This is a genomic window from Roseococcus microcysteis (assembly GCF_014764365.1).
Lineage (GTDB): Bacteria > Pseudomonadota > Alphaproteobacteria > Acetobacterales > Acetobacteraceae > Roseococcus > Roseococcus microcysteis.
This window is the reverse complement of record NZ_CP061718.1, coordinates 3,837,966-4,059,267: the sequence shown is the minus strand read 5'-3', so window position 1 is coordinate 4,059,267 and position 221,302 is coordinate 3,837,966. Positions and strand designations below refer to the sequence as shown.

At 71.1% G+C, this 221,302-nt stretch carries 208 protein-coding genes, 5 tRNA genes, 1 other RNA gene and 6 pseudogenes; 105 read left to right on the top strand and 115 right to left on the bottom strand.

Annotated elements, in window-relative coordinates:
- Positions 1–16: 16 nt before the first annotated feature.
- Positions 17–319: a TM2 domain-containing protein gene (locus tag ICW72_RS19670; protein WP_191084215.1), complete on the bottom strand. Its 303-nt coding sequence runs from the start codon at positions 317–319 to the stop codon at positions 17–19.
- 75 nt (positions 320–394) lie between these two features.
- Here ICW72_RS19670 and ICW72_RS19665 point away from each other — a divergent pair, with 75 nt between their 5' ends.
- Both ICW72_RS19665 and ICW72_RS19660 read left to right on the top strand, forming a co-directional pair.
- A complete protein-coding gene (locus tag ICW72_RS19665) occupies positions 395–1,027 on the top strand; it encodes a glutathione S-transferase family protein (RefSeq protein ID WP_191084214.1) in 633 nt (210 codons plus the stop codon).
- 105 nt (positions 1,028–1,132) lie between these two features.
- Positions 1,133–1,225, top strand: a tRNA-Ser gene (locus tag ICW72_RS19660).
- 205 nt (positions 1,226–1,430) lie between these two features.
- On the opposite strand, the gene ICW72_RS19655 is transcribed toward ICW72_RS19660, so the two are convergent.
- The 6 genes from ICW72_RS19655 to ICW72_RS19630 all read right to left on the bottom strand — a co-directional run bounded on the left by ICW72_RS19655 (position 1,431) and on the right by ICW72_RS19630 (position 8,742).
- Positions 1,431–3,779, bottom strand: a complete 2,349-nt coding sequence (locus ICW72_RS19655) for an ATP-binding protein (protein ID WP_191084213.1) — start codon at positions 3,777–3,779, stop codon at positions 1,431–1,433.
- Positions 3,780–4,126: 347 nt separating this feature from the next.
- Positions 4,127–5,335 carry an ABC transporter substrate-binding protein gene (locus ICW72_RS19650; RefSeq protein WP_191084212.1) on the bottom strand — a complete coding sequence of 403 codons (1,209 nt, stop codon included), beginning with the start codon at positions 5,333–5,335 and terminating at the stop codon, positions 4,127–4,129.
- A 32-nt stretch (positions 5,336–5,367) separates the two neighbouring features.
- Positions 5,368–6,384 carry a branched-chain amino acid ABC transporter permease gene (locus tag ICW72_RS19645; protein ID WP_191084211.1) on the bottom strand — a complete coding sequence of 339 codons (1,017 nt, stop codon included), beginning with the start codon at positions 6,382–6,384 and terminating at the stop codon, positions 5,368–5,370.
- A 3-nt stretch (positions 6,385–6,387) separates the two neighbouring features.
- Positions 6,388–7,212, bottom strand: coding sequence for a branched-chain amino acid ABC transporter permease (locus ICW72_RS19640; protein ID WP_223880998.1), 825 nt, complete (start codon positions 7,210–7,212; stop codon positions 6,388–6,390).
- 50 nt (positions 7,213–7,262) lie between these two features.
- Positions 7,263–7,967 (bottom strand): ABC transporter ATP-binding protein, encoded by a 705-nt coding sequence (locus ICW72_RS19635; RefSeq protein WP_191084210.1) that lies wholly within the window; start codon positions 7,965–7,967, stop codon positions 7,263–7,265.
- Entirely contained in the window at positions 7,957–8,742 is a 786-nt protein-coding gene (locus ICW72_RS19630; protein WP_223880706.1) for an ABC transporter ATP-binding protein, read from the bottom strand. Before ICW72_RS19630 ends, ICW72_RS19635 begins: the two co-directional genes overlap by 11 nt.
- Before the next feature lie 271 nt (positions 8,743–9,013).
- Between ICW72_RS19630 and ICW72_RS19625 the strand changes: the two genes are divergently transcribed.
- Complete coding sequence (locus ICW72_RS19625; RefSeq protein WP_191084208.1) at positions 9,014–10,645, top strand: flavin-containing monooxygenase; 1,632 nt, start codon at positions 9,014–9,016, stop codon at positions 10,643–10,645.
- A 3-nt stretch (positions 10,646–10,648) separates the two neighbouring features.
- Here ICW72_RS19625 and ICW72_RS19620 read toward each other — a convergent pair whose 3' ends face one another.
- The 5 genes from ICW72_RS19620 to ICW72_RS19600 all read right to left on the bottom strand — a co-directional run bounded on the left by ICW72_RS19620 (position 10,649) and on the right by ICW72_RS19600 (position 15,687).
- The gene (locus ICW72_RS19620) at positions 10,649–11,398 is read right to left on the bottom strand and encodes an SDR family NAD(P)-dependent oxidoreductase (protein ID WP_191084207.1); all 750 of its coding nucleotides are present in this window, start codon (positions 11,396–11,398) and stop codon (positions 10,649–10,651) included.
- 69 nt (positions 11,399–11,467) lie between these two features.
- Positions 11,468–12,436, bottom strand: coding sequence for a Bug family tripartite tricarboxylate transporter substrate binding protein (locus ICW72_RS19615; RefSeq protein ID WP_191084206.1), 969 nt, complete (start codon positions 12,434–12,436; stop codon positions 11,468–11,470).
- 29 nt (positions 12,437–12,465) lie between these two features.
- Positions 12,466–14,067 carry an acyl-CoA carboxylase subunit beta gene (locus ICW72_RS19610; RefSeq protein WP_191084205.1) on the bottom strand — a complete coding sequence of 534 codons (1,602 nt, stop codon included), beginning with the start codon at positions 14,065–14,067 and terminating at the stop codon, positions 12,466–12,468.
- 17 nt (positions 14,068–14,084) lie between these two features.
- On the bottom strand, positions 14,085–15,464 hold the full coding sequence (locus tag ICW72_RS19605) for an acetyl-CoA carboxylase biotin carboxylase subunit (protein WP_269749828.1): 1,380 nt from the start codon (positions 15,462–15,464) through the stop codon (positions 14,085–14,087).
- 1 nt (position 15,465) lies between these two features.
- Positions 15,466–15,687, bottom strand: coding sequence for a biotin/lipoyl-binding carrier protein (locus tag ICW72_RS19600; RefSeq protein WP_191084203.1), 222 nt, complete (start codon positions 15,685–15,687; stop codon positions 15,466–15,468).
- 93 nt (positions 15,688–15,780) lie between these two features.
- Here ICW72_RS19600 and ICW72_RS19595 point away from each other — a divergent pair, with 93 nt between their 5' ends.
- Positions 15,781–16,455 (top strand): GntR family transcriptional regulator, encoded by a 675-nt coding sequence (locus tag ICW72_RS19595; protein ID WP_191084202.1) that lies wholly within the window; start codon positions 15,781–15,783, stop codon positions 16,453–16,455.
- 166 nt (positions 16,456–16,621) lie between these two features.
- The gene (locus ICW72_RS19590) at positions 16,622–17,605 is read left to right on the top strand and encodes a Bug family tripartite tricarboxylate transporter substrate binding protein (protein ID WP_191084201.1); all 984 of its coding nucleotides are present in this window, start codon (positions 16,622–16,624) and stop codon (positions 17,603–17,605) included.
- Positions 17,606–17,771: 166 nt separating this feature from the next.
- Here the strand turns inward: ICW72_RS19590 and mnhG are convergent, their stop codons facing one another.
- The 8 genes from mnhG to ICW72_RS19555 are packed head-to-tail and all read right to left on the bottom strand — an operon-like array spanning position 17,772 to position 24,203.
- On the bottom strand, positions 17,772–18,128 hold the full coding sequence (gene mnhG, locus ICW72_RS19585; protein ID WP_191084200.1) for a monovalent cation/H(+) antiporter subunit G: 357 nt from the start codon (positions 18,126–18,128) through the stop codon (positions 17,772–17,774).
- Positions 18,125–18,406, bottom strand: coding sequence for a K+/H+ antiporter subunit F (locus ICW72_RS19580; RefSeq protein ID WP_191084199.1), 282 nt, complete (start codon positions 18,404–18,406; stop codon positions 18,125–18,127). Before ICW72_RS19580 ends, mnhG begins: the two co-directional genes overlap by 4 nt.
- The gene (locus tag ICW72_RS19575; protein ID WP_191084198.1) at positions 18,403–18,891 is read right to left on the bottom strand and encodes a Na+/H+ antiporter subunit E; all 489 of its coding nucleotides are present in this window, start codon (positions 18,889–18,891) and stop codon (positions 18,403–18,405) included. Before ICW72_RS19575 ends, ICW72_RS19580 begins: the two co-directional genes overlap by 4 nt.
- Positions 18,888–20,465, bottom strand: a complete 1,578-nt coding sequence (locus ICW72_RS19570) for a monovalent cation/H+ antiporter subunit D (RefSeq protein ID WP_191084197.1) — start codon at positions 20,463–20,465, stop codon at positions 18,888–18,890. Before ICW72_RS19570 ends, ICW72_RS19575 begins: the two co-directional genes overlap by 4 nt.
- Positions 20,462–20,806 (bottom strand): Na+/H+ antiporter subunit C, encoded by a 345-nt coding sequence (locus tag ICW72_RS19565; RefSeq protein ID WP_191084196.1) that lies wholly within the window; start codon positions 20,804–20,806, stop codon positions 20,462–20,464. Before ICW72_RS19565 ends, ICW72_RS19570 begins: the two co-directional genes overlap by 4 nt.
- Complete coding sequence (gene mbhE, locus ICW72_RS20880) at positions 20,806–21,822, bottom strand: hydrogen gas-evolving membrane-bound hydrogenase subunit E (protein ID WP_232370753.1); 1,017 nt, start codon at positions 21,820–21,822, stop codon at positions 20,806–20,808. The genes ICW72_RS19565 and mbhE overlap by 1 nt, the downstream gene beginning before the upstream one ends.
- Positions 21,726–23,723, bottom strand: coding sequence for a proton-conducting transporter transmembrane domain-containing protein (locus ICW72_RS20875; RefSeq protein WP_223880705.1), 1,998 nt, complete (start codon positions 23,721–23,723; stop codon positions 21,726–21,728). Before ICW72_RS20875 ends, mbhE begins: the two co-directional genes overlap by 97 nt.
- A 6-nt stretch (positions 23,724–23,729) precedes the next feature.
- Positions 23,730–24,203 carry a PTS sugar transporter subunit IIA gene (locus ICW72_RS19555; RefSeq protein WP_191084195.1) on the bottom strand — a complete coding sequence of 158 codons (474 nt, stop codon included), beginning with the start codon at positions 24,201–24,203 and terminating at the stop codon, positions 23,730–23,732.
- Between the two features lie 89 nt (positions 24,204–24,292).
- Between ICW72_RS19555 and ICW72_RS19550 the strand changes: the two genes are divergently transcribed.
- From ICW72_RS19550 to ICW72_RS19540, 3 genes are read left to right on the top strand one after another with little or no spacing between them, the layout of a single operon-like run.
- Positions 24,293–25,414 carry an NAD(P)/FAD-dependent oxidoreductase gene (locus ICW72_RS19550; RefSeq protein WP_191084194.1) on the top strand — a complete coding sequence of 374 codons (1,122 nt, stop codon included), beginning with the start codon at positions 24,293–24,295 and terminating at the stop codon, positions 25,412–25,414.
- Entirely contained in the window at positions 25,395–25,688 is a 294-nt protein-coding gene (locus ICW72_RS19545) for a (2Fe-2S)-binding protein (protein ID WP_191084193.1), read from the top strand. The genes ICW72_RS19550 and ICW72_RS19545 overlap by 20 nt, the downstream gene beginning before the upstream one ends.
- The gene (locus tag ICW72_RS19540) at positions 25,685–27,106 is read left to right on the top strand and encodes an FAD/NAD(P)-dependent oxidoreductase (protein WP_191084192.1); all 1,422 of its coding nucleotides are present in this window, start codon (positions 25,685–25,687) and stop codon (positions 27,104–27,106) included. Before ICW72_RS19545 ends, ICW72_RS19540 begins: the two co-directional genes overlap by 4 nt.
- Before the next feature lie 17 nt (positions 27,107–27,123).
- Here the strand turns inward: ICW72_RS19540 and ICW72_RS19535 are convergent, their stop codons facing one another.
- The 6 genes from ICW72_RS19535 to ICW72_RS19510 form a co-directional block, all read right to left on the bottom strand.
- Positions 27,124–27,771 (bottom strand): hypothetical protein, encoded by a 648-nt coding sequence (locus ICW72_RS19535; RefSeq protein WP_191084191.1) that lies wholly within the window; start codon positions 27,769–27,771, stop codon positions 27,124–27,126.
- Positions 27,772–27,916: 145 nt separating this feature from the next.
- A complete protein-coding gene (locus ICW72_RS19530; protein WP_191084190.1) occupies positions 27,917–28,138 on the bottom strand; it encodes a DUF2934 domain-containing protein in 222 nt (73 codons plus the stop codon).
- Between the two features lie 59 nt (positions 28,139–28,197).
- Entirely contained in the window at positions 28,198–28,386 is a 189-nt protein-coding gene (locus ICW72_RS19525) for a DUF3008 family protein (RefSeq protein WP_191084189.1), read from the bottom strand.
- 44 nt (positions 28,387–28,430) lie between these two features.
- Positions 28,431–29,747, bottom strand: a complete 1,317-nt coding sequence (locus ICW72_RS19520; RefSeq protein WP_191084188.1) for an NtaA/DmoA family FMN-dependent monooxygenase — start codon at positions 29,745–29,747, stop codon at positions 28,431–28,433.
- Between the two features lie 13 nt (positions 29,748–29,760).
- Positions 29,761–31,065 carry an LLM class flavin-dependent oxidoreductase gene (locus tag ICW72_RS19515; protein ID WP_191084187.1) on the bottom strand — a complete coding sequence of 435 codons (1,305 nt, stop codon included), beginning with the start codon at positions 31,063–31,065 and terminating at the stop codon, positions 29,761–29,763.
- 118 nt (positions 31,066–31,183) lie between these two features.
- Positions 31,184–32,803, bottom strand: a complete 1,620-nt coding sequence (locus ICW72_RS19510; RefSeq protein WP_223880704.1) for an amidohydrolase — start codon at positions 32,801–32,803, stop codon at positions 31,184–31,186.
- A gap of 198 nt (positions 32,804–33,001) precedes the next feature.
- On the opposite strand from ICW72_RS19510, the gene ICW72_RS19505 reads away from it, so the two are divergent.
- The 6 genes from ICW72_RS19505 to ICW72_RS19480 are packed head-to-tail and all read left to right on the top strand — an operon-like array spanning position 33,002 to position 38,557.
- On the top strand, positions 33,002–34,108 hold the full coding sequence (locus ICW72_RS19505) for an extracellular solute-binding protein (protein WP_191084185.1): 1,107 nt from the start codon (positions 33,002–33,004) through the stop codon (positions 34,106–34,108).
- A gap of 15 nt (positions 34,109–34,123) precedes the next feature.
- Positions 34,124–35,062, top strand: coding sequence for a 2-hydroxyacid dehydrogenase (locus ICW72_RS19500; RefSeq protein WP_191084184.1), 939 nt, complete (start codon positions 34,124–34,126; stop codon positions 35,060–35,062).
- Positions 35,062–35,832, top strand: a complete 771-nt coding sequence (locus tag ICW72_RS19495) for a class II aldolase/adducin family protein (RefSeq protein ID WP_191084183.1) — start codon at positions 35,062–35,064, stop codon at positions 35,830–35,832. The genes ICW72_RS19500 and ICW72_RS19495 overlap by 1 nt, the downstream gene beginning before the upstream one ends.
- Positions 35,829–36,923 carry an ABC transporter ATP-binding protein gene (locus ICW72_RS19490; protein WP_191084182.1) on the top strand — a complete coding sequence of 365 codons (1,095 nt, stop codon included), beginning with the start codon at positions 35,829–35,831 and terminating at the stop codon, positions 36,921–36,923. Before ICW72_RS19495 ends, ICW72_RS19490 begins: the two co-directional genes overlap by 4 nt.
- The gene (locus ICW72_RS19485; RefSeq protein ID WP_191084181.1) at positions 36,920–37,768 is read left to right on the top strand and encodes an ABC transporter permease; all 849 of its coding nucleotides are present in this window, start codon (positions 36,920–36,922) and stop codon (positions 37,766–37,768) included. Before ICW72_RS19490 ends, ICW72_RS19485 begins: the two co-directional genes overlap by 4 nt.
- Before the next feature lie 3 nt (positions 37,769–37,771).
- Positions 37,772–38,557 carry an ABC transporter permease gene (locus tag ICW72_RS19480; protein WP_191084180.1) on the top strand — a complete coding sequence of 262 codons (786 nt, stop codon included), beginning with the start codon at positions 37,772–37,774 and terminating at the stop codon, positions 38,555–38,557.
- A gap of 69 nt (positions 38,558–38,626) precedes the next feature.
- Here ICW72_RS19480 and ICW72_RS19475 read toward each other — a convergent pair whose 3' ends face one another.
- Genes ICW72_RS19475 through ICW72_RS19460 form a run of 4 tightly spaced genes read right to left on the bottom strand, consistent with a single transcriptional unit; the run spans position 38,627 to position 42,634 of the window.
- On the bottom strand, positions 38,627–39,565 hold the full coding sequence (locus ICW72_RS19475; RefSeq protein WP_191084179.1) for a tripartite tricarboxylate transporter substrate binding protein: 939 nt from the start codon (positions 39,563–39,565) through the stop codon (positions 38,627–38,629).
- A gap of 5 nt (positions 39,566–39,570) precedes the next feature.
- The gene (locus tag ICW72_RS19470; RefSeq protein WP_191084178.1) at positions 39,571–40,359 is read right to left on the bottom strand and encodes a cyclase family protein; all 789 of its coding nucleotides are present in this window, start codon (positions 40,357–40,359) and stop codon (positions 39,571–39,573) included.
- A gap of 21 nt (positions 40,360–40,380) precedes the next feature.
- Positions 40,381–41,667 carry a fumarylacetoacetase gene (gene fahA, locus ICW72_RS19465; protein ID WP_191084177.1) on the bottom strand — a complete coding sequence of 429 codons (1,287 nt, stop codon included), beginning with the start codon at positions 41,665–41,667 and terminating at the stop codon, positions 40,381–40,383.
- Between the two features lie 19 nt (positions 41,668–41,686).
- The gene (locus ICW72_RS19460) at positions 41,687–42,634 is read right to left on the bottom strand and encodes a tripartite tricarboxylate transporter substrate binding protein (protein WP_191084176.1); all 948 of its coding nucleotides are present in this window, start codon (positions 42,632–42,634) and stop codon (positions 41,687–41,689) included.
- A gap of 30 nt (positions 42,635–42,664) precedes the next feature.
- Here ICW72_RS19460 and ICW72_RS19455 point away from each other — a divergent pair, with 30 nt between their 5' ends.
- Both ICW72_RS19455 and ICW72_RS19450 read left to right on the top strand, forming a co-directional pair.
- Positions 42,665–43,711 (top strand): VOC family protein, encoded by a 1,047-nt coding sequence (locus tag ICW72_RS19455; RefSeq protein ID WP_456300170.1) that lies wholly within the window; start codon positions 42,665–42,667, stop codon positions 43,709–43,711.
- 81 nt (positions 43,712–43,792) lie between these two features.
- Positions 43,793–44,830, top strand: coding sequence for an extracellular catalytic domain type 1 short-chain-length polyhydroxyalkanoate depolymerase (locus ICW72_RS19450; protein ID WP_223880703.1), 1,038 nt, complete (start codon positions 43,793–43,795; stop codon positions 44,828–44,830).
- Positions 44,831–44,961: 131 nt separating this feature from the next.
- Here ICW72_RS19450 and ICW72_RS19445 read toward each other — a convergent pair whose 3' ends face one another.
- Positions 44,962–45,939, bottom strand: coding sequence for a Bug family tripartite tricarboxylate transporter substrate binding protein (locus ICW72_RS19445; protein ID WP_191084174.1), 978 nt, complete (start codon positions 45,937–45,939; stop codon positions 44,962–44,964).
- Between the two features lie 102 nt (positions 45,940–46,041).
- On the opposite strand from ICW72_RS19445, the gene ICW72_RS19440 reads away from it, so the two are divergent.
- Both ICW72_RS19440 and ICW72_RS19435 read left to right on the top strand, forming a co-directional pair.
- Positions 46,042–47,502 carry an amidase gene (locus ICW72_RS19440; protein WP_191084173.1) on the top strand — a complete coding sequence of 487 codons (1,461 nt, stop codon included), beginning with the start codon at positions 46,042–46,044 and terminating at the stop codon, positions 47,500–47,502.
- Positions 47,499–47,795 carry a hypothetical protein gene (locus tag ICW72_RS19435; protein WP_223880702.1) on the top strand — a complete coding sequence of 99 codons (297 nt, stop codon included), beginning with the start codon at positions 47,499–47,501 and terminating at the stop codon, positions 47,793–47,795. The genes ICW72_RS19440 and ICW72_RS19435 overlap by 4 nt, the downstream gene beginning before the upstream one ends.
- A gap of 1 nt (position 47,796) precedes the next feature.
- Here ICW72_RS19435 and ICW72_RS19430 read toward each other — a convergent pair whose 3' ends face one another.
- Positions 47,797–49,479, bottom strand: a complete 1,683-nt coding sequence (locus ICW72_RS19430) for a thiamine pyrophosphate-binding protein (RefSeq protein ID WP_191084172.1) — start codon at positions 49,477–49,479, stop codon at positions 47,797–47,799.
- 72 nt (positions 49,480–49,551) lie between these two features.
- Complete coding sequence (locus tag ICW72_RS19425) at positions 49,552–50,277, bottom strand: transporter substrate-binding domain-containing protein (RefSeq protein ID WP_191084171.1); 726 nt, start codon at positions 50,275–50,277, stop codon at positions 49,552–49,554.
- Positions 50,278–50,509: 232 nt separating this feature from the next.
- On the opposite strand from ICW72_RS19425, the gene ICW72_RS19420 reads away from it, so the two are divergent.
- The 4 genes from ICW72_RS19420 (at position 50,510) to ICW72_RS19405 (ending at position 54,834) form a co-directional block, all read left to right on the top strand.
- Entirely contained in the window at positions 50,510–51,556 is a 1,047-nt protein-coding gene (locus tag ICW72_RS19420; RefSeq protein WP_191084170.1) for an ABC transporter ATP-binding protein, read from the top strand.
- A 30-nt stretch (positions 51,557–51,586) separates the two neighbouring features.
- On the top strand, positions 51,587–52,915 hold the full coding sequence (locus tag ICW72_RS19415; protein WP_191084169.1) for an ABC transporter substrate-binding protein: 1,329 nt from the start codon (positions 51,587–51,589) through the stop codon (positions 52,913–52,915).
- A 65-nt stretch (positions 52,916–52,980) separates the two neighbouring features.
- Positions 52,981–53,946, top strand: coding sequence for a carbohydrate ABC transporter permease (locus ICW72_RS19410; protein WP_191084168.1), 966 nt, complete (start codon positions 52,981–52,983; stop codon positions 53,944–53,946).
- 12 nt (positions 53,947–53,958) lie between these two features.
- Complete coding sequence (locus ICW72_RS19405) at positions 53,959–54,834, top strand: carbohydrate ABC transporter permease (protein WP_184386598.1); 876 nt, start codon at positions 53,959–53,961, stop codon at positions 54,832–54,834.
- A 29-nt stretch (positions 54,835–54,863) separates the two neighbouring features.
- Here ICW72_RS19405 and ICW72_RS19400 read toward each other — a convergent pair whose 3' ends face one another.
- Together ICW72_RS19400 and arsB are read right to left on the bottom strand one after the other, a co-directional pair.
- Positions 54,864–55,838 (bottom strand): tripartite tricarboxylate transporter substrate-binding protein, encoded by a 975-nt coding sequence (locus ICW72_RS19400; RefSeq protein ID WP_191084167.1) that lies wholly within the window; start codon positions 55,836–55,838, stop codon positions 54,864–54,866.
- 58 nt (positions 55,839–55,896) lie between these two features.
- Positions 55,897–56,922, bottom strand: a complete 1,026-nt coding sequence (arsB, locus tag ICW72_RS19395) for an ACR3 family arsenite efflux transporter (protein WP_191084166.1) — start codon at positions 56,920–56,922, stop codon at positions 55,897–55,899.
- An 87-nt stretch (positions 56,923–57,009) separates the two neighbouring features.
- Here arsB and ICW72_RS19390 point away from each other — a divergent pair, with 87 nt between their 5' ends.
- Positions 57,010–57,648 carry a glutathione S-transferase family protein gene (locus ICW72_RS19390; protein WP_191084165.1) on the top strand — a complete coding sequence of 213 codons (639 nt, stop codon included), beginning with the start codon at positions 57,010–57,012 and terminating at the stop codon, positions 57,646–57,648.
- Between the two features lie 4 nt (positions 57,649–57,652).
- On the opposite strand, the gene ICW72_RS19385 is transcribed toward ICW72_RS19390, so the two are convergent.
- From ICW72_RS19385 to ICW72_RS19365, 5 genes are all read right to left on the bottom strand, one after another.
- Positions 57,653–58,465: a ChaN family lipoprotein gene (locus ICW72_RS19385; RefSeq protein ID WP_191084164.1), complete on the bottom strand. Its 813-nt coding sequence runs from the start codon at positions 58,463–58,465 to the stop codon at positions 57,653–57,655.
- A 93-nt stretch (positions 58,466–58,558) separates the two neighbouring features.
- Positions 58,559–60,661, bottom strand: coding sequence for a TRAP transporter permease (locus ICW72_RS19380; protein WP_191084163.1), 2,103 nt, complete (start codon positions 60,659–60,661; stop codon positions 58,559–58,561).
- 7 nt (positions 60,662–60,668) lie between these two features.
- Positions 60,669–61,682 (bottom strand): TAXI family TRAP transporter solute-binding subunit, encoded by a 1,014-nt coding sequence (locus ICW72_RS19375; RefSeq protein WP_191084162.1) that lies wholly within the window; start codon positions 61,680–61,682, stop codon positions 60,669–60,671.
- A gap of 148 nt (positions 61,683–61,830) precedes the next feature.
- Complete coding sequence (locus ICW72_RS19370) at positions 61,831–63,159, bottom strand: tetratricopeptide repeat protein (RefSeq protein ID WP_191084161.1); 1,329 nt, start codon at positions 63,157–63,159, stop codon at positions 61,831–61,833.
- A 3-nt stretch (positions 63,160–63,162) separates the two neighbouring features.
- A complete protein-coding gene (locus tag ICW72_RS19365; protein WP_191084160.1) occupies positions 63,163–64,281 on the bottom strand; it encodes a CaiB/BaiF CoA transferase family protein in 1,119 nt (372 codons plus the stop codon).
- 194 nt (positions 64,282–64,475) lie between these two features.
- Between ICW72_RS19365 and ICW72_RS19360 the strand changes: the two genes are divergently transcribed.
- Together ICW72_RS19360 and ICW72_RS19355 are read left to right on the top strand one after the other, a co-directional pair.
- Complete coding sequence (locus ICW72_RS19360; protein WP_223880701.1) at positions 64,476–65,300, top strand: tripartite tricarboxylate transporter substrate binding protein; 825 nt, start codon at positions 64,476–64,478, stop codon at positions 65,298–65,300.
- Positions 65,301–65,304: 4 nt separating this feature from the next.
- Positions 65,305–66,288: an NADPH:quinone oxidoreductase family protein gene (locus ICW72_RS19355; protein WP_191084158.1), complete on the top strand. Its 984-nt coding sequence runs from the start codon at positions 65,305–65,307 to the stop codon at positions 66,286–66,288.
- Here ICW72_RS19355 and ICW72_RS19350 read toward each other — a convergent pair.
- From ICW72_RS19350 to ICW72_RS19330, 5 genes are read right to left on the bottom strand one after another with little or no spacing between them, the layout of a single operon-like run.
- On the bottom strand, positions 66,272–67,024 hold the full coding sequence (locus ICW72_RS19350) for an enoyl-CoA hydratase-related protein (protein WP_191084157.1): 753 nt from the start codon (positions 67,022–67,024) through the stop codon (positions 66,272–66,274). The two genes, ICW72_RS19355 and ICW72_RS19350, sit on opposite strands and share 17 nt — an antisense overlap.
- Positions 67,025–67,056: 32 nt before the next feature.
- Positions 67,057–68,265 (bottom strand): molybdopterin molybdotransferase MoeA, encoded by a 1,209-nt coding sequence (locus tag ICW72_RS19345; protein WP_191084156.1) that lies wholly within the window; start codon positions 68,263–68,265, stop codon positions 67,057–67,059.
- A gap of 9 nt (positions 68,266–68,274) precedes the next feature.
- Entirely contained in the window at positions 68,275–68,781 is a 507-nt protein-coding gene (gene mobB / locus ICW72_RS19340; protein ID WP_191084155.1) for a molybdopterin-guanine dinucleotide biosynthesis protein B, read from the bottom strand.
- A gap of 7 nt (positions 68,782–68,788) precedes the next feature.
- Positions 68,789–69,964: an enolase C-terminal domain-like protein gene (locus ICW72_RS19335; RefSeq protein ID WP_191084154.1), complete on the bottom strand. Its 1,176-nt coding sequence runs from the start codon at positions 69,962–69,964 to the stop codon at positions 68,789–68,791.
- Positions 69,965–71,137, bottom strand: a complete 1,173-nt coding sequence (locus ICW72_RS19330) for a CaiB/BaiF CoA transferase family protein (RefSeq protein ID WP_191084153.1) — start codon at positions 71,135–71,137, stop codon at positions 69,965–69,967.
- 87 nt (positions 71,138–71,224) lie between these two features.
- Between ICW72_RS19330 and ICW72_RS19325 the strand changes: the two genes are divergently transcribed.
- From ICW72_RS19325 to ICW72_RS20870, 12 genes and pseudogenes are all read left to right on the top strand, one after another.
- Complete coding sequence (locus tag ICW72_RS19325) at positions 71,225–72,004, top strand: enoyl-CoA hydratase (protein ID WP_232370752.1); 780 nt, start codon at positions 71,225–71,227, stop codon at positions 72,002–72,004.
- Positions 72,005–72,068: 64 nt separating this feature from the next.
- Positions 72,069–73,196, top strand: a complete 1,128-nt coding sequence (locus ICW72_RS19320; protein WP_191084151.1) for an FAD-dependent oxidoreductase — start codon at positions 72,069–72,071, stop codon at positions 73,194–73,196.
- On the top strand, positions 73,193–74,785 hold the full coding sequence (locus tag ICW72_RS19315) for an acyl-CoA dehydrogenase (RefSeq protein ID WP_191084150.1): 1,593 nt from the start codon (positions 73,193–73,195) through the stop codon (positions 74,783–74,785). The genes ICW72_RS19320 and ICW72_RS19315 overlap by 4 nt, the downstream gene beginning before the upstream one ends.
- 86 nt (positions 74,786–74,871) lie before the next feature.
- Positions 74,872–76,443, top strand: coding sequence for a phytoene desaturase family protein (gene crtI, locus ICW72_RS19310; RefSeq protein WP_191084149.1), 1,572 nt, complete (start codon positions 74,872–74,874; stop codon positions 76,441–76,443).
- The gene (locus ICW72_RS19305; protein ID WP_191084148.1) at positions 76,440–78,026 is read left to right on the top strand and encodes a phytoene desaturase family protein; all 1,587 of its coding nucleotides are present in this window, start codon (positions 76,440–76,442) and stop codon (positions 78,024–78,026) included. The genes crtI and ICW72_RS19305 overlap by 4 nt, the downstream gene beginning before the upstream one ends.
- A gap of 5 nt (positions 78,027–78,031) precedes the next feature.
- Positions 78,032–78,838, top strand: coding sequence for a lysophospholipid acyltransferase family protein (locus tag ICW72_RS19300; RefSeq protein WP_191084147.1), 807 nt, complete (start codon positions 78,032–78,034; stop codon positions 78,836–78,838).
- A gap of 6 nt (positions 78,839–78,844) precedes the next feature.
- Positions 78,845–79,942 (top strand): glycosyltransferase, encoded by a 1,098-nt coding sequence (locus tag ICW72_RS19295; protein WP_191084146.1) that lies wholly within the window; start codon positions 78,845–78,847, stop codon positions 79,940–79,942.
- Complete coding sequence (locus ICW72_RS19290; protein ID WP_191084145.1) at positions 79,939–81,570, top strand: squalene/phytoene synthase family protein; 1,632 nt, start codon at positions 79,939–79,941, stop codon at positions 81,568–81,570. The genes ICW72_RS19295 and ICW72_RS19290 overlap by 4 nt, the downstream gene beginning before the upstream one ends.
- Positions 81,567–82,775, top strand: a complete 1,209-nt coding sequence (locus tag ICW72_RS19285; RefSeq protein WP_191084144.1) for an FAD-dependent oxidoreductase — start codon at positions 81,567–81,569, stop codon at positions 82,773–82,775. The genes ICW72_RS19290 and ICW72_RS19285 overlap by 4 nt, the downstream gene beginning before the upstream one ends.
- A gap of 63 nt (positions 82,776–82,838) precedes the next feature.
- Positions 82,839–83,045, top strand: coding sequence for a DUF3185 family protein (locus tag ICW72_RS19280; RefSeq protein ID WP_191084143.1), 207 nt, complete (start codon positions 82,839–82,841; stop codon positions 83,043–83,045).
- A 63-nt stretch (positions 83,046–83,108) separates the two neighbouring features.
- Positions 83,109–84,290 (top strand): annotated as a pseudogene (locus ICW72_RS19275) (aldehyde dehydrogenase family protein); the annotation flags it as partial.
- A gap of 370 nt (positions 84,291–84,660) precedes the next feature.
- The gene (locus ICW72_RS20870; protein ID WP_232370751.1) at positions 84,661–85,677 is read left to right on the top strand and encodes a glycosyl hydrolase family 8; all 1,017 of its coding nucleotides are present in this window, start codon (positions 84,661–84,663) and stop codon (positions 85,675–85,677) included.
- Here the strand turns inward: ICW72_RS20870 and ICW72_RS19270 are convergent.
- Genes ICW72_RS19270 through ICW72_RS19245 form a run of 6 tightly spaced genes read right to left on the bottom strand, consistent with a single transcriptional unit; the run spans position 85,658 to position 90,863 of the window.
- Complete coding sequence (locus tag ICW72_RS19270; protein ID WP_191084141.1) at positions 85,658–86,704, bottom strand: glycosyl hydrolase family 8; 1,047 nt, start codon at positions 86,702–86,704, stop codon at positions 85,658–85,660. The two genes, ICW72_RS20870 and ICW72_RS19270, sit on opposite strands and share 20 nt — an antisense overlap.
- 6 nt (positions 86,705–86,710) lie before the next feature.
- The gene (gene ptsP, locus ICW72_RS19265; RefSeq protein WP_191084140.1) at positions 86,711–88,585 is read right to left on the bottom strand and encodes a phosphoenolpyruvate--protein phosphotransferase; all 1,875 of its coding nucleotides are present in this window, start codon (positions 88,583–88,585) and stop codon (positions 86,711–86,713) included.
- Between the two features lie 22 nt (positions 88,586–88,607).
- Entirely contained in the window at positions 88,608–88,925 is a 318-nt protein-coding gene (locus tag ICW72_RS19260; protein WP_408639235.1) for an HPr family phosphocarrier protein, read from the bottom strand.
- A gap of 50 nt (positions 88,926–88,975) precedes the next feature.
- Complete coding sequence (locus ICW72_RS19255; protein ID WP_191084138.1) at positions 88,976–89,419, bottom strand: PTS sugar transporter subunit IIA; 444 nt, start codon at positions 89,417–89,419, stop codon at positions 88,976–88,978.
- A complete protein-coding gene (gene rapZ / locus ICW72_RS19250; RefSeq protein WP_223880698.1) occupies positions 89,416–90,405 on the bottom strand; it encodes an RNase adapter RapZ in 990 nt (329 codons plus the stop codon). Before rapZ ends, ICW72_RS19255 begins: the two co-directional genes overlap by 4 nt.
- Positions 90,402–90,863 (bottom strand): HPr kinase/phosphorylase, encoded by a 462-nt coding sequence (locus ICW72_RS19245; protein WP_223880697.1) that lies wholly within the window; start codon positions 90,861–90,863, stop codon positions 90,402–90,404. The genes rapZ and ICW72_RS19245 overlap by 4 nt, the downstream gene beginning before the upstream one ends.
- A gap of 96 nt (positions 90,864–90,959) precedes the next feature.
- On the opposite strand from ICW72_RS19245, the gene ICW72_RS19240 reads away from it, so the two are divergent.
- A complete protein-coding gene (locus ICW72_RS19240) occupies positions 90,960–91,895 on the top strand; it encodes a serine/threonine dehydratase (protein ID WP_191084137.1) in 936 nt (311 codons plus the stop codon).
- A gap of 255 nt (positions 91,896–92,150) precedes the next feature.
- Here ICW72_RS19240 and ICW72_RS19235 read toward each other — a convergent pair whose 3' ends face one another.
- Positions 92,151–92,291, bottom strand: coding sequence for a hypothetical protein (locus tag ICW72_RS19235; RefSeq protein WP_184386437.1), 141 nt, complete (start codon positions 92,289–92,291; stop codon positions 92,151–92,153).
- Entirely contained in the window at positions 92,288–93,616 is a 1,329-nt protein-coding gene (gene argH, locus ICW72_RS19230) for an argininosuccinate lyase (protein WP_191086342.1), read from the bottom strand. The genes ICW72_RS19235 and argH overlap by 4 nt, the downstream gene beginning before the upstream one ends.
- Positions 93,617–93,709: 93 nt before the next feature.
- On the opposite strand from argH, the gene ICW72_RS19225 reads away from it, so the two are divergent.
- Positions 93,710–94,255, top strand: coding sequence for a TlpA family protein disulfide reductase (locus ICW72_RS19225; protein WP_223880695.1), 546 nt, complete (start codon positions 93,710–93,712; stop codon positions 94,253–94,255).
- 7 nt (positions 94,256–94,262) lie between these two features.
- Here the strand turns inward: ICW72_RS19225 and ICW72_RS19220 are convergent, their stop codons facing one another.
- Positions 94,263–95,513: a DUF3422 family protein gene (locus tag ICW72_RS19220; protein WP_191084136.1), complete on the bottom strand. Its 1,251-nt coding sequence runs from the start codon at positions 95,511–95,513 to the stop codon at positions 94,263–94,265.
- A gap of 88 nt (positions 95,514–95,601) precedes the next feature.
- Here ICW72_RS19220 and ICW72_RS19215 point away from each other — a divergent pair, with 88 nt between their 5' ends.
- On the top strand, positions 95,602–96,078 hold the full coding sequence (locus tag ICW72_RS19215; protein ID WP_191084135.1) for a GNAT family N-acetyltransferase: 477 nt from the start codon (positions 95,602–95,604) through the stop codon (positions 96,076–96,078).
- A 50-nt stretch (positions 96,079–96,128) separates the two neighbouring features.
- Here ICW72_RS19215 and ICW72_RS19210 read toward each other — a convergent pair whose 3' ends face one another.
- Positions 96,129–97,109 (bottom strand): Bug family tripartite tricarboxylate transporter substrate binding protein, encoded by a 981-nt coding sequence (locus ICW72_RS19210; protein WP_191084134.1) that lies wholly within the window; start codon positions 97,107–97,109, stop codon positions 96,129–96,131.
- 82 nt (positions 97,110–97,191) lie between these two features.
- On the opposite strand from ICW72_RS19210, the gene ICW72_RS19205 reads away from it, so the two are divergent.
- Both ICW72_RS19205 and ICW72_RS19200 read left to right on the top strand, forming a co-directional pair.
- The gene (locus ICW72_RS19205; RefSeq protein ID WP_191084133.1) at positions 97,192–98,256 is read left to right on the top strand and encodes an NAD/NADP octopine/nopaline dehydrogenase family protein; all 1,065 of its coding nucleotides are present in this window, start codon (positions 97,192–97,194) and stop codon (positions 98,254–98,256) included.
- A 77-nt stretch (positions 98,257–98,333) separates the two neighbouring features.
- Positions 98,334–99,656 carry a ferredoxin reductase family protein gene (locus tag ICW72_RS19200; protein ID WP_191084132.1) on the top strand — a complete coding sequence of 441 codons (1,323 nt, stop codon included), beginning with the start codon at positions 98,334–98,336 and terminating at the stop codon, positions 99,654–99,656.
- Between the two features lie 96 nt (positions 99,657–99,752).
- Here ICW72_RS19200 and ICW72_RS19195 read toward each other — a convergent pair whose 3' ends face one another.
- A complete protein-coding gene (locus tag ICW72_RS19195; RefSeq protein WP_191084131.1) occupies positions 99,753–100,250 on the bottom strand; it encodes an ureidoglycolate lyase in 498 nt (165 codons plus the stop codon).
- 134 nt (positions 100,251–100,384) lie between these two features.
- Between ICW72_RS19195 and ICW72_RS19190 the strand changes: the two genes are divergently transcribed.
- The 6 genes from ICW72_RS19190 (at position 100,385) to ICW72_RS19165 (ending at position 107,566) form a co-directional block, all read left to right on the top strand.
- Entirely contained in the window at positions 100,385–102,646 is a 2,262-nt protein-coding gene (locus ICW72_RS19190; RefSeq protein ID WP_191084130.1) for a penicillin acylase family protein, read from the top strand.
- Positions 102,646–103,278 (top strand): TetR/AcrR family transcriptional regulator, encoded by a 633-nt coding sequence (locus ICW72_RS19185; RefSeq protein WP_191086340.1) that lies wholly within the window; start codon positions 102,646–102,648, stop codon positions 103,276–103,278. Before ICW72_RS19190 ends, ICW72_RS19185 begins: the two co-directional genes overlap by 1 nt.
- Before the next feature lie 70 nt (positions 103,279–103,348).
- Complete coding sequence (locus ICW72_RS19180; protein ID WP_191084129.1) at positions 103,349–104,503, top strand: Gfo/Idh/MocA family protein; 1,155 nt, start codon at positions 103,349–103,351, stop codon at positions 104,501–104,503.
- A 2-nt stretch (positions 104,504–104,505) separates the two neighbouring features.
- On the top strand, positions 104,506–105,663 hold the full coding sequence (locus tag ICW72_RS19175; protein ID WP_191084128.1) for a dihydrodipicolinate synthase family protein: 1,158 nt from the start codon (positions 104,506–104,508) through the stop codon (positions 105,661–105,663).
- 49 nt (positions 105,664–105,712) lie between these two features.
- The gene (locus ICW72_RS19170; protein ID WP_223880694.1) at positions 105,713–106,540 is read left to right on the top strand and encodes a sugar phosphate isomerase/epimerase family protein; all 828 of its coding nucleotides are present in this window, start codon (positions 105,713–105,715) and stop codon (positions 106,538–106,540) included.
- A 51-nt stretch (positions 106,541–106,591) separates the two neighbouring features.
- On the top strand, positions 106,592–107,566 hold the full coding sequence (locus ICW72_RS19165) for a Bug family tripartite tricarboxylate transporter substrate binding protein (RefSeq protein WP_191084126.1): 975 nt from the start codon (positions 106,592–106,594) through the stop codon (positions 107,564–107,566).
- On the opposite strand, the gene ICW72_RS19160 is transcribed toward ICW72_RS19165, so the two are convergent.
- Complete coding sequence (locus tag ICW72_RS19160) at positions 107,553–108,992, bottom strand: enolase-like domain-containing protein (protein WP_191084125.1); 1,440 nt, start codon at positions 108,990–108,992, stop codon at positions 107,553–107,555. The genes ICW72_RS19165 and ICW72_RS19160 overlap by 14 nt on opposite strands.
- A 167-nt stretch (positions 108,993–109,159) precedes the next feature.
- Here ICW72_RS19160 and ICW72_RS19155 point away from each other — a divergent pair, with 167 nt between their 5' ends.
- From ICW72_RS19155 to ICW72_RS19130, 6 genes are read left to right on the top strand one after another with little or no spacing between them, the layout of a single operon-like run.
- Positions 109,160–110,668, top strand: coding sequence for an ABC transporter substrate-binding protein (locus ICW72_RS19155; RefSeq protein ID WP_223880693.1), 1,509 nt, complete (start codon positions 109,160–109,162; stop codon positions 110,666–110,668).
- Positions 110,669–110,678: 10 nt separating this feature from the next.
- The gene (locus ICW72_RS19150; protein ID WP_191084123.1) at positions 110,679–111,617 is read left to right on the top strand and encodes an ABC transporter permease; all 939 of its coding nucleotides are present in this window, start codon (positions 110,679–110,681) and stop codon (positions 111,615–111,617) included.
- Complete coding sequence (locus tag ICW72_RS19145; protein WP_191084122.1) at positions 111,614–112,459, top strand: ABC transporter permease; 846 nt, start codon at positions 111,614–111,616, stop codon at positions 112,457–112,459. Before ICW72_RS19150 ends, ICW72_RS19145 begins: the two co-directional genes overlap by 4 nt.
- On the top strand, positions 112,456–114,291 hold the full coding sequence (locus tag ICW72_RS19140) for an ABC transporter ATP-binding protein (protein ID WP_191084121.1): 1,836 nt from the start codon (positions 112,456–112,458) through the stop codon (positions 114,289–114,291). The genes ICW72_RS19145 and ICW72_RS19140 overlap by 4 nt, the downstream gene beginning before the upstream one ends.
- Positions 114,288–115,592 (top strand): NAD(P)/FAD-dependent oxidoreductase, encoded by a 1,305-nt coding sequence (locus ICW72_RS19135; protein WP_191084120.1) that lies wholly within the window; start codon positions 114,288–114,290, stop codon positions 115,590–115,592. Before ICW72_RS19140 ends, ICW72_RS19135 begins: the two co-directional genes overlap by 4 nt.
- A 2-nt stretch (positions 115,593–115,594) precedes the next feature.
- On the top strand, positions 115,595–116,782 hold the full coding sequence (locus ICW72_RS19130; RefSeq protein ID WP_191084119.1) for an NAD(P)/FAD-dependent oxidoreductase: 1,188 nt from the start codon (positions 115,595–115,597) through the stop codon (positions 116,780–116,782).
- A 6-nt stretch (positions 116,783–116,788) separates the two neighbouring features.
- Here ICW72_RS19130 and ICW72_RS19125 read toward each other — a convergent pair whose 3' ends face one another.
- Both ICW72_RS19125 and ICW72_RS19120 read right to left on the bottom strand, forming a co-directional pair.
- Entirely contained in the window at positions 116,789–118,072 is a 1,284-nt protein-coding gene (locus tag ICW72_RS19125) for an NAD(P)/FAD-dependent oxidoreductase (protein WP_191084118.1), read from the bottom strand.
- Between the two features lie 85 nt (positions 118,073–118,157).
- On the bottom strand, positions 118,158–119,135 hold the full coding sequence (locus tag ICW72_RS19120; RefSeq protein ID WP_191084117.1) for a Bug family tripartite tricarboxylate transporter substrate binding protein: 978 nt from the start codon (positions 119,133–119,135) through the stop codon (positions 118,158–118,160).
- 175 nt (positions 119,136–119,310) lie between these two features.
- On the opposite strand from ICW72_RS19120, the gene ICW72_RS19115 reads away from it, so the two are divergent.
- The 7 genes from ICW72_RS19115 (at position 119,311) to ICW72_RS19085 (ending at position 125,653) form a co-directional block, all read left to right on the top strand.
- Positions 119,311–120,480: a CaiB/BaiF CoA transferase family protein gene (locus ICW72_RS19115; RefSeq protein WP_191084116.1), complete on the top strand. Its 1,170-nt coding sequence runs from the start codon at positions 119,311–119,313 to the stop codon at positions 120,478–120,480.
- On the top strand, positions 120,477–121,826 hold the full coding sequence (locus ICW72_RS19110; RefSeq protein ID WP_191084115.1) for an MmgE/PrpD family protein: 1,350 nt from the start codon (positions 120,477–120,479) through the stop codon (positions 121,824–121,826). The genes ICW72_RS19115 and ICW72_RS19110 overlap by 4 nt, the downstream gene beginning before the upstream one ends.
- Positions 121,823–122,698, top strand: a complete 876-nt coding sequence (locus ICW72_RS19105; RefSeq protein ID WP_191084114.1) for an FAS1-like dehydratase domain-containing protein — start codon at positions 121,823–121,825, stop codon at positions 122,696–122,698. Before ICW72_RS19110 ends, ICW72_RS19105 begins: the two co-directional genes overlap by 4 nt.
- Entirely contained in the window at positions 122,695–123,897 is a 1,203-nt protein-coding gene (locus tag ICW72_RS19100; protein ID WP_191084113.1) for a CaiB/BaiF CoA transferase family protein, read from the top strand. Before ICW72_RS19105 ends, ICW72_RS19100 begins: the two co-directional genes overlap by 4 nt.
- Entirely contained in the window at positions 123,897–124,757 is an 861-nt protein-coding gene (locus ICW72_RS19095) for an HpcH/HpaI aldolase/citrate lyase family protein (RefSeq protein ID WP_191084112.1), read from the top strand. The genes ICW72_RS19100 and ICW72_RS19095 overlap by 1 nt, the downstream gene beginning before the upstream one ends.
- Before the next feature lie 88 nt (positions 124,758–124,845).
- A complete protein-coding gene (crcB, locus tag ICW72_RS19090; protein WP_191084111.1) occupies positions 124,846–125,238 on the top strand; it encodes a fluoride efflux transporter CrcB in 393 nt (130 codons plus the stop codon).
- A gap of 4 nt (positions 125,239–125,242) precedes the next feature.
- Positions 125,243–125,653 carry a fluoride efflux transporter FluC gene (locus ICW72_RS19085; RefSeq protein ID WP_191084110.1) on the top strand — a complete coding sequence of 137 codons (411 nt, stop codon included), beginning with the start codon at positions 125,243–125,245 and terminating at the stop codon, positions 125,651–125,653.
- A gap of 42 nt (positions 125,654–125,695) precedes the next feature.
- On the opposite strand, the gene ICW72_RS19080 is transcribed toward ICW72_RS19085, so the two are convergent.
- The 5 genes and pseudogenes from ICW72_RS19080 to ICW72_RS19060 all read right to left on the bottom strand — a co-directional run bounded on the left by ICW72_RS19080 (position 125,696) and on the right by ICW72_RS19060 (position 132,425).
- Positions 125,696–126,679, bottom strand: coding sequence for a Bug family tripartite tricarboxylate transporter substrate binding protein (locus ICW72_RS19080; protein WP_191084109.1), 984 nt, complete (start codon positions 126,677–126,679; stop codon positions 125,696–125,698).
- Positions 126,680–127,009: 330 nt separating this feature from the next.
- Positions 127,010–128,151, bottom strand: a pseudogene (locus ICW72_RS19075) (PrpF domain-containing protein).
- Positions 128,152–128,177: 26 nt separating this feature from the next.
- Positions 128,178–130,834, bottom strand: a pseudogene (acnA, locus tag ICW72_RS19070) (aconitate hydratase AcnA).
- A gap of 20 nt (positions 130,835–130,854) precedes the next feature.
- Entirely contained in the window at positions 130,855–131,721 is an 867-nt protein-coding gene (locus tag ICW72_RS19065; RefSeq protein ID WP_191084108.1) for an isocitrate lyase/PEP mutase family protein, read from the bottom strand.
- Positions 131,718–132,425, bottom strand: coding sequence for a GntR family transcriptional regulator (locus tag ICW72_RS19060; protein WP_223880692.1), 708 nt, complete (start codon positions 132,423–132,425; stop codon positions 131,718–131,720). Before ICW72_RS19060 ends, ICW72_RS19065 begins: the two co-directional genes overlap by 4 nt.
- 172 nt (positions 132,426–132,597) lie before the next feature.
- Here ICW72_RS19060 and ICW72_RS19055 point away from each other — a divergent pair, with 172 nt between their 5' ends.
- The 4 genes and pseudogenes from ICW72_RS19055 to prpB all read left to right on the top strand — a co-directional run bounded on the left by ICW72_RS19055 (position 132,598) and on the right by prpB (position 136,442).
- Positions 132,598–133,584, top strand: a complete 987-nt coding sequence (locus tag ICW72_RS19055; RefSeq protein WP_191084106.1) for a tripartite tricarboxylate transporter substrate binding protein — start codon at positions 132,598–132,600, stop codon at positions 133,582–133,584.
- A gap of 5 nt (positions 133,585–133,589) precedes the next feature.
- Positions 133,590–134,039, top strand: a complete 450-nt coding sequence (locus tag ICW72_RS19050; protein WP_191084105.1) for a tripartite tricarboxylate transporter TctB family protein — start codon at positions 133,590–133,592, stop codon at positions 134,037–134,039.
- A gap of 65 nt (positions 134,040–134,104) precedes the next feature.
- Positions 134,105–135,540, top strand: a pseudogene (locus ICW72_RS19045) (tripartite tricarboxylate transporter permease).
- On the top strand, positions 135,537–136,442 hold the full coding sequence (gene prpB, locus ICW72_RS19040) for a methylisocitrate lyase (RefSeq protein ID WP_191084104.1): 906 nt from the start codon (positions 135,537–135,539) through the stop codon (positions 136,440–136,442). The pseudogene ICW72_RS19045 and the gene prpB overlap by 4 nt, the downstream one beginning before the upstream one ends.
- 6 nt (positions 136,443–136,448) lie before the next feature.
- On the opposite strand, the gene ICW72_RS19035 is transcribed toward prpB, so the two are convergent.
- From ICW72_RS19035 to ICW72_RS19020, 4 genes are all read right to left on the bottom strand, one after another.
- Positions 136,449–137,615, bottom strand: coding sequence for an acyl-CoA dehydrogenase family protein (locus ICW72_RS19035; protein ID WP_191084103.1), 1,167 nt, complete (start codon positions 137,613–137,615; stop codon positions 136,449–136,451).
- Positions 137,616–137,690: 75 nt separating this feature from the next.
- Positions 137,691–137,766: transfer RNA gene (locus ICW72_RS19030), tRNA-Glu, on the bottom strand.
- A 21-nt stretch (positions 137,767–137,787) separates the two neighbouring features.
- Complete coding sequence (locus ICW72_RS19025; protein ID WP_191084102.1) at positions 137,788–137,961, bottom strand: DUF2256 domain-containing protein; 174 nt, start codon at positions 137,959–137,961, stop codon at positions 137,788–137,790.
- Positions 137,958–138,236, bottom strand: a complete 279-nt coding sequence (locus ICW72_RS19020) for a DUF6476 family protein (RefSeq protein ID WP_191084101.1) — start codon at positions 138,234–138,236, stop codon at positions 137,958–137,960. Before ICW72_RS19020 ends, ICW72_RS19025 begins: the two co-directional genes overlap by 4 nt.
- On the opposite strand from ICW72_RS19020, the gene ICW72_RS19015 reads away from it, so the two are divergent.
- Complete coding sequence (locus tag ICW72_RS19015) at positions 138,236–139,219, top strand: RluA family pseudouridine synthase (RefSeq protein ID WP_191084100.1); 984 nt, start codon at positions 138,236–138,238, stop codon at positions 139,217–139,219. The two genes, ICW72_RS19020 and ICW72_RS19015, sit on opposite strands and share 1 nt — an antisense overlap.
- 250 nt (positions 139,220–139,469) lie before the next feature.
- Positions 139,470–140,351, top strand: coding sequence for an RNA polymerase sigma factor RpoH (gene rpoH, locus ICW72_RS19010; RefSeq protein WP_191084099.1), 882 nt, complete (start codon positions 139,470–139,472; stop codon positions 140,349–140,351).
- A 60-nt stretch (positions 140,352–140,411) separates the two neighbouring features.
- Here the strand turns inward: rpoH and ICW72_RS19005 are convergent, their stop codons facing one another.
- The gene (locus ICW72_RS19005) at positions 140,412–141,131 is read right to left on the bottom strand and encodes a M48 family metallopeptidase (protein WP_191084098.1); all 720 of its coding nucleotides are present in this window, start codon (positions 141,129–141,131) and stop codon (positions 140,412–140,414) included.
- A gap of 83 nt (positions 141,132–141,214) precedes the next feature.
- Between ICW72_RS19005 and ICW72_RS19000 the strand changes: the two genes are divergently transcribed.
- Entirely contained in the window at positions 141,215–142,123 is a 909-nt protein-coding gene (locus tag ICW72_RS19000; RefSeq protein WP_191084097.1) for a DMT family transporter, read from the top strand.
- 37 nt (positions 142,124–142,160) lie between these two features.
- Positions 142,161–142,640 carry a VOC family protein gene (locus ICW72_RS18995; RefSeq protein WP_191084096.1) on the top strand — a complete coding sequence of 160 codons (480 nt, stop codon included), beginning with the start codon at positions 142,161–142,163 and terminating at the stop codon, positions 142,638–142,640.
- Here ICW72_RS18995 and gatB read toward each other — a convergent pair.
- The 3 genes from gatB to gatC are packed head-to-tail and all read right to left on the bottom strand — an operon-like array spanning position 142,637 to position 145,850.
- Complete coding sequence (gene gatB / locus ICW72_RS18990; RefSeq protein WP_191084095.1) at positions 142,637–144,085, bottom strand: Asp-tRNA(Asn)/Glu-tRNA(Gln) amidotransferase subunit GatB; 1,449 nt, start codon at positions 144,083–144,085, stop codon at positions 142,637–142,639. The genes ICW72_RS18995 and gatB overlap by 4 nt on opposite strands.
- The gene (gatA, locus tag ICW72_RS18985) at positions 144,082–145,557 is read right to left on the bottom strand and encodes an Asp-tRNA(Asn)/Glu-tRNA(Gln) amidotransferase subunit GatA (protein WP_223880996.1); all 1,476 of its coding nucleotides are present in this window, start codon (positions 145,555–145,557) and stop codon (positions 144,082–144,084) included. The genes gatB and gatA overlap by 4 nt, the downstream gene beginning before the upstream one ends.
- Entirely contained in the window at positions 145,557–145,850 is a 294-nt protein-coding gene (gene gatC / locus ICW72_RS18980; protein ID WP_191084093.1) for an Asp-tRNA(Asn)/Glu-tRNA(Gln) amidotransferase subunit GatC, read from the bottom strand. The genes gatA and gatC overlap by 1 nt, the downstream gene beginning before the upstream one ends.
- A gap of 45 nt (positions 145,851–145,895) precedes the next feature.
- Here gatC and ruvX point away from each other — a divergent pair, with 45 nt between their 5' ends.
- The 3 genes from ruvX to ICW72_RS18965 are packed head-to-tail and all read left to right on the top strand — an operon-like array spanning position 145,896 to position 148,815.
- Positions 145,896–146,369 (top strand): Holliday junction resolvase RuvX, encoded by a 474-nt coding sequence (ruvX, locus tag ICW72_RS18975; RefSeq protein ID WP_191084092.1) that lies wholly within the window; start codon positions 145,896–145,898, stop codon positions 146,367–146,369.
- Positions 146,370–146,429: 60 nt separating this feature from the next.
- Positions 146,430–147,815, top strand: a complete 1,386-nt coding sequence (locus ICW72_RS18970; RefSeq protein WP_191084091.1) for a hypothetical protein — start codon at positions 146,430–146,432, stop codon at positions 147,813–147,815.
- A 46-nt stretch (positions 147,816–147,861) separates the two neighbouring features.
- Complete coding sequence (locus tag ICW72_RS18965; protein ID WP_191084090.1) at positions 147,862–148,815, top strand: aspartate carbamoyltransferase catalytic subunit; 954 nt, start codon at positions 147,862–147,864, stop codon at positions 148,813–148,815.
- Between the two features lie 6 nt (positions 148,816–148,821).
- On the opposite strand, the gene ICW72_RS21155 is transcribed toward ICW72_RS18965, so the two are convergent.
- Complete coding sequence (locus ICW72_RS21155; RefSeq protein WP_332308948.1) at positions 148,822–149,886, bottom strand: methyl-accepting chemotaxis protein; 1,065 nt, start codon at positions 149,884–149,886, stop codon at positions 148,822–148,824.
- Between the two features lie 103 nt (positions 149,887–149,989).
- On the opposite strand from ICW72_RS21155, the gene ICW72_RS18955 reads away from it, so the two are divergent.
- The 7 genes and pseudogenes from ICW72_RS18955 (at position 149,990) to rpmG (ending at position 158,715) form a co-directional block, all read left to right on the top strand.
- Positions 149,990–150,433, top strand: a complete 444-nt coding sequence (locus tag ICW72_RS18955; protein ID WP_223880689.1) for a GNAT family N-acetyltransferase — start codon at positions 149,990–149,992, stop codon at positions 150,431–150,433.
- A gap of 34 nt (positions 150,434–150,467) precedes the next feature.
- The gene (pyrC, locus tag ICW72_RS18950; RefSeq protein WP_191084087.1) at positions 150,468–151,736 is read left to right on the top strand and encodes a dihydroorotase; all 1,269 of its coding nucleotides are present in this window, start codon (positions 150,468–150,470) and stop codon (positions 151,734–151,736) included.
- Complete coding sequence (gene plsY, locus ICW72_RS18945) at positions 151,733–152,329, top strand: glycerol-3-phosphate 1-O-acyltransferase PlsY (RefSeq protein WP_191084086.1); 597 nt, start codon at positions 151,733–151,735, stop codon at positions 152,327–152,329. The genes pyrC and plsY overlap by 4 nt, the downstream gene beginning before the upstream one ends.
- Entirely contained in the window at positions 152,326–153,387 is a 1,062-nt protein-coding gene (dprA, locus tag ICW72_RS18940; RefSeq protein ID WP_191084085.1) for a DNA-processing protein DprA, read from the top strand. Before plsY ends, dprA begins: the two co-directional genes overlap by 4 nt.
- Before the next feature lie 23 nt (positions 153,388–153,410).
- A pseudogene (gene topA / locus ICW72_RS18935) lies at positions 153,411–156,142 on the top strand (type I DNA topoisomerase).
- Positions 156,142–158,487: a ribonuclease R gene (rnr, locus tag ICW72_RS18930; RefSeq protein ID WP_191084084.1), complete on the top strand. Its 2,346-nt coding sequence runs from the start codon at positions 156,142–156,144 to the stop codon at positions 158,485–158,487. Before topA ends, rnr begins: the two are co-directional and overlap by 1 nt.
- Before the next feature lie 60 nt (positions 158,488–158,547).
- On the top strand, positions 158,548–158,715 hold the full coding sequence (gene rpmG / locus ICW72_RS18925) for a 50S ribosomal protein L33 (protein ID WP_184386368.1): 168 nt from the start codon (positions 158,548–158,550) through the stop codon (positions 158,713–158,715).
- Positions 158,716–158,801: 86 nt separating this feature from the next.
- On the opposite strand, the gene ICW72_RS18920 is transcribed toward rpmG, so the two are convergent.
- Positions 158,802–160,169 (bottom strand): PleD family two-component system response regulator, encoded by a 1,368-nt coding sequence (locus tag ICW72_RS18920; protein WP_191084083.1) that lies wholly within the window; start codon positions 160,167–160,169, stop codon positions 158,802–158,804.
- Between the two features lie 62 nt (positions 160,170–160,231).
- Here ICW72_RS18920 and ICW72_RS18915 point away from each other — a divergent pair, with 62 nt between their 5' ends.
- The gene (locus tag ICW72_RS18915; protein ID WP_223880688.1) at positions 160,232–160,870 is read left to right on the top strand and encodes a class I SAM-dependent methyltransferase; all 639 of its coding nucleotides are present in this window, start codon (positions 160,232–160,234) and stop codon (positions 160,868–160,870) included.
- 161 nt (positions 160,871–161,031) lie between these two features.
- On the opposite strand, the gene ICW72_RS18910 is transcribed toward ICW72_RS18915, so the two are convergent.
- From ICW72_RS18910 to ICW72_RS18885, 6 genes are all read right to left on the bottom strand, one after another.
- Positions 161,032–161,670: a VOC family protein gene (locus tag ICW72_RS18910; RefSeq protein ID WP_191084082.1), complete on the bottom strand. Its 639-nt coding sequence runs from the start codon at positions 161,668–161,670 to the stop codon at positions 161,032–161,034.
- Positions 161,671–161,673: 3 nt separating this feature from the next.
- Complete coding sequence (locus ICW72_RS18905; protein WP_191084081.1) at positions 161,674–162,381, bottom strand: glutathione S-transferase family protein; 708 nt, start codon at positions 162,379–162,381, stop codon at positions 161,674–161,676.
- 57 nt (positions 162,382–162,438) lie between these two features.
- Positions 162,439–163,209 carry a DUF1194 domain-containing protein gene (locus ICW72_RS18900; RefSeq protein WP_191084080.1) on the bottom strand — a complete coding sequence of 257 codons (771 nt, stop codon included), beginning with the start codon at positions 163,207–163,209 and terminating at the stop codon, positions 162,439–162,441.
- 219 nt (positions 163,210–163,428) lie between these two features.
- On the bottom strand, positions 163,429–164,034 hold the full coding sequence (locus tag ICW72_RS18895; RefSeq protein ID WP_191084079.1) for a glutathione S-transferase family protein: 606 nt from the start codon (positions 164,032–164,034) through the stop codon (positions 163,429–163,431).
- A 10-nt stretch (positions 164,035–164,044) separates the two neighbouring features.
- Complete coding sequence (locus tag ICW72_RS18890) at positions 164,045–164,611, bottom strand: DUF924 family protein (protein ID WP_191084078.1); 567 nt, start codon at positions 164,609–164,611, stop codon at positions 164,045–164,047.
- Complete coding sequence (locus ICW72_RS18885) at positions 164,608–167,457, bottom strand: FAD-binding and (Fe-S)-binding domain-containing protein (RefSeq protein WP_223880687.1); 2,850 nt, start codon at positions 167,455–167,457, stop codon at positions 164,608–164,610. The genes ICW72_RS18890 and ICW72_RS18885 overlap by 4 nt, the downstream gene beginning before the upstream one ends.
- Positions 167,458–167,591: 134 nt before the next feature.
- Here ICW72_RS18885 and ICW72_RS18880 point away from each other — a divergent pair, with 134 nt between their 5' ends.
- The 4 genes from ICW72_RS18880 (at position 167,592) to mscL (ending at position 171,293) form a co-directional block, all read left to right on the top strand.
- Positions 167,592–168,776 carry a pyridoxal-phosphate-dependent aminotransferase family protein gene (locus ICW72_RS18880; RefSeq protein ID WP_191084076.1) on the top strand — a complete coding sequence of 395 codons (1,185 nt, stop codon included), beginning with the start codon at positions 167,592–167,594 and terminating at the stop codon, positions 168,774–168,776.
- 363 nt (positions 168,777–169,139) lie between these two features.
- A complete protein-coding gene (otnI, locus tag ICW72_RS18875) occupies positions 169,140–169,919 on the top strand; it encodes a 2-oxo-tetronate isomerase (RefSeq protein ID WP_191084075.1) in 780 nt (259 codons plus the stop codon).
- 20 nt (positions 169,920–169,939) lie between these two features.
- On the top strand, positions 169,940–170,815 hold the full coding sequence (locus ICW72_RS18870) for a 2-hydroxy-3-oxopropionate reductase (protein ID WP_191084074.1): 876 nt from the start codon (positions 169,940–169,942) through the stop codon (positions 170,813–170,815).
- Between the two features lie 37 nt (positions 170,816–170,852).
- A complete protein-coding gene (gene mscL, locus ICW72_RS18865; protein WP_191084073.1) occupies positions 170,853–171,293 on the top strand; it encodes a large conductance mechanosensitive channel protein MscL in 441 nt (146 codons plus the stop codon).
- Between the two features lie 2 nt (positions 171,294–171,295).
- Here mscL and ICW72_RS20850 read toward each other — a convergent pair whose 3' ends face one another.
- From ICW72_RS20850 to sppA, 9 genes are all read right to left on the bottom strand, one after another.
- Positions 171,296–171,733, bottom strand: coding sequence for an NAD-binding protein (locus ICW72_RS20850; RefSeq protein WP_223880686.1), 438 nt, complete (start codon positions 171,731–171,733; stop codon positions 171,296–171,298).
- Complete coding sequence (locus ICW72_RS20845; RefSeq protein ID WP_223880685.1) at positions 171,703–172,131, bottom strand: NAD(P)-binding domain-containing protein; 429 nt, start codon at positions 172,129–172,131, stop codon at positions 171,703–171,705. The genes ICW72_RS20850 and ICW72_RS20845 overlap by 31 nt, the downstream gene beginning before the upstream one ends.
- Positions 172,132–172,189: 58 nt before the next feature.
- The gene (locus ICW72_RS18855; RefSeq protein ID WP_191084072.1) at positions 172,190–173,647 is read right to left on the bottom strand and encodes a sensor histidine kinase; all 1,458 of its coding nucleotides are present in this window, start codon (positions 173,645–173,647) and stop codon (positions 172,190–172,192) included.
- 72 nt (positions 173,648–173,719) lie between these two features.
- Entirely contained in the window at positions 173,720–174,583 is an 864-nt protein-coding gene (gene trpA / locus ICW72_RS18850) for a tryptophan synthase subunit alpha (RefSeq protein ID WP_191084071.1), read from the bottom strand.
- Entirely contained in the window at positions 174,583–175,830 is a 1,248-nt protein-coding gene (gene trpB, locus ICW72_RS18845) for a tryptophan synthase subunit beta (protein ID WP_191084070.1), read from the bottom strand. Before trpB ends, trpA begins: the two co-directional genes overlap by 1 nt.
- Before the next feature lie 106 nt (positions 175,831–175,936).
- Entirely contained in the window at positions 175,937–176,578 is a 642-nt protein-coding gene (locus ICW72_RS18840) for a phosphoribosylanthranilate isomerase (RefSeq protein ID WP_191084069.1), read from the bottom strand.
- Positions 176,575–177,288 carry an orotidine-5'-phosphate decarboxylase gene (pyrF, locus tag ICW72_RS18835; protein ID WP_191084068.1) on the bottom strand — a complete coding sequence of 238 codons (714 nt, stop codon included), beginning with the start codon at positions 177,286–177,288 and terminating at the stop codon, positions 176,575–176,577. Before pyrF ends, ICW72_RS18840 begins: the two co-directional genes overlap by 4 nt.
- A gap of 46 nt (positions 177,289–177,334) precedes the next feature.
- The gene (gene ihfB / locus ICW72_RS18830; RefSeq protein ID WP_184386350.1) at positions 177,335–177,637 is read right to left on the bottom strand and encodes an integration host factor subunit beta; all 303 of its coding nucleotides are present in this window, start codon (positions 177,635–177,637) and stop codon (positions 177,335–177,337) included.
- A 66-nt stretch (positions 177,638–177,703) separates the two neighbouring features.
- On the bottom strand, positions 177,704–178,621 hold the full coding sequence (gene sppA, locus ICW72_RS18825) for a signal peptide peptidase SppA (protein WP_191084067.1): 918 nt from the start codon (positions 178,619–178,621) through the stop codon (positions 177,704–177,706).
- A 143-nt stretch (positions 178,622–178,764) separates the two neighbouring features.
- Here sppA and ICW72_RS18820 point away from each other — a divergent pair.
- Positions 178,765–178,839, top strand: a tRNA-Thr gene (locus tag ICW72_RS18820).
- A 14-nt stretch (positions 178,840–178,853) separates the two neighbouring features.
- Here the strand turns inward: ICW72_RS18820 and ICW72_RS18815 are convergent.
- The 6 genes from ICW72_RS18815 to ICW72_RS18790 form a co-directional block, all read right to left on the bottom strand.
- On the bottom strand, positions 178,854–179,648 hold the full coding sequence (locus tag ICW72_RS18815) for a hypothetical protein (protein WP_191084066.1): 795 nt from the start codon (positions 179,646–179,648) through the stop codon (positions 178,854–178,856).
- A gap of 59 nt (positions 179,649–179,707) precedes the next feature.
- On the bottom strand, positions 179,708–180,646 hold the full coding sequence (locus tag ICW72_RS18810) for a PilZ domain-containing protein (protein WP_191084065.1): 939 nt from the start codon (positions 180,644–180,646) through the stop codon (positions 179,708–179,710).
- A gap of 29 nt (positions 180,647–180,675) precedes the next feature.
- Positions 180,676–181,668, bottom strand: coding sequence for a glycosyltransferase family 2 protein (locus tag ICW72_RS18805; protein ID WP_191084064.1), 993 nt, complete (start codon positions 181,666–181,668; stop codon positions 180,676–180,678).
- A 3-nt stretch (positions 181,669–181,671) separates the two neighbouring features.
- Complete coding sequence (locus ICW72_RS18800) at positions 181,672–182,868, bottom strand: HlyD family secretion protein (RefSeq protein ID WP_191084063.1); 1,197 nt, start codon at positions 182,866–182,868, stop codon at positions 181,672–181,674.
- An 88-nt stretch (positions 182,869–182,956) separates the two neighbouring features.
- Positions 182,957–183,934, bottom strand: coding sequence for a 2-dehydropantoate 2-reductase (locus ICW72_RS18795; RefSeq protein ID WP_191084062.1), 978 nt, complete (start codon positions 183,932–183,934; stop codon positions 182,957–182,959).
- Positions 183,934–185,448, bottom strand: a complete 1,515-nt coding sequence (locus tag ICW72_RS18790) for an acyl--CoA ligase (protein ID WP_191084061.1) — start codon at positions 185,446–185,448, stop codon at positions 183,934–183,936. The genes ICW72_RS18795 and ICW72_RS18790 overlap by 1 nt, the downstream gene beginning before the upstream one ends.
- A 188-nt stretch (positions 185,449–185,636) precedes the next feature.
- On the opposite strand from ICW72_RS18790, the gene ICW72_RS18785 reads away from it, so the two are divergent.
- From ICW72_RS18785 to ICW72_RS18775, 3 genes and pseudogenes are all read left to right on the top strand, one after another.
- Positions 185,637–186,650: a Bug family tripartite tricarboxylate transporter substrate binding protein gene (locus ICW72_RS18785; RefSeq protein ID WP_191084060.1), complete on the top strand. Its 1,014-nt coding sequence runs from the start codon at positions 185,637–185,639 to the stop codon at positions 186,648–186,650.
- Between the two features lie 4 nt (positions 186,651–186,654).
- On the top strand, positions 186,655–187,197 hold the full coding sequence (locus ICW72_RS18780) for a tripartite tricarboxylate transporter TctB family protein (RefSeq protein WP_191084059.1): 543 nt from the start codon (positions 186,655–186,657) through the stop codon (positions 187,195–187,197).
- A gap of 80 nt (positions 187,198–187,277) precedes the next feature.
- Positions 187,278–188,782: pseudogene (locus ICW72_RS18775) on the top strand (tripartite tricarboxylate transporter permease).
- On the opposite strand, the gene ICW72_RS18770 reads toward ICW72_RS18775, so the two are convergent.
- The 3 genes from ICW72_RS18770 to ICW72_RS18760 are packed head-to-tail and all read right to left on the bottom strand — an operon-like array spanning position 188,760 to position 192,051.
- Positions 188,760–189,497: a WecB/TagA/CpsF family glycosyltransferase gene (locus ICW72_RS18770; protein WP_223880684.1), complete on the bottom strand. Its 738-nt coding sequence runs from the start codon at positions 189,495–189,497 to the stop codon at positions 188,760–188,762. The pseudogene ICW72_RS18775 and the gene ICW72_RS18770 overlap by 23 nt on opposite strands.
- A gap of 11 nt (positions 189,498–189,508) precedes the next feature.
- Entirely contained in the window at positions 189,509–190,210 is a 702-nt protein-coding gene (locus ICW72_RS18765; RefSeq protein WP_191084058.1) for a polysaccharide biosynthesis/export family protein, read from the bottom strand.
- Positions 190,207–192,051 (bottom strand): P-loop NTPase family protein, encoded by a 1,845-nt coding sequence (locus ICW72_RS18760; protein WP_191084057.1) that lies wholly within the window; start codon positions 192,049–192,051, stop codon positions 190,207–190,209. The genes ICW72_RS18765 and ICW72_RS18760 overlap by 4 nt, the downstream gene beginning before the upstream one ends.
- 274 nt (positions 192,052–192,325) lie before the next feature.
- Between ICW72_RS18760 and ICW72_RS18755 the strand changes: the two genes are divergently transcribed.
- A complete protein-coding gene (locus tag ICW72_RS18755; protein WP_191084056.1) occupies positions 192,326–193,744 on the top strand; it encodes an exopolysaccharide biosynthesis polyprenyl glycosylphosphotransferase in 1,419 nt (472 codons plus the stop codon).
- Positions 193,745–193,751: 7 nt separating this feature from the next.
- Here ICW72_RS18755 and ICW72_RS18750 read toward each other — a convergent pair.
- Positions 193,752–193,828, bottom strand: a tRNA-Pro gene (locus tag ICW72_RS18750).
- Positions 193,829–193,916: 88 nt separating this feature from the next.
- Between ICW72_RS18750 and ICW72_RS18745 the strand changes: the two genes are divergently transcribed.
- Entirely contained in the window at positions 193,917–194,366 is a 450-nt protein-coding gene (locus ICW72_RS18745; protein ID WP_191084055.1) for a c-type cytochrome, read from the top strand.
- Positions 194,367–194,453: 87 nt separating this feature from the next.
- On the opposite strand, the gene ICW72_RS18740 is transcribed toward ICW72_RS18745, so the two are convergent.
- The 5 genes from ICW72_RS18740 to ICW72_RS18720 form a co-directional block, all read right to left on the bottom strand.
- Entirely contained in the window at positions 194,454–195,188 is a 735-nt protein-coding gene (locus tag ICW72_RS18740; protein ID WP_191084054.1) for an FkbM family methyltransferase, read from the bottom strand.
- A complete protein-coding gene (locus tag ICW72_RS18735) occupies positions 195,188–196,057 on the bottom strand; it encodes a PhzF family phenazine biosynthesis protein (protein ID WP_191084053.1) in 870 nt (289 codons plus the stop codon). The genes ICW72_RS18740 and ICW72_RS18735 overlap by 1 nt, the downstream gene beginning before the upstream one ends.
- Positions 196,047–196,697 carry a thiamine phosphate synthase gene (gene thiE, locus ICW72_RS18730; RefSeq protein WP_191084052.1) on the bottom strand — a complete coding sequence of 217 codons (651 nt, stop codon included), beginning with the start codon at positions 196,695–196,697 and terminating at the stop codon, positions 196,047–196,049. The genes ICW72_RS18735 and thiE overlap by 11 nt, the downstream gene beginning before the upstream one ends.
- 51 nt (positions 196,698–196,748) lie before the next feature.
- The gene (locus tag ICW72_RS18725; RefSeq protein ID WP_191084051.1) at positions 196,749–198,731 is read right to left on the bottom strand and encodes a methyl-accepting chemotaxis protein; all 1,983 of its coding nucleotides are present in this window, start codon (positions 198,729–198,731) and stop codon (positions 196,749–196,751) included.
- Positions 198,732–198,797: 66 nt separating this feature from the next.
- Positions 198,798–199,511: a TSUP family transporter gene (locus ICW72_RS18720; protein WP_191084050.1), complete on the bottom strand. Its 714-nt coding sequence runs from the start codon at positions 199,509–199,511 to the stop codon at positions 198,798–198,800.
- Positions 199,512–199,633: 122 nt separating this feature from the next.
- On the opposite strand from ICW72_RS18720, the gene ICW72_RS18715 reads away from it, so the two are divergent.
- Positions 199,634–200,593: a Bug family tripartite tricarboxylate transporter substrate binding protein gene (locus ICW72_RS18715; RefSeq protein WP_223880683.1), complete on the top strand. Its 960-nt coding sequence runs from the start codon at positions 199,634–199,636 to the stop codon at positions 200,591–200,593.
- 56 nt (positions 200,594–200,649) lie between these two features.
- Here ICW72_RS18715 and ICW72_RS18710 read toward each other — a convergent pair whose 3' ends face one another.
- On the bottom strand, positions 200,650–201,570 hold the full coding sequence (locus tag ICW72_RS18710) for a class I fructose-bisphosphate aldolase (protein WP_191084048.1): 921 nt from the start codon (positions 201,568–201,570) through the stop codon (positions 200,650–200,652).
- Positions 201,571–201,610: 40 nt separating this feature from the next.
- Positions 201,611–202,042, bottom strand: a complete 432-nt coding sequence (locus ICW72_RS18705; protein ID WP_191084047.1) for a hypothetical protein — start codon at positions 202,040–202,042, stop codon at positions 201,611–201,613.
- Between the two features lie 107 nt (positions 202,043–202,149).
- Between ICW72_RS18705 and ICW72_RS18700 the strand changes: the two genes are divergently transcribed.
- The gene (locus ICW72_RS18700) at positions 202,150–202,362 is read left to right on the top strand and encodes a hypothetical protein (RefSeq protein WP_191084046.1); all 213 of its coding nucleotides are present in this window, start codon (positions 202,150–202,152) and stop codon (positions 202,360–202,362) included.
- 142 nt (positions 202,363–202,504) lie between these two features.
- Positions 202,505–202,879, top strand: a complete 375-nt coding sequence (locus ICW72_RS18695; RefSeq protein WP_223880682.1) for a cell division protein ZapA — start codon at positions 202,505–202,507, stop codon at positions 202,877–202,879.
- 206 nt (positions 202,880–203,085) lie between these two features.
- On the opposite strand, the gene ssrS is transcribed toward ICW72_RS18695, so the two are convergent.
- The 5 genes from ssrS to ICW72_RS18675 all read right to left on the bottom strand — a co-directional run bounded on the left by ssrS (position 203,086) and on the right by ICW72_RS18675 (position 204,767).
- Positions 203,086–203,243, bottom strand: a non-coding RNA gene (ssrS, locus tag ICW72_RS21440) — 6S RNA.
- 49 nt (positions 203,244–203,292) lie between these two features.
- Positions 203,293–203,658 (bottom strand): DUF2155 domain-containing protein, encoded by a 366-nt coding sequence (locus tag ICW72_RS18690; protein ID WP_191086337.1) that lies wholly within the window; start codon positions 203,656–203,658, stop codon positions 203,293–203,295.
- On the bottom strand, positions 203,658–203,876 hold the full coding sequence (locus tag ICW72_RS18685) for a hypothetical protein (protein WP_191084045.1): 219 nt from the start codon (positions 203,874–203,876) through the stop codon (positions 203,658–203,660). The genes ICW72_RS18690 and ICW72_RS18685 overlap by 1 nt, the downstream gene beginning before the upstream one ends.
- Positions 203,873–204,361, bottom strand: coding sequence for an outer membrane lipid asymmetry maintenance protein MlaD (gene mlaD / locus ICW72_RS18680; protein ID WP_191084044.1), 489 nt, complete (start codon positions 204,359–204,361; stop codon positions 203,873–203,875). Before mlaD ends, ICW72_RS18685 begins: the two co-directional genes overlap by 4 nt.
- 52 nt (positions 204,362–204,413) lie before the next feature.
- Complete coding sequence (locus tag ICW72_RS18675) at positions 204,414–204,767, bottom strand: NADH-ubiquinone oxidoreductase subunit NDUFA12 family protein (RefSeq protein ID WP_191084043.1); 354 nt, start codon at positions 204,765–204,767, stop codon at positions 204,414–204,416.
- A gap of 139 nt (positions 204,768–204,906) precedes the next feature.
- Between ICW72_RS18675 and ICW72_RS21150 the strand changes: the two genes are divergently transcribed.
- From ICW72_RS21150 to ICW72_RS18625, 10 genes are read left to right on the top strand one after another with little or no spacing between them, the layout of a single operon-like run.
- On the top strand, positions 204,907–206,412 hold the full coding sequence (locus ICW72_RS21150) for a TSCPD domain-containing protein (RefSeq protein WP_191084042.1): 1,506 nt from the start codon (positions 204,907–204,909) through the stop codon (positions 206,410–206,412).
- A 16-nt stretch (positions 206,413–206,428) separates the two neighbouring features.
- The gene (locus ICW72_RS18665; protein ID WP_191084041.1) at positions 206,429–206,890 is read left to right on the top strand and encodes a RidA family protein; all 462 of its coding nucleotides are present in this window, start codon (positions 206,429–206,431) and stop codon (positions 206,888–206,890) included.
- 19 nt (positions 206,891–206,909) lie between these two features.
- Positions 206,910–208,061 carry a GNAT family N-acetyltransferase gene (locus ICW72_RS18660; RefSeq protein WP_191084040.1) on the top strand — a complete coding sequence of 384 codons (1,152 nt, stop codon included), beginning with the start codon at positions 206,910–206,912 and terminating at the stop codon, positions 208,059–208,061.
- Positions 208,058–208,411: an MGMT family protein gene (locus tag ICW72_RS18655; protein ID WP_191084039.1), complete on the top strand. Its 354-nt coding sequence runs from the start codon at positions 208,058–208,060 to the stop codon at positions 208,409–208,411. Before ICW72_RS18660 ends, ICW72_RS18655 begins: the two co-directional genes overlap by 4 nt.
- A gap of 22 nt (positions 208,412–208,433) precedes the next feature.
- The gene (locus ICW72_RS18650) at positions 208,434–209,309 is read left to right on the top strand and encodes a DMT family transporter (RefSeq protein WP_223880681.1); all 876 of its coding nucleotides are present in this window, start codon (positions 208,434–208,436) and stop codon (positions 209,307–209,309) included.
- Positions 209,306–211,345, top strand: coding sequence for a DNA/RNA helicase domain-containing protein (locus tag ICW72_RS18645; RefSeq protein ID WP_191084038.1), 2,040 nt, complete (start codon positions 209,306–209,308; stop codon positions 211,343–211,345). The genes ICW72_RS18650 and ICW72_RS18645 overlap by 4 nt, the downstream gene beginning before the upstream one ends.
- Before the next feature lie 42 nt (positions 211,346–211,387).
- A complete protein-coding gene (locus ICW72_RS18640; protein WP_191084037.1) occupies positions 211,388–212,254 on the top strand; it encodes an endonuclease/exonuclease/phosphatase family protein in 867 nt (288 codons plus the stop codon).
- Positions 212,251–213,489: an MFS transporter gene (locus tag ICW72_RS18635; protein ID WP_191084036.1), complete on the top strand. Its 1,239-nt coding sequence runs from the start codon at positions 212,251–212,253 to the stop codon at positions 213,487–213,489. The genes ICW72_RS18640 and ICW72_RS18635 overlap by 4 nt, the downstream gene beginning before the upstream one ends.
- Entirely contained in the window at positions 213,486–214,364 is an 879-nt protein-coding gene (locus tag ICW72_RS18630) for a polyphosphate kinase 2 family protein (protein WP_191084035.1), read from the top strand. Before ICW72_RS18635 ends, ICW72_RS18630 begins: the two co-directional genes overlap by 4 nt.
- On the top strand, positions 214,361–215,245 hold the full coding sequence (locus ICW72_RS18625) for a gamma-glutamylcyclotransferase (RefSeq protein ID WP_191084034.1): 885 nt from the start codon (positions 214,361–214,363) through the stop codon (positions 215,243–215,245). The genes ICW72_RS18630 and ICW72_RS18625 overlap by 4 nt, the downstream gene beginning before the upstream one ends.
- Before the next feature lie 12 nt (positions 215,246–215,257).
- Here the strand turns inward: ICW72_RS18625 and ICW72_RS18620 are convergent, their stop codons facing one another.
- The 4 genes from ICW72_RS18620 to ICW72_RS18605 form a co-directional block, all read right to left on the bottom strand.
- Positions 215,258–216,235, bottom strand: coding sequence for a Bug family tripartite tricarboxylate transporter substrate binding protein (locus ICW72_RS18620; RefSeq protein ID WP_191084033.1), 978 nt, complete (start codon positions 216,233–216,235; stop codon positions 215,258–215,260).
- A gap of 110 nt (positions 216,236–216,345) precedes the next feature.
- Positions 216,346–216,819, bottom strand: a complete 474-nt coding sequence (locus ICW72_RS18615; protein WP_191084032.1) for a ClpX C4-type zinc finger protein — start codon at positions 216,817–216,819, stop codon at positions 216,346–216,348.
- Positions 216,820–216,989: 170 nt separating this feature from the next.
- Positions 216,990–217,063, bottom strand: a tRNA-Pro gene (locus tag ICW72_RS18610).
- 51 nt (positions 217,064–217,114) lie between these two features.
- Positions 217,115–218,521: an FAD-binding oxidoreductase gene (locus tag ICW72_RS18605; RefSeq protein WP_191084031.1), complete on the bottom strand. Its 1,407-nt coding sequence runs from the start codon at positions 218,519–218,521 to the stop codon at positions 217,115–217,117.
- Between the two features lie 118 nt (positions 218,522–218,639).
- Between ICW72_RS18605 and ICW72_RS18600 the strand changes: the two genes are divergently transcribed.
- Together ICW72_RS18600 and ICW72_RS18595 are read left to right on the top strand one after the other, a co-directional pair.
- Positions 218,640–220,235: a GMC family oxidoreductase gene (locus ICW72_RS18600; protein WP_191084030.1), complete on the top strand. Its 1,596-nt coding sequence runs from the start codon at positions 218,640–218,642 to the stop codon at positions 220,233–220,235.
- A gap of 52 nt (positions 220,236–220,287) precedes the next feature.
- A complete protein-coding gene (locus tag ICW72_RS18595; protein ID WP_191084029.1) occupies positions 220,288–221,280 on the top strand; it encodes a LysR family transcriptional regulator in 993 nt (330 codons plus the stop codon).
- Positions 221,281–221,302: the final 22 nt, after the last annotated feature.

Below are 221,302 nucleotides of genomic sequence, written 5' to 3'. Positions count from 1 at the left end.
TTTCTTGCGCTTCGTGTCAGCGCGAGAGGCGGCGGATCAGCGCCTCGTTGCTGCGGCTGACCATCCCCGGCATCAGCACCGCGTCCAGCGCCCACCAGACCAGGATGAAGCCGAGCCCGATATAGCCGATGAACACCAGCGACAGCACCCAGGACATCACGAAGACGCCGAGCATGACGAGGCCCGAGACCCAGCGGCCCAGATACATGCGGTGGATGCCGCCATAGCCCAGGAAGAACCAGATCAGGTAGGCCGCGACCAGGGACTTGGCGTTGGCGTGGTAGCGCATGGCGGCGTAATCGTCGTGGCGGGGAGGCATGGGTGGAGCGAACCTTTGTCTTGGCGTGGCGCTTGCGGCATATGGAACCTTGTCCCTTCCGGAACGAGGCCCCGCATGACGATCGAACTGCACACCTGGAACACCCCCAATGGCCGCAAGATCAGCGTGGCCCTTGAGGAGATGGGGCTGGACTACAGCGTGCACCCAGTGAACATCTCAAAGGGCGAACAGTTTAACCCGGAGTTCCTTAAATTCGCGCCGAACAACCGAATTCCCGCCATCCGTGACCCCAACGGCCCCGAGGGCAAGCCGGCCACGGTGTTCGAGAGCGGCGCCATCCTGTGGTATCTGGCCGAGAAGACCGGCAAGTTCTGGCCGAAGGACCTCGCCGCCCGCGTGCCGGTGATGGAGTGGCTGATGTGGCAGATGGGTGGCTTCGGCCCCATGCCCGGCCAGGTGCACCACTTCCTGATGCAGCCCGAGGGCCCGGCGCGGGACTATGGCTTCACCCGCTACCACACCGAGACCAAGCGCCTCTATGGCGTGCTGGACCGGCGCCTGGCGGGGCGGGACTTCGTGGCGACGGAGGGCGAGCCCTCGATCGCCGACTTCGCCATCATCGGCTGGGCCTGGCGGCATGAGCGGCACCAGGTGCCCTTCGACGACCTGCCCAATGTGGCCGCCTGGTATGAGCGGATGATGGCCCGGCCGGCGACGGCGCGGGGCTTCGAGGTGTCGCTGGGTTGAAGGGCTGGCCGGGGGGCCGTGCCCCCCCGGTTGCGGCATTTGACGGGGGCGGATTGGGGCTGTATCACCCGCGACTGCATACGCCGTGTGACTTTCCACTCCTGCGGAGGGGTGGCCGAGTGGCCGAAGGCGGCGGTTTGCTAAACCGTTATAGGATGTCAAGTCCTATCGTGGGTTCGAATCCCATCCCCTCCGCCAGTTCCCCCTCCCACACCCGATCCGTGAACATCTTCCCCCCTCGCGCCGGGGCCGCGGTGCGGCGCGTCACGCAGCACCTGGGCGTCCGGCGCCAAATTGCGACAGACCCCTGCCCCACATCCCAGCCCGCGAAGCTGCGCTGGAGCAGGCTGCGTTGAGAGCGGGATTCAACGTTTTCGGTGATTCCACCTCAACGCATCCCGCTCTAGCCCCGCCCAGGCACCGGCTCCGGCGCGAGCGGCCGCAGGCGTCGCAGCAAGGCGAAGAGCGCCTCGCGGTCCACGGGCTTCGCAATATGAGCGTCCATGCCGGCGGCGCGGCACTCCTCGACTTCCTCGGACATCGCCGAGGCGGTCACGGCGATCACTGGCGTGCGGTTCAAGGGCGGCGGCAGCGCACGGATGCGGCGCGTCGCCTCCAGCCCGTCCATCCCGGGCATCCGCACATCCATCAGCACCGCGTCGAACTGGCCAGCCTCCACTTGCGCCAGCGCCTCCGCGCCATCGGTGGCGAGGCTCACCTGATGACCCGCGGCGCTGAGCAGCGCGCGCATGAGGATGCGGTTGGGCGCGATGTCATCGGCGACCAGCAGACGCAGCGAGGGCACGGCGGCGGCCTCGCTTGGCGCGCCGGGCGCGTCCACGGGCAGGCGCGCGGGCTCCAGCGGCAGTTCGAGCCAGAAGGTGGCGCCCTGGCCCGGTACGCTTTCCACGCCGACGCGCCCCTTCATCAGTTCCGCGAGACGCGCCGTGATCGCGAGGCCGAGGCCCGTGCCGGAGCTTTCCGAATCACCCGCCCGTCCGAGCTGGGTGAAGTCCTGGAACAGCCAGTCGCGCTTTTCCTCGGGCACGCCCGGGCCGCTGTCCTCTACCTCGATGCGGACCATGCCGCCGGCCCGCGCCGCGACGCGCATGGTGACGTGCCCGCCCTGCGGCGTGAACTTCACGGCGTTGGAGAGCAGGTTCAGCAGCATCTGGCGCAGCCGCGTCGCGTCCGCCTCGACGGCCGCGGGCAGGCCCGGCGCGGTGTCGAGCCGCAGCGCGATGGCCTTGCGGCTGGCCTCCGGGCCCAGCAGGCCGAGGCAGCCTTCCAGCAGCGGGCCGAGGGCGATGGGCGCCGGCGCCAGCTCCAGCTTGCCGGCGTTGATCTTGGCGAGGTCCAGCAGCCGGTTCACCAGGTCGCGCAGATGCATCCCGGCCTCGTGCAGCAGACGAAGCTGGTCATATTGCGCGGCGGCGGGCGCGCTGCCGGAGAGCAGCAGTTCCGCGAAGCCCAGGATGGCATTCAGCGGCGTCCGCAACTCGTGCGACATGCGGGCGAGGAACATGCTCTTCGCCTCGGCCGCCGCCTCCACCTCCGCCATGGCGTGCTTCAGCGCCGTGATGTCGGTGCGCAGGCTCACGATATGGCCCGCGCGCGTGCGGCGCTCCAGCGCGTGCGCCCAGCGCCCGCCGGTCAGCGGGACCTCACGGCTCGGGCTGTCGGGCCCGGCCGAGCGGATGCGTTGCAGCAGGTCCGCGATCCAGCGCTCGTTCTCGGGCGTCAGCGGGCCGGACGCATGGACATAGGAGTCGCTGGCCACCCCGGCCCTGATCAACCCCTCAAGCGTGGTGCCGGCCCGCAGCGCCGGGGCGAGGCGCGGGAACATGGCGAGATAGGCCTCGTTCCAGAGGAAGATGCGCTCCTGCGGGTCGCACACATAGAGGCCGGAGGGGAGCGTGTTGATGATCTCGCGCAGCAAGGTCTCCGCCGCGCCGCGACGGGCGATCTCGGCACGCGCCTCCTCCTCGGCATAGCGGCGCGCCGTGATGTCGGTCTCGACCGCGATGAAGCCGCTGAGCGTGCCGTCCGCGGCCCGGATGGGGGTGGCCTCGATCTCGATCCAGTAGGAGCTGCCGTCCTTGCGGTGGTTCACGATCGAGACATGGAACCCCTCGCCCGCACGGACGGCCTCGCGCATCAGCGTCACGGTGGCCGGGTCGGTGCCCGGCCCCCGCAGCACGGAGCCGGGGCTGCGGCCCAGCAGGTCGGCGAGGCTGTAGCCCGTGGTGCGCACGAAGGCCTCGTTCACCCACTCGGTGCGTCCCGCCGCATCGGTGATGATGACGGGCGTCGTCATCTGCTGCACCACCAGGGCCAGGCGGGCATGCTCGGCGCGGCGCGCCGCGAGCTCCGTGATGTCCTCCATGATGCCGACGAGAAGGTTCTTGCCGTTCGGGCCGCGAAGCGCACGCCCGCGCAGCCTGACCGTCAGCGCGCGGCCGCGCGCCGTGACGAAGGGCAGGTCGAGATCCCAGGGCGTGCCGTCGCGAAAGGACTGTTCCAGCGCCTGGCGCAGGATGGTCTGCCCGGGTTCGGGGTAGAAGCGCAGCCCGGCGTCGAGCCTGGGAACGTAGCCTTCCTCCACCTCATGCAGTTCGCGCGTCCGCCGGGACCAGAAGAGGACACCATCATCGAGATTCGCGCGCCAGGCGCCGATATTGGCCAGGGCGAGCAGTTCGCCATCGCCCAGGCCGGCCTCGGCCCATTCCCCGGAGGTGAGGAAGCTCGTCATCACGCCGCTCCGTTCGGGTGGTTCTCGGCGTTGCGGCGGCACATGTCTTGCAAATTCGGCCCTGGGTCGGCGATGGCGGTTCCGGAAAATGGTCGCAACGCGTCCTCTCCGCGTGGCTGACAGGCGCGTGGTTCCACACAGTCGCCTTACGGCCGTGCGGAGCCTGATGTTTTCTCGCGCATAGGACGAGGCGGCATGAACCGCCTCAACCAGCGATAGATTTGCGATGTCAGAAAATTACGTATTTTTTTCCATGTGGTCAACGACGCAACGCCTTGGCGTGCCGGCGCCGTTCGCAAGGGCGGCGATGCCGCCGCCCCCTCACATGGCCCGGGCTATTTCCCGCCTCAGCTTCCCGCGCCCTCGATCACATTGCCGAAGCGTTCCCAGCTTCCCCCATTCCAGCGCTGCAGCTGCATCTGGCGGATCACGTTGTAGTTATCGGGCTGGCTCTGCACCATGACGCCCGGCAGCAGGGTGGCGAGCTGCATGGGGCGGATGTTGCGGGCCTGGTTCATCACATTCTCGCGGCTGAAGTCGTTGCCGCATTGGCGCAGCACCTGGATCATGGTCGCGCCCACGCCATAGCCGTAGGTGTAGTTGTTGTCGCCCAGATCGCCATCGGGGATGTAGCGCTGCATGAACTGGCGCCATTCATTCATGCCGGGGTCGTTGGCCCAGGCGGGGTCGGACTGGTCCTTGCGGTAGTCGGAGGTGATGAGGCCCACCCCCTTCTCCACCCCGGCCGGCTGCATGACGACGCCGACCGAGACCGAGACATTGGTCATGAACATCATCGGCCGCCAGCCGATGTCGTGCACGCGCCGGATGGCCTGGGCGGCGAAGCGCGGGATGACGCCGCAGATCAGCACATCGGCGCCCGTCGCCTGGAGCTGGACGATCTGGCTGTCAATGGTGGGGTCCGTCGCCTCGTTCGTGGCGGTGACGACCATGGAGCGGAAACGATCACCCAGCACGTCCTGCACGCCGTGCAGGTAGTCCCGCCCGAAATCATCGTTCTGGTAGAGCAGCGCGATCTTCGCATTGGGCCGCTGTTCCAGCACGTGCTTGGTGTAGATCTGCGCCTCGACGCGATAGCTGGGCTGCCAACCCATCGTGTAGGGAAATTCGCGCGGGTTCGCCCATTTGTCGGCGCCGGTGGCCAGGAACAGATGCGGCACGCGGCGCTGGTTCACATAGCGGTGCACCGCGTTGTTGGTGGGCGTGCCGAGCTGGTTGAACAGGAAGGCCACCCGGTCACGCTCCACCAGGCGGCGGGTCTGTTCCAGCGTGCGCGGGGGCTGGTAGCCATCGTCATAGACGGTGAAGCGCACGCGGCGACCGCCCACCCCGCCCTCATCGTTCAGGCGGCGGAACATGCCCTCGAGGCAGCGCGAGATGACGGAATAGGAGGAGGCGGGGCCGGACAGGGCGTTGGTGCTGCCGATATGGATCTCGGTGGCCGTCACGCCGGGCGCTTCCTGCGCGGCGGCGATCTGCGGCGCGGCCAAGGCGCCGGCGCTGCCGGCGAGGAGAAGGCGGCGGGTGGTCGTCATGGATGTGTTCCTCTCGTTTCTTGTTGTGTTGGTCAGGGCGCACGCCCGCCCAGCCGGGCGAGGACGCGGCGCACCAGCCCCGCGACCCCATCGGGCAGGACGAACAGAAACACGATGAGAATGATGCCGTAGATCACGCCCGGCGCGGCGCGGCTGATGCTCTCCGCGATGTTCGGCACGAAGAGCACGAAAAGCCCGCCGAAGACGGAGCCCAGGATGGACGCCACACCCCCCACCACCATGCCGACAAACAGCGAAATGGAGAGCAGGAAGGTGAAGCTGTCGGGCGCCACGAACTCCACCGCCGCGGCCGAGAGCGCGCCGGCCACGCCCGTGATCATCGCGCTCACCGCGAAGGCGCGGGTCTTCAGCGCGGCGATGTCCATGCCCATGGCCTCGGCGGCCGTCGGGTGGTCGCGCGTCGCCATCAGCGCGCGGCCGATGCGCCCGCGGATGAGGTTCCAGGCGAGCAGATAGCAGAGGGCCGCCACCACCAGCGCGACCAGATACATGAATTGGTCGGGCGTGATGGCGACCTGCGCGGTCAGCCAGGCGGGCGGTTCGGGCTTCATCAGGAAGAGGCCCTGCACGCCGCCCGTCCAATCCTCCAGCGCCCGGTGCTTGAGCAGTTGCGGCACGGCCACGGCCAGCGAGAAGGTGACGAGCGCCAGGTACAGTCCCCCCAGCCGCAGCGCCGGCAACCCCACCGCATAGCCCACCATGCCGCAGATGGCCGCGGCGAAGGGCAGTGTCGCGTAGAAGGACCAGTCGGCCTGGGCCATCAATATGGCCGTGACATAGGCGCCGATGGCGAAGAAGGCGCCATGCCCGAGCGAGATCTGCCCATTGTAGCCGGTGACGATGTTCAGCCCCAGCACGGCCAGCGACATGATGACGGCCATGGTGAGCTGGAACAGATGGAAGCTCTCCAGCAGCCAGAGCGGCGCGAGGGCCGCGGCCAGCGCCAGCGCTAGCCACAGGCCGCGCCTTGCGATGCTGACGCGGGGCGCGGCGGCGGCGAGGGTCGGCGTCTCCTGGATCGCGCTCATCGCTCACACCCTCGAGAAGACGACGCGGCCGAACAGCCCGGAGGGCTTCAGCACCAGCACGCCGATGATGATGACGAGCGCCACCGAGAGCTTCAGCTCCGTGCCCACGATGTAGGCGCCGGCCAGATTCTCCAGCACGCCCACCAGGAAGCCGCCGACCACCGCGCCCGGCGGGTTGTCGATGCCGCCCAGCAGCGCGCCGGCGAAGGCGTAGAGCAGGATGCCCAGCATCATGTTCGGGTCGAGGAAGACGATGGGCGCGACCATCATCCCCGCCACGGAACCGATGGCCGCCGCCAGCCCCCAGCCCAGCGCCAGCATCACATCCACCCGGATGCCCACGAGGCGCGCCGAGCGCGGGTTGTACGCCGCCGCGCGCATGGCCAGCCCGAGCGAGGTCTTCGTGAAGAACAGATAGACCAGCACCAGCACCGCCAGTGTCACGCCCACGCTGCCCAGCTGGTGCGCCGAGAGCAGCCCGCCCAGCATCGGCCCCCCGCCCTCGAAGGGCGAGGGAAACACCTTCGTCGTGTAGCCGAACACCCAGCCCGTGAGGTTCCCGATGATGAGCAGCATGCCGATATAGACGCCCACATGCGTCAGGATCGGCGCGTGCTGCACCGGGCGCATGATGAGGCGTTCCACCAGCGCGCCCATCACGAAGGAGACGGCGAGCGTCGCGCCGAAGGCCACCCAGTAGGGAAACCCCGCCTGGATGAAGGTGAGGGCGATGAAGGTGGAGAGCGTCGCCATCTCGCCCTGGGCGAAATTCACATGGTGCGTGGCCTGGTAGATCATGACGATGGCCAAGGCGACGGAGGCATAGATGCCCCCGTCGCGATGCCGGCCGCCAGCTGGAGAAGGAAGGCATCCATGATTCAGTACCCGAGGTAAGAGCGGCGAATGGCCTCGTCCTGCCGGATTTCGGCGGCGGGGCCGGACATGACGATGCGCCCCGTCTCCAGCAGGTAGGCGCGGTCCGCGAGTTCGAGGGCCAGGTTCGCATTCTGCTCCACCAGCAGGATGCCCACGCCGCTCTCGGCGCGGATGCGGCGGAGGATGCCGAAGATGTCCTGCACGATGAGCGGCGCGAGGCCGAAGCTCGGCTCATCGAGCAACAGGAGTTTCGGCCGCAGCAGCAGGGCGCGCGCGATGGCGAGCATCTGCTGCTCGCCGCCCGAGAGCGTGCCCGCCTGCTGCTTCCAGCGCTGCTTCAGGCGCGGAAACCACTCCCACATGCGCTCGAAGTCGCGCTGCACCTCATTGTCGCGGCGCACATAGGCGCCGAGCCGGAAGTTTTCCTCGACCGTCAGCTCCATGAAGGTGCCGCGGCCATCGGGCACATGGGCCACGCCGCGGCGGGCAATGTCCTCGGTGGCGAGACCCGTGATGCGCTGGCCGGCCAGGCTCACCTCGCCCTCCGCGCGCACCATGCCGCAGACAGCGCGCAGCGTCGTGGTCTTGCCCGCGCCATTGGCGCCGAGGAGGGTGGTCACACCCCCCTCCTCCACCGCGAAGTCCAGGCCGTGCAGCACATGGGTGGGGCCATAGCCGGCGCGCAGCCCGCTCACTTCAAGCAGCATGCGCGGCCTCCGCATGGCCATCGCCCAGATAGGCGCGGATCACCTCGGGGCTGGAGCGGACCTCGTCCGGCGTGCCGTCCGCGATCTTCTTGCCGAAATCGAGCGCCACCACCTTGTCGGAGACGCGCATCACCAGGCTCATGTGATGCTCGACCAGCAGGATGGCCAGGTCGAAGCTGCGGCGGACATGCTGGAACAGCTCCGCCAGCTCATCCACCTCGCCATGGTTCAGCCCGCCCGCGGGCTCATCCAGCAACAGCAGCTTGGGTTCGCTGATGAGGGCGCGGGCCATCTCCACGCGTTTCTGCGTGCCGAAGGGCAGGTCCACCACCAGCTTGTCCGCCACGGCGTCGAGCTGCAGCAGATGGATGAGTTCGCGTGCGCGCCGCGCGGCCGCCGCTTCCTCGGCCCGCGCGCGCGGCAGGCGCAGCGCATTGGCGAGGAAGCCCGCGCTTCCGGCCGAATGCGCGCCGGCCAGGATGTTCTCCCGCACCGTCATGGATTTGAACAGCGCGAGGTTCTGGAAGGTGCGCCCCAGCCCCAGCGGCGCCATGCGGTGCCGCGGCATGCCCGTGGTGACGGTGCCCGCGAAGCGCACCTGGCCCTCCTGCGGGCGGTAGATGCCGCTGATCACGTTGAACAGCGTGGTCTTGCCCGCGCCATTGGGGCCGATGAGGCCGCAGATCTGGCGCTCCCCCACGTCGAAGGAGACGCCGCCCACGGCGGTGACGCCACCGAAGCGCACCACGATGTCCCGAACCTCAAGCAGCGCCACGCGCCGCACCTTTCCCGCGCGCAGGCGCTCGCCGCGCGGACTCCCCCCTGGACCCCATCTTTCCTCCATGACCCGGCGCTTCTGGTGCACCGTTGCCGCAACCATTAGCGACGAGGTTCGCGGCGCAAAGCAAGCATGAATTTGGAGGTGGTCGCGCGGTGTGGCGGGCGTTCCAAAATCAGCGCCTCATCCCGCAAAGGAAGAATGCACCGCAAACGCATTGAAGTGGCGGCGCGAAGCCCGATAGGCTCCCGGCCAAAGGGAGAAAACCATGTCCAAAGTGACCCCGCCTTCGCGGCTCGACGTGCTTGTCGTGGGTGCCGGCTTCGGCGGCATGTACATGCTGCATCGGCTGCGCGGCCTCGGCCTCGCCGCGCATGTGGTGGAGGCCGGGGCGGGCGTGGGCGGCACCTGGTACTGGAACCGCTATCCCGGCGCGCGCTGCGACGTGGAGAGCATGCAGTATTCCTACTCCTTCCACGACGAATTGCAGCAGGGCTGGCGCTGGTCCGAACGCTTCGCCGCCCAGCCCGAAATCCTGCGCTACGCGAACCATGTGGCCGATGTGCTGGACCTGCGGCGCGACATCAGCTTCGAGACGCGCGTGACGGGCGCGCGATGGGATGAAAGCGCCGGCGAATGGCGCGTGGCCACTGACCGCGCGCAGGAGATCACGGCGCGGCACTTGGTGCTGGCGACGGGCTGCCTCTCCTCCGCGCGGCTGCCGGACATTCCGGGCATCGAGCGCTTCACGGGCCGCGTGCTGCACACCGGGCAATGGCCGCATGAGGGCGTGGATTTCACCGGCCAGCGCGTGGGGGTGATCGGCACCGGCTCCTCCGCCATCCAGGCCATTCCCGTGATCGCGGAGCAGGCGCATGTGACGGTGTTCCAGCGCACGCCCAATTTCTCCATCCCCTCGCGCAACGCGCCTATGGACGAGCCCTACGAGCAATCCTGGAAGCAGGACTACGCGGCGCGGCGCGCGGCGGCGCGGAAGATGCGCACGGGCATTCTCTACGAACTCAATCCGAAATCCGCGCTGGAAGTGACCGAGGCCGAGCGCGAGGCGGAATACGAACGCCGCTGGCAGGCGGGCGGCACGGCCTTCATGGCGTCCTTCAGCGACCTGCTGCTGAACAAGGAGGCGAACGACACCGCCGCCGAGTTCGTCCGCCGCAAGATCCGCGCGATGGTGCATGACCCCGCGGTGGCCGAGGCGCTGGCGCCCACCAACCACCCCATCGGCACCAAGCGCATCTGCGTGGACACGCGCTATTACGAGACCTTCAACCGCGAGAATGTCCGGCTGGTGGACCTGCGCCGCGACCCGATCGAGGAGGTGACGGAGGGCGGCATCCGCACCCGCGCCGGCCTGCACGAATTCGACACGCTGGTCTGCGCCACGGGCTTCGACGCCATGACGGGCACCATCCTGGCCATGGATCTGCGCGGGGCGGGCGGGCTGTCCTTGCGGCAGCTCTGGGCCGATGGGCCGCGCGCGCATCTCGGGCTGATGGTGGCGGGCTTCCCCAACATGTTCATGATCACGGGGCCGGGCAGCCCCTCCGTGCTGTCCAACATGATCGTGTCCATCGAGCAGCATGTGGATTGGGTCACGGAGCTGCTGGCGCGGATGCAGGCGCGGGGCCTGACCCGCGTGGAACCCACGGCCGAGGCGCAGGAGGAATGGGTCGCGCATGTGAACGAGGTGGCGCACCGCACCCTCTATCCCCAGGCGAATTCCTGGTACATGGGCGCCAATATTCCGGGCAAGCCGCAGCTCTTCATGCCCTATGTGGGCGGGGTTGGCACCTATCGCGAACGCTGCGATGCCATCGCGGCCGAGGGTTATCCGGGCTTCACGCTGACGGCGGGGGCGCGGGCGGTGGCGGCGGAGTAAGGCTCAGTTGGCCGTGTGGCCGCCATCCGCGGCCATCGCCTCGCCCGTCACGAAGCCCGCGCGGTCCGACAGCAGCCACACCACCGCATCCGCGATCTCCTCCACCGTGCCGATGCGGCGCAGCGGCACGCGGGCCAGGATCGCCTCGCGCCGCCGCGCGATGCTGGGGCTGGCGAGCGGCGTCTCGACATAGCCCGGGCAGATGGCGTTCACCCGCACCCCCTGCCCCGCATGGTCCAGCGCGGCACTTCGCGTCAGGCCGATCACGGCGTGCTTGGCGGCGACATAGGCGCCGGCCTTGGGAAGCGCGATGCGCCCGGCGATGGAGGCGGTGTTCACGATGGAACCACCCCCGCCCGCCGCCATGGCCGGGACCTGGTGGCGCAGGCAGAGGAACACGCCCGTCAGGTTCACGCCCAGCACGCGCGACCATTCCTCGGGCGTGATCTCCGCGAGCGGCTGGGCCTCCACGGGGGCCACGCCCGCATTGTTGAAGGCGCAGTCCAGCCGGCCCCAGGTGTCGAGGGCGGCCTGGACCATGGCGGCGACCTCGGCCTCGATTGTCACGTCGCAGGGCTGGGCGTGGGCCTCGCCGCCGGCCTGGCGGATGGTCTCGGCCACGCGCGCGGCCCCTTCGCCGTCACGGTCCGCGACCAGCACGCGGGCCCCTTCCTCGGCCATGCGCAGCGCGGTGGCGCGGCCGATGCCCGACGCCCCGCCCGTGACCAGCGCCACCTTGCCTTGCAGCAGCATCGCCCGCGCCCTCCCTTGCCTTGCCAGCAGTGCAGCATGGCGGCGGGGCGCGAGGGAAGGTGCTGGCCGCTATTCCACCCGGATGTTGGCGGCGCGGATCACCTCGCCCCAATCGGCGCGGTCGCGGGCGATGGTGCGCGCGAAGGTGGCGGGGTCCTCGAAATTGGGCGCGAGCCCGCTGTCGAGCAGACGCTGCCGCAGCAGCGGCACCTCCAGCCCGGCCCGGACCGCCGAGGCCCAACGGGCGATCGCCTCCTCGGGCATGCCGCGCGGGCCGCAGAGGCCGAACCAGCCGATCACCTCCAGGCCGGGCACGATGTCCGGCAGGCGGGGCGCGTCGGGGAAGTCGGGCCAGCCCTGGCGGTCGCCCATGGCCAGCAGGCGGAGTTGCCCGCCCTTGATCTGGCCCATCACGTCGCCGAGGTTGGTGATCAGCAAATCCGCCCGGCCGGCGATGACATCCACCGCGGCCAGCGCCGCGCCCCGATATGGCACGTGCAGCAGGTCAATGCCCGCCATGCGCTTCAGCCGCTCGCCCGAGAGGTGCTGCGCCGCGCCATAGCCCGCGCTGGCATAGGTGAGCGCGCCGGGCCGGGCGCGCGCCGCCGCGATCAATTCCTCCAGCGTGCGATAGGGGCTGTTGGCCCCCGTCACCACCACATAGGAGGAGCGCGCGACATTCGCGATGGGCACCAGGTCGCGCCCCACATCAATGGGCAGGTTCATGCCCGGCAGTTCGGGGCTGATGGTCATGGGCCCCATGGGGCAGAGCAGCACGGTGGCGCCGTCGGGCCGGCTGCGGACCACGTATTCGGCCGCGATGAAGCCGCTGCCGCCGGTGCGGATGTCCACCACCGCGCGATGGCCCAGTTCGCCGGCGGCGCCCTCCGCCACCACGCGCGCCGCGATGTCGGTGGTGCCGCCGGCCGCAAAGCCCACCACGACGCGGGTGGGCCGGTCGAAGGGGGATTGTGCCTGGGCAAGCCCCGCCCCCGCCAGCAGGACGGCCAGGCCGCCCAGGATGCTGCGTCGGATCATTGTTTTTTCCTCCCTTGGTTCGCGCCCGTTCAGGGCCGCATTTGCAGTCTCGACGGTGTGGGCTGGCGCAGCGGGTCGGCCATGCGGGCGAAGTCGCACAGCAGGGGCCGCGTCTCGCGCGGGTCGATGATCTCCTCCACCCAGAAGGCCTCGGCCGTGCGGAAGGGCGAGCGGAGCTGGTTCAGCCGCTCCTCGATCTCCGCGAGCTTGGCCGCGGGGTCTTCGGCCGCATCCAGCTCGGCGCGGTAGGCGGCCTCGATGCCCCCCTCCAGCGGCAGCGAGCCCCAGCGCGCCGAAAGCCAGGCGTAGCGCAGCGAAAGCCGCCCCGCCGGCTGGTGCGCCGCGCCCGCCACGCCGAAGGCGTTGCGGATGACGATGGTGCACCAGGGGATGGTGGCCTGGTTCATCGCCGCCATGGCGCGCACGCCGTGGCGGATGGTGGCAGCGCGCTCCGCCTCCAGCCCCACCATGAAGCCCGGGCAGTCCATCAGGTAGACCACCGGCAGATGGAAGGTCTCGGCCAAGTCAATGAAGCGCACCACCTTCTGGCAGGTGTCCGCGGTCCAGGAGCCGCCGTAGAAGAACGGGTCGCTCGCCATGAGCGCGACCGCGCGGCCATCGAGCCGCGCGAGGCCGGTGATGAGCGAACGGCCGAACATCCGCCCCATCTCGAAGAAGGAGCCGCGGTCCACCACGCGCTCGATGATGGGGCGCATCTGGTAGACGCGCCGCCGTTCGCGCGGGATGGCGTTCATCAGCGCCTCGTCGCGCCGCCCGGGGTCGTCCTCGCAGGGGAGGATGGGCGAGACCTCGTGCACCGAGGACGGCAGATAGGAGAGGAAGCGGCGGGCGCAGGCGAAGGCCTCCTCCTCCGTGTCCACGGCGTGGTCCACGGCGCCCGCCTTGCACTGCGTCTCCCAGCCGCCCAGCTCCTCCTTGGTGACGGGGGCGCCGAGGCGGGAGACGACGGGCGGGCCGGCCACGAACATGGCGGAACTCTTGGTCATCACCGAATAATGGGTGGAGGCGAGGCGCGCGGCCCCCAGCCCCGCCACCGAACCCAGCCCCAGCCCGACCACCGGCACGGCCGAGAGGTTCAGCGTGGTGTAGTGGAACAGCCCCGTGCCGCCGACGCCGCCGGGCAGGTTCGCGCGCCCCGTCGTCTCGATCGTCTTGACCGAGCCGCCGCCGCCCGAGCCCTCGATGACGCGCACGATGGGCATGCGGAACTCATGGGCCATGCGTTCGGCCATCAGCGGCTTTTCGCGGATGGTGGCGTCGGCGCTGCCGCCGCGCACGGTGAAGTCATCGCCCACCAGCACCACGCGCCGCCCGTCCAGGGTCGCGCGGCCCCAGACGCAGTTGGAGGGCGTCAGTTCCAGCAGCCGCCCCTGCGCGTCGTACTCCGCCTTGCCCGCGATGGCGCCGACCTCGTGGAAGGAGCCGGGGTCGGCCAGCTTCTCGATGCGCTCGCGCACGGTCAGCCGCCCGGCCTCGTGCTGGCGGCGCACCTTGGCCTCGCCGCCCATGCGTTTCGCGTGGGATTCGCGCAGGCGCAGCTCGTCCAGCTCGGGCTGCCAGAGGCCGGGCTTGGGCGTGGCGGGGGTCTCGGGCGGGGGCGATGCGGACATATACGGTCTTCCCAGGGTCAGGCGGGGCTGGGCACGGCCACGCCGCGCTGCCGGAAGGTTTCGAGGAAATGCGTGTCCACGCCGCCCGCTTGCATCTCGGGCGTGCGCAGCAGCGCGGCCAGGAAGCCAGAGTTGAGACGGATGCCCTCGGCGCGGCAGGAGTCCAGCGCCTCAGCCAGCCGCTCCAGCGCCGCCGCACGGTTGGGCGCGTGGATGATGAGCTTCGCGATCATCGGGTCATAGAAGGGCGTCAGCGTGTCGCCGGCGCGCACGCCCGCATCCACGCGCAGCCCCTCGGCGGGCGGGGGCAGGTCGAGTGCGGCGATGTGCCCCGGCGAGGGCAGAAAATTGCGCGCCGGGTCCTCGGCGCAGAGGCGCGCCTCGATGGCGTGGCCGGTGAGGCGCACCTCCTCCTGGCGCAGCGGCAGCCTCTCGCCGGCCGCGATGCGCAGCTGCCATTCCACGAGGTCGAGCCCCGTGATCATCTCCGTGACCGGGTGCTCCACCTGCAGCCGCGTGTTCATCTCGATGAACCAGATGCTGTCCGGCCCCAGCGGGCGGGCGGCATCGGCCACGAACTCCACGGTGCCGGCGCCGACATAGCCCACCTCCCGCGCCAGGGCGGTGGCGCGCCGGCCCAGTTCCGCGCGGAGGGCCGGGTCCATGCCCGGGGCGGGCGCCTCCTCGACCAGCTTCTGGTTCCGCCGCTGGGGCGAGCAGTCGCGCTCGCCCAGATGGATCACATTGCCGTGCTGGTCGGCGAAGACCTGCATCTCGATGTGGCGGGCCTCAGGGATGAATTTCTCCAGCAGCACGGTGCTGTCGCCGAAGGCGGCCGCCTCGCGCCGGGCGGCGGCCAGCGCCGCGGGGAAGCCCGCCGCATCCGCCGCGCGCCGCATCCCGCGCCCGCCGCCGCCCGCCACCGCCTTGATCATGACGGGGTAGCCGATGCGCTGGGCCGCCTGTTCCAGTTCCTCATCGGAGGCATCGCCCTCATGGCCGGGCAACAGGGGCACGCCCGCGCGGCGGGCCACCGCCTTGGCCGCGGCCTTGCCACCCATGGCGCGGATCGCGCTCGCAGGCGGGCCGATGAAGAGCAGCCCGGCCGCGGCGCAGGCCTCGGCGAAATCCGCGTTCTCGCTCAGGAAGCCGTAGCCGGGGTGCACCGCCCTCGCCCCCGCCTCCCGCGCGGCGGCGAGGATGGCCGGGATGTTCAGGTAGCTCTCGGCCGGGCGCGGCGGGCCGATGCGGATGGCCCGGTCGGCGGCGGCCACATGCATCGCATCGGCATCGGCGTCGGAGAACACCGCGACCGTCGGCACGCCCAGGCGGCGGCAGGTGGCGGCGATGCGGCAGGCGATCTCGCCGCGGTTCGCGATGAGGACGGGGCCGATCACCTCAGGTCTCGATCCGCGCCACCGCCTGGCCTTCCGCGATCTGGTCCCCCTCCGCGACCAGGATGGCGGTGACGGTGCCATCGGCCGGCGCGAGGACCGGGATCTCCATCTTCATGGATTCGAGGATGATGATGGCGTCGCCCTCGCTCACGCGCGCGCCGGGTCCGGCCTCGATCTTCCACACCGCGCTGGTCAGTTCGGCAAGGACGGTGATCTCGGCCATGGCTTTCCTCCGGAGATTTTGTTTTGTTATCACAAATCCGGGCCCGCCGCGCGTCAAGTGCGCCAGGGCCCTGAATCGATGAGAGGGATGGTGATGGCGGATCTGGCGCCGGAGGTGCCGAGCGCGGAACGTGTCGCGGGGCGCGTGCACCAATGGCTGCGGCAGGAGCTGATGCGCAGCCGCTTCCGCCCCGGCGAGAAGCTGAAGCTGCGCCAACTGGCCGAGGAGCTGGGCGTCAGCCTGACCCCGGTGCGCGAGGCCATTGCGCGGCTGGTCAGCGAGAATGCGCTGGAACAGCTCGACCACCGCTCCGCCCGCGTGCCGCTCTTCTGCGAGGCGCGGCTGCGGGAGGTGTGCGAGCTGCGGATGGAGCTGGAGGGCAAGGCCGCCGAACGCGCGGCCGAGCGCGTGACGCCGGCCGATGTGGCGCGGCTGGCCGCCATCCATGCCCGCATGACGGAGGCGCGCCTCGCCGACCGCCGCCCCGAGATGATGGAGGAGAATGAGCGTTTCCACCTGACGCTCTGCGCCATGGCGGGGATGCCGGTGCTGCTGCAGATCGTTGAAAATCTCTGGCTGCGCTGCGGGCCGTTCAACTTCGCGCTGCTGAGCATGCGGCTGCTGCACCGCCCGGAGGAACATCCGCACAATGACGTGATCCGCGGCCTGGCCTCGGGCGATGGGGCGCTGGCGCGGCTGGCCATCCAGCGCGACATCGCGGTCTATGCGGAGGCCATCCGGCGGCGCGTGCCCGCCGCGACGGACTGACAGGCCGGGTCTACGGAATTTCTTGATCACAGATTCTCAGCCATGCGCCGCACGGGTGGCGCTGCCGGACCGCGCGAGCAACGCGTTGCGCCGGCCCTGGCCATCTGGGAACCTCCCGGCACCACCGGCGCAGACCGGTGGAGCAAGAACGACCAGGAGGAACACCATGCGCCTGTCCCGCCGGACCCTTGTCCTGCCCGCCATCGGGCTCGCCCTCGCCGCCCCCGCCGTCCATGCCCAGGCGGCCTGGCCGCGCGCCCGGCCCATCCGCCTGGTGGTCGGCTTCCCGCCCGGCGGCTCCGGGGATTTCCTGGCGCGCATCTTCGCGGAGATGCTGGGCCGCGCGCTGGACCAGGTGATCGTGGTGGACAACCGGCCCGGCGCGGCCGCCACCATCGCGGCCACGCATGTCGCGCGCTCGGCGCCCGATGGCTACACCATCCTGCTGGGGGGCAGCGGCTCCCAGGCCATCAGCCCGGCGCTCTATGCCGCGGTGAATTTCGACCCGGTGCGGGATTTCACGCCCATCACCCGGCTGACGGACCTCACGGGCATCATCGCGGCACGGCCGCAGCTTGGCATCGGCAACCTCGCGCAGCTTATCGAGCGGGTGCGGGCCGAGCCGGGGCGGTGGAATTTCGGGACGCCGGGCAATGGCACGCCCTGGCACCTGGCCGGGGCCACACTGGCGCGGCTCGCTGGCATCCAGCTCACGCATGTGCCCTTCCGGGGCGGCGGCGCCTCGCTGCACGCGGCACTCGCGGGCGATGTGGAGCTGCTGGTGGGCACGCCGCCTGTGCTGTTGCCGGCCATCCGGACGGAGCGGATGCGCGGCCTGTCGCTGACCAGCCGCGAGGCCTCGCGCGCCATCCCGGATGTGCCGGGCACGGCGGAGGCGGGGCTGCCCAGCCTCGATGTCGCGGGCTGGTGGGGGTTCTTCGGGCCCGCCGGACTGCCGGACGACATCCGCGACAAGCTGTTCGAGGTCTCTGTGTCGGCGGTGTCGGACACGGATGTGCAGGCGCGCATCGCGACCGAGGGGCTGCAGGCCTGGCCCTCACGCTCGCCCGCCGAGTTCGCGGAATTCATGGGGCAGCAGATCCCCTTCTGGGCGGAGCTGGTGCGGACGGCGGGGGCGCGGTCGGAGTAGCGTGGCGGCCTTTGCCGCGAGGGCGATTCACCGCTTCGGCGATGCCGCCTGCGCGGGATCGCCCTCTAGAGCATGCTGCGTTCACATGCGTTCACGCAGCCTGCTCTAACCTTTGTTGAGAGCGGGATTCAGCGTTCTCGGTGATTCCACCTCAACGCATCCCGCTCTAGCCCTCCCCCGTCGTGCTGCGCGGCACCTCCGCGCTGCCCTCACGCCGGTCGCGGTAGAGGGCGGCGCGGGCCAGCAGCATCAGCGTCACCGGCGTGGTCAGCACCATGAACACGCCGATCAGCACCTCGTGCAGCACGGGCCGGGCCTGGAGCACGGTGAAGAACAGCATGGAGGCCAGAAGAATACTGCCGATGCCGAGCGTGGTGCCGAGCGTCGGCGCGTGCACACGCTCATAGAAGTTGCGCAGCCTGAGCAGGCCGATGGCGCCCACCAGGCCCAGCCCCGCCCCCAGCAGCAGCAGCAGCGAGACCAGGATGGCGGCCCAGCCGGGCAGGCTCTCGGCATGGGTCATTCGATCACCTCGCCGCGCATGAGGAATTTGGACAGGGCGGCCGTGGCCACGAAGCCCAGCAGGGCGATGACCAGCGCGGCCTCGAAATACACCACGCTGCCGGTGCGGATGCCGAAGACCAGCAGCAGCATGGCGGCCAGCACGTAGAAGGTGTCCAGCGCCAGAACGCGGTCCTGCGCGCGGGGCCCCCGCGCCACGCGCCAGATGGCGCAGCCCATGCCGAGCGCCAGCATGAGCTGCGCGAGAAAGACCGACCAGGAGAGGATCATCGCCGTCATTCGAAGATCTCCATCAGTCGCGCCTCGTAGCGGTCCTTGATGATCCGCACCCATTCCGCCTCGTCGATCAGGTCGAGGACGTGCAGCAGCATGATGCCGCGCGCGGAATCATACTCGGCCCAGACGGTGCCCGGCGTGGCGGTCAGGATGCAGGCCAGTGCCGCCAACCCCGCCGGGCTTCGCATGTCGAGCGGAATGCGCACGAAGCCGGAGCTTCGCCCGCGCGTGCCGGGCGCCAGGATGAGGCGCGCGACCGCGTTGTTGGAACGGAACACCTCCACCAGCACGACCCAGGTGAGGCGCAGCGCCGCCACCGGCCGGCGCAGCCGCGTGGGGGCAGGGTCCAGCACGGAAAGCAGCCAGCCGCCCATCAGCGCCAGCCCCGCCCCCAGCAGCAGCGAGCCCGGGCCCAGGCTGCCGGCCAGCAGCAGCCAGAGCAGCAGCAGCGCCGCCGAGACCCAGGGGAAGGGCAGCAGGCGCCTCATGGCCGCATCACGCCGCCGACATAGCCCGCGGGCGCATGCAGCCCCGCCGCCGTGTCGTGCATGTAGCGCATCACCGGCCCCGCCATGAGGGTAAGGCCGAGGCACAGCGCCAGCAGCCCCGCCACGGGCAGGATCTCGGTCATGGCGACACGCGGCGGCGCGCCCGGCGCGGCCCAGAAGGCATCCATCCCCACCCGCGTCATGGCGATGAGGCAGGCGAGGCCCGAGAGGATCAGCGCGGCCAGCACGGCCCAGGTGGTGGCGGGCAGGCCGTCCGCCCCGGTGCCGATCAGGGGTGCGAGGATGGCGAATTTGGCGAGGAAGCCCGACAGCGGCGGCAGCCCCGCCAGCAGCAGCGCGCAGGCCATGAAACCCAGCCCCAGCAGGGCCATGATGGCGGGGATGGCGACGCCGATCTCCTCGTCATCGTCCAGGTATTCCTCCTCCGCGCCCTCGCCGAAGGCCTCGCGCGTCACGGCCAGCACGTCGGCGCCCACCTCGCGCCCGCGCTCGATCAGTTCGATCAGCAGGAAGAGGGCCCCGATGGCGAGCACGGAACTCGTCATGTAGAACAGCGCGCCGCCCGTCACCGCCACCTGCCCCGCGCCCAGGGCCGCCAGCAGCGTGCCGGAGGAGACGATGACGCAGGCGCCGGCCAGCCGCGCCATGTTCTGCGTGGCCAGCACGGCGAGCGAGCCGAAGGCGATGGTGGCGAGCCCCCCCAGCATCAGCCACATGCCACCGAAGCCCGCCGACGCCCCCGCGCCGTCGCCGAAGAGCAGCAGCCACAGCCGCAGCACGGCATAGATGCCCACCTTGCTCAGCAGGGAGAGGATGGCCGCCGCCGGCGCGCTGGCCGCGCCATAGGTGCCGGGCAGCCAGAAGCCCACCGGCCACATGGCGGCCTTGATGAGGAAGGCGACGCCCAGGATGGCGCAGCCCGTCTCCAGCAAAGCGCGGTCCTCGGCCGCGATGTCGTGCATGCGGGCCGCGAGGTCCGCCATGTTCAGCGTGCCCGCCACGCCATAGATGACGCTGACGCCCACCAGGAAGACCAGCGAGGCCGCGAGGTTGATTGCGATGTAGTGCAGCCCCGCCCGCACCCGCGCCGTGCCCGAGCCGTGCAGCGCGAGCCCGTAGGAAGCGGCCAGCATCACCTCGAAGAAGACGAAGAGGTTGAACAGGTCGCCAGTCAGGAAGGCGCCGTTCAGCCCCATGAGCTGGAACTGGAAGAGCGGGTGGAAATGCGCCCCCGCCCGGTCCCAGCGGGCCAGCGCGAAGACATGGGCGGCGAGGCCCAGCACCGAAGCCAGCACCAGCATCAGCGCGGAAAGCCGGTCCAGCACCAGCACGATGCCGAAGCTGGAAGGCCAGTTGCCCAGGCGATAGAGCTGCACCTCCGCCGCGCCCGCGGCATCGGCGCGCAGCAGCAGCAGCCCCGCCACCACCACCAGCGCGGCGGTGGCGGCCAGGCCCAGCACCGTGCGCAGGGTGCGCCACCGCTCGCCCGGCAGCATCATCAGCGCGCCGGCCAGCAGCGGGATGATGATGGGGGCGATGACGAGATGCGTCATCGGTCCTGCTCCCGCCCGTCCACATGGTCGGTGCCCGTCAGGCCGCGCGCGGCCAGCAGCACCACCAGGAACAGCGCCGTGGTGGCGAAGCTGATGACGATGGCCGTCAGCACCAGCGCCTGGGGCAGCGGGTCGGCATGGGTGGTGAGGTCGCCCACGCCGCCCGGTTCCAGCACCGGGGCCGCGCCGGTGCGCAGCCCGCCCGTGGAGAAGATGAAGAGGTTCACCGCATAGGAGAGCAGCGAGAGCCCCATGATGACCTGGAAGGTGCGCGGCCGCAGCAGCAGCCACACGCCCGAGCCGGTCAGCACCCCGATGCCGATGGCGACGACCAGCTCCATCAATCCTCTCCCGGCACCAGGGCGCGGGGCGCCGTCTCGGCCCGGCGTTCGGCGCGGTGGCCGCGGACCGACTGGTGAGCCAGCGCGATGAGCATCAGCACCGTGGCCCCCACCACCAGGGCGAAGACACCGATGTCGAAGATCAGCGCGCTGGCCGTCGGCACCCGGCCGATCCAGGGCAGCTCGGCATAGGCGAAATAGGTGGTCAGGAAGGGCATGCCGAAGAAGATGGAGGCCAGCCCCACGCCGCCGGCCAGCAGCAGCCCCGCCCCCATCCAGCGCAGCGGCAGCACGCGCAACCGCTCCTCGGTCCAGGCCGCGCCGCCGATCATGTATTGCAGGATGATGGCGATGGAAGCGGCCAGCCCCGCCGCGAAGCCGCCGCCCGGCTGGTCATGCCCGCGCAGCAGCAGGTGCACGGCCAGGATGCAGATGACGGGGAAGAGCAGCCGCGTCAGCACCGAGGGCACCAGCAGCCAGTCGGCCACCGTGTCGCCCTCGCGCCGGTCGGGGCGGGCTTCGTCCCAGGCGGATTGGTCGCGCTGCTGCTCGGGCACGTCCAGGCTGTCAGGCGCGGGGCGGAAGCGGCGCAGCAGGGCGAAGACCGTGAGTGCCACGGCGCCGAGCACGAAGATCTCGCCCAGCGTGTCGAAGGCGCGGAAATCCACCAGGATCACGTTCACCACATTGGTGCCGCCGCCCTCCGTGTAGGCGCGGGCGAGGAAATGCTGGGCCAGCAGTTCGGGGGGCGTGCGCGTCATCACCGCGAAGGCCAGCGCCGCCATGCCGAGGCCCGCCGTGATGGCGATGGCGAGGTCGCGCAGGCGGCGGCTGATGGTGACCACCTCCACGCCCGTGGCCCCCGGCTGGTCCATGCGCTTGGGCAGCCAGCGCAGGCCCAGCACCAGCAGCACGGTCGTCACCACCTCCACGAGCAACTGAGTGAGCGCGAGGTCCGGCGCCGAGAACCACACGAAAGTGATGCAGACCACCAGCCCCGCGCCCCCCAGCAGCATGACGGCGGCGAAGCGGTGGAATTTGGCCTGCCAGGCCGCGCCCAGCGCGCAGGCGGCCCCCCCAGCCAGACGAGGGCGATGATGGGGTCCACCCCCTGCGGCACCAGGTTGCCCGGCCCCACGCCGCGATGCCAGGCCGCGAAGCCCCCCGCGGCGAGCGCCAGCAACAGCACCATGCGCAGCTGCTGCTGCAAGCGCCGCGTGCCGAGCACCCCCTCCAGCCGCCGCGCGAGTCGCCAGGAGAGGAAGACCAGCGCGCGCTCGAAGATACGCCGCCCCTCCAGGCGACGGATCAGGGGCGGGCCCTCGATGCCGCTGCGCAGGTGGCGCTGCAAGGCCATGTAGAGCAGCACGCCGCCGCCAAGGGCGATCATGCTCATCACCAGCGGCAGGTTCACGCCGTGCCAGACGGCGAGGCTGTAATGGGGCGTGGCGTCGCCCAGCACCGAGCGCGCGGCGAGGTCGAGGAAGGGCCCCACCGTCGCCGCCGGCAGCACGCCCACGAAGATGCAGCCCAGCACCAGGATCTCGACGGGGAAGCGCATCCAGGCGGGGGGTTCGTGCGGCGTGCGCGGCAGGCCCTCCGGATCGGGGCCGAAGAAGGTGCCGTGGATGAAGCGCAGCGAGTAGGTGACGCTGAAGGCCGAGGCCAGCATGGCGGCCAGCGGCAGCACGAGCAGCCCGCCGGCGGAGAGCGCCTCCTCGAAGAACATCTCCTTCGAGATGAAGCCGTTCAGCAGCGGCACGCCGGCCATGGCCGCGGCCGCCACCAAGGCGAGGCGCCCCGTGAAGGGCATGGTGCGGTTCAGCCCCGACAGGCGCCGGATGTCACGCGTGCCGGATTCATGATCAATGATGCCCGCCGCCATGAAGAGCGAGGCCTTGAAGGTGGCGTGGTTCAGGATGTGGAAGATGGCCGCCACCAGCCCGAGATGGCTGTTCAGCCCGAGCAGCAGCGTGATCAGCCCCAGATGGCTGATGGTGGAATAGGCCAGCAGCCCCTTCAGGTCATGCTGGAAGATGGCGATATAGGCGCCGACCAGCAGCGTGATCAGCCCCGCCGTGCCCACGATCCAGAACCAGGCGTCGGTGCCGGCCATGACGGGCCAGAGCCGCACCATCAGGAACAGCCCCACCTTCACCAGCGTGGCCGAATGCAGATAGGCCGAGACGGGGGTGGGGGCCGCCATGGCGTGCGGCAGCCAGAAGTGGAAGGGGAATTGCGCGCTCTTGGTCAGCGCCCCCAACAGCACCAGCACCAGGGCGGGCAGATAGAGCGGGTGGTTCCGGATGGCATCGCCCGAGGCCAGCACCACGTCGAGGTCATGGCTGCCGACGATGTGCCCGATCAGCAGCATTCCCGCGAAGAGGCAGAGGCCGCCCGTGGCGGTGACCGTCAGCGCGATGCGCGCCCCATCCCGCGCCGCCTGGGTGTGGTGCCAGTAGCCGATGAGCAGGAAGGAGAAGAGGGAGGTCATCTCCCAGAAGAAGGCGAGCTGGATGAGATTGCCCGACAGCACCAGCCCGCACATCGCGCCCATGAAGGCCAGCAGGAAGGCGAAGAAGCGCGGCACCGGGTCTTCGGTGGACATGTAGTAGCGCGCATAGACCACGACCAGCGCGCCGATGCCCGTGACCATCCCGGCAAACAGCCAGGCCAGCCCGTCCATCCTGAGCACGAAGTTCAGCCCGAGCTGCGGCACCCAGGCGAATTCCGCCCGCAACACGCCGCCCTGGGAGATGGTGGGATAGGCCGTCCAGACCAGCGCCAGCCCCGCCAGCGCCACGCCGCCCGCCAGGTAGGCGGCGGCATTGCGCGCATGGGTCGCGAGAAGCGAAGCGGCCAGTGCGCCCAGGAAGGGCAGCGCGACGAGGCTGAGGAGGAGGAGGCTGTCCGACACCCTCCCTCAGCCATCCTGGCCGGGGCTGGGGGTGAGCAGGGAAGCGACCTCCTCCGGCGTGGCGGCGGCGCGCAGGCGGCGCAGCGTCTGGGGTTCGCGCAGCGCGCGGCAGGTCTCGGCCAGCGAGGGCAGGAAGCCCTCCGGCTCGGCCGCGGGCCAGAGGACGAGGATGACGAGGTCCACCGGCTCCTCGTCCCGCGCCTCGTAGTCCACGGGGCGGGCCAGGCGGGCGAAAAGCATGGTGGGGGGGATTTCGCCCTCCATCCGCGCATGGGGCAGGGCCACGCCGCGACCGAGCGCGGTGGAGCCCAGCGCCTCGCGCGCCTGCACGGCGTCCAGCACCTCGCGCTCGGGCAGGTTCAGGCGGCGGGCGGCCTCGGCGGCGAGGGATTGCAGCACGGCGCGCTTGCTGCCGCCGGCGAAGCCCAACAGCACGTCGGTGGGCGCGATCTGGATGACGTTCGTCTCGGAGGCGGGCATGCCTTGGAGATAGACAACCCCTCCCCCCGCCGCAATGCCGGGCCGCATCCGGGGTTTGCACCGGAACGCGGCGCGGCCATGCTGCCGGCATGAGAATGTCATTCGACATCGCGGTGGTGGGCGGCGGCATCGTGGGCCTGGCCGTGGCACGGGGGCTGGCGGGACGGGGCCTCGGCGTCGCCATCCTGGACGAGGGCGACGTGGCCCGGCGCGCCAGCCGCGGCAACTTCGCCCTGGTCTGGGTGCAGTCCAAGGGGCTCGGCATGGCGCGCTATGGCGCCTGGACCACGGGCAGCGCGGCGCTCTGGCCAGGCTTCGCGGCGGCGCTGCGCGCGGAGACGGGGCATGACGTGTCGCTGGCCCAGCCCGGGGGCTATTCGCTCTGCCTCTCGGAGGAGGAGCTGGACCGCCGCCGCGCCGCCATGATGCGCATGCACAACCAGCCGGGCTGGGAGCCCATCCCCTGGGAGGTGCAGGACCATGACCGCATCGCCCGCGCCATGCCCGGGTTGGGGCGGGATGTGGTGGGGGGCGTCTTCTGCCCGCTGGATGGGCATGTGAACTCGCTGCGGCTGTTCCGCGCGCTGCACACCAGCGCGCTGGCCCGCGGTGCCACCTACCTGCCGGACCATCCGGTGCGGGACATCGCGCCGCTTCCGGGGGGCGGCTTCCGCCTCACGACGGCGCAGGGCGAGATCGAGGCCGGGCGCGTCGTGCTGGCGGCGGGGCTGGGCAATGCCGCGCTGGCGCCCATGGTGGGGCTCACCGCCCCGGTGCGGCCGCAGCGCGGCCAGGTGATGGTGACCGAGCGCACCACCCCCTTCCTGCGCCACCCCGTCGCCACCCTCCGCCAGACGGATGAGGGCAGCGTGATGATCGGCGACAGCAAGGAGGAGAACCCGGTGGACGAGGCCGTGGGCCCTGGCGTGCTGGCCGCCATGGCCCGGCGCGCGGCGCGGATGTTCCCGGTGCTGGGCGGCTTGAACATCGTCCGCAGCTGGGGCGCGCTGCGCGTCATGTCGAAGGATGGCTTCCCGGTCTATGACGAGAGCGCGACGGCCCCCGGCGCCTTCCTCGTCACCTGCCACAGCGGCGTAACGCTGGCGGCCGCGCATTCCGAGGTGCTGGCGCCCATGATCGCGGGCGGGGGGCTGGAGGACTCGGTCGCCGCCTTCAGCGCGCGGAGGTTCGATGTTCCGTCGGCTGCATGAGGGCGCCACCCCCCTGCCCTTCACCTTCGAGGGCGAGGCGGTGGAAGGGCGCGAGGGCGACAGCGTGGCCGCCGCCCTGCTGGCGCTGGGCCATGCCGCGACGCGCGAGACGGGCGTCTCCGGCGCGCCGCGCGGACCCTGGTGCATGATGGGCGTCTGCTTCGACTGCCTGGTGATGATTGATGGCGTGGGCAACCGCCAGGCCTGCCTCGTGAAGCTGCGGGCGGGGATGGAGGTGCGCCGCCAGCGCGGGAAGCGGGAGGCGGAGGCGTGAGGCGCCTGGCGGACGTCGCGTCGCTGCGCGAGGGCTATGACCTCGTCATCATCGGCGCGGGCCCGGCCGGGATGGCGGCGGCGGCCACGGCGGGCGGGCGCGGCCTGTCCGTGCTCTGGCTGGACGAGAACCCGGGCATGGGCGGGCAGGTGCATCGGGGCGTGGAGGCCTCGCCGCTCGCCGCCGTGCCGGCCCTGGCAGGGGTGCCGGCAGCGGGGCGCGCGCTGGCCGCGGCGGCCGCGCGGGCCGAGGTGGAGTTCCTGCCGGGCGCCACCGTCTGGCACCTGGACGCGGCGCGGCGGGTTGGCGTCTCGGCGGGGGGCGCGGCGCGCATGGTGACGGCGCGGCGCGTCATCATCGCCACCGGCGCGCTGGAACGGCCCATGCCCATCCCCGGCTGGACCCTGCCCGGCGTGATGAGCGTGGGCGCGGCGCAGACCCTGCTGAAGGCGCAGGGGCTGGTGCCGGAGGGGCGCGTGGTCATGGCGGGGTGCGGGCCGCTGCTGTGGCTCTACGCGGCGCAGCTGATCGCGGCGGGCAGCCCGCCCGCGCTGCTGCTGGACACCACGCCGCGGGCGAATTGGCGGGCGGCGCTGCCGCATCTCTGGGGCTTCCTGCGCTCACCCTACGCGGCCAAGGGGGCGGGGCTGCTGGCGCGGGTGCGGCGGGGGGTGCGGGTGGTATCGGGCGTGGCGTCGCTGTCCATCCGCCAGGCCGATGGCGGCCTGGAGGTGATCTGGCCCGGCGGGACCGCGCGGGCCGACCGCGTGCTGCTGCACCAGGGCGTGGTGCCGCAGACGAACCTGGCCCAGGCCGCGGGCTGCGAACTGGGCTGGGACGAGGCCCAGGCCTGCTTCACGCCGCGCACCGACGCCTGGGGCGAGACGAACCTCCCGGGAATTGCCATCGCGGGGGACACGGCCGGCATCGCGGGCGCGGAGGCGGCGGAGGCCTCGGGGCATCTCGCCGCGCTGGCGGCGCTGCACGCGCTGGGCGCGCTGGACGGCGCGGCGCGGGATGCCGCCGCCGCGCCGCACCAGGCCGCCAGCGCGCGCTGGCGGCGCGGGCGCGCCTTTCTCGATGCGCTGTATCTCCCGGCGCCCGGCTTCCGTGTGGCGTCGGACGAGGCCATCGCCTGCCGCTGCGAGGAGGTGACGGGGGCGGCGCTGCGCGAGGCCGTGCGCCTGGGCGCCACCGGCCCCAACCAGGCCAAGGCCTTCCTGCGTTGCGGCATGGGCCCCTGCCAGGGGCGCATGTGCATGCTGACGGTGGTGGAGACCATCGCGGCCGCGCGGGGCGTGGCGCCTGGCAGCATCAAGCCGCTCCGCATCCGCCCGCCGGTGAAGCCCGTGACCCTGGCCGAGATCGCGGCCATGGACAGCACGGAGGCCGAGCGCGCGGCGGTGGAAGGGCGTTAGCGGCTGGTTGGGGCGCCTCAGCGCGGCCGGCAGGTGGTCAGGCTGGCGGCTGCGAAGCCGGGCACGCCGCTCGGCCCCACCACCAGGCGCATCTCGGTGTTGCCGAGCATGAGGCTCGCCTCGGAGGGAAGGCCCGTCATGCTGACGCTGCCGCCCTCCACCCCCAACCCTGCGAAGGTGACGACAGTGGCGGCGTTCAGATCCGAGGCTGTGGCGGGGGCGACAGCGCGCACGGTGATCATGCCTTCGGCGAAGCTGGTGCCGTCATCCTCCGCGCCGCGCGGCCCAATGCCGATGCGGAAGCGGCGCGACACCACGGGCCCGTCGCAGCGGGTGGCGGGTTCGGCACGGGCGATGGCGTCGGCCATGCGCGCGGGCGTCAGCCCCGCGTCCAGCCGTTCGCGCAGCCGCGCGAAGAGCGTGGCCATATCGCCCTGGGGCACCTCGCGGTCATAGCGCTGGCGCAGCGCGGCCAGAGCCGTGCGGGCGGTGTCACGTTCGGCCTGGAGGTCGCGGTTGCGCTGTTCGAGGTCACGCTGGGTGGCGAGGGCGCGCTGGAGGTTCACCTCCAGCCGCTCCACTTCGAGGCGGGCGAGCTGGGTGCCGGCCTGGTGCGCCGCATAGCCGATCGCGACGAAGATACCCGCCACAGTCAGCCATTTCACAAGGGGCCACCAGTTCTGCCGGCCCCTGCTGCCCCGTCTCCTACGCACAGCTTACCCCATCCCGGCATGGCCGACCGCGATGCGGCGGGCCTGACGCTGGGGTTCTACAGGCAGCGAGGGCTGCGGGACAACCTCGCGCGGCGGATCAGCCGCGCTCGGGGCCGGTGATGCCGGTATGCGCCGGCGGGTCACTGGCCGGGAAGCTTTCGGCGCTGGCCTCGTCCACGGCCGTCTCGGCCTCGGAAATCTGGCGCAACGCCTCCTCGCGGAAGGCTTCCGGCCCGCCGGCGGGGGAACCGGCGGCGACCCACAGCGCATGGGCCTCGGCATCGAGGCGCGTTTCCTTCAGGGCGGTGGCACCGGACATCGCTGTCTCCTTGCAGTCATTCCAGCCGCAGAAACGCGGGGGCGCCGTGTGCGTTGCGCTCAATCCTTGTGGTCGCGCCGCGGCAGTTCGGAACGCTTGGCCTGGGCCATCTTCTTCAGTTCGCCTTCGTCCATGCTCTCGGCCATGGATTTCGAGGCGCCCTTGAGGCGTGATTTCGGCATGTCGCCGCGCTTGGCGGCGAGCGCGGCGCCGGCGGCCTTCTGCTGCTGCTTGGACTTGGCGGGCATGGGAAGCCTCCTCGCCGGCATGAACCGGCGAAGAGGCGCGCGGTTCAGAATTCCCGTAGATTGTCGCGGAAATGCGCATGGGCGTATTCGCGGCGCACCAGGCCGCGCGCCTGCAGCGCCGGCACCAGCCCATCCGCCACCTCGGCCACCGCGCGGCGGCTGACATCGTTCATGGAGAGCAGGAAGCCGTCGCCGCCCGCCTCCTGCATGGCTTCCTCCATCTGCGAGGCCACGGCGTCGGGCGTGCCGACCAGGTCCACCGAGCCCGGATTGCCGCGATAGGCCAGCATGGCCTCGCGCAGGCTGCGCTTGCCGGCGAAGCGCTTGAACTCGTCGAGCGATTGCTGGTGGCCGTTGGTGGTCAGCTCCATCTGGTCCACGGGCGTGTCGAGGTCCATCTGGCCGAAATCAATGTTGGTGATCTTGCCGAAGAAGGCCAGCATCTGAGGCACCTGGGCCTCGATGCGGGCGCGGCGCTGGCGCAGGCGAAGCTGGGCTTCCTCCATCGTGTCGCCCAGCGTGGGCGTGACGAGGAAGAGGATCTTCACGTCATCCGGGTTGCGGCCCTGCGCCACGGCGTGGGCGCGCACATCGTCGCGATAGGCCTTCATGCCCGCCGCGCCCTTCACCTGCGCCACCACCGTGTCCGCATGGGTGGCGGCGAAGCGGCGGCCGCGCGGGCTGCCGCCCGCCTGCGCGATGACGGGCCGCCCCTGCGGGCAGGGGCCGGAATTGAGCGGCCCGCGCGTCTTGTACCACTGCCCCGCGAAGTTCGGCGCATGGACCTTGGTGTGGTCCACCAGCACGCCCGATTGCGTGTCGGCCAGGATGGCGCCCGGCTCCCAGCTGTCCCACAGCGCGTTCACGGCGGCCATGTATTCATCGGCCATGTCATAGCGCAGATCGTGCGGTGGCATGCCGTCCATGCCGTAGTTCATCGCCGCGAAATCGCTGCTGCCGGTGACCATGTTCCAGCCGATGCGGCCCGAGGAAACCTGGTCGAGCGACGCCACCAGCCGCGCCAGCAGGTAGGGCGGATAGGCGAAGGTGGAGAGCGTGGGAACGATGCCGATATGCTTCGTCGCCGCCGCCATCAGCGTCGCGATCACGCTCGGGTCCTGGCGCGGCACGGAGAGGCCGTGGTGCAGGTAGATCTCGCGCGAGCCCGCATAGCTCTCGCCGATATAGGAACTGTCCTCGATCAGCACATAGTCGAAGCGGGCGCGTTCCAGCGCGCGGGCCAGGTCGCAGAACAGCTCCGGCACCATCCAGTCGCGCCCGATGGCGCCGGTCCAGGGCTCGCCCCATGCCTGGACGGAGGAGCCCTGGAGGAACCAGCCGAGATGGAAGGGACGGGTCATCGCAAGCGGCCTTTCATGGGGAAGCGAGATTCTGGCGCAGCGTGGCGCCGGCATAGTCGCGGCGGAACAGCCCGCGGCGCTGGAGTTCGGGCACGAGGAGGCGGGCCACCTCCTCGAACATGGCGGGGAAGACGGTGGGCCAGAAGATGAAGCCGTCGCAGGCCTCGGTGGTGAACCATTCCTCCAGCATGTCGGCGACGGTGGTGGCGGAACCGACCAGCAGGCCGCGGGGCTTCGCCGCCGCTTCCGCGAAGCCCAGACCCTCGGCGCGGGCCTGGGCCAGCACGCGGTCGGTGCTGCCCGCGATGCCCTGGTTGCCCTGGGCGGCGGCGACTTCCTCGGCGGTGCGATGGCGGGAGAGGTCCACGCCCACCAGGGCGGAGTTCAGCATCATCTGCGCGTCGGGCGTGATGAGGGATTGCAGGTATTCGTGCTTCTCGCGCGCGATGCTGTCCGTCTCGGCCAGCACCAGGGCGAAGCTGGGCATGATCTTGCAGCTCTCGGGCGCGCGGCCGGCGGCGGCGAGGCGCGCATGCATGTCGGCGCGAAAGGCGATGGCGTCCTCGCGCAGATGGGGCGTCATGAAGATGATCTCGGCCCAGCGCGCGGCGAATTCGCGGCCGCGCTCGGAGGAGCCGGCCTGCATCAGCACCGGTCGCCCCTGCGGGCTGCGCGGGATGGAAAGCGGCCCGCGCGTGCGGACGAAACGGCCCTCGTAGTTGGTATAGTGCACGCGGGAGGGGTCCACGAAGACGCCGGCCGCTCGGTCCTTCACCAGCGCGCTTTCCTCCCAGCCGTCCCAGAGCGCGCAGCAGGCCTCCAGCGCCTCATCGGCGCGGTCATAGCGTTCGTGCTTGGGCGGGATGCCGTCCATGCCGAAGTTGCGCGCTTCGAGGTCGGTGGCCGAGGTGACCACGTTCCACGCCGCGCGCCCGCCGCTGAGATGGTCCAGCGAAGCGAGGCTGCGCGCCAGCGCGTAGGGATGGGCGAAGCTGGTGGAGAGTGTCGCCCCCAGCCCGAGGTGCCGCGTGGCGCGCGCCATGATGGGCAGCACCATCATGGGGTCGAGGTAGCTGATCTGCCCGCCATGGCGCAGCGTCGCGTCGAAATTGCCGCCATGGATGTCCTGCAGGCCGAAGGTGTCGGCATAGAAGCAGCCATCGAAGCGCGCCGCCTCCAGCACGCGCGCGATGTGCTCGTAGCGCGCGGGCTCGAAGATGTCGTCCAGCGCGGCGGCCGGGTGGCGCCAAGCGCCCGGGTGGTTCGCGGTGGGGCCCGTCTTGAGATAGGCCAGCAGGTGCATCCGGCGCGCGGTCATGGCGCGGCGCAGCCCGATGCGGGCGGGACGATGGACAAGCGGCCTCCTGGTTCAGGCTGAAGGGCCGTGCGTTGTTCTGGCGTCGTTGGCGCGACTATGCGCCACGCGATGCCACGCGTCACCCCCCGTGCCGCACCACGCCGCCGACCACGGTGGCGGTGACACGCGTGTCGCGGATGGCGGCGGGGTCGCATTCCAGGATATCGGTGTCGAGCACGGCGAAATCCGCGAGCTTGCCGATGTCCAGGCTGCCCTTGTCGGCTTCCTCGCGCTGCGCGAAGGCGCCCAGCGTGGTGTAGGCGGCCAGCGCCTCCCGCGGCGTGATGGCCTCGCTGGCATCGAGGTCGGCACCCGTCTGGGTCCGGCGCGTGACCATGGCGCCCAGCGCGGTGAAGGGGTTCACGCGGCACACCGCGAAATCCGAATGGCCGGGCGCGGGCACGCCCGCGGCGATCAGGCTGCGGTGCGGCCACATGTGGCGCATGGCCGCCTGGCCGCGATTGGCGACATAGGCCTCGCCCAGCTCGTCCATGAAGCCGGTCGCGCTCGAGTCGATAAAGCCACCGCGCTTCAGCCGCGCCAGGATGGCGGGCGTCACGAAGCAGCAATGTTCCACGCGCATCCGGTGGTCCTGCACCGGGTGGGCGGCCAATGCCGCCTCCATCACGTCCAGCGCGAAATCAATGCCGCGGTCGCCCACGCCCTCGATCATCACCTGCAGCCCGGCCTTGTGGGCGGCGGTGACGCGCTGGGTCAGGTCCTCCTTGTCGTAGAGCAGCATGCCGGTGTTGGGCACGGGCTCGCCGGGCACGGGGGTGCCGAGATAGGGCTCCCAATAGGCGGCGGTGCGGCCGGAGGTGGAGCAATCCGGGCACCATTCCACGCCGATCAGCCGCAGCCATTCATCGCCGAAGCCCGACCGGATTCCCGCCCCGATCAGATGCGGCACCAGCGGCACGTCGCGGCCCGAGGCCATGATGCCAAGGCGCATGCGAAACCGCCCCTCGCGCCGCATGGCCTGGAAGGCGCGGATGGCCTGGGTGGGCGTCAGCGCGTTGCCGACCGAGGTGATGCCATGGGCGAGGCACTGGTCCTGCACCATCTCCATGCCGTCCATGATGTCCGATTCGCGGTCGGTGGCGTGAATGGCGTCGAGGAAGATATGCGCCGCCGTCTCGCGCACCAGGCCGGTGAGCGCGCCCGTCGCGGGGTCGCGGCCGAAGGCGCCGAAGGGCGGGTCCGCCACGTCATCGGGCAGGCCGCAGGCGGCGAAGGCGGCGCGGTTGGCGAGGCCCATATGCCCGTCCGTGCGCAGGATGAAGACCGGGCGGCCGGCGCCGGCCACGTCCAACTCCTCGCGCGTCGGATAGCCGCCGGAGGCCCGCTCGTTCAGCCGGTAGAAGGCGCCCCAGCGGCCGGGCGGGAGTGCCGCGCAGACGCGGTGGATGGTGGCGAGCAGCGCCTCGCGGCTGGCCACGCGGTCGGGCGAGACCAGCGTCCAGCCCTTCAGCCGCACCGCATAGGCGTCCGGGTGGCAATGACTGTCCACGATGCCGGGAATGACGCGGGCACCCCCCGCATCCAGCACCCGCGTGCCGGGGCCGATATGCTGGCGCATGGCGAAATCCTCGCCCATGGCGACGATGCGCCCGCCCATGGACGCCAGCCCGCCGATGATGTCCCCCTGCCCCCCCATGGTCGCGATGCGGGCGTTGAGCAGGACGAATTCGGCGTTCATGCGCATCTCCGGACAGGGTGGGGCAGCCTAGCCCCAAGGCGTCGCGCATCGCCATGATTGCGGCCCGCGCCGCGCCGTGGTCTGATCCGGCCCGGGAGACTGACGCTGGCGCCACGGCAACCATCGAGTTGCGTCTGGGATGGCTGCGCCGTGCGAAAACACCGCCGCGCACCCGACAGGCACGGGCAGGAGAGACGGATGCAGAGCTTCCAGCAGGATTGCGTCGAATTGGCGCTGGCGAAATACCGGCGCGGGGAGATGGACCGCCGCACGCTGCTGGCGGGGCTCGCCGCCCTCGGCCTCAGCGCGGCATTGGCCGGCGAGGCCGGGGCGCAGACGCCGCAGAACATCGTGATGGTGAACTGGGGCGGCATGGCCAACCAGGCCTTTGGCCGCTTCTATGGCGAGCCCTTCATGGCCGCCAATCCGGGCTTCCGCGTCGTGCAGGACAGCACGGGGCCCTCGGCCGGCCGCATCCGTTCCATGGTGGAGAGCGGGCGCGTCACCTGGGACCTCTGCGACAGCTCCGCCACCTCCGCCTTCCTGCTGGGCGGCATGAATTTGCTGACGCCGGTGGACTACAGCGTGGTGAACCGCGAGCACGTGATCGGGCCGACCTTCGCGCTCGAACATGGCGCGGCGCCGTATTCCTTCAGCAATGTGCTGGTCTATGACAGCACGAAATTCCAGACCGCGCCCACAAGCTGGGCGGATTTCTGGGACCTTCGCCGCTTCCCCGGCACGCGGCTGCTGCGGCGTGACGCGGCGGGCGCGCTGGACGCGGCGCAGATGTCGCTGGGCCGGCCCTTGTCGGAACTCTATCCGCTGGATGTGCGCGCCTCGCTCGCTCGCGTGCGGGAAATCCGGCGCAACCTGGTCTTCTGGACCTCGGGCGCGGAGTCGGAGCAGTTCATCCGCACGGGCGAGGCGGTGATGGGCCAGATCTGGCACACCCGCGCCAAGGTGCTGGAGCAGGAGAGCAACGGGCGGTTCAAGTTCATCTGGAACCAGGGCATCCTGCAGCCCGGCATCTTCGTCATGCCCCGCGGCAACCCGGCGGGGGCGGCGGCGCAGCGGCTGCTGGCCTCGATGCTGGCCAATGCCGAGCAGCAGGTGGAATTGCTGAAGTTCTTCGGCAATGGCCCGACCAACCCCGCCGCCGCACCTCTCGTCCCCGAGGAATACAAGCGCTTCAACCCGACCGAACCCGCCAATGCCGCCGTGCAGGTGGCGCAGAACGGGCGCTGGTGGGGTGAGAACTATGCCCGGGTGAATGCCGACTACATCGACATGGTGACCGGCTGACATAGGGTATTTCGCGTGATCCTGGTGGTGAAGTCGGGCGGCCCCGAGGCCGTCCTGGAATGGCGTCGCGGCTTCGGTGACCTGGTGCCGGGCCTGGAGGTCCGGGACTGGAATGACCCGGACGTGACGCCCGAGATGGTGGACTACGCGTTGGTCTGGGACCCCGAGCCGGGGCGGCTCGCCGCCATGCCCAGGCTGCGCGCCATCTTCGGCTCGGGCGCGGGCGTGGATCACATCGTGGCGGATCCGAGCCTGCCGGCGGGCGTGCCCATCGTGCGCTGCGTGCCCGACGAGGCCACGCAGCGCATGGGCGAATTCGTGGTGTGGGCCGTGCTGTCGCTCGCCAAGGAGGCGCGGCGCATGGCGCTGGCCCAGGCCGCGCGGGAATGGGCGGCGGTGGACCCGCCCTTCGCCGCGGCGGACCGCACCGTGGGCATCATGGGCCTCGGCGCCATGGGCCAGCGTTCGGCCGAGATGCTGCGTGCGCTGGGCATTCCGGTGCGCGGCTGGTCGCGCAGCCGCAAATCCATCCCCGGCGTCGAGTGCTTCGCGGGTGCGGAGGAGCGTGACGCCTTCCTCTCCGGCTGCGACGTGCTGGTCTGCCTGCTGCCCGCCACCGCCGAAACCCAGGGCCTTCTCGCGGCGCCGCTGCTGGCGAAGCTGCCGCGCGGCGCGGGGCTGGTGCAGGTGGGGCGCGGGGCGCAGCAGGTGCTGCCCGACATCATCGCCGCCCTCGATTCCGGGCAGCTCTCGGGCGCGGTGCTGGACGTGTTCACGCCCGAGCCCCTGCCATCCGACAGCCCGGCCTGGGCGCATCCTTCCATCATCGTCACCCCCCATGTGGCCAGCCTGCCCAGCCGCGCCGAGCGCGCGCGCTACGTGGCCCGCGCCATCGCCGCGCTGGAGCGTGGCGAGACGCTTCCCCATCTCTACGACCCCGCGCGAGGCTATTGATGTCCCTTCCCCCGCCGCCCGTCCGCCCCGACCCCAACCGCACGCCGACCGAACAGGAGCTGCGCGAGGATCTGGCCGCGGCCTACCGCCTCATCGCGCATTTCGGCATGACGGACCTGGTGTTCACGCACCTGTCCGTGCGGCTGCCGGGGCCGGGACATCGGTTCCTGGTGAACCCCTATGGGCTGCTGTTCGAGGAGGTCACGGCCTCCTCCCTCGTCGCCGTGGACGCGGAGGGCGAGCCCTTGCAGGAGACCTCCTGGCCGGTGAACCCGGCGGGCTTCGTCATCCATTCGGCCATCCACACCGGGCGTGAGGATGCGGCTTGCGTCATGCACACCCACACCATCGCGGGCATGGCGGTGGCGGCGCAGGAACAGGGGCTGCTGCCGCTGAACCAGATCAGCATCGAATTCGCGGGGCGCGTCGCCATCCATGAATACGAGGGCATCGCGGCGGACGACAACCTGTCGGAACGCCAGCGCCTGGTGCGCGACCTGGGCAGCCACAACTGCATGATCCTGCGCAACCACGGGCTGCTGACGGTGGGGCGCACCGTGGCCGAGGCCTTCTACTACATGTACTACCTGGAGCAGTCCTGCCGAATCCAGCTCGCCGCGCAATCGGGCGGCAAGGCGCTGACCATGCCGCCGCCCGAGGTGGTGGAGCGCACGCGCGACCAGTTCGGCAGCGGCCCCACCAAGGGCTGGCTGCCCTGGCAGGCGCTGCGCCGCAAGCTCGACCGCCAGCAGCCGGACTACAAGTCGTGAAGGGCCACGCCCTTTCGCTGCGCCGGCTGACCAAGCGCTATGGCGACTTCACGGCGGTGGAGGATGTCTCGCTGGAGGTGGAGCAGGGCCAGTTCCTGACGCTGCTGGGCCCGAGCGGCTCCGGCAAGACCACCATCCTGATGGCGGTGGCGGGCTTCGTGGAGCCGACCGACGGGCATGTGCTGCTGGATGGGCGCGACATCACGCCGCTCCCGCCCGAGAAACGCGATTTCGGCATGGTCTTCCAGGGCTATGCGCTGTTCCCGCATATGAGCGTGGCCGACAACGTGGCCTTTCCGCTGCGCGTGCGCGGCCAGTCGCGCGCCGACCGGGACGCCAAGGTGCGCGCGGCGCTCGACCTCGTGCAGCTTTCGGCCTTCGCGGAGCGCCTGCCCAAGCAGCTTTCCGGCGGGCAGCAGCAGCGCGTGGCCCTGGCCCGCGCGCTGGTCTTCGACCCGAATTTGCTTCTGCTGGACGAACCCCTTTCTGCGCTCGACAAGAAGCTGCGCGCCGAACTCCAGGAGGAGCTGAAGGCGCTGCACCGGCGCATCGGCCGCACCTTCGTCAACGTCACGCATGACCAGGAGGAGGCGCTGTCGCTGTCGGACCGCATCGCCATCCTGAACCATGGCAAGCTGGTGCAGTTCGGCGGCCCCGGCGAACTCTATGAACGCCCACGCACCCGCTTCGTGGCGGATTTCCTCGGCAAGTCGAACTTCCTGCACGGCGTCGCGCGCGGGCCGGACGCGGCGGGGATGCTGCTGGAGACGCCGGGCCAGGGCATCCATGTGCGCTTCGCGGGCCCGGTCCACATGCCGCGCGATGGCGGGCGCGCCCTGCTCTCGCTGCGCCCCGAGAAGATCACGGTGCTGAACGCCGGTGAGACGGCGGAAAACGTGGTCGAAGGCACGGTGCGCGCCTTCGCCTATCTGGGCGCCGGCTTCTCGCTGGTGGTGGAGACGCCGCATCTGGGCGAAATTCGCGCCGTGCTGCCCGCCTGGCAATCGCCCGTGGCACCTGCCGAAGGGCTGCCGGTGCGGCTCGGCTGGGCGGCCGATGCCGCCGTGCCGGTCGAGGAGGACGCGCCATGACGGCCTCCGGCCGCGCGAGCCTGGGCTGGTGGCTGCTGCTGCTGCCCGCCGTGGCGCTGGTGCTGTTCTTCTACGTGGCGCCCATCGCGCAGGTGCTGACCATCTCCTTCACCGAGCCCGAGCCGGGCCTCGGCAATTACGAACGCCTGCTGACCTCGGAGGGCATCCAGCGCGTCATCTTCACCACGCTGCGCATCTGCCTGCTGACCACCGCCTTCGCGCTGCTGCTGGGCTATGCCATCGCCTATGCCATCACCCTCGCCTCGCCGCGGGCGCGCAACTGGTGGATCCTGGCGGTGCTGGTGCCGTTGTGGATCTCGGTGCTGGTGCGGGCCTTCGCCTGGGTCACGCTGCTGCGCCGCCAAGGGCTGGTGAACAACACGCTGATGCAGGCGGGCGTGATCAGCGAACCGCTGCCGCTGGTGTGGAACGAATTCGGCATCCTGGTCGGCATGGTGCACTACATGGTGCCCTTCGCGGTGCTGCCCATGCTGGCCTCCATGCGCGAGATCGACATGCGGCTGCTGGCGGCCGCGCGGGGGCTTGGCGCCTCGCGCGGGCAGGTGTTCCGCCAGGTCTTCCTGCCGCTCTCCATGCCCGGCGTGATCGCGGCCGGCGTGCTGGTCTTCATCTTCTCGCTGGGCTTCTACATCACGCCCGCCATCCTGGGCGGCGGCCGCACGCTGATGGTGGCGGAGTGGATCGCGCTGCAGATCCTGGACCTGATCCGCTGGGGGCTGGGCACCATGATGGCGACCATGCTGGTGGTGGCCATCATGGTCACGCTGCTGGTCTTTTCCCGGGTGGTGGACCTGCGGCGCATGTTCGGCAGCGGGGGGGGCTGAGCGATGCATGGAACCCATGGCGCCGGGCCCTTCGGGCGGGGGCTGGCCTGGATCACGGCGCTCTACCTCGTGCTGCCCATCCTGATCGTGCTGCCGGTGGCGCTGACGGACCAGCGTTTCCTCTCGCTGCCGCATGAGGGGCTGAGCCTGCAGCACTTCCGTACGGTGCTGACCTCGGAGGAATGGCTGGGCTCCATCTGGCAGTCCTTCACCATCGCGCTCGCTTCCACGGTGCTGTCGGTGGTGGCGGGGACGCTGTGCGCCATCGGCTGCTGGCGCATCTCGCGGCGCGCGACGGACCTCGTGCGGCTGCTGATGTTGCTGCCGCTGATCATCCCCTCCATCGTCTACGCGATCGGGCTGTATCGCTATTTCGGGCCGCTCGACCTGCTGGACCGCTTCCTGGGCGTGGTCATCGCCCATGGCGTCACGGGCATTCCCTATGTGGTCATCACCGTCTCGACGGCCCTGGCCGCCTTCGACCCGCGGCTGGAGCAGGCGGCGCGGGGCATGGGGGCCTCGCTCATGCAGACGCTGCGTTGGGTGATCCTGCCGCGCATCATGCCGGGCATCGTCTCGGGCGCCATCTTCGCCTTCATCCATTCTTGGGATGAGCTGGTGATGGTGCTGTTCATCGCGAGCCGCGACGTGTTCACCCTGCCCCGCCGCATCTGGGACGGGATCAACGAGAACCTCGACCCCGCCATGGCGGCGGTGGCGGTGCTGCTGATCGTGTTCACGCTGCTGCTGTTGCTGGTGGACATGGCGCTGCGGCGGCGCGCGCAGTAGGCGAGGAGCGCGCGGCCGGTGCAGGCGCCCCGGCATAAGGCCGGGGCGGTGAATCAGCCGCGCAAAAGACTACTCCGGCTGCACGCCCAACTCACGGAAGGTGCGGCCGGCAGCCTCGTATTCGCTGGCCAGCATCCGCGCCAGTTCCGCGCGCGGGCGGAAGCTGGGCACCGCGCCCCAGTTCTCGGTGAAGCGGCGGAAGCCATCCGTGTCCATCGCGCGGCGGCAGGCGCCCTCCAGCCGCTCCAGCACCGCGGCCGGCGTGCCGCGCGGGGCGAAGAGCGCGGCGTAGGAGGGTTGCAGCGCATCCACCCCCTGCTCGCGCGCCGTGGGCACGTCGGGGAAGGCGGGATGACGGCCTTCCGAGAACACCGCGATCAGCCGCACCTGCCCCGCCCGCGCCATCGGCACGCCCGAGGCCACCACGATCGCCGCGAAGTCGAGCCGCCCCGCGATCACCTCCAGCAGCGACGCATTGTCGCCCCGGAAGGGGATGTGCGTGTATTGGCCACCCGCCGCCGCCTGGATGCGGTGCACACCCAGGAAGGGCGCCGAATTGGGCCCGGGCGAGCCATAGTTCAGCACACGCTGTCGCGCCGCCGCCACCAGGTCGGTCAGGTTCCGGATGGGGCTGTCGGCCTTCACCATGATGCCGAGGATGTTCTCGGTCACGTTGCAGACCGGCGCCACGGCCTCAGGGCCAAGACCCGTGTTCCGCACCAGATGCGGCTGGAACACCAGGGGCACCAGCGGCGCATAGGCCAACGTGTGGCCATCGGGCGCGGCCTGGGTCAGCGCCCGCATGCCCACCACGCCCGAGGCGCCGGATTGCGAGGTGACGATGACGTTCTGCCCCAACTCGCGCGTGAAGGAGTCCGCCAGCGCGCGGGCGGCGGCGTCGGTGCTGCTGCCGGCGGCATAGGGGTTGATGATGGTGATGGGGCGCTCGGGCCAGGCGAAGGCGGGCATGGGCGCCAGCAGGGCGAGGGCCAGGAACAGGCGGCGCATGGCGCTCACTCCTCGATGATGGCGACGGCGCGGATCCAGCCGGCCGAGGCGCGGTGGATCTTCACCGGGAAGCAGGAGATCATGAAGCCATCGGCCGGCAGAGCTTCGAGGTTCGACAGCTTCTCCATGTGGCAATAGCCAATCTCGCGGCCGGCGCGGTGGCCTTCCCAGATCAGGCCCGCATCCCCCGTCTCCTGGACCTTGCGGCGGGTGTGGGAGAAGGGCGCGTCCCAGCTCCAGCCATCCGTGCCGGTCACGCGCACCCCCTGCTCCAGCAGCCAGAGCGTGGCTTCCTTGCCCATGCCGCAGCCGCTGTGGATGAAGTCGTCATGGCCATAGCGGCTGCCCGCGCGGGTGTTCACCACCACGATTTCCAGCGGCTTCAGCGTGTGGCCGATGCGCTTGAGTTCCGCCTGCACATCGGCCGGCGTGCAGACATAGCCATCCTCCATGTGCCGGAAGTCGAGCTTCACGCCGGGCTGGAAGCACCAGTCGAGCGGCACCTCGTCAATGCGCCAGGAGGGCTCGCCGCCCGGCACCAGGCGTTCGTTCATGCGGCTGAAGAAGTGGTAGGGCGCGTCCAGATGCGTGCCGTTGTGGGTGGAGATGCGGACCTGCTCGACGGCCGCGTATTCGCCCTCGGGCAGCTGGTCCAGGCGGATGCCGAACTCCTCCGCCATGGCGGGGGCGGACATGTGGTGGTCGATATAGTTGATCTCCGGCAGCATGCGCGGCGGGTCGCTGGCGATCCCGGCCTTGAGGGCCACGGAGATGTCAATGATGCGGCGGGGCACGGCGTTTCCTCTTGCGGTGGTTCAGTGGGGCCAGGCGGTGGCGGGCGCGATCTCGCCCCGGCATTCGCCGAATCCGATGGGGGTGGCGCCGGGGGCCTCGGCGCGGGCGCGGAAGATGATCTCGTCGCCATCCAGCAGATAGTTCCGCGTCTCGCCATTGGGCAGCGTGACGGGGCCGGTCAGCAGGATTTCGGCGAGGCAGGCGCGGGCGCTGTCCTCCGGGCCGGAGGCGGTGCCACTGCCGAGCAGGTCGCCGGGCAGCAAATTGCAGCCATTGCTGCCGTGGTGGGCCACCATCTGCGCGCAGGTCCAGTAGAGATGGGCGAAGTCGGTGTCGGTCAGCACGGCCGGCGCCGCGCCTTCCGCGCGCATGCGCGGTGTAAGGATCAACGCCTGCATGCGGATGCCGAGCGCACCCACCGCGCGGTTCCACGCGCTGTCCAGATGCGGCAGCGGCGGCGGTTCGATGCTGGGCGCGGGCCGCGCGAAGGGCGCCAGCGCCTCCATCGTCACCACCCAGGGCGAGACGGTGGTGGAGAGGCTCTTGGCCAGGAAGGGACCGAGCGGCGGCATCTCCCAGCGCTGGATGTCGCGCGCCGACCAGTCGTTCAGCAGCCCCACGCCGAAGATGCGGCCGGGCGCCTGGTCCATGGTGACGGGGGTGCCGAGCGCGTTCTCGCCCGCGATCCAGATGGCGAGTTCGAGTTCGAAATCCATCGCCTCCGTGGGCGAGAAGCGCACGGCGCCATCCTCGCGCGGCCATTGGCCATGCGGGCGGACCACCGCCTCCCCGCTGACGCGCACGGAGCTGGCGCGGGAATGGTAGGCCACGGGCAAATGGCGGAAGGCCTGGGGCAAGGGGTTCTTCGGGTCCCGCCGCACGCCCAGCCGCGCGCAATGGTCAATGCTGGCCATGAAGTCGGAGAAATTGGCGATGGTCGTCGGCAGGTGCATCCGCGCCTGCGCCATGGGCACGAGCAGCGCGCCGGCATGGGCCTCGGCGGTGGAGCCGGCGGCCAGCAGGGCCGAGATGTCGCGCCGCAACTCCGCCGCGCGCCCCAGCGCCATGAGCCCGTTCAGGCTGGGGGCGGAAGCGGCCTCCGCCGCCTCGCCGCGCAGCAGGCCAAGGCGGACCGCCGCCCCCACATCCAGGATCATGTCGCCGATGGCCACGCCCCCGCGCGGCGCGCCGCCCGCGGTGCTGAACACGCCATGCGGCAGGTTCTGGATGGGGAAGTCGCAGCCCGGCGCCTGGGCCGAGGCGACCCAACTGGTCAGGGCGGGGTCATGGGTGGCGTCGGGGGTCATGCGGTCTCCTTCAACAAGGTCAGCGGGCGGCGCCGATGGCGGTCAGCAGGCGGCGCTTGTCGGCGATGTCGCGGGCCAGCCGCGCGGCCAGGGCGTCGGCCGGGGCTTCGGGGGTCTCGGGCTGGAAGACGCGGGCGGCGACGGCGCGATAGGCCTCGTCGCGGGCGGCGGCCAGGCAGGCGGCCTCCAGCGCCACGCGGGCGGCTTGCGGCGTGCCGGCGGGGGCGAAGAGGCCGCCGAAGCTGGTCGGCGCCACGGGGAAGCCCTGCTCGGCGACGGTGGGCACCTCGGGCATCAGCGGGTGGCGGGCGGGGGCGAAGACGCCCAGCACCCGCATGTTCTGCCCGGCCAAAGAGCCCATGACGGTCACCGCGAAATCCACCCTTCCGGCGCGCAAATCGGTGAGGACCGCGGGCTCGCCCCGATAGGGCACGTCCTGGAATTGCAGCCGCGCCGCCTCGGCCAGTTCCAGCGCGGCCAGATGCGGGATGGACGCGATGCCCTGGTGCCCGAAGGTAACCGCGCCGGGCCGCGCCCGCGCCGCCGCCACCAAATCGGCCAGGGTGGTGAAGGGGCTGTCGGGCCGCACGGCAATCGCCATCGCGTTCTCGAAGGTCTGGCAGATGGGCACCAGCGCCTCCGGCCCATAGCCCGGATCGCCGCGCGCCGGCAGGACGGAGAGCACGACAGCGGGCGCGAACAGCAGCGTGTGCCCGTCCGGCGCCGCGCGCGTCACGAAGGCCGTTCCAATACCGCCCGCGGCGCCATCGCGGTTCTGCACCACCACGGGCTGCGCCAACCGCGCCGTCATGCCCTGGGCCAGGGTGCGCGCCAGCGTGTCGGTGGTGCTGCCGGCGGCATAGGGGTTCACGATGGTGACGGGGCGCTCCGGCGCCCAACCTTGGGCCATGGCCGTCGCCGGCAGCAGCAGCAGGGCCAGCGCGGCCCGGACGCTTTTGGACAACATGGCGTTCTCTCTCCCCCACCCTCTCGGCTTGTGGCGCCGTTCGGTTCAGTATGCGCGCAAAGAACAGGAGCGCGCCATGGCCCCCCGATCCAGGCTCTCGGCTATCTCGAACTCCGCGCCAGCAATCTCGACGACTGGGCGGGCTTCGGCCCGCGCATGCTGGGGCTGATGCTGGCGGAGAAGACGCAATCCGAACTGGCCTTCCGCATGGATGACCGGCGGCAGCGCATCCTCGTCAGCGGCGACACCCATGACGGGCTGGGCGCCATGGGCTGGGAGGTGGCGGATGCGGCGGCCCTCGACACCCTGGCCGCGCGGCTGGAGGGCGCGGGCGTGGCGGTCGCGCGTGGCAGCCAGGCCCTGGCCGACCAGCGGCGGGTGGCGGCGCTCATCCTGGCCGCCGACCCGCTGGGCAATCGCCTGGAATTCTTCCACGGGCCGGAGGTGGCCACCGCCGCCTTCATCCCCGGCCGGGCCATCTCGGGCTTCCGCACCGGGCCGCTCGGCATGGGGCATGCGGTGCTGACGGTGCCGCGCGTGGACGAGGTGCTGCCCTTCTACCGCGACGTGCTGGGCTTCGGCCTCTCCGACTGGGTCGAGCAGCCCTTCCGCGGCTATTTCCTGCATGTGAACGGCCGGCATCATTCGCTGGCGCTGATCGAGACCGGGCGCGCGGGCATGCACCACCTGATGATGGAATGCCTCAGCCTGGACGATGTCGGCCAGGGCTATGACCTGGCCCAGGCCGAGGAAGGGCGGGTCGCCACCACCCTCGGCCGCCACACCAATGACTGGATGACCAGCTTCTACGCCCGCACCCCCGGCGGCTTCCTGGTGGAATATGGCTGGGGCGGCCGGCACATCGAGCCTGAGACCTGGCAGGCGGAGCGCATGGACAGCGGCCCCAGCCTCTGGGGCCATGACCGCATCTGGGCGGGCCCCGAGGCCGTGGCGGCGGGCCGCCGCATGCGGATGGAGGCCGCTTCCCGCGGCGAACGCGCGCCGGTGCAGGTGCTGCACGGCAACCACACCCGCATGCCCGGCGCCTGCCCCTGGTGGGACGGTTTGCAGGGCTGACCCGCCCGCCTAGCGGGGCAACCCCAGGCCCCCGGCGCACGTTGCTGCTCCGATGCCCCCCATGCACCCCCTGCGCCTCCCATGCGGCTGATCCGCTTCCGCCGGCCGCCCGGTGCGGCGGCGGCGCTGCGCCGGATGAGCCGCGCCACCATGGGGGCCACCATGGGGCTGATGCGGGCCGCCTGGGCGCCGACCCCACCCACCATGCCCACGCCGGGCCGCACCTCCGCCATCACGGGCTTCGGCACCAATCCGGGCGGCCTGCGCATGTTCGTCCATGTGCCGCGCCGCGCCCCCGCCCCCGGCACGCCACTGATCGTGGTGCTGCATGGCTGCGGGCAGGATGCGGCAAGCTTCGCGGCCGATGCCGGCTGGATCGCGATGTCAGAGGCGCTGGGCGTGCCCCTGCTGCTGCCCGAGCAGGTCCGCGAGAACAACCGGCACCGCTGCTTCAACTGGTTCCGCCCGCAGGATGTGGCGCGCGGCCAGGGCGAGGCCATGTCCATCCGCCAGGGGCTGCGCTGGGCCATGCGGCATTTCGGCACCGACAAGCGGCGCGTCTTCGTCGTGGGGCTCTCCGCCGGGGGCGCGATGGCGGCGGCGCTGCTGGCCGCCTATCCGGCGGTCTTCGCGGCGGGCGCGGTGGTGGCGGGGATGCCGGTGGGTTCAGCCGTAACGCCCGGCGGCGCGCTGCTCCGCATGCGCCACGCCAACCGCTTCACCACCCGCGCGGGCCTGGCCGCCAGCGTGCGCGCCTTCAACCCGGCCCGCGGCACGGCGCGCTGGCCGCGCCTGTCCATCTGGCAGGGCGGGCGTGACCGGACGGTACATCCGGACAACGCGGCGCTGCTGGCCACGCAATGGGGCGCGCTGCACGGGCTTTTGGAGGAACCCTCGCAAGACACCGAGCCCGCCCCTGGCGCGCGGTTGCGCCAGTGGTCACGCGGCGCCACCGCTCTGGTGGAGTTGTGGACGCTGGAGGAGATGGCGCACGGCTTTCCCATCGGCGAGGGAGAAGGCCGTGCGGCGCGCTGGGTGCTGGCGGCGGGCACCCCCGCCGCCCGCCGCATCTGCGACTTCTGGGGGCTGTCGCCCGCGGCTGATTCACGGCCTCGGTGATCCACCGAAGCCGATCAGACGAACTGTCGCCGCGGCTGATTCACGGCTTCGGTGATCCACCGAAGCCGATCAGACGAACTGTCGCCGCGGCTGATTCACGGCTTCGGTGATCCACCGAAGCCGATCAGACGCTAGCCCACCGTGATGTTCTGGGTGCGGATGATGTTGCCCCAGGTCTCCGTGTCCTGTGCCAGCGTGTCGCGCAGCAGGGCCGCATCGCCAGGCCAGTTGGCGATGCCGGCGCTGGCCAGCCGCTCCTTCACCTCGGCATTCTCGGCGGCGTTGCGGACCGCGCGCTCCAGCCGGGCGGCGATCTCCTGCGAAATGCCGGCGGGCGCGAACACGCCCTGCCAGAACACGGAGTTGAAGCCCGGCACCGTCTCCGCGATGGGCGGCAGGTCGGGCAGCGAGGCCATGCGCTCGGTGGACGTGACCGCGATGCCGCGCGTGCGCCCTGCCTGGATCGAGCTGGAGGCTTCCTGCGCCGCCGCGAACATGCACTGGATGCGGTTCGCCGCGATGTCCACCAGCGCGGGCGCGCCGCCGCGATAGGGCACGTGCACCACGTCAATGCCCGTGCGCGCGCGGAAGAGCTCCAGCGTCATGTGGTTGATGGCACCGATGCCGGAGCTGCCCCAGCTCACCCGGCCCGGATTGGCCTTCGCGTAGTCAATCACCTCCTGCACCGTGCGCGCCGGGAAGTCCGGATGCACATGCAGCACGAAGGGCGAGATGGTGGCCGGCCCGATGGGGGCGAAGGCCGTGCGCGGGTCCCGCGGGACGGAGGTGGGCTGCAAGGCTGGCAGCACGGCGAGCGAGGTGGTCCCCATCAACAGCGTGTAGCCATCGGGACGCTGCCCGGCCACGAAGGAGTTGCCGATGGCCGTGCCCGCACCCGCGCGGGCGTCGATCACGACGCTCTGGCCGAGTTCCTGCTCCATCCGCTGCGCGATGAGGCGCGCGCCGAATTCCGTGGCGCCGCCGGGCGGATAGGGGTTCACCATCATGATGGGGCGCGTGGGGAAGTTCTGCGCGCTGGCGGTGCCGGGCAGCAGCGCGGGTGCGGCGAGCGCCGGCGCCGACGCGAAAAGCATGCGACGTGAGAACATTTGGTTCCTCCCAGTGTTTGTGCCGCCATGGCTAACGCGGGCGAGGGGAATGGCGCAAGCGCACGGTTGCCGGGGTGCGGGCCCTGGTGCCACTCTCGCACCATGTCGCATGATCTGATCCGTCTTTCCGCCACCCAGGCCGTCGCGGCGCTCGCGCGCGGCGAGGTCTCGCCCCTCGAACTCGTGGAAGCGGCGGCGTCGCGCATCGCGGAGGTCGAGCCCGCGGTGAATGCCCTGCCCACGCTCTGCCTCGACCGCGCGCGCGACCACGCGAAGCGGCTGATGCGCGGCGAGGGGCGGGAACGCGAGGGCCAGGCGGGGTGGCTGGGCGGCCTGCCCGTCTCCATCAAGGATTTGACCGATGTGGCGGGCGTTCGCACCACCTATGGCTCGCCCATCTTCAAGGACCATGTGCCGGAGCGTTCGCACCCGGTGGTGGAACGCATCGAGGCGCTGGGCGGCATCGTCATCGGCAAGTCCAACACGCCGGAATTCGGCGCGGGCGGCTCCACCTTCAACGAGGTGTTCGGGCGCACGCGCAATCCGTGGAACACTTCGCTCACCTGCGGGGGCAGCACGGGGGGTGGCGCCGTCTCGCTCGCCACCGGCGAGGTGTGGCTCGCGCAGGGCACGGACCATGGCGGCAGCACGCGGCGGCCTGGCACCTATTGTTCCGTGGCGGGGCTGCGGCCTTCGCCCGGGCGCATCACGCGGGGGACGGTGAACAACACCTTCTCGCCCATGTCGGTGCAGGGCCCGATGGCGCGGAACATCCCGGACCTGGCGCTGTTCCTCGACACCATGGCGGGCTGGTGCGCCCATGACCCGCTGACCTATGACGCGCCCGCCCTGCCCTATGCCGCCGCCGTGGCCTCGGCCGAGCAGAACCGCCCCCGCCGCATCGCCTTCACCACCGACTTCAACGGCAAGCTGCCGGTGGACCGCGAGGTGCGCGAGATCTGCACGAAGGCGATGAAGCATTTCGAGGCGATGGGCTGCGTGGTCGAGGAATTCGCGCCCGACCTGGGCGAACTGGACGAAGCCTTCCTGGTTCTCCGCAGCCAGGTCTTCGTCGTGGACCGCGAATTGCAGATGCAGTCCCACCGCGACCAGCTGAAGCCCGACATCATCTGGAACACCCAGCGCGGGCTGGACGCGACGCCGAGCCGCCTGGCCTGGGCGGACCGTGAGCGCGCTGCCTTCTTCCGCCGCATGGTGGCGATGTTCGGCAAGTATGACGTGTTCATCACGCCGGGCGCGCCCACGCCCGCCTTCGACGTGATGCTGCGCAACCCCGAGACCATCGCGGGCGTGAAGCTGGAGAACTACATGGCGGGCTCCATGCTGAATGCCGCCATCACCATGACGGGCTGCCCCGCCGTGGCCGTGCCCTGCGGCTTCGACCAGTATGGAAGGCCGGTGGGTTTGCAGGTGGTGGCCCCGCACCGGCGCGAGGATGTGGCCTTGCAGGCGGCGGCGCTGTTCGAGGCGGCGGCGGGGCTGGACCGGATGCTGCCCATTGACCCGCGCCCGGGCAGCGTGCCCCCGGCCTCCATGGCATGATGACGAAGCAGGAACTCACGGACTGGGCGCTGGCCAATGGCTGGAAGATGATCGGCGCCTATCCCTGCCTGCCAAAGCCCGACGCGCCGAAGGAGGCGCTGGTGCGGATGCTGCTGAAATCCACCGGCGTGGATCTGCAGATGCGCCGGCCCTCGGGGCGGTGGGAGAAGGTGGCGGGGCAGTCCTACCTGAAGATCTACCCCGACCCGCGCACCGGCCAGCCCCTGGACATGGGGCTGGAGAAGATCACGGGCATCGCGCGGCTGATGGAGCGGGCGCGCAACACGGAGTGATTCAGCGACGCGCGCGTTCGGCGTGCTTGCCCATGGTGGTGTAGGGCGCATAGGGCGGGAAGGGCCCGATGGCCACCATGTCCACCTCCACCAGCGTGGGCCCGTCCACCTCCAGCGCCTGCGCCACCACGGCACCGAAATCCTCGGCGCGCGAGACCTTGAAGTGCGGCAGCCCGGCCACGGCGGCGAGTTGCCCGAGGTCCGGCCCCAGCAGATCGTCGCCGAAGCGGCGGCCATCCACCACCGCATCCTGGATCACGCGGATCACGCCATAGCCGCGATCGTTCATCACGATGGTGCAGAGGCGCGCGCGCTCCTGCACGGCGGTCCAGAGCTCGCTCATGTTCATGGCGAAGCCGCCATCGCCCACCATGGCGACCGTCTTGCGGCCTTGCGCGCCCATGGCCGCGCCGATGCCCAGCGGCAGGCCGGGGCCGATGGCGGCCCCCACCGGGTGCACCGCGTCACGCGGCCCATAGATGGGAAAGACGCGGTTGCCCCATGTGGTGTTGCTCATGGTGATGTCGCGCACCCAGAGCGCGTCGCGCGGCATCACGGCGCGCAGCTGTTCGCAGAAGCCGTGATAGGGGCCGAGGGTGGCGAGGAATTCCTCCACCGCGCGGCGCTTCGTCTCCGCGAGGTCGGCGGGGAAGGCCGGGTCCGTCTGCATGCGGCCCTTCAGGCGGCGCGCCAGGCCCTGCGCCACCAACTCCGCATCGCCCTGCACGAAGAGGGTGTTGGGATAGGTGCGGCCATCGGCGGCCGGGTCCACATCCACATGGATGAGGTTGGCGGGCAGCTTCTGCGAACCATCCTGCGTCTCATGCCCGCGCAACCGCGAGCCGAGCACGACCATCGCATCCACCGTGCCATAGAATTCCTGCACCCGGGGCGAGCCATTGCCGTGCATGGCGCCCAGCGTCATCGGGTGGTCCTCCGGCACGATGCCGCGGCCATTCCAGGAATTCACGCAGCCGAAGCCGAGTTCGATCAGCGCCATGGCCCCCGCCCCCGCCTCGCGCGCGCCGTTGCCGAGCCAGATCATGGGGCGCTTCGCGGAGGCGAGCCGGTCCGCCAGCTCATCCAGCGCGGCCTCGCTGGGCGGCAGCGGCGGCGGCACGGGCAGTTCCAGCGTGTCCAGCGCCGCCGGCCGCGCGATGGTGGCGCGCTGGATATCAATGGGGATTTCCACCGAGACGGGGCCGCGCGGCGGCGTCATCGCCTCCATCGCCGCGCGCCACAGCGTGCCGAAGGCCTGGTTCGCGTGGCGCACGCGATACGCGGCCTTGCCCGCCGCTTCCAGGATGGCGGTCTGCCCCGGCACGTCGTGCACACTGCCCGTGTCGCGGTCGAGGAATTTCGTGAGCGTCTGGCCTGTGATGTGCAGCACGGGGGAGCCCGCAAACCGCGCCTCCACCAGCCCGCCGATGCTGTTGGCCATGCCAGGCCCGGTGCTGGTGAAGAGCACGCCCAGATGGCCCGTCACGCGCGCATAGGCATCGGCCATGTGCGCGCCGCCCATCTCGCCGCGGCACATCACGTAGCGGATGGCGTTGCGCCGGCCGATGGCGTCCAGCATCGGGATGTTGTGGACGGAGACGATGCCGAAGGCGGTGGTGACGCCGATGCGCGCCAGGAATTCGGCCACCATGTCGGCGACGGTGTAGGGGGTGTCGTGGGTCATGCGGCGGCTCCTCCGGGTGGTTCTTTTGCCCGATGGTGTCACGATGCGGCGCCGACGCCACCCCCCGTGCGCCTATGCGGCGGGCGCCACCGACAACCCGCGCACCTGGTGCTTCGCGATGAGGCTGGCCACCAGGCCCGAACGCTTCGCTTCCTCCACGAATTCCGCGAGGAAGCGCGCCGCCGCCTCGTTCGCGCGCGCGGTGCCGATGGCCTGCTGCACGGCGGTGAATTTGCCCTCCAGGATGCGCGCGCCGGGCTGCTTTTCCACATCGGTCAGCAGGCGCGGGCGCAGGCCGGCCAGCACGTCGAGCCCTTCGCGCAGATAGAGGTCCATTGCGCCATCCAGGCCTTCCGCGCGCACCAGCGTGGCGTGCTGGATGTTGCGCTCCAGCCAGAGGTCATAGGCGGCCCGCGCGGCGACGGCGATGCGCACGCCCGCACGGTCCACCTGGTCCAGCGCCGTGATGGGCGAGCCGGGCGGGACCATGTAGGTGGCCTCGATCTCGGCATAGGCGGCGGTGAAGCTGATCTTTTCCGCGCGCTGCGGCTCGGCGCCGATCAGGCCGATATCCCAGGCGCCGGTCCCCGCCGCATCGGCCAGTTCGCCGGGGCGGGGATAGGGCACGTAATGCACCGGCACGCCCAGGCGATCGGCGATGGCGCGCGCCATGCCGGGCGAGACACCATCCGGCTCGCCGTTCGGGCCGCGGCCGGTGACGAGCAGGAAGTTGCTCATGTTGATGCCGGCGCGCAGCACGCCGGTGGGGGCGAGCTGGGCGAGAATCTCTGCTGTCATCTTGCGTCTCCGTGATGCGGTTTCTTCTGTTCTGGACCCGGTTCCGCCGCGCGCCAATGCCCCGCCGGCTTCGCGGGTGCAGCACGCATTTCGGAAAAACACCACTGGACAAGTCCTCGGCGAAGGACGTGAAGTAGCCGCAGCGGCAAAGACCGCGGCGAGGAAATGGAAGAGGAAGCGGCATGCCGAAACAGGCAGGAGCGCGCGCGCCCGAAGTCGTGGCCGCACACTGATGGCCAGCGTCGAAATCCGCAATGTGCGAAAGGCCTTCGGCAGCACCGCGGTGCTGCACGGCGTCTCCGTGGACATCGAGGATGGGGAATTCGTGGTGCTGGTCGGGCCCTCGGGCTGCGGCAAGTCCACGCTGCTGCGCATGCTGGCCGGGCTTGAGAACATCACGGGCGGCGAGATCGCGATCGGCGGGCGGGTGGTGAACACCGTGCCACCCAAGGACCGCGACATCGCGATGGTGTTCCAGAACTACGCGCTCTATCCGCACATGACCGTCTACGACAACATGGCCTTCTCGATGAAGCTGGCCAAGGTCGGGCGCGAGACCATGGATGCCGAGGTCCGCAAGGCCGCCGCCATCCTGGGATTGGAGCAATTGCTCGACCGCTATCCTCGCCAGCTCTCGGGCGGGCAGCGGCAGCGCGTGGCCATGGGGCGCGCCATCGTGCGCGACCCGCAGGTGTTCCTGTTCGATGAGCCGTTGTCGAACCTCGATGCCAAGCTGCGCGTGCAGATGCGCTCCGAAATCCGGGAGCTGCACCAGCGGCTGAAGGTGACGACGGTCTATGTCACGCATGACCAGATCGAGGCCATGACCATGGCCGACAAGATCGTGGTGATGGAACTCGGCCATATCCGCCAGGCGGGGCCGCCGCTGGAACTCTATGACCGGCCGGCCAACCTCTTCGTGGCGGGCTTCATCGGCAGCCCCGCGATGAATTTGCTGGAAGGGCGCATCGCGGATGGCGCCTTCCTCACCCCCGACGGCACCAGCTGGCCGCTGCCGCCGCAGCAAGCCCGTCCCGGCCCCGCCGTCTATGGCATCCGGCCCGAGCATTTCCGCCTGGCCGGCGATGGCATGCCCGCGCGCGTCCACCTGGTGGAGCCGATGGGCAGCGAGACCATGGTCATGATGCGCATCGGCGACACGCCCGTGAACGGCGTGTTCCGCGAACGCATCTCGGCCAGGCCCGGCGACACGCTGCCCGTGCTGCCCCAGGCCGCCATGGCGCATCTGTTCGACAAGGACAGCGGGCAACGTCTCTGACGCCCGTCATAACTGGGAGGAACGGAAACAATGCCAACGCAATTCAGCATCACCCGCCGAACCCTCGGCCTCGGCGGCGCGGCGAGCCTGGTGGGCGCGCAGGCCTCGGCGCAGATCCAGGCGGCGCAGGTGGCCACCCCCAATTTCCGCGTGGAGAACGGGGCCACGCTGCGCGTGCTGCGCCCCGTGCGCTTCGTGCAGCCCGACGAGGAGGTGTTCCGCGCCAATTGCGCGCGCTTCGCGCAAGCGACGGGCGTGCAGGTGCGCGTGGACTTCGTGGGCTGGGAGGACATCAACCAGCAGACCGCCGTCACCGCCAACACGGGTGCCGGCCCCGACGTCATCATCGGCTTCAACGAGGCGCCGCACGTCTACGCCGACAAGGTGGTGGAGGTGACGGATGTCGCGGAATATCTGGGCGCGAAGTATGGCGGCTGGAAGCGGCTGGCCGAGCGCTATGGCAAGCGGCATGGCAGCAACAACTGGCTCGCGCTTCCCTTCGGCGCCTCGGGCGGGCCGCTGGTGTGGCGGAAATCCGCGGTGAACGAGGCGGGTTTCCAGTCCATCCCGGATGACCATGCCAGCTATCTGCGCCTCTGCCAGCAGCTTCGCCGCATCAACAAGCCCGCGGGCTTCGCGCTGGGCAATGCGGTGGGCGATGGCAATGGCTTCGCCAACTGGCTCGTCTGGTCCTTCGGCGGGCGGCTGGTGAATGATGATGGCAGCGTGGGCATCAACAGCCCGCAGACGCTCCAGGCGCTGGAATACCTGAAGGAGCTCTACGCCACCTTCGTGCCTGGCACGCTGGCCTGGGGCGACATCAGCAACAACCGCGCCTATGCGTCGAATGAGCTGTTCCTGACGGCGAACGGCGTCTCGCTCTACTTCGCGCTGAAGAACGATCCGGCCACGCGCCCCATCGCCGACGACACGGAGCATTCGCTGCTGCCGAAGGGCATCGCCGAGACCTCGCCCATGGCGGGGCTGACGCTGAACGCCATGGTGTTCCGCCACAGCCGCTTCCCCAACGCGTCCAAGGCGCTGCTGGCCTTCCTGATGGAGAGCGAGCAGTACGACCCCTGGCTGCAGGCGAACCTCGGCTACTGGTCGCAGCCGCTCAACGCCTACAACACCAGTGCGGTGTGGGCGAGCGACCCCAAGGTCAGCATCTTCCGCGACGTGATGGATACCGCCTTCTACAATGGCTACAGCGGGCCCATCACCGAGGGTTCGGCCGCCGCGAACGCGGATTATGTGATGGTGCAGATGTGCGCCTCCGTCGCCTCCGGCCAGGCCACGCCGCAGGCCGCCGCGCGCGAGGCCGAACGCCGCGCGACGCGCTTCTTCCGCCGGCGCTGACGCCACCCTGAAACATCCGCGCGGTGCGCCCCACTGCGCGGACCCCCAGCCGGAGTGCCCGCGCCATGGACACCACCCTTCCCGCCGAAAGGGCGCAGCACTGGTCCCGCACGCGGCGGCAACCCACCGCGCTTGGCCGGCTGTTCGACAGCAAGACCTTTCTCATCATCGCCTGCCTGCTGCCGACGGTGGGGCTGCTCGGCGTCTTCCTCACCTATCCGCTGGGCCTGGGCATCTGGCTCGCCTTCACCGATGGCACCATCGGAAGGCGCGGGCAGTTCGTGGGCTTCGAGAATTTCGAATACCTCTTCACCGACCCCATCTTCTGGAACGCGGTGTTCTTCAGCGTCTTCTACACGGCGCTGGCGACGGTCGGGAAGTTCGCGCTGGGGCTGTGGCTGGCGCTGCTGCTGAACCAGTACCTGCCCTTCAAATCCTTCTTCCGCGCCATCATCCTGCTGCCCTGGATCGTGCCCACGGTGCTCTCGGCCATCGCCTTCTGGTGGATGTATGACCCGCAGTTCAGCATCATCTCCTGGGTGTTCATCGAGCTGGGGCTGCGGACCACCAACATAGATTTCATCGGCAGCGAATGGCCGGCGCGCTTTTCGCTGATCGTGGCCAATATCTGGCGCGGGATTCCCTTCGTGGCGATCTCGCTGCTGGCGGGGCTGCAGACCATCTCGCCCTCGCTCTATGAGGCCGCGCTGCTCGACGGCGCCTCGCCCTGGCAGCGCTTCCGCTACATCACCTTCCCGATGCTGCTGCCCATCCTCGCCATCGTGATGACCTTCAGCATCATCTTCACCTTCACGGATTTTCAGCTGGTCTACGCCATCACGCGCGGCGGCCCGGTGAACTCGACGCATCTGCTGGCCACGCTTGCCTTCCAGCGCGGCATCCCGGGCGGCGAGCTGGCGGAAGGTGCCGCCATCGCCGTCTCCATGATCCCCTTCCTCGTCTTCGCCACCCTGTTCAGCTACTTCGCGCTGGCGCGGCGCAAGTGGCAGCAGGGCGAAGGCAATGACTGAGAGGACCCAGCCATGAGCAACGCTGCCTCCGACGGACCGGAAGCCATGCAGTGGGACAGCCGCGCGCGCCGCGTCGTCACGCTCTGGGTGCCGCTGTGCTGCTTCCTCTTCATCCTGCTCTTCCCCTTCTACTGGATGACGGTGACGGCCTTCAAACCGGACGCCGAGCTGTATGACTTCGCGACACACAACCCCTTCTGGATCACCTCGCCCACGCTCGACCACATCCGCAAGCTGCTGTTCGAGACCTCCTACCCCTCCTGGCTCTGGACCACGATGCTGGTCTCGGTGGGGGCCACCTTCCTCTCGCTCTTTGCCAGCACGCTGGCGGCCTATGCCATCCAGCGGCTGCGCTTCCGTGGCAGCCAGTATGTGGGGCTGGCCATCTACCTGGCCTATCTCGTGCCGCCCTCCATCCTCTTCATCCCGCTGGCGACGATGGTGGTGCAACTCGGCCTCTTCGACAGCCCGATGGCGCTGATCCTGGTCTACCCGACCTTCCTCGTGCCCTTCTGCACCTGGCTGCTGATCGGCTACTTCAAATCCATTCCCTATGAGCTGGAGGAATGCGCGCTGATAGACGGCGCGACGCGCCTGCAGATCCTGACCAAGATCACGCTGCCGCTGGCCGTGCCGGGGCTGATCAGCGCCGGCATCTTCAGCTTCACCCTCTCCTGGAACGAGTTCATCTACGCGCTGGCCTTCATCCAGAGCAGCGAGAACAAGACCGTTCCCGTGGCCATCCTGACGGAGCTGGTGACAGGCGACGTGTATCAGTGGGGCGCGCTGATGGCGGGCAGCCTGCTGGGCTCGCTGCCAGTCGCCATCTTCTATTCCTTCTTCGTGGACTACTATGTGAGCAGCCTGACGGGCGCGGTGAAGGAGTAGCTAGCCCACGCCCGCAGGAAGCCGCCCCGTCAGTCCGGCCGGATGTTGTTCTCGCGCACCACCTGGCCCCAGGTGCGGATCTGGCGCGAGAGGAATTCGCGGAACGCCTCCTCCCCCTGCGGCTCCAGGTCAATGCCGAGATTGGTCACGCGCGTGCGGACCGTCTCGATCTCCAGCGCCTTGCGGAGTTCCGCCTCCATCCGCTGCTTGATGGCCGCGGGCATATTGGCCGGGCCGAGGAAGCCCCAGAAGGCCCGCGCATCAATGCCCTGCACCCCGCATTCGGCCAAGGTCGGCACGTTGGGCATGCTGGGCGAGCGTGTGTTGCTGGTCTGCGCGAGCGGCACCAGCACGCCGCTGTCCACATGCACGCCGATGGCCGGGCGGGTCGCGATGGGCAGGTCAACCTCGCCCGCCAGCGCCGCCGCGGCCAGCGGGCCGCCACCACGATAGGGCACATGCACCAGTTGCAGCCCCGTGGTACGCCCCACCAGCGCCATGGTCAGATGCGCGAGCGAGCCATTGCCGATGGTGCCATAGGTCAGCGTGTCGGGCCGCGCGCGCGCCGCCGCGGCCATCGCCGCCCAGTCCTTGTAGGGCCGCGTGGAATGGGCCGTCAGCACCATGGGCGCCGTGCCGAACAGCAGCAGCGGCGTCAGGTCGCGCTCGGTGTCGAAGCCCATGTTCGGGATCAGCGCAGGGTTCACGGCGTGGGTGTCGAAGACCAGCACCCAGGTGTTGCCGTCGGGCGCGCTGCGCGCCACGGCGGCGGTGCCGAGCGAGCCCGAGGCGCCGGCGCGGTTCTCCACGATGACGGGCACGCCCAGTGCCTGCGACAGCGGCTGTTGCAGCAGCCGCGACAGCGCATCCGTGCTGCCGCCCGGCGGAAAGGGTGCGATGATGCGGATGGGCCCCGAGGGCCAGGCGGATTGCGCGCGCAGCGCGGGGGCGGCCAGCAGCGTGGCCCCGCCCGCCAGCAGCAGCCGACGTGTGGATGTGGTCATCTTGGTTCCTCCCCGTTCGGTGTCCTTGCCCCGGTTGTGCCCGAGTTGCGCCGCCGGCTCAACCGGCTGGGAAACGGTCCCGCGTGCGGTTGGCGATGGCGACGAGGGAGAGCATCACCGGCACCTCCACCAGCACGCCCACCACGGTGGCCAGCGCCGCGCCGCTGTTCAGCCCGAAGAGGCTGATGGCCACCGCCACCGCAAGTTCGAAGAAGTTCGACGTGCCGATCAGCGCGCAGGGCGCCGCGACGCGGAAGGGCACCCGCCAGAGATACGCCCAGACATAGGCCAGGGCGAAGATGCCATAGGATTGCAGCAGCAGCGGCACCGCGATCAGCAGGATGACGAGCGGCTGCGCCAGGATCACGCCGCCCTGGAAGCCGAAGAGCAGCACGACGGTGGCCAGCAGTCCCAGCACCCCGGCGGGCTTCAGCCGCGCGGTGAAGGCCTCCACCGCCGCCGCCTCCCGCAGCGCCGCGCGCGTCGCGATGCCCGCGGCCAGCGGCACCACGACATAGAGCAGCACCGAGAGCAGCAGCGTCTCCCACGGCACCGGGATGGAGGTGACGCCCAGCAGCAGCGCCACGATGGGCGCGAAGGCCAGCACCATCACCGCGTCGTTCACCGAGACCTGCACCAGCGTGTAGGTGGGGTCGCCCCGCACCAGCTGGCTCCAGACGAAGACCATGGCGGTGCAGGGCGCGGCGCCCAGCAGGATGACGCCGGCCAGGTATTGCTGCGCGTCGGCGGGCGCGATCAGGTCGGCGAAGACCACCTCGAAGAACAGCACGCCGAGCGCGGCCATGGTGAAGGGCTTCACCAGCCAGTTCACCACCAGCGTGATGACCAGGCCCTTGGGCTTGTCGCCGATGTGGCGCAGGGAGGAGAAGTCCACCGCCACCATCATCGGGTAGATCATCACCCAGATCAGCACGGCGACGACCAGGTTCACCCGCGCATATTCCAGCGCCGCCAGCGCCTGGAACAGGCCAGGTGCCAGCGCGCCCAGCCCGATGCCGGCGCCGATGCACAGCGCGACCCAGAGGCTGAGCCAGCGTTCGAAGGTGCCGAGCGGTTCCTGCATGGCGCCTGTCTATCCCCGCCCCGCCCCATCTGGCCAGCGGTGCCATGGCGCGCCACTCTGCCCGCGCGCCAGACGAGGAACCGCCCCATGCCCCCTGCCCCGCTCCGCCTGCTCGGCCGCAAGGACGCCTTCAATGTCCGCAAGGTGCTCTGGATGCTGGAGGAGCTGGGCGAACCTTTCACCCAGGAGGATTGGGGCCGCGGCCATCGCAGCATGCAGGTGCCGGAGTTCCTGGCGCTGAACCCGCTGGGCACGGTGCCGGTGCTGGTGGATGGCGATGCGGTGCTGCGCGAATCCCACGTCATCATGCGCCACCTCGCCGCCACGCGGGCGCGCCACGACCTGCTGCCCGCCGAGCCCGCCGCGCGGGCCGAGGTCGAGGCCTGGATGGACTGGGTGGCCTATGAGATGACGCTGCCCATGCGCCTGGGTTATCTCGGCGGCGTGCTGAACCTCGCGCCCTGGAACGGGCCTGGCATGGCGGCCTTGGGGCGCGCGGAATACGCGCACCGCATGGGCGTGCTGGAGCAGGCACTGGCGCGCGGCGGGCCCTACCTGGCGGGCGCCACCCTCACGCTCGCCGACATGGCCTGCGGCATGGCCGTGCACCGCTGGGCCGTGGTGAAGGATGGCAGCGAGGCGCCCACCCCCGCCCTGGACGCCTGGCTGGAGCGCCTGGCGGAAAGCCCCGGCTTCCGCGCGCATATCCGCAACGGGCTGCCCTGACCCGTCAGGCGCGGGCGGCCGGTTCCTCCGGGCGGTCGAGGCGGAAGACCGCCTCGGCGATGCCGGCCCAGTCCTGGGTGTCCAGCGTGGCGGCCTCGCTGGTGCGGAGCACCGACACCTCCGTCACACCCAGCGCGGCCAGCTGGTGCGGCGTGCCATGGCCGAAATCGAGATGCCCGGCGCCGATGATGCCCACCACCAGCGGCACGCCACCCTCCAGCGCGGCGGCGATGTTGCAGGCGAAGGCGCGGTCCCACACCTGCTGGGCGCGGAGGAAGCGGTCGGTGATCTCGGCCTCGGGCCGGCCGGTCAGCCAGGAGATGTAGGCGCGGTGGCCGGGCGTGGGCGGGGCCGCGGGCGTCATGCCGTCGCGCTCCTCCTCGGGCACGGAATCCCAGCCATCCTTGCCGATGCGGGTCACCAGCGGGCGGTGGCAGTTCAGCGCCAGCATCCGCACACCTTGCTGACGGCAGAAGTGGAAGAGGGGCAGGTAGAATTCGGGCGGGAAACCCCAGACCTTCTCCCACTCCACCTCGCGCAGGAATTCCTCGGTGGTGAAGGCGCCCTCCACCCAGCGGTCCAGCACGGGCTGCAGGCGGCGGGGGAACATCTCGAAGCCGACCGCGAGGCCTGGTTGCAGCAGATGCAGGCAGGTGACGACCTGCAACTGCCAGCGATGGATTTCCGCGATGTCGTGGCGCTCGCCCAGCAGCACGGCACGGCGGGTGGCCAGGCGCCGCATGAGGGGGCCGGCGTCAAGCAAGGCGCCGGTGGTGGGGTCCATCCAGCGGGCGCGGGGGTGGGGGGTGAGGGTCATCGGCGGGCCTTGATGCGAATAATTCGCATTCTCGACCAAAGCCGGGAAAGGGAAAAGACCCGCCCGGGGGATGGTCCCCCGGGCGGGCGTCGTTCAGGCGGCGGCGGAACCGCGCCGCGCGCGCACCAGGTTCATCCCCATGATGATCGCGAAGACCACGATGGCGATCCAGTTCACCATCTGGCCGAAGGGAACGATCAGCACGAAGCCCGCCACGCCGAAGATCACGCGCTCGATGATGTTGAGGCGTGCTTCCGCGAAGCCCTCGAAGGCGGCTGACATGGCGTAGATGCCCGGCAGCGCGAAGGCCGCGATGGACAGCTGCACCCAGATGTCGCCCGAGAGGAAGGGCTGGTAGGCCATCATCAACGGCACGAAATAGAGCGACTTCGCCAATCGCCACGCCACGAAGCCCGAGGCCATGGGCGAGGCATTGGCGATGGCCGCCGCCGCATAGGCCGGGATGCAGACCGGCGGCGTCACGTTGCTGTCCTGGCTGAGCCAGAAGATGATCATGTGCGCCGACAGCAACGCCAGCATGGCCGCCCCGGAGGAGAGCGAGGCGTCATAGACCTGCGCCCGCATGTCCTGCGGGATGGCCGCCAGCAGACGCGCCGCCTCCGCCGCCGCCATGCCCGTGCCGGGGGGCGGCAGGGAGATGTCGGGCGCGGCCAGCATGGCCACGGCGCGGACGATGTCGGGGATGTTCCCCGCCACGAAGGCCGCCTGCGCCGAGGAGTTCAGGATCATGTCCGCGAGCGCCGGCGCCGACAGCGTGGCCAGCACGACATAGGAGGCCGTGACCGGCAGCGCCGCCCCCAGCACCAGCGAGGCGAGCGCGATCAGCACCAGCGCGATGGCGAGGTTCCCGCCCGCCCAGGTCTCGATCATGATCGAGAAGACGTTGCCGAGCCCCGTGGTCGCGACCGCCGAAATCAGGATGCCGATGCCCACCAGCAGCACCGCCGTCGGCGCCATGGTGCGGGCGCCCAGATACAGCGCCTCCAGGATGCGGCGCGGCCCCATGGGCGTGTCCGAAATCCAGGAGACCACCACCACCGTGGCCGTGGCGGCACCGGCGGCATAGGCCGGGCTCATCCCCGAGAACAGCAGATAGAGCAGCACGGTGAAGGGGATCAGGAAGGGCAGGCCGCGGCGACGCACCGTCTCCATCAGCGGCGGCGCCTCCTCGTCCACGAAGCGGATGTCGTGGCGCTTCGCATGGATGCGCACGCCCACCGCCACGCCGAAGAAGAAGACCAGCGCCGGGATGGCCGAGACGGCCGCGATGTGCAGGTAGGGGATGGCCGTGAAGGAGGCCATGATGAAGGCGCCCGCGCCCATGATGGGCGGCAGGATGCCGCCGCCGGTGCTGGCCGCCGTCTCCACCCCCGCCGCGAAATGCGGCTTGAACCCCGCCTTCTTCATCAGCGGGATGGTGACCGCGCCGGTGGATGTGACGTTCGCCACCGCCGAGCCCGAGATGGTGCCCGACAGCGCCGAGGCGATGACGGCCACGAAGCCCGGCCCGCCCTGCATGCGCTTGGCCACCGCGCGGCCCAGGTCCAGCACGAAGCGGTCCGCCCCCGACACCTGCAGGAAGGCGCCGAAGATGATGAACATCGCCACCAGGTTCCAGGAGATCAGGGCGATGTTCCCGAACATCCCGTCATCGGAATAGAAGGTCCGGAACAGCGCGATCTCGACGGAAAGCCCGGGGAAGCGCAGCACGCCGCCCAGCCAGGCGCCCCAGAAGGTGACGTAGGTGAAGCCCAGGATGCACAGGATGGGCACGACGATGCCCGTGGTGCGGCGGATCAGCTCCAGCGCGATCAGTGGCGCCGCGATGGTGAAGACCCAGTCATACCAGAGGAATTCGCTGGCGCGGGCGTAGAAGGCGACCTCACCCGTGATGAGGTAGATGGCGCAGCCCACCGCCATCAGCGCGATGAAGATGTCTATGGCGAGGGCAAGCCAGCCCCGGGCACCCTCCCCACGCATGATCGGCCAGGCCAGCGCGCCGATCACGGCGAAGCCCGCGAAGTGGATGACGGAGGCGCGCAGCTCGCTCATCACCCCGAAGGTGTTGAGCCAGATGTGCCACGCCGAGAGAAGGACGCCGGCCACGAACAGGAACCGCGCGACGAGGCTTCCCTCGCCGCGCAGCCCCCGCGGAGCCTGTTCGGTGCTGTTCACGCGCGTCTCAGGCCGGACGGATGCGCTCCGGAATGGTCACGCCCCTTTCCTGGTAGTAGCGCGCCGCACCCGGGTGGACGGGGTTCACCAGGCCGTTCAGCGCGGTCTCCAGCTGGATTTCGCGCGTGGCGGCATGGATGCCGTTCAGGAAGGGCAGGTTCTCGAAGATGGACTTCGTGATCTCGTAGACGTCGTTCTCCGGCACCGCCGCGTTGCAGGCCAGGAAGTTGGGCTGGACGATGGTCTGAAGCGCCTGCGCCTGGCCCGGGTAGGAGTTGGCCGGGATCTGCGTCGGCACATAGAGGCCGTTGTTGCCGTCGGCCTGGGCCGCCTGCTCATTGGTGAAGGAGAGCAGCTTGAACTGGGCCGCCTGGCGGGCGAAGATCTGGGTCACCGCCGCCACCGGGATGCCGCCGCCCGGGTTGCTGCCGTCAATCTGGCCGTTCAGCAGCGCCTCGGCCGAGGGGCCGAAGCCCTGGAACACCAGGTCGAAATGCGTGTCCGGGTTGATGCCCAGGTTCGCGAAGATGAAGCGATTGGAGAACTCGGTGCCCGAGTTGCGCGCGCCCATGGAGAAGCGGCGGCCGCGCATCTGCGCCAAGTCCGCGATGGTGCCGGTGGGGGCAAGGCTCGCGCGCTGCACGAAATGCTCGACATTGCCCCAGATGTTCATGATGGAGCGCATGTTCTGCTGCGGGCCGGCCGACTGGATGGGGCCCGACCCGTCGCGCGCATAGACGCCGAACAGGCCCTGCATGATGGCGAATTGGGCCTGGTTTTCCCGCATCAGGCGCACATTCTCGCCCGAGCCGGCCGAGGAGATGGCCGACATGTCAATGCCACGCGAATTGGCGAGGCGCAGCTTGACCAGCGTCGCGAAAGCCACGCCCACCGGGTAATAGGTGCCGCCGATGGAGGCGGTGGCGAGGATGTAGCTGCGGGTGTTGCCCTGGGCGCGCGCCACGGCCGGCGCCGCCAGCACGGCGGCACCGCCGGCCAGGATGTTGCGGCGAGTGGTCATTGGTTTCGTCTCCCTGTCGTGCATGGCAAAGGGCCAGCTCGCAGGCCAACCCGCCATTTCCTGTCCGGTGCTTAACCTTCCGGCGCAGGCGGCACAAGCCTGTAACGCAGGCCGGGTATGCGCGGAGGTGGGGCGCTGCCGGGGGCGCCTACCCCCGCGCGTACCCCGCCCGCCGTTCCGGCGGTGTGGGCCAGCGGCCGCGGACGCGTTCCAGCAGCATGTCGGCGTCGGTCTGTGCGTTGGCCTTCAGCGCCACGTCGAGGAAGAGCTGTTCCAGCACGTCCTGCTGCGCGTAGCTCCCGCCGAGTTCGTGCATCCCGCCCAGGGCCGGGCGCATCACGGCCACGGCGTCCGCGTATTCGCCGCGGGCGCGGTGCAGCAGGGCGGCGCAGGCGGGGATGGCGTAGTCGCGCACGATGCGCGGATTGTCGCCGGTATTGGCCAGCGCGTAGTCGCGCATGGCGTCGAGCATGCGGGATGCGGCGTCGAGCCGGCCGGTCGCGGTCAGCGCCATCATCCAGTGCGGCAGGGTGAAGGCGGAGAGGCAGTCGCCGATGCGGCCCTCGGCCTTGTCGGCCAGCTCCACCCAGCGGTCGCCCACATCCACGCCCTGGCGCTCCAGGCGGAACAGCATGGAGGCCGCGTTCTGGCAATCAATGTAGAGGTCGGGCTGCACCTGCGTCACGGGGCTTTGCAGGTCGCGAAAGCCCTGGTCGTAGAGGCGCAGCACCTCGTCATGCTCGCCGCGCTCCAGGTGGAACATCGCCTGGTGCCAGAAGATGTGGTGGCGGAGGTTGTTGCCCGCGCCGAAATGCGGCGTGAGCTGCGTGATCCAGCCGATGCCCTCGGCGCGGCGGCCCTGCATTTCCAGCACATGCGCGACCGCATGCGCGGCCCAGAGGTCGCTGGGGTCGCGGCGGATGGCCTCGCGCCCGGCGCGTTCGGCGATGGCGTAGCTGCCGCATTCCTCATGGGCGAAGGCGCGGCAGGCCAGCATGGAGCCATAGCCCGGCATGTCGTCCGCCCAGTGCGGGATGGCGGCTTCCACGAGCTGATACATGGCCGGGGTGCGGCCCATCCAGAAGGCGGAAAAGTGGTGGAAGCGGAAGGCCAGGATGTCGCGCGGGTGCTCGGCCACGATGCGCTCCCAGATGGCCAGCGCGCGCTCCTGCCCGCCATCGGCCCAGGCCTCGAGCGCGTCCAGGTGCAGGCTCTCGCGCGCATTGGGCCGTAGGCCGCGCGCGGTCGCGATGGAGGCCTTCGCGGCGGGGATGAAGGCCTGATTGTAGGCCATCATGGAGAAGCCCGCCTTCATGGCGTGCAGCAGCGGCGCCTCGCCATCCAGGGCGAGGGCGGCCTTGAGCTGCAAGGGCGTGTCGAAGCGGTAGTTCAGGAAGGAGGCGATGGTGCGGTCATAGCCGGCAGCCGCCTCGTCGGAGGCGAAGGTGGCGGCGTTGCCCTGGGCGTCGCGCGGCATGGTTCAGGCTCCCCATTCCCGGAGGATGGCATCGGTGTCGGCGCCGAGACCGGGGGCCGGCACCTCCCAGGCGCCGAAGCCCGGAATGGCCGGGAAAGGCAGGGTGCCGAGGCCTGGCTGGTTGAACAAGGGGGCGGCCCCCACGGCTTGCACATGCGGGTCCCGCAGCCATTCGAGGGGTGTGTTCACCCGGTCGCACAGCATCCGCACGCCCTGGAGCTGCGTGACCCATTCGGCGGCGGTCTTGCGGCGGAAGGCCTCGCGCAGGATGGGGACGATCTCGGCCTTGTTGGCGGCGCGCTGGGCGAAGCTGTTGAAGCGCGGGTCATTGGGCAGTTCGGGCAGGCCGAGTTCCTGGCAGAGGGTGACGAATTCGGATTCGCGCACCATGGCCACCATCACCCAGGCGCCATCGCTGCCCTGCCAGGTGCCGGCGGGCACGTTCAGCTCGGCCGGCATGCGGCCCAGCAAGCCGCCCTCGGCGATGGGCAGCACCAGCAGCGAGGCCGCCGCCTGCATCAGCGAGATGTCGAGGTGCCGCCGGCGCGGCGTGGCCCCCGTGGCGCGGTCGCGCGCCTGTTCGGCCAGCGCGGCCTGGCAGGCGGCGAAGGCGGAAAGGCCGGAAAACACGTCCACCACCAGCGTCCCCACCTTGTGCGGCACGCCATCCGCCCCGGCATTGAGCGACACCAGGCCCGAAAAGGCCTGCGCCACGCCATCGGTGCAGGGACGCTCGCTGTAGGGGCCGGACTGGCCGAAGCCGGAGACGGAAACGCAGACCGCATCCTCCTTGGCCTGCTCGGGGCCGAGGCCGATGCGCGCGGCGACCCCGGGGCGGAAGGCCTCGATCAGCACATCGGCCCGGGCGGCGAGGCGCGCGGCCTTGGCGCGGTCCTCGGGCTGTGCGAGGTCCAGCACCAGCCCTTTCTTGCCGCGGTTGAAGGCGGTGTGCATCACGGAATGGTCGCCCTCGCGCGCCGTCAGCCCGCGCGACCAGTCGCCCTTGGGCGGTTCGAGCTTCACCACGGTGGCCCCCGCCTGCGCCAGCAGCATGCCGCAATAGGGGCCGGCGATGCCTTGCGCGGCGTCGAGCACGAAAATTCCGTCATAGGGTCCTGGCATGGCCGTTCCTCCGTTTGGGCGTATCATCGCTCCAACCGAGGAAGGGAGAAACCCATGCACGCCACACGACGCGCCATCCTGGCCGCGCCGCTGCTCGCCACGCCCGCATTGGCACGCGCGCAATCCTGGCCCACGCGGCCGGTGCGCATCATCGTGCCCTATCCGCCGGGGGGCCCACCGACATCGCGGGGCGTGTGGTGGCGGCGGGCTTGCAGGCGCAGCTGGGCCAGCCCGCGGTGGTGGAGAACCGGGCGGGCGCCTCGGGCGTGATCGGCTCAGGCGAGGTGGCGCGCGCGGCCCCCGATGGCGGGATGTTCCTGGTGAATGCGTCCGCGCATGTCATCATCCCGCACCTCCAGCCCAACATGCCCTTCGACGCCGTGGCGGATTTCACCCCGGTGACGGAGCTGGTGAAGGTGCCGCTGATCCTGGTGGTGAACCCGCAGCTTCCGGTGAACAGCGTGGCGGAACTCATCGCGCTGGCCCGCGCGCAGCCGGGGCGGCTTTCCTATGCCTCCTCCTCCATCGGCGGCGCGCCGCATCTGGCGGGCGAGATGTTCAAGCTGATGACGGGCACGAACATCGCCCATGTCCCCTATCGCGGCTCCGGCCCCGCGCTGACGGACATGGTGGGCGGGCATGTGCAGGTGATGTTCGACAGCCTGGCCTCCTCGGCCCAGCATGTGCGCGAGGGGCGGCTGAAGGCCCTCGCCGTCAGCACCGCCGAACGCATCGAGGCCTTCCCGAATCTGCCCACCATCGCGGAGGCGGGCGTGCCGGGCTACGAGATCACTACCTGGTACGGCATGTGGGGGCCCAGGAACCTGCCGGAGGCGATCGCGACGCGCATGCAGCAGGCCGTGGCCGCGGTGAACGCGACGGAGGAGGCAAAGGCGCGCTTCACCGCGCTGGGGGCGCAGCCCGTGGCCAGCCCGCCCGCCGACTTCGCCCGCTTCGTGCGGTCCGAATACGAGCGCTGGGGCCGCCTGGTCCGCGACGCCAACATCACGGCGGGCTGACGCCATGCGCGCATTGGTCTGCGAATCCTGGCGGCCCTTCGACCAGCTGGAGGTGAAGGAGGTCCCGCCGCCACCCATGCGCCCCGGCGCGGTGCGGATCCGCGTGGAGGCGTCCGGCGTGTCCTTCGCCACGCAGCTTGTGGTGGAGGGCAAGTATCAGCGCCGCCCGCCCCTGCCCTTCACGCCGGGCACCGAGGCCGCGGGCGTGGTGCTGGAAGGCCCGCTACCGGCGGGCACGCGCGTCTTCGCCGCGTTGGACTGGGGTGCCATGGCCGAGGAGGCGGTGGTGGACGCCATCCACGTCACGCCCTTGCCGGACCATTTGCCGCTCGATGCCGCGGTGGCCATGCCCATCAGCTACCCCACCGCCGCCGCCTCGCTGATGTGGCGCGGGCGGGTAGGACCGGGCGACTGGGTGCTGGTGCAGGGCGCCGGTGGCGGCGTGGGGCTGGCGGGGGTGGAGGTGGCGCGCGCCTTGGGCGCCCATGTCATCGCGCGCGCCGGCGTGGCGAAGCACGCGGCGCTGCGCGCGCGGGGCGCCGAGGTGGTGCTGGATTCGACGCTTCCCTTCCGCGACGCCGTGCGCGCCGCGACCGGCGGCGCGGGCGTTTCCTGCGTGCTGGACACGATCGGCGGGGCCAGCTTCGACGAATCGCTGCGCTGCCTGGGCGACGGCGGCACGCTGGTCACCATCGGCTATGCGGGCGGCGGCATCCCGACCGTGCCGGCCAATATCCTGCTGCTGAAGAACATCGCGGTCGCGGGCCTCAACTGGGGCAGCTACATCGGCTGGTCGCCGGGCGATGGGCGCGAGGGTTACGCGCCGCGCGTGCGCGCCCTGTGGGACCAGCTGGTGGCTTGGTGGGCGGAGGGGAAGCTCCGCCCCGAGGTCCATGCGCGCTATCCCTTGGCCGAGTTCCGCGCGGCGATGGCGGAAGTGGCCAACCGCCGCGCGCTGGGCCGCGTCGTCATCAACCCTTGCGCTTGAGGAAGCCCGCGAAGGCGGCCTGCGCCTCCTCGCTGCGCAGCCGCTCGCCGAAGGAGACGCGTTCGGCCGCCATGACCGCGCGCAGGGCCTCGGCGTGCGGGGCCTTGATGAGGCGCTTGGATTCCTGAACGGAGCCGGGCGGGAGGGCGGCCAGGGTTGCGGCCATCTCGGCGGCGGTGGCGTCCACCGCGCCATCCTCGACGGCGCGGGTGGCGAGGCCGGCTTCCGCCGCCTCGGCCCCGCTGAAGGCGGCACCCGAGAGCAGCCACCAATTCGCCCGCGCCGGACCCACGCGCAGCGGCAGCAGGAAGGAGGAACCGGCCTCCGGCACCAGGGCCAGCTTCGTGAAGGGCATCATCAGCCGGGCGGTGGTGCTGGCCACCACCACGTCGCAATGCAGCAGCAGCGTGGTGCCGATGCCCACCGCATTGCCGCGCACCGCGGCCACCACGGGCTTGGTCATGCCCACCAGGGCTTCGAGGAATTCGAAGGCGGCACCGGGGTCGCCCGGCTTGCGCTCTCCGACCGCCGCGAAGTCCGCGATGTCATTGCCCGCGGTGAAGTCGGCCCCACCCGCCAGCAGGATCACGCGCACGGCGTCGTCGCCCGCGGCCGCGCGCAGGGCCGCGCCCATGGCGCCATACATCTCGCGCGTGAGGGCGTTCTTCTTGTCGGGGCGGTTGAGGCGGATGGTCAGCACCGCGCCCTCGCGCGTGGTCTGGACGTGGTCGGTCATGCGGTTTCCTCCAGGGTCTTGAGGCGAGCCTGTCAGAAAATTCCCTGGAAGGGGAGAAGGCGGAGCGCATCGCCAGGGCCGACCACCTCCAACGCCTCGGGCAGCTCGGCCAGCGCGTCGGATTGCGTCAGCGAGGTCAGCCAGGCCGAACCCTCGCGCGGGAATTTTTGGGCGGTGCCGTCGCGCAGCGCGACGCGCAGATACTCCCGCCGGCCAGGGCGTTTCGTGTGATGGAAGCCCGCGATGGCGGTGAGGCGGGGCAGCGTCTCGGGTTGCGCGCCCGCCAGCCGCAGCACCAGCGGCCGCGCCAGGTGCAGGAAGGCCACCACCGCCGCCACCGGGTTGCCGGGCAGGCCCAGCAACGGGGTGCCCGCCACCACGCCCAGCGCGGCCGGCCGCCCCGGTTTCACCGCCAGGCGCCAGAAGTCGAGGCGGCCCAGGCTGGCCCGAACGTGGTCCTCCTCGCCCGCCGAGACGCCACCGGACGTCAGCAGCAGGTCCTGGCTTTCAGCGGCGGCGTGCAGGGCACGGCGGGTTTCGGCGGCGTCGTCGCGCAGGATGCCGTGGTCGGTGACGGCGACGGGCAGCGCGGCCAGCAGCGCCATCAGGGTGAAGCGGTTGCTGTCATGCGCCTGGGCGGGGCCGAGGGGTTGGCCGGGCGGCACCAGCTCATCGCCCGTGGAGAAGACGCCCACGCGCAGCAGGGGCCGCACCGGCAGGGTCGCGGCGCCCAGGGCGGCGGCCAGCCCGATTTCCGGTGCGCGCAGACGGCGGCCCGCGGGCAGGCCCTCGGCGCCGAGGGCCAGTTCCTCGCCCGCCCGGCGCGTGTTGGCGCCGCGGGCGAGGCCGGGGGGCACAAGCAGCGCGCCCCCCACCAGCCGCGCCGCTTCCTGCATCAGCACCGTGTCCGCGCCCTCGGGCAGGGCGGCGCCGGTGAAGATGCGCGCGGCGGTGCCGGGCTCCAGCGCGCCCGCCGCCTGCCCGGCCGTGATGCGGGCCGCGATGGGCAGCGGGCCGGTCGCGGGGTGCTGGAAGGCGTAGCCATCTAGCGCCGCATTGGTGAAGGGCGGCAGCGGTGTCGCGGCGTGGAGCGGCCGCGCCAGCACGCGCCCCAGCGCGGCGATGAGCGGCACCCATTCCTCGCCGCCAAGCGGGGTGACGCGCGCGGCGATCAGCGCCTGCGCGGCCTCGACCGTCAGCGGGGAATCGTCCAGCGCGAAGCAGTCGTCAGGGAGCGCCATGGCGCGAGGCTACAGCGCCGCGCGCGGCACCGCGAGGCGAAGTGCCGCGGCGCCGATGGCCGGGATGTCGTCCAGGTCCAGATGCGGCGGGGCGCCGGGGGGCGGCGGCGCGTCGCTCGCCAGCGCCACGATGCCGGGCTGGTCCGGGTGGAGATAGGGCTGGCCCAAGGCGGCGCGGTGCACCTCGATGCGCGGATGGGGGCCGGATTTGAAGCCCTCCACCAGCACCAGATCCACGGGGGCGAGCTGCGCCAGCAATTCGGGCAGTTCCGGCTCCGGCGCGCCGCGATGCTCGGTCAGCAGCGCCCAGCGTTGCGAGGAGGCCAGCAGCACCTGCGCCGCACCTGCCTCGCGATGCGCGTGCGAATCCTTGCCCGGCCGGTCGAGGTCAAAGCGGTGATGCGCGTGCTTGATGGTGGAAACCGTGAGCCCCTGCCCGGCCAGCCAGGGAATGAGGCGCGTGACCAGCGTGGTCTTGCCGGCACCGCTCCAGCCGGCGAAGCCGATCACGCGCATGGAGGGCTCAGAGGTCGCGCAGCACGGCGTAGAGGTCGGACTTCGCCTCGAAGCCGATGCCCGGGATGTCGGGCATGCGGATGCGGCTGTTCTCGACGGGCGTGCTGTCGGCGAAGCCGCCGAAGGGCGCGAAGACCTCCGGATAGCTTTCATTGCCACCCAGCCCCAGGCCGACGGCGATGTTCAGCGCGAATTGGTGCCCGCCATGCGGCACGCAGCGGCGGGGTGACCAGCCGTGTTCGCGCAGCATCTCCAGCGTGCGGAGATATTCCACCAGCCCATAGGACAGTGCGGGGTCAAACTGCAGCACGTCGCGGTCCGGGCGCAGCCCGCCATGGCGGATCAGGTTGCGCGCGTCCAGCATGGAGAAGAGGTTCTCGCCCGTCGCGATCGGCGGGGCGTAATGCTCGGCCAGCGTCGCATGGGTGCTGTAGTCCAGCGGGTCCAGCGGCTCCTCATACCAGCGCAGGCCGAAGCCCTGGATGGCGGCGGCGTAGCTGAGGGCCGCGTGCAAACCAAAGCGCCCGTTCACGTCCACGCAGAGCCGGTGCCCCGCGCCGTCCAGCAGCTTCAGCACGGCCTCGATCCGCTGGAGGTCCAGCAGCAGCGCCTCACGCACGCCCATGCCGGGCGAGCCGCCGATCTTCATCTTGACCACGCTGTAGCCGAGGCCGAGATAGCGCTTCATCTCCTCGACCAGCGCCTCGACATCCTTGCCCGGCTGGTAGTAGCCGCCGGCGGCATAGACCCAGGCCTGCTCATCGGCGCGGCCCTGGTTGTAGCGGTCGGCCAGCAGCTTCCACAGCGGCACGCCGGCGAGCTTCGCCGCCGCGTCCCACAGCGCCATGTCGAGCACGCCGACGGCCACCGAACGGTCACCATGGCCGCCCGGCTTTTCGTTCTTCATCATCGCCGTCCAGGCGGGGATGGGGTCGAAGCCGCCATCTTCATGGGCGGGCAACTCGCCCACGGCTTCGAGGCGCGGGATGAAGCGCTCGGCCAGCAAGCCCGGCTGGGCGTAGCGGCCATTGGAGTTGAAGCCATAGCCCGTGGCCTTGCGGCCATCGCCGGATTCGACGGTGACGGCCACCACGCTGGCCGTCATCTTGGAGAAATCAATATAGGCGTTGGCGATGCTGCTGCTGATCGGCACCACGCCCTGGCGGATGGACGCGATGCGCATTCAGATGGCCTTCGCCGCGCGCAGGGCGGCGATTTCCTCGGCCGTGAAGCCGAATTCGGCCAGGACCTCATCCGTGTGCTGGCCGCGCTCGGGCGTCGGGTTGCGGGCGCATGCCACGCCCTCGATCTGCATGGGCGCGCGCACCAGCGTGATCTCGCCCAGCTTGGGGTGCTGCACGGGCATGGCGATGCCCAGATGCTTCACCTGCTCATCGGCGAAGACCTGGTCCATGGAATAGACGGGGCCGCAGGGCACGCCCGCCTTGTTGAATTCCGCCACCCAATGCGCGCTGGTGTTGGTGCCGATCACCTTCTGGAGCATGGCGTTGGTCTTGGCGCGGTTCTTGGACCGCAGCTTGTCATTCGCCACGTCGGGGTCCTTGGCTTCCTCCTGGATGCCGAGGACGGAGACGATGCGCTCCCACATCTGCTGGCCGCCGCCGGCCAGGTTCACCACGCCATCGGTCGTGGTGAACAGGCCGGTGGGCACGGTGGTCGGGTGGTCATTGCCGGCCTGGGGCGGCACCTCGCCCGCCATGGTCCAGCGGGTGGCCTGGAAGTCCATCATCGCGATCATGGCCTCCAGCAGCGAGGTATGCACCCAGCGGCCCTTGCCCGTGCTCTCGCGCTCCAGCAGCGCCACCATGATGCCCAGCGCGCAATAGAGGCCGGCCGTGAGGTCCGCCACGGGAATGCCCGCGCGCACGGGGCCCTGGCCGGGCAGGCCCGTCACGCTCATCAGCCCGCCCATGCCCTGGGCGATCTGGTCGAAGCCTGGCCGCTTCGCATAGGGGCCGGTCTGGCCGAAGCCGCTGATGGAGCCCAGCACGATGCGCGGGTTGATCCTGGACAGCGTCTCGTAATCCACGCCCAGGCGGTTCTTCACGTCGGGGCGGTAGTTTTCCACCACCACATCGGCCTTCTGCACGAGGCGGTGGAAGGTGGCCCGTCCCTCCTCGGACTTCAGGTTCAGCGTGATGCCGCGCTTGTTGCGGTGCACCAGCTGGAAGTCCGGGCCATGGCGTTCGCCGCCCAGCCCCTTGCCGGTGTCCACCTCATCCGTGGCCTCGACCTTGATGACATTGGCACCCCAGTCGGCGAGCTGCCGCACGCAGGTGGGACCCGAACGGACGCGGGTGAGGTCGAGCACGGTGAAACGGGAAAGCGGCATCATGGCATGGGTCCCCTGGCGACTGCGCGTGCGCATCTTCCACCCCGCGGCTTTCGCTGCAACCCTGCCCGGGAAATGGAGGAACAGAACATGTCGAGTGAATTGTTGATCGAGCACCGGGACGGGATCGCCTTCGTGACCCTGAACCGCCCCCAGGCGCGCAACGCCATGACCTTCGAGATGTATGAGGGCCTGGCCAAGCTGGCGACCCAGGCCAACACGGACGACGCCATCAAGGCCATCGTCATCACCGGCGCGGGGGAGAAGGCCTTCGCCGCGGGCACCGACATCAGCCAGTTCACGAATTTCCGCACGGCCGAGGATGCGCTCGCCTATGAGGAAAAGATCGACCGGATCATGACCGCGCTCGAGACCTGCATCAAACCCACCATCGCGGCCATCGCGGGCGCCTGCACCGGGGGTGGCGCGGGAATCGCCGCGGTGTGCGACCTCCGCATCGGGGCGGCCAATGCGCGCTATGGCTTCCCCATCGCGCGCACCCTGGGCAACACGCTCTCGATGGCGAATTTCGCCCGGCTCTCCACCATGATCGGGCCCACGCGGGTGATGGACCTGGTCTACACCTCGCGCCTGATCGAGGCGGAGGAGATGAAGGCCTGGGGGCTGCTGTCGGAAATCCTGCCCGACCATGCCTCCCTCCAGGCGCGGGCGGCGGAACTCGCCGCCACGGTGGCGGGCCATGCCCCGCTGACGTTGCGCGCCTGCAAGGAGGCCCTGCGCCGCCTGCGCGCCCCCCTGCGGGAGATCAACGGCGATGACCTGGTGGAGATGTGCTTCACCAGCCGGGACTTCGCCGAGGGGGTGGAGGCCTTCTTGGCCCGCCGGCCGGCCGTCTGGCAGGGACGCTGACCGGGAGGGTAACGAACCCTAAACGCCCCTGTGACACGGGCGAAAATGCGCTAGGTTGGATGGAATGCAGAACCGTCCAACCGCTCTCGTCCTCGGCGCCGGCATCATGGGGCTCGGCGCCGCCTGGGGGCTGCGGCGCGAGGGCTTCGCCGTGACGGTGGTGGACCAGGCCACGCCGCCCAACCCGCATGGCGCCTCGGTGGACCACCACAGGTTGATTCGCCACAGCTATGGCGGGCAGCATGGCTATATGCGGATGGTGGACGCCGCCTATGCCGCCTGGGAGGAGCTCTGGGCCGAACTCGGCCAGGTGTTGCACATCCCGACCGGGGTGCTGACCATTGACGAACCGGGCTGCACCCTTGTGCAGCGCAGCCGCGCGGGCCTCGCGATCGGCGGCTACCCGACCGAGGATTTGACGGGCGCCGAGGTCGAGGCGCGCTTCCCCTATCTCTCCGGTGGCCATGTGGCGGATGCGCTGTTCTGCCCGCTGGGCGGCGTGCTGCTGGCCGGGCGGATCGTGGGCGCGCTGGCGGACCATCTGCGCGAAGGCGGCGTGGTGTTCGAGCAGGCCCGCGCCATCTCGGTGGACGCGGCCCGTGGCGCCCTCACGCTGGAGAACGGCGCAACCCGCGCGGCGGACGTGCTGGTGGTCGCCGCCGGGCCCTGGGCGCCGCGGCTGCTGCCGGCGCTGGCGGGGCGCGTCGTCGCCTCGCGCCAGGTCATCATCCGCCTGATGCCGCCCGCCGCCACCCTGCCGCAATGGGAACGCGCCCCCATGGTGCTGGAACTGGGCGAGACGGGCGGCTTCTACCTGGTGCCGCCCGTGGCTGGCACCCCGCTCAAGATCGGCGACCACAGCTTCTCCCGCCAGGGCGACCCGGACGAACCCACGCGCGAGGCCGACCCGCGCGAGGTGGCGCGCATCCTGGACCTGGCCCGCGCCCGCATCCCCGGGCTGGACGGCTTCACGCTGGTTGACAGTGCCAACTGCTTCTACGATGTGGAGGATGAAGAGCGCTTCATCATCGAGCCCCTGTCGCCGCGGGCCTGGGTGATGAGCGGCTTCTCCGGCCATGGCTTCAAGTTCGGCGCGGTGCTGGGGCTTCGCCTCGCCCGCGCCATCGCGCGCAACGAGGACGCGGCGGGCTTCTCGGCCTGGGCCGCCGGAGAGGAGAGCCTGCCCGCATGACCAGCCAGCTCGACGACATCCGCTTCGCCCTCACCCGGCTGCACCCCATCCCCGAGGAGGTGCTGGGCGCCGACGACGTGGCCGCCCTGCTGGAGGAGATGCGGAAATTCACCGAGGGCGTGGTCGAGCCGCACCGGCTGGAGGCGGACCGCCAGGGCGCCCGCTTCGAAGGCGGCGAGGTGCGCTGCCCTCCCGCCTACCGCGACATCTACGCCAAGTGGATCGAGGCCGGCTGGCAGGGGCTGCCGGCGGGCGAGGCCCATGGCGGCCAGGGCCTGCCCTTCGCGCTGGCGGCCGCCATGAAGGAGCTGCTGACCACGGCCGACCACGCCTTCAGCCTCTGCCCCACCCTGACCTGGGGCGCCATCGAGCTGCTGGAACGCCACGCCACGGAGGACCAGGCCGGGCGCCTGCTGCCGCCGCTGGTCTCGGGCGAATGGAATGGCACCATGTGCCTGACCGAGCCCCAGGCGGGCAGTGACCTCTCCACCGTCCGCACCCGGGCGGAGCCGCTGGGCGATGGCCGCTACGCCCTGCACGGCCAGAAGATCTACATCACCTATGGCGAGAACGACCTCGCCGCGAACACCCTGCACCTGGTGCTGGCCCGGTTGCCGGAGGCGCCGGCGGGGTCGCGCGGGATTTCGCTCTTCGCCTGCCCGAAGCTGAAGGCGGATGGCAGCCGCAACGCGGTGCGCTGCGGGGGGATCGAGCGCAAGCTCGGCATCCATGCCTCGCCCACCTGCATCATGCTGTTCGAGGGGGCGGAGGCGGAACTCATCGGCGAGCCCCATCGCGGCCTGCCCGCCATGTTCGCCATGATGAACAATGCCCGCCTCCAGGTCGGCATCGAGGGGGTGGCGGCCGGGGCGCGGGCGCTGCACCTGGCCACCGCCTATGCCGAGGGGCGCGAGCAGGGCGGCAAGCCTATCGCCCGCCACCCCGATGTGGCGCGGATGCTGGCCGAGATGCGGGCCACCACCCTGGCCGGGCGGTTCCTGGCCCTGGAAGCCTGCGTCGCGGCCGATGCGGCGCGGGCCGGCGTGGCGGGGGCGGAGGAAAAGCTCGCCCTGCTGACGCCCATCGTGAAGTCCTGGTGCACGGACCGGGGCGTGGCCGCGGCCTCGCTCGGCGTGCAGGTGCATGGGGGCATGGGCTTCGTGGAGGATACGGGCGCCGCCCAGGTGCTGCGCGATTCGCGCATCTGCCCCATCTATGAGGGCACGAACGGCATCCAGGCGCTGGACCTCGTCACCCGCAAGCTGCCGCGCGACCAGGGGGCCACGCTGCGCGCCATGCTGGCCGCCGCCGTGGCGGAGGATGCGCGCCTCGCCCCCGCCGCCGAGGCGCTGGAGGGGGCCACCCGCCGCATCCTGAGCGCCGGCCCGGCCGAGGTGGCGGCGACCGCCACCGCCTATCTTGAAGCCTGTGGTTGGTTCCTGGGCGCGGCACAGCTCGCCCGCGCCGCCCGGCTGGACCCCGCCTATGGCCCCATCGCGGGCTTCTACATGGCGCGGCTGCTGCCCCGCGCCGTGGCGCATTGCCAGGAAATCGCCGGGGCCGACGAAGTCCTGGCGCTGATCGCTTAGGGGAAAGAAGTGGTTGTGAACAATCGGGGGCTTGCGCCCTCGCGCCAACACAGCATGTTGATGCGCAGCACAAGAACAGCCCAGGCATGAACGCATCACTTCCCGCTCCCGCCCTGCGGCGCCCCCGTCCCAGCATCGCCATCATTGGCGCGGGGCCCGGGGGTCTCGCGGCGGCAATGCAATTGGCCGCCACCGGCGCCCGCGTGACCCTGTACGAAAAGGATGAGGTGGTGGGCGGGCGCACCCGTACCTTGACCTCGCCGGAAGGTTACAAGTTCGACCTGGGGCCGACCTTCTTTCTTTACCCGCGAATCCTGCGCGAAATCTTCACCGCCTGCGGCGCGGACTTGGATGACGAGATCGAACTCATCCAGCTCGACCCGCAATACCGGCTGATCTTCGAGGGCAAGCCCAACACCGTCCTGGACGCGACCGGCGACCTGGACCGGATGGAGGCCGCCATCGCCGCCATCGCGCCCCAGGACGCGCAGGGCGTGCGGCGCTTCATGGCGGACAATCGCTGGAAGCTCGATGCCTTCAAGCCGGTGCTGGAGCAGCCCTTCAGCACCGCCGCGCGCATGCTGGGCCGCGACGTGCTGGGCAGCCTGCCGCAGCTGCGCCCGCATCTGCAGGTGGATGACGACCTGAAGCGTTACTTCAGCGACCCGCGCATCCGCCTCGCCTTCAGCTTCCAGACCAAGTATCTGGGCATGTCGCCGTTCAAATGCCCCTCGATGTTCACCATCCTGAGCTTCCTGGAGTACGAATACGGCGTCTATCACCCGCGTGGCGGCTGCGGCGCGGTCAGTGACGCCATGGCCCGCGTGGCGGAGCGGCTGGGCGTCGAGATCAAGCTCAACACGCCCGTGGACCGGGTCACCTTCCAGGGCCGGCGCGCCACGGGCGTGGATGTGGGCGGGCAGCACATCCCGGCCGATGCCGTCGTCATCAATGGCGATTTCGCCCATGCGGTGCCGCGCTTGGTGCCCGACCGCATCCGCAAGGCCTGGTCCGACCGCAAGATCGAGCGCGCGCGCTATTCCTGCTCCACCTTCATGCTTTACCTCGGCATCGAGGGTGAGCTGCCGCAGCTCTCGCACCACAACGTCCTGCTGGCCGAGACCTATCAGGAGAACATCCGCCAGATCGAAAGCGGCGTGATCCCGGCGGTGCCGAGCCTCTATGTCCAGAACCCGACGGTGACGGACCCCTCGCTGGCACCCCCCGGCCATTCGGCCCTCTACATGCTGGTGCCCGTGCCCAACCTGCGCTTCGGCGCGGATTGGCAGAAGGAGGCCAAGCCCTTCCGCGACCTGGCCATCAAGCGGCTGGAGACGCTGGGCATCCATGACCTCGAATCCCGCATCCGGTATGAGCGGGTGGTCTCGCCCCAGGGCTGGCAGGATGATTTCTCGGTGGGCTATGGCGCCACCTTCAACCTCAGCCACGACCTGATGCAGATGCTGAGCTTCCGGCCACGCAACCGCTTCAACGACACCGAGGGCCTCTACCTCGTGGGCGGCGGCACGCATCCGGGCTCGGGCCTGCCCGTGATCTATGAGGGGGCGCGCATCACCACGCGCCTCATCCAGGAAGATTTGGCGCTGGCGGCCGGCAAACGGCCCGCCGCCCTGGCGCCGCAAGGAGCGAACACATGACCACCTCCCATGTCGTCGTGGTGGGGGCGGGGCTGGGCGGCCTCGCCGCCGCCGTCACCGCGGCCGCGCGCGGCCACCGCGTGACGCTGCTGGACAAGAACCCCTGGCTCGGCGGCAAGGCGGCGCAGCTTTTCCTGGACGCGCCCGATGGCAGCGGGTCCTTCCGCTTCGACATGGGCCCGACCATCCTGACCGTGCCGCGCGTGCTGCGCCGGGTCATCGCGGAGGCGGGGCGCGACCCGAACACGGAAATCCCGCTGATCCGCCTCGACCCGCAATGGCGCTGCTTCTTCGAGGACGGCACCCGCATCGACCTGATGGAGAATGTGGACGCCATGGCCCAGGCCATGGACCGCTTCGCCCCCGGCAAGGGGCTGGGGGAGGGCTACCGGAAGTTCCAGGACGTGGCCAAGCACCTCCATGGCGTCTCCGAAAAATTCTTCTTCTGGAAATCCGTCGAGGGCATTGGCGACACGCTGGACCTCAAGGCCAATTTCAGCCCCTCCACCCTGCGCGACGTGCTCTCGCTGCGCATGGGCCAGACGGTGGCCAAGGTCATCCGCGGCCATGTGCCGGATGAACGCCTGGCGCAGATGCTGGACCATTTCTGCCAGTATGTCGGCTCCAACCCCTATCTGGCGCCGGCCGTCCTCTCTTCCATCGGCGACATGCAGGCGAGCGAGGGCGTGTGGTACCCGGTGGGCGGCACGCGCGCCGTGGCCGAGGGGCTGGCGCGGCTGGCGGGCGAGCTGGGCGCGGACCTCCGCCCCAACAGCGACGTGACGGGCTTCGACATCGAGAACGGCAAGGTCGTCGCCGTGAAGCTCGCCTCCGGCGAGCGCATCGCCTGTGACGCCGTCATCTCCAACATGGACGCCATCCGCACCTACAAGGAGCTGGTGGGCGGCGCGCCGGGCGAGAGCTACGGCAAGAAGGGCTATGAGCCGGCCTGCTCGGGCGTGGTGCTCTATCTCGGCCTGAACAAGCGCTATGACCACCTGGCGCATCACTGCTTCGTCTTCTCGCGCGACGCGGAGGAGGAGTTCGACGCCATCTACAAGAAGGGCGAACCGGCACCGGACCCCACGGCCTACCTCGCCGCGACCTCCGCCACCGACCCGAGCAGCGCGCCGGAGGGTGGCGAGGCGCTCTATGTCCTGGTGCACACGCCCTATATGCGGCCGCACCATGACTGGAACCAGCTCTTCCCCGGCTATCGCCAGAAGATCCTGGACAAGCTGAAGCGCACCGCCGCGATGCCCGACATCGAGGAGCGCATTGTGGTCGAGCACCGGCTCACGCCGGTGGACATCCATGAGCGCTACCGCGTGCTGAACGGGGCCATCTATGGGCTGGCCTCGCACGGGGCCTATATGGGCGCCTTCAAGCCGGGCAACCGCTCGCGCGCGGTGAAGGGCCTGTATCTCGCCGGCGGTGCCGCGCATCCGGGCCCCGGCATGCCCATGGTGATGATGTCGGGCTGGATCGCGGCGGACAGCCTGGACCGCGACCTGGGCGGCCGCGGCATGTCGCCCGAGGCGGAGCTGGCGGGCCGGCGCGAGGCCGAGCTGCTGGGCGCCTGACCGCCATGGCGGCGGAAGACGTGTCTCCCGTCGCCCTGCGCTCCGAGCGCATGATGGCCTTCTTCCAGGTGGCCTTCACGCGCACCTTCCAGGGCAGTTTCACCGCGCTGCGGGTGGCGAAATGGGGGCTGCCCCAGGTGCCGCCCGGGCGGCCCGCCATCATCCTGATGAACCATCCCGGCTGGTGGGATGGCGTGCTGATCCTGCTGATGATGCGGCGCTTCTTCCTGGAACGCCCCGGCTTCACGCCCATTGATGCGGCGGCGCTGGAAAAGTACCGCTTCATGAAGCGCCTCGGCGTCTTCGGCATCGAGCAGGGCACGGCGCGCGGCGCGGTGCGCTTCCTTCAGACCGCGAAGACCGTGCTGGAAGACCCCCGCCACATGCTCTGGATGAACGCGCCAGGCCGCTTCGCCGATGTGCGCGAACGCCCGGTGCCGCTCGCGCCCGGTGTCACGCGCCTGGCCGAGATCGCGCCCGATGCGCTCATCATCCCCCAGGCCATGGAATACCTGCACTGGAGCGAGAAGCGCGGCGAGGCGCTGATCGCCTTCGGGCCCCCGCTCGATGCGCGCGAATTGCTGGCCATGGACCGCGACGCCCGCACCGAGCACATTCGCGCCGCCTGCACCGCCGTGATGGACCGCCTGGCCGAGGACGCCATCAGCCGCGACCCTTCCCGGTTCGAGATCGCCGTCGAAGGCCGGAAAGGCATGGGCGGCCTCTACGGGACTTGGCAATATGCGCGCGCGCTGCTGCGGGGGCAGCGCCACGATCCGCGGCACGAGACACGCGGGCAAACGGGAGCCTGAAGGTCCATGGAGTTCGCCCACATCGCCCTGGCGCTGGCGTTGATGCCGGTCATCTTCGGCATCATCAACCTGCGGCTGATGCCGCGCCTTTCCGGAAAACCTCCGGCGGGCACCAAGGTCTCCATCCTCATTCCCGCGCGCAACGAGGAAGGCAACATCGCCACCTGCCTCGACGCCGCCCTGGCCTCCACTGGCTGCGAGGTCGAGGTGGTGGTGATGGATGATGGCAGCACCGACCGCACGGCCGAGATCGTGGCCGCCTATGCGGCGCGCGACGCCCGCGTGCGGCTGGTGGCCGCGCCCTCCCTGCCGCCGGGCTGGACGGGCAAGGTGCATGCCTGCGCCCGGCTGGCGGAGGCCGCGACGGGCACGCATCTCCTCTTCATTGACGCCGATGTGCGCCTGGCCCCGCACGCCGCGGCGGCCATGGCCGCGCACAGCGCGGCGAAGAACATCGCCCTCATCAGCGGCGTGCCGCGGCAGGAGATGAAGACGATCGGCGAGGGGCTGACCGTGCCCTTCATCAACTTCCTGCTGATCTGCTATCTGCCCTTCGGCGGCCGGGCCATCCAGCGCAAGCCCTCCCTCGCCGCCGCCTGCGGGCAGCTCATCCTGGTCGAGCGCCGAGCCTATGAGGGCACGGGCGGCCACACCACCATCAAGGGCGTGCTGCACGACGCCATCGCGCTGGCCCGCCTCTTCCGCGAGCGCGGCCATGACACCGAGATCGTGGACGGCGCGCCGCTCGCCACCTGCCGCATGTATGAGGGCTTCGCCCATGCCTGGGGCGGCTTCATCAAGAACGCGCGCGAGGGCATGGCCACCCCGATCGGCCTGCCCGTCTGGACGGTGCTGCTGGCGGGCGCCCATCTGTGGCCCTGGGCGCTGCTGCCGGGCTGGGAGGCGGCCATCACCATCCTGCTGATGTTCGCGCTGCGCGCCGCCGTCACCTGGCGCACCGGTGAACCCTGGTGGACCGTGCCGCTGCACCCGCTGACGGTGCTGGTGGCGCTGGCCATCCAGTGGACGGCGCTGGTGCGTTCCGCTTTGGGGCTCAAGGCGGGCTGGAAAGGTCGCGCCTATACCGCCACAAAGGGGGCATGACGGACGTCAAGGCCCCGGGCGCGCCCAACCGCGACCACGATACGGAGAACTTCCCCACCGCCTCGCTGATCCTGGCGAAGGGGGTGCGCGGGAAGGTCATGGCCTTCTACCGCTTCGTCCGCACGGCGGATGACATCGCGGACAGCGAAAGCCTCACCCCGGACGAGAAGCTCGCCCGCCTCAACGCCATGGAGGCGGCGCTGGACGATCCGCGGACGCCCCTGCCCGAGGCGGCGCGGCTGCATGCGGAGGGGGTGGGGGTGGAGGAAGCGCGGCTCATGCTGTCGGCCTTCCGCCAGGATTCCCGGCAGGCCCGCTACGCGGATTGGGACGCGCTGCTGGACTACTGCACCCGCAGCGCCGACCCCGTGGGCCGCATGCTGCTGCGCCTGCATGGCAGCGACACGCCCGAATCGCGCGCCAGCGCCGATGCCCTCTGCACCGCGCTGCAGATCCTGAACCACCTCCAGGATTTGGTGCCCGACCGCGCGAAGCTCGACCGCGTCTATGTGCCGCAAAGCTGGATGGCGCTGGCGGGCGGCGAGGAGGCCTTCTTCACCCCCGGCAACGCGAAGCGGCGCGAGGTGCTGGACGCCATGCTGGACCGGGTGGAGGAACAGCTCGACCGCGCCCAGGCCCTGCCGCGCCTGGTGGCCTCGCGGCGGTTGGCCATCCAGTCCGCCATGACCATCGGCCTCGCGCGGCGGCTGCTGGCAAGGCTGCGCGCCGCCGACCCGGTGCTGGGGCGGGTGGCGCTGGGCAAGCTCGACTTCGCAGGCGAACTCCTGGCCGCCCCCCTGCCCGGCCCGCATGATCCGGACCTGACGGCCAGCCGCGTGAAGCGCGCCGGTTCCTCCTTCGCGCGCGGCATGGCGACGCTGAAGGGCGAGCGGCGGCGCGCCCTCTGGGCCGTCTATGCCTTCTGCCGCGCGGTGGACGACATCGCGGACGGCGCCATGCCGGAGACGGAGAAGCGCCGCTTCCTGGCCGATTGGCGCGGCAAGCTGACGGCGCCCGATTGCGTCATCTCGCGCGAACTGCACCTCGCGCGCATCGGCTTCGACGTGCCGCTGGCGGAATACGAGGCCATGATCGCGGGCATGGAGACGGACGCCGCGGACCATTTGCGCCTGCCGGACGAAGCGGCGCTCGACCTCTATTGCCGCCGCGTCGCCGGCAGCGTGGGCGCGATGAGCGTGCGCATCTTCGGCGACCCGGGCGCGGAGCAATGGGGGCTCGACCTCGGCCACACCTTCCAGCTGACCAACATCCTGCGCGACGTGGACGAGGATGCGGCGCGCGAACGGGTCTACATCCCCCGCAGCCTGCTCGACGCCGCGGGCATCCCGGAAGGGCCGGCGCGGTCCATCGTGGCGCACCCGGCCTTTCCCGGCATCTGCGAGCGCCTGGCCGAACAGGCCCGCCAGGGCTTCGCCCGCGCCGAGGCGGAACTGCCGCGCCACGACATCCGCGCCCTGCACCCGGCACGGGTGATGATGATGGCCTATCGGCGCATCCTCGACATCATGATCGCGCGCGGCTTCGCGGGGGCACGGCCGCGCGCGCGCCTCTCCCGCCGCGAGAAGATCGAGATGGCGGCCTTCGCGCTCGGGCTGCGCGGCGCATGATCCATGTGGTGGGGGCGGGTGTGGCGGGGCTGGTCGCGGCCCTCGCTTTGGCCCGCGCGGGGCGCGAGGTCACGCTGCACGAAGCGACACCCGGCGCCGGCGGCCGCGCCCGAGCCCTGCCCGACGGCACCGACAACGGCACCCATGCGCTGATCGGCGCGAACCGCGTGGCGCTGGGCTTCCTCGACGAGATCGGCGCACGCGAAGGCTGGATCGAACCCGAACCCGACGGCCTGCCTGTGCTGGACCTCGCGGATGGGTCCGCGCGGCTGGTGGCGCTCTCGCCGCTCGGCTGGTGGCGGGCGGACCGGCGGCCGGCGGGCGTCTCGGCCGGCGCCGTGGCGGCGATGATGCGGATGGCCATCCCGGTGCCCGACCGCACCATCGGCGAGGCCATGGCCGCGCACCCCGATTTCCTGCGCGGCTTCGTGGACCCGCTGACCATCGCGGCGCTCAACACCCCGGCGCAGGAGGCCTCCTCCCGCCGCATGGGCCAGGTGCTGCGGCGGCTGGGCGCGCCGGGCGCCACGCGGCTGTTCGTGGCGCGCCGCGGGCTGGGGCCCGATCTGGTGGAGCCGGCGCTGGACGCCATCACGAAGGCCGGAGGGCGCTATGTGCCCGACAACCGGCTGCGCCGACTGGACCAGTCGGGCGGCCGCGCCACGGCGCTGCATTTCCACGAGGACAGCATCCCCCTCGGCGCCCAGGACCGCGTGGTGCTGGCCCTGCCCCCCTGGGAGGCCACGCGCCTGCTGACCCATGTGGACGCGCCCCAGGCCCATGCCCCCATCGTGAACCTGCATTTCGCCCGCACGGGGCCGGGGCCGGTGCGGTTCATCGGGCTGCTGGGCGCGCTCTGCCAATGGATCCTGGTGCGGCCGGAAGGCGTCTCCGTCACCGTCAGCGCGGGCGATGCCGAGGCGGGCGAGGAGGCGGAGACGCTCGCCGCCCGCGCCTGGACGGAAATCCTGCGCGCGGCGATGGCGTTCCGACTGCCGGGCGACTGGCCCATGGCGACGCCCCCCTGCCGCGTGGTGAAGGAACGCCGCGCCACGCCCCGCCAACGCCCCGGCGCCATCCCGCGCCCGAAGCGGCTGCATCTGACGAACCTGGCGCTGGCCGGCGACTGGACCTGGCCGCATTTGCCCGCGACCATCGAAGCCGCGGCGTGTTCGGGCCGGGCGGCGGCGCGCGCCATCGGCTAGCATTCACCGCAACCCACGCGCCTACCGGGTGTTGAGAGCGCACAACAACCGGAGCGACATCATATGCGAGCGAGTTTCCTCCTGGGCGCGGGCCTGGCCGTGCTGGGCGTGGTGCTCTTCATCATCGGCCTGAACGCGACCCAGGCCCCCATGGAGCAGGTGGTCGAGACCTTCACCGGTCGCTACACCGACCAGACCATGTGGTACATGATCGCGGGTGGCGTGGTGTTCCTGGGTGGTTGCGTGCTGGCCCTGCGCGGCGCGCGGTAAACCTGCGCGTGCGGGTATGCCGGGCTTCCCAAGCCCGGCGCCCTCCCCTACCCATCGGGGCGCATGACGCCCGCCCAAGCCCTCGCCGCCCTGCGCGCCGCCGAAGCCGAGGACGGCGCGCCCGGCCTCGACCAGCGCCGCGCCTTCCTCGATGCCCTGTCCCGCGCGGTCCTGTCCCGCGCCGCCGCCATCGCCGACGCCGCCCATGCGGATTTCGGCGCCCGCAGCGCCGAGGACACGCTGCTGGCCGATGTGAAGATCATCGCCGACGCCGCGGCGCATCTGCGCCGGAACCTGCCCCGCTGGATGCGCCCCGCGCGCGCGCCCGTACCCTTCCCCTTCCAGCCCGCCCGCGCCTGGACGGAATGCGTGCCGAAGGGCGTGGTGGGCATCATGTCGCCCTGGAACTACCCGGTTCAGTTGGCCTTGCTGCCGGCGCTGGACGCCATCGCCGCCGGCAACCGGGTGGTGCTGAAGCCATCCGAGCACACGCCGCGCTGCGCCGCGCTTCTGACCGAAGTGATCGCCGAGGCGCTCGGCCCACGCATGGGCCTCGTGGTGGAGGGCGGGCCCGAGGTAGCGCGCGACTTCGCCGCCACCCCCTGGGACCACCTGGTCTTCACCGGTGGCACCGAGACGGGCCGCAAGGTCATGGCCGCCGCCGCGCAGCACCTCACACCGCTGACGCTGGAACTGGGGGGGAAATGCCCAGCCCTGGTGCTTCCGGGGGCCGACCTCGCCCGCGCCGCGCGGGACATCCTGGTGGCCAAGGCGGTGAATGCGGGCCAGACCTGCATCGCGCCCGACACCGTTCTGCTGGTGCGCCACAGGGCCGCGGATTTCAGCCGCGCGGCCCAGGAAGCGGGCGTGGGGCCGACGGGCACGCGGGTCATCAACATCACGCAACAGGCGCGGCTGGACCGCATCGTGGGCGCGGCCGGCATCGAGTGGCTGGCGCCGGAGGGGATCGGCCTCGCACCCGCCACGGACGATCTGGCGCGGGAGGAGATTTTCGGGCCGGTCCTCGCGCTGGAGGAATGCCCGGACCTCGCCGCCGCGCTGGACTGGGTGCGGTCGCGGCCGCATCCCCTCGCCATCTACCTCTTCGGCGCCACGCGCGCGGAAGAGGATGCGGTGGCCGCCGGCACGCGCTCGGGCGCCATCGTCACGGGGCGCGCGCTGGAATACGCGGCCATCACGGCCCTGCCCTTCGGGGGGTTGGCGAATCGGGATTTGGGCGGCGCAATGGGGAGGCGGGCTTCCGCGAATTCTCCAACCTGCGTGCGCGCGTGCGGCATGGGCGCTGGAGCTTGGCCCGGCTTTTCGACAGGCCGCACAGTGGCTTGGCCAAGAAACTCATTCGCCGGCTCGTGGGGCTTCCGCCACAGTAACTTTTTTCTCCACCGCGCGTTAAGCGCGTGTTTTCCCCCATGGAATCCCGCAAGGGTTGTGATTATGCTCGGGGAACCTTCTGGCGGAGCAACAAAAAGTGGCCGTCCATCTGCATGCCAAAATGGCTGGACCGGCACCGGGCATCGAGGCGTTTTCGCGCCGCGCGGCCCTCGGCGGAATGCTCGCGGCCGTCGCGGCACCCGCCCAAGCCTCGCATGGCGGGATGGACCTGGAGGCGGATTGGTTCGCCTTCGCCCGGCGCTTCCTGCATCCTTCGGGGCGTATCCTCGACACGGGAAACGGCCATGTCTCGCACAGCGAGGGCCAGGGCTATGCCCTGCTCGCCGCCGTCCGCGCCCATGACCAGCGCAGCTTCGACCAGATCCTGAACTGGACGGTCGAGGCGTTGCGCCGGCCGGATGACAGCCTGCTGGCCTGGCGCTGGCGCCCCGGCACGGATGTGCCGGTGAACGACATGAACAACGCCACCGATGGCGACATCTTCGTCGCCTGGGCACTGGCCATCGCGGGCGACAAGTGGCGGGTTCCGCGCTACCGCGCGCGCGCCACGCAGATGGCGCGCGACATCCTGCGCCGCTGCGTCACGCAGGTGGGCCGGCGCGCGGTGCTGCTGCCCGGCGCCTACGGGTTCCGCAACGAGCAACGGGTGGTCCTGAACCTGTCCTACTACACCCTGCCCGCCCTGCGGGCCCTCTCCTTCCTGGCGCCCGACCCCGCCTGGCGGCGCGTCGAGACGGATTTCCTGCCCATCATCCGCGAGGCGCGCTTCGGCCAATGGGGGCTGCCGCCCGACTGGCTGGAACTGCCGGCCAGCGGCGAGGGCCAGGGAATCCCGGCGCGGGGCTGGCCCGGCCGCTTCTCCTTCGACGCCGTGCGCATCCCGCTGAACCTCTGCTGGTCCGGGCTGCACCAGAAGGCGGCGGTGGCGGCGGCGCGGCGCTTCTGGCTGGAGCAGCCCCATGGCGTGATGCCGGCCTGGGTGGATCTGCAGACCGGCCTGCAGGCGCCCTTCGCCGCGCCCAGCGGCGTGCGCGCGGTGGCGCGGCTGGCCGAGGCGGCGCAGCGTGGTCATGGCCGGCCGGAGGACATGCCGCGGGTCGAGGACGCGCCGGACTATTACGCCGCCGCCCTTACCCTGCTCTCGCGCATCGCCTGGCACGACCTGTCGCTGGGCCTGTCCTCGACCGAGAACGGAGACCCTACTCGCCGCGCCGGCTGAGGCCTATGTCGCGCCACGCCATGCGGGAGAGCAGCACGAGCCCCGCCGCCTCCTCGTCCTCGGCGTCGGAGAGCACGGGCAGGCTGTCCATCGTGCCCCGGCCAAGCGAGGCGGCCTCGGCCAGCCGCGCCACGGCGCGCAGCCCGGCATGGCCGGGGGTGGGCGCCACGCGGCCCTCGCGCAGGTCGGCCCAGGCGGGAATGTCGCCCTGCCCTTCCCAGAAGGCCAGCGCCGCCGCGACCGGCGGGTCGCGTCCCAGCCCGACCCAGCACAGATGCAGCACCGCCCCGGCCGCGATGGCCGAAAAGCGGGGCGGCCAACCCGTGGCCAGGGCGAGGCGCGCATTGGAGCGGTCCAGCTCCAGCCAGTCCGGCAGAAGCAGCCAGGGGCCGAAGCGCGCCCGGCGGATGAGGGCGAGCGCCTCCGCCCGCACATACTCCCAGCGCCGGTCGGGCGCGGCCTGGGCCAGGGCGGGAAAGGCGGGCAGAACCAGGCTGCCCGGGCTCAGCACCCCGCGCCGCGCGTTGAAGAAGCCGCCGGCGGCGGGCAGCAGCAGGGGTGCATCGCCAGGCAGCAGGCAGCGCGCCAGGATGTCCTGCGCCATGGCCTGGCCCTGCCGGCGCAGATCGGCCCGGCGCCAGCGCTCGCCCGCCTGGACCAGCGCCCAGGCGGCCATCAGGTCGGCATGGGTGGAGTTGTTGGAATCGGTGGACCCCTCCTCGCGCCGCCAGGCCCAGAGGTGGTCATCCGGCCGGCGCAGCGTGGCGAGGGACCAGGAGAGGATGCGCTCGAAGCGCGGCAGGTCGTTCGCGTGCAGCGCGGCCAGCAGGCCCACGGCCTGGAAGCCGGATTCCGTGGCCTCGGGGCGGCTGGCCGGGACCATGCGCCCCTCGGCGGCAAGGAAACGGCCGCGCAGCCAGTCCCAATCCGCCTCCGGCCCCGTGGCATGCGCGGCCTGGGCGGCGCCGGCCCCCAGCAGCGGCAGCAGCACCGGCAGGCCACGTCGCTTCAGGGGGTGGCCGGCCATGGACCGTCAGGCCGTCCCGAACTTCTCGACCAGTTCGGTGATCTGGGCGGGGTCGCTCTGCTCCATCACGCGGCGGGCGAAGCGGGCGCAGTCGTCAATGTTCAGCGCGCGCACCGCCTGCTTCACCCGGGGAATGGCGCTGGCGTTCATGGAGAGCGAGCGCAGGCCAAGCCCCAGCAGCAGCGGCACCAGGCGCGGATTGCCCGCCATCTCGCCACAGACCGAGACCGGCATGCGCAGGCGCAGCGCGGCCTCGATGGCGAACTGCATCAGGCGCAGCACGGCCGGGTGCAGCGGGTCGTAGAGATGCGCCACGTCAATCTCGGCGCGGTCCACGGCCAGCGTGTACATGGCGAGGTCATTGGTGCCGATGGCGAAGAAATCCGCCTCCAGCGCGATGGCGTCGGCGGCGAGCGCGGCGCCCGGCGTCTCGATCATCGCACCCAGCGGGGGCAGCTTGTCGGGCAGGGATTCCCCGCGGCGGCGCAGGCGGCGGGCGACGCGCTCGTAGATCTCGCGCGCCTCCGCCACCTCGGCCGGGATGGTCACCATGGGCAGCAGCACGCGCACATTGCCGAGGTTGGACACGCGCAGGATGGCGGCGAACTGCTCCTCCAGCAGCTCCGGATGCTTCAGCAGCATGCGGATGCCGCGCAGCCCCAGCGCGGGGTTGGGGCCGACCGCCATGGGCACGGTTTCGGCCAGGGCCTCGATCTCCTTCTCGCCGCCCCAGTCGAGGACGCGGATGGTGACGGGGTCATGGCCCATCGCCTCCACGATCATGCGGTAGACCGAGACCTGGGCGTCCTCGTCCGGCAGATCCTTGCGGTTCATGAAAAGGAACTCGGTCCGCAGCAGGCCGATGCCCTGGGCGCCGGCGTGGTCCAGCAGGGGAAGCTCGGCCGGGATTTCGAGATTGGCCTGCAGCTCCACGATCTGCCCGTCGAGCGTCTCGGCCGGCAGGCGGCGGAGCTTGCCGAGCCGCGTGCGTTCCTTGGCCTGGGCGGCCAGGCCCTCCTTGGCGGTGGCGAGCGTCGCGGCGGAGGGGTGCAGCGCGATGAAGCCCCCCGCCCCGTCCACCACGGCCTGGTCGCCCCGCTTGGCCGCGGCCGTCAGCCCATGGCAGCCGATGACGGCGGGGATGCCCAGCGCGCGCAGCATGATGGCGGTGTGGCCATCGGCGCCCCCTTCCTCGGTGCAGACGGCGGCGATGCGGCCGGGCTCCAGCAGGGCGGCGTCGGCGGGGGTGAGTTCCTCGGCCACCAGGATGGCGCCGACCGGCACGCCCTTGAGGCTGCGGAAGGGTGTCGCGGTGAGGTTGCGAATGAGGCGGCGGGCAATCTCGCGCACCTCGCCGGCGCGGCGGTTCAGCCCGGCCTTGTCGTCGTCCTTGGCGGCCAGGATGGCGGCGGCGATGGAATCGGCCTCGTCATGCACGGCGGTCTCGGCGGCCAGCAGCTCGTCGCCGATGCGCTTGCGCGCGCCGCGCAGCAGGCGCGAATTTCCCAGCATGAGGATATAGGCGTCGAGCAGGGGTTCGAGTTCCTCCTGCGCCTCCTCGGGCAGGACGGCCAGGCGGCCCTTGAGCTTGGCGACCTGCTTGCGCGACTGCGCCGCGGCCTCCGACAGGCGGGTGCGCTCTGCATCGGCCTCGGCCTCGGTGATGGCGCGGCGGGGGGTCTCGGCCACCTCCTCCGAGGTGTCATAGACGGCGCCGATCGCGATGCCGGACGAGACGGGAATGCCCGTCAGCCGCTGTTCCGCGGCGGTGGCGGGCGCGGCGGCGCGGGGGGAGCGGCGGCGCTCCTCCTGGCGGGGCGCCTCGGGCTTGGCGGGGCCCTCGGGCTTCACCGGGGGGCCGGCATCACGCGAAGTCGCCATGGGGGGGCCGCCATGGCGGCGCTCAGTCCTCATGGAAACCGGCCTCGATCAGGCCCGCGACGGCGTCCAGCGCCTCGCGCGCGTCCCAGCCCTCGGCCTCGACCAGCACTTCGCTGCCCTGGCCGGCGCCCAGCATCATCAGCCCCATGATGGAGCAGGCGGGCACCGTCTGGCCGGCGCGGCTGACATTGACGCAGGCCGAGAAACGCTCGGCCAGGGCCACCAGCTTGGCGGCGGCGCGGGCGTGCAGGCCACGGCTGTTGGGGATGGTGATGGTACGGCGCAGCACCATGCCGCCGGAGGGGTCGCAGCCGCAGGGGCCTGGCTCGGCCGGGGTCATGGTGATGGGGGGTTGGGGCACGGCGGCACCATCCTCGGAAGGCCATTCATTCATCCGACGTTCCCATTCCCTGTGGCTTTTAGATGGCCATTTGTGGTTGAGCCCGAAAGATCGGACTGGCTCGCGATGTATTTTCGCCCGGCCTTGGTCGCGTGGTCCACCGCCTCCGCCAGCGGCTCGGTGCCGCGGATCTTGGCGAGCTTGACCAGGAGGGGAAGGTTCACCCCCGCGATCACCTCCACCTTCCGTTGCTCGGCCAGCGAGAGGGCGAGGTTGGAGGGCGTGCCGCCCGCGATGTCGGTCAGCAGCACCACGCCATCGCCCTGGTCCACCTCCGCGATGCGGCCGCGGATGTCCGCGCGCCGCCCCTCCATGTCGTCCTCAGGGCCGATGCAGACGGTGGCGACGGCGTTCTGCGGGCCGACCACATGCTCCATCGCATGGCGCAGCTCCAGCGCGAGCCGCCCATGGGTGACGATGACAAGGCCGATCATTGCGGTTCGACGGGGTAAAGGGGCATCTGGGGGGTATGTGTCTTCGGGTCTTCTAGGGGGGCGGGGTTGGGGGGACTATTCCCCGGGACATCGGTGCCGCGCGCCGCCGGATGTTCCATAGCACGAATGCCCCCCAGTTCACGATGCGCGAGATCAACACGCCAGCCCTGCCGGCTGAGATGGTCCGCAAGCCGTTCCGCCATGTGGACCGAGCGGTGCCTGCCCCCGGAACAGCCCAGCGCGATGGTGAGGTATTTCTTTCCCTCAGCCACATAGCGGGGCAGCAACGGCTCCAGGAAACCGGTCAGCCGCGACCAGAACCCCGCATAGGCCTCGTCCGCCTGGACATAGGCGGCGACCTCGGGGTCCTGCCCGGTCCGGGGGCGCAACGCGTCCACGTAATGCGGGTTGCGGAGGAAGCGCAGGTCAAAGACGAGGTCGGCCTCGCGCGGCAATCCCTTGGGGTAGGCAAAGGACTGCACCAGGATGTTCAGCCCCGGCGCCCCGGGCGCGCGGAAGCGGGCCTCGATGAGGCGGCGGAGTTCCGGCAAAGGCAGGTCGGTCGTGTCCATCACCAGGTCGGCGGCCTCGCGCAGGGGGGCCAGCAGCGCGGCCTCGCGCGCGATGCCCTCCTGCACGCCGCCCTTGCCGGTGGCCAGCGGATGGCGGCGGCGCGTCTCGGTGTAGCGGCGCAGCAGCACCGCCTCCTCCGCCGTGGCGAAGACCAGGGTGAGGTCGAGGCCCGGGCGCGCACGCAGCCGCCCGATGGCGGCCACCACCTGCTCCGCGTCGAAGCCCCGGCTGCGGATGTCCACGCACGCCGCCAGGGGCGCCGTGCTGCCGGCGACCAAGCTGTCCAGGATGGCGAGAGGCGGGTTGTCCACCGTCTCATGCCCCAGATCCTCCAGCACGCGCAGGATGGAGGATTTTCCCGCGCCGGAGAGGCCCGTCACCAGCACCAGGACGGGTTTCGCATCCGTGCTCACGCGGTGAAGGCCCCGGCCGTCAGGCGCAGGCGGCCGGCCAGCACGTCCAGGGCGCGCTTCAGCAGCTCGGGCGCGGAGGGCGCGCGCCCGTCCAGGCGCAACAGGGGAATGGCATGGCCGAGCGCGGTCCAGCTTGCGGGTTCGGGCAGGCGGGGCACGGCCTCGCGCGCCACCAGTTCGACCGCCAGGGCAAGGCGCGCGCGCACCCAGGGCAGGCCTTCGAGCAGCCCGAGCCCCCGCACCTCCAGCCGCCCGGCCAGGGCGGTGGGCGGGGCCGCCATCAGCGCCGCGCCGTGCATGGACATCTCGACTTGATCATCCGCCACCAAGAGCGCCCCCTGCCCCAGCAGGCGCAGCGCCAGATCCGACTTGCCGCCGCCTGGGGGGCCAGCAACAAAATGCCCGCCCCGTCCAGCGCCACGCAGCTTCCGTGCAGGAGCATCCCGGCTGCCCGTCACTTGTGAATAAACGGTTTATGGCAGCATTGGGGCCGGGACGGAAGCGGCACCGCCGGGCGGCTTGCACGGTGCGCGCGGGCGTGGTCTGCCGGGGAGATGACCCCCACGCCCGACGACATCAAGGCCGCTGCCCGCCGCATCGCGGGCGATGTGCGGCGCACCCCGGTGATGGAACTGGACCTCGGTCCGCGCGTGACGCTGAAGCTGGAGCAGTTGCAGGTGACCGGCAGCTTCAAGCCACGCGGCGCCTTCAACGCCATGCGCGCCCGCCCGCCCGGCCCGGCGGGGGTGGTGGCGGCCTCGGGCGGCAACCATGGCGCGGCGGTGGCCGCCGCCGCCCAGGCGCTGGGACTTCCGGCCGAAATCTTCGTCCCCGAGATCACGGCCGAGGCCAAGCGCGCGCGCATCCAGGGCTTCGGCGCGCGTCTGGTGGTGGGGGGTGCGGCCTATGACCAGGCGCGCGAGGCCAGCGAAGCCCGCGCGGCCGAGACCGGCGCGTTGCTCATCCACGCCTATGACCAGCCGGAGGTCCTGGCCGGCCAGGGCACGGTGGCGGCGGAATGGTCGGAGCAATCGCCGGAACTCACTCATCTTCTGGTCGCGGTGGGTGGTGGCGGGCTGATCGGCGGCATGGCGGCCTGGCACCTGGCCACGGGCGTCACACTGGTGGCCGTGGAGCCCGAGGGCTGCGCCTGCCTGCACGCGGCACTGGCCGCCGGGCGCCCCGTGCCCGCCCCGGTGGGCGGCGCGGCGGCGGACAGCCTGGGCGCGCGCCAGGTGGGGGCCCTGATGTTCCCGCTGGCGGCGCATCTGCACGGGGCGGGACGGCTGGTGCCGACGCTGGTCACCGATGCCGCCATCCGCGAGGCGCAGCTTCGCCTGTGGAACGATGCGCGGGTGGTGGCCGAGCCGGGCGGGGCGACGGCGCTGGCCGCCTTGCTCTCCGGCCGCTGGGTGCCGCCGGCCGGTGCCCGGGTGGGCGTGCTGGTCTGCGGCGCGAACACCGACCCCGGAACCCTGTTGGGCGACTGATTCACCCCTCCGGCGTTCCGCCTCCGCGGATCAGGCGCTGGCTGGGCGGCTGATTCACCGCTCCGGCGTTCCGCCTCCGCGGATCAGGCGCTGGCTGGGCGACTGATTCACCGCTCCGGCGTTCCGCCTCCGCGGATCAGGCGCTGGCTGGGCGGCTGATTCACCGCTCCGGCGTTCCGCCTCCGCGGATCAGGCGCTGGCTGGGCGACTGATTCACCGCTCCGGCGTTCCGCCTCCGCGGATCAGGCGCTGGCCTCACCGCGGCGCCGGATAGACCCTGGGGAAGGTGATCTGGTCAGGCGGCCCCGGCGGGCGCGGTGGCCCGGCGCGGCCGCAGGCGGCCAGGATGGGCGCCGCCAGCGCCAGCACCAGCAGGGTCAGAACGGCTCGCTTCATCCCAGACGCTCCTGCCATTCGCGCGCCATGGCGCGCACATTGTCGGGCGCCGTGCCGCCATGGCTGCGGCGCGAGGCCACCGAGGCCGCGGGCGACAGCACGCCGAACACACCCTCATGGATGCGCGGCTCGATCTCGCGCATCTCCATGATGGTCAGGCCCGAGAGGTCCACGCCCATGCCCTCCGCCTTGGAGACAAGGCGCCCCGTGACGTGGTGGGCGTCGCGGAAGGGCAGCTTCAATTCGCGCACCAGCCAGTCGGCGAGGTCGGTGGCCGTGGAGAAGCCCGCCCCGGCGGCGGTCGCCATCCGCGGGATGTTGGGCTGCATGTCCCGCACCATGGCGGCGGTCGCGGCGAGGCAGAGGGTAAGGCTCTCGGCCGCGTCGAAGACGCCTTCCTTGTCCTCCTGCAAATCCTTCGCATAGGTCAGGGCCAGGCCCTTCACCACCGTCAGCAGGCCGATCAGCGCGCCATTGATGCGGCCGGTCTTGCCGCGCACCAGCTCCGCCGCGTCCGGGTTGCGCTTCTGCGGCATGATGGAGCTGCCGGTGGTCAGATTGTCCGGCAGGGTCACGAAGCCGAAGGCGGGGTTGGTCCAGATGACGATCTCTTCCGCAAGGCGCGACAGATGCGTGGCGCAGATGGCGCAGGCGGCCAGGAATTCCATGGCGAAGTCGCGGCTGCCCACCCCGTCCAGGCTGTTGCGGGTGGGCTGGTCGAAGCCCAGCGCCTTCGCCGTGGCGTGGCGATCAATGGGGAAGCCCGTGCCGCACATGGCGGCCGAGCCCAGCGGGCATTCGTTCAGCCGCGCCCGCGCATCCAGCATCCGCCCCCGGTCGCGCCACAGCATCTCGGCATAGGCCAGCAGGTGGTGGCCGAAGGTGGTGGGCTGGGCCGGCTGGAGGTGGGTGTAGCCGGGCATGATGGTGCCAGCATGTTCCTCGGCGCGGCGGACGAAGACGCGGATCAGTTCCAGCTGCTGCGCCGCCAGCCCATCCATGGCATCGCGCACCCAGAGGCGGAAATCGGTCGCCACCTGGTCGTTTCGGCTGCGGGCCGTGTGCAGGCGCTTGCCGGCCTCGCCGATGCGGTCGGTCAGCCGGGCCTCGATGTTCATGTGGACATCTTCCAGCGCCTCGGACCATTCGAAGCGCCCGGCCTCGATCTCGGCGGCGATGTCGGCGAGGCCTTTCTGGATGGCGGCCTCGTCCTCGCTGGAAATGATGCCCACATGCGCCAACATGGCGGCATGGGCGAGGCTTCCCCGGATGTCCTGGCGCCACATCTTGGCATCGAAGCCGATCGAGGCATTGATGGCCTGCATGATGGCGGAGGGGCCTTCGGCGAAGCGCCCGCCCCATTGCTGGTTGGTTCCGGTTTGGTTGGGAATGGACAAGGGAGTGCCGCTTTCGTGCTGATGCGTCGTCGCCAGATGGGCCTGGCCCTTGTTGCCCCCGCGATCCTGCCCGCGCAAGCGGCACTTGCCCAACACAGCCAGACCGGCATCGAGCGGCTGCGCGAGGAAAGCCGCCCTGCCCCGGCCGTGAGCTTCACCGATGCGGAAGGGCGGCCCCATTCCTTCACCGATTTCGCCGGCCAGGGGCTGGTGGTGAACTTCTGGGCGACCTGGTGCCCGCCCTGCGTGGCCGAGATGCCCGCGCTGGACCGGCTCGCCGGCATCGTGGCGGAGGAGCGCATCAAGGTCCTCGCCCTCTCCTCCGACCGGGGCGGGCGCGAGGTGGTGCAGGCCTTCTACGAACGGCTGGGGCTGCAACGGTTGGCCATCTGGCTCGACCCCCGCGGGGCGGCCACGCGGGGTGCCGGCGCGCGCGGCCTTCCCACCACCCTGCTGATTGACCGCGACGGCATGGAGCGCGGGCGCCTTACCGGCGAGGCGGTGTGGGACGCGCCGCCGCTGGTCGAGGCGGTGCGGCGGCTGACCTCGCCGGTCGCCGCGGGCTGAAACAGGGTCAGTGGTCGCTTTCCAGCCGCCGCTTGCGCAGGTTCAGCCAGACCAGCGCGGCGATGAGAGGCACCAGCGCCGCGATGATGATCTCGGCCGTAGTGCCCACCTGGCCCCAGAAAGGCAGCGGCTTGATGAGGTAGCCGATCACGGTCAGCAGGTAATAGGTGATGCCGGCGACGGAGAGCCCCTCCACCGTCTGTTGCAGGCGTAGCTGCGCGCGGCCGGTGGCGGCGAGTGTGGCCAATTGCTTTTCCGCCTGTTCCTCCTGCGCCACGGCGACCCGGGCGCGCAGCAGTTCCACCAGCCGCGCGCCGCGCAGCGACAGCGCGCTGATGCGCGCGCCCGTGGCCGAGACGGTCGCCATGGCGGGCTCCAGGCGCCGGTCCAGGAAGCGGCTCAGCGTCGGGATGCCGTGCAGCGGGACCTCGCCCAGTTCGGACAGGCGGCGCAGCACCAGGCGGTGATAGGCGGCACTGGCGGAGAAACGCTCGGAGGTGTCGGCGCTGGCGCGCTCGATCTCGCCGGCCACCTCGGTCAGCTCCTCCAGCGTGGCGCGTTCGGTCGAGAGATCATGCAAGGCGGGCAATTGCGCCGAGATGCGCGCGAATTGCGCCGAGGCGTTGGACAGCACCGCCCCCACCCCGCGCGCGGCCGGCAGGGCCAGCAGGGCCATGGCGCGGTAGGTCTCGATCTCCCACAACAGCTGGGCGAGGCGCCCGGCCAGGATGGGGTTGGGCGCGCCCGCCAGCAGGATGCGCGTGAAGCCGTCCGGGTGCAGGCGGAAATCGGTGAAGACCATGGCCACCTGCTCGGCCACGGCGGCCCCCGCGATGCTGTCGGTGACGAAGCCGCAGGCCTCCACCTTGGCGTCCACCAGCGCGATATGGGTGGCGGCGATGGCCTGGCCCGGCAGCTTCGCCAGCCAGTCGGGCGGCAGATGCGCGATGGCGGGGCGGGCGAAGGGGTGCTCCGGATCGGCGCCGGGGGCCAGGAAGTTCCAGCCGGTGAATTCCGTGTGGCGCTCGAAGCGCAGGCGGAAGGCGCCGAAATCCGCCAGGAACCAGGAGGCGCCAGGCCGCGGCGGCACCACCCCGTGCCGGGCGCAGAGGGCCGCCAGGTGCGCGTCCTCCGCCTCGCGGTCGGGGTTGGCCATGGCCAGCCGCGACAGCCGCGCCGGCAGCTCGATCGGGATCGCCGGCCGGGCATGGAGTTCGCCCGCCAGCGCCTCGCGCTGCGGATGGGTGGGGAAGGTCATCGGGGCAAACCTAACGTGGCGCGGGCGCCGGGGGAATGACGATGTCACGGCGCTGGGCAAGCCGCGCCGCCCATGGAAGATTGGCCCCATGCAGATTCGCGACATCACCGAGGCCGACCTGCCCGCCCTTCTGGCCCTGAACAACAGCGAGGCCGAGGCGGTGAACGAAATGACTCTCGACGCCTTCGAGGGCAGGCTCCGCAACGCCTATGCCGCCCGCATGACGGCGGATGGCACGGGTTTCCTGCTGGCCTTCGACCACGCGACGCCGCCCCAGGGCCCCAACCACGCCTGGTTCACCGCGCGGGAGAGCTATTTCGCCTATGTGGACCGCGTGGTGGTGGCACCCGCCGCGCGTGGCAAGGGTGTCGCGAGTGCGCTGTATGAGGACCTCGCCGCCATCGCGCGGGCCGACAAGATCGCGCTGCTGGTCTGCGAGGTGAACCTCGAACCGCTGAACGAAATCAGCATGGCCTTCCATGAGCGGCGGGGCTTCACCATCGCGGGCGAATCCCTCGACCACCGCTATGGCAAGCGGGTGAGGTATCTCCGCAAGGCCATTTAGGCCGGCGCGGCCGATTCACCGCTCCGGCCTTCGCCTCCGCGGATCAGACGCTAGTTCAGCTGCGCACCGGAAAGCCGCACCAGCTCGGCGTGGCGCGGGATTTCGGCGGCCAGGTAGTCGCGCAGCCGCTCGGGCGTGCCGCCGCCATCCAGCGCCATGCCCGCCGCCTCCAACCGCTGCCGCGCCCCGGCATCGGCCAGGATTTCGTTCGCCAGCGTGTTGAGCCGCGCCACCAGCGCCGGCTCCGCGCCGCGCGGCAGCATCAGGCAGAACCAGGTGCCGAAGGCGAGGCCTGGCATGCCCAGCTCCGTCGCCGTCGGCACGTCGGGCAGTTGCGGCACGCGCGTCTCGGACAGCACGGCCAGCGCCCGCACCCGGCCCGAGGTCACCAGCGGCTGCGCGCCGGTGACGAGGTTGAACATGGACTGGATGCGGCCCGAGAGCAGGTCCGTCACCGCCGCCGCCGGCGCGGTGTAGGGCACATGGGTCAGCCGCGTGTCGGTGCGCGAGGCGAACAGCTCCGCCGCCAGGTGCATGGAGGAGCCATTGCCCGTGGTGCCATGGTTGATGGCGCCGGGGTTGGCGCGGGCGTAATCGCGGAATTCAGCCAGGCTGCGCGCCGGGAAGTCGTTGTTCACGATCAGGATGTTGGGCACGCTGCCCAGCAGGATCACGGGCGTGAAGTCGGTCTGCGGGTTGAAGGGCATGTCGCGGTAGAGGGCGGGGTTGGTCGCCATCGTGCCCGCCCAGGTCCAGAGCAGGGTGTAGCCATCGGGCGCGGCGCGGGCGGCGAGGTTCGCGCCCACATTGCCCGCGGCACCCCCGCGATTCTCGATGACCACAGGCTGGGTCAGGCGCTTTTCCATCTCATTGGCGAAGATGCGCGCCAGCGTGTCCGCCGTGCCGCCGCCGCCCGGCGCCGGCACGATGATGCGGATGGGGCGGGAGGGCCAGGCGCCGCCTTGCGCCAAAGCCGGGGTGGCGGCCAGCGCGGGAGGGGCGACCAGCAGCGCGCGACGGGAAAGGGCCAAGGCTGTTCTCCTGTGTCCAGGTCAAGACTAGGGAAACTTTCCCCGACCGTCCAAGCTCCTTCCCCAACATGGAGGCTGAGGCATGCGGCTGGCGATTCTGGGGGCTGGGGCGGTGGGGCCGGCGGCGGCGGCGCTGGCGGCCTCGCGCGCGCATGAGGTGGCGCTGTGGTCGCCCTCGGGCGCGGGCACGCGCGGGCTGGGGCCGCTGCTGCACAGCGAGGGGGCACTGACGGGAAGCTGGCCCGTCCGCGTGGCGGCCACCCTGCCCGAGGCGCTGGAGGGCGTCGAGGCCGCGCTGCTGGCCGTGCCGGCCTATGCCTTCCCGGGTGTGCTGCCGCGCATCGCGGCGGTGCTGCCGGCGGGCGTGACGCTGCTGGTCTCGCCCGCCGCCTCGCTGGCGCCGCTGGCCTTCGACGCGCTCTGGGCCTCCGTGGCGGGGCCGCGCCGCGCGCCTGTGGGGGCGCTGGCCACCACCCCCTGCACGGCGCGGCGCATCGGGCCCGACCGGGTGCGCGTCATCGGGTTGCGGGCGGCGGTGGATGTGGCCGCCCTCCCCGCCGCGGCCGCGCCCGAGGTGGCGGCGCTGGCGCACAGCGTGTTCGGCCATGAATGCCCCCTGGCGCCCGATGCGCTGCAACCCGCCCTGGCCAATGCCAACCCCATCATCCATGCGGCCCTGGCGCTGGCCAATGTCTCGCGCATCGAGCGGGGCGAGACCTGGCCGCAATACGGGATGATGACCGAGGCGACCTGCCGCCTGATGGAGGCGCTGGCCGGGGAACGCGCGGCGCTCGCCGCCGCCTTTGGCCATGCCGTGCCGGACCTCGATGAATCGCTGCACCGGGCCTCCGCCGTGCCGCGCGGCCCGCTGCACGAGATGGGCGCCGCCATCCAGGCCAAGGGCGCCACGGTGAACGGCCCGGCCAGCATGGACACCCGCTATGTGACGGAGGACGTGCCCTATGGCCTCGCATTCTACACCGCGCTGGCCGAGGCGACGGGTGTCGCGATGCCGCGCACCCGCGCCACCATCGCGGTGATGGAGGCGCTGTGGGGGATGGAACTCTCCTCCAACCCACTGCTGGCGGGGCTCGATCTGCACGGGATCGGCGCGTCGCTGCGCGAGGGCTACGGCCGCGCCGGCTGAATTTCGCAACCCTGGGGCGCGCGGGGTGTTCCCCTCCTGCAACCCGCGCCGCGTGGCGCGCAGGAGGGGGAACGCGTATGGGCCGGCGGCCTGCGGCCTGGATCGGGCTTTATCTCGTGCTGGTGCTGGCACCACAGGCGCTGCTCTTCCTGGGCGAGGTGCCGCCTGGGCGTTCCTTCTGGTGGAATTTCTCCATGGCGACGGGCTTCGCGGCCATGGCCATGATGGGGGTGCAGTTCGCGCTGACCTCGCGCATCCGCAAGTTCAGCGCGCCCTTCGGCATTGACATCATCTACCTGTTCCATCGCTACCTGGCCTGGATCGCGCTGGGGCTGGCGGGGCTGCATTTCGCGCTGCTCTGGCTGCTCTATCCCCACACGCTGGGCGAGACCTTCGACCCGCGCTATGCGGATTGGGAACTGACGGCGGGGCGGGCGGCGCTGCTGCTTTTCGGGCTCGCGGTCGTCACCTCCGAATGGCGCAAGGCGCTGCGGCTTGAATACGGGCTGTGGCGCTACCTGCACGTGATCTTCGCCACGCTGGGCTTCGCGGCGGCCGTCGCGCACATCATCGGCATCGGCTACTTCACGGCGGCGCCGCTGAAGCGCGCGCTGTGGCTGGCCGTCACGTTGAGCTGGCTGGGCCTGCTGGTGTGGCTGCGGGTGGTGAAGCCCTGGCGGCAACGGCGGGCGCCCTGGCGCGTGATCGAGGTCCGGCCCGGACGCAATAAGGTCTGGACGCTGGCCGTCGAACCGGTGGGTCATGGCGGGCTGACGGGCTTCATGCCCGGGCAATTCGCCTGGCTGACGCTGCGCGCCTCGCCCTTCGGGCTGCGCGAGCATCCCTTCTCCATCCTCTCCCCGCCCGAGGCCCTGCCGCGCGTCGAGTTCGGCATCAAGGAGCTGGGCGACTTCACCGGCAAGATCGGCGAGATCAAACCCGGCGAGACGGCCTATCTGGACGCGCCCTTCGGTGTCTTCTCGCCCGCCATGCAACCGGGCGTGGAGGGCTTCGTGGCCGTGGTGGGTGGCGTCGGCGTCACCCCGGTCATGAGCATGCTGCGCAGCCTGTCCGCCCAGGGCGACCGCCGCCCCTTCTGGCTGTTCTACGGCAACAAGAACTGGGAGGACGTCGCCTTCCGCGAGGAGCTGGACACGCTGCGGGACCGCATGGACCTGCGCCTGGTCCACATCCTGGAAGACCCGCCCGAGGGCTGGACGGGCGAGACGGGCTTCGTGGACCAGGCCATGCTGGAACGCCATCTGCCGCCCGCGCCGCGCCCCCGCCTGCACCATTTCCTGTGCGGCCCCACGCCGATGACCCGCGCCGCCGAGGGCGCGCTGCACGCGATGGGTGTGAAGCCCGCACGCGTCCAGACCGAAATCTTCGAACTCGTCTGAGAGGAGGACGCCCATGCGACGCAAGACCGCCCTGTGGCTGGCCCTCCTCACTGGCGCGCTCGTCGTGCTGCTGTCGGCGCTGTTCGCCTGGCTGCGCTAGGGGACGATCTCGATCACCGTGCCGAATTCCTGATCGAGCCGCACCGTGTGGTGGTCCGTCTCGTTGGTGTCGGAGAGTTCGAGGTTCAGGAAATCCACGCTCTCCGCCTCGAAGAAGGGGCCGGCATGCCAGGTGCCCCGCTTCAATGCCAGCGCCACGCCGCCGCCGATGCGGAAGCAGGCGATCCGCGCGGGGTCGGGGCTTTCCGGCGCGTCGGGGTTTTGCGGCGCCGCGAGACAGATGAACCAGTCGCGCCCGCCCATCGCCGCCAGGCATTGCGTGACCTGGCTGTGGCGCGTGATGCCGCGCACCAGCAGCGGCTTGCGGTTCAGCCGCATGATGTAGAGCCGCGGCGTGCCCCGCCCGAGTTCCAGCGCCGCATCGGCGGGGCCGTAGGGTGTGCCATCCTCGCCGGGGGTGATCAGCGTCCCGTAAGGCGCGATGGATTCGGGCGTGGCGGGTTCGGCCTTCAGGCGCAGCGTGGTCAGGGTCATGCGGTGTTCTCCTCGTGCCGCCTTCTTCGCACATCGCGCGCCAGGCTTGCCGCATGAATTGACAGGGCCGGACACCGGGGCTTCGCTTCCGGGCCGACGCAGCATGGCGCGGCCCCGACAGGATTCACCGCCGCATGAGCATCCCCACCGAGACCCTGCACCTCCCCGGCCTGCCCGCCGAGGCCGAGATCATCATGGACCGCTGGGGCATCCCGCATATTCGCGCGGCGACACAGGAAGGCGCCTTCTTCGCCCAGGGCTTCCAGGCGGCGCGCGACCGGCTGTGGCAGATGGACAGCTGGCGCAAGCGGGGCCTGGGCCTGCTGGCGGGCGATCTGGGTGCCGCCTATGTCGAGCGCGACGTGGCAGCGCGGCTGCTGCTCTACCGCGGCGACATGGAGGCCGAATGGGCCGAATACGGCCCGGAGGCGAAGGCCTGGACCACGGCCTTCGTGGCCGGCATCAACGCCTATGTGGACCTCGTGGCGCGCGAGCCCGAACGCCTGCCGCTGGAATTCCGCCTGCTGGGGACTGAGCCCGCGCATTGGGCGCCCGAGGACGTGGTGCGCTGCCGCACCCATGCGCGGGTGCGGAACCTGGATGCCGAGGTCACGCGCAACAACATCGCCGTCCGGCACGGGATGGAGGCGGACCGCTTCCACAAGCTGCTCCAGCCCGACTGGACGGTCATCATCCCCGAGGGTTGGCTGGCGGAGGAAGTGCCGCCCGAGGTGATGCGGACCTATCTGCTGGCGACCGACCCCGCCGCCATCGCCAATGGCACGCCCACCGACCCCATGGCGCTGGACGCCCAGGGCAGCAACAACTGGGCGCTGGCGCCCTCGCGCACCACCACCGGCCGCGCGATCCTGGCGAGCGACCCGCACCGCGTCCATGAACAGCCTTCGCTGCGCTACATCACGCATCTGACGGCGCCAGGCCTCGACGTGATCGGCGCGGGGGAACCGGCGGTGCCGGGGGTGAGCCTCGGGCACAATGACGTGCTGGCCTTCTCGCTGACCATCCATCCCACCGACCAGGAGGACCTCTACGTCTATGAGCTGAACGCCGAGGACCCGGACCTCTATCGCTACGAAGGCGGCTGGGAGCGGATGCGCTTGGTGGAGGAGGAGGTTCCGGTGCGCGGCGAGGCGCCCCGGCGCGTGACCCTGCGCTTCACCCGCCATGGGCCGGTGCTGCATCGCGACCTGTCGCGCCACCGCGCCTGGGCGGTGCGCAGCGTGTGGCAATTGCCGGGCAACGCCGCCTATCTCGCCAGCCTGAACTACCTGAAGGCGCGCAGCTTCGAGGACTACACGAAAGCGCTGGAAGGCTGGGGCGCGCCCTCCAGCAACCATGTGGTGGCGGATGTGGCGGGCAATATCGGCTGGGCCGCGGCGGGGATGGTGCCGGTGCGGACGACCTCGGACGGCCTGCTGCCGGTGCCGGGCGATGGGCGGCATGAATGGGAGGGCATCATGCGCTCCTCCGGCCTGCCGCGGGCGAAGAACCCCGAATGCGGCTGGCTCGGCACCGCGAACCAGATGAACCTGCCCGAAGGCTATGACTTCGCCACCAGGCGCACCGGCTTCGAATGGACCGATGGCGCGCGCTATGCCCGGCTGTCCGAGGCGCTGGCGGGCGACAAACGCTGGTCGGTGGCGGAGACGCTGGCCCTGCAATCGGACACCACCTGCGTGCCCGCGCGGCGGCTCTGCGCGCTGCTGGCCGGGCTGGATGACGCGCACCCGGCCTTCGCGCTGCTGGCCGGCTGGGACCATCGGCTGACGGCGGAAAGCGGCCCGGCGGCGCTGTTCGAGATCTGGTTCGGGCGGCACCTCGTTCCCGGCGTGATGCGGAATTGGGCGCCGGACGGCGTAGCGGCCATGGTGGCCGTGCCCGACACGCAACTGGTCCTGCACCTGCTGGAAACCGACACCGCGCGCCGCGACGCGCTGCTGCGCGAGACGCTGGTCGCGGCCTGGGAGGATACGAGGAAGCGCCTCGGCGACGACCCGACCACCTGGCAATGGGGCGCGCTGCACCAGGGCTATTTCGAACACCCGCTCTCGCGCTTCGCGCCTGCGCTGGCGGCGAAGCTGGATGTGGGGCCGGCGCCGCGCGGGGGGTCAAACCTCACCATCAACAACAATGGCTGGCGGGCCTCGGATTTCCGCGTCATCTCCGGCGTGTCCTGGCGCATGGTGCTGGATGTGGGCGATTGGGACCAGAGCTTCACCATCAACAGCCCCGGCCAGTCGGGCGATCCGGACAGCCCGCATTACCGGGACCTGTTTCCCCTCTGGGCGCGGGATGAATCCGTTCCGCTGCTGTTCAGCCGCGAAGCGGTGGATGCGGCCGCCGAATCCCGCCTGTTGCTGCGGCCCACCGCGTGATGGACGCGGCCCCGCCCCTTTCGCCGCGCGCGGCCGCCACGCGCCAGCGCATCCTGGACGCGGCCATGGCGGAATTCGCCGCCAAGGGCCTGGCGGGTGCGCGTGTGGACGAAATCGCGGCGCGCGCAGGCGCCAACAAGCGCATGCTCTATGCCTATTTCGGCGCGAAGGAGGATCTCTGGCTGGCCGTGCTGGAGGCCGCCTACGCGGCCAAGCGGCAGGAGGAGGAGCAGCTCGACGTCGCCCACCTGCCGCCCGCCGAGGCCATGGCGCGGCTGGTGGCCTTCAACCTGCGCTACACCGCGCGGCACCCGGAATTCGTGGCCCTGCTGAACCAGGAGAACGTCCATGCGGCGGCGCATCTGCGGCGCTCGGGCAATGTGCCGGCACTCTATTCGCCGCTGACCACGCGGCTGCGCGAGGTGCTGGCGCGGGGTGCGGCCGAGGGCCTCTTCCGGCGCGACGTGGACCCCCTGCAGCTCTACCTCTCCATCGTGGCGCTGGGGCACTTCACGGTGGCCAACCGCTTCACCCTCTCCACCATCTTCGGCACCGACCTGGGCAGCGAGAAGGCGTTGGCGGCGCGTGAGGCGCATGCGGTGGAGGTCGTGCTCGGCTACCTGCGCCCCTGATCGCCGCTTGACCTGATGGCGCGTTCCGGCTGAAGTAACCACCTGGTTACTTCGGGAAGGAAACGCGACCATGGCGGAACGCCGCATCGGCCTCATCATGAACGGCGTCACGGGGCGCATGGGCATGAACCAGCACCTCATCCGCTCCATCGCGGCCATCCGGGCCGATGGGGGGGTGAAGCTCGCCAATGGCGATACGCTTATGCCGGACCCGGTCATCACCGGCCGCAACCGCGGCAAGCTGGAAGCGCTGGCGAAGGCTCACAACATCGAGCGCGTCAGCACCGACCTCGACGCCTGCCTCGCCGACCCGAAGGACGAAATCTTCTTCGACGCCGCCACCACCCAGATGCGCGCGGGGCTGATTCGCAAGGCCATCGCCGCCGGCAAGCACATCTATTGCGAGAAGCCCACGGCCGACACGCTGGAGGATGCGCTGGAGCTGGCGCGCCTCGCCAAGCAGGCCGGCATCAAGCATGGCGTGGTGCAGGACAAGCTGTTCCTGCCCGGGCTGCGCAAGCTGAAGATGGTGATCGACAGCGGGTTCCTGGGGAAGATCCTCAGCATCCGCGGCGAATTCGGCTACTGGGTCTTCGAGGGCGACCTCCAGCCCACGCAGCGCCCTTCCTGGAACTACAAGCTGGCCGAGGGCGGCGGCATCATCCTCGATATGCTGTGCCACTGGCGCTATGTGCTGGACAACCTCTTCGGCAATGTCGAGAGCGTTTCCTGCCTCGGCGCCATCCACATCCCCAAGCGGGTGCAGGAGGATGGCAGCACCTACGACGCCGATGCCGATGACGCGGCCTATGCCACCTTCCAGCTGGAAGGCGGGGCGATCGCGCACATCAACTCCTCCTGGTGCACGCGGGTGCGGCGCGATGACCTCGTCACCTTCCATGTGGACGGCACCCATGGCAGCGCGGTGGCGGGGCTGACCGATTGCTGGACGCAGGCGCGGGTGAACACGCCCAAGCCCGTCTGGAACCCCGACATTCCGCAGCCCATCAACTTCTTCGAGGGCTGGCAGAAGGTCCCCGACACCCAGCCCTATCCCAACGGCTTCCGGGTGCAGTGGGAACTCTTCCTGCGCCACATCGCGGGCGAGGTGCCGGACTATCCCTGGAACCTGCTGGCGGGCGCCAAGGGCGTGCAGCTCGCCATGGCCGGGCTGCAATCCTGGAAGGAGCGCCGCTGGGTGGACCTGCCGAAGCTGGAGGCCTGACCGTGCCCACGCTGAACCTGCCCACGCCCGGGGGCCTTGCCGCCTACACCCTCTCGCCGCCGCGCGAGTTTCCGCGCGCCACACCCCCCTTCCCGCGCGTGGCGCTGGCCGCCGCGCATGTGGTGGCGGACCCGATGGCCGAGCAGGACCCCTGGCTCGACGCCAAGATCGACTGGGACCGCACCATCGCCTTCCGCCGGCATCTGTGGTCGCTGGGCCTCGGTGTCGCGGAGGCCATGGACACGGCACAGCGGGGCATGGGGCTGGACTGGACGGCGGCGCAGCAACTCATCCGCCTCAGCCTCGACGCGGCGAAGCACACGCCGGGTGCCGTGATGGCGAGCGGCGCGGGCACCGACCATCTGACCCCCGGCCCGGACGTGACGGTGGACGACGTGATCCGCGCCTATGAGGAGCAATGCGCCGCCGTGGAAGCCATAGGCGGGCGCATCATCCTGATGGCCTCGCGCGCGCTGGCCAAGGCGGCGCGCGGGCCGGACGACTATGTGCGCGTCTATGACCGCGTGCTGCGCCAGGTGCGCGAGCCCGTCATCATCCACTGGCTGGGCGAGATGTTCGACCCGGCGCTGGAGGGCTACTGGGGCCATCACGACCACATGGCCGCGATGGAGGTGGCGCTGGAGGTCATCGCCGCCCATGCCGACCGCGTGGACGGCGTGAAGATCTCCCTGCTGGACGACAAGAAGGAGATCGCGATGCGCCGCCGCCTGCCGAAAGGCGTGCGGATGTATACGGGCGATGACTTCAACTACGCCGAACTCATCGCCGGCGACGCGGAGGGCCATTCCGACGCACTGCTGGGCATCTTCGACCCCATCGCGCCGGCGGTGGGAGGTGCGCTGGCGGCGCTGTCGAAGAACGACCTCTCGACGTTTCACGACATTCTCGCACCCACCGTGCCGCTGTCGCGCCACATCTTCCAGGCGCCGACCCGCTTCTACAAGACGGGCGTGGTCTTCATGGCCTGGCTGAACGGCCACCAGGACCATTTCGTGATGGTGGGCGGGCAGCAGAGCACGCGCAGCCTGCAGCATTTCTCTGAACTCTTCCGGCTGGCGGACAAGGCGGGGCTGCTGCGTGACCCGGAACTGGCGGCGTCGCGCATGCGCACGCTGCTGGCGCTGCATGGGGTGGCGTGATGCGCGCGATCGTGCAGCACCGCAGCCGCGAAGCGGCGAGGAGCGGAACGTGAATCGCGCGCACAACGCCCCGCCGCTGTCGCTCAACACCGTCACGGTGAAGGAGAAATGGGGCCTCGCGCAGTGCATCGAGGGCTGCGCGCGGCAGGGCATTCCCGGCATCTCCCCCTGGCGCGACGTGCTGCACGCCATGGGTGTCGAGGCCGCCGCGCGGCGGATCCGTGACGCGGGGCTGACCGTGACGGGCCTCTGCCGCGGCGGCATGTTCCCCGCCGCCGACGCCGCCGGCCGCGCCGCCGCCATCGAGGACAACCGCCGCGCCATCGCCGAGGCCGCGGCCTTGCACGCGCAATGCCTGGTCATGGTGTGCGGCGGGCTGCCACCCGGCTCGAAAGACCTGCCGGGCGCGCGCCGGATGGTGCGCGAGGGGCTGGAGGCGATCCTGCCCGAGGCGCGCGCCGCCGGTGTCACGCTGGCGCTGGAACCGCTGCATCCGATGACCTGCGCGGACCGCTCGGTGCTGTCCACGCTGGGCCAGGCGCTCGACCTCTGCGAGGCGCTGGGCGATGGCGTGGGTGTGGCGGTGGATGTCTATCACGTCTGGTGGGACCCGGAGCTCGCCGCCCAGATGGCGCGCGCCAAGGGCCGCATCGCCGCCTTCCACGCCTGCGACTGGCTGGTGCCGACGACGGACCTCGTCTTCGACCGAGGCATGCCGGGTGATGGCGTCATCGACATCGCCGCCATCCGGCGCATGGCGGAAGCGGCCGGATATTCCGGATTTACCGAGGTGGAGCTTCTCTCCCGCCGCTGGTGGGGCGAGGACCCCGAGGAGGTGCTTCGCATCATCCGGGAGCGCCACGCCGCCACCCACTGACACCACCACAGAGGCCGCGAACGGCCCGCACGCATCACAGGAGGAAACACCATGTCCAACATCACCCGCCGCGCATCCCTTGCGCTGCCGGCTCTCATCCTGCCCGGGGCCGCGCTGGCGCAGTCCTGGACGCCCACGCGCGGCATCCGCTTCGTGGTGCCCTTCGCGGCCGGGGGTGCCACCGATGTCGTGGCCCGCGTGCTGGGCGAACCCATGGCCGAGCAGCTTGGACAGCCCGTGCTGGTCGAGAACCGCACCGGCGCCGGCGGCAATGTGGGCATGGAGAACGTGGTCCGCAGCCCCGCCGATGGCTACACCCTGCTGATGGGCACGACGGGCACGCTCACCATCAACCCGCATCTCTACGCGCAGCTGGGCTTCAACCCGCTGAACGACCTGACGCCCATCGGCATGGCCTTCGCGACGGACCATGTGCTGATCGTGAACCCGCAGGTGCAGGCGCAGACGGCGCAGGAATTGCTGGCGCTGCTGCGCGCGCGGCCGGGGCAGATTTCCTATGGCTCGGGCGGCAACGGCACCTCGACCCACACGGTGGTGGAGCTGTTCAAGCAGGTGGCGCGAGTGGACATCCAGCACGTGCCCTATCGCGGCTCGGCCCCCGCGCTGAACGACACGGTGGCCGGCACGGTGCAGATGATGCTGGACCAGCTGCCGAGCGCCCTGCCGCAGATCCAGGGCGGGCGCGTGCGGGCGCTGGCGGTGACGGGCGCACGGCGCCACCCTGCCCTGCCCGATGTGCCGACGGTGGCCGAGATCGGCCTGCCGGGCGCCGAGGCCTCCTCCTGGGGCGCGGTGCTGGCGCCGGCCAACACGCCGGCCGCGGTGGTGCGGCGGGTGAACGCGGTGCTGAACGAGGCGCTGTCCCGCCCCGCCGTGCGCGCGCGACTGACGCAGGTGGGCGCGGACCCGGTGAGCTCCACCCCCGAGGAACTCGCCAGCTTCATGCGCGCCGAGACGGAGAAGTGGGGGCGCGTGGTGCGCGCGGCGAACATCACCGTGAACTGAAGGGGATCGCGGGCGGCCATTCCGCCCGCGCCATCGGGCGCATCGCCGCCACATCGGGGAGCACGGCGCTGCCCAGCCCCGGCGTGGCGAGGCTGCCGATGTCGAGCAGCCCCTCGCGGATGGCCAGCCGCGGCCCGCGCGAGGTGTCCGCATAGAGGTCCGGATGCGCGGCGAGGAAACGCGCCGCCACATCGCGCGGCTGTCCGTTGAAGCCGTCAATGAAGTGGTGCCCGTTGCGCTCCACATGGGTCAGGCCCAGCGCGCTGACCAGCGCCAGGTCTTGCTGCACGCAGAGGCCCGAAAGGGTGGTGAGGTCCTCGCCCGAGAGGAAATGCCGCGTGCCGCCCGCCTCCGCATTCCAGGCGCGGCAGCGCGCGAGGTTGAGGAAGGAGCGCCAGATGCCCTTGCAACTCTTGCTCGACACGCCCGCATAGCCGAGGCCACGCGCCACCACGAAGGCATCGAGCGGCCCGTCGCTCTCGTCAATGATGACGGGGCGTTCGGCGGCCAGCGCCGCCATGCCCGTCTCCAGCGCGCGGGCGCGCTTCACCGGCTGCTCGATGAAGAGCACCGAGGCCACGAGGCGCCGGAGGCGTGGCTCCGCCTGCATGGCGCGCCACAGCGCCAGCGCGCCCTCGGCATCCTCATACTGCTCGTTGCCGTCGAGCGTGACATGGTAGCCGTGCAGCCGGTCGAGCACGGAGGCGATGCGGCACAGCCTGTCAATATCGGCGCGGAGGTCGCCACCCACCTTCAGCTTCCACCAGCCATGGCGATAGGTGGCGGTGACCTCCTCCAGCGTCTCCGGCAGGCCGTCATTCACGCGGGATTCCACATCGGCCGCCGTGATGGGGTCCACGAGGCCCACGGTGTGCCGCGCATGGATGCGGGCGGGTGCCCGCGTGGCGGCCAGCATCGCCCCGGCGTCGAAGCCGACCAGCGCGGGATCGAGCCGGGCGGGCGCGAAGCCCGTGATCCCGGCGCGCAGCCCTTCGTGGAAAGCCAGGCCACGCAGGCGCAGCAGCGCGTCCAGCGCGGCACGGTCCACGAGCGCACGGCCGAAGCTTGCCACCAGCGGGTTCAGCCCCTCGGCGCCGCAGGCCTCGGTGTGGGAGCGCGTCGCCGTGGCATAGTGGCCAAAGGCGGTGTCCGCATCGGCGGCCAACGCGCCCGCCATCGCGATCTCCAGGCTGCGGCGCAGCTGGTGCTGGTTTTGCGCGTCGCTCAGCGCGCGGTCCTTGTCGAACCACTTGGCGGCGAGCGTCTCGGCCGCCATGCCCTCGCCCTCCTGGCCGTCCTCGGTGCGGATGCGCGCGCGCAGGACGGCCTGGATGCCATCGCGCACCGTGATCACGCCGAAGCGGAAGGGCATGCGCAGCGTGAAGGACCACTCGAAGGCCTCAAGCGCGGTGATGCGGAATTTCATGGTCGTCTCCCTGCCGCTGCTTAGCACCTCGCGCGCGGATCGCGGGAGAGTTCCCGCAAACATTGCTTGCGGCGGATGCGGGCGGTTTCATATGCTCTACGCATCAAGAACATAATGGGTGGTGGCTCATGGGTTGGTGGAAGGCTGCGGCGCTCGCCGCGGCGGTTATGCTCGTGCCTGCGGTGGCTTCGGCCCAGCAGACCACCTTGCGGATCGGCATCGCCTCCGCCGATGCGGGCGTGCTCGACCCGCACCTCAACTCCACCACGCCCGGGCGCGGCTTCCTGCAGCACATCTTCAGCGGGCTGGTGCGGCTGCGCCCCGGTGAGCTGAGCCCCGAGAACATGGAGCCCGACCTCGCGGAACGCTGGGAAAGCTCCGCCGATGGGCGGACCTGGACCTTCCACCTGCGCCGCGGCGCGCAATGCCACCACGGCTTCGGCGAATTCACGGCCGAGGATGCCGTCTTCTCGCTCCGCCGCGCGGCCACGCGCGAGACCTCGGCCTTCTCCTCGGACTACACCGCCTTCGACACCGTCGAGGCGGTGGACAGCCACACCGTCCGCATCACGCTGAAGAACAACATGCCGAGCCTGCTCGGCGTCGTCATGAACTACGCGGGCGGCTTCATGGTCTGCAAGGCGGCCGTGGAGCAGATGGGCAATGAGGGCTTCCGCCGCCGCCCCGTGGGCACCGGCCCCTTCGCCTTCGCCGAATACGTGCCGCAGCAATTCGGCCGGCTGACCGCGCATGAGGGGTATTTCCGCGGCGCGCCACAAATCCGCGAGATCATGTTCCGCTTCGTGCCCTCCGACGCGGCGCGCGACCTGGCCTTCCAGGCCGGCGAGCTGGACATGATCTATGGCCGCCAGGACCAGAACTGGTTCACCCGCACCCGCGCCCTGCCCAATGTGCGCGTGGTGGCGATGCAGCCGGCCGAGATGTCGGTCATCCACCTCAACATGACCATGCCGCCGCTGAACGACATCCGCGTGCGCCAAGCCATCGCCCATGCGCTGAACCGCGACCAGGTGGTGCAGCTGCGCGGGCGCGACACCTCGGTGGCCGCGGAATCCGTGGTGCCGCGCGGCTATCAGGGCCATGCGGCCGTGCCGCTGCCGCCGCACGACATCGCCCGTGCCCGCGCCCTGCTGGCCGAGGCCGGGCACCCCAACGGCATCACCATCCGCAGCATCCACACCACGCTGACCGGCATGATGACGGTGATGGAGGCCGCCCAGGCGCAGCTGCGCCGCGCGGGCATCACGCTCGAGATCACGCCGGTGGAACACGCGACCTTCCACCAGCAGATCCGTCAGAACCTCTCGCAGGTGGTGCATTTCCAGGCGGCGCGCTTCCCGGTGGCGGACATCTACCTGACGCAGTTCTTCCACAGCCGCTCCATCGTGCAGACGCCGACCGCGGTGACCAACTTCTCCCATTGCCGCGTGGCCGATGAGCAGATCGACGCGGCGCGCAGCGAGACCGATGCCGCGCGCCGCAACGCGCTTTGGCGCGAGGCGCAGGAGCGGATCGTGGCCGAGGTCTGCGGCATTCCCATCTATGAGCAGCTGCAGCTCTGGGCCTACCGCGACAGCATCGAGCTGGGCTACGAGCTGCGGGCCGCGCTGAACCTGGCCCCGCCCATCCTGCACACCACCCGCTTCACGAGGTGATGGTAGCCGCGTGAGCACCTTCATCGCGCGGCGCTGCGCCTTCGCCCTGGTCACGCTCTGGGCGGTGCTGACGCTGGTGTTCGTCATCGTCCGGGTCGTGCCCGGCGACCCCGCCCAGGTCATCCTGGGCGAGCAGGCGACGGCCGATGCCATCGCCGCCATGCGCACGCGGCTCGGCCTCGACCGGCCGCTGGGCGTGCAATACATCGAATTCCTCTGGGGCGCGCTGCGGGGCGATTGGGGCGTCTCGCTCGTCACCGGGCGGCCCGTGGTGCAGGAGGTGCTGGCGGTCCTGCCCTGGACCATCGAGCTCACGCTGGCGGCACTGGTCATCGGTGCCGCGGCGGGCATTCCTCTGGGCGTCTGGGCGGCGGTGAACCGCAACCGCGCGACGGACTACGTGATCCGGCTGGCGTCCCTGCTGGGGCTGTCCTTCCCCGCCTTCGTCTCGGGCATCCTGCTGCTGATCTTCTTCGCCATCCAGCTGCGCTGGGCGCCGGTGATGTCCACCCAGGGCGGCAGCTTCTCGGCCTGGCTGGGGGCGCTGGCGCTGCCGGCCATCAACCTCGGCCTCATCATGGCGGCCTACATCACACGCGTCACGCGCTCGGCCATGCTGGAGGTGCTGGGCGAGGATTATGTCCGCACCGCCCGCGCCAAGGGCGTGCCCTGGCGGGCCGTCGTCTGGCGGCACGCGCTGCGCAATGCGCTGATCCCCATCATCACCATCGTGGGGCTGTATCTCGGCGTGCTGATCGGCAACTCGGTGCTGACCGAGATCGTCTTCAACCGCCCGGGCCTGGGCAAGCTGATTGTGGGCGCGCTGAACCAGCGTGACTACACGCTGCTGCAGGGGATGATGGTGATCTACACCTTCGTCGTCATCATCGTGAACCTGCTGACCGACCTCGCCTATGGGGCGGCCGACCCACGGGTGAAGCTGAAATGACGGGCACCACCACCCTCCTGCGCGCCTTCAACACCAACAAGACCTCATGGGCGGGGCTGATCGTCCTGCTGGCGGTGGTGGCGCTGGCGGCGCTGGCCCCCTGGATCGCACCGCACGACCCGATCGAGCAGGACATCTTCGCGCGCCTCGAAGGCCCCTCCGCGCTCTATCCGCTGGGGACGGACCAGTTCGGGCGCTGCATCCTGTCGCGGCTGCTGCACGGGGCGCGCTACAGCCTGTTCATTGGCATCACCTCCACGCTCGCGGCCATGCTGGTGGGTTCGCTCATCGGCATGCTGGCCGGCTGGTATGGCGGGCGGTTCGACGTGGTGGTGATGCAGGCCATGGACGTGCTGCTGGCCTTCCCCGCGCTGATCCTGGGGCTGATCCTGGTCGCGATGCTGGGGCCGACGCTGCCCAACATCATCCTGGCCATCGCCGCCACCTCGGTGCCGGCCTTCGCGCGCATCGCGCGCGCCCCCACCATCGCGGTGAAGGAACGCGAATATGTCGAGGCCTGCCGCGCGCTGGGCTATTCCGATGCGCGCATTCTCTTCCTGCACATCCTGCCCAATATCTTCGCGGAGATCCTGGTGATGTCCTCGCTGTGGCTGGCCAGCGCCATCCGCACCGAGGCCTCGCTCGCCTTCATCGGCCTGGGTCTCCGCCCGCCCATCCCGACCTGGGGCGGCATGATCCGCGAGGGGTTCGAGAACATCCTGGACAGCTATTGGCTGGCCATGGCGCCGGGTGTGGCCATCCTCATCGTCGTCTTCGCGTTGAACCTGTTGGGCGACGGGCTGCGCGACGCGGTGGACCCGAAGCTGAAGGGCGAATCGTGACCACGCCCGTCCTCGCCGTCGAGAACCTCACCGTCAGCTTCCGCGCCGATGGGGAATGGCGGCCCGTGGTGCGGGACCTCTCCTTCACGGTGAATGAGCGTGAGACGCTCGCCGTGGTGGGCGAGAGCGGCAGCGGCAAGAGCGTCACCGCGCTGTCCGTCATGCGGCTGCTGCCGCCCGCGCAATCCCGCGTGGAGGGGCGCATCGCGCTCGACGGCCGCGACTTGCCGCCGCTGCCCGAGCACGAGATGCGGCGGGTGCGCGGCAACGAGATCGCGATGATCTTCCAGGAACCCATGACCAGCCTGAACCCCGTGCTGACCGTGGGCTTCCAGGTCGCCGAGGCGCTGATCTACCACCGCGGCCTGGGCCGCGCGGCGGCCGAGGCGGAGGCGCTGCGCCTCTTCGACCGAGTCCGCATCCCCGCCGCGAAATCGCGCTTCCACGAATACCCGCACCGCTTCTCGGGCGGCATGCGCCAGCGCGTGATGATCGCCATGGCGCTGGCCTGCCGCCCCCGCCTGCTCATCGCGGATGAGCCCACCACCGCGCTCGACGTCACCATCCAGGCGCAGATCCTGGAACTGGTGAAGATGCTGCAGGAGGAGGAGGGCATGTCCGTCCTCTTCATCACGCATGACATGGGCGTGGTGGCGGAGATCGCGGACCGCGTGGTGGTCATGCACCGCGGCCGCGCGGTGGAGCAGGGCGAGACCACGCGCATCTTCATGGGCGCACAGGCCCCCTATACCCGCGCCCTGCTGGCCGCCGTGCCGCGCCTGGGTTCCATGGAGGGCCAGGCGCGCCCCATGCGCTTCCCCGTGGTGGACACGGCCACGGGCGAGAGCGACATCCCCGCCCCCACCCCGGACACGGTGGAGGCGGCGCAACGCCCGCTGCTCGAGGTGGCGGGGCTAGCCACGCGTTTCGACATCCGCTCGGGCCTGCTCTCGCGCGTCACGGGGCGCGTGCATGCGGTGGAGGATGTCTCCTTCGCCCTGCGTAGGGGCGAGACGCTGGCGCTGGTCGGCGAATCCGGCTGCGGCAAGAGCACCACGGGGCGCTCCATATTGCGCCTGGTGCCGCCCTCGGGCGGGCGCATCCTGTTCGAGGGAACGGACATCGCCACACTCGACCGGCGCGGCCTGGTCGCCATGCGACGGCGCATGCAGATGATCTTCCAGGACCCCTTCGCCTCGCTCAACCCGCGCAAGCGCGTGGGCGCGGCGCTGGCCGAGCCCATCGTGGTGCATGGCCTGGCCGGGCGGGAGGAGGCGCGGGCCCGGGTGGCGGAGTTGCTGCGCCGGGTGGGGCTCGATCCCGCCATGGCCGAACGCTTCCCGCATGAGTTCTCGGGCGGGCAGCGGCAGCGCCTGTGCATCGCGCGCGCGCTGGCCTTGGAGCCACGGCTGATCGTGGCGGATGAGGCGGTCTCCGCGCTGGACGTCTCGGTGAAGGCGCAGGTGCTGAACCTGATGCTGGACCTCCAGGCGGAACTGGGCCTCGCCTATCTCTTCATCTCGCACGACATCGCGGTGGTGGAGCGGGTGAGCCACCGCGTCGCCGTGATGTATATGGGCGAGATCGTGGAGATCGGCCCGCGTGCCGCCATCTTCGGCGATGCGCGCCACCCCTACACGCGCCGCCTCATGGCCGCCGTGCCGGTGCCGGACCCTCGGCGCGGGCGCATCCGGCGGGGGCTGGATGCGGATGAGATCCGCTCACCCATCCGCGCGCCCGACTATGTGGCGCCGCCGCGCCGCTACACCGAGGTCTCGCCCGGCCATGTGGTGCAGGACTGGGGCACGGAATGGGAGAAGTTGCCGGCATGAGCGCCACGCTGGACCTCTCCGCGCTGCAGGAGGCGCCCTATTGGTGGGAGGCCGCCCCGCGCGAGGCGGCCGATGACGCGCCCCTGCCAGACGCCGCCGATGTGGTGGTGGTGGGTGCGGGCTATGCGGGGCTTTCCGCCGCCCTCACCCTGGCCCGCGCGGGACGCGAGGTGCTGGTGCTGGACGCCGAGGCGGCGGGCTTCGGCGGGTCGAGCCGCTCGGGCGGCATGGTGGGCCACGGGCATCGCCTGAGCTATTCGGCCCTCATCGCCCGCCACGGCCGGCCCAAGGCCCAGGCGCTGATCCGCGAGGGCATGGCCGCGCTGGACTTCGCCACGGGGCTGATCACGCGCGAGGGAATAGACGCCCGCTTCCGCCGCATGGGCCGTTTCCGCGGTGCCGCCACCCCCGCCGACTACGAGATGCTGGCACGCGAGGCGGAGCTGCTCGCGCGCGAGGTGGGCCTTCCCGTCGAGGTGGTGCCGCGCGCCGAACAGCACCGCGAAATCGCCTCCGACCTCTACCATGGCGGGCTGCTCTTCCCCTCGCATGGCGGGCTGCACCCGGCGCTGTTCCACCAGGGGCTGCTGGCCGTGGTACGGGCGGCGGGCGCGCGGGTGGTGGGGCATACGCCCGCCCTTTCCATCATGCGGGAGGGCGCGGGCCATCTGGTCCGCACGCCGCGCGGCGCGGTGCGCGCGGGGGCGGTGCTGGTCGCGACCAATGGCTATTCCGGCGCGCGGCCCGCGCCCGCGGTCGCACGGCGCGTGGTGGCCCTGCCCTCCTTCCTGATCGCCACCGAAAGGCTGGGCGCCAATCGCGTGGGCGCGCTCATCCCGAACGGGCGCATGCTGGTGGAGACGGCGTCCTCGCACCTCTACTTCCGCCCCTCGCCGGATGGCGAGCGCATCATCCTGGGCGGCCGCGCGGCGCTGCACCCCATCCCGCTGCGCGAGGCGGCGGCGCGGCTGGGCGGGCATCTCCAGCGCGTCTTCCCGGGCCTTGGCGCGCTGCGGCTCGATCATGTCTGGACGGGCAACGTCGCCATGACGCGCAGTGACCTGCCGGGCATCGGCCAGGATGGCGAAGGGGTCTGGTATGCCGTGGGCTGCAATGGCTCCGGCGTCGCGCTGATGCCCTATCTGGGCCACAAGGCGGCGCTGCAAATGCTGGGTGAGGCCGAGGGCGCCACCGCCTTCGACGACGTGCCCACCGGCAGCACGCCCTTCCTCTTCGCCCGGCCCCTGCTGCGCCGCGCGCTCAGCGCCTGGTGGCAGGCGCGCGATAGGCTGGGGCGGTGAGCATGGAAAGCTTCGACGCGGTGGTGCTGGGCGGCGGCGCGGTGGGCTGCGCCACCTTGTTCCACCTGGCGCGCCTCGGCTGCCGGCGTGTGCTGCTGCTGGAGCGGGGCGACATCGCGGGCGGCACCACGGCGCAATCCTCCGGCATTCTTCGCACCTACTATTCGGTGCGGCCCAATGTGGCGGTGGCGCGGGCGGCGCTGGCCATGTTCCAGGATTTCCCGGCCCTGCTGGAGGATGAGGAGGCCGATTGCGGCCTGGTCCGCACCGGCTACCTGGCCGTGGCGCCAGAGGGCAGGGCGGCGGAAGCCCTGGGCCGGACCATCGCGGCGCAACAGGAGCTGGGCATCGCGGCGCGGCTGGTGGACCATGCCGAGGCGCGTTCCATCCACCCCTGGCTCGACCTCTCGGACATCGCGCTCTGCGGATACGAGGAAGAGGCGGGCTTCGCCGACCCCTACATGACCGCCCAGGCCTTCGCCCGCGCCGCCCGCCGCCAGGGCGCCGTGATCCGCCAGGGCACGCCGGTGCTCGGCCTGCTGCGCGAGGGCGGACGGGTGCGCGGCGTCCGCACCGCGGCGGGCGACATCGCCGCCGGCGTCGTCATCAGCACGCTGAATGTCTGGAGCCCACTGCTGCGCGGCTGGGCGGAGGCGGAAATTCCCTGCCACGCCTCCCGCCATCTGGTGGCCAGCTTCGCGGCCGATGCGCCCTATACGAGGGCGCTGCCGGTGCTGAAGGATTTCGCCTCTCCGCTGATGCTCTACTGCCGCCCCCATGCGGGCGCGGAAATCCTGGTGGGTGCGGGCGATGCCGGCGACGAGGTGGCCGACCCTGATGGCGGCACCGGCGACATCCCGATGGATTGGGTGGCGGAGGTGGGCGCGCAGCTCGCCCACCGCATGCCGCGCTTCGCGGAGCATGGGCGCTTCGTGCGCGCCTGGGCCGGGCTCTACGACACCACGCCCGATTGGAACCCGGTGCTGGGGCCCCTGCCCGGCATCGAGGGGCTGCTGGTGGCTTTCGGCTTCAGCGGGCACGGGTTCAAGCTCTCGCCCATGGTGGGGCGGATGCTGGCCCAGGCGGCGCTGGGCCTGCCGCCCGACCTGCCGTTGGACCCCTATCGCGCCACGCGCTTCGCCGAGGGTGCGGCGCTGTTGGGCGCCTTCGGCAGCGGCGCGGTGTCCTAGCGCGGGTTAAAGCCCCAGCCGGTCCAGCACGCGCCCCTGCCAGACCCGCGCCGCCACGCCCAGCTTCCAGAAACCGTGGAAGGGCATGGGGCGGATGTCGGTGATGGGCATGTCCACCTCCTCCCCTTTCAGCCGCCGCGCGATCTGCGCGCCCATGGCCGTCGCCATCGCCACGCCGCGGCCATTGTAGCCGAGGGCCGCGATCAGCCCCGGCGCGGGCTCGTGCAGGTGGGGGTAGTGGTCCGCGGTGATGGCGAGTTGCCCGTTCCAGCCATGGGTCCATTCCACGCCACGCAGCACGGGCCAGAGCTTCTGCGCGTAATCCGCCAGGTAGCGGATGGAATCCGGCCCCGGCAGCGGCCGCTGCGGCCCTCGCCCGCCGATGACCAGGCGGTTCTGCCGGTCCATGCGGTAATAGGTGGTGATGCGCCCGGCCTCATAGAGGGAGGCCCGCCGCGGCATGATGCCGCGCGCCACCTCCTCGGGCAGCGGCGCCGTGGCGAGGATGGAGCTGAACACCGGCACCACGCTGCGCCGCAGCCCGGGCCAGAGGTCATCGGTGTAGCCATTGGTGGCCAGTACCACCTGCGCGGCCCGCACCGCGCCTTGCGGCGTCTCGACGCGCCAGCCCTCGCCGGCGCGTGAGAGCTTCGTGGCCGGGCTGCCGCCATGCACCCGCGCCCCCTGCCCCATCGCCGCCCGCGCCAGGCCGCGCGCATAGGAGAGCGGCTGCACGTCGCCGCCGCGCGCATCCAGCATGGCGGCGGTGTAGCGCGCCGTGCCGGTCAACGCCGCCGTTTCCGCCGCGTCCAGGAAGGTCACGGGCCAGCCGCGGCGGGCGGCCTGCTCGGCGCTGTGCCGCACCTCCTCGGCCGCGCGGGCGCCGATGGCCGCGCGCAGCGTGCCCTCCTGCCGCGCCTCGCACGGAATCTGGTGGCGGCGGACCAGGGCAAACAGCGCATCGGGCGCGCCATAGGACAGCGCCAGCATCCGCCCGCCGAGATCGGGGCCGAAATCGCGCTCCACCACATCGGGATCATGCTTCAGGCCGGGGTTCACCTGGCCGCCATTGCGGCCGGAGGCACCCCAGCCCGGCTCCTGCGCCTCCAGCACGATGACGGAGGCGCCCGCCTCGGCCAGGTGCAGCGCGGCGGAGAGGCCGGTGAAACCGCCGCCAATGACGCAGACATCCGCCTGGGCCTCACCCTCCAGCGGCGGCGTATCCGGCGCCGCGACGGCGGTGTCGGCATAGAGGCTGGGCGGCAGCGGGCGCCGGGTGTGCGGGGGCAAGGGCGGTCTCCGGACCAGGTGGGCAGGCTGGTCGCGCAGGCTTGCCCCCGCCTCGGGCCCTGTCAACGCGGCGGTGAGCGCGCCGTCACTCGATGCGGATGTTCGCCTGCCGGATCACGTCGCTGAACACCTCGCGCTGGGCGCGCAGATTGTCGGCGAAGGCCTCGGTGTCACGATAGGTGGGCTCCACGCCGGCGGCCGCCATGCGCTGCAGCAGCGTCTCGTTGCGCATGACCTCGCGCATCGCGTCCGCCAAGCGCGTGACGATGGGCGCGGGCGTGCGCGCGGGCACCATGAGGCCGAGCCAGGCGCCAAGGTCGAAACCCTCCAGCCCCGCCACGCGCGAGAGCGGCGGCACGTCGGGCGCGAGGGTGCTGCCATTGAGCAGCGAGATGCCCAGCGCGCGGAGGTTGGCCGAGCGGATCACCGGCTGCGTGGCGGCCAGCGTCTCGACCACATAATCCACATGCCCGCCCGCCACCGCGGCCACGCCGGCCGCGCTGCCGGTGAAGGGCACATGCGTGACCTCGAAGCCGAGGCGGCGGTTGATGGCCTCGGACACCAGATGCGCCGTGGCGCCCGCCCCGGAGGAGGCGAAGGTGTAGCGCCCGGGCGCCGCCCGCACCGCCGCGATGAATTCCTGCATGTTCGTCGCCGGGAAGCCCGGCCGCGTCACCAGCAGGTAGGGCGAATTGCCCGCCATGGCGACGGGTGCGAGGTCACGCTCCACGTCGAAGGGCAGTCGCCGCAGCAGGGGCGCCACGCTGACCGGACCGGAGGAGGCCGCCAGCAGCGTGTGCCCATCGGGCGCCGCCTTGGCCACGTTGTCGGTGCCGATGGTGCCGCCCGCGCCGGCGCGGTTGTCGGGCACCACGGGCTGGCCGAGCAGCGGCGTCAGCCCCTCCGCGATCAGCCGGCCGATGATGTCGGTGGCCTGGCCCGCCGGCCAGGGGATGATGAGGCGGATGGGCCGGGCGGGAAAGCTCTGCGCCACGGCCAGGCCCGGGGTGGCCAGGGCGAGGGGGGCCAGCGCGGCCCCGCGCAGCAAGGTCCTGCGTTCCATGAACGTCTCCTCCATGCGCCACGCCTGCATGGGCGGGCGTCCTGCGCGCCGTGGTTCCGGCGCCGGGCAAAGTCTAGGCGGAGGAGCACGCCCTTCGAAAGGGGCGCGCGGTTGACGGGGGGCGGGGCCGGGGGGAAGCTTCGGGCAAGACTTCCGGGGAAACGGTCCGCGTCGCATGACGGAACCACGCGCAACAGGCGCGGCCTTGCCATTGGCGGGGCTTTGCGTCTTCGAGTTCGGCCACAGCGTCGCCGCCCCCTTCGCCGGCCAGATCCTGGGCGACATGGGCGCCGAGGTCATCAAGGTGGAGAAGCCGGCGGGCGATGACGCCCGCCGCTGGGGCCCGCCCTTCCAGGAGGGCGAGAGCGCCATCTTCCAGACGCTGAACCGGGGCAAGCGTTCGCTCTGCCTTGACCTGCGCGACGCGGGTGCGATGGCGCGCCTCAAGGCGCTGGTGCTGGAACGTGGCGACGTGGTGCTGCAGAACATGCGCCCGGGCCAGGCGGAATCCCTGGGGCTGGGCGATGCGGCGCTGCTGGCCATGAAGCCCTCGCTCGTCTGCTGCAATCTCGGCGCCTTCGGCCGCGTGGGGCCGCTCGCGCAGGCGCCGGGCTATGATCCGCTGATGCAGGCCTTTGGCGGCTTGATGAGCGTAACGGGCGAGGCCGGGCGGCCCGCCGTGCGCGTGGGCGTCTCCATGGTGGACATGGGCACGGGCATGTGGGCCGTGATCGGCATCCTGGCCGCGCTTCAGCGCCGCGCCGCCACCGGGAAGGGCGGCGTGGTGGACGTGTCGCTCTTCGAAACGGCAGCGGCCTGGATGAGCGTGCCGGTCGCGCAATTTCTCGCCTCGGGCGAGGCGCCGGAGCGCCAGGGCTCGGGCGCGCAGGGCATCGTCCCCTACCGCGCCTATCGCACCGCCGATGGCGAACTGGTGGTGGCCGCCGGCAATGACGCGCTGTTCCGCGCGCTGGCCCGGGTGCTGGAACGGCCCGAATGGCTGGAGGATGCGCGCTTCGCCACCAACCCCGACCGCGTGGCACACCAGGCGGTGCTCTACCCGCTGATCGAGGCCGAGATGGCCCGTCGCCCCACCGCCGATTGGGTGGCGCGGCTGGACGCGGCCGGCATTCCCTGCGCGCCGGTGCAGGATGTGGGACAGATGCTGGACCACCCGCAGACCCGGGCACTCGGCCTGTTGCAGAACCTGCCCGGCACGGGCGTCCACGCCATCGGCCTGCCCGTGGCCTTCGACGGCGCGCGCCCCGCCCCGCGCGGCCCCGTCCCCGCGCGCGGCGCCGACAACGCCCTGCTGGACGACACCCCCAAGGGAGCTCCCGCATGACCGGACTGACCCAGGCCATCGGCGCCTATGCCGCCAGCGCGCCCCAGGCGCCGCCCGCCGACCTGCTGCCTTTGCTGCGCGCGGCCTTCATCGACACGCTGGGCACCATGGTCGCGGGGCGCGAGGAACCCGCCGTGGCGCTGCTGCGCGCCCATCTGGCCGAGCGCGGCTCCACCGCCGCCGAGGCCTCCGTGCTGCTGGGGGCGGAACGCGCCCATGCGGCCGATGCGGCGCTGGTGAACGGCACGGCGGCGCACGCGCTGGACTATGACGACGTGGCGCTGGGTGGGCACCCGTCCACCGTGCTGGTGCCGGCCATCCTGGCCGAGGCCGAGCGCATCAGTGCTTCCGGCGCGCGCGCCATGGCCGCCTATCTGGTGGGCTATGAGGTCTGGGCCGAACTCATCGCGCGCGAGCCGGACCGGCTGCACGAGAAGGGCTGGCATCCCACCGCCGTCTTCGGGACGGTGGGCGCCGCCGCCGCGCTGGCCGCGCTGCACGGGCTGGACGCGGCGCGGGCCACGCAGGCCGTGGCGCTGGCGGGCAGCCTGGCGGGCGGGCTCGTGGCCAATTTCGGCAGCATGACCAAGCCGCTCCATGCGGGCCGCGCGGCGGCCTCGGCGGTGGAGGCGGTGCGGCTGGCGGCGCGGGGCTTCACCGCCTCGTCCGACGCCATGGAGCATCATGCGGGCTTCCTCGCCGCGCTCTCGCCCAAGGGGCGCGCGGACCGCGACGCGCCGGTCAAGCTGGGCGAGACACTGCGCATCCGCGAGACCGGGCTGAACGTGAAGCGTTACCCCATGTGCTACGCCACCCACCGCACGATTGATGGCGTGCTGGAGCTGGTGGCGCGGCATGATTTGCGCGCGGCGGATGTGGCGGCGGTCGAGGCCCATATCGGCGTGACCCAGGCTTCCATGCTGCGCAACCACGCGCCGCGCACGGGGCTGGAGGCGAAGTTCAGCCTGGAATTCGCCGTGGCCTCGGCGGTCGTGGCGCGCCGCGTGGGCCTCGCGGAACTGACGGATGGCTTCGTGGCCCGGCCGGAGGTGCGCGCCCTCTTTCCCAAGCTGCGGATCACGACGCGCGACACGCGCTGCCCGTTGGAACCCGCCTTCGCCGAGACGGACCGCGTGGTGGTCCACACGACGCGCGGCGATGTGCTGGACAGCGGCGAAATCCGCTTCCCGCGCGGCGCCGCGCAGAACCCCATGGAGGAAGCCGAATTGCACGCGAAATTCGCCGATTGCACCCGCGGCTGGAATGGCGGCGGCGCGCTGCTGGACCAACTTTCCCGGCTGGAGACCCTGCCCGCCTTGGCCGCGCTGGGCGGAGGCCGCGCATGAGTGCCGATGATTTCGCCGCGCGCGTGGCGCGGGTGCGCGAGGAATGGCTCGGCCGCAGCTGGACCATCGAGGATGACGTCACACCCGCCGTGATGCGCCGCATCGCCGCCATGCTGGACATGGACCCGAGCGCCTTCCCGAGCGGGGCCGAGGTGCCGGCGCATTGGTTCAGCCTCTTCTGCGCCGAGAGCGCGCGGCAGGGCGAGATCGGCGCCGATGGCCACCCTGAGCCTGGCGTGGTGCTGCCGCCCATCCCCCTGCCCCGCCGCATGGGCGCGGGGCGGCGCGTGCAGCTGCAGGGCGGCTTCCGCGTGGGCGAGGTGCTGACCAAGCGCGCCGAGGTGGCCGTGATCGAGCCCAAGCAGGCGCGCACCGGCACCATCTGCGTGCTGACCATGCGCCACACCTTCACCGTGGGCGACCGTCCGGTGGCGGTGGACGAGTTCGACGCGCTCTACCGCGAGGCGGTGGCGCCCGGCGCGGCCTCGCCCGTCAATGCCGGCCAGCCCGCGCCGACCGACGCCGCCTGGAGCCAGGTGCAGCACCTGCCGAGCACGCTGGTGTTCCGCTATTCCGCCATCACCTGGAACGCGCACCGCATCCATTACGACGCGGATTATGCGCGCGAGGTCGAGGGCTATCCCGCCCTGGTGCAAAATGGCGGGCTGACCATGCAGCTGCTGCTGGACGCCGCCATGGCGCGGACGGGCGGGCGGCGGCTCGCTTCCTTCACCGCGCGGCTGACGCGGCCCATCTCGGTGGGCGACACGGTGACGCTCGCGGGTGGCGCGGTGGCGGGCGATGCCATGTCGGCCTGGGTGGCCGATGCCGGGGGCGCCCTCTGCGCGCAGATGGAACTGCACTTCGCATGAGCGGGCCGCTCGACGGCGTGCGGGTGGTGGACCTGACCACCGTGGTCGTCGGGCCCATCGCCACGCGGACGCTCGCCGATCAGGGCGCCGAGGTGATCAAGGTGGAGGCGCCGGGCGGCGACATCCTGCGCTACCTCGCCGCCGGCAGCCGCTCACCGGCCATGAGCGGCAAGTTCATCAACTTCAACCGCAACAAGCGCAGCATCGGCCTCGACATCAAACAGCCCGAGGGCGCGGCGGCGCTGCGCGCGCTGCTGGCGCGGGCGGATGTCTTCGTGACCAATGTGCGCCCGGCGGGGCTGGAGCGCGCGGGGCTGGACCACGCCACGCTCTCGGCGCTGAACCCGCGGCTGATCCATTGCTCCATCCAGGCCTTCGGCCGCGGCGGGCCCTATTTCAACCGGCCGGCCTATGACCCCGTGATCCAGTCGCTCTCCGGTGTGGCGGGCGCCTTCGAGCGTTCCACGGGCGAGCCGCGCTTCGTGCCCATGGTGATGACCGACCACATCGCGGGCCTGATCGCGGCGCAATGCATCGGCTTCGCGCTGTATCGGCGCGAGCGCACGGGCGTGGGCGAGGCCGTCGAGGTGCCCATGTTCGAGAACATGGCGAGCTTCGTCGCCAGCGAGCATCTGGGCGCGGCGACCTTCGAACCGCCCCTCGGCCCCGCCGGCGATGAGCGGCTGCTCAGCCCCTATTACCGCCCGCTGCCGACGAAGGACGGCTTCATCACCGCCCACCCGAACGACAACCGCCAGGCCTTCGCCTTCTTCGCCGCCATCGGGAAACCGGAGCTTCGGGACGACTCGCGCTTCAACACGCCCAAGGCGCGCAGCGAGAACGCCGCCGCCTTCTTCGAACTGCGCGCGGCGGCGCTGCGCGAGAAGACCACGGCGGAATGGCTGGATATCCTCGCCGCCGCCGACGTGCCCGCCGCGCGCTACAACCGCATCGAGGATTTGCTCGACGACCCGCACCTGTCGGAAGTCGGCTTCTGGGAAGAGGACGACCACCCGACCGAAGGCCGTATCCGCCGCACCCGCATTGCCAACCGCTTCAGCGGCGGCATGCGCGAGGAGACCATCCCCGCCCCGCGCCTCGGCCGCGACACGGCCGAGATCCTGCGCGAACTGGGCCATGACGAGGAGAGCATCGCCACCATGATGAAGACCGGCGCCGCCTTCAGCGAGGAGGCGTGATGCCCGCCCCCAACTGGCGTTCCCTTCTGTTCGTGCCCGTCACGGCGGAGAAATTCGTGGCGCGCGCCCACACGCGCGGCGCGGATGTGATCATCCTCGATCTCGAGGACAGCATCCCGCCCAACGGCAAGGAGGCAGCCCGCGCCGCCCTGCCGGCCGCCGCGCGCCAGGTGCGCGGCGGCGGCGTCGAGGTCTGCGTGCGGATCAATCGCCCGCTGGAACTGGCCATCCCCGACATCCAGGCCGCCGTGATGCCCGAGGTCACGGCACTGATGCTGCCCAAGGCCATGGGCCCCGAGCATGTCCGGCTGCTGGAAGAGGTGGTGGCGGCGCGCGAGGCCGCGCTGGGAATGCCGGACGGCCACACCCGCCTCATCCCGGTGGTGGAGACGGCGGAATCCCTTCCCCTGCTGCCCGAGATCGCGCGCGCCAGCCCGCGCGTGGCGGCCATCGGCGTCGGCGCCGAGGATCTCTGCACCGAGCTGGAGGCCGAGCCGGGCGCCGATGCGCTCTACGCCTTCGGCATGCAGGTGGTGGCGGCGGCGCGGGCGGCGGGGGTGCTGCCCATGGGCTCGGTCGGCGCCTTCGCGGATTTCTCGGATTTGGAGGCCTATCGCGCCTCGCTGCGGCGGTCGCGCCGGCTGGGTTTCGGCTGCGCGGCCTGCATCCACCCCTCGCAGGTGGCGCCGATCAATGAGGAATACGGCCCCTCGCCGGCCGAGGTGGAACGCGCGCGGCGCCTGATCGCCGCCTTCGACACCGCGATCGCGGAAGGCAAGGGCGCCGTGGCCTTCGAGGGGCAGATGATCGACCTGCCGGTGGTGGACCGCGCGCGGAAGGTGCTGGCGCGCGCGCGATAACCTGTCCCCGTCACTTCCGGCGCCGGCCCGGATGGTGCAAGCGTCGGCGCACCATGCGTCATCCGCCATCCGCCCCGGTCCTTGCGGGATGATCGGCCTTGTTCTCGTCGCCCTGGGCGGTGCCCTCGGGGCCTGCGCGCGTTTCTGGCTCTCCGGCGTCATCGCCCGCCGCCTGGGCGAGAGGTTTCCCTGGGGCACGCTGGTGGTGAATGTCAGCGGCGCGGCGATGATCGGGCTGCTGGCCGCGGCCTTCCTGCACGCGGAGGGTGTGGCCGAGGGCTGGCGCGAGACCTGGCTGCTGCTCGTGATCGGCATCCTGGGCAGTTACACCACCGTCTCCTCCTTCAGCCTGCAGACGCTGGCCCTGCTGCACGCCGGCGAGGGCGGGCGGGCGGCGTGGAACGTCATGGGCTCGCTCGGCCTGTGCTTGGCGGCGGCCCTGGCCGGTCACCGGGCCGGGCTGCTTCTGTCCGGGGGCTGAACGGATGGCACCGGGGCCCCGTCTCTATCTCGCCATCGCGCTCGGCGGCGCGCTGGGTTCGGTGGCGCGCCATCTCTGCGCCCTGGCCGGGATCGCGCTGCTGGGGCCGGCCTTTCCCTTCGCCACGCTGGGGGTGAACGTGGCGGGCTCCTTCCTGATCGGCCTCTACGCCGCGCTGACCGGGCCCGATGGCCGCCTCTTCGCGACACCCGCCATGCGCCACGGCGTGATGGCGGGGTTCTGCGGCGGCTTCACCACCTTCTCGGTCTTCAGCCTGGAGAGCATCCGGCTGCTCGAAGCCGGGCAATGGGCGCTCGCCCTGGGCTATGTGGCGGTCTCCGCCGCGACATGGCTGGCCGGCGCCTGGCTCGGAGACCGCCTGGGCCAGCGCATGAACGGCCGCCCAACAGGTTGATCAGGGGCGCGAACACCGCCCCCGCCCACGGACAATGGCGCCTTACGTCGGCTGCACACCCGCCGCCCTGAGCAGGCGCGTGTAGTTCTCGATACCGGACTGCACCAGGGCCATCACCTGCGCGCTGGTCTCATAGCCGGGGCGGGCCGCGACGCCCGTCATCTCGTTCACCCGCTCGGCGCTGCGATGGATGGCCTGGCGGAAGGCCTCGCTCAGTGCGGCCAGCGCCGCGGGGGGCGTGCGCTTCGGCGCCAGGATGGGGAAGAACTCCTCATGGATCACGCCGGGCATGCCCGCCTGCGGGGCGCTAGGCACGTCCGGCAGGGCGGGGCTGCGTTCCTCCGCCAGCACCGCCAGGGCGCGCAGGGCGCCGCCGCGCACCTGGGCGATGGCGGAGGCCATGGTCGGCGTGCCGAAATGCGCCTCGCCCGAGACCAGCGCCGCGATGCCGGGGCCGCCGCCGCGGTAATGCACCGTCTCGGCCTGCACGTTCATCCGCGCCATCAGCACCAGGCCGCCGATATGCGGGCCGCTGCCGGGCCCGGCCGAGGCGTAGTTCAGCCGGCCGGGATTGGCGCGCAGAAGGGCCAGGAACTCCTCGGCCGTGCGCGCCTGCACGGCGGCATTCACCACGAGCAGATGCGGCGAGAAGCCGGCCACCGCCACCCCCTCGAAATCGCCCATGGTGTCATAGGGCAGGTTGGCGACGACGGCCGGCAGGGTGGCGAGGGAGCTGTTGATCAGCACCGTATGCCCATCGGCCGGCGCACGCGCCGCCGCCTCGGTGCCGATGACGCTGCCCGCGCCGGCGCGGTTCTCGATGAGGACGGGCTGGCCCAGGATCTGGCTGGCGGGCTCGGCGATGATGCGGGCCAGGATGTCGTTGGACCCGCCAGGTGCCGCGGGCACGATGAGGCGCACGGGCCGCGCCGGCCGCCAGCCGGAACTTCCCTGCGCCCGCACGAGGCCGGGCGCCGAAAGGCCCGCGAGGCCGAGGGCAAGGGTGGAGCGACGATGGAACTTCATGGACGTTTCCCCAGTCATGGCTTCGGCGTGATCGCCGTGCCTTGGTCTTGAACCGGATGCCGGCCCTGGGGCGTGATCACCATTCGCCGATCACGCCCCAGGCTTTGCCGAGCGGCTGATTCACGCCTCCGGCGATTCCGCCGCAGACGATCAGACGCCAGATGGGGCGAGGAAAGCCTCGGCCGACAATTCCTTGTTGGCCGTCACGTTCGCGCGAAGTCGGCGCTGGATCAAGCGCGGCACGCCGGGGTTCATGCCCGCCGGGTGCGACGCCGGGTCCGGGGTCCGCCAAGGCCCCGGGGCTTCATGGGGGGGCGAGGCCTCACGGCCTCACCGCATGGCGGGACCAGGCATGAGGCCGCGCGGCACCGCCACCTCGCCCTGCATCAGCCGGCGCGCGGTGCGGAACACCACGGCGCTTTCGGCATGCGGCGCGCCATCGGCGCCGACGCGCAGTTCCGCCCCCACGCTGACGAGACCCGAGGGGTGGGCCACCCGCACCTCCTCCGCCTGCAAGGTGCCCGGGCGGGCCAGCAGCGCCGCCACCGTGCCCGGTACGCGGCAGGCGATGCCGAGTGCGAGCCCTCCCGTCATCGGCACGGCGCGGTGCACGCGCTCCATGGAGAGCATCCGCACCGCGATGTCCTGCGCCTCGGCCGCGATGGTGCTGCCATCCAGCGCGCGCGCGGCCACGGGCGAAGCGAGCAGCGCGATGCGGGGCGCGGCGAGGGGGACGGCATCGGGCGTGGCCGCGAGGCCCATCCGGACCCCGCCCGCGCGCCGCAGCCGGTCGAGCAGCGCCATCAAACCGGGCTTCGCCTCGATCTCGTCCGGCGTCTCGGCGCCGGTCAGGCCGAGATCCTCCGCCGGCACGAACATGGCGGGGCTGGCGGCGTCAATCAGGCTGGCGCGGACGGGGGGCGCGCCCTCCACCTCGATCATGTCCAGCGCCGCGCCGCTCGGCAGCAGGCCGCTTCCGCGCGTGCCGCCGGGGTTCAGGAAATCGAGCCGCACCCTGGCACCGGTGCCCGAGACGCCCGCGATGGCGTAGTCGCCCTGCGTCACCGCGCGGCCGCCCCGCACCGGGAAGCGCGCATGGATGATGCGGCGCGTGTTGACCTGGTGGATGCGGACCAGCGCCTCGGGTCCGTCCTCCACGCGCACCAGCCCCTCATCCACCGCGAAGGGGCCGACGGCCGAGGAGAGGTTGCCGCAATTGGCCGACCAATCCACCTCCGGCCGGTCCACCGCCACCTGGGCGAAGGTGTAGTCCACATCGGCTTCCGGGTGCGTGGGCGGGCCGATCACCACCGCCTTGGACAGGGAGGAGATGCCGCCCCCATCCCGTTGATCTGCCGCCCATAGGGGTCGGGGCTGCCCAGCACGGCCAGCAGGATGGGGTCGAGCACCGCGCGGTCGGCCGGCAGGTCGGCCGCGTGGAAGAAGACGCCCTTGCTGGAGCCGCCCCGCATGAAGACGGCGCGGAGGAAATCCTGGCTCATGCGGCCTCCCGCACCAGGGAGGCGCGCAGCACGCGGGGCAGGATGCCGCCGGCGCGGAAGCATTCGGCCTCGAAGGGGGTGTCCAGGCGGCAGCGCAGGATCAGTTCCTCCACGCGCCCATCGGCCCGGTGCAGGCGCGCGGGCAGGCCGGCGCCGGGCTCGGGCGCGGGGTGGATGCCCGCGATGTCCCAGCGCTCGGTCCCGTCCAGGCCCAGCGTCTCCACCGTGACCCCCGCGGGCAGTTCCAGCGGCAGCACGCCCATATAGACCAGGTTCGCGCGGTGGATGCGCTCGAAGCCGTTGGCGATCACGGCGCGCACCCCCAGCAGCAGCGTGCCCTTGGCCGCCCAGTCGCGCGAGGAGCCCGCGCCGTAGTCCTGGCCGGCCACCACCACCAGCGGCACGCCCTCGGCGGCATAGCGTTCGGCGGCCTCATGGACGGGCAGGATTTCGCCGGAGGGTTCATGCCGCGTCCAGCCGCCCGCGCGCCCGCCCGCCAGCCGGTTCTGGATGCGGATGTTGGCGAAGGTGCCGCGGATCATCACCTCGTGCTTCACGCGGCGCGCGGCGAAGGAGTTGAACTCGGCGGGCGGCACGCCCAGCGACATCAGATACTGCCCCGCCGCCGAACCGGGCGTGATGATGCCCACCGGCGAGATGTGGTCGGTCGTGATGGAATCCCCCAGCAGCGCCAGGGCCCGCGCACCGGTGATGTCGGGGATGGCCGCCGCCTCGCGCGGGACCTCGCGCAGGAAGGGCGGTTCGTTGAGGTAGAGGCTCTCGCCCTCCCAGGGGAAGGTGTCGCCCTGGGGGCTGGGCAGTGCCTCCCAGCGGGCATCGCCCTGGAAGACGGTGGCGTAGCGATTGGTGAAGCGGGGCGCGTTCAGCGCCACGGCGGCGGCCTGAGCGATCTCCTCGGGGCTCGGCCAGATATCGGCGAGGAAGACGGGCTTGCCGTCCCGGTCGGTGCCCAGCGCCTCGCGCGTCATGTCGATCCGCACCGTGCCGGCCAGCGCATGGGCCACGACCAGGGGCGGGCTCATGATGTAGTTCGCCTTCGCCTGGGTGTGGATGCGGCCTTCGAAGTTGCGGTTGCCGGACAGCACGGCGACGGCGGTGGTCTGCCCGGCCTCGATGGCGGCCTCGGTCTCGGGCGGCAGGGGGCCGGAATTGCCCATGCAGGTGGTGCAGCCGAAGCCGATCAGGTGGAAGCCCAGCGCGTCCAGCGGCGCCTGCAGCCCCGTGGCCTCCAGGTAATCCGCCACCACGCGCGAGCCGGGGGCAAGCGAGGTCTTCACCCATGGCTTCGCGGTAAGGCCGCGCGCCACCGCCTTGCGCGCCAGCAGCCCCGCCGCGAGCATGTTCTGCGCGTTGGAGGTGTTGGTGCAGGAGGTGATGGCCGCGATCACCACCGCGCCGTCGGAGAGCCGGCCCGCGGCCTCCGGCGCCGGGGGGAAGGCCGCCTCGAAGCTGTCGCGGATGCGGGGCAGCGCCACGCGGTCCTGCGGGCGGCGGGGGCCGGCGGCGCTGGGCTCGACCTCGGAGAGGTCAATCTCCACCACCTCGGCATAGTCGGGCTGGACGCCCGCCGCGTCGTGCCAGAGACCCTGCATGCGGCAATAGCTCTCGACCAGGTGCGCATGGTCGCCGCCGCGGCCGGTCATCTCCAGGAAAGAAATGGTCTGCGCGTCCACCGGGAAGAAGCCCATGGTGGCGCCGTATTCGGGCGCCATGTTGGCGAGCGTCGCCCGGTCGAAGACGTTCAGCGCGGCAAGGCCGGGGCCGAAGAACTCCACATAGGTCGCGACCACACCCACGGCGCGCAGCTTCTGCGTCACCATCAGCACGGCGTCGGTCGCGGTGACGCCGCGGGGCAGCGCGCCCGTGAGGCGGCAGCCCACCACGCGCGGCAGGACGATGCCGATGGGTTGGCCCAGGATGGCGGCCGCCGCCTCGATGCCGCCCACCCCCAGCCGAAGACGCCGATCGCGTTGATCATGGGCGTGTGGCTGTCGGTGCCCAGCAGCGTCTCCGGGAAGGCCCAGCGCTGGTTGCCGCGCGTCTCGGTCCAGACGCAGCGGGCGAAGCTTTCGAGGTTCACCTGGTGCAGGATGCCGTTGCCCGGCGGCACCACGCGGAAATTGTCGAACGCGCCCTGGCACCAGCGCAGGAAGCGGTAGCGCTCCGCGTTGCGTTCATATTCCAGGTCGAGGTTGCGCTGCGCCGCATCCGGGCTGCCGGCGTGGTCCACCATGATGGAATGGTCCACCACCATGTCCGCCGGCACGCGCGGGTTGATGCGGCGGGGGTCACCGCCGGCGCGCACCACCGCGTCGCGCAGCGCGGCGAGGTCGGCCATGGCGGGCAGGCCGCCGCTGTCGTTCATCACGACGCGGGTGGGGTGGTAGGGCACCTCCTGCCCCACCGCGCCCGCCTCGCCCCATGTCTTCAGCGCCGCGAGCTGGGGCGCGCCGATGACCAGCCCGTCCTCGTGCCGCAGCACATTTTCCGCCAGCACCTTGAGGCTGCGCGGCAGGCGTGAGAGCGGGCCCGCCCCCGCGGCCTCGGCCGCCTCCAGGCTCATCACCCGCCACACATGCTCGCCGAGCCGGATGTCGCGCCTGGCGCCCAGGCTGTCGCGTTCCGCCGCCATGTTTCTCTCCCCGGTGTTGTTCAGGCGCCGTAGCGCGCGTCGCGCTCGAGCCAGTGATGCGTGCCGATGATGCGCTCGCGTTCGGTGAAGGAGACCATGCGCTCGGCCATGGCCATGCTGGTGCCGTCCCGCGCGATGGCCGCGAGCGTCGCGCGCATGGCGTGGATGGCGGCGCGCTGCAGGTCGGAGGGGATGATGACGATGCCATAGCCCATGCGCGCCAGCTCCTCCGCCGGCACGATGGGCGTCTTGCCGCCATGGAACATGTTCATGAGCTTGGGGCCCGGCACCTCGCGCGCGATGCGCTCGATCTGCTCCAGGCTGGTCGGGGCCTCGACGAAGATCACGTCCGCGCCCGCCTCGCGATAGGCGTGGGCGCGCGCCAGGGCACCGTCCAGCCCCTCCACGGCAATGGCATCGGTGCGCGCGATCAGCACGAAATCGGGGTCGCGCGCCGCGTCGCGGGCGGCGCGCAGCTTGCCCGCCATCTCGGCGATGGAGACCAGCGACTTGTCCTCGTAATGCCCGCAGCGCTTGGGAAACTGCTGGTCCTCGAGATGGATCGCCGCCACGCCCGCGCGCTCGAAGGCCTGCATTGCGCGCTGGGTGTTCAGCGCATTGCCATAGCCGGTATCGGCATCGGCGATGACGGGGATGTCCACCGCGTCGCACATCGCGGCCACGCGCTCCACCACCTGCTCCATGCCGAGCAGGCCGAGGTCGGGCACACCCAGGCTGCGCGCGATGGCGCCGCCGCTGGCGTAGAGGGCGGGGAAGCCGGCCTCCGCCACCAGCCTTGCCGAAAGCCCGTCATAGGCGCCCGGCGCCACGGTGGGCAGGCCCTGGGCCAGGCGGGCGCGCAGCCGCGCCCCGGGTGATGCGGTCATGCCTCTTCCTCCCTCGTGTCATGGGGCCTTCCGGCCAGCAGGCTCGCATGCATGACGGCGCGCGCGGCCGCGATGTGGCGGCGCGTGAGCAGTTCGGCCAGCTCGCCGTCATGGTCGGCAATGGCGTCGGTGATGCGGCGGTGTTCCTCGGCCGCGCGGGCGCCGCGCCCGGCCGCGATGCGCGTGCCGTGGTTCCAGTTGCGGATGAGGCGGTAGAGGTCGCTCTCCAGGATGGCCAGGATGCGCGCGCTGCCGGAAAGCCGCGCCACCTCGGCATGGAAGCGCCGGTTGGTGCCGCGCGGATCCTCCTCCTCCTCGCGCAGGATGGCGCGCAGGCGGGCGATGTCGGCCGGTGTCGCGCGTTCGGCGGCGAGCCGCGCGGCCATGCCCTCCAGCGGTTCCCGCGCGATGAAAAGGTCGAGGATTTCCGCGGCCGAAAGCCGCACCGCCGTCACCCCCGCGCGCGGGCGGCGGCGCACCAGGCCGCGTTCCTCCAATTGCCGCACCGCCTCGCGCAGCGGGCCGCGGCTGATGCCGAGGCGGCGGGAGAGATCGGGCTCGCTCAGCTTGGCGCCGGGGGGGATGTCGCCGCGGATGATGGCCTCCGCCAGGTGGCGATAGGCAAGGTCGGAAAGCGGCGCCCCATCGGCATTTGTCGACAGAATGGGCGGCTCAGGAAAAGGCGGGACATCAGCAGGCTTCACGCCCCCAGTATTCGCGCGCCCCGCATCCAGGTCAACAAGCCACGGACAATGGCTGGTTTGACAGGAATTCCACGTGGCGGTTAGCCTTCCGGCGCAAGAAATGTCCTGGCCGCCGAGAAGGCCAGGATTGTCAACAAACTGGCGACATAGATCGCCGGGAAAGGGAGCCCCCATGGTCCAGCTGCCCCGCCGCAACCTTCTCGCCGCCGGTGGCGGCCTGGCGCTTGCCGGGACGGCCCAGGCGCAGGCCGCCTGGCCCGTCCGTCCCATCACCTTCATCTGCGGCTTCGGTCCCGGCGGCAGCGCGGACCGCACCGCCCGCGGCATCGCGCAGTTCCTGGCGCCGGAGCTGGGCCAGCCCATCACCGTGGTGAACCGGCCGGGTGCCGGCGGGCAGGTGGCGGCGGCCTTCGTGCGCACCCAGCCCGATGACGGCTACACCATGCTGGCCACCGCCATGTCGCCCTACATGCAGACCAGCATCATCCACACCCGCGCGCCCTACACGCTGGACGACTTCGCCTTCGTGAACGCGCAATGGTCGGACTGGGAACTCATCGCCGCCAAGCGCGACATCGGCGTGGACAGCCTGGCGGCGCTGATGGCCTCCATCCGCGACAATCCGGGGCGGCACAGCGTCAGCGTGGTGCCCTCCTCGGGCGGGCAGCTCAATGTCTACATCCTGCTCGATGCCCTGCAGATCCCGGCGCGCAACCTGCGCATCGTCACCTATGACAGCGGGGCGGCGGCGCGCGCGGCGGCGGCGGGCGGACAGGTGGACTTCACCATCCTGGGCGGTGACGGCAGCGCCGGCATCCGCGAACTGGTGCGGCCGCTCGCCGTCATCCATGACCGCCGCGTGGAGGGCTGGGAGGACGTGCCCACGGTGAACGAGGCGCTGCGCCCGTTGAACGTGGAGGTGCCCATCCTCTCCGGCTCCATCCGCGGCCTCGCCACGCGCGCCAGCTTCCGCACCAGCCACCCCGACCGCTGGCAGAAGCTCGTCAGCGCCTACGAGGCCGCGCTGGCCAAGCCCGAGGCCCAGGCGCATTTCCGCACCAACCGCATCGGCGCCGATTGGGTGGGGCCGGAGCGCACCACGCAGATCATGCGCCAGACCTTCGAGATCATCGAGCGCTACAAGGATGTGGGGCGCTGAACGCCATGGCGGAGGGAGCGGGGCGCCGAGGGCTGGACTGGGGCCATCTGGCCCTGGTCGTGCTCATCGCGGGCGTGGTGGGCCTTTATCTGCATGACGCCATCCAGGCCTCGCCCACCACTGACAACCTCATCCTGATCCTGCCCGCCGCGCTGCTGGCGCTCGGGCTCTGCGCGCTGATCGCCATCGGCATCCTGCGCGGGCGGGCGGCGCGGGGGGATGACGCGCCGCTGGGGCGCGCGCCGGCGCTGATGGGGCTCTTCGCCCTCTACATCATCACCTTGCCGGTCGTGGGCTTCGATGTCGGCAGCGCGGTCTTCGTCGCCGCCGCCCTTCTGGTGGAGGGCGAGCGCCGGCCCGTGCAGCTTCTGGTGGTGCCCGCGGTCTTCGCCGTGCTGGCCACGCTCTCCTTCCGGGCCCTGGTGCCCTACCCCATTCCGACGCTGCTGCTGTGATAGACCTCGCCGCCCTCTCGGGCGCCTTCGGGCTGCTCTTCGCCTCCTATAACCCGTGGCTGCTGATGATTCCGGGGCTGGCCATCGGCCTCGTCTTCGGCTGCGTGCCGGGGTTGCAGACCAGCATGGCCATGGCCGTCTTCCTGCCAACGACGCTGTTCATGGACTTCACCTCGGCCATGTTCTTCCTGACGGCCATCTTCACCGGCGGCATGTTCGGCGGCGGCGTCTCGGCCATCATGATGAACATCCCGGGGACCTCCTCCGCCGTCGCCACCGCCTTCGACGGCTTCCCCATGGCGCGCAACGGCCAGCACGGCGAGGCGCTGGGCATCGCGCTCGCGGCCTCGTGCATCGGCACGGCCATCGGCTATGTCGTGCTGCTGGTGCTCATCAAGCCGCTTTCGGGCCTGGTGCTGGCCATGGGCCCCACCGAGATGTTCATGGTGGCGCTGTGGGGGCTGACGCTCATCGCCTCCCTGCGCGGGTCCCAGATGGCGCGCGGCATCCTGGCCGGCGTCTTCGGCCTGCTGCTGGGCACGGTGGGGATGAGTTCCAACGGGGTGCTGCGCGGCACCATGGGCGTGGATTTCCTGATCGACGGCATCGCGGTGGTGCCGGCCATGATCGGCATGTTCGCGGCCTCCGAACTCTTTGCCATGTCGCAGCGCGGCTACCTGGTGCAGGACAGCGGGCAGCGCACGGTGCGGGTCTCGCGCGTGCTGGCGGGCATGGGCATGGCGCTGCGCCGGCCCGTGACGCTGCTGCGCGGCTCCATCCTGGGCGTGGTGGTGGGCGCGGTGCCGGGCATCGGTTCCTCGGTGTCGAACCTCGTCTCCTATGCCGATGCGCGCCGGCGCGACCCCGAGCCCGAGAGCTTCGGCACCGGGAACCCGACGGGCGTGGTGGCGGCGGAATCCGCCAACAGCAGTTCCGAGGGCGGGTCCATGGTCAGCCTCTTCGCGCTGGGCCTTCCGGGGGGTGGCGGCACGGCGGTGCTGCTGGCCGCCTTCGCCATGCACAACGTGACCGGCGGGCCGCGCTTCCTGACCGACAACGCGGACCTCGTCTACACTATTATTCTCGCCAACATCGCGCAGGCGGTGCTGCTGCTGGGGTGGGGCTGGTGCTGTTGCAGGCGCTGACGCTGATCGTGCGCGTGCGGTTGGCACTTCTGGTGCCCTGCGTCTTCGTGCTGGCGGCCTTCGGCAGCTTCGGCCTGACGGGCGACATGCAGGGGCCCTACACGCTGCTGGTGTTTGCCGGCATCGGCTGGCTGTTCAAGCGCTACGATTATTCCATCCCCGCCGCCGTCATCGGCCTGCTGCTGGGCCGCATGACCGAGGGCGAGTTGCTCCGCAGCTACCAGATTACGGGCGGGGACATCTCCATGGTGCTGGACCGGCCCATCACGCTGGTGCTGGCCGCGCTGCTGGTGCTGTCCATCGTGCTGCCGCCGCTGCTGGCGCGGCGGCGTGCCCGCCGGAAGGCCGCCGCATGACCTGGCTGCTGGGGCCGGAGCCCGAGACGCCCGCGGGGCTGCGCATGGCCGAACTCTGGGCGCGGCCCGGCATCCTGCGCATGCCCGGCGCGCCGCACCCCATGGGCGGCATCCTGGCCAAGCGGGCGGGGTTCGAGGCGCTGTACATCTCGGGCGGCGCCACCTCCTCGCTGCTGGGCCTGCCCGATCTCGGCCTGGTGTCGCTGGAGGAACTCTGCTTCTTCACCCGCGCCACGGTGCGCGCCACGGGCCTGCCCGTGCTGGTGGACGCCGATACGGGTTTCGGCCCGCCGCTCAACGTGATGCGCACGGTGCGGGAGCTGGAGGCGGCGGGCGCGGGCGCCGTGCAGATCGAGGACCAGCACCAGCCCAAGAAATGCGGCCACCTGAATGACAAGAAGCTCTGCGCGCCCGAGGAGATGGCCGAGCGCATCGCCGCCGCCCGCCGCGCCCGCCGGCACCTCCGCATCATGGCGCGCACCGACGCCGTGGCGCAGGAGGGGATCGAGGCCGCCATCGCGCGCGCGCAGCTCTATGTCCGCGCGGGGGCCGATGCGATCTTCCCCGAGGCCCTGGCGCGGGAGGAGGATTTCCGCCGCTTCGCCGCCGCGCTCGACGTGCCGCTGCTGGCCAACATGACGGAGTTCGGCCGCACGCCGATGTTCACCGCCGACCAGTTCGAGGCCTGGGGCTTTCGGATCGTGATCTGGCCCGCCACGGCCTTCCGCGCCGAAGCCGCCACGCTGACGGAGGTCTATGCGACGCTGGCGCGTGACGGCTCCATCGCCGCCATGCTGCCGCGGCTGCAGACGCGCGCGCAGCTCTACGAGGTGCTGGGCTATTCCGAGCATGAGGCGCTGGACGGATCGCTGGTGGCGAGCCGGCTGCCGGGGCTGGAATAGGGCTTCTCAATAGGATTTGGGCAGGCCCAGCACGCGCTCGGCGATGTGGCTCAGGATGAGTTCGCGGCTGACGGGGGCGATGCGCGGGATCAGGCTTTCGCGCAGATAGCGCTCCACATGGTATTCCTGGGCATAGCCCATGCCGCCATGGGTCATCACCGCGGTCTCGGCGGCGGAGAAGCCGGCCTCGGCGGCCAGGTATTTCGCGGCGTTGGATTCCGCCCCGCACTCACGCCCCGCATCATAGAGGGCGGCCGCCTTCATCACCATGAGTTCCGCCGCCTCCAGATGCGCCCAGCAGCGCGCCAGCGGGTGCTGGATGCCCTGGTTCTGCCCGATGGCGCGGCCGAAGACGCGGCGGTCCTTCGCATACCGGGTCGCCTTGCCCAGGGCCGCGCGGCCGATGCCCACCGCCTCGGCCGCGATCAGGATGCGCTCGGGGTTCATGCCGTGCAGGATGTAGTGGAAACCCTTGCCTTCCTCGCCGATGCGGTCCGCCTCCGGCACCTCCAGCCCGTCGAAGAAGAGCATGTTCGAATCCACCGCGTGGCGGCCCATCTTCTCGATGAGGCGCACCTCGACGCGCGCGCGGTCGAGGTCGGTGTAGAAGAGGGACAGGCCCTCCGTCTTGCGCCGCACCTGGTCGAGCGGGGTGGTGCGCGCCAGCAGCAGCATCTTGTTGGCCACCTGCGCGGTGCTGATCCACATCTTCTGGCCGCGCACGATGTAGCGGTCGCCCTGGCGTTCGGCGCGCGTCTTGAGCTCGGTGGTGTTGAGGCCGACATCGGGTTCGGTGACGGCGAAGCAGGGCTTGTCCTCGCCCGCGATCAACGGCGGCAGGGCGCGGCGCTTCTGCTCCTCATTGCCGAAGACCACGACGGGGTTGAGGCCAAAGATGTTCATGTGGATGGCGGAGGCGCCGGACATGCAGGCACCGCTTTCGGCCACCGCCTGCATCATCACCGCGGCCTCGCTGATGCCGAGGCCGCCGCCGCCATATTCCTCCGGCATGGCGATGCCGAGCCAGCCACCCTTGGCGATGGCGGCGTGGAATTCATGGGGGAAGCTCGCCTCGCTCTCCTTGCGGAGCCAGTAGTCGTCGCCGAAAGCGGCGCAGAGCTTGAGAACCTGCGCGCGGATCTCGGCCTGCTCGGCCGTCAGTTCGAATGCCATGGAGCGCCCCCGATTTGGGCGAAGCGAGCCAGAAGTGCCGGGGGGTGTCAACGCCTCGAAATCAATGCGTTGAGGTGGCGTCCCCTACGGGATTCGAACCCGTGTTGCCGCCGTGAGAGGGCGGTGTCCTAGGCCTCTAGACGAAGGGGACCATGCCTTGGATGCGCCGCTCTTAGCCCCCCCGGCGCGGTTGGGCAAGCCGGGCCTTTGCATGGCGCCCCTCGCGGCACGCATCGGAGCAATACCGGACCTCGTCCCACACCCGCGCCCACTTCTTCCGCCAGGCGAAGGGCCGGCCGCAAGCGGCGCAGGGCTTCTCAGGCAGATGGGGTTTGCGGTGGGTCACGGGCGGGGGCGCACCTCACCCACCACGCGGCCACTGCGCGCATCCAGCAGCAGGATGCGCCTGTCTTCGGCCGGCCCCTCGACCAGGACGGCGAAGCGGTCGCCCGCCCCGCTCACCGACAGGATGCGCGCGCCGGCCGGCAGGTCCAGCGTCGCGGGAGGCAATGCCCCGGTCACCGCCCCGCCCGCCCGCTGGACGATCAGCGCGACCAGCGTCACGGTGCCGGCGACGATCATCACCCCCATCGCCACCACCAGGAATTTGAGCGCCCGCATTGGCCGACCCCTCCGCACCCCATGAATGTCTCGCGGCCGAACCCGACCGCGGCGAACGCGCCGACCGCTTCCTCGCGGCGCGGATAGGCACGCTCTCGCGCTCGCGCGTCAAGGCGCTGATCGAGGAAGGCCAGGCGCGGGAGGGCGGCCAGGTCTTCACCGATCCCGCGCGGCCCATCCGGCCGGGCGTGCTCTACACCCTCACCCCGCCGCCCCCCCTGCCCGCTCGGCCCGTGGCGCAGGACATCCCGCTCGACATCCTGTTCGAGGATTCGCACCTGATCGTGCTGGACAAGCCGGCCGGGCTGGTCGTCCACCCCGCACCAGGCAACCTGGACGGCACGCTGGTCAACGCGCTGCTCGGCCATGCGGGGGAGGAGCTGGAAGGGATCGGCGGCGAGAAGCGGCCGGGCATCGTCCACCGGCTGGACAAGGACACCTCCGGCGTCATGGTCGTGGCCAAGAGCGAGCGCGCCCACCGCGCCCTGTCCGAAGCCTTCGCCGCGCGCGACCTGGACCGGGAGTATCTGGCCCTGGTCTGGGGCGTGCCCAGCCCGGCCGCGGGCGAGGTGGAGGCCGCCATCGGCCGCCACCAGCTCGACCGCAAACGCATGGCGGTGGTGGGGCGCGGGGGTGCCAAATCCGGCAAGGCGGCGCTCACCCGCTACCGGACCGAGCGCGTGTTCCACGGCGGCGTCAGCCTGCTGCGCTGCAAGCTCGCCACCGGGCGGACCCATCAGATCAGGGTCCACCTGGCGCATATTGGCCACCCGCTGGTGGGGGACCCGGTCTATCTGCGCCGCATCCCGGCCGCGAGTCGCGCCCTGCCCGAGGCGGCACGCCAGGCGCTGCTGGCCTTCCCCCGCCAGGCCCTGCACGCGGCCAGCCTCGAATTTCATCATCCGGTTACAAAGGATGTGCTAACTTTCCGCGCTGATCCGCCGAAGGACATGCAGGATCTCATCACCGCGCTCTCGCCATAGCTGCCACGTGGAATTAGGTGGGATGACAGAGTGCCGGGGTTGGTTATCCTTGCGTTTCAGTTGAGACCAGACTAAACGAACGGTAATGTACAGCGTCGGCCGGGTGCCGCGTGACTTCGGTTCGCTGACACCGCCCCCTCCGTGACCGGGGCGGATGCAACCGAAGGGGCCCGGACGCCGTTGCCATGAACGGCCAGGTGCCCGTCGCCGTCACGGGGCGGGTTCTGGCGCAGTCAGGAGTTCGGACCACATGGCGTCACTGAGCATCCCCATGGCCCCGGAAGGCAACCTCTCCCGCTACCTGCAGGAGATCCGGAAGTTTCCGATGCTGGCCCCGGAGGAGGAGCTGAACCTCGCCAAGCGCTGGCGCGACGCGGCCGATGAGGCCGCGGCCCACAAGCTTGTCACCTCGCATTTGCGCCTCGTCGCCAAGATCGCCATGGGCTATCGCGGCTACGGCCTGCCCGTGGGCGAGCTCATCAGCGAGGGCAATGTCGGCATGATGCAGGCGGTGAAGCGGTTCGACCCGGACCGTGGCTTCCGCCTGGCCACCTACGCCATGTGGTGGATCCGCGCCGCCATCCAGGAATACATCCTGCACAGCTGGTCCCTCGTGAAGATGGGCACCACCGCCGCGCAGAAGAAGCTGTTCTTCAACCTCCGCCGCCTCAAGGGGCAGATCGGGGCGCTGGAGGATGGCGACCTGCAGCCCGAGGTCGTGGCCAAGATCGCGAAGACGCTTGCCGTGCCCGAGCAGGACGTGGTCAGCATGAACCGCCGCCTTGCCTCGCCCGACAACAGCCTGAACGCCCCCGTCCGCGCCGACAGCGAGGGCGAGTGGCAGGACTGGCTGGTGGATGACAGCGAGAGCCAGGAGGAGGAACTCGCCGACCGGCAGGACATGTCCAACCGCAAGGACCTGCTGAACGGCGCGCTGCGCACCCTGAACGAGCGTGAGCGCCACATCCTGATCGAGCGTCGCCTGAAGGATGAACCGACCACGCTGGAGGAGCTGTCCCAGCAGTACAACATCAGCCGCGAGCGCGTGCGCCAGATCGAGGTGCGCGCCTTCGAGAAGCTGCAGAAGTCCATGAAGCAGCAGATCACGGAGCGGCGGCTGACGGTGGGCTGACCGCCTTCTGCTGAGCGGCTGATTCACGCCTTCGGTGATTCCACCGAAGGCGATCAGACACTAACCCACCCGCAACAGCCCCGCCCCGTTCCGCCGCAGCCATTCGCTCGCGGCGGCGCGGTGCGGGGTTCTTGATTCCACCAGCGCCCAGAAGCGGGCGGAGTGGTTCATCTCCCGCAGATGCGCCACCTCATGCGCCACCACGTAATCCAGCACCCAATGCGGCGCCATGACCAGGCGCCAGGAGAAGGCCAGCGTCCGGTCCGGCGCGCAGCTGCCCCAGCGGCTTTTCGTGTCCTTCAGGCGGATGGCGCGCGGGGTCACGCCCAGGGCCGCGGCATGCGGGCGCGCGGCCTGCGTGATGCGACGCAGCGCCTCGGCCCGCAGGAAGTCGCGCACGCGGCGGCCCACGAACTCCACCTGGCCCGAGACCACCAGCACGCCCTCTTCCAGCAGCGCCGCCCCGCGGCGCGCGGGGTCGTGGCGGATGAGGTGCTCCACGCCGCCGATGGGCACCATGCCGCCGGGCATCAGCTTGCGCTCCGGCGCCAGGGCCGCCACGCGCTGCAGCACCCAGCCCGCATGTTCCGTCAGCAAGGCGAGGCCATGGCGGCGGCCCACCTTCATGGGCAGGGTCACCACCACCGCGCCCTCGGCGGGGGAGATGCGCAGCGAGACGCGCCGCGCCCGGGCCGAACGCCGCCAGCGCACCGGGCATGGGGCCTCGGGCAGCAGCGGGTCGGGCCGCAGGGCAATGGTTTCCGATTCGGGCCACTCCATGCCGTGCTTATACCCCGCCGCTTATATCTCGCCGCCTGGGCGTTGAGTTGACAGGGGCGCGCGCCGGGGGCCTCTGCGCGGGCATGACCCGAACGCCCATCCTGCCCCTGCTGCTGCTGACCGGGGCCATCTGGGGGCTGACGCCCGCCATCGCCAAGGTGGGCATGGGGCTCGGCATCTCGGCCATGGGCTTCGCCTTCTGGACGGCCGTGGGGTCGGCCCTCGCGCTGACCCTGCTCTGCCGGGCGCGGGGGCAGGCCATCCCGCGCGACCGGGCGCATCTTCTTTACTACCTCGCGGCGGGCGGGTCGGGCTTCGCCCTGGCCAATGTCTTCGGCTTCCACGCGCTGCAGCACATCCCGGCCGGCTTCTTCGCACTGCTGATCCCGCTGGCCCCCATGCTGACCGTGGTGGGGGCCGCGGCCATCGGGCAGGAGCGCCTGACGGCGCGTCGCGTCGCCGGCACCGCGCTGGGCTTCGCGGGGGTGGCGCTGGCCATGGCGCCGGGGGCGGCGCTGCCTGCGGCCTCGCTGATCGGCTGGGCGCTGGTCGCCGCTCTCACCCCGGTCTGCTACGCGGTGTCGGGGCTGGTGGCGGTGCAGTTCGCGCCGCGCGGCACCGGGCCGCTGGCGGTCGCGGCGGGGTCGCTCTACGGGGCGGCCTTCTGCCTGGCTTTCTTCGCGCTGGCGCTGGGGCAGTTCCACCCGCCGCTGACCGCGGATTGGCGGGCCGAGGCGCTGCTGCCGCTGCAGGCCGTGCTGACCGCCATCGCCTACCTGGCCTATTTCCGCGTGATCGCGGCGGCGGGCGCCGTGGTCACGAGCCAAGTGGGCTACATCGTCACCATCGCGGGGGTGGTCTGGGGGGCCATCATCTTCGGCGAGCGCATGGGCTGGCTGGCCCTGCCGGCGGTGGGGCTGATCTTCGCGGGGCTATGGCTGGTGACGCGCCCCGGAAAGCGGATGGCGAATAAGCCTCATCCGCGACGGTGATTGGCGCGCGGGCCCGCGCGGCGCCATGTTGGGGGGCATGAACAGGATCCATCCCCAGGCCCGCATCGGGCATGTCCACCTCAAGGTTGCCGACCTGCCACGCGCGCTGGGCTTCTGGCGCGACGTGCTGGGCCTGGAGGTGATGCTGGAACGGCCGGGTGCCGCCTTTCTCTCGGCTGGCGGGTATCACCACCATATCGCGCTCAACACCTGGGAGAGCGCGGGCGGAACGCCGCCGCCCGCCGGGCATACCGGCCTGTACCACGTGGCGCTGCTCTACCCCGATCGGGCTTCGCTGGCGGCGGCGCTGCGGCGGGTGCTGGCGGCGGGCGTGCGGCTGGAAGGCGCCTCGGACCATGGGGTGAGCGAGGCGCTCTATCTTCGCGACCCGGACGGCAACGGGGTCGAGCTGTACCGCGACCGCCCGCGCGAGGAATGGCCCCAGGATGCCGACGGGCGGATGACCATGTTCACCCGCCGGCTGGATGTGGAGGGGCTGCTGGCCGAAGCCGGCTAGGCCAGCTTCTTCTTCAGCACCTCATTCACCAGGGCCGGATTTCCCTTCCCCGCCATGGCCTTCATGGTCTGGCCCACGAAGAAGCCGAACAGCTTCTCCTTGCCGCTGCGGTATTCCGCCACCTTGTCCGCGTTCGCCGCCATGATGGCGTCCACCGCGGCCTCGATGGCGCCGGTGTCCGTCACCTGGCGCAGGCCGCGTTCCTCCACGATCACGCTGGGGGCCTGGCCCGTCTCGATCATCGCCTCGAAGACCTGCTTGGCCAGCGCGCCGGAGAGCGTCTTGTCCGCCAGCAGGTCCAGCAGCTCGCCCAGGTGTTCGGCCGTCACCGGCGGGTCGCTGATGTCGCGCTTGAGGCGGTTCAGGGCGGCGAAGAAATCGCCCGTCACCCAGTTTGCGGCGACCTTGGCGTCGCGGCCCTTGGCCACCGTCTCGAAGAAGGTGGCCGTCTCGCGCTCGATGGTCAGCACATGGGCGTCATAGGGCGAGAGGCCCATGGCGACGTAGCGCGCGCGGCGCTGGTCGGGCAGTTCGGGCAGGCTGGCCTTGAGCTGCTCCACCCAGGACTGCTCCAGCACCAAAGGCGGCAGGTCCGGGTCGGGGAAATAGCGGTAGTCATGCGCATCCTCCTTGGAGCGCATGGAGCGGGTGACGCCGCGCGCCGTGTCGAAGAGGCGGGTTTCCTGCTCGACCGTGCCGCCGGATTCCCACACCTCGATCTGCCGCCGCGCCTCGGCCTCCACGGCCTGCATGACGAAGCGGATGGAGTTGACGTTCTTCACCTCGCAGCGCGTGCGGAACCCCTCGCCGGCCTTGCGGACGGAGACGTTCACGTCGGCGCGCATGGAGCCCTCATCCATGTTGCCGTCACAGGTGCCGAGGTAGCGCATGATCTGCCGCAGCTTGGCGAGATAGGCGCCGGCTTCCTCGGGCGAGCGCATGTCGGGCTCGGAGACAATCTCCATCAACGCCACGCCCGAACGGTTCAGATCGATGAAGGACTTGGTCGGGTGCTGGTCGTGCAGCGACTTGCCCGCATCCTGTTCCAGATGCAGGCGGGTGATGCCGATGGTCTTGGTGGAACCGTCGGCCAGCGTCACCTCGACCTCGCCCTTGCCCACGATGGGATGGGCGTACTGGCTGATCTGGTAGCCCTGCGGCAGGTCCGCGTAGAAGTAGTTCTTCCGGTCGAAGCGGGACCAGAGATGGATCTCGGCGTTCAGGCCGAGCCCCGTCCGCACCGCCTGGGCGATGCAGGCCTCGTTGATCACGGGCAGCATGCCCGGAAAGCCCGCATCCACAAAGCTGACCTGGCTGTTGGGCTCGGCGCCGAAGGCCGTGGCCGCACCGCTGAACAGCTTGGCGTGGGACGTCACCTGGGCATGGACTTCGAGGCCGATCACGACCTCCCAGGGGCCGGTTTCGCCTTCAATGGTGTAGCTCATGCCATCATCCCCGGCTTGGCGGTGAAGCCCGCGGCGCGCTCGATGGCGCCGCCCACGGCAAACACCGTTTCCTCGTCAAAGGCCCGCCCGATCACCTGCAGGCCGAGCGGCAGCCCCTGCCCGTCCAGCCCTGCCGGCACGGCCAGGCCTGGTAGCCCCGCCAGATTCGCCGTCACGGTGAAGACGTCGTTCAGGTACATCGTCACGGGGTCATCCTGCTTCTCGTCCATGGCGAAAGCGGCGGACGGCGTGGCGGGGGTGACGATGGCGTCCACCTTTCCCCAGGCCAGTTCAAAGTCGCGCCGGATCAGGGCGCGGACCTTCTGCGCCTTCAGGTAATAGGCGTCGTAATAGCCCGCGCTCAGCACATAGGTGCCGATCATGATGCGCCGGCGCACCTCGGCGCCAAAACCGCGCGCACGCGTGCGCTCATAGAGGTCCTTCAGGTCCGACCCGTTCTCGCGCAGCCCGAAGCGCACCCCGTCATAGCGCGCGAGGTTGGAGGACGCCTCGGCCGGCGCCACCACATAATAGGTGGGCAGCGCATATTGCGCGTGCGGCAGCGAGATGGGGACGATCTCCGCGCCCTCCGCCCGCAGCCAGTCCAGCCCCTGGTCCCATAGTGCGGCAATCTCGGGCGCCAGCCCGTCCAGCCGGTATTCCGCCGGCACGCCGATGCGCAGCCCCTTCACCCCGCGCCCCACGGCCGCCTGGAAGTCTGGCACGGGCAGGTTGGCGCTGGTGCTGTCCTTCGGGTCATGCCCGGCCATGGAACGCAGCAGGATGGCATTGTCCTCGACGGTCCGCGCCACCGGACCCGCCTGGTCCAGGCTGGACGCGAAGGCCACGATCCCCCAGCGCGAACACCGCCCATAGGTGGGCTTGATCCCCGCGATGCCGCAGAAGGCCGCGGGCTGGCGGATGGAGCCGCCCGTGTCCGTCGCCGTCGCCCCCATGGCCAGCCGCGCCGCCACCGCCGCCGCCGAGCCGCCGGAAGAGCCGCCCGGCACCAGCCGCTTCTCCGGGTCATTGGCGCGCGACCAGGGGTTTTCCACCGGCCCGAAGGCGCTGGTCTGGTTGGAGGAGCCCATGGCGAACTCGTCCAGGTTCAGCTTGCCCAGGAACACCGCGCCATCGCGCTTGAGGTTGGCGCTGACCGTGCTCTCATAGGGCGGCACGAAGCCGCCCAGGATGTTCGAGCCCGCCGTGGTGCGCGTGCCCTCGGTGCAGAACAGATCCTTGATGCCGAGCGGGATGCCGTCCAGCGCCCGCGCCTCGCCCTTGGCGCGGCGGGCGTCGGAGGCGGCGGCATCGGCCAGCGCGGCCTCGCCCGTCACGGTGATATAGGCGTTCAGGCGCGGGTTCAGCCGCTCGATCGCATCCAGGAATGACTGGGTGAGTTCCACGGCGCTGATCTCGCGCTTGTCCAGCGCTTCCAGGCCCTCGGCCAGGGTCAAATCGGTCGGGCGCATCATTCCACCACCTTCGGCACGCCGAAATACTCGCCCTCGCGGTCGGGGGCATTGGCCAGGACCTTCTCGGCCTGGGCGCCGTCGGTCACGGCATCCTCCCGCCAGGGCAGCTTCACCTCGACGGGCGCGCCGCCGGCCATGGGCTCCACGCCGTCCGTGTCCACCTGCTGCAATTGCTCGATCCAGCCGAGAATGCCGTTCAGCTCCGCCTGGAGCTTCTCCACTTCGGTCTCTTCCAGGCGCAGCCGGGCCAAATTGGCGACGCGACGCACCGTCGCGGCATCGAGCGACATGTCTTCCACTTCCATCCACAAGGGCGGCGGACCATAAGCCCCGGCATGGCCGTGTTCAACATGACGGATTTGCGGGCCGCCCTGCCGCGCGGGCAAAGGCTGATCGGGCTCGACCCCGGGGCGCGCATCATCGGCGTGGCGCTGACGGACGTGTCGCTCATGCTGGCCTCGCCCTATGGCAGCGTGAAGCGGGGCAAGCTGACGGCGGTAGCGGCCGAGATCATGGCCATCGCCCGGCGCGAGGGCGCGGGCGGGCTGGTGGTGGGCCTGCCGCTCTCGATGGATGGCAGCCTCGGCCCCGCCGCCCAGGCGGCGCGGGACTGGGCCATGGCGCTGTCCGACGCCACAGGCCTGCCCGTGGCACTCTGGGATGAGCGGCTGTCGAGTGCCGCCGTGAACCGCGCCATGATCCAGGAGGCCGACCTGACGCGGAAGAAGCGCGCGGCCGCGGTGGATGCGGCGGCGGCGGCCTATACGCTCCAGGGGGCGCTGGACGCGACGCGAGCCCTCAACACCTGATTGTCATTCCTGATCGCTTGCGTAATCCTGCGATCCCGAAACGGACCGGACGATCTGGATATGCGACACGCGATCACCACGGCTTGCCTCGCCGGCCTGCTCTCCGCTTGCGCGGTGGTGGATCCGATCCTGCCGCTGGGGCCGGAGGAGGGCTATTGCAACCCCTCGACAAGAACAACCAGAAGTCCCACCCCGGGGGCACCCACACAGGAAGCCGACTGGCGGGACCATGTGCTCCGCTGCCCTCCCGGCCATGGGCGCACCTATGCCGTGGGAGGCGAGCGGAACACCGCGCTCCAGCTGGACGAGGCCCTGGCCTTCCTGCGCGACCGGCGCCGGCGGATGAGCGAGCGGGAACGCCAGCTGGTGCAGCTCGACGGCGCGGCGCGGGTGGGCGTCGCGGCAGGGACCCTGACCGCGATCGGCGCGGCGGCCTTCGGGGCGCGGCCGGACCTGGTGCTCGGCGCGGGCCTGGCGACGGGCACGAGCTATGTCACAGGCTATGGCTTCGCGCCGGTCGCCATGCGGGACGTCTACAATGCCGGCGTCGCCGCCCTCAGCTGCGTTGAGACGCGTGCGCTCTCCGCGCACATCACGCCCTTGAGGGTGCCGGAGCCGCAGCGGACCGCGCTCGAAGCGGCGCTGAGATATCTTGCGGCGGAGCTGGAAGGCGCACGCCGCCAGCTGGAGGCGAGCACGGCCCCCGACCCGGCCTTGGAGTATGCCATCAAGCAGGCGGATGAGGTTCTGGTATCGGCGCGCGCCGGGCTTTCGGGGCTTGGCGGGCAATCGCTGGCCGGGCCACTCATTGCCAATGCGGTCTATGACCGCACGCTGGCCATCGTCATCCAGGTGAACTCCGAGGTGCAGCGGGCGACGCCCAATCTCGACGCCATCATGAACCTGGCGCGGCAGGCCGGCGGCGCGTCGCTCGATGGCGTGGCCGATTCGACGGCGGCGCTGCGCAACGCCTCCCGGACCGCCTCGCCCCCACCCGACAGGACGGGACAGCCAGCGACCGAGCAAACGCCCCCCGAGCGGACGGCCGCCGGCATGATCGACCGGCTGCGCGCGAGGGCGGACGCCACGGCGGAGGCGGCCGGCAAGCTGGCGGACGCGCTGGCCCAGGCGCCGCAACAGGGCCTGGCGCAGGTGCGCGCCTGCGCCTTCCAGCAGGTGGAAGGCCGCGGCCTGACCGTGACGCCCGGCACCACCCCCACCATCGCGCCCAACACGGCCACCACCGTGCTGGCAGTGGCGGGCGGGCGGGCCCCCTATCGGATTTCCGCGACCGGCAGCGGCGCGGCGCAGCTGCGCGCCGAGCCGGAATTCAGCCCCGGCCAGTTCACGCTGCGCAACACAGGCGCCCAGGCCGGCGCTTCGGCCAGCTTCCTCATCACCGACCAGGGCGGCCAGAGCGCGGTGGTGACGCTGACGGTGCGGTAAGGGGACCCATGGCCCTCCTCGTGGCGAAGGGGTAAACCGCTCGGCCATGAGCGGTTTCTCCTATCCCATCCTCCCCTCCGGCCACCTGCTCGCCATCGAGGGGCTGGAGCCGCCACACATCTCGGCCCTGCTCGATTTGGCCGAGAGCTACGCCCTGCTGAACCGCCAGGGAAAGACCCAGCGGGACCTCCTGAAGGGCCGCACCCTCATCAACCTCTTCTTCGAGGACAGCACCCGCACCCGCACCAGCTTCGAGCTGGCCGGCAAGCGGCTGGGGGCTGACATCGTGAACATGTCCGTCTCGACCAGCAGCGTGAACAAGGGCGAGACGCTGCTCGACACCGCCGCCACCCTGAACGCCATGCACACGGACCTCCTGGTGATCCGACACGCGCAGTCCGGCGCGCCGGCCCTGCTGGCGCAGAAGGTGGATGCGGCCGTCATCAATGCCGGCGACGGCACGCACGAACACCCGACCCAGGCGCTGCTGGACGCGCTGACCATCCGCAGGCGGAAGGGGCGGCTGGAGAACCTCATCGTCGCCATCTGCGGCGATGTGCTGCACAGCCGCGTGGCGCGCTCCAACATCCATTTGCTGCTGGCCATGGGGGCGCGGGTGCGGGTGGTGGGGCCGCCCACCCTGATGCCGTCCGAATGCGCGCGGCTGGGCGTCGAGGTCCATCACGACATGCGCAGCGGCCTGGACGGCGCCGATGTGGTGATGATGCTGCGCCTGCAGCGCGAGCGGATGAATTCCGGCCTGGTCCCCTCCCCGCGCGAATTCTTCCGCTTCTATGGGCTGGACGCCGCCAAGCTGGCCCATGCCAAGCCCGATGCCATCGTCATGCACCCCGGCCCCATGAACCGCGGCGTCGAGATCGACAGCGCGGTGGCCGACGACGCCGCGCGCAGCGTGATCGGCGAGCAGGTGGAGATGGGGGTGGCCGTGCGGATGGCGGTACTGGACGTGCTGGCGCGCGCCCTGCGTCGCAACGCCTGAGCCGCCTCACCGCGCCAGGGGCTGCACCAGCACCCCGCGCCAGCCCAGGCCGCGATAGGTCTCGTAGCCCGGCGTCGCATGATGGGCGAAGAGATGCCGGCCCGCCTCGAACACGCCCGAGGCGCCGGCCTGGGGCGGGATGGGGATGGTCTCCGCCAGCACCCCCTGCCCGTCCGAAGCCGCCAGCACCCGCCCGTGCCGGTCCACCAGCAGCGCGCGGGTGGTGGCCGACTCATGTGGTTGCAGGCGCACGCCGCGCAGCACGGAGGCGGCCTGGGGCGCCCAGTCGAAATGGATGCCGAGCACGCCCAGCACCTTGCCCTTCGCCTCGCCCCCCTCGCGCACGGCCGCCGCATAGGTGGCCACGGGCGCGCCGCCCAGGGCCGCGCAGGGGGTGATGTCGGCCACCGCGAAGTCATCGCCGCTGCGGGTGGCCCGCGCCTCCTGGAACCAGGGCTCGTGCGAGACATCGAGGCCCACCACGCCGGGAAAGCGGTCAGGCCGCCCATGGGCGATCACGCGCCCCTGGGCATCGGCCAGCCACAGGTCCAGATAGACGGTGTAGGCCGAGAGGATGACGCCCAGCCGCTTCGCCGCATGGGCGCGGCGAGGTCCGGAAGGGTCGGACGCCGCCTCGACCATGGCCGAATCGGTGGCCCACCAGCGCACGTCGCAGCTGCGCTCATAGAGGTTGCGGTCCATGATCTCGATGGCGTTCAGCGCCAGGTCCACCAGCCGCTGCCCGCGCACCTCGCTCACCATGCGCTCGCCCACCGCGCGGAGATCGCCGAAGGCCGAGGTCAGTTCGGACTCCATCTCGGTGGCGAGCCGCGCGACCTCGCCCGCCACGTTCTTCACCTCCCCCGCCACCACGGCGAAGCCACGGCCGAGTTCGCCCGCGCGGGCCGCCTCGATGGTGGCGTTGAGCGCGAGCACGCGCGTCTGGCGGGTGATGGCGTGGATCGCGCGCACCTTGCCCGCGGCCACCTGGGCGGCGCTGTCGGTGAGGGCCAGGACACGTTCGGGCGCGGTCGTCTCGGCGGCGGGCGCCGCGACCGTGGACAGGGGCATGGATGTCATTGAGAACGCTCCAGTTCGCGTTCGTCTCCATGGCGTCACAATGCTTAAGCTTTCCCTGCTCCCAACCCCCGCCACGCCATCCTATCCTGGCGCCGTGACCCGCCACATTCGCCCCGCCCTTCCCCATGAAGCCCCGGCCCTGGCCGCGCTGGTGCGTGCCGCCTATGCCCATTACGTGCCACGCCTGGGGCGGGAACCTGGCCCGATGGGTGATGACTACGCCGCCCGGGTCGCCGCCGGCCAGGCCTGGGTGATGGAGGAAGCGGGTGCGATCCTGGGCCTGCTGGTGCTGGAGGACACGGCGGAGGGGATGCTGCTCGACAACATCGCCGCCGCCGCGCCGGGCCAGGGCGTCGGCCGGAGGCTGATGGCGTTCGCGGAACAGGAGGCCCGGCGCCGCGGCCATGGGCGCATCTGGCTCTACACCCATGCGCGGATGGTGGAGAACATCGCCCTCTACACCCGGCTTGGCTATGCCGAGACCCACCGCGCCATGCAGGATGGCTTCGACCGGGTGTTCATGGCCAAGGCCCTCTGACGCAGGCGTGGACGCCCGTCTATAACCCAGGCCCATGCGCGACCTTCTCATCACCAATGCCCGCCTCCTCGACCCCGCGAGCGGCCTCGACGCGCCGGGCGCGATGCTGGTCTCGGGCGGGCGCATCAAGAGCCTCACGGGCGCGCCGGCCGAGGGGGCGGAGGTGCTGGACGCCGGCGGCGCCATCCTCTGCCCCGGCCTCGTGGACATGCGCGCCGCGCTGGGCGAACCCGGGGCCGAGCACCGCGAGACCATCGCCTCGGCCGCCCAGGCCGCGGCCGCGGGCGGCATCACCACCCTGGCCGTGCTGCCCGACACCAACCCGGCGCTGGACGACCCCGCGCTGGTCGAATTCATGATCCGCCGCGGCGAGGCGACCGGCAGCCTGACGCTGCTGCCCTATGCCGCCGCCACCAAGGGCTGCGCGGGGAAGGAACTCTCCGAATACGGCCTGCTGCGCGAGGCGGGTGCCGTGGCCTTCACCGATGGCGCCCGCGCCATCGCCGCCGCGCGGACCATGCGCTTGGCCCTTTCCTATGCGCGCGGCTTCGGCGCCATGGTGGTGCAGCACCCGGAGGAGCCCTCGCTGGCCGGCCAGGGGGCCGCGACCGAGGGGGAACTCGCCACGCGCCTCGGCCTGCCCGGGATGCCGGCGGCGGCCGAGGCCATCATGGTGGCCCGCGACATCGCGCTGGCGCGCCTCACCGGCGGACATGTGCATTTCGCCCATGTCAGCACGGCGGCCGCGCTGGACCTGCTTCGTGCCGCCAAGGAAGAGGGGCTGCGCGTCACCTGCGACACCGCGCCCCCCTATTTCGACCTGAACGAGACCGCCATCGGCGATTTCCGCACCTATGCGAAGCTGAGCCCGCCGCTGCGCGCCGAGGCCGACCGGCTGGCGGTGGTGGCGGCGCTGGCCGATGGCACCATTGACGCCATCGCCTCCGACCACCAGCCGCGCGATGCCGATGACAAGCGCCTGCCCTTCGCCCAGGCCGAGGCGGGCGGGGCCGGCCTCGCCACCCTGCTGGGCGTCACGCTGGCGCGGGTGCATGGCGGCGACCTGACGCTGCGCGACGCGCTGGCCCTGCTGACCTGCCGGCCGGCCGCCCTGCTGGGGGTGGAGGCGGGGCGGCTCGCGGAGGGGGCGCCGGCCGATCTCTGCCTCATCGCACCCGACCGCGCCTGGCAGGTGCGCGATGGGACGCTGCCGGGCAAGGCGCAGAACTCGCCCTTCGACGGAAGGGCGCTGGAAGGCCGCGTGCTGGCCACCTTCAAGGCCGGGAGGCGCGTCTTCGGATGATCGCGGTGCTGGACACCTTCATGGCCGCGGTGGGCGCCATGCTGCTGGGCTCCATCCCCTTCGGCCTGCTGCTGACGCGGGCGGCGGGGCTGGGCGATATCCGCGCCATCGGCTCCGGCAATATCGGCGCGACCAATGTGCTGCGGACGGGCAACAAGAAGGTAGCGGCGGCGACGCTGGCGCTGGATTTCCTGAAGGGCGCCGTCGCGGTCTGGCTGGTCTCGGCGTGGTTCGGGCCGCATCTGGCGCCCGTGGCCGCGGTGGCGGCGGTGCTGGGGCATTGCCACCCGCTCTGGCTCGGCTTCAAGGGCGGCAAGGGGGTGGCGACGGCGCTGGGCGTCATGCTGGGGCTGGGCTGGGGCGTCTTCGTCGCCGCGGCCGTGACCTGGCTGGTGGCGGCGCGGCTGTCGCGCATCTCCTCGGTGGGCGCGCTCTCGGCCATGGTGGTGGCGACGGGGGTGGCGCTGGTGGTGCTGCCGCTTTGGTCGGGCATCGCCGTGCTGGCCATCGCCGCCTATGTCTTCGTGCGGCACGAGGAGAACATCCGCCGGCTGCTGGCGGGGACGGAGCCGCGCATCGGCGCCGGAAAATGAGCCTCGCCGCCTTCCGCCTCGCCCGCACCGAGGGGGTGGGGCCCGTCCTGCACCGCCGCCTGATGGCACGGCATGGCAGCGCGGAGGCGGCATTGGATGCCCTCGGCCCCCGCGCCTGCCCGCGCGATGTGGCACTGCGGGAAATGGAGGCGCTGGAGCGCATGGGCGCCCGCCTCCTGTTCCTGGGCGCCCCCGACTACCCTTCCCTGCTGGCCGAGCTGGACGACGCGCCGCTGCTGCTGGCCGCCCAGGGCGACATGGCCGCGCTGGACCAGCGCTGCGTGGCCATGGTCGGCGCCCGCAACGCCTCCGCGCTCGGCCGCCGCTTCGCCGAGGATCTGGCCGATGCGCTGGCGGTGCGGGACGTCACCATCGTCTCGGGCCTGGCGCGCGGCATTGATACGGCGGCGCATCTGGGCGCGCTGCGCTCGGGCCGGACGGTGGCCGCGGTGGCGGGCGGGTTGGACCATCCTTACCCGCCGGAGAACGCCAAGCTCCAGGCCCGCATCGCGGCCGAGGGCGGGCTGGTTCTGTCCGAGGCCCCGCTCGGCGCTGCCCCGCGCGAGCGGCATTTCCCCCGCCGCAACCGCATCGTGGCCGGGGTCTCGCTGGGGGTCGTGGTGGTGGAGGCGGCGCTGCAATCGGGCACGCTGATCACCGCGCGGCTGGCGGCCGAGGCGGGGCGGGAGCTGTTCGCCGTGCCGGGCCACCCCCTCGATCCGCGCTGCCGGGGCTCCAACGAATTGCTGCGGCGCGGCGCGCAGATCACGGAAACGGCGGCCGATGTGCTGGACCACCTGCCCACCGCCCCTGTCGCCCGCCGGCGAATGCTGCTCGACACCCTGCCCCAAGCCCCTGAATTACCGAGGGAAGTGCCACCCGCCCCCTCGGACGCGGCCGCCCAACTTCTTGAATCCCTGGGTCCGGCGGCCATCTCGGTTGACGAGTTGGGGCGGCGCTGCCAGCTATCGCCGTCCGCACTTGCCGGCGCGCTCATGGAATTGGAGCTTGCCGGCCGGATCGAAACTCTGCCCGGGAATCGGGTGGCTTTGCGCTGAAGCAGGGCCCGGAAGGACCAGACGTGACCGACATCGTTGTCGTCGAGAGCCCGGCCAAGGCCAAGACCATCGAGAAATACCTCGGCGGCGATTACAAGGTGCTGGCCAGCTTCGGCCATGTGCGCGACCTGCCCCCCAAGGATGGCTCCGTCCGTCCCGAGGAGGATTTCGCCATGGACTGGGAGGCGGATGAGCGCGGCCAGAAGCAGATGCGCGCCATCTCCTCCGCCCTGCGCGGCGCCAAGCGCCTCTATCTCGCCACCGACCCGGACCGCGAGGGCGAGGCGATTTCCTGGCACGTCCAGGACATGCTGCAGAAATCCGGCGCGCTGAAGGGCGTTCAGGTTCAGCGCATCACCTTCAACGAGATCACGAAGCGGGCGGTGCAATATGCCATCGCCCATCCGCGCAAGCTCGATACGCCGCTGATCGAGGCCTATCTGGCGCGCCGCGCGCTGGACTACCTGGTGGGGTTCAACCTCTCGCCCGTGCTGTGGCGCAAGCTGCCGGGGTCGAAGTCGGCCGGGCGCGTGCAGTCCGTCGCCCTTCGTCTCATCTGCGAGCGCGAGGCCGAGATCGAGGCCTTCGTCGCCCGCGAATACTGGACCATCGAGGCGCGCATGGCGACGGTCAGCGGCGCGCCCTTCCAGGCGCGGCTGACCCATCACGAGGGCCGCAAGCTCGAACAGTTCGACCTGCCCAACGAGGCCACGGCCATGGCGGCCAAGGCCGCGGTCGAGGCCGCGACCTTCACCGTGGGCTCGGTCGAGAAGAAGCGCGTCAAGCGCAACCCGCCCGCCCCCTTCCAGACCAGCACCTTGCAGCAGGAAGCCAGCCGCAAGCTCGGCATGGGCGCGCAGATGACGATGCGCACCGCCCAGCAGCTCTATGAGGGCGTGGACATCGGCGGCGAGACGGTGGGCCTCATCACCTATATGCGGACGGACGGCGTGCAGATGGCGCGCGAGGCCATCCAGGAGCTGCGCGGCCATATCAAGGCCCAGTTCGGCGAGGACTACCTGCCCGGCGCGCCCCGCGAATATGCCTCCCGCGCCAAGAACGCCCAGGAGGCGCACGAGGCCATCCGCCCCACCGACGTGACCCGCACACCGGAACAGGCGGCGCGCTACCTGAACGACGCCCAGCGCAAGCTTTACGAACTCATCTGGAAGCGGGCCGTGGCGTCGCAGATGCAGTCCGCGGAACTCGACCAGACGGTGGTGGAGCTGGTGGAGCCCACGGGCCGCACCAGGCTGCGCGCCAATGGCAGCGTCATCGCCTTCGACGGCTTCCTGAAGCTGTATCGCGAGGATGTGGATGACGGCGCCTCCAGCGAGGATGAGGACAGCCGCATCCTCCCCCCATGCGCCAGGGCGAGCCCACCAAGCGCCACGACGTCACGGCCAGCCAGCACTTCACCCAGCCGCCGCCGCGCTATTCCGAGGCGTCGCTGGTGAAGAAGATGGAGGAGCTGGGCATCGGCCGGCCCTCCACCTACGCCTCCATCCTGCAGGTGCTGCAGGACCGGGAATATGTGAAGCTCGACAAGCGGCGCTTCATGCCGGAGGACCGCGGGCGGCTGGTCACGGCCTTCCTCGTCGCCTTCTTCGAACGCTATGTGGACACGGGCTTCACGGCGGGGCTGGAGGAGCAGCTCGACGACATCTCGGGCGGGCGGGCCGACTGGCGGGCGGTGATGCGGCAGTTCTGGCAGGATTTCCACGGCGCCATCGAGGCGACGGCCGACCTCAAGATCAGCGATGTCATTGATCGCCTCGACGAGGAGCTGGGCCCGCATTTCTTCCCCCGCCAGGCGGATGGCGGCGACCCGCGGGTCTGCCCCTCCTGCTCCAACGGGCGGCTGGGGCTGCGGCTGGGGCGCACGGGCGCCTTCATCGGCTGCTCGGCCTATCCGGAGTGCCGCTACACGCGGCCGCTGGCCGTGCCGGGCGCGGAGGGCGAGGGCCAGGCGCTGGCCGATGGCGTGCGCGTGCTGGGCACCGACCCCGCCACGGGCCAGGAGGTGTCGCTGCGCCGCGGCCCCTACGGCATCTACGCCCAGCTGGGCGAGGGTGGCGTGGACGCCAAGGGCAAGCCCACCAAGCCCAAGCGCGCCAGCCTCTCGCGCGGAATGGACCCCGAGACGATGACGCTGGAGAGCGCACTCGCGCTGCTCTCCATGCCGCGCATCGTGGGGCTGCACCCGGAGACGGGGGAGGAGATCAGTTCCAATCTCGGCCGCTTCGGGCCCTATCTGAAGATGGGCGCGCTCAGCAAATCCATGGACCGCGACGATGACCCGCTGACCATCGGGCTGAACCGCGCGGTCGCCCTGCTGGCGGACGCCAAGCCGCGCGGCATCACGATCGGCGAGCACCCGCAGGGTGGCGGGGCGGTCGAGGTACGGCGCGGGCGTTTCGGCCCCTTCCTGCTGCACGGCACCCGCGTGGCGAACCTGCCGCGCGGCACCGAGATGGAGGCCGTGACGCTGGACGAGGCGGTGAAGCTGCTGGCCGAAAAGGGCAAGGAGCTGCCGCCCAAGAAGGGCATGAAGGGCCGCAAGGCGCCGGCGAAGAAGGCCGCGGCGCCCAAGGCCGAGGCGGCGCCGGCCGCCGTGAAGAAGGCGCCCGCGAAGAAGGCCGCGCCCAAGAAGGCCGCCACCGCCAAGGCGCCGGCCAAGAAGGCGCCCGCCAGGAAGCCCGCCGCCAAGAAGCCCGCTCCGAAGAAGACCACAACCCGGAAGGTTGAAAGCTGATGCCCCGCATGGGTCCGCCGGCGAAGGGCCAGAAGGCCAAGAAGACCGGCGGCACCCAGCGGGCCGCCCGGAAGTCCAACGCGAAGCGCCGCGCCGATGACGAAGCGGCACCCAAGGTCGAGACCGCGCCTCTGCCGCGCGCGCGCGTGAAGGCGGCCCCGCGCCGCGACACACTCCCCTCCAAGGCGGAAATCCGGGAATTCCTGGCCACCACCGGCGGGCGCGTCTCCAAGACCGAGATCGCCAAGCATTTCGGCCTGCCGACCGAACAGCGGCCGGCGCTTCGCCAGCTTCTCTCCGAGATCAAGCTGGACGGCACCACGGCGCCCATGGGCAAGCGCAGCTTCGTGGGGGGCGGCACGCCCGGCGCCAAGCCCGTGCGGGCGGTGCGCGACACCCTGCCCGAGACGGGCGTCGTGGAAATCTTCGGCACCGACCCCGATGGCGACCCCATCGCCCGCCCGCTGAACTGGGAGGGTGCGGGCCGCCCCGTGGTCTACATGCACCCCGAACGCCGCGGCCAGACGGCGCTCGCCACCGGCGAGCGCGTGCTGGCCCGCCTCAAGCACCTGGGCGGCGACAAGTATGAGGGGCGCACGCTGAAGCGCCTCGGCCAGCCGCAGGACCGCAAGCGCATCCTGGGCGTGTTCCAGGATGGGCGCATCGTGCCCACCGACCGGCGGCAGAAGGCCGAATGGGCCGTGCCCCCGGGCGAGGAAGGCGGAGCCCGCGGCGGCGAGATCGTGCTGGCCGAAAGCCTGCCTTCCACCGGCTACGGGCTGCGGCCCGCGCGCATCGTGGAGCGGCTGGGCGTGGTGGGGGAGCCGCGCTCGGTCTCCCTCATCTGCATCCACACCCATGGCATCCCCGACATCTTCACCGCCGAGGCGGAGCGCGAGGCCGAGGCGGCGCGGGAGGTGGCGCTCGGCAAGCGCACCGACCTGCGTGACGTGCCCTTGGTGACGATAGACGGCGATGACGCCCGCGACTTCGACGACGCCGTCTTCGCGGAACCGGATGGCGAGGGCTGGCGCATCATCGTGGCCATCGCGGATGTGGCGCATTACGTGACGCCCGGCTCCGCCCTGGACCGCGAGGCCTGGACCCGCGGCAACAGCGTCTATTTCCCCGACCGCGTGGTTCCCATGCTGCCGGAGGCGCTGTCCAATGGCTGGTGCAGCCTGCGCCCGAACGAAAATCGTGGCTGCCTTTTCGTCGAGATGCGGTTCGACGGGCAGGGCAACAAGCAGTCGCACCGCTTCGGGCGCGGCCTCATGCGTTCCGCCGCCCGCCTCACCTATGAGGAGGTGCAGGCCGCCCATGACGCGGGGGAGGAGCCGCAGGGCCTCGCCCCCGGCCATATGGGCCGTCTCTACGGCGCCTTCCGCGCCCTGCTCTCGGCACGGGAGCGCCGCGGCACGCTGGAACTGGACCTGCCCGAGCGGCGGGTGCTGCTGGACGCCGAAGGCAATGTGACCGGCGTCATCCCCCGCCCGCGCCTGGACAGCCACCGCCTCATCGAGGAATTCATGGTGGCCGCCAATGTCTGCGCGGCGGAGGAGCTGGAGCGCCTCGGCCAGCCCTGCATGTACCGCGTCCATGCGCCCCCCTCGGACGAGAAGCTGAAGTCGCTGCGGGAGTTCCTGGGCACGCTGGACCTGACACTGGCCGCCACCGGCACCATCCGCCCGAGCCACTTCGCCCAGCTTCTGGAGAAGGTGAAGGACCGGCCCGAGGCGCGCATGGTCAACGAAACGGTGCTGCGCAGCCAGTCCCAGGCGGCCTATGAGCCGGACAATCTGGGCCATTTCGGCCTGGCCCTGTCGCGTTATGCCCACTTCACCTCCCCCATTCGGCGCTATGCGGATCTGCTGGTGCACCGGGCGCTGGTGCGCGGCCTGAAGCTGGGCACCGATGGGCTGACCGAGGCCGAGGCCGCCCGCTTCCCCGACACGGCCGAGCACATCACCGCCACCGAGCGCCGCGCCGCGGCGGCCGAGCGTGAGGCGGTGGACCGTTTCCTCGCCGCCTATCTGGCGGAGCGCGTGGGCGCGGTCTTCGCCGCGCGGGTCTCGGGCATCCACGCCTTCGGCCTCTTCGTCACGCTGGACGAGACGGGCGCCTCGGGCTTCGTCCCCATGAAGGCCCTGCCACAGGATTTCTGGATCGTGGAGGAGGGCAACCGCCGCCTGCTCGGCCGGCAGTCCCGCCAGGTGATCGCGCTCGGCGACCCGGTGGAGGCCCGCCTGCGGGAGGCCAATGGCCAGACCGGCAGCCTGCTGTTCGAGCTGCAGATGGGCGGAAAGCCGGCGCCCATGCGGGGCGGGCGGAAGCGCAAGGCTTGACCTCCGCCCCCCGGTCGTTAGAAACAGCCCCTCCCGGTTTCGAGCGCAAAGAGTAAGATCATGGCCAAGGCCAACACCATCCTCATCAAGCTGACCAGCACGGCCGACACCGGCTACTTCTACGTGACGAAGAAGAACACCCGCACGGCCACGGGCAAGCTGGAGCTGAAGAAGTACGACCCCGTCGCGCGCAAGCACGTCGTCTTCCGCGAAGCCAAGATCAAGTGAGCTGACGCCCCCTTCACGGGGGCATCGCCACGCCGGACGCCTTGCGCCTCGCACCCTTCCGGGTGCGGGGTTTTGCTGTTCCGCGTTCAGCCGGCGGCTGTGGCGTCTTCCTCGCCCGCCAGATAGGCGCGGTTCCGCCCGTCGCGCTTGGCGCGATAGAGGGCCGAATCCGCCGCGCCGATCAGCCGGTCGGCCGGCATGCCGGGCTCGCCCACCGCCACCCCGATGCTGATGGTGATGGGCACGACATGCCCCTCCGACTGGACGGGCCGGATCGCCACCGCCTCGCGCAGCCGCTCGGCCACCAGCATGGCCGCCTGGGCCTGGGCGCCGACCAGCACGGCCAGGAACTCCTCGCCGCCATAGCGGGCGACCACATCCACGGCGCGCAGCTGCTCGCGCAGCCGCTCGGCCACCTCGCGCAGGGCCGCATCGCCGACATTGTGGCCGTAGGTGTCGTTGATGGCCTTGAACTTGTCGATGTCCAGGATCAGCACCGCGGCCGCCTCGGTCCGCAGCAGGCTGTCCAGATGGCGGCGGACATAGCGGCGGTTCCGCAGCCCCGTGAGCTGGTCCGTCACCGCCATTTCCAGGGAGCGGTCGAGGTCCGCGCGCAACCTCTCCTGGTAGCGCTTGCGGCGCACCTGGTTGCGGGCGCGGGCGCGCAGCTCGTTGGGGTCCATCGGCCGGAAGCAGTGGTCGTTGGCGCCCAGGTCGAAGCCGCGCAGCACCTCGTTCTTCTGGTGCGAATCCGCCAGCAGGATGAGCGGCAGGTCGCGCGTGGCGTTCTGGGCGCGCAGGCGGGAGGCGAGGCGCAGCACCTCGCCCGGATCCACCGGCAAGGCAAGCAGGGCGAGGTCCACATCGCCCTTCGAGAGGCGCTGGAAGGCCTCGTCCACGCTGGCCACCGTGTAGACGATCATGTCATCGGCCAGCAGGGCCTCGCGCACGGCGCGCGCCTCCTCGGCATCGGCGTTCAGGATCAGCGCCCTGGCGCCCTGGACCGAGATGGCCGGCGGCGCGGGGTTGTCTATCCCCAGCTCCCGCGCCGTGTCCGAACGCAGGCGCCAGGCATCCTGCACCTGCTTCACCCGCAACAGCGCGCGCAACCGGGCGAAGAGCGTCGCGTTGTCCACGGGTTTGGAGAGGAAATCATCCGCCCCGGCTTCGAGGCCACGAACCCGTTCCGTGCTGTCCGTCAGCGCGGTGACCATGACGACAGGAATATGCTGTGTGCGGATATCGGCCTTGAGCGCCCGGCAGACTTCATACCCGTCCATCCCGGGCATCATGACATCCAGAAGAATAACATCTGGCAATTGTGTGAAAGCAACCTGCAAAGCCTCCTGGCCACTGGAGGCGAGCAGAACTTCATAATACTCGGCCTGAAGTTTCGCTTCGAGCAGCCGCAGATTGGTCGCGATGTCGTCCACCGCGAGGATGCGGGCGGTCATTGCCGGCCTCCAGGACAGTCAACGAGGCCCGGAGCGGGCTTGTAACAGAACAGGAGTGCCACGTGTCCGAAATCACCCCCGGCATCAACACCCCCGCACGGCCGCAGCAGGGGCCGCAATCCTCCAACCCCAAGGGCGAGACGGCCAACGCCAGCCTGTTCTTCCGGCGCTGGCTGCGCAACCCCCTTCAGATGGGGTCCATCATTCCGTCCTCGCCGGCGCTGTGCCGCCGTATCGCCGCGGCGGTGGAGCGGGAGCCGGAGGAATATGTGCTGGAACTGGGCGCCGGCACCGGCGTCATCTCCCGCGCCCTGCTGGCCGCCGGCGTGCCCGCGCACAAGCTGATCGTGGTCGAGATCGTGCCCGAGATGGCCGAGTTCCTGCGCGAGAGCCTGCCTGGCGTGAACGTGATCTGCGGCGACGCCTTCGACCTGAAGAACGCCCTGCCCGCCCATATGCAGAACCGAATCGGGACGGCCATCTGCGGCATTCCACTCGTGCTGCTGCCGCTGGAGCGCCAGCAGGCCTTCGTGGACGCGGTGGAGAGCGTGGCGCCCGGCAAGGGCTTCCTGCTCTACACCTACTGCATCACCTCGCCCCTGCCCTACGACAAGCTTTCGCTGGGGGCGCGGCGCCTCGCCTGGACGCCGCTCAATTTCCCACCCGCCAGCGTGTGGCGCTACCGTCCCGGCGCGGCCTGACGACGCCCGGCGCGCGGCGCGCAAGGCGGTGGTGCCGGCGCCTTTCGGGGCCGCAGCCTGACGGAGGGTTGATGACATCACCGTTGGATTAACACGCCCCCATGCGCCACGAAAACCCCGCCGAACCGGGCACATGGCCCGTTCCGGCGGGGGCGGGGCGGTTACCGGCTGGTCAGGGCGATGTCGTCACCCTTTGGCCCGCGCAGCTTCGCGATCAACCGCGGATGCGCGCCGCGCTTCACCAGCAGCGCCTCACCCAGGCCGCGCTCCTGCAAGGCGGCGTGGACCTGCTCGGCCTCGGGGTGCTCGGCCTCGAGTGCGATCAGGCGAAAATGGCTGTCGCGCAGACGCTTGCCCGCGCGCTCGCCCTTCCACTCGATGAGGGCGGGGATGAGATTGTCCATGTCCTGCCGTTGCGGCGGGATGGCCATGCGCCAATGCAGGTCGCCGCGCTGCATCTCGCGGATTTCGCCACCGCGTGGGCCAAGCCGGCCCATCACGGCGTCCATGGCCGGCGTGCGCGCCACCCAGCTCAGCAGCCGCGGTTCCGACTCCAGCATGGTGCGCGTGGCCGCGTCGTCCAGGTCGAAGAGGCGCGGGTGCGGCGGCTCGGGCTGGGCGGGGTCGGGGGCGATGACTTCCAGATAGCAATCGGGGCCGAGGCCCAGCAGCATGTTGTGCGTGCCGGCCCCCTCATGTCGCCCGCCCGCCTGGGGCTTCACGCCCAGCAGGCGTTCGACGAAGGCGGCGCCCTCCTCCAACGTGCGGGCGCCGAGGACGATGTGATCAATCTCGGCCATGTCTCACCTGGCCTGGAACTGTGTGGCGCCGAACATGTTCTCGCGTTCCTTGTCCGTGATTTGACCCTGGCGCTGGCGCTCGGCCAGGACGGCCACGCCACGCTGGACGGCCGGGCGGGCCGCGATGGCATCGTGCCAGCGTTTCACATTCGGGAAATGCGCGAGATCAATGCCACGGCGATCGGGGTTCCGAACCCAGGGGAAGGTCGCGATGTCGGCGATGGTATAGGCATCGCCGCCCAGATATTCGGCCTCCGCCAGGCGCTTCTCCAGCACCCGGTGCAGGCGCTGCACCTCGTTGGAATAGCGGGTGATGGCGTAGGGGATCTTCTCCGGCGCATAGGCCGCGAAGTGGTTGTACTGGCCGAACATGGGCCCCACGCCGCCCATCTGGAACATCAGCCATTGCAGGCAGATGTGGCGCGCCGCGCCCGAGGCCGGCAGCAGGGCGCTGCCGGTCTTCTCGCACAGATAGATCATGATGGCCGCACTCTCGAACAGCGCCAGCGGCTGGCCGTCCGGCCCCTCGGGGTCCTCGATGGCGGGGATGCGGTGATTGGGCGTGATGGCGAGGAATTCGGGACGGAACTGCTCGCCCGCGCCGATGTTCACGGGCACCACCTCATAGGGCAGGCCCAGCTCCTCCAGCAGGATATGGACCTTGTGGCCATTGGGGGTGGGCCAGCTGTGAAGGCGCAGGGTGGCGGGCATGGGCGGATCCTCGTCCGGGGGTGCCGAACGATGGAGGCTCCCCGCGCCCGCCGCAAGCTAGCCGTAGGCGCGTTCCACCATTGGGCCGGGTGGCGGTGCCGCCGCGATCTCCCGGATGATCTTGCGGCGCACCGCCTGGCCGAAGCTCTCGAACCCATCCGCGACCATGAGGAAGGCGCCAGGGCCGCCGATGACGCGTTCCTGGAAATACTCGTCCAGCGGCTGGGTGGGCATCAGGCCCGGCGGCGGCGGCGTGCGGTCGAGCACGGCCAGGCCGTTCAGGACGATGCCCTTGTCCAGCGCCTCGCGCCGCGCATCCGCGACCTCGCGGCCGGAATTGTTGATGCCGTCGCCCGAGATGTCCACGACGCGGCGCGTGCCCTCATAGCCTTGCCCGAACAGGGTCGAGGCGAAGTCGATGGCGGCGGAGATGGAGGTGTAGAGATGGGTGCGCCGGGGTGCGGCGTCGATCGCGGCGGCGAAGCGCTCGGCGGCGGCGGGGCTGTCCAGCTTCGCCCAGGGCACGAGGTGCTCCTGGATGTTCCAGTCGGACCAGGTGAAGAGCGTGACGGCGATGCTGCCGATGGGCCCGCGCGTCATGGCCTCGATGAAGGTGCGGTCGCGGAAGGCGGCGGCATAGCCGTCGAACTGCATTTCCATCTCGACGGCGTCCACCGAGCGGGAGACATCCACGGCCAGGACCAGCTCCACATCCACGGGGTCGGGTTCGGCCAGGCGCTGGGCGGCCTCGGCGCGGCGGTGAAGCAGCAGGGCTGGGGCCGGAAGTGCCAGGCCGGCGGTGGTGGCAAGGAAATGACGACGTTGCATCTGACCCTCATTCGTCCGGTGCCTCCCCCCTGACGGGGTCGGCGTAAAGGGCCGTGCAGCGATTTCTCCCGTATGCGTAACATTATGGGGAGGTCAGGACAGGGATCAAGACCTTTTTGCTGCAATGCAGCATGGATTATTTTGAAGCCATGGGAGTCCGCGCCTTTTGGCCGCGCCAGGGTTATGCCCGGCGCGGCCTGAACAAAGCGTGAAGGGGAATCATCCCCTGAAGGCCGTGCCCCCCACCCGGGCATCGGCGTTCAGCCGGGCGCTGAGCGCGTGCAGGCGCGGATAGCGGCCTTCCACCAGGGCGGGCAGCACCTTGGCCGCGAAGTCGAGCGCCACGACGGCTGTCACATCCGCCTGGGTCAGACGACCGAGGCAGAGGAAGTCACCCTCCGCCATCGCCTCCAGCGCCGCAAAGCCGCCCTGGGCCTGGGCCTGCAAATTCGCGGCACCTTCGGCCCAGCGCAGCGCCTCGGGCCGACGGGCGGTCTCGTAATAGGCCTGGACGGTCTTTTCCATCACGCCCACGCCGATGGCGGTAGCGCGCAGCACCAGGCGGCGCTCGGCGCCCGAGTGGGGCGTCAGGGCGGCGTCGCCCATCACCTCGTCCAGGTGGTCGAGGATGGCGTTGCTGTCCACCAGCACCTCGCCATCATCCAGGATCAGGCTCGGCACCCGGCCCACCGGGTTGTAGCTCGCGATGGCCGCACCGTCGGTCGTGGTGGCCAGCGGCAGGGAGGTGAACTCCATGCCGTAGAGGTTCAGCGTCGCGGCCACGCGCCGCACGAAGGGGGAGAGAAGACGACCGACGAGTTGCATGGATGGTCCTTCAGAAGCCGGCGCCGGGTTGGGCCAGATAGGTCAGTTCCGCTGGCGTGCTGTCCCGGCCGAGCGTCGCGTTGCGATGGGGAAAGCGGCCGAAGCGCGCGATGACGACGCGGTGCCGCCAGGCATAATCAATGCTGCCCCCTGGGGCGGCGGCGGCGGGGTTGTCGCGCAGGCCTTCGAAGAGCGCGACCGAGAGGTCCTGCGCCGCCATGTCCTCGGCATGCTCGAAGGGGAGGTAGAAGAAGACGCGCTGGGTGGGTGTGACGCGCAAATCCATCCGCTGGCGCAGCACCAGATCGCGCGCCAGGGTCAGGGCGTGCGGGTCGCTGGCGAAGGCGTCGGGATGGCCGCGGTAGAGGTTGCGGGGGAACTGGTCCAGCAGGATGAAAAGGGCCAGCGCACCCTCGGGCGTGGCGGCCCAGCCATCCAGCGCGCCCTCGCGCGCGGCGGGGACGAGAGGGCCGAAATGGGCGCGGATCTCGGCATCGAAAGCGTCGTCGCGCTTGAACCACGCGGCACGCGGCGTATCGGGGCCTTCCGCGAACCAAAAGTCCAGGACGGCCTTCACAGCCCGCGCTCCAGCACGCGGATGGAGTGCAGCGCCTCGCGGCCTGACAAATCCTGGATCTGATGGCGGCACGAGGTGCCGTCGGCCACGATGATGTCGCCGGCGGGGGCGGCGCGCACGGCGGGCAGCAGCGAGAGTTCGGCCATGGCCTTGGAGGCCTCGATGTTCTTCGCCTCATAGCCGAAGGCGCCGGCCATGCCGCAGCAGGAGGAGGCGATGGGCTTCACCTCCATCCCCGGCACGCGGCGCAGCGCCTTCACGGCGGCAGGGAAGGCGCCGAAGGCCTTCTGGTGGCAATGGCCATGGATGTGCGCCGCCGCCGCCACGGGCTTGAGCGCGGGCAGCGTGCTCTCCTTCTCCAGGAATTCCGTGGCGAGGAAGGCGCGCTTGGACAGCGCCTCGCTCTCCGCACCGGGCAGCAGGGCGGTGAACTCGTCGCGCAGCGTCATCAGGCAGGAGGGTTCGAGGCCCAGCACGGGCGCATCCGAGGTGCTGAGCGCGGCAAGGGTGCGCCGCGCCTCGGCCCGCGCCTCCTCCACCATGCCGGCGGCGAGATAGGTGCGGCCGCAGCAGAGCGGGCGGCTCCCCTCCCCCTGCGCCGGCTTCACGCTGTAGCCGGAGGCCGCCAGCACGCGCACGGCGGCGCGCAAATTCTCCGGCTCGAAATGCCGGTTGAAGGTGTCGGCGAAAAGCAGCACCTCCTTCGTGCCGCTGCCCGCGCGCGCCTCGCCATCGCGGAAGGCATCGCGGCGGAAGCGCGGCAGCGAGCGTTCGGCCGACAGCCCCAGCAGCTTCTCGGACAGCTTGGCGAGGCCAGGGATGGTGTCGCGCAGGTTCGCCATGAAGGGCACCGCCGAGGCCATGCCCGCCCAGCGCGGCAAGGTCGCGATCAGCTTGTCCTTCAGCGGCACGCCCTCGCGCGCGTTGCGGGCGGCCAGCACCTCGATCTTCATCCGCGCCATGTCCACGCCCGTGGGGCATTCGCGCTTGCAGCCCTTGCAGGAGACGCAGAGGGACATGGCCTCCACCGCCGCCTCGCCGCCCAATCCGCCGGGCACTTGGCCGGTCAGCGCCAGGCGCAGCGTGTTGGCGCGGCCGCGCGTGAGGTGCTGTTCCTCCCGCGTCACGCGATAGCTCGGGCACATCACGTTGGCGTCGAACTTCCGGCAGGTGCCGTTGTTGTTGCACATCTCGACCGCGCCCAAGAGGCCGCGCTGGGGCCCCGGCCAGGCGGACCAGTCCAGCGCCGGCGTCACCGGCAGGGCCGCATAGTCCGGGCCGTAGCGGAACAGCGTGCGGTCATCCATGCGCGGCGGGCGAACGACGCGGCCGGGGTTGAGCAGGCCGTTCGGGTCGAACTCATCCTTCACCGCCTCGAAGGCGCGCACGATCCTCGGCCCGAACATGCTCTCGTGGAATTCGGAGCGGACGATGCCGTCGCCGTGCTCGCCGCTGTGGCTGCCCTTGTATTCGCGGACCAGGGCGAAGCATTCCTCCGCGATCTCGCGCATGCGGCGGACATCGCCGCCATCCTTCATGTTCAGCACCGGGCGCACATGCAGGCAGCCCACGCTCGCATGGGCATACCAGGTGCCCTTCACACCGTGCTTGTCGAAGACTGCCGTCAGGCGCTCGGTGTAGTCGGGCAGATCCTCCAGGGAGACCGCCGCGTCCTCGATGAAGGAGACGGGCTTCGCGTCGCCCTTCATGGACATCATGATGTTGAGGCCGGCCTCACGCACCTCCGCCACCTCGGCCTGGAAAGCGGCGTCCGTCGCGCGCACCACCATGTCGGGCAGGCCAAGATCGCCCATCATCTCCTCCAGCCGGTCGAGGGCCGCCAGCAGCGGGCCGTCCTCATGGCCGTGGAACTCCACGATGAGCAGGCTGTCGGGCTCGCCGATCAGCATGCGCTCGATGATGGGGCGGTAGATGGGGATGGAGCGCCCCAGCTCGATCATCGTGCGGTCCACGAGTTCCACCGCCTCAGGGTCGAGCGTGACCAGGTGCTTGGACGCCTCCATGGCGCGGCGGAAGGTGGGGAATTGGCAGATGCCCACCACCTTGCGCGGCTTGATGGGCCAGAGCTTCAGGTCCAGCGCGGCCGAGAAGGCCAGCGTGCCCTCGCTGCCCACCAGCAGGCGCGCCAGATTGCCACGGCCCGCGGCGCGCGCGGCCGGCGTCAGCGCATCGAGGTTGTAGCCGCCCACGCGGCGAAGCTGTTCGGGGAAGCGTTCGGCGATCTCGGCCGCCTCCCGCTCGCCCAGGGCGTGCAGGCGGGCGACGAGGTCGGTGTTGGGCAGCCCCTCGCCGAAGACATGCCGCGAACCATCGGCCAGGATGGCGTCAATGGCGCGCACATTGTCCGCCATCAGCCCGTAGCGGATGGATTTCGACCCGCAGGAATTGTTCCCCGCCATGCCGCCGATGGTGCAGCGCGCCCAGGTGCTGGGGTCCACCGGGAAGAACATGCCGCGCGGCTTCAGCGCCTCGTTCAGTGCGCCGAGCGTGATGCCGGGCTCCACCCGCGCCGTCTCGCCCTCCACGTTCAGCACGCGGCGCAGATGCTTCGTGCAGTCCAGCACCAGGGCACGGTTCACCGTCTGCCCGCATTGCGACGTGCCGCCGCCGCGGGGCAGGACGGGCACGCCCTCCTCGCGGCAGATGGCCATGGCGGCCTCCACATCGGCGGCGGTCTTGGGCACCAGCACGCCGATAGGCTCGACCTGGTAGATCGAGGCATCGGTGGCGTAGCGGCCGCGATCGGCGGGGGTGAACAGCACCTCCCCTTCCGTTTCGCGTTGCAGGCGCTGGGCGAGGCGGCTGTCGCCGATCTGGGCGGTCATGGCGTTCATGTCGTCCTATCTAGCCCCGAAGCGGCGCGGCGTCAGATGGATAATCCTCATCCCGCGCACAAGCCGAACTCATTGGCGCGGGGGCGCGATCTGGGGCAAACCCGCCGCAGCACAGGAGGACCGTCATGGCCTATTTCCAGACCCGCACCACGCCCGGCCGCCATTTCCTGCAGATTCCCGGGCCGTCCAACGTGCCGGACCGGGTGCTGCGCGCCATGGACAACCCCACCATGGACCATCGCGGCCCGGATTTCGGCGTGATGGGCAAGATGATCCTGGACAAGGTCAAGAAGGTCTTCCAGACCGAGAGCCACGTCGTCATCTACCCCGCCTCCGGGACCGGGGCCTGGGAAGCGGCGCTGGTGAACACGCTCTCCCCCGGCGACCGCGTGCTGATGTGCGAAACGGGCTGGTTCGCGAGCCTGTGGCGCGAAATGGCCGAGCGGCTCGACATCCGTCCCGAATTCCTGAAGGGCGATTGGCGCCGCGGCGCCGAGCCCGCGCGCATCGAGGAATATCTCCGCGCCGACAAGGGCCATGAGATCAAGGCCGTCTGCGTCGTCCACAACGAGACCAGCACCGGCTGCACCAGCCGCATCGCCGAGGTCCGCGCCGCCATTGATGCCGCCGGCCACCCGGCCCTGCTGCTGGTGGACACGATCAGCGGCCTGGCCTCCATGGACTACCGGCATGACGAATGGGGCGTGGACGTCACGGTCTCCGGCTCGCAGAAGGGGCTGATGCTGCCGCCGGGCCTGTCCTTCAACGCGGTCAGCGCCAAGGCGCTGAAGGCCGCGGACCACGCGAAGCTGCCGCGCAGCTTCTGGGACTGGAAGCCGATGATTGCGTCCAACGCCACCGGCTATTTCCCCTACACGCCGGCGACGAACATGCTCTACGCGCTCGACACCGCGCTCGACATGCTGCTGGAGGAGGGGCTGGAGAATGTCTTCGCCCGCCACGACCGCATGGCCGAGGCGACCCGCCGCGCCGTGCGCGCCTGGGGCCTCGAGATCCAGTGCCAGGAGCCGCGCCACTACTCCTCCGTGCTGACGGGCGTGCGCCTGCCGGAGGGCCACAGCGCCAACGCGCTGCGGGCCGCGATCGTGGAGCGGTTCAACATGTCGCTCGGCAATGGGCTCGGCCAGTTGAACGACCGCGTGTTCCGCATCGGGCATCTGGGCGACATCAGCGAATTGCAGCTGATGGCCACACTGTCGGGCATCGAGATGGGGCTGCGCATCGCGGGCGTGCCGCACAAGCCCGAGGGTGTGCGGGCGGCGATGGAGTACCTGACGGGCAACAATTGAACTCCCCACGAAAACGCTTCGCATTTTCGTGGGGGCCCCGGTAGACACCCCACGAAATCGCTTCGCGCTTTCGCGGGGGCCCCGGTTTGGCGCCCTTCCTGGCGGGTGCCGCCGTTGGCGCGGCAAAGCCGCGCCGCCGACCGCAGGGGGCCATTGGGCAGGGCGCCAGGGTCTTGCGCCGGTTGTGCGTGCGGGCCGGGCGGCGGCTTTGCAGCCGGCCGGCCCTCGGGCAGCATGGCGCCGCCCTGGGAGGGTCCGGCCGCACCGCGGCCGGCGCGCCCAGACCAACCTTGCCACCACGCATCCGCCGCGGCGCGAAGCCAAGCCGCCGGAGGCGGCGCCCGGCGTTTGAGGGAAGTAAAGATGCCCCGCTTTGCCGCGAACATCTCCATGATGTTCAACGAACTCCCCTTCCTCGACCGCTTCGCCGCCGCCCGCGCGGCGGGCTTCGAGGCGGTGGAGTTCCTCTTCCCCTATGAATTCCCCGCCGCCGAGATCGCGACACGGCTCAAGGACCAGGGCCTCGCCCAGGTCCTGTTCAACGGCCCGCCCGGCGACTGGAACAATGGCGAGCGCGGCACCGCCTGCCTGCCCGAGCGCCGCGCCGAATTCCGCGAAGGCATCAAGCGCGCCCTCGAATACAGCGCCGCCCTCTCCTGCCCGCGGCTGCATGTCATGGCGGGGCTGACGCCCGCCGGCATTCCGCGCGACACGCTGCTCGGCACCTACGCCGCCAACCTCGACTGGGCGGCGGAGGAATGCATGAAGGCCGGCGTGAAGCCCATCATCGAGCCCATCAACCACCGCGACATCCCGGGCTTCTTCCTGAACCGCACCAGCGAGGCCGTCGCCGTCATCAACGCGGTGGGGCCGGAGCGGCTGGGCTTGCAGTTCGACCTCTACCACTGCCAGATCACGGAGGGCGACGTGTCGCGCCGCGCGGCCGAACTCCTGCCCTACATCGCCCACATGCAGGTCGCCGACACGCCCGGCCGGCATGAGCCCGGCACCGGCGAGGTCAACTGGCCCTTCGTCTTCGACGCCATTGACGCGGCCGGCTATCGCGGCTGGATCGGCTGCGAATACCGGCCCAAGGGCGAGACGCTGGCCGGCCTGGGGTGGTTCGCACCCTATCGCGCCTGAATTCCAAGGAGAGACGCCACATGAAGATCGCTTTCATCGGCCTCGGCATCATGGGCCAGCCCATGGCCGAGAACCTGGCCAAGGCCGGCCATGAGATCATCGCGCCCGAACGCGCCAGCCTGAAGCCCGAGGCGCGCGCCAGCTTCACCATCCTGCCCGACGCCACCGCCGCCACGAAGGCCGCCGAAGTCATCATCATCATGGTGCCCGACACCCCCGATGTGGAGCGCGCGCTCTTCGCCGAGGGCGGCGTGGCGGCGGGGCTTTCCGCCGGCAAGCTGGTCATCGACATGTCCTCGATCAGCCCCACCGCCACCAAGGACTATGCGGCGCGCGTGAACGCGCTGGGCTGCGACTATCTCGACGCGCCGGTCTCGGGCGGCGAGGTGGGCGCCAAGAACGCCGCGCTGACCATCATGGTGGGCGGGCCCGAGGCCGCCTTCGCCCGTGCCCTCCCGCTCTTCGAGGCGATGGGCAAGAACATCACCCTCGTCGGCCCCAATGGTGCGGGGCAGACCACGAAGGTGGCCAACCAGATCATCGTGGCGCTGAACATCGAGGCCGTGGCCGAGGCGCTGGTCTTCGCCTCCAAGGCCGGCGCCGACCCCGCCAAGGTCCGCCAGGCGCTGATGGGCGGCTTCGCCAACAGCCGCATCCTGGAAGTCCATGCCGAGCGGATGATCAACCGCACCTTCAACCCGGGCTTCCGCATCAAGCTGCACCAGAAGGATTTGAACCTCGCCCTGCAATCGGCGAAGGAGCTGGGCGTCGCGCTGCCCAACACCGCCTCCGCGCAGCAGCTGTTCTCCGCCTGCGCGGCGATGGGCGGCGAGGGCTGGGACCATTCGGGCCTGGTGCAGGCGCTGGAGGCCATGGCCAACCACAAGCTGGGTTGAGGCGTTATCCCCGCACTCAATCTGCGGGAAGGTGCCGATGCTGAAGGAATTCCGGGAGTTCATCGCCAGGGGCAATGTCATGGACCTGGCGGTGGGCGTCGTCATCGGCACCGCCTTCGGGCGGATCGTGTCCTCGCTGGTCAGTGACATCATCATGCCCATCGCGGGCGCGATCATCGGCGGGCTGGACTATTCCAACTACTTCCTGCCCCTCTCGCCCGCCGTCACCGCGACCACGCTGGAAGCGGCGCGCGCGCAGGGCGCGGTGCTGGCCTATGGCAACTTCGCCACCGTGGTGCTGAACTTCCTGCTGCTGGCCTGGATCGTCTTCCTGATGGTGAAGGGGCTGAACAGCGTCCGCCGCCGCCTGGAGCACGAGAAGAAGCAGGAGGCGGCGAAACCCCCCGTCCCGCCCGCCGATGTGCGGCTGCTGACCGAAATCCGCGACCTGCTGGCGGAGCGCAAGGGCGCGGCCTGAGGTCAGCCCTTCAAATGGCGGTGGATCTCGGTGTTGTCGGCCTTGGGCCCCAGCTTCTCCACCGCCGCCCCCCATTGCGCGCGGCAAAGGTCCAGCAGCGCATGCGCCGTGCCCGTGCCCGCCGCGATGCGCCCGGCCGTCTCCAGATCCTTCCGCATGAGGCCGAGCTGGAAGCCGCCGGCATAGCGCGCCGTGATGATCTCCTGCGCCAGCTTCGTCTCGGTCGCGATGTTGCGGCCCGAGCTCGCGTTCATCACGGCGGTGAGGATGTTCAGGTCCAGCCCCTCCGCCTCGGCCATCAGCGCCGCCTCGCTCACCGCCAAGAGCCCGGCCGCGTAGACGTAGTTGTTCAGCGCCTTCATCGCGTGCGCACTGCCGACGGGGCCGGTCGGGATGATGGCCTCGCCCATCAGCCGCAGCAGGGCGTCGGCGCGCGCCACATCGGCGGGGGCACCCCCACCATGATGGCGAGCGTCCCCGCCCGCGCCTTGGGCACGGAGCCGGAGACGGGCGCGTCCAGCATCGCGCAGCCGTGCGCCTCCAGCGCCGCCGCCCAGCGCCGCGTCTCGGCGGGGACGGAGCTGCCCATGTCAATCACCAGCGCGCCGGGGCGCAGCACGGGCAGCAGCCCTTCCATCACCGCGGCCACGGCGGGGCTGTCGGGCAGCATCAGGATGATGGTGTCACAGGCGGCGAGGCCATCCAGGCCCACGGCCTCCGCCCCCTCGATGGCCTGGTCCGCGGCGTCATGTGTCCGCAGCGACACCCCCTTGGCCACCAGGTTGCCCGCCATGGGGCGCCCCATCATGCCCAAGCCCACGAAACCCACCTGCGTCATCGCCGCCTCCCCTGTTGGGGGAATGCTCGGCCAGGGCTCGCGGCCTGTCCAGGCAGGGTCAGGCGGGAAGTTCCACCGGCATGCGGCCGCGCAGGGTGCAGACCAGCCCCTCCGGCCGGAATTCCAGCGAGACCTGGCCGTTGAACTCCTGCGCCAGCGCCTGCTCGATCATCCGCAGGCCGAAGCCGCGATGGCTGGGCGGCTGCAGGGCCGGCCCATCCCATTCGCGCCACATCAGCCAGAAATCGCCAGGCCCCGCCTCGCTCCAATCCAGGTCCACCCGCCCGGTATCCGTGGTCAGGGCGCCATGCTTCAGCGCATTGGTGCAGAGTTCGTGCAGCGCCATCGCCAATGTGATGGCGGCCTTGGGCGGCAGCATCACCTCGGGGCCCTGCAAGGTCACGCGCTCGGGCCGGTCGCAGGCGCTGGCCGTTACCTCGGTCGCCAGCGTCTCCAGCGACACATGGTCCCAGCTCTGCTGGGTCAGCAGGTTGTGCGCCGCGCCCAGGGCGCCCAGCCGCTGCTGGAAGGCGCGGGTGGGCTCGGCCAGGGCGGGCGTCGCGCGGAAGGTCTGCGACGCGATGGCCTGGACGATGGCCAGCGTGTTCTTCACGCGATGGTCCAGCTCATGGATCAGCAGCTCGCGGTGGCGTTCGGCGCGCTTGCGCTCGCCCACATCCAGGAAATGGCCACAGATGCCATCGGCCATCGGGTAGGCCCGCAGGTCGAACCAGGTGTCGAGCGGGGCGAAATAGGCCTCGGTGCTGCTGGCCACGCCCTGGTCCATCGCACGGCGATACACCTTCTCGAAGGGGGTTCCCACCACCTCGGGAAAGGCCTCCCAGAAGGAGGCGCCGCGGAAACCCGTGCTGCCGCGCTGCAAGGGGCTCAGGATGCGCTCGCCCTGGCGGTTGAGGAAGGCGATGCGCCAATCGGGCGTGATGGCGATGAAGCCATCGGTGATGCTCTCCAGCAGGCGGCTCGCGCGCGCCTCGCTTTCGGCCAAGGCGCGTTGGAGCCGCACCTGGCCGGTGGTCTCGGTGCAGGCGCAGAACAGCCCGGCCCAGGCGCCGGCCTCGTCCTGGATGGGGGTGTAGGAGAAGGCGAAGAAGGTCTCCTCCAGATAACCGCGCCGAAGCATGTTCAGCCGGATCTGGTCCATGTGGACAGGGCGGCTGGCCTGCACCTCGGCCAGGATGGGCGCCAAATCCTCGCGGATTTCGGACCAGACCTCCAGCAGCGGTTCGCCCAGCGCGGCGGGGTGCTTGTCGGCCAGCACCTCGGCATAGGCGTCATTGTAGAGGATGCGCGCCTCCTGCCCCCAGCCGATGAACATGGGCTGGTTGGCCGAGAGCATCAGCCGCAGCAGGGTGCAGAGCGGGGTTGGCCAGCTGGCCGGCGCGCCGAAGGAGGTGGCGGGCCAGTCGTGCCGGCGCATGCGGTCCGCCATGGGCCCCGACAGGTCCCGGAAGGGGTCGGTGGCCATCTCGGGCGGTTCGGCGTGAATCATGGTCATGCGTCCCGCTGTTGCGCGGCAGAAACGCGTGATGCGCCCAAAGGTTGACCTGGGTCGGGTGCCCGCGCGCCGTCAGCGCGGCGCGCGCACCGCGGCCGCCAAGGCCCGCACCTGGTCCAGCATGGCCTGCGCCGTGCCGGGGGTGGCGCGGCCCTCGCTATCCAGGGTGCGCGACATGGTCTCGATCAGCGCCGAGGCCACCACCGCGCCGTCGGAGACGCGCGCCGCATGGCCCGCCTGCTCGGGCGTGCGCACGCCGAAGCCGATGCAGATGGGCAGGTCCGTGTGGGCGCGGATGCGCGGGATGGCGGCTTCCAGTGCCGCCGGGTCGGCGCTGCGCGTGCCGGTGATGCCGGTGATCGCCACATAATAGACGAAGCCCGAGGAGGCGTTCAGCACCACCTTCAGCCGCGCCGCATCCGTCGTGGGGGCCACGAGCCGGATGATGTCCAGCCCCGCGGCCTGCGCATGCGGCGCCAGGACCTCGGCCTCCTCGGGCGGCATGTCCACCACGATGAGGCCGTCCACGCCGGCACTGGCGGCATCGGCCACGAAGCGCTCCGCGCCGTAGGAGAGGATGGGATTCAGGTAGCCCATCAGGATCACGGGCGTCTCGGAATCGCCCGCCCGGAATTCCCGCACCATCTCCAGCGTACCGCCCAGCGTGGCACCCGCCTTCAACCCGCGCTGGCCGGCGAGCTGGATGATGGGCCCATCCGCCATCGGGTCGGTGAAGGGCACGCCGATCTCGATGAGGTCGGCACCCGCGCCCGGCATGCCGCGCAGGATTTCCATGCTGGTCGCGCGGTCGGGGTCATAGGCTTCCAGGAAGGGGATCAGCGCGCCCCGCCCCTCCGCGCGCAGCTTCGCGAAGCGGGCCGCGATGCGGGAGCCGGTGGCGGCGACGGGGCGGGTTTCGGTCGCGGTGGCGGACATCAGAACTCCTCCCCCAGCAGGCGGGCGACGGTGAAGATGTCCTTGTCGCCACGGCCGCACATGTTCATCACGATCAGCGTGCTCTCGGGCAGGGTGGGCGCCACCTTGATCACATGGGCCAGCGCATGCGCGGGCTCCAGCGCGGGAATGATGCCCTCCAGCCGCGAGCAGAGCTGGAAGGCGGCCAGCGCCTCGTCATCGGTGGCGTTCACATATTCCACGCGGCCGAGCTCATGCAGCCAGGCGTGCTCCGGCCCCACGCCGGGATAGTCGAGGCCGGCGCTGATGGAATGGCCCTCCAGGATCTGCCCGTGCTCGTCCTGCAGGAGGTAGGTGCGGTTGCCGTGCAGCACGCCGGGGCGGCCGCCCGTGAGGCTCGCCGCATGGCCGGTGACGGTGTCCACGCCATGGCCACCCGCCTCCACGCCCAGCATCCGCACATCGGCGTCGTCCAGGAAGGGGTGGAACAGGCCCATGGCGTTGGAGCCGCCGCCGATCGCCGCCACGAGCACGTCGGGCAGGCGGCCCTCGGCCTCCATCATCTGGGCGCGGGTCTCGCTGCCGATCACGCTCTGGAAGTCGCGCACCATCACGGGATAAGGGTGCGGACCGGCCACGGTGCCGATGCAGTAGTAGGTGTCCTCGACATTCGCGACCCAGTGGCGAAGGGCCTCGTTCATCGCGTCCTTCAGCGTGGCGGCGCCGGATTCCACCGCCACCACCTCGGCCCCCAGCAGCTTCATGCGGAAGACGTTGGGCTGCTGGCGGGCCACGTCGGTGGCGCCCATGAAGACGGTGCAGGGCAGGTTGAACAGCGCGCAGGCCGTGGCGGTGGCGACGCCATGCTGCCCCGCGCCGGTCTCGGCGATGATGCGCTTCTTGCCCATGCGCTTGGCCAGCAGGATCTGGCCCAGCACGGCGTTGATCTTGTGCGCGCCCGTGTGGTTCAGCTCATCGCGCTTGAAATAGACCTTGGCGCCCATGCCGGGCGCGGCCTCGGCGCGGAGATGCTCCGTCACGCGCTCGGCATACCAGAGCGGGCTGGGGCGGCCGACATAATGCGTCAGCAGGCGTCGCCACTCCGCGTCGAAGGTCGGGTCCGCCTTGGCGGCGTTGTAGGCCTGCTCCACCTCGAGGATGAGGGGCATCAGCGTCTCGGCCACATAGCGGCCGCCGAAGCCGCCGAACTTGCCGGCGGCGTCGGGGCCGGACCGGTAGGTGTTCGGGCGCGTGAGGGGCTTGTTCAACTGGGCGTTCCCGGAACTGAGGTGCGCGGGGGGCGGTGCATCCCCCCGGGGCCGACAGTGATAGCCAAGCGCGCGGCTTTCCCCAACCCCGGATCGCGCGGGGCGCCTAGCTGCCGCGCGCGGCCTTGACGAAGGCGGCGACCAGGGCGGGGTCCTTCACCCCCTGCTCCCGCTCCAGCCCCGAGGACGCATCCACCCCCGGCGCGCCGGCCGTCGCGATGGCCTCGGCCACGTTGTGGGGCGTGAGGCCGCCGGCCAGCAGCCAGGGCCGCCCCACCGACAGGCCCCGCACCAGGCGCCATTCGAAGGGCTGGGCGTTGCCGCCGGGCAGCGCGGCGCCGGGCGGCGCCTTCGCGTCCAGCAGCAACCGGTCGGCCACCGCCGCATAGGGGGGGATGGCCGCGAGGTCGGCCTCGGTCGCGATGCCCAGCGCCTTCATCACCGGCCGGTGGAAGCGGGCGCGGATTTCGGCGACGCGGGCCGGCGTTTCCTCGCCATGAAGCTGGATGGTGTCGAGCGGCACGGCGGCGAGCGTCTCGGCCAATTGGTCATCGGTCGGGTCCACGAACAGCCCGACCCGCCCCGGCCCGCCCGGCAGCGTGGCCGAGAGCGCGCCCGCCTGCGCGGGCGTCAGCGCGCGGGGCGAGGCGGGGAAGAACACGAAGCCCACCTCGTCCGCGCCCGCCTGGGCGGCGGCCGCCAGCGCCTCGGGGGTCGCGATGCCGCAGACCTTGACCCAGACGCTCATCGCGGCAGGGAGGCCACGATGGCGCGGGCGGCGGCACCCGGATCGGCGGCGGCGCTGATGGGGCGGCCGACCACGATCCAGTCGGCGCCGGCGGAGACGGCCTCCTCCGGGGTGGCGACGCGGGCCTGGTCGCCATGGTCGCTGCCGGCGGGGCGGATGCCGGGCACGACCAGCAAGGGCTCCTCACCCAGCGCGTCGCGCAGCATGGCCACCTCCCGCGCCGAACAGACCAGACCATCGGCACCGGCCGCGAGGGCCATGCGCGCCAGGCGCAGCACCTGCTGGGACGGCCCGCCGGCCACGCCCACCTCATGCAGGGTGGCGGCGTCCATGCTGGTCAGCACCGTGACGGCCAGCAGGATGGGGCGCGTGGCGCCTGCCCGCTCCGCCGCCTCGCGCGCGGCGGCGATCATGGCGGGGCCGCCGCCGGCGTGCAGCGTCAGCATGGCGGGCCCACGGGGGCAAAGCGCGCGCACCGCACCGGCCACCGTGTTGGGAATGTCGTGCAGCTTCACGTCCAGGAAGACCGGCGCGCGCGCGGTCAGCGCCTCCAGCGCCGCGGGCCCCTCGGCGCAGAACAGCTCCAACCCCAGCTTGAGCACGGCGGGGGCATTCCCCATGCGATCCGCGAGGGAAAGGGCCTCATCGAGGCGCGGGGTATCGAGGGCCGCGATCAGGCGGCCGCCCGGAGCTTGGGGACGTGCGAGCATGCCCCATGCGTTACCCTGGAATCGCGGCGGCGTCAGCCGGGGCGGGTCATGCGCCCTCGCCGGGGTCCTGGCCGCCATTGACGCGAATCCGCAGCTCCTTGCCCGGGCGGAAATGCGGCATGCCCTTGCTGGCCACGGCCACGCTCTCCCCGGTGCGGGGGTTGCGGCCCTGGCGGGCGTCGCGCTTGCGGGTGGTGAAGGCGCCGAAGCCGCGCAGCTCCACCCGGTCCCCGCGCGCGAGGGCCTTGCTGATCTCCTCGAAGATCGTTCCAACCACAAGTTCCACATCCGGCTGCCGCAGATGCGGATGCTGGGTGGCCAGATGCGCGATCAACTCGCTTTTTGTCATGGCGTTCCTCGCGGCGTGGTGCATTCACGCAACCCGATGTAGTCGAGATTGCAGGATGTTCAGCGTTTATCGAAGCGAAATTTGCCAGGGAATTACACCTTCCGCGCGCAAGAGCCGCGCGGCCCCTCCCCAGAAGGCATCGGACATCGAGGAAAGGGCCCGTTCCGCCGTCCCGCGCGGGTCCAGGTCCCGCACCCGCAGGTCCCGCGGGACCTCATGCTGTTCGGCCAGCCAGACGCGCGCCTCGGCCTCGCCGCCAATGGCGTCCAGCAGGCCCAGCGCCATCGCCTGGCGGCCGGTCATGACACGGCCATCGGCCACGGCGCGCACCTGGGCCTCGGGCATGTCGCGGCCGGCGGCGACCATGGCGACGAATTGGGACTGCATGTCCTCGACCACCGCGGAGAGCGCCGCGCGCCCTTCCTCGGTCAACGGGCGGAAGGGGCTGGGCTGGTCCTTCAGGGGGCCGGAGGTGATGCTTTCCGGCCGCACGCCCAGGCTTTCCAGCAATTCCGCCGCGTTGAAGCTTTGCAGAAGCACGCCGATGGAGCCCGTCAGCGTGGATTCGCGGGCGAAGATCCGGTGCGCCGGCAGCGCCACCATGTAGCCGGCGGAAGCGGCGGTGCCGCCCATGATGGCCACCACGGGCTTGCCGGCCGCGCGGACGCGGGCGATGGCGGCGTGGAAGGCCTCGCCCCCCGCCACCGAGCCGCCCGGGCTGTTGATCATGACCAGCAGGGCGCGCATGTCGTCGTCGCGCGCGGCGCGTTCCAGCAGGCGCAGGGTGCGACGGTCCTCGCTGATGGTGCCGGACAGCGTCAGGCGGGCCACATGCTGCCCGCCCAGCACGCTGGCGGCAGGCCCGGGCCCGCCGAAGATCACGGCCAGGCCCACCACCACGCCGAGGACGAGGGTGGTGCGCCAGAAGGCGAGTTGCCGCTTGAGGCGGCGCCGGTCGAGGAGGAGGTCGGGTTCGAGAGCCATGGCCGCTGGTAGCACGGGGCGCGGAATTGCGCGCGATGCAGATGGCGGCTTGGATCATTGAGGCAAGCCCGGTTGCGCGGGCGGCGCGGCGGGGCTAAGAGCGGGCCGTCCGTGCCGCGGAGCCTTTCCGCCGCAGGCCCTGGGCCGACGTAGCACAGCGGTAGTGCAACCGATTCGTAATCGGTAGGTCGCGAGTTCGATTCTCGCCGTCGGCACCATTCCCGCACGCCTCTCAGGGCGGTTCCCCCTCCAGCTTCACCCCCGCCGCGACACCACGCCACAATTCCGCATCCAGCCGTGACCGCCTTTCCAGCAGGTCCAGCGTCGCGGGGGTCATCTCCTGTTCCAGGACCGGCTTCCACTCGACGGGCAAGGGCTTGGTCACGTTGTGCCGGCCAAGCCGCACGGGACGGTCGAGGAAGCGGCCAAGCCGTTTTTCGAGCGCGCGGTCCTCGACGAGACCCACGAAGTCGAACCCCGCAAGGGCGGTGCGCGCCGCCGCCAGCAACAGCCGGTCGGCGGCCGGCGGGATGAACCCGTCCGGCGGCACCAACGGGTGCGGGGCCAGCAGGAGGCGTACCAGCACATTGTCGGTCTGCGTGGCCAGGAGCGGGTTGGCCAGGAAGCGCCCGAGCGGCCCGCGTGCCGCGCGCGTCCGCTCGCCCCAGGCCCCCCAGGAGGCGAAGTCGGCCTCGGATTGCCCGCGCCAGAAGCGCCAGAGCGAGACGAGCCGCGCACGGGGCTCGCGGAGCAAGGTCAGCAATTCATGCCGCGGATAGGCGGCGCGCAGCGTGCCCAATGTGACATGGCCGCGCGCGAAGCCGACCTCACGCGGCCAGTCCGACGCACACATGCGGACCAGGGAGCGCGGGAGCTCATCCAGCTGGGCGAACCCGTCGAAGGACCCGAACTGGTGGCGGTCGAAGCCGAAGGTCTCGCCGGGGATTTCGATGGCGCCGCGCAGGGCCGTGGTGAAGGAGATGCCGGCCGTTTTCGGCACGTGCATGAAGGCGAACCGTCGTGACATGACACAGGGGTAAACCGGGGTCGGCGGCGAGGCCAGCCGGGGCATGCCCGGCGCGCCGCCTACATGAAGGCCTTGCGGAACAGGATGCCCATGAAGGCGAAGGGCCGCAGCGTCGTGACCGAATGGCGGTAGCGGCCGGAAAAGAGCTTCCGCACCAGGGCCGCGCGCTGCGCGGCATCGGCCTCGAAGACCAGCTGGCAATGGTCCGGCCCGACGGCGCGGACCAGGGCAGGCACCTCGCCCACCTCCGTGATGGACACCACCACCCGGGCATCGGCGGCGGGGAGGCCCCCCGCCGGCAGCCGCAGGCGGCAGCCGAGCAGCGAGACATCCTCCAGCACCGCCTCCACCTCACGCCCCGCCAGCCGCAGCTTTGCCGCCTCGCCGGCCAGGAAGCGTTCCTCCCGCCGGTAGCGGGGCGCCTCCACGCACATCAGCGAGGCCACCGCCAGCATGATGATGTTGTAGACGCTCCAGAACAGGTTCATGGCCTCGGCGGCGGGCGGCGTGCCCTCGATGGGCCCCAGCACCAGGCGCAGCACCATGCCCGCCACGGTCAGGGCCGCGATGGCCAGGAACCAGCCCGCCAGGCTCCATTGCACCACCGTGCGGTCGCGTGTGGCGCCCTTGGCCGTCACCTTGAACTTCTGGTTCTTGTTGCCGAACAGCCCCACCGCGCTGGCCCGCAGCGATTCGCGCGCCACCAGCAGCGACATGCCGTCGGCCAGGATGGGCACGTTGGTGCCGCGGCTGACCCAGCCGAGGAAGATCACGCAGCAGATCCAGTAGGGGCCGAGGTGCGAGATCAGCCCGTGCAGATCCGTCTGCACCACCACCAGCCCCGTCCACCAGTAGAGCACCGGCATCAGCAGGCAGAGGATGCGCAGGATGGGCGTCATGGTCCAGAACAGGACCGTGTCCATGGTGTGCAGCCGCATCAGCAGCGGGGTGCCCGCCCCGCGCGAGAAGGGCCCCCAGGGCGTGCGGACGATCTGCATGGTGCCGAGGCACCAGCGGCCGCGCTGCGTCAGGTATTCCTGCAGCCCCTCGGGGCCAAGCCCGCCGTCAGCGGCTCGTTCAGATAGGCCGTCTTGTGGCCGATGCCGGTCAACTTGATGGAGAGGAGGATGTCCTCCGTCACGCTCTCCGTCGGGAAGCCGCCGATGCGCGCCAGGCAATCCGCCCGCACGATGGAGGAGGTGCCGCAGGAAAACGCCGTGCCATGCGCGTCCTTGGACGCCAGCACCACGTCGAAGAAGAAGCGCTGCTCATCCGGCACGCGCGCGGCGTCGCCGAGGTTGAGCTGGATGGGGTCGGGGTTGAAGAAATGCTGGGGCGTCTGCACCAGCGCCACCTTGGGGTCATGGAACAGGGCGGCGGCGCGGCGCAGGAACAGCGGCGTGGCCACGAAATCCGCGTCCAGCACGCCGATGGCGTCGGGCGGCTCGGGCAGCGACATCAGGTGCCAGAAGGTGGCGTTCATGTTGCCCGCCTTGCCGTGGCTGTTGTCGCCGCGGATGCGGTAATTGGCGCCCAGCCGCTCGCACATCTCGCGCAGCCAGGCGCGCTTGCCGTCATCCAGCACCCAGACTCGGAAGCGCGGATAGTCCTGCGACATGGCGCCCACGATGGTGCGGTAGAGGATCTCCTCCTGCTCGTTGTAGGTCGGGATCAGCAGGTCAATGAGCGGCGGGCCGCCGGGGTGCGTTTCCACAGGGTGGGCCGTGGCCTCCGCGCTGCGGTCCAGCGTGCGCGAAAGCACATGCAGCAGCAGCACGCCCGCGAAGCTGCCCACCACCTCCACCACGAAGAAGGCCCAGGCGCCCAGCGCCAGCGGGTCCAGCGCCAATTCGGGCAGCGTCTCCGTCGCGCGCCAGAACAGGTAGCGCCCCATGAGCAGGATGGTCAGCCACGCCCCCACCCAGCGCGCCCAAGGGTTGGTCGAGGAGATCCAGGGCAGGAAGGCCGCCAGCGACAGCACCAGCAGCACCGGCAGGAAGGCTTCCGCCAGCGGGTCCATGGCTCAGCGGAAATGCACGGCGCCGAGGCGGCCCGTCTCGCAGCCCTCCGGCGGCGTCACGGGGCGCAGGATCACCTGCGGCAAAGCGCGCGCCTCGCCGGGGGTGAAGCTGGGCGCGACACGCTGGATCACCTCGGCGCGCAGGGCCGGCCCGCCGCCCAGGGGCCGGAACTCCGCCTGCTGGCCCAGATGGGTCTGGCGGAAGCCGCGCTCATCCAGCTCGGCGGTGATGAGGGGGGCGGCGCAGGAAATCAGCCGCGCCAGGTCCTGTCCCGGTCGCACCGTCTCGCCGGGCTGCACCAGCAGGCGGGCCAGCAGCGCGGGCTCGGGCGTCTCGATGGGGGCATTGGCCAGGCGGCCCACCCGCGCCGTCTCGGCGTCGAGCTGGCGGCGCGTGGCGTCACGCCGGGCGCGGCGTTCGGCGAGCTGCGTCTCCAGCTCCACCAGCGCGAGGCTCAGGCGGTCCATGTTCTGCTGCGACACCGAACGGTCGCTGGCATTGTCGGCGGCGAAGATGCCGCGGCGGGCGCCCTCCTCCTCGGCACGAAGGGACGCCACGCGCTCCGTCGTCGCGGCCGCCTCGTCACGCGCCACGGCAAGGTCGCGTCGCAGCCCCTGCACGGCGGCCAGGCTGATGATGCCCTGGCGCAGCAGCCGCTCCCCGCGCGAAGCGGCGGCCTCGGCCTCGCGCAGACGGGCCTGGGCGGCGCCCAGCAGCGCCTCGCCCTCCGCGATGCGGGCGCGGAGCTGGTCGAGGCGCGTCTGGCGGAAGCTGTCGGCCGTGCCGGTGGCGGCGGCGAGCAGCACGCGGGTGGCCTCCATGCGGCTGACCAGGGCCGCGACCTCGGCCTCCATCCCCTCCAGCGTGGCGCGGAGTTCGTCGAGGCGCTGGGTGTCCACGCGCTCGTTCACGATGCTGGCGAAGCTGTCGCCCTGGCCGAACCAGGCGCCGGGCAGATGGGGGTGCATGTCGAGCCGCCCCTCGATGGGCGCGCGCAAGGTCAGCACCTGGCCGGCCATCAGCGCCTTCTGCGCCTGCACGGTGAAGAAGCGGTCATGCAGGAAGAAGAGCGTGGCGCCCACCACCAGCACCGCGAAACCGATCCGCGCGAGGCGGCCGAGCGAATCGCCCAGCCGCGGCGCGACACGTGCGGGCTCCGCCCGTGCCCGAGCGGGTTTCGCCGGAGGCAAATTGTCCACGCGCCCGACACTCCCGGTGTAAGTGCCACTTACCTTAAGGAGAGATAGCGCGCGGGTGAACCGTTGAGCGTGACTTATCTGCCCTGCGTCACAGGCAGCCCGCCGCCCGCGCCCTGGCCCGCAGCAAGGCCAGGACGGTGCGGCAGTTGGGCGCGGGGCGTCCCGTCATGTCGGCGAATTCGACGATGACGCCCAGCAGCGCCTCGACCTCCATGGGCCGCCCGCGCTCCAGATCCTGCAGCATGGAGGTGCGGTGCGCGCCCACCTCGGCCGCGCCCGCGATGCGCTTGTCCACATCAATGGCGAAGCGCACGCCCAGGGCCTGCCCGATCTCCTGCGCCTCCAGCATCATGGCCCGCGCGAGGTCCCGCAATTCGCCGGGGGCGGTGATGACGTCGAGCGTGGCGGAGGTCAGCGCGGAGATCGGGTTGAAGGCCAAATTGCCCCAGAGCTTCACCCAGATCTCGTCCCGGATCTTGGGCCGCACCGGCGCCTTGAAGCCGGCGGCCACCAGCGCCTTGGCCAGCGCCTCGATGCGCGGCGTGCGTTCGCCGGAGGGTTCGCCGAGCGTGAAGCGGTCGCCATAGGTATGTTCGATGACACCCGGCTCAGCCACCTCGGCGGCCGGATAGACGATGCAGCCGATGGCACGTTCGGGCGGCAGCAGGCGCGAGACCTCGCCGCCCGGGTCCACGCTCTCCACGCGCCGCCCATCGAACTCGCCGCCGAACTTGTAGAAATACCACCAGGGAATGCCGTTCACGGCGGAGACAATGGCCGTCTCCGGCCCCAGCAGCTTCGCGATCTGCGGCGCGGCACCCGGCAACCCCACGGCCTTGAGCGTGATGATGACGGCGTCCTGTGGCCCGGCCTCCTCCGGCGTGGCGACGCAGCGGGGGTGGACCACCGTCTCGATCCCCTCGCTGATGAGCTTGAGGCCATTCGCCTGCATGGCCGCCAGATGCGGGCCGCGGGCGATGATGGTCACCGCGGCGGCCTCCGCGGCGGCGAGTTTCGCCGCCATCAGCCCACCGATGGCCCCTGCCCCGAAAACGCAAATCCGCATCAAGCCGTCACCCCCAGCTTCTCCGCCAGGCCGATCCGCATGAGCTTGCCCGTGGCGCCCTTGGGAATCTCCGGCAGGAAGACGATCTTGCGGGGAACCTTGAAGTCCGCAAGCTGGCGGGCGGCGAAGTCGCGGAGCTCGCGCTCGCTCACCTCCTGGCCTTCGCGCAGGACGATGGCGGCCCCCACCTCCTCGCCCAGCATCTTGTGCGGGATGGAGAAGGTCAGCGCCTGGGCGACGGCGGGATGGGCGGAGAGCACGCCATCCACCTCCAGCGGGCTCACCTGCTCGCCGCCGCGCTTGATGAGTTCCTTGAGCCGCCCGGTCAGCACCAGGTAGCCATCGGCATCCAGCATTCCCTGGTCGCCGGTGCGGAACCAGCCATCGGTGAAGGCCTTGGCGTTGGCGTCGGGGTTGTTGTCATAGCCCGCCGTCACGTTGGGGCCGCGGATCACCACCTCGCCGATGCCGCCTTGCGGCAGGAGGGTGCCGTCCTCGTCCATGATCGCGACCTCAGGGCCGGCGGGCAGACCCACCGCGCCCGGCTTGCGCGCGCCGCGCAGCGGGTTGGAGGCCATCTGGTGCGCGGCCTCGGTCATGCCGTAGCTCTCGACCAGGGGGCAGCCGAAGGCCTTCTCCATCGCCTCCATCACCGGCCCGGGGAGCGAGGCGGAAGAGGACCGGATGAAGCGCAGCGGCGCGCGGGCGATCACATCGGCGTTGCGCTCGGCGCGGGCCAGGATCACCTGGTGCATGGTGGGAACGGCCGTGTACCAGCTGGGCCGTTCCTCCTCCAGCAGGCGGAAGAAGCGCATCCCGTCGAAGCCCGGCGTGCAGACCACGGCACCCCCGGCGGCGACGGAAGACAGCACCGCCGCGATCAGCCCATGGATGTGGAACAGCGGCATGATGTTGAGGCAGACATCCGCCTCGTCCAGTTCCAGCGTGGCGCCGATATGCGCCGCCGAGGCGCAGATGTTGCGCTGGCTGAGCGGCACGATCTTGGGCCGCGCCGTGGTGCCGGAGGTGTGCAGCACCAGCGCGCCATCCTCGGCCTCGCCCATGCCGGGGCGGGCGGCGGTGCCGGGGGTGCCGCCCTCCAGGGTGAAATCGCCGGCGGCCTCGCCGGGCACCAGTTCCAGGACGGGAATGCCGAGGCCCTCGGCGGCGGCGCGGGCGGAGGTCTCGACGCCGCGCTGCACCACCAGGGCGCGGGGCTTGAGGTCCTCCAGGTAGAAGGCGAACTCGTCCTGCTTGTAGGCGGGGTTGAGGGGCGCGGTGCAGGCGCCCGCCGCGATGCAGAGGAAGGCGGCCGCCATCTCGGGCCCGTTGGGCAGCACGATGGCCACGCGCTCACCCCGGCCGATGCCGCGCCCGTTCAGCGCGGCCACGGTGCGGGTGGCGAGGTCACGCAGCGCGCCATGCGTCAGGGCCGGGCGGCCAGGGGCGCGCAGCGCGGGCGCTTCAGCGGCGCCCCGGGCGAGAAGGGTGGAAAGACAGGTCGCGGATGTCATGGCCAAGGCGATGTTCCCAATCGAAACTCCCAAAAGCATGGGATCGTTTCATGACCGCGAAAAGTCGAGACGGCTGATTTTCAAGATTTTCATTGCTTCACACCAAGTTGACACCTTTGCAAAACGAACACCTTCCACCGGACGGACTTTACGGCATTTTCAAAGGGCCAGCGAGAAAGGGCCCGACCATGATGCTTCGCCGTCGTCAGCTTGCCGCCATGGGTGCGGGGCTCGGTGCCGCCGCCCTTGCCGCCCCCACCCCTGCCCTGGCCCAGGCCGCCTGGCAGCCCCAGCGCCCGGTGCAGTTCATCGTCCCCGCCGGCACGGGCGGCGGCGCGGACCAGATGGCGCGCGTCATCCAGGGCATCGTCAGCAAGCACAACCTGATGAACCGACCGCTCATGGTGGTGAACAAGGCGGGCGGCGCGGGCGCCGAGGGCTTCCTTGAAGCCCGCAACAGCCGCGGCAACCCGCATGTGCTGATCATCAGCCTGTCGAACCTCTTCACCACGCCGATGTCCACCGGCATTCCCTTCACCTGGCGCGACCTGACGCCCATCCGGATGATGGCGCTCGACGAATTCGTGCTGTGGGTGAACGCGGAAAGCCCCTGGCAGAACGTGGCCGAGTTCGTCGAGGCCGCGAAGGCCGGCCGGCTGCGGATGGGCGGCACCGGATCGCGCCAGGAAGACCAGATCATCACCGTGGCGCTCCAGCGCGCGACGGGCGCCACCTTCACCTATGTGCCCTTCCGGGGCGGCGGCGAGGTGGCGACGCAGCTCGTCGGCCGGCACATCGACAGCACGGTGAACAACCCGATCGAGGCCGTGACGCATTGGCGCGCCGGCACGCTGCGCCCCCTTTGCGTCTTCGACAGCCGCCGCCTGCCGGGCGAGGGCCGTGTCACCGAGAGCATGGGCTGGCAGGACATCCCGACCTGCAAGGAAAGCGGGCTCGATGTGGAATACCTGATGCTGCGCGGCATCTTCGGCGCCCCCGGCATCACCCCGGCCCAGACCGCCTTCTGGGTGAACCTGCTGGAGCGCGTGGCCGAAACCCCGGAATGGCGTGAGCTGATGGCCCAGGGCGCTTTCAACACCACGAGCCTGACCGGCGCGCCCTTCGCCGAATGGCTGGGCCGCGAGGAGGAACGCCACCGCACGCTCATGCAGGAAGCGGGCTTCCTGGCGGCGGGGGGCTGAGGCGATGAGCATCACCACCCAGGACAGCGTCCTTGTCCCCAGCGCCGAGGCGGCCGCCGAGCGCGGCCCCAGCCAGCGGAGCATGGAGATCGCGACCGCCGTCGTGCTCATGGCGGCGGGCGGCATCGGCATGATGGACAGCCTGCGCATCGGCGCGGGCTGGGGCGCGGATGGCCCGCAATCGGGCTACTTCCCCTTCTGGCTCGGCGCCATCCTGGCGCTGGCGAGCCTCGGCAACCTCATGGTCGCGCTGCGCGACCACCGGCGCGGCGCCCGCGGGCCGCGCTTCGCCACCTGGGGGCAGCTCAGCCTCGTGGCGCAGGTCTTCGTGCCGACCGCCATCTATGTGGCCGTGATCCCGGTGGCCGGCATCTATGTCAGCTCCGCCGTGCTGGTGGCCTATTTCATGCGCCGCTTCGGCGGGTTCCGGATGGTGACCTCGGCGCTGTCCGGGGCCGCCGCCGCCCTCGTCTCCTTCGTCATCTTCGAGATCTGGTTCCTGGTCGCCCTGCCCAAGGGGCCGCTCGAGACCGCGCTCGGCTACTGACCTCGCCCTCCAGCAACGGCCCCACCCGGCGCGCGGACACCCCGCGCGCGGCCTGACGGGCGCGCGCCGCGGGAACCGACATGGAAGAGATCCAGCTCCTGGGCCACGGCTTCGCCGTCGCGCTCCAATGGGAAAACGTGCTGCTGATGGTGGCCGGCATCGTGCTCGGCGTGCTCATCGGCGTGCTGCCGGGGCTGGGGGGCGCCAATGGCATCGCCATCCTGCTGCCGCTGACCTTCACCCTGCCGCCGGTCAGCGCCATCATCCTGCTCTCCTGCATCTACTGGGGCGCGCTGTTCGGGGGGCCATCACCTCCATCCTGTTCAACATCCCGGGCGAGCCATGGAGCGTCGCCACCACCTTCGACGGCTATCCGATGGCGCAGCAGGGCCGCGCGGGCGAGGCGCTGACGGCGGCCTTCACCTCCTCCTTCGTGGGCGCCTTCATCGCGGTGGTGATGATCACCTTCCTGGCCCCGCTGGTCGCGCAATTCGCGCTGCAATTCGGCCCGCCGGAATTCTTCGCGGTGATGTTCCTCTCCTTCGCCTGCTTCATCGGCCTGGCGCGCGGCTCGCCGCTGAAGGCGCTGGCGGCGATGATGTTCGGCTTCCTTCTGGCCGGCGTCGGCATGGATGGCGTGACCGGCCAGCTGCGCATGACCTTCGGCTCCATGGAGCTGATGCGCGGCATTGACTTCCTGGTGGTGGTCATCGGCCTCTTCGGCCTGTCCGAGATCTTTCAGTCCATCGAGGAAGGGCTGCGCTTCAAGGGGGCGAAGGCGCGCATCACCCTCGGCACGGTGCTCCGCACCTGGGCCGAGCTTCCGCGGCACTGGGCGCTGTTCATCCGCTCCTCGCTCATCGGCTGCTGGATGGGCATCACGCCGGCGGGTGCCACGCCCGCCTCCTTCATGTCCTATGGCGTGGCGCGGCGCATGGCGAAGGACAAGGACAGCTTCGGGCGCGGCCGGATCGAGGGCGTGGTGGCGCCCGAGACGGCGGCCCATGCGGCGGGCACCTCGGCGCTGCTGCCCATGCTCTCGCTCGGCGTGCCGGGTTCGCCCACGGCGGCGGTGCTGCTGGGCGGCCTCATCATGTGGGGGTTGCAGCCGGGGCCCATGCTCTTCGTCGAGCAGAAGGATTTCGTCTGGGGGCTCATCGCCTCCATGTATCTGGGCAACATCGTGGGGCTGATCATCGTGCTGGCGGCGGTGCCCTGGTTCGCGGCCATCCTGCGCGTGCCCTTCTCCATCATCGCGGCGATCATCCTGATGGTCTGCGCCATCGGCGCCTACACGGTGAACTCGGCCGAGTTCGACGTGGTGCTGATGCTGATCTTCGGCGTCATCGGCTATGTGATGAAGAAGCTGGACTACCCGCTGGCGCCGCTGGTGCTGGCGCTGGTGCTGGGCGACCGCACGGAGGAGAGCTTCCGCCAGTCCCTGCTGCTGAGCGAAGGTTCGCTGGCCGTGTTCTTCTCCAACTGGCTGGTGGGCGGGATCATGACGCTGGGCCTGGTCATGCTGTTCTACCCGACACTGGCGAAGCTCTGGGCGCCGCGGGTCAGCCCCGCCGGCGCCGCCTGAACCTGAGCCGCAGCGCGATGCCCAGCGCGGGCATCGAATCCACCAGATAGCGGCGCCACAGCCGGCGCGGCTCGCTGAGCAGGCGGAACAGCCACTCCAGCCCCGCCCGCTGCATCCAGACCGGGGCGCGCCGCACCTGCCCCACCAGGAAGCGCAACGCGCTGCCGACCGCGAGGCCCGTGCCCGTCAGCCCCGGCTCGGCGGCGAGGCGCTGGAGGAAGGTCTCGGACGCCGGCGCGCCGGTGATGACGAAGACGAAGCGCGCCGGGTGCGCCCGCACGAATTCCAACGCCGCCTGCACGGCGGCGGGGTCCGCCGCCCAACCCATGGGCGGGACATGCAAATGCAGCGCCGTCAGGCCGAAGCGCGCACGCAGCGTCTCGGCCAGCGCGGCATCGCCCCCCACCAGCACCAGCGCATCCCCGGGCGCGATCACCCGCTCGAACAGCAGACGCGTCAGGTCGCTGCCGGTGGCCACGGGAAAGCCCTCGCCGGTCGCGAAGTGGTGCAGGCGGGACAGCACACGGCTGTCGTTCAGCCGCAGCCAGGCCGCGTCATAGGCGGCGCGCAGCGGGTGGGCGGGCTCGGCCAACAGCGCCAGGTGCTGGGCATTGGCGGTGACGACATAGGCGAAGGGAGAGGCCGGGTCGCGCGCCGCGAGGGCGGCCACCGCGCCCTCCGTGTCGAGGGGGGCGAGGCCGATCACCCCCAGCATCACCCGGTCGGTCAAAACGTCCCGGCCGTGGCGCCACGGTTGATGGTGTAGCTGAACCCCCGCGAGAAGGGCAGCGTGCGGTTGATGGCCTGGTCCACGAAATTGGCCACCTCCGCGATGCGGCTGCGCGGCACGAAGACGATGTCGCCCGGAAAGAGCGGCACATCGGCCTCGGCCCGCGCGGCGAAGCCCTGCAGGTTCACGGTGCGGAGCATGGGGCGGTTGTCGGGGTCGCGGCGGATCAGCACCACCTCGTTCATCCGCGCCTCGGGCGTGAAGCCGCCGGCCAGCATGATGGCCTCCAGCACGCCGCGACGGCCCACCAGCGGGAAGGCGCCGGAGCGCTCCACCATGCCGCCCACGAAGACCTGGTTGGCGGCGGTCTCGTCGAACCCCACGCTGACCTCGGGGTTCAGCAGCAGGCGGCGCGAGGCCTGGGCGATGGCGGCCTCGGCCTCGGCGGGCGAAAGGCCGCCCACCCGCACCCGCCCCGCGGCCCGCAGCGCGATGGTGCCGTCAGGGCCCACCAGCGCCACCTCGTTCAGTTCCGGCGTCAGGCGGAAGCGCACGTTCAGGCGGTCGCCGGGGCCGAAGCGGTAGACGGGGGGCGCGTCCGTCCAGGCGGTGAAGCCCTCCGGCCGCTGCTGCTGCACGCGAATTTCCTGCCCGGTGCAGGCGGCCAGCAGGGGCAGAAGCAGCAGGGCGCGCCTCATGCCGCGCGCGCGCCTTCCGTCCAGAACAGGCCGAAGAAGCGCCCACCGCCGGCCTGCACCTGGCCGATCATTTCGCGCGCCGCCGGCGCGCGCGTGCGGCCGCGCCCCACCACCAGGATATTGCCGTCCACCAGCGCCGACAGGCGCCGGCGGGCATAATGGTCCATCCCGGCGCCGCCGATCAGCACGCAGACGTCGAAGGCGGTGCGCAGCCGGTCGGCCATGTGCAGCACGCCTGTTTCCAGCGCGTGGGGCGTCATCAGCGCGGCCTCGCGCCGCTGGTAGGTCACCCAGAGGCGCGGCACCCCCGTCGCATGGGCGAAGACGCCCTCGGGCGAGGGGATGGGCGGCTGCGCGGGGTCGCCCAGGGTGGCCAGGTGCCGGCGGCCATCGCCATCCAGGTCGATCAGTGCCACCGACAGCCCATGGACGCGCGCCAGCTCCACCGCCAAGGCGCGGGCGGCGGCGTCCCGCCCATCCTCGGCGGTGGTGCCGAGGAACTGCACCATCTGCGCGTGGCCGGGCGGCGCGCTGTCCAGCAACTGCACGGCGAGGCTCGCGATGGCCGGCGGCGTGCCGGCCCCGCCGCGCGCGGGCATGGCGCCCAGGCCAGCCAGACCGGTCGCGCGCTCGGCCTCGGCCGGGTGCAGGAAGACGGTGCGCCAGCGGGTCAGCAGCGCGCCCATCAGCAGGGCCAGGACCAGCCCCGCGCCCGCGCCGGCCGCGACCCAGGCGGGGCCGGGATGGGTCGTGCCGGGGCGCAGGGTGGCGGCCTCGGGCACGCCCACCGGGGCCGCCTGCTGCACGGGGCGGGCGGCCAGGCGGGCGGCCAGGGCGGCACGCTCGCGGCCGGGTTCCAGGGCGGCCAGCAGGGCGGCCGCGCGCGCCTCCGCCTCGGTGCGCAGCCGCGTGGTCTCGGCGATCTCCTCGGCCAGGGCATCGCGGGCGATGCGCGCGTCCACCACCTGCGCCGCCAGCCCGTCCAGCAGCGGGTTGCGTTCCTCGCGCGCGGTCTCGACGCGCTGGCCGCTCGCCTGGGACAGGGCGCGGCGGGCGTCCGTGATGCGCGCCTCCAGCTCCGCCAGCATGGGCGCGTCGGGCTGGTATTGGGCGCGCATGCGGGCGCGCTCGGCCAGAAGCCGCGTGAGCAGGGTGCGGGGTTCCTCCATCAGCGGCGCGTTGCTGCGCTCGACGGCGCCCAGGACCCGGCCGGGCTGGGCGGCCAGCGCGGCCTCGGCGGCGGCGAGGCGGCCCATGGCGGCGGCGCGTTCGGCGGCCAGGGCGTCCAGCCGCTCGGCCAGGCGCTGGCGGTGGGCGATGGCGGCGGCCGCCTCCTGCGCCAAATCCAGCGCGCCCAGGCGGGCGGCGGTGGCGCGGACCTCCTCCTCCAGGGCGGCGAGGCGCGCGGCGAGGCGCGTGGCCTCGGCATCGGACCAGAACGCCTCCCGCGCCGCGAGCCAGGCGCGCACCAGTGCCTCGACCTGCGCCGTGGCGGCACGGGCGTCTGGGTGCGGCAGGACGAGGCGCAGCACCCGCCCCTCCGCCAGGATCTCCATGCGCGGCGGGCCGGCGGCCGCGTCGGTCACGCGGGGCGCCTGCTCGCGCAGCAGGGCGGCCTCGGCCAGGGCGGCCTGCGGCGCGTCCAGGCGCAGCAGCATCTCGGCCTCGCGCATGGGCGGCACGCGCGCGGCGAGAAGCAGGGCCAGCGCCGGGGGCAGCAGCAGCGCGGCCAGAACCCAGGGGGCGCGCCAGCGCGCCGTCGCCCACCAGCCATGGCGGCGCGACCATCCCGCCGAGGGCGGGGGGGCAACGCCAGGGGTATCGATCCGCAGGGTGGCCAAGCGCGATGTCCCCAGCAAAGGATGCCGGCCATCAGGGCCATGGCGGGCAGTGCAACGAAAGCCGGGCGAAGCGCCGCCTTCCGTTACGTCGAGTTTATGCCGCGCGGGGGCACCGGACAAGCATTGGCCGCGCCCAGCCACGCAGGAAGGCTGTTCCTTTGGGCGAAGCGCGCTATCCTCCAGTTGAGGTCAAGGCCGCGGGGAGGGTCAACTGTCCGAAATCCTGTCCGCGACCGGCATTGCCGCGCCACCCGCGGCCGGCAGCGCCTCGCCCGTGGCTTTGCTGCGCCAGGCGGCGGGGCTGGCCGACCTGCTGGCCCTGGCCCTGGCAGGCCTCGTCTGGATGCGGGCGGGGCCGACGCCGCTGGCCTTCTCGCCGCTGGAGGGCGCGCTCATCGCCTTCCTCCTGCCGGTGATGACCTTCCTGCTGATGCGCGCCTTTGGCCCCGTCCATCTGGGCCAGATGCTGCGCCTGCCCTGGACCGTGCTGGAGGCCATGGCCTATCCGGCGCTGGTCGGCCTCACGGCCGTGCTGCTGGCGCTGGCCACGCTGGGCGGCCAGGCCGCCCATGCCCTGGTGCTGTGGCCGGCGCTCGCGGGCATGTTGCTGATGGCGTCGCGCCTGCTCGTCTCCACCGCCGCGCAGTTCGGCGTGCGGCAAGGTTGGCTGCGGCGGCGCATCGCCATCATCGGCGCCAGCGAGGAGGCGGAGGGGCTGATCGCGGACCTGACCGCGCCCGAGAATGTCGAGCCCCCCGACATGGTGGGCATCTTCGACGACCGCGACGCGACGCGCCGCCCCGCCGCCCTGCATGGCGTGCCGGTGCGCGGCGATGTGCGGGCGCTGGCGGCACTGGCGGCGCGGGAGCGGATTGACGTCATCGTCATCGCGCTGCCGATGCGCCGCGCCATCGACATCCTGCGCGTGATCCAGCAGGTGCAATGGCTCTCCTCCGACGTGATGGTCATGCTGGGGGGCGACAACGCCGCGCCGCAGGGGGCGCCGCGCCCGCTCATCGCCGGTCGGCCGGCCTTGCGTCTCGTGCGCGCCCCGGTGCCGGGCGCGGCCATCCTGGTGAAGGGGGCGCTGGACAAGCTGCTGGCGGCCGGTCTGTCCTTGGTGGTGCTGCCCGTCCTGGCCCTGGCCGCCATCGCCATCCGGCTGGAAAGCCCCGGGCCTGTGCTGTTCCGCCAGCGGCGCGTGGGCCAGTTCGGCCGGCCCTTCGAGGTGCTGAAGCTGCGTACCCTGCGCCTGGACCCGGCCGATGACGGGCGCCGCGGCGTGCGCGAGGGGGACCGGCGCATCACCCGCGTGGGCGCCTTCCTGCGCGCCACCTGCATTGACGAGATGCCGCAGATCATCAACGTGCTGCGCGGCGAGATGAGCTTCGTGGGCCCCCGCCCGCACGTCCCCGGCATCGAGGTGGCGGGCCTGCCCATGGAGGAGATCGTGCCCGGCTATGGCGCGCGCCACCGCCTGAAGCCCGGCATCACCGGCTGGGCGCAGGTCAACGGCCTGTCAGGCACCATCGCGGGCCCGGCCATGGCGCGGGAGGTGGTGGCGCATGACCTCGCTTATCTCTCCGAATGGTCGCTCTGGCTGGATTTGCGCATCCTGGCGCGCACGGCCGCCGTCTTCATGCTGGGTCGCGACGCCTTCGAGGCGCGGCGCCATGACTGGCGGGATGTCTGAAAACGGCTGGTCGGAGTGAGAGGATTCGAACCTCCGGCCCCTGCGTCCCGAACACAGTGCTCTACCAGGCTGAGCTACACTCCGGCGCCGTGCGGGTCTCTTAACGTTACGGCGCTTGGCGGGCAAGCCGGGGGTGTGCAATGAAAAGCCTCAACCTGTGAGCGACAGCCGAATGTCAAAGCCACTCCTCATCGGTCTCGGCCTGCTGGCCCTGCTGGGCACCGCCGCGGCGCAAACCAACCCCGCCCAGATCGTCCAGGAGCGCCGCGACGGGCTGCGCGCCGTGGGCGCCCATATGGAGGCCATGGCCGCCATCGCGCGCGCGGGCAGCGACCCCCGCCCGGCCGCCGAGCGGGTGGCCGCCGTGCAGGCCTTCTTCGTGAACTTCCCCGCCCGTTTCCCGGAGGGCACGGCGCGCGGGACGGCGGGGCTCGACACCCGCGCCCTGCCCGAGATCTGGACCGACCGCGCGACCTTCGAGCGCGTCGCCGCCGCCCTCCCCGCGCGCCTCGAAGCGCTGAACGCCGCCGCGCAGTCGGGCGACGCCCGCGCCTTCGGCGCCGCCCTGCAGGCCACGGGCGCGGCCTGCGGCGATTGCCACCGGCCGTTCCGGGCGCGATAGCGCTGGTGCCACCGGGAAGGGCGCGCCGCCCCTCCCGGCCTCATCCCGCCAGGGGCCTCGGACCGTGGCGGACCGGCTTTCCCGGCGTCACCCCTGCTCCCCTGCCCCGAAACCCGACTCGGCCAGCTGGCGCAGCTGCGCGGCGGCGGTTGCCTCGGGCAGGAAGAAGAAGGTGAAGATATAGGGGTCGGAGGCGGTGAAGACGCTGGGGTCGGGGCTGGCCACCTGCATGGTGGCCGCGTCGAAGGCCGCAAAGGGGTGCAGGCGCCCCGCGTGCCAGAACCAGGCCGAATAGCCCAGCCCGGCCAGCAGTGCCGGCACCGCGACCGTGCTGCCCGGGCGGTGGCGTTCCTCGATCTCGATCGACAGCACCGGCCGGCACCGGCGCAGCGTCTCGCGGCCGCCTTGCAGCACCTCCTCCTCATAGCCCTCGGCGTCGAGCTTGATGGCGGTGACGTCGGTCAGCTCCAGCGCGTCCAGCGGCAGGAGGGTGACGGGGTGTCGCTCCGTGGTCACACCCGCATGGCCCGCATAGGTCTTGGCGAGGCTCGCCCATTGCTCCGCCGCCTCACCCGCCACCACGGGCAGGGTCAGTGTGGCTTCGCCATGGGTGGCGCCCAGCGCCTCGGGGCGCAGGGTGACGCGGGGGTGGGTGCCAAGCCTCTCGCGCAGCCGGGCCATGGCGCTCGGCAGGGGTTCGAAGGCGATGACATGCGCGCCGGGCAGCTCGGCGAGCGGCGCGGTCAGCAGCCCGTCATGGGCGCCGATGTCGAGGATGGTGCCAGGCCGGTGCAGGGCACGAAAGAAATCGATCTCCTCCATCACACCCAGATGGTGCCGCGCGCCACGGGAACCACCCCGCCGCCCACGCGCACGCGGATGGCGCCGTCCGCGTCACGCCTTGCCGCCAGGTGCAGCAGGCTGGGGCGGCCCATCTCGACGCCCTGTTCCACCTCCAGGTTCAGCAGGCTGCCGCCCGCCACGGCCAGCAGCAGGCCGGCGAGCGCGCAATTGGCGCTGCCGGTGGCCGGGTCCTCGCCAATGCCGTCCAGCGGCGAGAACATCCGCACGCGACGCCGGCCGAGGCCCAGCGGCGCGTGCAGCAGCAGCGCGCCCGTGCGGGAGAGGTGGCGGCGGAACGCCGCGATGTCGGGCGTGGCGGTGGCGAGGGTGGCCACATCCTCCACCTCCGCGATGGCGAAGGGCAGGCCGCAGCCGGCCTCGATGGGCGGGTGGCCGTTCAGGTGGATGGCGCCGGGCGGCAGGCCGGCGCAGAGGGCCACCTCGGCGGGGTCGAGATTGGCGCCGAGCTGCAGGGGGAGCGGCGCCTCGATCTCCGCGGCCGTGGGCGTGCCGGCGGCGTTGCGGGTGATCCAGGCGGTAACGATGCCGGCCTCCTGCTCCAGCCGCAGCGTCGCGGGCGCGCCGTCCAGGCGGCGGGCCAGCAGCACCGCCGCGCCCACATTGGGGTGGCCGGCGAAGGGCACCTCCTGGCCCGGGGTGAAGATGCGCAGCCGCGCATCGGCCACGCCCGAGGGCAGGACGAAGACCGTCTCGGACAGGTTGAACTCCCGCGCGATGGCCTGCATGCGCGCGCCGTCCAGCGCCTCTGCGCCGTGCACCACGGCCAGCGGGTTGCCGCCGAAGCGGGTGGTCGTGAAGACGTCGGCGGTCTCGTAGTCAAGTTCCATGGGCGGGGGTCTCGGCCAATGCGGCGGCGATGGCGGCATTCATCGCGGCCACGCCCGCCGCCGGGCCCTCCAGGTGGTTCCACACCGCGCCCACCACGGCCAGGAAATCCGCCCCGGCCTGGACCAGCGGCGCGCAATTCTCCGCCGTGATGCCCCCGATGGCGACGGAGGGAATTTCCATCACCGAGCTCCACCAGGACAGCAGCTCCAGCTCCGCCACATGCTGCGTCTCCTTCGTGCTGGTGGGGAAGAAGGCCCCGAAGGCCACATAGTCCGCGCCCGTCTCGCCGGCATTCATGGCCAGGTGGCGGGAGGCGTGGCAGGTGATGCCGAGGATGCGCCCGGAGAGCAGCATCCGCGCCCCCGCATGGTCGCCATCGGACTGGCCCAGATGCGCGCCGTCGCAGCCCAGTTCGGCGGCCAGGGGCGCGTCGTCATTCAGCAGGAAGGCCACGTCCCGCGCCTGGGCAATGGGCATGAGGCGGCGCGTCCAGTGGATGACCTCCTCGCGCGGGGCATCCTTCAGCCGCAGCTGGAGGCAGGCCACGTCGCCCCCCTCCAGCGCCGCTTCCAGCCGCGCCTCGAAGCCAGCATCGAGGCGCGGCGGGGTGATGAGATAGAGGCGGCAGCGATCATCCATGCCGCCTGTGTGGCGCCTGCCGCCCGGCGCGGCAAGCACCGGATGGTGGAGCTATGCGGCCCGCAGCCGCCGCACCAGCGCCCCCACCTCGGCGTCCAACCGTCCCGACTGCTCGCCGATGACGCCGATCGCCTCGCCCACGCCCTGCACCGCGCCGCGCGCGGCATCCACCTCACCGGCCACGCGCTCGGCCGCGGTGGAGGCGAGCGAGGTGCCCACCGCCGCTTCCTGCACCGAGCGCGCGATCTCGCGCGTGGCGCTGCCCTGCTCCTCCACGGCGCCCGCGATGGCGGTGGTGATGCCGTCCAGCCGCTGGATGGTGGCGGCGATGTCGGCCACGGCGCTGACCGCGGCCTCCATGGCGGCCTGCATGGCGGTGATCTGCCCGCCGATCTCCTCCGTGGCACGGGCGGTCTGGCCGGCCAGGTTCTTCACCTCGCTCGCCACCACGGCGAAGCCCTTGCCGGCATCGCCGGCGCGCGCGGCCTCGATCGTGGCGTTCAGCGCCAGCAGGTTGGTCTGGCCCGCGATGCCGTTGATCAGGCGCACCACATCGCCGATGCGGCTCGCGGCCTCGGTCAGCGTCTGCACCTTGGCGTCCGTCTCGCGCGATTGCTGGCTGGCTTCGGAGGCCACCCGCGCGGCCTCGCTCACCTGGCGGCCGATCTCGCTGGTGGAGGCGGCCAGCTCCTCGGCGGCGGCGGCGACGGCGCGGACATTCTCGGCCGCCATGCCGGCCCCCTGGGCCGCGTCCTGGCTGGCCGCGCCCGAGCGCAGCGAGGTCTCCTCCAGCCGCGACTTCGCCTCCGCGAGCCGGGCGCCGGCCTCGGTCAGCGCGCCGGTGACGCCGGAGAGCGAACCCTCCACCTCGGCCGCCGTGGCGGCGGTGGCCTCGGCCCGGCTGGCGGCGAGGCGCGCCTCGGCCTCGGCTTGGGCGGCCTTCAGGCGCTCGGCCTCCACCAGCGCGGCGCGCAGGGTGGCGAAGGCACGGGCCATGCCGCCGATCTCGTCGCGGCGGTCGGCGCCCGCGGCGCTGGCATCCAGCCGGCCCGCGGCCAGGCCTTCCAGCGCCACCGTCATGCCCTTGAGCGGGCGGCTCAGACCGCGCGCGAAGAGCAGACCGGCGGTGGCGGCCAGCAGCAGCATGACCAGCGCGGTCAGCCCCACCGAGCGCAGGGCGGTCTGGAAGGCGGCCGCCTTCGCGGAGAGGTCATAGGCGAATTCCACCGTGCCGATGGGCTGGCCGGCGAAGTCGCGCAGCGGCACGGCCAGGATGGCGAAGTCCCGGCCGCCGGCCTGGGCCTCGCGGCGCAGCTCGGCGCCACCCAGGATGGATTGGCGCGCGGCGGCGTCCAGCGTGCCATCGGGCGCGCCGGGCAGGCCGCCGCCGATGCGCGCCGTGCCCTCGGCCGTGCGGCGATAGAGGGTGAAGTCCAGCCCTGCCGCGTCGCGCAGGCGGCCCAGCACCTCCGGCGTCAGGCCCAGCGCCACGTCCATGGTGCCCACCACCTGTCCGCCGGACCGGATGGGCGCCACGCCGAAGAGCGAGACCTCCGCCGCGCCGACCTCAAGCCCCGCGACACTGCGGCCGGTGGTGGCGGCCTGGACCACGGTGCCACGGCGGGAGGCGATGTCATCACCATGCTGCTCGGGCCGCCAGACCCGCAGCAGGTTCACCGCGGGGGGCAGATGCACGTTCAGCCGCTGGCCGCGCGCCTGGGCGGCCACCTGGCCGTCGCGCAGCAGGGCGAGCAGCGCGTCGCGGTCGCGCGCGACGACGGCCTGGGTCACGGCCGGCAGGGCGGCGAGGATTTCGGAGGCCGTCAGCACCTCGCGCGATTCGGCGGCCAGCGCCGTCTCGAAGCCGGTGCGGGCGCTGGCGAGGCGGCGTTCGGTGTCCTCATCGAGCGAGTTGCGCTGGTTCACCAGCAGCACGGCGGCGAAGCCCGCGCAGGCCAGGAAGGCGACCAGCGTCATGGCCAATGCCAGGCTGGTGCCGAGGCTCTTGAAACGGAACAGGGCGAAGCTTTGCATGCGAAATTCTCCTCGAACCCCATCCTGACCGTTGGAAGATGAAGAATTCGTAGGTGTTAGCCGCAATCAGCGCAGCGCGATCGCCGCCCCCAGCGCCGCCAGCCCCAGGAAAAAGACCTGGCGGAAGCGCGCCTCGGGCAAGGCATGGCGCAGCCGCGCGCCCAGCCACTGCCCGGCCAATGCCGGGGCCAGCGCCAGCAGCGAGGCCAGCAGAAGCCCACCCTCCAGCAGCCCCGAACCGCCCAGCAGCCCGCCCAGCGCCAGGGTCGAGACGGTGAAGGAAACGCCCAGCGCCCGCACCAGCCCCTCCTTCCCCAACCCCTGGGCCTGCAACCAGGGCACCGCCGGCAGGACGAAAACGCCCGTGGCCGCCGTCAGCGCGCCGGTGGCGAGGCCCACGGGCAGCCCCGCCCGCGCCGGCCAGGCGGGCCGCCAGGCGAGCAGCCCCAGCGCGCCATAGGCCATCAGCGCAAGCCCCAGCAGCACGGCACCGAGCCGCCCGCCAAACCCGCCCCAGAGCCAGCCACCCAGCGCCGTGCCCACCACCACGCCCAGCAGCATGGGCCAAAGCCGCCGCGCCATGGAAAGCGCCGCGGCGGGCGGCCCCATCTGCACCAGGTTGGTCACGAAGGAGGGCAGCAGCAGCAGGGCGGCCGCATGGGCCGGCCCCAGGATCAGCCCCAGCAACCCCATGGCAATGGTGGGCAGGCCAAGCCCGATCACCCCCTTCACGAAACCGGCGAGGAGAAAGACGAGGGCGATGGCGATGAGGTCGGTCATGGCCCCCTGCTACCGCGCGTCGCGCCATGCGGTTTCAGCGGACAGCGAAGCGATGCGGCTTGACGGGGCCGGGCCGCGCGGCTTTCTGCCCGGTAATCCGTTGCATGACCGGGAGGACACCCATGCTGACCCGCCGCCTTTCCCTCGCCCTGCCCGCTTTGCTCGCCGCCGGCACGGCCAGCGCCCAAGGCTGGAGCCCGAACCGCCCCATCCGCATGATCGTGCCCTTCGCGGCCGGCGGTGCGGCCGACAGCAGCACCCGCACCCTCGGCCCCCGCATGGGCGAGCGCCTGGGCCAGCCCATCGCGGTCGAGAACCGCACCGGTGCCGGCGGCTCGTTGGGCGCGGGCGAGGTGGCGCGTGCCACGGCCGATGGCCAGACGCTGCTGATGGATGCCTCCAGCCACATCGTGAACCCCTCGCTGCTGCAGGGGCTGCCCTTCAACTACAACACGGCCTTCACCCCCATCTCGCAGGTCGTGACCTTCCCGCAGGTGCTGGCCGTGAAGGCGGACCTGCCGGTGCGGACGCTGGAGGAATTCGTGGCGCTGGCCCGCCGCCAGCCCCTGAACATCGGCACCCAGGGCAATGCGACGGCGGGGCATCTGGGGCTCGCCATGCTCTCGCGCGCGGCGGGGGTGGAACTGACCCATGTGGCCTATCGCGGCGGTGCGGCGGCGGCGCGGGACCTCGCGGGCGGCACGCTGGATGGCGTCTTCATCACCCTGCTCTCGGCCAAGCCCATCGTGGAGAGCGGGCGGGCGCGGTTCATCGCCCTGTCCGCGCCGCAGCGCGTCGCACTTGCGCCGGAACTGGCCACCTTCGCCGAGCTGGGCATCCAGGGCGTGGAACTGTCGGAATGGACGGGCCTCTTCGCGCCCGCCGGCACGCCCGAGCCCGCCCTCGCCGCCATCCATGCCGCGCTGCGCCACGCGCTGGAGGATGCCGAGGTGGCGCAGCGCCTCGCGCAGATCGGCGCGGTTCCGGTGGGCAGCAGCCCGGCCGACTTCGCGCGCTATGTGGAGGAAGGCCGCGCCACCATGGGAAGGCTGGTGCAGGAGGCGAATATCCGGATCGAATGAGGGCATGAAAAAGGGGGCGCGGAACCCGCGCCCCCAATCCTTGACCAGGCCTTGGTTCAGGCCCGGGTCTTGTAGATGTCGATCATGTCGGACAGCAGCTTCAGCGCTTCCTCGCGCGGGCGCTGGAAGGCGTTGCGGCCCACGATGGAGCCATTGCCGCCGCCGCCATGAATGGCGCGGGCCGAGGCCAGCAGGCTGTCGGCGCCCGCCGTCTCGCCGCCCGAGAACACCACGAGGCGCCGGCCGTTGAAGCAGGCCTTCACGATGTGGGCGATGCGCGCGGCGCCGTCCGAGACCTCCACCGGGAAGTCCTGGTAGGTCTTCTTGGCGGCGTCGAGGAACACGGCGTCGGTGGGCGGCTTCACCTTGATGATGTGCGCGCCCATCAGCGCCGCCATGTGCGCGGCATAGGCGCAGATGTCGAGCGCGGTCTCACCCGTCTTGTCCAGCATCGGGCCGCGCGGATAGGACCACACGACGACGGCGAGGCCGGCATCCTTGGCCTCGGCGGCCAGCTCGCGCAGCTCTTCCATCATCTCGAACTGGTATTCGCTGCCGGGATAGATGGTGAAGCCGATGGCCGAGCAGCCCAGCCGCAGCGCGTCCGCCACCGTGCCGGTCACGGCCTGGTCCTTGGTGGTGGAGAGGCTGTTGCTGCTGTTCACCTTCAGGATGGTGGGGATGCAGCCGGCATAGGTGGCCGCACCCGCCTCGATCATGCCCAGCGGCGCGGCATAGGCGTTCAGCCCGGCCTCGATGGCCAGGTCGAACAGGTAGTGCGGGTCATAGGCGGCGGCGTTCGAGGCGAAGCTGCGGGCCGGGCCATGCTCGAAGCCCTGGTCCACGGGCAGGATCACCATGCGACCGGTGCCGCGCAGGCGGCCCGTCATCAGGATTCGGGCGAGGTTCGCCTTGGTGCCGGGGTTGTCGCTCTCATACCAGGAGAGGATCTTCTTCACCTGCGGGGTCAGCTTCATCGCATGTCCTTTCGGGGGCAATCGGCCTGTTTGCCGGGTGTTAGGCCAGATCAGGTGTGCGGGGAAGCCCGAGCCATCGCGCGAGGTGCCTCTGGCCCTGCGGCTTGTGCAGCTGCACCCGGGCGAGGTCGAGCGCCGGCGGGGCCTCGGGCAGCAGCGTCACCCCCTGTTCCGCGAAGAGCGCGGCCAGGGCCGGAAAGACCGGCACGGCGCGGGAAAGCACCACGGCCTGGAAGCCCGCGCGGAGGGCAGCCAGGGCGTGACCCGGCGCATCACCCGCGTCGAGAATGCCCAGCGGCAGCGCGTCATGCGCCACCAGCAGCGCGCGGAACCCCTCCACCCCCCACCAGGCGGCGGCCCCGGGCGCCGAGAGCAGCCGGGGCGGCCTGTCCCCCGCGAGCGCCAGCACGGCGGCCAGCTCAGGCGCGCCGTGGATGATGACGCAGGGGGAAGGGGTCGCAGGGGGGAGCATGCTGCAACGCGGTTGACCCTGCTTCCCTGGCATGTCAACGCTTTCCGCAAGGGCTTTCCCACGGAGCGGCATACAATCCGTTGGGGCATGGGCGTGGAGAGACGGGCTTGGCCGCGAAGGACATGAACATGCTGGCGGCCGAACGACTTGAAGCCGCGGTGGAACGGCTGGCCAGCGCGCTGGAGACGTGGCGCGCCGCCCGGCTGCGCGAGGCGGAGACGGAAGGCACGGTCCCGCGCACGGAGTTGGAAGCGCTCTCGGCCCAGCTGGACGACACGCTGGTCCGGCTCCGCGGGGCGCTGGACGAGCCGGAAGGCTAGAGCATGCCGCGTTCACACGCGTTCACACAGCCTGCTCCAGCCCTTGCTGAGAGCGGGCTTCAGCGTTTTCGGTGATTCCACCTCAACGCATCCCGCTCTAAACGGCGAGAAGCACGCGGCCCCGCCCAGGGCCGCCAGCAGCATGGAGGGTCCGATGGGCCAGGTGAATGTCCGGGTGAATGGCTACAGCCACACCATCGGCTGCAAGGATGGCGAGGAAGGCCATGTCCAGGACCTGATCGCGCAGATCGAGGAGAAGGTGCGGCTGATCCGCTCCATGGGCGGGCAGCTCAGCGAATCGCGGATGCTGCTGCATGTGGCGCTGCTCTTCGCGGATGAAGCGAATGACCTGCGGATGGATTTGCTGCGGCTGCGCCGCGAGGTGGCCCAGCACCAGGCCCAGCCCCCCGGCCTGATCCAGTTGCCCCCGCAGGAGCAGGACCCGATGCTGGCCGAGCGGCTGACGCGGATCGCGGAGCGGATCGAGGGCATCGCGCAGAATTTGGAGAAGGATTGAGGGCACGGCCGGCACAAGCTCAGCAAGCACCGGCACGCCTTCCCCACGCTCCGGCCGCAAAGCGGCCGGCGCGCCCAGACCGACAATTGAACCCAGAGCATCAGTGCAAGGCGCGGATGCCAAGCCGCCGGAGGCGGCGCCCGGCGTTTGAGGGCATAAAAAAAACTAAACCCTGTTCAGCCGCAAAGCGGCTGAACAGGGTTTAGCGCGAAGCCACCCTGGCCGTTGGCGTCTGCATCCTCCCAAGGCCTGCCATAAGCAGGTGGGCACCAGATAGCCGAACCACGGTTCGGCCAGCGCCAGTTCCCGGGAGTTGCGTATTGGCCCTGGGGATGTCTGTACCTGACGCACCGGGCAGCCTCGCCCCCAGACAGTGGCCCCGACAGGCCGCCGGAACAAGGGGGCATGCCGCCTCAGCGGCAGCTCAGAACGCGCAGGTCATAGACCGGATGTTCCAGCATGTTCACCGCGGGGGCCGCGGCGAAGAGCCAGCCTTGGAACACGGGGCCGCTGTTGGGCGGGCTGAGCGAATCGGTGATCTCGAGCCAGGCGGCGGCATCGGGCACCTCGTCGGGCGGGCGGGCATGGCAGGCGCGCAGCGTGATGGTCAGCGTGCCGAATTGCAGCGGCTGGCCCAGCGTGGCGCGGATCACGGAGATGCGCGCCGTGACCTTGTCCAGCGCCTGGAGTTCGGCGGTGCGGCGCTCGACCCAGCCCTGGGCTTGAGCAAGCGTGGGCAGCATGAGCGCCAGCAGGGCCGCCAGGAAGAGACGGCGCATCACGCCCCCCGCCCCTTCGGGCTGCGCAGCCCGGCGACCAACCCGGCCAGGATGTCGCGCATCGCGGCCTCGTCCACGCCCATGAGCAGTGCGTCCTCGAAGGTATCCTGCAGGATCTGGGCCGCCTCTTCGTGGTTTTCCGCCAGGACCTTCAGCTTCTCCCGACATGCGATGGGCTGCCCATCGGCGCCAGGCCAGATGGCGGGCAGGGCGGTCATCGAGGCGCCGCTGCGGCCTCGCCGCCGGGATTCATCTGGGTCACCGAGAAGATGAAGCGGCCCAGCAGGCTTTCCAGGCTGATCGAGCCCTGGGTGTCGGTGATGCGCCCGCCACTGGCCAGCACCTGCTCCGCCCCGCCCGGCACGATGGCGACATAGCGGCCGCCCAGCAGGGATTCCGACTGGATCTCGGCCGAGGAATCGCGCGGCAATTGCAGGTCCGAACGGACGTTGAGGGTGATTTCCGCCAGGAAGGTGCGCGGATCAATCCGCATCTCGGTGACGGAGCCCACGCGCACGCCGCCGATGCGGACATCGGCGCCATTGTTCAGCCCGTCCACGCGGTCGAAGGCGGCGGTCAGCACCAGGCCGCCGCCGGCGGCGGTGGCGCGGCCGCCCTGCACGACGGCATAGGCCAGGAAGAACACGGCCACGGCGATGACGACGGCACCCGTCGCGATCTCGGCCAGTCTTTGGGCCTTCATGCGATAATTCCTTATGCGGAGCGGAGACGCCCGACGCCGCCCATGTGGCGGCTCAGCCGCCCGGCGTCCAGGCCTCGTAGTCGCCGCCCGTGATGCGGCGGCGACCGCCCGAATAGTCATGGCCGGCCGGGCGCCAGGCCCCGGGGGTGCCCGTCATGTTCGGGCGGTGGGGCTTCTGCCAGGGATGCTTGGGCCCGGAGAGCGGCGCATCGGTCGTGTGGTGCAGCCAGGCATGCCACTCGGGCGGCACCGAGGAGCTGTCGAGGCCGCGCGCCAGCGCCACGAGGCGGCGAGGCCGGTTGTAGACCGGCATGGGCTTGCGCGACTCGTAATAGACATTGCCGAACTCATCAGCGCCGACCTTGCGGCTGGTGAGGCGGGCGAAGAAAAGGCGGATGGCGGACATGACCGCATCATCCCACAAAACGCGCCCGCCGTCCAACCGGAGTGCCGCGCGGCTTTTCCACAAGATATGGTGGGCCTGGGATGGCCAGACCACCGCATCCGGCTTCCCTGGGGCGACGGGGCGGGTTAGCCTGCGCCCTATGGGACATAATGACGGCACGCTGTGGGAAGGTCTCGCGCTGCGGCGCACCCGGGCGGGGGCGGACCCCGACGCCGCCCCGCGCGCCGTGGCATTGCCCGCGGCCTGGGAGGATGAGGCCGCGACGGCGCTCGCCGCCCTCGCACCCGGCCAGGGGCCCGTCTCGCTGCGCCGCCTGGCCGAGGGTTGGATTTCCCGAGCCCTCAGCCGCGGCCAGAAGGCCGGCGTGGTCGAGGCCGATGAGGCCCGCGCCCTGGCCGAAGGCTGGCGCGCCCTGCTGCTGACCCGCCGCGGCGCCCCCGGCGCCGAGAGCTGGCGCGGCGAGGTGCGCGGCGAGCCCCGCTTCGTGCTGAACCTGCCCGCCTTCCTGGAGCCCGAGGGGGGTTTCGACCTGGAAGGCTACACCGAGGCCTGCGCGCTGGGCCTGCGCTTCCTCGACGCCAGCACGGGCGGCAAGCCCCTGAAGCTGCGCCTGGGCTTCGCCGACCTCGCCGGGCTGCTGGCCGGGCTGGGCCTGCCCTATGACAGCGCGGGCGCGCGGCAGGTGGCCGCCGCCATCGCGGCCATCACCCGCGGTGCCGCCGAGACCGAAAGCGGGCGCCTCGCCCAGCGGCTGGGCGCGCGGGAACCGGTGGCGCTGATCTGGCCCGAACCGCCCGCCGAAACCCCCGTGCCCGGCCTCGCCGCCGCCGCCCGTGCCGCGCTGGACGCCGCCATGGGCGCCCCCGGCCTGCGCCATGCGCGTGTGGTGGCGCTCTCGCCCGCCGATGCCGCCGAGGCGCTGCTGGGGGCCGAGACCGCCGGCATCGCCCCCGCCCCGGGGGCCAGCCGGCCCGTCTCCACCCCCTCGGGCGTGGTGGACGTGCCCACCGCCGCCGCCCGCCGCGCCGCCCCGGACCAGGTGGCCCGCCTGCTGGCCCCGGTGGGCGACGCGCCGCGGCGCCTGATGCTGGAGGCGGTGACGCCCTTCCTCAGCGCGCCGGCTCCCGCCCCGGTGGCCCTGCCCGCCCCGGCCCGCCCGGCCGCCGCGCCCCGCGCGCCCCTGCGCCGGCAACTGGGCCAGACGCTGCATGTCGCCATCGGCGGGCATCGGGTGGCGCTGCGCACCTCCGAGGAGGATGGCAAGCTGCGCGAGATCGCCTTCAGCCTCGCCAAGGAGGGGGCGGCCTATCGCAGCCTGATGGATGGCTTTGCCCAGGCGGTGTCGCTCGGCCTCGCGCAGGGCGTGCCGCTCGCCGCCTATGTGGATGCCTTCGCCTATACGCGCTTCGGCCCCGCCGGCGTGGTGGAGGGCGACCCGGACATTCCCCGCGCCACCTCGGTGCTGGACTGGGCCTTCCGGCGCCTGGCCATGGACTATTTGGGCGGCGCCCTGCCCCAGCCCGAGATGGAGGATGTGGCGCCCGACGCCACCGCCCGCGCCACCGAGCAGGCGCCGCTGCTGCCGCTGGACCTGCCGGCCACCCCTGTCGCGGAACGGCGCGGGCGGCTGCGCGTCGTGGCCTGAAACCAAGGAATTGCCGATGAACCCCGAAGCCCGCCTGGCCGAACTCGGCCTGACCCTGCCGCCGGCCGCGGCGCCGGTCGCGAACTACATTCCCTTCACCATCTCCGGAAAGACGCTCTACGTCTCGGGCCAGGTACCGCGGCGTGACGGGAAGCTCTGGCCCATCGGGCAGGTGGGCGCCGAAGTGAGCGTGGAGGAGGCCAAGGCGGCCGCGGAGAACTGCTTCCTCGCCATCCTCGCCCATGCGCGGGCGGCGGCGGGTGGGGACCTGAACGGCGTCAAGCGCGTGCTGCGGATCACGGGCTATGTGAACTCCGCCCCCGGCTTCGGCGACCAGCCACAGGTCATCAATGGGGCGTCCGACTGCGCCGTGGCCGTCTTCGGCGAGGCCGGTCGGCATGCGCGCAGCGCGGTGGGTGTCTCCGCCCTGCCCGGCAATGTGGCCGTGGAGGTCGAGGCCATCCTGGAACTGGCCTGAATTGCATTACATGAGGGGAATGGATTCGCCCCTCCCCCTGACGCTCAGCCTGCACCGCGCCATCGCGGAAATCCCGGTGGCGGAGTGGGATGCCTGCGCGGGGGACAACCCCTTCGTCAGCCATGCCTTCCTCTCGGCTCTGGAGGACAGTGGCAGCACCGGGCCTCGCACCGGCTGGCTGCCGCAACACCTGGCGCTGCGCGACGAGGGTGGGGCGCTGCTGGCCTGCGCGCCCTGCTACGCCAAGGCCAATTCGTATGGCGAATACGTCTTCGACCATGGCTGGGCCGATGCCTATGAGCGCGCGGGCGGGCGCTACTATCCCAAGCTCCAGGTGGCGGTGCCCTTCAGCCCCGTGCCCGGGCCGCGCCTGCTGCGGCGGCCGGGCGTGCCGGTGGCCGCACTTGCCGAGGGGTTGCGCCAGGCCATGGGGGCGCTGAACTGCTCCTCGGTGCATGTCACCTTCTGCACGGAGGAAGAGTGGCAGGAACTCGGCCGGCTGGGCTGGCTGCAACGCCTGGGCGTGCAGTTCCACTGGCACAACCGGGGCTACGAGACCTTCGAGGACTTCCTCGGCGCGCTCTCCTCGCGCAAGCGCAAGGCCCTGCGGCGCGAGCGGCGGGAGGTGGCGGAAAGCGGCCTGACGCTTCGCACCCTGCGCGGCGACGAGATCACGCGCGAGCATTGGCGCGCCTTCCACGGCTTCTACCGCAACACGGTGGATTCCCGCTGGGGCAGCGCCTACCTCACGCCCCAGTTCTGGCCCCTGCTGGGCGACCGCCTGGGCGAGCGCGTGGTGCTGATGTGGGCCGAGCGCGACGGTGAGCCCGTGGCAGGCGCCCTGAACCTGCTGGGCAACGACGCGCTCTATGGCCGCAACTGGGGCTGCGTGGAGGAGGTGCCCTTCCTCCACTTCGAACTCTGCTACCTGCGCGCCATAGACTTCGCCATCCAGCACAGGCTGCCCCGCGTCGAGGCCGGCGCGCAGGGCGAGCACAAGATCCAGCGCGGCTACCTGCCCAGCCCCACCTGGTCGGCGCATCTCATCCAGCATCGCGGACTGTCGGATGCGGTCGCGAATTTCCTGGAGGCGGAGCGGCCCGCCGTGCAGGCACGCATGCAGGACCTGGCCGAGCTTTCGCCCTATCGCCGCGAGGGAGGAGAGACATGACAACAAGCCCACCCGAGGTGGACCGCCTCCGCGCCGATGTCCTGGCCATCACGACCCATGTGCCGCGCGGCGCGCTGGTGACCTTCGCCACCGTGGCCGCCCATCTGGACGCACGGCCCCGCGATGTGGCCGACATCATCGCCAGCCTCGATGGCCCCGAGCGTGACCGCCTGCCCTGGCACCGCCTGGTGGCGGTGGATGGCCGCGTGGCCGAACCCGCCCAGCGCGCATTGCTGGAGGCCGAGGGCTATGGTTTCGACGCCGAGGGCTACATCGCGGGCTTCCCCGTCCAGCTCGTGGATGTGGACCGGCTGAAGCACGGCGTGCCGGCGCGGACGCCGCCCGCGTGACACGGGTGGCGCCCCTGCCGTGATGCTGGCCTACAGCCAGCTCGCCCTTGCGATGGCGCTGGTCGGCGCGAATGTGGCGGTGGCGAAGCTGCTGGCGGAGGCACTGCCCATCGCGCTCATCGCCTTCCTGCGCTGCGCGCTGGCGGTGGCGGTGCTCTGGCCGCTGGCGCGCTGGCTGGATGGCGCGGTGCGGGTGCCGGGCGCGGTGAAGCGCAACCTCTTCCTCCAGGCGGTCTTCGGCACGGCGCTCTACAATGCGGGGCTGCTGGCCGGGCTGCGGCTGACCTCGGCGCTGGAGGGCGGGCTGGTGCTGGCCACCCTGCCGGCGGTGGTGGCGCTGGGCAGCTTCCTCTGGCTGCGCGAGCGGCTTTCGGCACGGCAATGGCTGGCGGCGGGGCTGGCCGGGTTGGGGATGGCCGCCATCACCTTGGCGCGGCTGGGGGGTGGCGCGGGCGCGTCCTCGGCGCTGGGGAACCTGCTGATCTTCGTGGGTGTCTGTGGCGAGGCCATCTATGTGCTGCTGGCCAAGCGCATCGCGGGCGCGGTGCCGGTCTTCACGGCCTCGCTCTGGATGCAGGGCTTCTCGGCGCTGGTGCTGCTGCCCTTCGCCGCCCCCGGCTTCGGCACGGCGGCGGCGCTGGCCGACCCCTCGCTGCTGGGGCTGCTGGTGTTCCATTCCCTGACGGCCAGCGTGCTGTGCCTCGTGCTGTGGTTCGCGGGGCTGCGGCGCGTGCCGGCGGGGGTGGCGGGCGTCTTCACGGGCTTCCTGCCGGCGACCGCGGCGGTGACGGCGGTGGTGTTTCTGGGCGAGCGTTTCGGCCTGATCCATGCGGCGGGCTTCGCGCTGATGATGGGGAGTTTGCTGCTGGCGACCTGGCCTGGCAGGACACGGGCATGAGGGCCTGGCTGGAGCTGACCGTCCCTGAACTGCTCGCCACGGCACCGGCGGCCATCGCCGCACGCCTGGCCGCGGCGCAGATGCGGCGCCGGCTGGCAGGGGAGCCGGCGCAGCTGCGCGCCTGGGAAGCGCAGGCCCAGATGTTGCAGGCGGCCCTGGCCGCGCCGTGCTGGGCCGAGGCGCGGATCGGCTTCGAATACGACATGCTGCGGCTGGAACGGCGGATAGACGTGGTCCTGGTGACCGCGCGCGCCATTCTGGTGCTGGAGTTCAAGGTGGGCGCGACGCAAATGGCGGCGGCGGACTTGGCCCAGGTCGAGGACTACGCGCAGGACCTGCATGATTTCCACGCCGCCAGCCGCGCGCATCCCGTCATTCCCATCCTGGTCGCCACCGGCGCGCGCACCGTGCCGCTGCAATTGGGCCTGCCGGTGCCGGGGGTGGCGCCCGTGGCGCTGGCCAACGCCGCGAACCTGCCCGAACGCCTCGCCACCTTGCACAACGCGGCGCCCGATGCCCCTCCCCTCGACCCAGGCACCTGGTTCGAAGCCGCCTATGCGCCCGTGCCCACCATCGTGGAGGCCGCGGCCCGCCTCTTCGCGCGCAACACCGTGGCCGACATCGCCGCGGCACGGGCGGACACGGCGAACCTGACCGCGACCACCGAGGCCATCCTCCGCGCCCTGGACGCGGCGCGCGCCGCCGGTGAGCGGGTGGTGGTCTTCGTCACCGGCGTGCCGGGTGCCGGCAAGACCTTGTGCGGGCTGAACGTGGTCTTCGGCGAGCATCGGCGCGAAGGGACGGCCTTCCTCACGGGCAACGCCCCGCTGGTCGCGGTGCTGCGCGAGGCCCTGGCCTGTGACCGCGCGGGGATCAGCCTGGCACTCGGCCCGAGCAATGACCCGGAGCGGCGTCGCCGTGCCGGGCGCCTCCGCGCGGCCCGGCATGAGACGGCCCAGGCGCTGCAGAACGTCCACAATTTCCTGGGCGACAATGCCCACAAACCCACCGCCCCGCATGAACGCGTCATCGTCTTCGACGAGGCGCAGCGCGCCTGGAACGCCGCCCAGGCGAGCCGCGACACACAGCGCCGCAAGAGCACGCTGACCATGAGCGAGCCCGCGCACGCGCTGGCCATCATGGGCCGCCATGCCGGTTTCGCCGCCATCATCGCCCTGGTCGGCCAGGGGCAGGAGATCAACACCGGCGAGGCGGGGCTGGCCGAATGGGGCCATGTGATCGCCGCGGCGCCCGGCTGGCACGCGGTCGCCGCGCCGCGCGTGCTGGAGGGGCCGGACGCCGCGCAACGCCTGATGCCCGGGCCTTGGCTCCGCCTCGACCCGGCGCTCGATCTCACGGTGCCCATCCGCTCCGTCCGCAGCCCCGCGGGCGCGGAATGGGTGGATGCCGTGGTGCGGGGCGAGGCGGGGCGGGCCGCGCGCATCGCGGCGGAGGCGGGCGGGGTTCCTTACTTCGTCACACGCTCGCTGGCCGAGGCGCGGGCGGCGCTGCGGCGGATAGCGCCGGGGCTGCGGCGCGCGGGCTTCGTGCGCTCCTCGGGCGCGCGGCGCCTGCGTGGCGAGGGGTTCGGCGCCGAACTGACCGGCACCGATGAGCCCGTCTCCTGGTTCCTCGAACGCTGGCCCGACATCCGCGCCTCCGACGCGCTGGAAGTCTGCGCCACCGAATATGCCTGCCAGGGGCTTGAGCTGGACGTGGTGGGCCTGGCCTGGGGCGGCGACTTCATCCGGCACGGCGCCGGCTGGCGATGCCGGGCCTTCGCCGGCGCGCGCTGGCAGGTGGTGGCCGGCATGGAGGAACGCGACTTCATCCGGAACACCTACCGCGTGCTGTTGACCCGCGCGCGCTATGAGACGGTGATCTGGGTGCCACCCGGCAGCTCCGCCGAGGACCCTTTTCACGACCCCACGCGCCCCGCCGCCGAGATGGACGCCATCGCGGACTTCCTCCGCGCCTGCGGCGCGCGCGACCTTGTGCCCGCACCGGCCGCGACACCCGCCGAATTGCTGCTCTGAGCCTGCCTCGCCGCGCCGCGCATTTCGCGGCATGGTGCCCCCATGCGCCTCCTCATCCTGTTGCTTCTGCTCGTGGCCGCCCCCCTCCAGGCGGCCGAGCTTCGGCTGACAAGCTGGAACATCGCCTGGCTCTCGCTCCGCCCGGCCGGCGATCCCATGATCCCGGCCGAGATCAACCGCCGTGGTCCCGCCGACTTCGCCCGGCTGCAGGCCTATGCCCAGCGGCTGGAAGCCGACATCGTGGCCTTGCAGGAGGTGGACGGGCCGGAGGCCGCCGCGCGCGTCTTCTCCCCGCGCGACCACGCCTTCTTCTTCCCCGACGAGGAGGACGTGCAGCGCACCGGCTTCGCCGTCCGCCGCCATCTGCGCGTGACGCAGAACCCGGACCTGGTCGAGCTGGACGTGGCGCCCGGTGCCCGCTTCTCCCACCGCCGCGGCACCGACATCACGGTGGAATGGGCGGGCGGGCGGCTCAGGCTGCTCTCCATCCACCTCGCCGCCGGCTGCCAGTCCGGCCCGCTGGATGCCGATCGCAGCAGGCAATGCGCGAACCTGGCCGAGCAATCCGCCGTCCTCGCCGGCTGGGTCGCGGCGCGGGAGCGCGAGGGCATCCCCTACGCCATCCTGGGCGACTTCAACCGCCGCATGGACCATCCGCGCGACGAGATGAGTGCCACCCTGGAACAGGCCGGCCGGCTGCTGCGCGCCAATGAGGGTGTCTCCGACCCCTGCTGGGCCGGGCCGCGCGGCGGGCGCCCCTTCATCAGCCACATCCTGCTCGGCGGGCCGGCGCGGGGTTGGATGGTACCGGGCAGCCTGCGCGTCATGGTCTATGCCGAGCGCGACCGCGCGATGCGCGACCTGATCTCGGACCATTGCCCCCTCAGCATCCGGCTGCGCCCGCGGTGAGGGCCTTCCTGCGCATCACCCTGCCGCTCGCGGCCGTGAACTTCCTGAACCAGGCGAGCCGCGCGGTGCTGGCGCTGATCGGGCCGCTGCTGGCGCTGGAATTCGCGCTCTCGGCCAGCGACCTCGGGCTGCTGGCGGCGGTGCTCTTCGTGGCCTATGCAGCGACACAGCTTCCCGTGGGCGTGGCACTGGACCGCTACGGGCCGCGCCGGGTGCAGGCGGTGCTGACGCTGCTGGCGGGCCTGGGCTTCTTCCTCTGCGCCTTCGCCACGGGGCCCATCATGCTGGGGGCGGGGCGCTTCATCACGGGCATCGGCATCGCGGCGGGGCTGATGGCCATGCTCAAGGCCAACACGCAGTGGTTTCCCCGCCATAGGGTCGCCGCCATGACGGGGGCTGGCGTGTTCGTGGGCGCGCTGGGGGGCGTGGCGGCCACGCTGCCCCTGGCGACGATCCTGCCCTTCGTGGGCTGGCGCGGCGGCTTCCTGATCCTGGGCGTGCTGGCGCTGGCGGTGGCCGCCTGGATCTGGTTCTCCCTGGCCGATGCGCCCCCTGGCGCCGCGCGCCCAGCGCGCCGTGACCTGGCGGCCGAGATCGCGGCCTATGGGCCCATCTTCACCCACCCGACCTTCCTGCGCTTCGTCCCCGCCATCATCGTGCTGTCGGCCATGAACTTCGTCTATTCGGGGCTATGGGCCGGGCCCTGGCTGCGCGACGTGGGCGGGCTGGACGACGGGCCGCGCGCCACCATCCTGCTGGTCTATGCCGCGGGCATGGCGGTGGGCTCCATGCTGATGGGGCAGCTTTCCTCGGCCCTGCAGGCGCGCGGCGCGCCGGCCATGCTGGTGCCGATGCTGGCGGTCTGCGCGCAATTCGCCATCCAGCTCGTCTTCATCCTGAACCCGCCGGCGGGGCTGCTTACCATGGGAATGGTCTGGTTCGCCTTCTCGCTGTTCGGTGCGGCAGGGCCGGTGGGCTATGCGGCCGTGGGCCAGGGCTTCGGGGCAGAGCTGGCGGGGCGTGTCGCCACCGCCATCAACTTCGCCATGCTCGTGCTGGTCTTCATCCTGCAATACGTGATCGGCGCCATCATCGACCTCTGGCCGCGCACCGAGACGGGTGGCTGGGCCACGGCGGGCTATGGCTGGGCCATGGGGCTGACGGCTTCCCTGCAGGCGGCCGCGCTGCTTTGGGCTTGGCGCGGCGGGCGCGTGCTGCGACCATCGCCCCCATGAAGCGCAAGACCCCCGCCGCGCTGGCGCGCTACCGCATCACCTCGGGCAAGGGGTTCCGCCTCGCGGACCATGCGCCGGACGACGCGGGCAGCCTCGGCCTCACCAAGGCCGATGCGCCGGACCTGCTGGCCCGCGGCATCGAGCGCCTGTCCGAATTGCAGGACATGCTCTACGCGCAAAACCGATGGTCGGTGCTGTGCCTCTTCCAGGCCATGGACGCGGCGGGCAAGGACGGCACCATCAAGCACGTGTTTTCGGGCGTGAACCCGCAGGGCTGCCACGTCACCAGCTTCAAGGCGCCCACCACGACGGAGCTGGAGCAGGACTATCTGCGTCGCCACATCCAGGCTCTGCCGTCGCGCGGGCAGATCGGCATCCACAACCGCTCCTGGTATGAGGAGGTGCTGGTGGTGCGCGTCCACCCCTCCATCCTGGCCAGGCAGCAGCTTCCCCCCGCCTGCGTGACGAAGAACATCTGGCAGGAGCGGCTGGAGGACATCGCGGCCACCGAACGCTACCTCACGCGGCAGGGGACGGTGGTGCTGAAGTTCTTCCTCAACGTCTCGCGCGAGGAGCAGAAGAACCGCTTCCTCTCCCGCCTGGACGAGCCGGAGAAGCACTGGAAATTCCGCGCCGCCGATGTCAGCGAGCGCCGCCACTGGGACGACTACATGGCCGCCTATGAGGAGGCCATCCGCGCCACCGCGACACCCGAGGCGCCCTGGTTCATCGTGCCCGCCGACCGCAAATGGCTCACGCGGCTGGTGGTGGTGGGCGCCATCATCGAGGCGCTGGAGAAGCTCGACCTGCACTACCCCCATGTGGACGAGGCCGACCGCGCGGCCTTCGCCGAGGCCCGCGCCGCCCTGTCATGACGCTTTATTTTGGCTACGGCTCCAATCTGGACGCCGCGGATTGGAACGCCTGGTGCGCGCGGCGGGGCTTCGGCGCGGCGCGGCTGGAGCCGGTTTCCACCGCCCTGCTGCTGGACCATGAACTCGTCTTCGACTGCTTCTCGCGCACGCGCCAGGGCGGCGTGCTGAACCTGCGCGCGCGGCCCGGCCAGGCGGCCGAGGGCGTGGTGTTCCGCGCCAATGCCGCGGCGCTGGCCGCGCTGGATGCCAAGGAGGGCGCGCCCTTCGCCTACCGGCGCGCGCCGCGCCACATCGTCCTGCCCGATGGCACCGTGGTGGAAGCCATGACCTATGTGACGCGCAGCGAGGGCTTTCGCGCGCCGCACCCGGACTATCTCGGCATCGTCCGGCGCGGTCAGGCCGCGCATGGCATCGCGCATGGCATGTTGGACGCGGCGGCGCGGGATGCGCCCGCCCCGCTCACCATCGCGCACCTTTTCGTCTACGGCACGCTGATGGCGGGCGAGGCCAATGCCCACCACCTCGACGGCCTGCCGCGCGAGGCCGGGCGGGTGGCGGGCGTGCTGCATGATTGCGGCCCCTACCCCGCCCTGGCCCTCGGTGACGGCGAGGTGGCGGGCGAGGTGCTGGAGCTGCCGCTGGCGCGGCTCGCCGCCATGGACGCGCTGGAGGGCAGCCCACCCGGCGGCGCGCCTGGCGGGCTGTATCGGCGCACGGTGCTGCCCGTGCGGGTCGCGGACGGCATGGTCCGCGCCTATGCCTATGTGATGGACGAGGCCGCGCGCCATCCGCGCATTCCCGAGGGCGACTGGCGGGCGAAGGCCACCCGCCATGCGGATTGGGCGGCCTATGCCGCCCGCACGCCCCCGGCCGAGCGCTGACGCGCCGCCGCCTTACTGCTTCGGTACCCCCGCCTCGCGCAGGATGGCCGAGTAGCGCTCCACACCCTCGCGCACCAGCGCCTTGACCTGGTCGGGCGTCTCGAAGCCGGCGCGCGGGGTCACGCCCGCCATCTCCGTCAGGCGCGCCGCGTTCTGGCGGATGGCGGCCTGGAACGCCGCGGACAGCGCCGACACGATCTCCGGCGGCGTGGCGGCGGGGGCGACGATGGGGAAGAACTCCTCATGGATCAGCCCGGTCATTCCGGCCTCGGGCGCGCTGGGCACGTCCGGCAGGGCCGCGGTGCGGCTTTCGGCCAGGACGCAGAGGGCGCGCAGCTGCCCGCCGCGGATCTGGCCGATGGAAGAGGCCATGGTGGGCGTGCCCACCTGCGCCTCGCCCGCCACCAGCGCCACCACGCTCGGCCCGCCGCCGCGGTAATGCACCACCTCGGCCTGCACGCGCTGGGTGGAGCGCAGCAGCTCCGCCGCCAGGTGCACGCCGCTGCCGAGGCCCGCGGTCGCGATGTTGTACTGGCCGGGGTTGGCGCGCAGGCGCTCCACCATCTCGCGGGCGTTCTGGGCGGGGAAGCGCGGGTTCACCACCAGCGCGTGCGGCGAGAAGCCGGCCACGGCCAGGCCCACGAAGTCGTTCACCGGGTCATAGGGCATGCGCTCGACGATGGCGGGCACCGTGGCATGCGCGCTGTTGATCAGCAGCGTGTAGCCATCGGGCGCGGCACGCGCGACATGCTCGCTTCCGATGACGCTGCCCGCCCCCGCGCGGGATTCGATGACGATGGGCTGGCCCAGGGTCTGGGAGGCGGGCTCCGCGATCAACCGGCTGACGATGTCGTTGGACCCACCCGGCGCGAAGGGCACGATGAGGCGGATGGGGCGCGTGGGGCGCCAGGCCTGGGCAAGGGCGCCGGCGGGCAGCAGCGCAGGCGCGGCCAGCACGCCGAGGCTGAGGGCTTGGCGACGATTGAGCATGTCCATTTCTCCCTGCATTTGGCGCGGGCGAAACATCGCCCCACCTGTTTTGCCGGGAAGGATGGACGGGAAAGCCCGCCTTGCCAACCTGTAACCTGTGGTAGAAATTGTTACGGCATTCCGCCTCGTGACGCAGCGACGTCGTTTGAAAACAGGGCCGCGTGGAATCGCTCGGGAACGAGGTCTTTGTCCACGTCCTCGGTGCAGGCGACACGAACGGCCAGATAATCCCCTGTCCGCGAGCTGCAGCTGTAGGACCAGCCGAGCAGATGGCAGGGCACCCTTGCGGCTGCCGCAGCAAGATCATCTGCCAGCGTGGCTCTCTGCGCTGGCAAAAGGCAGACGGCTTCGTAGAGCGGCATGAGGCCGATTTCGATCAAGCCCTGCGGGGCCGCAGGATCGTTTTGAGTCGCCACCTGGTCGAGCGCCATGAAGGCGCATGACTCGCAAATAGCGACGCCGGGTCCGGCAACGATCGTCTCGCCCGACAGGCGGGAGCGCCCACAAAAACTGCAAGTGGGGACATTTTCCTTCCGCCCAAAAAGAATGCGGATCGCCCCCTGCACCCTCTCCTTGACTGTCATGACACGGCAATTCGCTTTCCAAGCTGGATGCTTCAAGTCACGCAGAGGCCATGGCATTTGCCAAACACCGCAGGCCCTGCACGGCTGAAGATCGAGCCTGACACCCGCGGACGCCCCTGGCGTTCTGCCCGCCTGGGCCACACGCCAGGTGCGTTCCCTGTCGCGGCGTATCGGGGCGACTGGATTCGAACCAGCGACCTTCTGCTCCCAAAGCAGACGCACTACCAGGCTGTGCTACGCCCCGCCGCCGCCGGTTGTAGGCGCAGCGGGCGGGGCACTCAAGGCTATGGGCTTCTCAGGGAAGCACCTTGCCCGGGTTCATCATCCCCTCGGGGTCCAGCACGGACTTGATGGCCCGCATGAGGTCGAGCGCCACGGGCGATTTCAGCGCGGCCATGGCGCCGCGCTTGGACTGGCCGATGCCATGCTCGGCCGAGAAGCTGCCGCCCAGTTCCACCGCGATCTCCCCCACGCGGTCCTCGAAATGCGGCGCGCGCGCGTGCCATTCCGCATGGGTCATGCCGGCAGGCGCCTGGAGCGAGAGATGGATGTTGCCATCGCCCATATGCCCCAGCGCCACCATCCGCCCCTCCGGCCAGTTCTCCGCGATCAGCGCGGCACTCCGGTCCAGGAAGTCCGGGATGCGCGACACGGGCACCGAGGTGTCGGTGGGCAGGCCCGGCCCCTCCATGCGCGAGCAGGTGGGGAAGGTCTCGCGGATGTTCCACAGGTTCTGGCGTTGCGCCTCGCTCTCGCACAGCACCACGTCCTCGGCCTCGCCGGCCTCCAGCCCGGCCATGAGGGCGCCTTCCAGGGCCTCGCGCACGGGGATGGCGGCATGGGTGCTGGCGGCCTCGATGAGGCAGTACCAGTCGGTCGAAAGCTCCATCGGCTGGCGGATGTTGGTGCCGTGCCGCAGCGTGATGTCGATGCAGACCTTGCGGATCAGTTCGAAGGCCACGAGGTCCGCGCCGCTTTCCTGGCAGCGCGCCAGCAGGCGCAGCGCCTCATGCGGGCTGCGCACGGCGACCAGCGCCGTCTCGCGCGTCACCAGCCGCGGGAAGAGCTTGAGCGAGGCGGCGGTGATGACGCCCAGCGTGCCCTCGGCGCCGATGAAGAGGTGCCGCAGCGCATAGCCGGAATTGTCCTTCCGCACGCGCCGCAGATCATCCAGCACGCGGCCATCGGGCAGCACCACCTCCAGCCCCAGCACGAGATCGCGCGCATTGCCGTAGCGCAGGGTGCGGATGCCGCCGGCATTGGTGGAAAGCGCGCCGCCGATCATGGCCGAACCCTGCGCGCCGAAATGCAGCGGGAAGAAGCGGCCGGCCTCGGTGGCGGCGTTCTGCACGGACTCCACGGTGCAGCCGGCCTCGGCCACCAGGGAATTGTCCAGCGCGTCCACGTCGCGCAGGCGGTTCATGCGCTCCAGGCTCAGTACCACGCTGGGCGGACCCGCCGCACCCGGCACCACGGCGCCGCAAAGCGAGGTGCGCCCGCCCGCCGGCACCACGGCCAGGCCCTGCGCGGCGCAGAGGCGCAGCGCCTCACTCACCTGCGCCGTGTCGGCCGGCCGCAGCACGGCGACGGGCCGCCCGTGATAGACGCCGCGCCAATCCACGGCATAGGGGGCGATGTCCTCCTCGGCGCGGAGGCAGGCGGCGGGGCCGAGGGTGGCGCTGAGCATGTCGAGCGGGGGCATGGGGCATTTCCTTCCGGCCCGCATGGCAATCCCGGGCGGGCGGCGCGTCAAGCGCCACAGATGGCGATTGACCTGTTCATGCCACGGCGCAAGCATGCCGCGAACGGGGGAAACAACCATGGACGAGACGGATGTGGTGGTCATCGGCTCCGGCTCGGCCGGCAGCGCGGTGGCGGGGCGGCTTTCGGAAATTCCCGGGCTGCGCGTGACGGTGCTGGAGGCCGGCAGCCGCGACACCAACCCCTGGCTGCATGTGCCGGTGGGCTACGCCAAGACCATGTACCACCCCACCCTCTCCTGGAACTACATGACCGAGCCTGAGCCGGAACTCGGCGGCCGTTCCATCCCCTGGCCGCGCGGGCGGGTGCTGGGCGGCAGCTCGGCCATCAACGGGCTGATCTACATCCGCGGCCAGGCCGAGGACTACGACCATTGGCGGCAGCTGGGCTGCACGGGCTGGTCCTTCGAGGATTGCCTGCCCTGGTTCCGCCGAGCCCAGCGGCAGGAGCGTGGCGCGTCCGACCTGCACGGCGGTGATGGCCCGCTCTCCACCACCGATCTGCGCGACAAGGGCGCGCTGTCCCAGGCCTTCATCAATGCGGCGCTGGAGCTGGGCTTCCCCGCCAATGACGACTTCAACGGCCGCGTGCAGGAAGGGGCGGGCTGGTACCAGGTCACGGTGCGCGACGGCTTCCGCTGCTCGGCCGCGACGGCCTATCTGAAGCCCGCCGTGAAGGCCGGGCGCGTACGCCTGATCACCGACGCGCATGTGACGCGCATCCTGGTCGAGAATGGCCGCGCGGTGGGCGTGGCCTATCGCGTGGGGAACGAGGAACGGCAGATCCGCGCGACGCGTGAGGTGGTGCTGTCCGGCGGCGCCATCAACTCGCCGCAGATCATGATGCTCTCAGGCTTCGGGCCCGCCGCGCATCTGGCGGAGATGGGCATCGAAGTGCAGCGCGACATGCCCGAACTCGGCCGCAACCTGCAGGACCACTACCAGGCGCGGCTGATGTACCGCGCGAGCCAGCGCGTTTCGATGAACGAACGCGTGAATTCCTGGATCGGCATGGCGACCATGGGCGTGCAATACGCGCTGACGCGGCGCGGCCCGTTGACCTTCGCCGCCGGCACGGCGGGGCTGTTCGCCCGCGTGCTGCCGCAGAGCGCCACGCCCGACGTGCAGTTCCACTTCATCCCCTGGAGCGCCGACACGGTGAAGGAGGGCCTGCATAAATGGCCCGGCTTCACCATCAGCGTCTGCCAGTTGCGGCCCGAAAGCCGGGGCGAGGTGACGCTCGCCTCGCCCGACCCCATGGCCAAGCCGCGCATGGTGGCGCGCTATCTCAGCACCGAAACCGACCGGCAATGCATGCTGGAGGGCGCCAAGCTCGCGCGGCGGCTTGCCCGCACCAAGGCGCTGGGCGCCTTCATCGAGGCCGAATACGCGCCGGGCGCCGCCGCCCCCGACACGGATGAGGCCATGCTGGACTTCGTGCGCCGCACGGGTGGCACCATCTACCACCCCACCAGCACCTGCCGCATGGGCAGCGATGAGGGCGCCATCGTGGACACGGAACTGCGCGTGCGGGGCGTGGAGCGGCTGCGGATCGCCGATGCCTCGATCATGCCCACCGTGGTCAGCGGCAACACCAATGCCGGCTGCATCATGATCGGCGAGCGCTGCGCGGATTTCATTCGCCGCGCGGCATAACCTTCGCGCGGGCGGTGGCGAAGCGGTTTCCGGAAAACCGGAGACCGCCGCCATGGAACTGCGCGACATCACCCTCTTCCTGGCGGCCGCCCGGACGCTGAACTTCACCCGCGCCGCCGAGGAATGCGGCGTCAGCCAGCCCAGCCTCTCACGGGCCATCCAGCGTCTGGAACACACGCTGGGCGGCCCGCTCTTCGCGCGCGAGCGGGGCCGGACGCATCTGACGGCGCTGGGTCGCCTCGTCCTGCCGCGCCTGTCGGAACTGGCCGAGCGCAGCGCCGCCATCCGCAACCAGGCCGCGCTGCACCACCGGCTGCAGAGCGCGGACCTGCGGCTGGGCATCCTGTGCTCCATCGGGCCGGGCGTCTTCGCGGGCTTTCTTGCTGCCTTCCGCTCGGCCCAGCCCGGCATCGACATCACCCTGCATGACGCGCGGCCCGACCGGCTGACCGAGCGGCTGCAGCAGGGCGAACTGGATGCGGCCCTGATGCCCCCGCCGGCCGCCGGTGCCGAGCGCTTCAGCGCCGAGCCGCTCTACGAGGAACGATACATGGTGGCCTGTGCCGCGGGCCACCGCTTCGCCGCGCGCGAGAGCATCACGATGGCCGACATGCATGGAGAGACCTACCTCCTGCGGATCAACTGCGAGAATCGCGAGACGCTGGGTGCCGGGCTGACGGCTGCGGGTGCCAAGCTGCGGGTCGCCTGCCTCAGTGAGCGCGAGGACTGGATCCAGGGGCTGGTGGCGGCGGGCATGGGCGTGTGCTTCCTGCCCGAATACAGCGCGGCCCAGCCGAGCCTCGTGCTGCGCGCGGTGGAGGATGCGCCGTTGGCGCGGCGGATCGCCCTCGTCACGGTGCCGGGGCGGCGCTGGTCGGCGCCGCTGACCCGTTTCATCGAGGCGCTGCGCGCCACCCGCCTGCCGATGGCTCCCCATACGGGAAATGAATGGAATCCATGTCGGCCATCCGCTGGATGTGGCCCCTTCCCGACCCTCAAGCTTCGTCCGGCGGCGCGACATGGCGCCGTGAAGCCCGCCGCCTGAGGGCGGCCTGCACGATGGAGTG

Excerpts from the sequence above, each read along its gene's own strand:
- ICW72_RS19130 (WP_191084119.1), top strand. The coding sequence starts at position 115,595 with ATGGAAAGCTTCGACGCGGTGGTGCTGGGCGGCGGCGCGGTGGGCTGC.
- ICW72_RS18780 (WP_191084059.1), top strand. The coding sequence starts at position 186,655 with ATGAGCATCACCACCCAGGACAGCGTCCTTGTCCCCAGCGCCGAGGCG.
- ICW72_RS19110 (WP_191084115.1), top strand. The coding sequence starts at position 120,477 with ATGACCGGACTGACCCAGGCCATCGGCGCCTATGCCGCCAGCGCGCCC.
- ICW72_RS19270 (WP_191084141.1), bottom strand. The coding sequence starts at position 86,704 with ATGGCCGGCCACCCCCTGAAGCGACGTGGCCTGCCGGTGCTGCTGCCG.
- ICW72_RS20845 (WP_223880685.1), bottom strand. The coding sequence starts at position 172,131 with ATGACGCAGGTGGGTTTCGTGGGCTTGGGCATGATGGGGCGCCCCATG.
- ICW72_RS19215 (WP_191084135.1), top strand. The coding sequence starts at position 95,602 with ATGCAGATTCGCGACATCACCGAGGCCGACCTGCCCGCCCTTCTGGCC.
- ICW72_RS19100 (WP_191084113.1), top strand. The coding sequence starts at position 122,695 with ATGAGCGGGCCGCTCGACGGCGTGCGGGTGGTGGACCTGACCACCGTG.
- ICW72_RS21150 (WP_191084042.1), top strand. The coding sequence starts at position 204,907 with ATGGGACATAATGACGGCACGCTGTGGGAAGGTCTCGCGCTGCGGCGC.
- ICW72_RS18595 (WP_191084029.1), top strand. The coding sequence starts at position 220,288 with ATGGAACTGCGCGACATCACCCTCTTCCTGGCGGCCGCCCGGACGCTG.
- ICW72_RS19595 (WP_191084202.1), top strand. The coding sequence starts at position 15,781 with ATGGCGGATCTGGCGCCGGAGGTGCCGAGCGCGGAACGTGTCGCGGGG.
- ICW72_RS19190 (WP_191084130.1), top strand. The coding sequence starts at position 100,385 with ATGAGCATCCCCACCGAGACCCTGCACCTCCCCGGCCTGCCCGCCGAG.
- ICW72_RS19095 (WP_191084112.1), top strand. The coding sequence starts at position 123,897 with ATGCCCGCCCCCAACTGGCGTTCCCTTCTGTTCGTGCCCGTCACGGCG.
- ICW72_RS19320 (WP_191084151.1), top strand. The coding sequence starts at position 72,069 with ATGCAGAACCGTCCAACCGCTCTCGTCCTCGGCGCCGGCATCATGGGG.
- fahA (WP_191084177.1), bottom strand. The coding sequence starts at position 41,667 with ATGACCCCCGACGCCACCCATGACCCCGCCCTGACCAGTTGGGTCGCC.
- ICW72_RS19570 (WP_191084197.1), bottom strand. The coding sequence starts at position 20,465 with ATGACGCATCTCGTCATCGCCCCCATCATCATCCCGCTGCTGGCCGGC.
- ICW72_RS19635 (WP_191084210.1), bottom strand. The coding sequence starts at position 7,967 with ATGCTGCTTGAAGTGAGCGGGCTGCGCGCCGGCTATGGCCCCACCCAT.
- ICW72_RS19515 (WP_191084187.1), bottom strand. The coding sequence starts at position 31,065 with ATGACCGCGCGCCGGATGCACCTGCTGGCCTATCTCAAGACGGGCCCC.
- ICW72_RS19020 (WP_191084101.1), bottom strand. The coding sequence starts at position 138,236 with ATGCGGGCGCTCAAATTCCTGGTGGTGGCGATGGGGGTGATGATCGTC.
- ICW72_RS19580 (WP_191084199.1), bottom strand. The coding sequence starts at position 18,406 with ATGACGGCGATGATCCTCTCCTGGTCGGTCTTTCTCGCGCAGCTCATG.
- ICW72_RS19145 (WP_191084122.1), top strand. The coding sequence starts at position 111,614 with ATGACGGGCACCACCACCCTCCTGCGCGCCTTCAACACCAACAAGACC.
- trpA (WP_191084071.1), bottom strand. The coding sequence starts at position 174,583 with ATGTCCGCCACCGCGACCGAAACCCGCCCCGTCGCCGCCACCGGCTCC.
- ICW72_RS19415 (WP_191084169.1), top strand. The coding sequence starts at position 51,587 with ATGCCAACGCAATTCAGCATCACCCGCCGAACCCTCGGCCTCGGCGGC.
- ICW72_RS19530 (WP_191084190.1), bottom strand. The coding sequence starts at position 28,138 with ATGTCCGGTGCCACCGCCCTGAAGGAAACGCGCCTCGATGCCGAGGCC.
- ICW72_RS19565 (WP_191084196.1), bottom strand. The coding sequence starts at position 20,806 with ATGGAGCTGGTCGTCGCCATCGGCATCGGGGTGCTGACCGGCTCGGGC.
- ICW72_RS19220 (WP_191084136.1), bottom strand. The coding sequence starts at position 95,513 with ATGACCTTCCCCACCCATCCGCAGCGCGAGGCGCTGGCGGGCGAACTC.
- ICW72_RS19280 (WP_191084143.1), top strand. The coding sequence starts at position 82,839 with ATGCGAGCGAGTTTCCTCCTGGGCGCGGGCCTGGCCGTGCTGGGCGTG.
- ICW72_RS18660 (WP_191084040.1), top strand. The coding sequence starts at position 206,910 with ATGGATTCGCCCCTCCCCCTGACGCTCAGCCTGCACCGCGCCATCGCG.
- ICW72_RS18630 (WP_191084035.1), top strand. The coding sequence starts at position 213,486 with ATGAAGCGCAAGACCCCCGCCGCGCTGGCGCGCTACCGCATCACCTCG.
- arsB (WP_191084166.1), bottom strand. The coding sequence starts at position 56,922 with ATGCAGGAACCGCTCGGCACCTTCGAACGCTGGCTCAGCCTCTGGGTC.
- ICW72_RS18965 (WP_191084090.1), top strand. The coding sequence starts at position 147,862 with ATGAGCGGTTTCTCCTATCCCATCCTCCCCTCCGGCCACCTGCTCGCC.
- ICW72_RS18690 (WP_191086337.1), bottom strand. The coding sequence starts at position 203,658 with ATGCGCCGTCTCTTCCTGGCGGCCCTGCTGGCGCTCATGCTGCCCACG.
- ICW72_RS19450 (WP_223880703.1), top strand. The coding sequence starts at position 43,793 with ATGCGGCTGATCCGCTTCCGCCGGCCGCCCGGTGCGGCGGCGGCGCTG.
- ICW72_RS19460 (WP_191084176.1), bottom strand. The coding sequence starts at position 42,634 with ATGTTGTCCAAAAGCGTCCGGGCCGCGCTGGCCCTGCTGCTGCTGCCG.
- argH (WP_191086342.1), bottom strand. The coding sequence starts at position 93,616 with ATGCAGGCCATCAATGCCTCGATCGGCTTCGATGCCAAGATGTGGCGC.
- gatB (WP_191084095.1), bottom strand. The coding sequence starts at position 144,085 with ATGAGCTACACCATTGAAGGCGAAACCGGCCCCTGGGAGGTCGTGATC.
- ICW72_RS18675 (WP_191084043.1), bottom strand. The coding sequence starts at position 204,767 with ATGTCCGCCATCCGCCTTTTCTTCGCCCGCCTCACCAGCCGCAAGGTC.
- ICW72_RS19255 (WP_191084138.1), bottom strand. The coding sequence starts at position 89,419 with ATGATCGGCCTTGTCATCGTCACCCATGGGCGGCTCGCGCTGGAGCTG.
- ICW72_RS19390 (WP_191084165.1), top strand. The coding sequence starts at position 57,010 with ATGCCCCCTGCCCCGCTCCGCCTGCTCGGCCGCAAGGACGCCTTCAAT.
- ICW72_RS19120 (WP_191084117.1), bottom strand. The coding sequence starts at position 119,135 with ATGGAACGCAGGACCTTGCTGCGCGGGGCCGCGCTGGCCCCCCTCGCC.
- ICW72_RS19485 (WP_191084181.1), top strand. The coding sequence starts at position 36,920 with ATGACGGCCTCCGGCCGCGCGAGCCTGGGCTGGTGGCTGCTGCTGCTG.
- plsY (WP_191084086.1), top strand. The coding sequence starts at position 151,733 with ATGATCGCGGTGCTGGACACCTTCATGGCCGCGGTGGGCGCCATGCTG.
- ICW72_RS19655 (WP_191084213.1), bottom strand. The coding sequence starts at position 3,779 with ATGACGAGCTTCCTCACCTCCGGGGAATGGGCCGAGGCCGGCCTGGGC.
- rpmG (WP_184386368.1), top strand. The coding sequence starts at position 158,548 with ATGGCCAAGGCCAACACCATCCTCATCAAGCTGACCAGCACGGCCGAC.
- ICW72_RS19185 (WP_191086340.1), top strand. The coding sequence starts at position 102,646 with ATGGACGCGGCCCCGCCCCTTTCGCCGCGCGCGGCCGCCACGCGCCAG.
- ICW72_RS19260 (WP_408639235.1), bottom strand. The coding sequence starts at position 88,925 with ATGACCCCGGCCGAGCCAGGCCCCTGCGGCTGCGACCCCTCCGGCGGC.
- ICW72_RS19430 (WP_191084172.1), bottom strand. The coding sequence starts at position 49,479 with ATGACCCACGACACCCCCTACACCGTCGCCGACATGGTGGCCGAATTC.
- ICW72_RS18870 (WP_191084074.1), top strand. The coding sequence starts at position 169,940 with ATGAAGATCGCTTTCATCGGCCTCGGCATCATGGGCCAGCCCATGGCC.
- mobB (WP_191084155.1), bottom strand. The coding sequence starts at position 68,781 with ATGCGCGTGATCGGCTTCGCCGGCTGGAGCGGTGCCGGCAAGACCACG.
- ICW72_RS19385 (WP_191084164.1), bottom strand. The coding sequence starts at position 58,465 with ATGACCCTCACCCCCCACCCCCGCGCCCGCTGGATGGACCCCACCACC.
- ICW72_RS19160 (WP_191084125.1), bottom strand. The coding sequence starts at position 108,992 with ATGAAATTCCGCATCACCGCGCTTGAGGCCTTCGAGTGGTCCTTCACG.
- ICW72_RS18685 (WP_191084045.1), bottom strand. The coding sequence starts at position 203,876 with ATGACCGCCCTGCCCGCCATCTGGCCTGGCGCCGATGGGCAGCCCATC.
- ICW72_RS19000 (WP_191084097.1), top strand. The coding sequence starts at position 141,215 with ATGACCCGAACGCCCATCCTGCCCCTGCTGCTGCTGACCGGGGCCATC.
- ICW72_RS18810 (WP_191084065.1), bottom strand. The coding sequence starts at position 180,646 with ATGCAGATCGTCCGCACGCCCTGGGGGCCCTTCTCGCGCGGGGCGGGC.
- ICW72_RS18765 (WP_191084058.1), bottom strand. The coding sequence starts at position 190,210 with ATGAGGCGCGCCCTGCTGCTTCTGCCCCTGCTGGCCGCCTGCACCGGG.
- ICW72_RS19315 (WP_191084150.1), top strand. The coding sequence starts at position 73,193 with ATGACCAGCCAGCTCGACGACATCCGCTTCGCCCTCACCCGGCTGCAC.
- ICW72_RS19405 (WP_184386598.1), top strand. The coding sequence starts at position 53,959 with ATGAGCAACGCTGCCTCCGACGGACCGGAAGCCATGCAGTGGGACAGC.
- ICW72_RS18995 (WP_191084096.1), top strand. The coding sequence starts at position 142,161 with ATGAACAGGATCCATCCCCAGGCCCGCATCGGGCATGTCCACCTCAAG.
- crcB (WP_191084111.1), top strand. The coding sequence starts at position 124,846 with ATGATCGGCCTTGTTCTCGTCGCCCTGGGCGGTGCCCTCGGGGCCTGC.
- ICW72_RS18600 (WP_191084030.1), top strand. The coding sequence starts at position 218,640 with ATGGACGAGACGGATGTGGTGGTCATCGGCTCCGGCTCGGCCGGCAGC.
- ICW72_RS19305 (WP_191084148.1), top strand. The coding sequence starts at position 76,440 with ATGACCACCTCCCATGTCGTCGTGGTGGGGGCGGGGCTGGGCGGCCTC.
- ICW72_RS19480 (WP_191084180.1), top strand. The coding sequence starts at position 37,772 with ATGCATGGAACCCATGGCGCCGGGCCCTTCGGGCGGGGGCTGGCCTGG.
- ICW72_RS18905 (WP_191084081.1), bottom strand. The coding sequence starts at position 162,381 with ATGCCCGCCACCCTGCGCCTTCACAGCTGGCCCACCCCCAATGGCCAC.
- rpoH (WP_191084099.1), top strand. The coding sequence starts at position 139,470 with ATGGCGTCACTGAGCATCCCCATGGCCCCGGAAGGCAACCTCTCCCGC.
- ICW72_RS18620 (WP_191084033.1), bottom strand. The coding sequence starts at position 216,235 with ATGCTCAATCGTCGCCAAGCCCTCAGCCTCGGCGTGCTGGCCGCGCCT.
- thiE (WP_191084052.1), bottom strand. The coding sequence starts at position 196,697 with ATGGATGATCGCTGCCGCCTCTATCTCATCACCCCGCCGCGCCTCGAT.
- prpB (WP_191084104.1), top strand. The coding sequence starts at position 135,537 with ATGACCTGGCTGCTGGGGCCGGAGCCCGAGACGCCCGCGGGGCTGCGC.
- ICW72_RS19080 (WP_191084109.1), bottom strand. The coding sequence starts at position 126,679 with ATGAAGTTCCATCGTCGCTCCACCCTTGCCCTCGGCCTCGCGGGCCTT.
- ICW72_RS19155 (WP_223880693.1), top strand. The coding sequence starts at position 109,160 with ATGCTCGTGCCTGCGGTGGCTTCGGCCCAGCAGACCACCTTGCGGATC.
- ICW72_RS18855 (WP_191084072.1), bottom strand. The coding sequence starts at position 173,647 with ATGACCATGATTCACGCCGAACCGCCCGAGATGGCCACCGACCCCTTC.
- ICW72_RS18805 (WP_191084064.1), bottom strand. The coding sequence starts at position 181,668 with ATGGACCCGCTGGCGGAAGCCTTCCTGCCGGTGCTGCTGGTGCTGTCG.
- ICW72_RS19180 (WP_191084129.1), top strand. The coding sequence starts at position 103,349 with ATGGCGGAACGCCGCATCGGCCTCATCATGAACGGCGTCACGGGGCGC.
- ICW72_RS19200 (WP_191084132.1), top strand. The coding sequence starts at position 98,334 with ATGGGCCGGCGGCCTGCGGCCTGGATCGGGCTTTATCTCGTGCTGGTG.
- ICW72_RS18615 (WP_191084032.1), bottom strand. The coding sequence starts at position 216,819 with ATGACAGTCAAGGAGAGGGTGCAGGGGGCGATCCGCATTCTTTTTGGG.
- ICW72_RS19375 (WP_191084162.1), bottom strand. The coding sequence starts at position 61,682 with ATGACCACTCGCCGCAACATCCTGGCCGGCGGTGCCGCCGTGCTGGCG.
- ICW72_RS19335 (WP_191084154.1), bottom strand. The coding sequence starts at position 69,964 with ATGCGCATCGCGTCCATCCGCCAGGGCGTGGTGCCGATCAGCAGCAGC.
- ICW72_RS19620 (WP_191084207.1), bottom strand. The coding sequence starts at position 11,398 with ATGCTGCTGCAAGGCAAGGTGGCGCTGGTCACGGGCGGGGCGTCGGGC.
- ICW72_RS19195 (WP_191084131.1), bottom strand. The coding sequence starts at position 100,250 with ATGACCCTGACCACGCTGCGCCTGAAGGCCGAACCCGCCACGCCCGAA.
- ICW72_RS19355 (WP_191084158.1), top strand. The coding sequence starts at position 65,305 with ATGCGCGCATTGGTCTGCGAATCCTGGCGGCCCTTCGACCAGCTGGAG.
- ICW72_RS19545 (WP_191084193.1), top strand. The coding sequence starts at position 25,395 with ATGTTCCGTCGGCTGCATGAGGGCGCCACCCCCCTGCCCTTCACCTTC.
- ICW72_RS19365 (WP_191084160.1), bottom strand. The coding sequence starts at position 64,281 with ATGCCAGGACCCTATGACGGAATTTTCGTGCTCGACGCCGCGCAAGGC.
- gatA (WP_223880996.1), bottom strand. The coding sequence starts at position 145,557 with ATGCGCCCGACCGATTTGACCCTGGCCGAGGGCCTGGAAGCGCTGGAC.
- ICW72_RS19370 (WP_191084161.1), bottom strand. The coding sequence starts at position 63,159 with ATGCCGCGCGACGCCCAGGGCAACGCCGCCACCTTCGCCTCCGACGAG.
- ICW72_RS18910 (WP_191084082.1), bottom strand. The coding sequence starts at position 161,670 with ATGGCCGAGATTGATCACATCGTCCTCGGCGCCCGCACGTTGGAGGAG.
- mnhG (WP_191084200.1), bottom strand. The coding sequence starts at position 18,128 with ATGACCCATGCCGAGAGCCTGCCCGGCTGGGCCGCCATCCTGGTCTCG.
- ICW72_RS19555 (WP_191084195.1), bottom strand. The coding sequence starts at position 24,203 with ATGCCCGCCTCCGAGACGAACGTCATCCAGATCGCGCCCACCGACGTG.
- gatC (WP_191084093.1), bottom strand. The coding sequence starts at position 145,850 with ATGTCGCTCGATGCCGCGACGGTGCGTCGCGTCGCCAATTTGGCCCGG.
- ICW72_RS19505 (WP_191084185.1), top strand. The coding sequence starts at position 33,002 with ATGCAGAGCTTCCAGCAGGATTGCGTCGAATTGGCGCTGGCGAAATAC.
- ICW72_RS19115 (WP_191084116.1), top strand. The coding sequence starts at position 119,311 with ATGACGGAACCACGCGCAACAGGCGCGGCCTTGCCATTGGCGGGGCTT.
- ICW72_RS19590 (WP_191084201.1), top strand. The coding sequence starts at position 16,622 with ATGCGCCTGTCCCGCCGGACCCTTGTCCTGCCCGCCATCGGGCTCGCC.
- ICW72_RS18735 (WP_191084053.1), bottom strand. The coding sequence starts at position 196,057 with ATGGAACTTGACTACGAGACCGCCGACGTCTTCACGACCACCCGCTTC.
- ICW72_RS18880 (WP_191084076.1), top strand. The coding sequence starts at position 167,592 with ATGGCCTATTTCCAGACCCGCACCACGCCCGGCCGCCATTTCCTGCAG.
- ICW72_RS18625 (WP_191084034.1), top strand. The coding sequence starts at position 214,361 with ATGACGCTTTATTTTGGCTACGGCTCCAATCTGGACGCCGCGGATTGG.
- dprA (WP_191084085.1), top strand. The coding sequence starts at position 152,326 with ATGAGCCTCGCCGCCTTCCGCCTCGCCCGCACCGAGGGGGTGGGGCCC.
- ICW72_RS18790 (WP_191084061.1), bottom strand. The coding sequence starts at position 185,448 with ATGACATCCGCGACCTGTCTTTCCACCCTTCTCGCCCGGGGCGCCGCT.
- ICW72_RS19420 (WP_191084170.1), top strand. The coding sequence starts at position 50,510 with ATGGCCAGCGTCGAAATCCGCAATGTGCGAAAGGCCTTCGGCAGCACC.
- ptsP (WP_191084140.1), bottom strand. The coding sequence starts at position 88,585 with ATGGCGACTTCGCGTGATGCCGGCCCCCCGGTGAAGCCCGAGGGCCCC.
- ICW72_RS18715 (WP_223880683.1), top strand. The coding sequence starts at position 199,634 with ATGCTGACCCGCCGCCTTTCCCTCGCCCTGCCCGCTTTGCTCGCCGCC.
- ICW72_RS19665 (WP_191084214.1), top strand. The coding sequence starts at position 395 with ATGACGATCGAACTGCACACCTGGAACACCCCCAATGGCCGCAAGATC.
- ICW72_RS19290 (WP_191084145.1), top strand. The coding sequence starts at position 79,939 with ATGACGGACGTCAAGGCCCCGGGCGCGCCCAACCGCGACCACGATACG.
- ICW72_RS19440 (WP_191084173.1), top strand. The coding sequence starts at position 46,042 with ATGTCGCATGATCTGATCCGTCTTTCCGCCACCCAGGCCGTCGCGGCG.
- ICW72_RS18770 (WP_223880684.1), bottom strand. The coding sequence starts at position 189,497 with ATGCTGGGGGTGATCGGCCTCGCCCCCCTCGACACGGAGGGCGCGGTG.
- ICW72_RS18665 (WP_191084041.1), top strand. The coding sequence starts at position 206,429 with ATGAACCCCGAAGCCCGCCTGGCCGAACTCGGCCTGACCCTGCCGCCG.
- mbhE (WP_232370753.1), bottom strand. The coding sequence starts at position 21,822 with ATGCTGCTGGGGGGCGCGGGGCTGGTGGTCTGCATCACTTTCGTGTGG.
- ICW72_RS18650 (WP_223880681.1), top strand. The coding sequence starts at position 208,434 with ATGCTGGCCTACAGCCAGCTCGCCCTTGCGATGGCGCTGGTCGGCGCG.
- ICW72_RS18655 (WP_191084039.1), top strand. The coding sequence starts at position 208,058 with ATGACAACAAGCCCACCCGAGGTGGACCGCCTCCGCGCCGATGTCCTG.
- mlaD (WP_191084044.1), bottom strand. The coding sequence starts at position 204,361 with ATGAAGGCCCAAAGACTGGCCGAGATCGCGACGGGTGCCGTCGTCATC.
- ICW72_RS20870 (WP_232370751.1), top strand. The coding sequence starts at position 84,661 with ATGGACCTGGAGGCGGATTGGTTCGCCTTCGCCCGGCGCTTCCTGCAT.
- ICW72_RS19165 (WP_191084126.1), top strand. The coding sequence starts at position 106,592 with ATGTCCAACATCACCCGCCGCGCATCCCTTGCGCTGCCGGCTCTCATC.
- ICW72_RS19520 (WP_191084188.1), bottom strand. The coding sequence starts at position 29,747 with ATGACCCGTCCCTTCCATCTCGGCTGGTTCCTCCAGGGCTCCTCCGTC.
- ICW72_RS18920 (WP_191084083.1), bottom strand. The coding sequence starts at position 160,169 with ATGACCGCCCGCATCCTCGCGGTGGACGACATCGCGACCAATCTGCGG.
- ICW72_RS18785 (WP_191084060.1), top strand. The coding sequence starts at position 185,637 with ATGATGCTTCGCCGTCGTCAGCTTGCCGCCATGGGTGCGGGGCTCGGT.
- ICW72_RS19400 (WP_191084167.1), bottom strand. The coding sequence starts at position 55,838 with ATGACCACATCCACACGTCGGCTGCTGCTGGCGGGCGGGGCCACGCTG.
- ICW72_RS19645 (WP_191084211.1), bottom strand. The coding sequence starts at position 6,384 with ATGAGCGCGATCCAGGAGACGCCGACCCTCGCCGCCGCCGCGCCCCGC.
- ICW72_RS19345 (WP_191084156.1), bottom strand. The coding sequence starts at position 68,265 with ATGGCGCTCCCTGACGACTGCTTCGCGCTGGACGATTCCCCGCTGACG.
- ICW72_RS19600 (WP_191084203.1), bottom strand. The coding sequence starts at position 15,687 with ATGGCCGAGATCACCGTCCTTGCCGAACTGACCAGCGCGGTGTGGAAG.
- ICW72_RS19035 (WP_191084103.1), bottom strand. The coding sequence starts at position 137,615 with ATGGCATTCGAACTGACGGCCGAGCAGGCCGAGATCCGCGCGCAGGTT.
- ICW72_RS19005 (WP_191084098.1), bottom strand. The coding sequence starts at position 141,131 with ATGGAGTGGCCCGAATCGGAAACCATTGCCCTGCGGCCCGACCCGCTG.
- pyrC (WP_191084087.1), top strand. The coding sequence starts at position 150,468 with ATGCGCGACCTTCTCATCACCAATGCCCGCCTCCTCGACCCCGCGAGC.
- ICW72_RS19055 (WP_191084106.1), top strand. The coding sequence starts at position 132,598 with ATGGTCCAGCTGCCCCGCCGCAACCTTCTCGCCGCCGGTGGCGGCCTG.
- ICW72_RS18695 (WP_223880682.1), top strand. The coding sequence starts at position 202,505 with ATGGAGGGTCCGATGGGCCAGGTGAATGTCCGGGTGAATGGCTACAGC.
- ICW72_RS18645 (WP_191084038.1), top strand. The coding sequence starts at position 209,306 with ATGAGGGCCTGGCTGGAGCTGACCGTCCCTGAACTGCTCGCCACGGCA.
- ICW72_RS18640 (WP_191084037.1), top strand. The coding sequence starts at position 211,388 with ATGCGCCTCCTCATCCTGTTGCTTCTGCTCGTGGCCGCCCCCCTCCAG.
- ICW72_RS19550 (WP_191084194.1), top strand. The coding sequence starts at position 24,293 with ATGAGAATGTCATTCGACATCGCGGTGGTGGGCGGCGGCATCGTGGGC.
- ICW72_RS18885 (WP_223880687.1), bottom strand. The coding sequence starts at position 167,457 with ATGACCGCCCAGATCGGCGACAGCCGCCTCGCCCAGCGCCTGCAACGC.
- ICW72_RS18900 (WP_191084080.1), bottom strand. The coding sequence starts at position 163,209 with ATGCAACGTCGTCATTTCCTTGCCACCACCGCCGGCCTGGCACTTCCG.
- crtI (WP_191084149.1), top strand. The coding sequence starts at position 74,872 with ATGAACGCATCACTTCCCGCTCCCGCCCTGCGGCGCCCCCGTCCCAGC.
- ICW72_RS19300 (WP_191084147.1), top strand. The coding sequence starts at position 78,032 with ATGGCGGCGGAAGACGTGTCTCCCGTCGCCCTGCGCTCCGAGCGCATG.
- ICW72_RS18710 (WP_191084048.1), bottom strand. The coding sequence starts at position 201,570 with ATGAAGCTGACCCCGCAGGTGAAGAAGATCCTCTCCTGGTATGAGAGC.
- ICW72_RS19525 (WP_191084189.1), bottom strand. The coding sequence starts at position 28,386 with ATGCCCGCCAAGTCCAAGCAGCAGCAGAAGGCCGCCGGCGCCGCGCTC.
- ICW72_RS19575 (WP_191084198.1), bottom strand. The coding sequence starts at position 18,891 with ATGAGGCGCCTGCTGCCCTTCCCCTGGGTCTCGGCGGCGCTGCTGCTG.
- ICW72_RS18895 (WP_191084079.1), bottom strand. The coding sequence starts at position 164,034 with ATGCAACTCGTCGGTCGTCTTCTCTCCCCCTTCGTGCGGCGCGTGGCC.
- otnI (WP_191084075.1), top strand. The coding sequence starts at position 169,140 with ATGCCCCGCTTTGCCGCGAACATCTCCATGATGTTCAACGAACTCCCC.
- ICW72_RS19510 (WP_223880704.1), bottom strand. The coding sequence starts at position 32,803 with ATGAACGCCGAATTCGTCCTGCTCAACGCCCGCATCGCGACCATGGGG.
- ICW72_RS19495 (WP_191084183.1), top strand. The coding sequence starts at position 35,062 with ATGTCCCTTCCCCCGCCGCCCGTCCGCCCCGACCCCAACCGCACGCCG.
- ICW72_RS18745 (WP_191084055.1), top strand. The coding sequence starts at position 193,917 with ATGTCAAAGCCACTCCTCATCGGTCTCGGCCTGCTGGCCCTGCTGGGC.
- ICW72_RS19625 (WP_191084208.1), top strand. The coding sequence starts at position 9,014 with ATGTCCAAAGTGACCCCGCCTTCGCGGCTCGACGTGCTTGTCGTGGGT.
- ICW72_RS19650 (WP_191084212.1), bottom strand. The coding sequence starts at position 5,335 with ATGACGACCACCCGCCGCCTTCTCCTCGCCGGCAGCGCCGGCGCCTTG.
- ICW72_RS19065 (WP_191084108.1), bottom strand. The coding sequence starts at position 131,721 with ATGACCGCATCACCCGGGGCGCGGCTGCGCGCCCGCCTGGCCCAGGGC.
- ICW72_RS21155 (WP_332308948.1), bottom strand. The coding sequence starts at position 149,886 with ATGCCCCTGTCCACGGTCGCGGCGCCCGCCGCCGAGACGACCGCGCCC.
- ICW72_RS19325 (WP_232370752.1), top strand. The coding sequence starts at position 71,225 with ATGTCGAGTGAATTGTTGATCGAGCACCGGGACGGGATCGCCTTCGTG.
- ICW72_RS18840 (WP_191084069.1), bottom strand. The coding sequence starts at position 176,578 with ATGAGCGTCTGGGTCAAGGTCTGCGGCATCGCGACCCCCGAGGCGCTG.
- ICW72_RS19235 (WP_184386437.1), bottom strand. The coding sequence starts at position 92,291 with ATGAAGCGAGCCGTTCTGACCCTGCTGGTGCTGGCGCTGGCGGCGCCC.
- ICW72_RS19445 (WP_191084174.1), bottom strand. The coding sequence starts at position 45,939 with ATGTTCTCACGTCGCATGCTTTTCGCGTCGGCGCCGGCGCTCGCCGCA.
- ICW72_RS19350 (WP_191084157.1), bottom strand. The coding sequence starts at position 67,024 with ATGACCGACCACGTCCAGACCACGCGCGAGGGCGCGGTGCTGACCATC.
- ICW72_RS19050 (WP_191084105.1), top strand. The coding sequence starts at position 133,590 with ATGGCGGAGGGAGCGGGGCGCCGAGGGCTGGACTGGGGCCATCTGGCC.
- ICW72_RS18725 (WP_191084051.1), bottom strand. The coding sequence starts at position 198,731 with ATGCAAAGCTTCGCCCTGTTCCGTTTCAAGAGCCTCGGCACCAGCCTG.
- ihfB (WP_184386350.1), bottom strand. The coding sequence starts at position 177,637 with ATGACAAAAAGCGAGTTGATCGCGCATCTGGCCACCCAGCATCCGCAT.
- rnr (WP_191084084.1), top strand. The coding sequence starts at position 156,142 with ATGCCCCGCATGGGTCCGCCGGCGAAGGGCCAGAAGGCCAAGAAGACC.
- ICW72_RS19285 (WP_191084144.1), top strand. The coding sequence starts at position 81,567 with ATGATCCATGTGGTGGGGGCGGGTGTGGCGGGGCTGGTCGCGGCCCTC.
- ICW72_RS18795 (WP_191084062.1), bottom strand. The coding sequence starts at position 183,934 with ATGCGGATTTGCGTTTTCGGGGCAGGGGCCATCGGTGGGCTGATGGCG.
- ICW72_RS18740 (WP_191084054.1), bottom strand. The coding sequence starts at position 195,188 with ATGGAGGAGATCGATTTCTTTCGTGCCCTGCACCGGCCTGGCACCATC.
- ICW72_RS18815 (WP_191084066.1), bottom strand. The coding sequence starts at position 179,648 with ATGTCACGACGGTTCGCCTTCATGCACGTGCCGAAAACGGCCGGCATC.
- ICW72_RS19135 (WP_191084120.1), top strand. The coding sequence starts at position 114,288 with ATGAGCGCCACGCTGGACCTCTCCGCGCTGCAGGAGGCGCCCTATTGG.
- mscL (WP_191084073.1), top strand. The coding sequence starts at position 170,853 with ATGCTGAAGGAATTCCGGGAGTTCATCGCCAGGGGCAATGTCATGGAC.
- ICW72_RS19425 (WP_191084171.1), bottom strand. The coding sequence starts at position 50,277 with ATGACAGCAGAGATTCTCGCCCAGCTCGCCCCCACCGGCGTGCTGCGC.
- ICW72_RS19085 (WP_191084110.1), top strand. The coding sequence starts at position 125,243 with ATGGCACCGGGGCCCCGTCTCTATCTCGCCATCGCGCTCGGCGGCGCG.
- ICW72_RS19435 (WP_223880702.1), top strand. The coding sequence starts at position 47,499 with ATGATGACGAAGCAGGAACTCACGGACTGGGCGCTGGCCAATGGCTGG.
- ICW72_RS19410 (WP_191084168.1), top strand. The coding sequence starts at position 52,981 with ATGGACACCACCCTTCCCGCCGAAAGGGCGCAGCACTGGTCCCGCACG.
- ICW72_RS19610 (WP_191084205.1), bottom strand. The coding sequence starts at position 14,067 with ATGTCCGCATCGCCCCCGCCCGAGACCCCCGCCACGCCCAAGCCCGGC.
- ICW72_RS19475 (WP_191084179.1), bottom strand. The coding sequence starts at position 39,565 with ATGCGCCGCCTGTTCCTGGCCCTCGCCCTGCTGGCGCCCATGCCCGCC.
- ICW72_RS19240 (WP_191084137.1), top strand. The coding sequence starts at position 90,960 with ATGACCCCCACGCCCGACGACATCAAGGCCGCTGCCCGCCGCATCGCG.
- ICW72_RS19225 (WP_223880695.1), top strand. The coding sequence starts at position 93,710 with ATGCGTCGTCGCCAGATGGGCCTGGCCCTTGTTGCCCCCGCGATCCTG.
- ICW72_RS19670 (WP_191084215.1), bottom strand. The coding sequence starts at position 319 with ATGCCTCCCCGCCACGACGATTACGCCGCCATGCGCTACCACGCCAAC.
- sppA (WP_191084067.1), bottom strand. The coding sequence starts at position 178,621 with ATGGCTCTCGAACCCGACCTCCTCCTCGACCGGCGCCGCCTCAAGCGG.
- pyrF (WP_191084068.1), bottom strand. The coding sequence starts at position 177,288 with ATGCTCGCACGTCCCCAAGCTCCGGGCGGCCGCCTGATCGCGGCCCTC.
- ICW72_RS19105 (WP_191084114.1), top strand. The coding sequence starts at position 121,823 with ATGAGTGCCGATGATTTCGCCGCGCGCGTGGCGCGGGTGCGCGAGGAA.
- ICW72_RS19205 (WP_191084133.1), top strand. The coding sequence starts at position 97,192 with ATGCGGCTGGCGATTCTGGGGGCTGGGGCGGTGGGGCCGGCGGCGGCG.
- ruvX (WP_191084092.1), top strand. The coding sequence starts at position 145,896 with ATGGCCGTGTTCAACATGACGGATTTGCGGGCCGCCCTGCCGCGCGGG.
- ICW72_RS19330 (WP_191084153.1), bottom strand. The coding sequence starts at position 71,137 with ATGATGCCGCTTTCCCGTTTCACCGTGCTCGACCTCACCCGCGTCCGT.
- ICW72_RS19295 (WP_191084146.1), top strand. The coding sequence starts at position 78,845 with ATGGAGTTCGCCCACATCGCCCTGGCGCTGGCGTTGATGCCGGTCATC.
- ICW72_RS18970 (WP_191084091.1), top strand. The coding sequence starts at position 146,430 with ATGCGACACGCGATCACCACGGCTTGCCTCGCCGGCCTGCTCTCCGCT.
- ICW72_RS18705 (WP_191084047.1), bottom strand. The coding sequence starts at position 202,042 with ATGCTCCCCCCTGCGACCCCTTCCCCCTGCGTCATCATCCACGGCGCG.
- ICW72_RS18720 (WP_191084050.1), bottom strand. The coding sequence starts at position 199,511 with ATGACCGACCTCATCGCCATCGCCCTCGTCTTTCTCCTCGCCGGTTTC.
- ICW72_RS19615 (WP_191084206.1), bottom strand. The coding sequence starts at position 12,436 with ATGATCCGACGCAGCATCCTGGGCGGCCTGGCCGTCCTGCTGGCGGGG.
- ICW72_RS18605 (WP_191084031.1), bottom strand. The coding sequence starts at position 218,521 with ATGCCCCCGCTCGACATGCTCAGCGCCACCCTCGGCCCCGCCGCCTGC.